This window comes from Xylanibacter ruminicola, assembly GCF_900107775.1.
Classification (GTDB): Bacteria; Bacteroidota; Bacteroidia; order Bacteroidales; family Bacteroidaceae; genus Prevotella; species Prevotella ruminicola_C.
Map to the genome: position 1 here is coordinate 634386 of NZ_FNRF01000001.1, position 230686 is coordinate 865071.

193 protein-coding genes, 1 tRNA gene, 1 pseudogene and 2 riboswitches (1 of these 197 running past the window's edge) are annotated in these 230686 nt (G+C 46.9%); of the genes and pseudogenes, 83 read left to right on the forward strand and 112 right to left on the reverse strand.

The window, feature by feature from the left end; all coding sequences use genetic code 11:
- The 13 genes from BLU97_RS02340 to BLU97_RS02400 all read left to right on the forward strand — a co-directional run.
- A protein-coding gene (locus BLU97_RS02340) for an iron ABC transporter permease (RefSeq protein WP_074760070.1) crosses the window boundary here: on the forward strand, positions 1-950 show its 3' portion. The gene continues 61 nt to the left of window position 1, outside the view; the window shows 950 of its 1011 coding nt (coding positions 62-1011); its start codon lies beyond the left edge, outside the window; its stop codon occupies positions 948-950.
- Positions 951-1039: 89 nt separating this feature from the next.
- The gene (locus BLU97_RS02345) at positions 1040-2746 is read left to right on the forward strand and encodes a hypothetical protein (RefSeq protein WP_139208706.1); all 1707 of its coding nucleotides are present in this window, start codon (positions 1040-1042) and stop codon (positions 2744-2746) included.
- 157 nt (positions 2747-2903) lie between these two features.
- The gene (locus BLU97_RS02350; RefSeq protein ID WP_139208708.1) at positions 2904-3281 is read left to right on the forward strand and encodes a hypothetical protein; all 378 of its coding nucleotides are present in this window, start codon (positions 2904-2906) and stop codon (positions 3279-3281) included.
- Positions 3282-3631: 350 nt separating this feature from the next.
- A complete protein-coding gene (locus BLU97_RS02355) occupies positions 3632-4159 on the forward strand; it encodes a UpxY family transcription antiterminator (RefSeq protein ID WP_074760073.1) in 528 nt (175 codons plus the stop codon).
- A gap of 113 nt (positions 4160-4272) precedes the next feature.
- Positions 4273-5499, forward strand: a complete 1227-nt coding sequence (locus BLU97_RS02360; RefSeq protein WP_074760074.1) for an ABC transporter permease — start codon at positions 4273-4275, stop codon at positions 5497-5499.
- A gap of 6 nt (positions 5500-5505) precedes the next feature.
- On the forward strand, positions 5506-6585 hold the full coding sequence (locus BLU97_RS02365; protein WP_074760075.1) for an efflux RND transporter periplasmic adaptor subunit: 1080 nt from the start codon (positions 5506-5508) through the stop codon (positions 6583-6585).
- Between the two features lie 74 nt (positions 6586-6659).
- Positions 6660-6863: a hypothetical protein gene (locus tag BLU97_RS02370; RefSeq protein ID WP_139208710.1), complete on the forward strand. Its 204-nt coding sequence runs from the start codon at positions 6660-6662 to the stop codon at positions 6861-6863.
- 326 nt (positions 6864-7189) lie between these two features.
- Entirely contained in the window at positions 7190-7717 is a 528-nt protein-coding gene (locus tag BLU97_RS02375) for a hypothetical protein (RefSeq protein WP_139208712.1), read from the forward strand.
- Positions 7714-8232, forward strand: coding sequence for a TlpA family protein disulfide reductase (locus BLU97_RS02380; protein ID WP_074760078.1), 519 nt, complete (start codon positions 7714-7716; stop codon positions 8230-8232). Before BLU97_RS02375 ends, BLU97_RS02380 begins: the two co-directional genes overlap by 4 nt.
- Positions 8225-10396, forward strand: a complete 2172-nt coding sequence (locus BLU97_RS02385; protein WP_074760079.1) for a peptidase domain-containing ABC transporter — start codon at positions 8225-8227, stop codon at positions 10394-10396. The genes BLU97_RS02380 and BLU97_RS02385 overlap by 8 nt, the downstream gene beginning before the upstream one ends.
- A complete protein-coding gene (locus BLU97_RS02390; RefSeq protein WP_074760080.1) occupies positions 10396-11064 on the forward strand; it encodes an ABC transporter ATP-binding protein in 669 nt (222 codons plus the stop codon). Before BLU97_RS02385 ends, BLU97_RS02390 begins: the two co-directional genes overlap by 1 nt.
- A 260-nt stretch (positions 11065-11324) precedes the next feature.
- Positions 11325-12671: a DUF5687 family protein gene (locus BLU97_RS16405; RefSeq protein WP_410543894.1), complete on the forward strand. Its 1347-nt coding sequence runs from the start codon at positions 11325-11327 to the stop codon at positions 12669-12671.
- 3 nt (positions 12672-12674) lie between these two features.
- Positions 12675-13379: an ABC transporter ATP-binding protein gene (locus tag BLU97_RS02400; RefSeq protein ID WP_074760082.1), complete on the forward strand. Its 705-nt coding sequence runs from the start codon at positions 12675-12677 to the stop codon at positions 13377-13379.
- Between the two features lie 343 nt (positions 13380-13722).
- Here the strand turns inward: BLU97_RS02400 and BLU97_RS02405 are convergent, their stop codons facing one another.
- The 5 genes from BLU97_RS02405 to BLU97_RS02425 are packed head-to-tail and all read right to left on the reverse strand — an operon-like array spanning position 13723 to position 18699.
- A complete protein-coding gene (locus BLU97_RS02405) occupies positions 13723-15174 on the reverse strand; it encodes a PD-(D/E)XK nuclease family protein (protein ID WP_139208714.1) in 1452 nt (483 codons plus the stop codon).
- The gene (locus tag BLU97_RS02410; protein ID WP_074760084.1) at positions 15171-16853 is read right to left on the reverse strand and encodes a transporter substrate-binding domain-containing protein; all 1683 of its coding nucleotides are present in this window, start codon (positions 16851-16853) and stop codon (positions 15171-15173) included. Before BLU97_RS02410 ends, BLU97_RS02405 begins: the two co-directional genes overlap by 4 nt.
- Positions 16854-16858: 5 nt before the next feature.
- On the reverse strand, positions 16859-17014 hold the full coding sequence (rd, locus tag BLU97_RS02415) for a rubredoxin (protein WP_013063931.1): 156 nt from the start codon (positions 17012-17014) through the stop codon (positions 16859-16861).
- A 14-nt stretch (positions 17015-17028) separates the two neighbouring features.
- On the reverse strand, positions 17029-18081 hold the full coding sequence (locus tag BLU97_RS02420) for a glycosyltransferase family 9 protein (RefSeq protein WP_074760085.1): 1053 nt from the start codon (positions 18079-18081) through the stop codon (positions 17029-17031).
- A gap of 12 nt (positions 18082-18093) precedes the next feature.
- Complete coding sequence (locus BLU97_RS02425) at positions 18094-18699, reverse strand: DUF4254 domain-containing protein (protein ID WP_074760086.1); 606 nt, start codon at positions 18697-18699, stop codon at positions 18094-18096.
- Between the two features lie 280 nt (positions 18700-18979).
- On the opposite strand from BLU97_RS02425, the gene BLU97_RS02430 reads away from it, so the two are divergent.
- From BLU97_RS02430 to BLU97_RS02465, 8 genes are all read left to right on the forward strand, one after another.
- Positions 18980-19216: an acyl carrier protein gene (locus BLU97_RS02430; RefSeq protein ID WP_013065488.1), complete on the forward strand. Its 237-nt coding sequence runs from the start codon at positions 18980-18982 to the stop codon at positions 19214-19216.
- A 69-nt stretch (positions 19217-19285) separates the two neighbouring features.
- Positions 19286-20548 carry a beta-ketoacyl-ACP synthase II gene (gene fabF / locus BLU97_RS02435; RefSeq protein WP_074760087.1) on the forward strand — a complete coding sequence of 421 codons (1263 nt, stop codon included), beginning with the start codon at positions 19286-19288 and terminating at the stop codon, positions 20546-20548.
- Positions 20538-21563 (forward strand): ribonuclease III, encoded by a 1026-nt coding sequence (gene rnc, locus BLU97_RS02440; protein WP_074760088.1) that lies wholly within the window; start codon positions 20538-20540, stop codon positions 21561-21563. The genes fabF and rnc overlap by 11 nt, the downstream gene beginning before the upstream one ends.
- Before the next feature lie 125 nt (positions 21564-21688).
- Complete coding sequence (locus BLU97_RS02445) at positions 21689-22237, forward strand: RNA polymerase sigma factor (protein ID WP_074760089.1); 549 nt, start codon at positions 21689-21691, stop codon at positions 22235-22237.
- A gap of 20 nt (positions 22238-22257) precedes the next feature.
- Entirely contained in the window at positions 22258-23520 is a 1263-nt protein-coding gene (locus BLU97_RS02450) for a hypothetical protein (protein WP_074760090.1), read from the forward strand.
- Positions 23521-23593: 73 nt separating this feature from the next.
- Positions 23594-25102: a GH3 auxin-responsive promoter family protein gene (locus BLU97_RS02455; protein ID WP_074760091.1), complete on the forward strand. Its 1509-nt coding sequence runs from the start codon at positions 23594-23596 to the stop codon at positions 25100-25102.
- Entirely contained in the window at positions 25099-27024 is a 1926-nt protein-coding gene (locus BLU97_RS02460) for an Ig-like domain-containing domain (RefSeq protein WP_074760092.1), read from the forward strand. Before BLU97_RS02455 ends, BLU97_RS02460 begins: the two co-directional genes overlap by 4 nt.
- A 23-nt stretch (positions 27025-27047) precedes the next feature.
- Positions 27048-27857 carry a DUF3108 domain-containing protein gene (locus BLU97_RS02465; RefSeq protein ID WP_074760093.1) on the forward strand — a complete coding sequence of 270 codons (810 nt, stop codon included), beginning with the start codon at positions 27048-27050 and terminating at the stop codon, positions 27855-27857.
- Between the two features lie 2 nt (positions 27858-27859).
- Here BLU97_RS02465 and BLU97_RS02470 read toward each other — a convergent pair whose 3' ends face one another.
- The 5 genes from BLU97_RS02470 to BLU97_RS02490 all read right to left on the reverse strand — a co-directional run bounded on the left by BLU97_RS02470 (position 27860) and on the right by BLU97_RS02490 (position 34472).
- Positions 27860-28642, reverse strand: a complete 783-nt coding sequence (locus BLU97_RS02470) for a uroporphyrinogen-III synthase (protein WP_074760094.1) — start codon at positions 28640-28642, stop codon at positions 27860-27862.
- Positions 28636-29862, reverse strand: coding sequence for an MFS transporter (locus BLU97_RS02475; protein ID WP_074760095.1), 1227 nt, complete (start codon positions 29860-29862; stop codon positions 28636-28638). Before BLU97_RS02475 ends, BLU97_RS02470 begins: the two co-directional genes overlap by 7 nt.
- Before the next feature lie 15 nt (positions 29863-29877).
- Complete coding sequence (locus BLU97_RS02480) at positions 29878-31977, reverse strand: TonB-dependent receptor (RefSeq protein ID WP_074760096.1); 2100 nt, start codon at positions 31975-31977, stop codon at positions 29878-29880.
- A 22-nt stretch (positions 31978-31999) separates the two neighbouring features.
- Positions 32000-33025, reverse strand: a complete 1026-nt coding sequence (gene hemE / locus BLU97_RS02485) for a uroporphyrinogen decarboxylase (protein WP_074760097.1) — start codon at positions 33023-33025, stop codon at positions 32000-32002.
- A gap of 109 nt (positions 33026-33134) precedes the next feature.
- Positions 33135-34472, reverse strand: coding sequence for a histidine-type phosphatase (locus BLU97_RS02490; RefSeq protein ID WP_254771643.1), 1338 nt, complete (start codon positions 34470-34472; stop codon positions 33135-33137).
- Between the two features lie 576 nt (positions 34473-35048).
- Here BLU97_RS02490 and BLU97_RS02500 point away from each other — a divergent pair.
- From BLU97_RS02500 to BLU97_RS02540, 9 genes are all read left to right on the forward strand, one after another.
- The gene (locus tag BLU97_RS02500; protein ID WP_139208716.1) at positions 35049-35441 is read left to right on the forward strand and encodes a hypothetical protein; all 393 of its coding nucleotides are present in this window, start codon (positions 35049-35051) and stop codon (positions 35439-35441) included.
- A gap of 132 nt (positions 35442-35573) precedes the next feature.
- A complete protein-coding gene (locus BLU97_RS02505) occupies positions 35574-36449 on the forward strand; it encodes a YicC/YloC family endoribonuclease (protein WP_013064277.1) in 876 nt (291 codons plus the stop codon).
- Positions 36450-36452: 3 nt separating this feature from the next.
- Positions 36453-37031 (forward strand): guanylate kinase, encoded by a 579-nt coding sequence (gene gmk / locus BLU97_RS02510; RefSeq protein WP_074760099.1) that lies wholly within the window; start codon positions 36453-36455, stop codon positions 37029-37031.
- Positions 37028-37576 carry a nicotinate (nicotinamide) nucleotide adenylyltransferase gene (nadD, locus tag BLU97_RS02515; protein ID WP_074760100.1) on the forward strand — a complete coding sequence of 183 codons (549 nt, stop codon included), beginning with the start codon at positions 37028-37030 and terminating at the stop codon, positions 37574-37576. The genes gmk and nadD overlap by 4 nt, the downstream gene beginning before the upstream one ends.
- A complete protein-coding gene (locus BLU97_RS02520) occupies positions 37569-39407 on the forward strand; it encodes a phosphoethanolamine transferase (RefSeq protein ID WP_074760101.1) in 1839 nt (612 codons plus the stop codon). The genes nadD and BLU97_RS02520 overlap by 8 nt, the downstream gene beginning before the upstream one ends.
- Complete coding sequence (locus BLU97_RS02525; protein WP_074760102.1) at positions 39404-40492, forward strand: acyltransferase family protein; 1089 nt, start codon at positions 39404-39406, stop codon at positions 40490-40492. Before BLU97_RS02520 ends, BLU97_RS02525 begins: the two co-directional genes overlap by 4 nt.
- On the forward strand, positions 40489-41472 hold the full coding sequence (locus tag BLU97_RS02530; RefSeq protein WP_074760103.1) for an acyltransferase family protein: 984 nt from the start codon (positions 40489-40491) through the stop codon (positions 41470-41472). The genes BLU97_RS02525 and BLU97_RS02530 overlap by 4 nt, the downstream gene beginning before the upstream one ends.
- Positions 41469-42050 (forward strand): HAD-IB family hydrolase, encoded by a 582-nt coding sequence (locus BLU97_RS02535; RefSeq protein WP_074760104.1) that lies wholly within the window; start codon positions 41469-41471, stop codon positions 42048-42050. The genes BLU97_RS02530 and BLU97_RS02535 overlap by 4 nt, the downstream gene beginning before the upstream one ends.
- Positions 42050-43453 (forward strand): DUF6080 domain-containing protein, encoded by a 1404-nt coding sequence (locus tag BLU97_RS02540; protein ID WP_074760105.1) that lies wholly within the window; start codon positions 42050-42052, stop codon positions 43451-43453. Before BLU97_RS02535 ends, BLU97_RS02540 begins: the two co-directional genes overlap by 1 nt.
- Before the next feature lie 21 nt (positions 43454-43474).
- Here the strand turns inward: BLU97_RS02540 and BLU97_RS02545 are convergent, their stop codons facing one another.
- The 10 genes from BLU97_RS02545 to BLU97_RS02590 form a co-directional block, all read right to left on the reverse strand.
- Complete coding sequence (locus tag BLU97_RS02545; RefSeq protein WP_074760106.1) at positions 43475-44500, reverse strand: hemolysin activation protein; 1026 nt, start codon at positions 44498-44500, stop codon at positions 43475-43477.
- Positions 44497-45303, reverse strand: a complete 807-nt coding sequence (locus tag BLU97_RS02550) for a phosphorylcholine transferase LicD (RefSeq protein ID WP_074760107.1) — start codon at positions 45301-45303, stop codon at positions 44497-44499. The genes BLU97_RS02545 and BLU97_RS02550 overlap by 4 nt, the downstream gene beginning before the upstream one ends.
- The gene (locus tag BLU97_RS02555; RefSeq protein ID WP_074760108.1) at positions 45300-46352 is read right to left on the reverse strand and encodes an NAD-dependent epimerase/dehydratase family protein; all 1053 of its coding nucleotides are present in this window, start codon (positions 46350-46352) and stop codon (positions 45300-45302) included. The genes BLU97_RS02550 and BLU97_RS02555 overlap by 4 nt, the downstream gene beginning before the upstream one ends.
- Complete coding sequence (locus BLU97_RS02560; RefSeq protein ID WP_074760109.1) at positions 46340-47062, reverse strand: 2-C-methyl-D-erythritol 4-phosphate cytidylyltransferase; 723 nt, start codon at positions 47060-47062, stop codon at positions 46340-46342. The genes BLU97_RS02555 and BLU97_RS02560 overlap by 13 nt, the downstream gene beginning before the upstream one ends.
- Before the next feature lie 3 nt (positions 47063-47065).
- Positions 47066-48508, reverse strand: coding sequence for a lipopolysaccharide biosynthesis protein (locus BLU97_RS02565; protein ID WP_074760110.1), 1443 nt, complete (start codon positions 48506-48508; stop codon positions 47066-47068).
- Between the two features lie 14 nt (positions 48509-48522).
- Entirely contained in the window at positions 48523-50589 is a 2067-nt protein-coding gene (gene metG / locus BLU97_RS02570; protein WP_074760111.1) for a methionine--tRNA ligase, read from the reverse strand.
- 102 nt (positions 50590-50691) lie between these two features.
- Positions 50692-51576: a hypothetical protein gene (locus BLU97_RS02575; RefSeq protein WP_074760112.1), complete on the reverse strand. Its 885-nt coding sequence runs from the start codon at positions 51574-51576 to the stop codon at positions 50692-50694.
- Between the two features lie 12 nt (positions 51577-51588).
- Positions 51589-52035, reverse strand: coding sequence for a DUF6108 family protein (locus BLU97_RS02580; protein ID WP_074760113.1), 447 nt, complete (start codon positions 52033-52035; stop codon positions 51589-51591).
- A gap of 7 nt (positions 52036-52042) precedes the next feature.
- Complete coding sequence (locus BLU97_RS02585) at positions 52043-52720, reverse strand: RNA polymerase sigma factor (protein ID WP_074760114.1); 678 nt, start codon at positions 52718-52720, stop codon at positions 52043-52045.
- A gap of 74 nt (positions 52721-52794) precedes the next feature.
- Positions 52795-53325 carry an RNA methyltransferase gene (locus BLU97_RS02590; protein WP_074760115.1) on the reverse strand — a complete coding sequence of 177 codons (531 nt, stop codon included), beginning with the start codon at positions 53323-53325 and terminating at the stop codon, positions 52795-52797.
- 410 nt (positions 53326-53735) lie between these two features.
- Here BLU97_RS02590 and nadA point away from each other — a divergent pair, with 410 nt between their 5' ends.
- Positions 53736-54683, forward strand: a complete 948-nt coding sequence (nadA, locus tag BLU97_RS02595; RefSeq protein WP_074760116.1) for a quinolinate synthase NadA — start codon at positions 53736-53738, stop codon at positions 54681-54683.
- A gap of 18 nt (positions 54684-54701) precedes the next feature.
- Here nadA and BLU97_RS02600 read toward each other — a convergent pair whose 3' ends face one another.
- The 4 genes from BLU97_RS02600 to BLU97_RS02615 all read right to left on the reverse strand — a co-directional run bounded on the left by BLU97_RS02600 (position 54702) and on the right by BLU97_RS02615 (position 62047).
- Positions 54702-56606 carry a two-component regulator propeller domain-containing protein gene (locus BLU97_RS02600; protein WP_074760117.1) on the reverse strand — a complete coding sequence of 635 codons (1905 nt, stop codon included), beginning with the start codon at positions 56604-56606 and terminating at the stop codon, positions 54702-54704.
- A 3-nt stretch (positions 56607-56609) separates the two neighbouring features.
- On the reverse strand, positions 56610-58130 hold the full coding sequence (locus tag BLU97_RS16410) for a non-canonical purine NTP diphosphatase (RefSeq protein ID WP_074760118.1): 1521 nt from the start codon (positions 58128-58130) through the stop codon (positions 56610-56612).
- Positions 58130-60952 carry a leucine--tRNA ligase gene (leuS, locus tag BLU97_RS02610; protein WP_074760119.1) on the reverse strand — a complete coding sequence of 941 codons (2823 nt, stop codon included), beginning with the start codon at positions 60950-60952 and terminating at the stop codon, positions 58130-58132. The genes BLU97_RS16410 and leuS overlap by 1 nt, the downstream gene beginning before the upstream one ends.
- A gap of 111 nt (positions 60953-61063) precedes the next feature.
- Positions 61064-62047: a DUF3667 domain-containing protein gene (locus tag BLU97_RS02615; RefSeq protein WP_074760120.1), complete on the reverse strand. Its 984-nt coding sequence runs from the start codon at positions 62045-62047 to the stop codon at positions 61064-61066.
- Positions 62048-62212: 165 nt separating this feature from the next.
- On the opposite strand from BLU97_RS02615, the gene BLU97_RS02620 reads away from it, so the two are divergent.
- Entirely contained in the window at positions 62213-63709 is a 1497-nt protein-coding gene (locus BLU97_RS02620; RefSeq protein ID WP_074760121.1) for an L-fucose/L-arabinose isomerase family protein, read from the forward strand.
- Between the two features lie 74 nt (positions 63710-63783).
- Here the strand turns inward: BLU97_RS02620 and BLU97_RS02625 are convergent, their stop codons facing one another.
- The 9 genes from BLU97_RS02625 to BLU97_RS02665 all read right to left on the reverse strand — a co-directional run bounded on the left by BLU97_RS02625 (position 63784) and on the right by BLU97_RS02665 (position 81268).
- On the reverse strand, positions 63784-64704 hold the full coding sequence (locus BLU97_RS02625; protein ID WP_139208718.1) for a hypothetical protein: 921 nt from the start codon (positions 64702-64704) through the stop codon (positions 63784-63786).
- A gap of 380 nt (positions 64705-65084) precedes the next feature.
- Entirely contained in the window at positions 65085-67346 is a 2262-nt protein-coding gene (locus BLU97_RS02630) for a protein kinase domain-containing protein (protein WP_175456282.1), read from the reverse strand.
- On the reverse strand, positions 67312-67866 hold the full coding sequence (locus tag BLU97_RS02635; protein WP_013064448.1) for a hypothetical protein: 555 nt from the start codon (positions 67864-67866) through the stop codon (positions 67312-67314). Before BLU97_RS02635 ends, BLU97_RS02630 begins: the two co-directional genes overlap by 35 nt.
- Positions 67867-68543: 677 nt before the next feature.
- Complete coding sequence (locus BLU97_RS02640; protein WP_074760124.1) at positions 68544-69908, reverse strand: IPT/TIG domain-containing protein; 1365 nt, start codon at positions 69906-69908, stop codon at positions 68544-68546.
- Between the two features lie 24 nt (positions 69909-69932).
- Positions 69933-71675: a SusD/RagB family nutrient-binding outer membrane lipoprotein gene (locus tag BLU97_RS02645; protein WP_074760125.1), complete on the reverse strand. Its 1743-nt coding sequence runs from the start codon at positions 71673-71675 to the stop codon at positions 69933-69935.
- Positions 71676-71690: 15 nt separating this feature from the next.
- Positions 71691-74870, reverse strand: a complete 3180-nt coding sequence (locus BLU97_RS02650; protein WP_410543895.1) for a SusC/RagA family TonB-linked outer membrane protein — start codon at positions 74868-74870, stop codon at positions 71691-71693.
- 36 nt (positions 74871-74906) lie between these two features.
- Positions 74907-76040, reverse strand: coding sequence for a glycoside hydrolase family 5 protein (locus BLU97_RS02655; protein ID WP_175456293.1), 1134 nt, complete (start codon positions 76038-76040; stop codon positions 74907-74909).
- Between the two features lie 181 nt (positions 76041-76221).
- Complete coding sequence (locus BLU97_RS02660; RefSeq protein ID WP_175456283.1) at positions 76222-78921, reverse strand: helix-turn-helix domain-containing protein; 2700 nt, start codon at positions 78919-78921, stop codon at positions 76222-76224.
- Between the two features lie 163 nt (positions 78922-79084).
- The gene (locus BLU97_RS02665; RefSeq protein WP_074760128.1) at positions 79085-81268 is read right to left on the reverse strand and encodes an alpha-galactosidase; all 2184 of its coding nucleotides are present in this window, start codon (positions 81266-81268) and stop codon (positions 79085-79087) included.
- Between the two features lie 117 nt (positions 81269-81385).
- On the opposite strand from BLU97_RS02665, the gene BLU97_RS02670 reads away from it, so the two are divergent.
- The 3 genes and pseudogenes from BLU97_RS02670 (at position 81386) to BLU97_RS02680 (ending at position 83881) form a co-directional block, all read left to right on the forward strand.
- On the forward strand, positions 81386-81961 hold the full coding sequence (locus BLU97_RS02670) for a manganese efflux pump MntP family protein (protein WP_074760129.1): 576 nt from the start codon (positions 81386-81388) through the stop codon (positions 81959-81961).
- A gap of 72 nt (positions 81962-82033) precedes the next feature.
- Positions 82034-82825 (forward strand): annotated as a pseudogene (locus BLU97_RS02675) (ABC transporter ATP-binding protein); the annotation flags it as partial.
- Between the two features lie 21 nt (positions 82826-82846).
- Complete coding sequence (locus BLU97_RS02680) at positions 82847-83881, forward strand: aminotransferase class I/II-fold pyridoxal phosphate-dependent enzyme (RefSeq protein ID WP_074760131.1); 1035 nt, start codon at positions 82847-82849, stop codon at positions 83879-83881.
- Here BLU97_RS02680 and BLU97_RS02685 read toward each other — a convergent pair.
- The 6 genes from BLU97_RS02685 to BLU97_RS02710 form a co-directional block, all read right to left on the reverse strand.
- Positions 83871-84995: an ABC transporter substrate-binding protein gene (locus BLU97_RS02685; protein ID WP_074760132.1), complete on the reverse strand. Its 1125-nt coding sequence runs from the start codon at positions 84993-84995 to the stop codon at positions 83871-83873. The two genes, BLU97_RS02680 and BLU97_RS02685, sit on opposite strands and share 11 nt — an antisense overlap.
- Positions 84995-85744, reverse strand: coding sequence for a DUF4465 domain-containing protein (locus tag BLU97_RS02690; protein WP_081352827.1), 750 nt, complete (start codon positions 85742-85744; stop codon positions 84995-84997). The genes BLU97_RS02685 and BLU97_RS02690 overlap by 1 nt, the downstream gene beginning before the upstream one ends.
- Before the next feature lie 31 nt (positions 85745-85775).
- Complete coding sequence (locus BLU97_RS02695; RefSeq protein WP_074760134.1) at positions 85776-86894, reverse strand: hypothetical protein; 1119 nt, start codon at positions 86892-86894, stop codon at positions 85776-85778.
- Entirely contained in the window at positions 86891-88057 is a 1167-nt protein-coding gene (locus BLU97_RS02700; RefSeq protein ID WP_074760135.1) for a YncE family protein, read from the reverse strand. The genes BLU97_RS02695 and BLU97_RS02700 overlap by 4 nt, the downstream gene beginning before the upstream one ends.
- Positions 88054-90066: a TonB-dependent receptor gene (locus tag BLU97_RS02705; RefSeq protein WP_074760395.1), complete on the reverse strand. Its 2013-nt coding sequence runs from the start codon at positions 90064-90066 to the stop codon at positions 88054-88056. The genes BLU97_RS02700 and BLU97_RS02705 overlap by 4 nt, the downstream gene beginning before the upstream one ends.
- A gap of 43 nt (positions 90067-90109) precedes the next feature.
- Positions 90110-90328: riboswitch (cobalamin riboswitch) on the reverse strand.
- A 154-nt stretch (positions 90329-90482) separates the two neighbouring features.
- Positions 90483-91475, reverse strand: coding sequence for an LD-carboxypeptidase (locus BLU97_RS02710; protein WP_081352829.1), 993 nt, complete (start codon positions 91473-91475; stop codon positions 90483-90485).
- Between the two features lie 79 nt (positions 91476-91554).
- Between BLU97_RS02710 and mutS the strand changes: the two genes are divergently transcribed.
- Positions 91555-94179 (forward strand): DNA mismatch repair protein MutS, encoded by a 2625-nt coding sequence (gene mutS, locus BLU97_RS02715; RefSeq protein ID WP_074760136.1) that lies wholly within the window; start codon positions 91555-91557, stop codon positions 94177-94179.
- Positions 94180-94193: 14 nt separating this feature from the next.
- Here the strand turns inward: mutS and lgt are convergent, their stop codons facing one another.
- The 9 genes from lgt to BLU97_RS02760 form a co-directional block, all read right to left on the reverse strand.
- Complete coding sequence (lgt, locus tag BLU97_RS02720) at positions 94194-95027, reverse strand: prolipoprotein diacylglyceryl transferase (RefSeq protein ID WP_074760137.1); 834 nt, start codon at positions 95025-95027, stop codon at positions 94194-94196.
- Complete coding sequence (gene ychF / locus BLU97_RS02725; protein ID WP_074760138.1) at positions 95024-96124, reverse strand: redox-regulated ATPase YchF; 1101 nt, start codon at positions 96122-96124, stop codon at positions 95024-95026. Before ychF ends, lgt begins: the two co-directional genes overlap by 4 nt.
- Before the next feature lie 74 nt (positions 96125-96198).
- Positions 96199-97605 carry an aldo/keto reductase gene (locus BLU97_RS02730; RefSeq protein ID WP_074760139.1) on the reverse strand — a complete coding sequence of 469 codons (1407 nt, stop codon included), beginning with the start codon at positions 97603-97605 and terminating at the stop codon, positions 96199-96201.
- A gap of 13 nt (positions 97606-97618) precedes the next feature.
- Positions 97619-99103 (reverse strand): 4Fe-4S binding protein, encoded by a 1485-nt coding sequence (locus BLU97_RS02735; RefSeq protein WP_074760140.1) that lies wholly within the window; start codon positions 99101-99103, stop codon positions 97619-97621.
- 25 nt (positions 99104-99128) lie between these two features.
- On the reverse strand, positions 99129-99857 hold the full coding sequence (gene tatC, locus BLU97_RS02740) for a twin-arginine translocase subunit TatC (RefSeq protein WP_139208721.1): 729 nt from the start codon (positions 99855-99857) through the stop codon (positions 99129-99131).
- Between the two features lie 10 nt (positions 99858-99867).
- Positions 99868-100053 (reverse strand): twin-arginine translocase TatA/TatE family subunit, encoded by a 186-nt coding sequence (locus BLU97_RS02745; protein ID WP_013063539.1) that lies wholly within the window; start codon positions 100051-100053, stop codon positions 99868-99870.
- Positions 100054-100135: 82 nt separating this feature from the next.
- Positions 100136-101020, reverse strand: coding sequence for a ComEA family DNA-binding protein (locus BLU97_RS02750; RefSeq protein ID WP_074760142.1), 885 nt, complete (start codon positions 101018-101020; stop codon positions 100136-100138).
- Positions 101017-102369 carry a sodium-dependent transporter gene (locus BLU97_RS02755; RefSeq protein WP_074760143.1) on the reverse strand — a complete coding sequence of 451 codons (1353 nt, stop codon included), beginning with the start codon at positions 102367-102369 and terminating at the stop codon, positions 101017-101019. The genes BLU97_RS02750 and BLU97_RS02755 overlap by 4 nt, the downstream gene beginning before the upstream one ends.
- Positions 102370-103734, reverse strand: coding sequence for a sodium-dependent transporter (locus BLU97_RS02760; RefSeq protein WP_074760144.1), 1365 nt, complete (start codon positions 103732-103734; stop codon positions 102370-102372).
- A gap of 73 nt (positions 103735-103807) precedes the next feature.
- Here BLU97_RS02760 and BLU97_RS02765 point away from each other — a divergent pair, with 73 nt between their 5' ends.
- On the forward strand, positions 103808-104203 hold the full coding sequence (locus BLU97_RS02765; RefSeq protein WP_074760145.1) for a VanZ family protein: 396 nt from the start codon (positions 103808-103810) through the stop codon (positions 104201-104203).
- Here BLU97_RS02765 and BLU97_RS02770 read toward each other — a convergent pair.
- From BLU97_RS02770 to BLU97_RS02795, 7 genes are all read right to left on the reverse strand, one after another.
- Positions 104175-104663, reverse strand: a complete 489-nt coding sequence (locus BLU97_RS02770; protein ID WP_074760146.1) for a CYTH domain-containing protein — start codon at positions 104661-104663, stop codon at positions 104175-104177. The two genes, BLU97_RS02765 and BLU97_RS02770, sit on opposite strands and share 29 nt — an antisense overlap.
- Complete coding sequence (locus BLU97_RS15915) at positions 104664-104822, reverse strand: hypothetical protein (RefSeq protein ID WP_013064297.1); 159 nt, start codon at positions 104820-104822, stop codon at positions 104664-104666.
- A 28-nt stretch (positions 104823-104850) separates the two neighbouring features.
- Positions 104851-105975, reverse strand: coding sequence for a peptide chain release factor 2 (gene prfB / locus BLU97_RS02775; RefSeq protein WP_074760147.1), 1125 nt, complete (start codon positions 105973-105975; stop codon positions 104851-104853).
- Between the two features lie 5 nt (positions 105976-105980).
- Complete coding sequence (locus tag BLU97_RS02780) at positions 105981-107789, reverse strand: AMP-dependent synthetase/ligase (RefSeq protein ID WP_074760148.1); 1809 nt, start codon at positions 107787-107789, stop codon at positions 105981-105983.
- 77 nt (positions 107790-107866) lie between these two features.
- A complete protein-coding gene (gene pnuC / locus BLU97_RS02785) occupies positions 107867-108451 on the reverse strand; it encodes a nicotinamide riboside transporter PnuC (protein ID WP_074760149.1) in 585 nt (194 codons plus the stop codon).
- A complete protein-coding gene (locus BLU97_RS02790; RefSeq protein WP_074760150.1) occupies positions 108451-110802 on the reverse strand; it encodes a TonB-dependent receptor in 2352 nt (783 codons plus the stop codon). The genes pnuC and BLU97_RS02790 overlap by 1 nt, the downstream gene beginning before the upstream one ends.
- A 39-nt stretch (positions 110803-110841) precedes the next feature.
- Positions 110842-110937, reverse strand: a riboswitch (TPP riboswitch).
- A 160-nt stretch (positions 110938-111097) separates the two neighbouring features.
- Positions 111098-112834 (reverse strand): Na/Pi cotransporter family protein, encoded by a 1737-nt coding sequence (locus BLU97_RS02795; RefSeq protein ID WP_074760151.1) that lies wholly within the window; start codon positions 112832-112834, stop codon positions 111098-111100.
- Positions 112835-112958: 124 nt separating this feature from the next.
- Here BLU97_RS02795 and BLU97_RS02800 point away from each other — a divergent pair, with 124 nt between their 5' ends.
- Positions 112959-114620 carry a nucleoside kinase gene (locus tag BLU97_RS02800; RefSeq protein WP_074760152.1) on the forward strand — a complete coding sequence of 554 codons (1662 nt, stop codon included), beginning with the start codon at positions 112959-112961 and terminating at the stop codon, positions 114618-114620.
- On the opposite strand, the gene polA is transcribed toward BLU97_RS02800, so the two are convergent.
- Positions 114621-117386, reverse strand: coding sequence for a DNA polymerase I (polA, locus tag BLU97_RS02805; protein ID WP_074760153.1), 2766 nt, complete (start codon positions 117384-117386; stop codon positions 114621-114623).
- Positions 117387-117473: 87 nt separating this feature from the next.
- Between polA and BLU97_RS02810 the strand changes: the two genes are divergently transcribed.
- Positions 117474-118448 carry a polyprenyl synthetase family protein gene (locus BLU97_RS02810; RefSeq protein ID WP_074760154.1) on the forward strand — a complete coding sequence of 325 codons (975 nt, stop codon included), beginning with the start codon at positions 117474-117476 and terminating at the stop codon, positions 118446-118448.
- A 114-nt stretch (positions 118449-118562) separates the two neighbouring features.
- Here the strand turns inward: BLU97_RS02810 and deoC are convergent, their stop codons facing one another.
- From deoC to BLU97_RS02900, 18 genes are all read right to left on the reverse strand, one after another.
- On the reverse strand, positions 118563-119498 hold the full coding sequence (gene deoC / locus BLU97_RS02815) for a deoxyribose-phosphate aldolase (protein WP_033150612.1): 936 nt from the start codon (positions 119496-119498) through the stop codon (positions 118563-118565).
- Between the two features lie 29 nt (positions 119499-119527).
- Positions 119528-119854, reverse strand: a complete 327-nt coding sequence (locus BLU97_RS02820) for a nucleotide pyrophosphohydrolase (RefSeq protein ID WP_013063304.1) — start codon at positions 119852-119854, stop codon at positions 119528-119530.
- Positions 119851-120099, reverse strand: a complete 249-nt coding sequence (locus BLU97_RS02825) for a DUF4181 domain-containing protein (protein ID WP_074760155.1) — start codon at positions 120097-120099, stop codon at positions 119851-119853. Before BLU97_RS02825 ends, BLU97_RS02820 begins: the two co-directional genes overlap by 4 nt.
- 3 nt (positions 120100-120102) lie before the next feature.
- Complete coding sequence (gene dtd / locus BLU97_RS02830) at positions 120103-120555, reverse strand: D-aminoacyl-tRNA deacylase (RefSeq protein ID WP_074760156.1); 453 nt, start codon at positions 120553-120555, stop codon at positions 120103-120105.
- 339 nt (positions 120556-120894) lie between these two features.
- Complete coding sequence (uvrC, locus tag BLU97_RS02835; protein ID WP_074760157.1) at positions 120895-122730, reverse strand: excinuclease ABC subunit UvrC; 1836 nt, start codon at positions 122728-122730, stop codon at positions 120895-120897.
- Between the two features lie 105 nt (positions 122731-122835).
- Entirely contained in the window at positions 122836-123363 is a 528-nt protein-coding gene (locus BLU97_RS02840) for an adenine phosphoribosyltransferase (protein WP_013063527.1), read from the reverse strand.
- 50 nt (positions 123364-123413) lie between these two features.
- On the reverse strand, positions 123414-125327 hold the full coding sequence (gene mnmG / locus BLU97_RS02845) for a tRNA uridine-5-carboxymethylaminomethyl(34) synthesis enzyme MnmG (protein WP_074760158.1): 1914 nt from the start codon (positions 125325-125327) through the stop codon (positions 123414-123416).
- 4 nt (positions 125328-125331) lie between these two features.
- Positions 125332-125730, reverse strand: coding sequence for a rhodanese-like domain-containing protein (locus tag BLU97_RS02850; RefSeq protein ID WP_074760159.1), 399 nt, complete (start codon positions 125728-125730; stop codon positions 125332-125334).
- A 20-nt stretch (positions 125731-125750) separates the two neighbouring features.
- A complete protein-coding gene (locus BLU97_RS02855) occupies positions 125751-127331 on the reverse strand; it encodes a S41 family peptidase (protein WP_074760160.1) in 1581 nt (526 codons plus the stop codon).
- Entirely contained in the window at positions 127324-129273 is a 1950-nt protein-coding gene (locus BLU97_RS02860) for a DNA topoisomerase IV subunit B (RefSeq protein WP_074760161.1), read from the reverse strand. The genes BLU97_RS02855 and BLU97_RS02860 overlap by 8 nt, the downstream gene beginning before the upstream one ends.
- Complete coding sequence (locus BLU97_RS02865; protein WP_074760162.1) at positions 129270-130424, reverse strand: N-acetyltransferase; 1155 nt, start codon at positions 130422-130424, stop codon at positions 129270-129272. The genes BLU97_RS02860 and BLU97_RS02865 overlap by 4 nt, the downstream gene beginning before the upstream one ends.
- 70 nt (positions 130425-130494) lie before the next feature.
- The gene (locus tag BLU97_RS02870; RefSeq protein ID WP_074760163.1) at positions 130495-131655 is read right to left on the reverse strand and encodes a class I SAM-dependent methyltransferase; all 1161 of its coding nucleotides are present in this window, start codon (positions 131653-131655) and stop codon (positions 130495-130497) included.
- Between the two features lie 3 nt (positions 131656-131658).
- Positions 131659-132810: a hypothetical protein gene (locus BLU97_RS02875; RefSeq protein WP_074760164.1), complete on the reverse strand. Its 1152-nt coding sequence runs from the start codon at positions 132808-132810 to the stop codon at positions 131659-131661.
- An 18-nt stretch (positions 132811-132828) separates the two neighbouring features.
- The gene (locus BLU97_RS02880; RefSeq protein WP_139208771.1) at positions 132829-133209 is read right to left on the reverse strand and encodes an FMN-binding protein; all 381 of its coding nucleotides are present in this window, start codon (positions 133207-133209) and stop codon (positions 132829-132831) included.
- A 30-nt stretch (positions 133210-133239) separates the two neighbouring features.
- Positions 133240-133662, reverse strand: coding sequence for an rRNA maturation RNase YbeY (ybeY, locus tag BLU97_RS02885; protein WP_074760166.1), 423 nt, complete (start codon positions 133660-133662; stop codon positions 133240-133242).
- Between the two features lie 2 nt (positions 133663-133664).
- A complete protein-coding gene (gene coaD / locus BLU97_RS02890; protein ID WP_074760167.1) occupies positions 133665-134114 on the reverse strand; it encodes a pantetheine-phosphate adenylyltransferase in 450 nt (149 codons plus the stop codon).
- Between the two features lies 1 nt (position 134115).
- Entirely contained in the window at positions 134116-135150 is a 1035-nt protein-coding gene (ruvB, locus tag BLU97_RS02895) for a Holliday junction branch migration DNA helicase RuvB (protein ID WP_074760397.1), read from the reverse strand.
- Positions 135151-135233: 83 nt separating this feature from the next.
- A complete protein-coding gene (locus BLU97_RS02900) occupies positions 135234-135812 on the reverse strand; it encodes a LemA family protein (RefSeq protein ID WP_074760168.1) in 579 nt (192 codons plus the stop codon).
- Between the two features lie 78 nt (positions 135813-135890).
- On the opposite strand from BLU97_RS02900, the gene BLU97_RS02905 reads away from it, so the two are divergent.
- Positions 135891-137021, forward strand: coding sequence for an SGNH/GDSL hydrolase family protein (locus BLU97_RS02905; RefSeq protein ID WP_074760169.1), 1131 nt, complete (start codon positions 135891-135893; stop codon positions 137019-137021).
- Between the two features lie 18 nt (positions 137022-137039).
- Here BLU97_RS02905 and dusB read toward each other — a convergent pair whose 3' ends face one another.
- Positions 137040-137987: a tRNA dihydrouridine synthase DusB gene (gene dusB / locus BLU97_RS02910; RefSeq protein WP_013065327.1), complete on the reverse strand. Its 948-nt coding sequence runs from the start codon at positions 137985-137987 to the stop codon at positions 137040-137042.
- Positions 137988-138088: 101 nt separating this feature from the next.
- Between dusB and BLU97_RS02915 the strand changes: the two genes are divergently transcribed.
- Together BLU97_RS02915 and dprA are read left to right on the forward strand one after the other, a co-directional pair.
- Positions 138089-139384 (forward strand): DUF2851 family protein, encoded by a 1296-nt coding sequence (locus tag BLU97_RS02915; RefSeq protein WP_074760170.1) that lies wholly within the window; start codon positions 138089-138091, stop codon positions 139382-139384.
- Between the two features lie 6 nt (positions 139385-139390).
- Complete coding sequence (dprA, locus tag BLU97_RS02920) at positions 139391-140515, forward strand: DNA-processing protein DprA (protein ID WP_074760171.1); 1125 nt, start codon at positions 139391-139393, stop codon at positions 140513-140515.
- Here the strand turns inward: dprA and BLU97_RS02925 are convergent.
- Positions 140505-141308: a Rossmann-like and DUF2520 domain-containing protein gene (locus tag BLU97_RS02925; RefSeq protein WP_410543896.1), complete on the reverse strand. Its 804-nt coding sequence runs from the start codon at positions 141306-141308 to the stop codon at positions 140505-140507. The two genes, dprA and BLU97_RS02925, sit on opposite strands and share 11 nt — an antisense overlap.
- Positions 141309-141427: 119 nt before the next feature.
- On the opposite strand from BLU97_RS02925, the gene BLU97_RS02930 reads away from it, so the two are divergent.
- From BLU97_RS02930 to BLU97_RS02955, 6 genes are all read left to right on the forward strand, one after another.
- A complete protein-coding gene (locus BLU97_RS02930) occupies positions 141428-142045 on the forward strand; it encodes a CatA-like O-acetyltransferase, family 2 (protein WP_074760173.1) in 618 nt (205 codons plus the stop codon).
- A gap of 187 nt (positions 142046-142232) precedes the next feature.
- Positions 142233-144662 (forward strand): TonB-dependent receptor, encoded by a 2430-nt coding sequence (locus tag BLU97_RS02935; RefSeq protein WP_081352831.1) that lies wholly within the window; start codon positions 142233-142235, stop codon positions 144660-144662.
- A gap of 675 nt (positions 144663-145337) precedes the next feature.
- Positions 145338-146327: a hypothetical protein gene (locus tag BLU97_RS02940; RefSeq protein ID WP_074760175.1), complete on the forward strand. Its 990-nt coding sequence runs from the start codon at positions 145338-145340 to the stop codon at positions 146325-146327.
- Between the two features lie 11 nt (positions 146328-146338).
- Positions 146339-147271, forward strand: coding sequence for a hypothetical protein (locus tag BLU97_RS02945; RefSeq protein ID WP_074760176.1), 933 nt, complete (start codon positions 146339-146341; stop codon positions 147269-147271).
- A 171-nt stretch (positions 147272-147442) separates the two neighbouring features.
- Positions 147443-149983, forward strand: a complete 2541-nt coding sequence (locus BLU97_RS02950) for a BT4734/BF3469 family protein (RefSeq protein WP_081352832.1) — start codon at positions 147443-147445, stop codon at positions 149981-149983.
- Between the two features lie 318 nt (positions 149984-150301).
- Positions 150302-151753 (forward strand): Ig domain-containing protein, encoded by a 1452-nt coding sequence (locus BLU97_RS02955; RefSeq protein ID WP_139208722.1) that lies wholly within the window; start codon positions 150302-150304, stop codon positions 151751-151753.
- A gap of 255 nt (positions 151754-152008) precedes the next feature.
- Here the strand turns inward: BLU97_RS02955 and BLU97_RS16320 are convergent, their stop codons facing one another.
- The 6 genes from BLU97_RS16320 to panB form a co-directional block, all read right to left on the reverse strand.
- Entirely contained in the window at positions 152009-152137 is a 129-nt protein-coding gene (locus BLU97_RS16320) for a hypothetical protein (RefSeq protein ID WP_262503154.1), read from the reverse strand.
- 145 nt (positions 152138-152282) lie between these two features.
- On the reverse strand, positions 152283-153041 hold the full coding sequence (locus BLU97_RS02960; protein WP_074760179.1) for a type III pantothenate kinase: 759 nt from the start codon (positions 153039-153041) through the stop codon (positions 152283-152285).
- Positions 153042-153044: 3 nt separating this feature from the next.
- Entirely contained in the window at positions 153045-154235 is a 1191-nt protein-coding gene (gene coaBC, locus BLU97_RS02965) for a bifunctional phosphopantothenoylcysteine decarboxylase/phosphopantothenate--cysteine ligase CoaBC (RefSeq protein ID WP_074760180.1), read from the reverse strand.
- Between the two features lie 13 nt (positions 154236-154248).
- Complete coding sequence (gene panD, locus BLU97_RS02970) at positions 154249-154638, reverse strand: aspartate 1-decarboxylase (RefSeq protein ID WP_074760181.1); 390 nt, start codon at positions 154636-154638, stop codon at positions 154249-154251.
- A gap of 7 nt (positions 154639-154645) precedes the next feature.
- The gene (gene panC, locus BLU97_RS02975) at positions 154646-155491 is read right to left on the reverse strand and encodes a pantoate--beta-alanine ligase (protein WP_074760182.1); all 846 of its coding nucleotides are present in this window, start codon (positions 155489-155491) and stop codon (positions 154646-154648) included.
- A 6-nt stretch (positions 155492-155497) separates the two neighbouring features.
- Entirely contained in the window at positions 155498-156349 is an 852-nt protein-coding gene (gene panB, locus BLU97_RS02980; protein WP_074760183.1) for a 3-methyl-2-oxobutanoate hydroxymethyltransferase, read from the reverse strand.
- Positions 156350-156498: 149 nt separating this feature from the next.
- On the opposite strand from panB, the gene dapB reads away from it, so the two are divergent.
- The 6 genes from dapB (at position 156499) to BLU97_RS03010 (ending at position 168363) form a co-directional block, all read left to right on the forward strand.
- Complete coding sequence (gene dapB / locus BLU97_RS02985; RefSeq protein ID WP_074760184.1) at positions 156499-157215, forward strand: 4-hydroxy-tetrahydrodipicolinate reductase; 717 nt, start codon at positions 156499-156501, stop codon at positions 157213-157215.
- A gap of 12 nt (positions 157216-157227) precedes the next feature.
- Positions 157228-158655: a signal peptidase I gene (lepB, locus tag BLU97_RS02990; RefSeq protein ID WP_074760185.1), complete on the forward strand. Its 1428-nt coding sequence runs from the start codon at positions 157228-157230 to the stop codon at positions 158653-158655.
- A gap of 9 nt (positions 158656-158664) precedes the next feature.
- Positions 158665-159267 carry a WbqC family protein gene (locus BLU97_RS02995; RefSeq protein ID WP_074760186.1) on the forward strand — a complete coding sequence of 201 codons (603 nt, stop codon included), beginning with the start codon at positions 158665-158667 and terminating at the stop codon, positions 159265-159267.
- A 24-nt stretch (positions 159268-159291) separates the two neighbouring features.
- Complete coding sequence (locus BLU97_RS03000) at positions 159292-163146, forward strand: hybrid sensor histidine kinase/response regulator transcription factor (RefSeq protein WP_074760187.1); 3855 nt, start codon at positions 159292-159294, stop codon at positions 163144-163146.
- Between the two features lie 173 nt (positions 163147-163319).
- Positions 163320-166373 carry a SusC/RagA family TonB-linked outer membrane protein gene (locus BLU97_RS03005; RefSeq protein WP_410543899.1) on the forward strand — a complete coding sequence of 1018 codons (3054 nt, stop codon included), beginning with the start codon at positions 163320-163322 and terminating at the stop codon, positions 166371-166373.
- A 22-nt stretch (positions 166374-166395) separates the two neighbouring features.
- Entirely contained in the window at positions 166396-168363 is a 1968-nt protein-coding gene (locus BLU97_RS03010) for a RagB/SusD family nutrient uptake outer membrane protein (RefSeq protein ID WP_074760189.1), read from the forward strand.
- Between the two features lie 86 nt (positions 168364-168449).
- On the opposite strand, the gene BLU97_RS03015 is transcribed toward BLU97_RS03010, so the two are convergent.
- The 7 genes from BLU97_RS03015 to BLU97_RS16165 all read right to left on the reverse strand — a co-directional run bounded on the left by BLU97_RS03015 (position 168450) and on the right by BLU97_RS16165 (position 180534).
- Positions 168450-169712 (reverse strand): DUF2264 domain-containing protein, encoded by a 1263-nt coding sequence (locus tag BLU97_RS03015; RefSeq protein WP_013064331.1) that lies wholly within the window; start codon positions 169710-169712, stop codon positions 168450-168452.
- The gene (locus BLU97_RS03020; RefSeq protein ID WP_074760190.1) at positions 169709-170887 is read right to left on the reverse strand and encodes a DUF4861 family protein; all 1179 of its coding nucleotides are present in this window, start codon (positions 170885-170887) and stop codon (positions 169709-169711) included. The genes BLU97_RS03015 and BLU97_RS03020 overlap by 4 nt, the downstream gene beginning before the upstream one ends.
- Entirely contained in the window at positions 170884-172629 is a 1746-nt protein-coding gene (locus tag BLU97_RS03025) for a heparinase II/III family protein (RefSeq protein WP_074760191.1), read from the reverse strand. Before BLU97_RS03025 ends, BLU97_RS03020 begins: the two co-directional genes overlap by 4 nt.
- Positions 172626-173741, reverse strand: coding sequence for a glycoside hydrolase family 88 protein (locus tag BLU97_RS03030; RefSeq protein WP_074760192.1), 1116 nt, complete (start codon positions 173739-173741; stop codon positions 172626-172628). The genes BLU97_RS03025 and BLU97_RS03030 overlap by 4 nt, the downstream gene beginning before the upstream one ends.
- Before the next feature lie 156 nt (positions 173742-173897).
- Entirely contained in the window at positions 173898-175928 is a 2031-nt protein-coding gene (locus BLU97_RS03035) for a RagB/SusD family nutrient uptake outer membrane protein (RefSeq protein ID WP_074760193.1), read from the reverse strand.
- A 14-nt stretch (positions 175929-175942) separates the two neighbouring features.
- Positions 175943-179224 (reverse strand): SusC/RagA family TonB-linked outer membrane protein, encoded by a 3282-nt coding sequence (locus tag BLU97_RS03040; protein ID WP_074760194.1) that lies wholly within the window; start codon positions 179222-179224, stop codon positions 175943-175945.
- Between the two features lie 143 nt (positions 179225-179367).
- Complete coding sequence (locus tag BLU97_RS16165) at positions 179368-180534, reverse strand: glycoside hydrolase family 43 protein (RefSeq protein WP_410543900.1); 1167 nt, start codon at positions 180532-180534, stop codon at positions 179368-179370.
- A 1200-nt stretch (positions 180535-181734) separates the two neighbouring features.
- Here BLU97_RS16165 and BLU97_RS03050 point away from each other — a divergent pair.
- Complete coding sequence (locus tag BLU97_RS03050) at positions 181735-184572, forward strand: two-component regulator propeller domain-containing protein (RefSeq protein WP_074760195.1); 2838 nt, start codon at positions 181735-181737, stop codon at positions 184570-184572.
- Here the strand turns inward: BLU97_RS03050 and BLU97_RS03055 are convergent.
- On the reverse strand, positions 184569-185159 hold the full coding sequence (locus BLU97_RS03055) for a hypothetical protein (RefSeq protein WP_074760196.1): 591 nt from the start codon (positions 185157-185159) through the stop codon (positions 184569-184571). The two genes, BLU97_RS03050 and BLU97_RS03055, sit on opposite strands and share 4 nt — an antisense overlap.
- Positions 185160-185171: 12 nt before the next feature.
- Positions 185172-185651: an RNA polymerase sigma factor gene (locus BLU97_RS03060; protein WP_074760197.1), complete on the reverse strand. Its 480-nt coding sequence runs from the start codon at positions 185649-185651 to the stop codon at positions 185172-185174.
- A gap of 212 nt (positions 185652-185863) precedes the next feature.
- Between BLU97_RS03060 and BLU97_RS03065 the strand changes: the two genes are divergently transcribed.
- The 4 genes from BLU97_RS03065 to BLU97_RS03080 all read left to right on the forward strand — a co-directional run bounded on the left by BLU97_RS03065 (position 185864) and on the right by BLU97_RS03080 (position 190057).
- A complete protein-coding gene (locus BLU97_RS03065) occupies positions 185864-186553 on the forward strand; it encodes a succinate dehydrogenase/fumarate reductase cytochrome b subunit (RefSeq protein ID WP_013063578.1) in 690 nt (229 codons plus the stop codon).
- Positions 186554-186596: 43 nt separating this feature from the next.
- Positions 186597-188576: a fumarate reductase/succinate dehydrogenase flavoprotein subunit gene (locus BLU97_RS03070; protein WP_013063542.1), complete on the forward strand. Its 1980-nt coding sequence runs from the start codon at positions 186597-186599 to the stop codon at positions 188574-188576.
- Between the two features lie 5 nt (positions 188577-188581).
- Positions 188582-189340 carry a succinate dehydrogenase/fumarate reductase iron-sulfur subunit gene (locus BLU97_RS03075; RefSeq protein WP_013064326.1) on the forward strand — a complete coding sequence of 253 codons (759 nt, stop codon included), beginning with the start codon at positions 188582-188584 and terminating at the stop codon, positions 189338-189340.
- 81 nt (positions 189341-189421) lie between these two features.
- Positions 189422-190057: an AAA family ATPase gene (locus BLU97_RS03080; RefSeq protein ID WP_074760198.1), complete on the forward strand. Its 636-nt coding sequence runs from the start codon at positions 189422-189424 to the stop codon at positions 190055-190057.
- Positions 190058-190135: 78 nt separating this feature from the next.
- On the opposite strand, the gene BLU97_RS03085 is transcribed toward BLU97_RS03080, so the two are convergent.
- The 13 genes from BLU97_RS03085 to BLU97_RS03140 all read right to left on the reverse strand — a co-directional run bounded on the left by BLU97_RS03085 (position 190136) and on the right by BLU97_RS03140 (position 201663).
- Positions 190136-190606, reverse strand: a complete 471-nt coding sequence (locus BLU97_RS03085; protein WP_013065190.1) for a cupin domain-containing protein — start codon at positions 190604-190606, stop codon at positions 190136-190138.
- Between the two features lie 162 nt (positions 190607-190768).
- Positions 190769-191194, reverse strand: a complete 426-nt coding sequence (locus tag BLU97_RS03090; protein ID WP_074760199.1) for an N-acetylmuramoyl-L-alanine amidase — start codon at positions 191192-191194, stop codon at positions 190769-190771.
- A gap of 113 nt (positions 191195-191307) precedes the next feature.
- Positions 191308-191862: a DNA-binding protein gene (locus BLU97_RS03095; RefSeq protein WP_074760200.1), complete on the reverse strand. Its 555-nt coding sequence runs from the start codon at positions 191860-191862 to the stop codon at positions 191308-191310.
- Positions 191863-191977: 115 nt separating this feature from the next.
- Positions 191978-192148: a helix-turn-helix domain-containing protein gene (locus BLU97_RS15745; RefSeq protein WP_139208726.1), complete on the reverse strand. Its 171-nt coding sequence runs from the start codon at positions 192146-192148 to the stop codon at positions 191978-191980.
- Between the two features lie 172 nt (positions 192149-192320).
- Positions 192321-193712 (reverse strand): VapE domain-containing protein, encoded by a 1392-nt coding sequence (locus BLU97_RS03100; protein WP_074760201.1) that lies wholly within the window; start codon positions 193710-193712, stop codon positions 192321-192323.
- Between the two features lie 144 nt (positions 193713-193856).
- Positions 193857-194336, reverse strand: coding sequence for a hypothetical protein (locus BLU97_RS03105; protein ID WP_074760202.1), 480 nt, complete (start codon positions 194334-194336; stop codon positions 193857-193859).
- 399 nt (positions 194337-194735) lie between these two features.
- Positions 194736-197297, reverse strand: coding sequence for an outer membrane beta-barrel family protein (locus BLU97_RS03110; protein WP_074760203.1), 2562 nt, complete (start codon positions 197295-197297; stop codon positions 194736-194738).
- Positions 197298-197312: 15 nt separating this feature from the next.
- On the reverse strand, positions 197313-197951 hold the full coding sequence (locus BLU97_RS03115; protein ID WP_074760204.1) for a DUF4974 domain-containing protein: 639 nt from the start codon (positions 197949-197951) through the stop codon (positions 197313-197315).
- Positions 197952-197955: 4 nt separating this feature from the next.
- A complete protein-coding gene (locus BLU97_RS03120) occupies positions 197956-198453 on the reverse strand; it encodes an RNA polymerase sigma factor (RefSeq protein ID WP_074760205.1) in 498 nt (165 codons plus the stop codon).
- Between the two features lie 218 nt (positions 198454-198671).
- Positions 198672-199547, reverse strand: a complete 876-nt coding sequence (locus BLU97_RS03125; protein WP_074760206.1) for a nucleotidyl transferase AbiEii/AbiGii toxin family protein — start codon at positions 199545-199547, stop codon at positions 198672-198674.
- A complete protein-coding gene (locus BLU97_RS03130; protein WP_175456284.1) occupies positions 199544-200110 on the reverse strand; it encodes a hypothetical protein in 567 nt (188 codons plus the stop codon). Before BLU97_RS03130 ends, BLU97_RS03125 begins: the two co-directional genes overlap by 4 nt.
- Before the next feature lie 138 nt (positions 200111-200248).
- The gene (locus BLU97_RS03135; protein ID WP_074760207.1) at positions 200249-200509 is read right to left on the reverse strand and encodes a hypothetical protein; all 261 of its coding nucleotides are present in this window, start codon (positions 200507-200509) and stop codon (positions 200249-200251) included.
- Positions 200510-200541: 32 nt separating this feature from the next.
- On the reverse strand, positions 200542-201663 hold the full coding sequence (locus BLU97_RS03140; RefSeq protein WP_074760208.1) for an AAA family ATPase: 1122 nt from the start codon (positions 201661-201663) through the stop codon (positions 200542-200544).
- A 235-nt stretch (positions 201664-201898) separates the two neighbouring features.
- On the opposite strand from BLU97_RS03140, the gene bcp reads away from it, so the two are divergent.
- On the forward strand, positions 201899-202351 hold the full coding sequence (bcp, locus tag BLU97_RS03145; RefSeq protein WP_028902714.1) for a thioredoxin-dependent thiol peroxidase: 453 nt from the start codon (positions 201899-201901) through the stop codon (positions 202349-202351).
- Here the strand turns inward: bcp and BLU97_RS03150 are convergent.
- Positions 202340-203236, reverse strand: a complete 897-nt coding sequence (locus BLU97_RS03150; RefSeq protein WP_074760209.1) for a DMT family transporter — start codon at positions 203234-203236, stop codon at positions 202340-202342. The genes bcp and BLU97_RS03150 overlap by 12 nt on opposite strands.
- Before the next feature lie 131 nt (positions 203237-203367).
- On the opposite strand from BLU97_RS03150, the gene BLU97_RS03155 reads away from it, so the two are divergent.
- Genes BLU97_RS03155 through BLU97_RS03165 form a run of 3 tightly spaced genes read left to right on the forward strand, consistent with a single transcriptional unit; the run spans position 203368 to position 206573 of the window.
- Complete coding sequence (locus BLU97_RS03155; RefSeq protein ID WP_074760210.1) at positions 203368-204882, forward strand: SLC13 family permease; 1515 nt, start codon at positions 203368-203370, stop codon at positions 204880-204882.
- Positions 204883-204902: 20 nt separating this feature from the next.
- Positions 204903-205778, forward strand: a complete 876-nt coding sequence (locus BLU97_RS03160; RefSeq protein ID WP_074760211.1) for a DMT family transporter — start codon at positions 204903-204905, stop codon at positions 205776-205778.
- A 6-nt stretch (positions 205779-205784) separates the two neighbouring features.
- Positions 205785-206573, forward strand: a complete 789-nt coding sequence (locus BLU97_RS03165) for a Cof-type HAD-IIB family hydrolase (protein WP_074760212.1) — start codon at positions 205785-205787, stop codon at positions 206571-206573.
- Here BLU97_RS03165 and BLU97_RS03170 read toward each other — a convergent pair whose 3' ends face one another.
- Together BLU97_RS03170 and BLU97_RS03175 are read right to left on the reverse strand one after the other, a co-directional pair.
- The gene (locus BLU97_RS03170; protein ID WP_074760213.1) at positions 206574-209594 is read right to left on the reverse strand and encodes an ATP-binding protein; all 3021 of its coding nucleotides are present in this window, start codon (positions 209592-209594) and stop codon (positions 206574-206576) included.
- Positions 209591-210541 carry an ABC transporter substrate-binding protein gene (locus BLU97_RS03175; RefSeq protein ID WP_074760214.1) on the reverse strand — a complete coding sequence of 317 codons (951 nt, stop codon included), beginning with the start codon at positions 210539-210541 and terminating at the stop codon, positions 209591-209593. The genes BLU97_RS03170 and BLU97_RS03175 overlap by 4 nt, the downstream gene beginning before the upstream one ends.
- A 142-nt stretch (positions 210542-210683) precedes the next feature.
- Here BLU97_RS03175 and argS point away from each other — a divergent pair, with 142 nt between their 5' ends.
- A complete protein-coding gene (argS, locus tag BLU97_RS03180) occupies positions 210684-212489 on the forward strand; it encodes an arginine--tRNA ligase (RefSeq protein ID WP_074760215.1) in 1806 nt (601 codons plus the stop codon).
- Between the two features lie 49 nt (positions 212490-212538).
- Positions 212539-212949: a reverse transcriptase-like protein gene (locus BLU97_RS03185; RefSeq protein ID WP_230580808.1), complete on the forward strand. Its 411-nt coding sequence runs from the start codon at positions 212539-212541 to the stop codon at positions 212947-212949.
- On the opposite strand, the gene ribD is transcribed toward BLU97_RS03185, so the two are convergent.
- Positions 212950-213870 (reverse strand): bifunctional diaminohydroxyphosphoribosylaminopyrimidine deaminase/5-amino-6-(5-phosphoribosylamino)uracil reductase RibD, encoded by a 921-nt coding sequence (gene ribD, locus BLU97_RS03190; RefSeq protein ID WP_074760216.1) that lies wholly within the window; start codon positions 213868-213870, stop codon positions 212950-212952.
- 54 nt (positions 213871-213924) lie between these two features.
- Here ribD and prmC point away from each other — a divergent pair, with 54 nt between their 5' ends.
- The 17 genes from prmC to BLU97_RS15750 all read left to right on the forward strand — a co-directional run bounded on the left by prmC (position 213925) and on the right by BLU97_RS15750 (position 226768).
- Complete coding sequence (gene prmC, locus BLU97_RS03195; RefSeq protein ID WP_074760217.1) at positions 213925-214749, forward strand: peptide chain release factor N(5)-glutamine methyltransferase; 825 nt, start codon at positions 213925-213927, stop codon at positions 214747-214749.
- Complete coding sequence (locus BLU97_RS03200) at positions 214746-215237, forward strand: regulatory protein RecX (RefSeq protein ID WP_074760218.1); 492 nt, start codon at positions 214746-214748, stop codon at positions 215235-215237. Before prmC ends, BLU97_RS03200 begins: the two co-directional genes overlap by 4 nt.
- Positions 215224-215922, forward strand: coding sequence for a ComF family protein (locus tag BLU97_RS03205; RefSeq protein WP_074760219.1), 699 nt, complete (start codon positions 215224-215226; stop codon positions 215920-215922). Before BLU97_RS03200 ends, BLU97_RS03205 begins: the two co-directional genes overlap by 14 nt.
- Positions 215923-215984: 62 nt before the next feature.
- Positions 215985-216617, forward strand: coding sequence for an orotate phosphoribosyltransferase (pyrE, locus tag BLU97_RS03210; RefSeq protein WP_013064235.1), 633 nt, complete (start codon positions 215985-215987; stop codon positions 216615-216617).
- Positions 216618-216652: 35 nt separating this feature from the next.
- Entirely contained in the window at positions 216653-217084 is a 432-nt protein-coding gene (locus BLU97_RS03215) for a polyketide cyclase (RefSeq protein WP_074760220.1), read from the forward strand.
- 42 nt (positions 217085-217126) lie between these two features.
- Positions 217127-218458 (forward strand): argininosuccinate lyase, encoded by a 1332-nt coding sequence (gene argH, locus BLU97_RS03220; RefSeq protein ID WP_074760221.1) that lies wholly within the window; start codon positions 217127-217129, stop codon positions 218456-218458.
- Positions 218455-219003, forward strand: a complete 549-nt coding sequence (locus tag BLU97_RS03225; RefSeq protein ID WP_074760222.1) for a hypothetical protein — start codon at positions 218455-218457, stop codon at positions 219001-219003. The genes argH and BLU97_RS03225 overlap by 4 nt, the downstream gene beginning before the upstream one ends.
- A gap of 61 nt (positions 219004-219064) precedes the next feature.
- A tRNA-Leu gene (locus tag BLU97_RS03230) sits at positions 219065-219150 on the forward strand.
- 25 nt (positions 219151-219175) lie between these two features.
- On the forward strand, positions 219176-220837 hold the full coding sequence (locus tag BLU97_RS03235) for a tetratricopeptide repeat protein (protein ID WP_081352834.1): 1662 nt from the start codon (positions 219176-219178) through the stop codon (positions 220835-220837).
- Positions 220838-220840: 3 nt separating this feature from the next.
- Positions 220841-221842, forward strand: coding sequence for a DUF4369 domain-containing protein (locus BLU97_RS03240; protein ID WP_074760224.1), 1002 nt, complete (start codon positions 220841-220843; stop codon positions 221840-221842).
- Positions 221843-221845: 3 nt separating this feature from the next.
- Entirely contained in the window at positions 221846-223387 is a 1542-nt protein-coding gene (locus BLU97_RS03245; protein ID WP_074760225.1) for a YifB family Mg chelatase-like AAA ATPase, read from the forward strand.
- 31 nt (positions 223388-223418) lie between these two features.
- The gene (locus tag BLU97_RS03250; RefSeq protein WP_033150680.1) at positions 223419-223835 is read left to right on the forward strand and encodes a Fur family transcriptional regulator; all 417 of its coding nucleotides are present in this window, start codon (positions 223419-223421) and stop codon (positions 223833-223835) included.
- Entirely contained in the window at positions 223832-224524 is a 693-nt protein-coding gene (locus BLU97_RS03255; RefSeq protein WP_074760226.1) for an HAD family hydrolase, read from the forward strand. Before BLU97_RS03250 ends, BLU97_RS03255 begins: the two co-directional genes overlap by 4 nt.
- Positions 224518-224919, forward strand: coding sequence for an acyl-CoA thioesterase (locus BLU97_RS03260; RefSeq protein WP_091860938.1), 402 nt, complete (start codon positions 224518-224520; stop codon positions 224917-224919). The genes BLU97_RS03255 and BLU97_RS03260 overlap by 7 nt, the downstream gene beginning before the upstream one ends.
- Before the next feature lie 4 nt (positions 224920-224923).
- Entirely contained in the window at positions 224924-225718 is a 795-nt protein-coding gene (locus BLU97_RS03265) for a family 16 glycosylhydrolase (protein WP_074760227.1), read from the forward strand.
- A gap of 7 nt (positions 225719-225725) precedes the next feature.
- On the forward strand, positions 225726-226538 hold the full coding sequence (gene murQ, locus BLU97_RS03270; RefSeq protein WP_074760228.1) for an N-acetylmuramic acid 6-phosphate etherase: 813 nt from the start codon (positions 225726-225728) through the stop codon (positions 226536-226538).
- Positions 226535-226768 carry a hypothetical protein gene (locus tag BLU97_RS15750; RefSeq protein ID WP_139208728.1) on the forward strand — a complete coding sequence of 78 codons (234 nt, stop codon included), beginning with the start codon at positions 226535-226537 and terminating at the stop codon, positions 226766-226768. The genes murQ and BLU97_RS15750 overlap by 4 nt, the downstream gene beginning before the upstream one ends.
- On the opposite strand, the gene BLU97_RS03275 is transcribed toward BLU97_RS15750, so the two are convergent.
- On the reverse strand, positions 226713-227798 hold the full coding sequence (locus BLU97_RS03275) for a TIGR04133 family radical SAM/SPASM protein (protein ID WP_074760229.1): 1086 nt from the start codon (positions 227796-227798) through the stop codon (positions 226713-226715). The two genes, BLU97_RS15750 and BLU97_RS03275, sit on opposite strands and share 56 nt — an antisense overlap.
- Positions 227798-228280, reverse strand: a complete 483-nt coding sequence (locus BLU97_RS03280) for a radical SAM-associated putative lipoprotein (RefSeq protein WP_073044699.1) — start codon at positions 228278-228280, stop codon at positions 227798-227800. Before BLU97_RS03280 ends, BLU97_RS03275 begins: the two co-directional genes overlap by 1 nt.
- A 148-nt stretch (positions 228281-228428) precedes the next feature.
- Between BLU97_RS03280 and BLU97_RS03285 the strand changes: the two genes are divergently transcribed.
- A complete protein-coding gene (locus BLU97_RS03285) occupies positions 228429-229352 on the forward strand; it encodes a DMT family transporter (RefSeq protein WP_074760230.1) in 924 nt (307 codons plus the stop codon).
- A 2-nt stretch (positions 229353-229354) separates the two neighbouring features.
- Here BLU97_RS03285 and BLU97_RS03290 read toward each other — a convergent pair whose 3' ends face one another.
- Both BLU97_RS03290 and BLU97_RS03295 read right to left on the reverse strand, forming a co-directional pair.
- Positions 229355-229858, reverse strand: a complete 504-nt coding sequence (locus BLU97_RS03290) for a DUF3237 domain-containing protein (RefSeq protein WP_074760231.1) — start codon at positions 229856-229858, stop codon at positions 229355-229357.
- A 48-nt stretch (positions 229859-229906) separates the two neighbouring features.
- Positions 229907-230536: a ribonuclease HII gene (locus tag BLU97_RS03295; RefSeq protein ID WP_074760232.1), complete on the reverse strand. Its 630-nt coding sequence runs from the start codon at positions 230534-230536 to the stop codon at positions 229907-229909.
- Positions 230537-230686 lie beyond the last annotated feature (150 nt).

Here is a 230686-nt window from a genome sequence, read left to right on the forward strand (position 1 = left end):
TCAATCTGCTGTTGGGATCGGTATCGATTCCTGCAGGCGATGTAGTAAGCATACTTTTGGGCGATGAAACCGCCAAAGCCTCGTGGCAGTTCATCATTCTGGAGTCGCGACTGCCACAAGCCATCACAGCCACCCTTTGTGGTGCTGCATTGGCTGTAAGCGGACTGATGCTACAAACGGCTTTCCGCAACCCGCTGGCTGGTCCTAGTGTGTTTGGTGTAAACAGCGGTGCCGGACTAGGTGTGGCATTGGTGATGCTGTTTTTAGGTGGCGGACTATCCGTTGGTTCGGTCAGCATCACAGGTTTTGCCGCCATCCTGCTGGCCGCCTTTGTGGGTGCCATGACGGTAATGACCATCATCTTTTTCTTCTCAACCTTGGTTCGAAATAGTGTGATGCTATTAATCATAGGTATCATGATTGGCTACATCAGCAACTCGGCCATATCGCTGCTTAACTTTTTTGCAACCGACGAGGGCGTAAAATCGTATATGGTATGGGGTATGGGCTCGTTTGGTGGCGTGTCGATGGCCAACATGCCTGTGTTTGCGATTGTAACGCTGGCAGGCCTTTTAGGCGCTTTACTACTGATAAAACCGCTGAATGCCTTGATGCTGGGCGACAGATATGCCGAGAACTTAGGCGTAAACATTCTGCGTGTTCGCAACTGGTTGCTGATAGTAACCGGTCTGCTAACCGCTATCACCACTGCCTTCTGCGGTCCTGTAGCCTTTATCGGACTGGCTGTCCCCCACATAGCCCGCCTATTGCTCACCACCGACAACCACCGACAACTGCTACCCGCCACCCTACTATGCGGTTCGGTAGTAGCCTTGGTATGTAATCTTATCTGCTATCTGCCAGGCGAGAGTGGTGTCATCCCCCTAAACGCCGTCACCCCCCTCATCGGCGCCCCCGTTATCATCTACGTCATCGCCCGTAAGCGGTGAATAATTTATCAAAACTAAACATGAAGAAAATTACTTATATAAACATCTTTTTCATTCTTATTACGTTCTTAGCCTGCAATGGACGAAAAATGACTGCACAATTAGACGCCATCAGCCAGATGGCGAATAATCAACCAGATTCGGCGCTTACGCTGTTAAATAAGTTAGAGCCACAAAAGGCCGATTGGAGCAAGGGCGATAGAATGTACTACGAACTTATTAAGCTCAAGACCGAGAACAAATTGTTTGTTACGTTTACAACAGATACGATTATTAACCAGGTAGTTGATTACTTTAAAGATCACGGCACCGCCAATGAGCGGATGCTGGCCTATTACTTGCAGGGCAGAGTGTATGCCGATATGGGCGAAGCACCACAAGCCCTCCAAGCCTACTATGATGCTATAGAAAGTGCCGACACCACCAGCGTAGATTGCGACTATCAGGTGTTAATACCTGTATATGGTCAAATGTCTATTCTGTTCCATCAGCAGAACCTTCCACACGATGAGATTTGGGCGCTTCAGCACTACCTAAATTATACACGCCGCATTGATGGCGAAAAAGAATATTTGAAAGAAAGACGCCATATGATTAGCCCTTACTACACGTTGGGTAAAAAAGATACTGTTTTGCAAATTATCGATGATACCTACAAGGTCCTAAAACAATTAGGTGAAACACAAGAAGCTACTGATGCATTGGTAACATCCATATATATATATATTGAAGGTGGACAGATTGAGAAGGCTCGTAAAACCATAGAAATATATGAGAAGGAGTCAGGCTATTTTGATAAAAATGGCAATATTGCCAATGGGCACGAACATTATTATATCACAAAGGGGTTCTATCATTTAGCAACCAACAATGCAGATTCTGCCGAATACTATTTCCGGAAGGCCATGAAATACGGTTATGCTTCAGATGCTTACAAAGGGCTTTTGGCAGTTTATCAGAAAAGAAATAATATTGATTCGGTTTTGCATTATTCCATTCTAAACGAAAAGGCTTTGGATTCTTTGCATAATCACATGGAAATAGATGCTATACAGCAGATGTCTGCGCTTTACAATTATAGCCGTAATCAGAAGATTGCCGAACAAGAAAAGGATAATGCTCAAAAAACGATGGCATTTCTTAACCGCATCATTCTTGTAACAATTTTCTTATTCTTTGCTATTATCGGTGTATGCTGGTTATATCGAAAGAACAAAAAAGAAAAACTAATCAAAATTGCAGAATTGGAAAATGCACTCAAAAATGCAAAAGACCAAAGAACGCTGGTTCAGGAAGAACTAAGAAAACTGAAGGCCAAAGACTATATCAGTATTATTGCCGAGAAAGAAAAACAAGAAGCTGAGTTAACTAAACAAATAGAACAGCTTCAAGCAGAAAACAATCAATATAAGAATAATGCAGATCATCATCAAAAGGATGACCTCAATAGTTTCCTAAATTGTGATATGGCCAGACTGTTCGTGCGTAAAGCAAATGGGCAGACAGAGAGATTAATTCCTAACGAAGCAGAATGGAGACTATTGATGTCGCGATTTGCAAAATATATGCCACATACTTTTCAATTCTTTAGTGGAAATAAACCATTGTCTCAACTAGAGTCGCGTATCTGTCTCCTACTTATTCTTGGAATTCCCGAGAAGATTATTGCTATTATGACAGACTCTGCCCCTTCTACAGTTTCAAATGCGAAGTCGCGTGCAAACGAAAAGTTGTTTGGTAAAAAACAGGCCCACTCGCTCAAAAACAGCTTGATTCACACGATTGAATGTACATGATGAATTTTGACGAACTATTTTTGTAATAGCCTGTAATACAATAAATTCCAAAAGCAAAAACCTTTGTTTGACGAATTATAACGAATAATTATTGCGAAGAATCTTTGGAGCAACAATCCGCTTTATTTACCTTTGCACCATAAAAATGATTATAATAATGAAAAAATTACTTTTTAGTCTTATTTTAGTTTTGGCATCATCCTTTTCTGGTGTAATTGCTCAAATTACCAGTGAGTGTTTCGGTGAAGAAATTGCTCTTCAAGCCAGTATTATTGACCCAACAAAGGGAAAAGGGCCTATAAAGAGAAGTCCCGTTCGTGTTCCTTCTATTGGTATTGATGATCATACTCTTCATTTTATCACATCATGTGATGGTTGCACGCTACTTATATTTAACGAGGATGGCGATATGATTATTGACATGATAATACCTGATAATTCATCAACCATAAACCTACCTAGCTATCTTACAGGTGAATATGAAATACAAATAATAAGAGGAAATTATCGTTTTTACGGATATATAGATCTCTAGAAGATTACAGACAAATCAAATATTCAAAATAATGCCCAACTAAAAATTGGGCGACTAAAAAAATGCCCCAGGATTAGGGAACAATCGAGTTCTTTGATCTCGTTGAATCTTGTCTTATCGAACAGGTTGGCCAGGTGAGTTCTGCCCGTAAGTGATGGGCAGTGGAATTCAAAAACCGTCGACTTTCAAAATTACTCGTAGAAGACTGTAATTCAATTATCTCAAAGACCGATTAGTCCACTTTAACGGGACAGTAATGATAATAAACATTTGATGTTAGTTTCAAATGGACAAATAAAACTGGTAGAGGCTCGCAAGATGTGCAAGCCACGCCGAAGGCATATTATAAAATGATACGTAATTGGTATATTGCAATTGTTAGGAATAACACAGAAATGTCATCAAGCAACAAACTCCAAAGTCTTGGCTATGAGGTATTTCTGCCAACCCAAAAGGAAATTAGTTTCTGGAAAGACGGACGTAAAATCGAACATAGTCGCATTCTACTTCCAGGCATAATTTTTATTCATATAACAGAAAAACAACGTATGGAAGTTTTAGCCTTACCAAATATAAAAAGGTTCATGGTGGATAGAGCTGGTAATACTAATGCTTATAATCGTCAGCCCATAGCAGTTGTCCCGAGCGAACAAATAGAACGCCTGAGATTTATGCTGGGAGATGAAAAGTCAACAGTCAACATAGAACCTCTTAATTTGAAAACAGGTGATAAGGTTCGGGTCATACGCGGCAACCTTAGGGGGTTAGAAGGAAATGTATATCAAGAACCAAGCGGGAACTCGTATATTGTGATAAGACTTGATAATCTCTGTTGTGCAAGCGCGAAAGTGTCATTAAAAGACGTAACCTTAATATAATTAGAATCTTCATAATTGAACTGTGCAAAAAAAACATTCATTTTTATGGAACCCGATTACATAATCAACATAGTAATAGAACTCACAAAAATGAAGATTAGAAAATTTAGGAAATGAACAGCGATTTTTGGATTGAAATATACGAAGACATGATGAGAAAGCCGTCAAGGACTATCTTGACGTGTATCGGAATTGCTTGGGGTATTTTTATTCTTGTTGTTTTGGTTGGCATAGGTACTGGGTTTCAAAAAGGTGTTATGAATGTATTCAACGGATTTGCAAAAAATACAACCTATGTCTATGCAGGGAAGACATCAAAAAATTATAAAAACACAGGTACAGATAAACCTATAACTTTCAAAATGGAGGATATAGATATGCTACGTAATTCAGTAGATGAAATTGAATTCCTCTCGCCCGAAGTTGGTGGTATCGCCAATATCTTTTCGGGAACAAAAGTTGGACAATATCAAGTTAAGGGCGTCAATGACGAATATTTCGCGATAAAAAATCTTAATGTTGAAATGGGACGCACTCTTAATAGTATCGATTCGGAGAACAATAAGCGAGTGGTGGTTATTGGTAAAAATGTAGCAGACGTCCTTTTCAAGGGAGAACAACCATTGGGTAAGTATCTAAGGATTGAACTAGAGAACTACAAAGTTGTGGGGATTGTAAATAACACTTTGCAAAATCCCTATGAGGAACAACTGATCTACGTTCCATATAGTGCATACGTACAGGTAAATCCTTCCGCAAGGGACTTTACCACAATGCTTTATTCATTTTACAATGGTGCTGATGTCAGAAAGTCGAACGATAGAGTTAAATGTTTTCTCGCCCGCAAACACGAGTTCGCGCCAGACGATGAAGATGCCTTGTATTTCAATAGTATGGAGGAGCAGATGGATGCCTTCAATCAATTGTTTGCATCCATTCAAAAATTCCTATGGTTTATGGGCTTCAGCACCTTATTGAGTGGCATTATTGGAGCAGGAAACATTATGTACACAACTGCACGAGAGCGTACTCGAGAGATTGGTATTCGAAAGGCTATTGGAGCAAGTGTATCCTCTATCAAACAGATGTTTTTGTTGGAAGCCATTTCTTTGACGACTGTTTCCGGCCTCATTGGAATGATAATGGGAGAAGGCGTTTTAGTTCTGATAGGAAAAGTATTTATAGATGACAATTCCCTTATAGAGAAACCTACTGTTGATTTGCCAACAGGCATTGCTGCAATCATAATCTTGGTGATTTCTGGAACAATAATAGGGTTGCGTCCTGCTGTATATGCTTCAAAACTAAACGCCATTGATGCGCTGAGAGAAGAAAATTAACTGGTTATGAAAATTATAAGAGTATTAGTTGTGATAGCATTCATATCTGTTGTGTGTTTTGTTATCTATGTTTCTTCAACAAAAACTGTTGACTATAATCATGTAATAAAACCTGAATATCGAGACATTGAAGAACGACTCCCTCTTTCTGGGATAGCACAACCAGTCAAGGAGTTTGACATAAAGTCTACCATTTCAGGTGTTATGGAGGAATTATACGTTGAAGTTGGAGATTATGTGAAATATGGTGATGCAATCGCCAAGGTTAGAATGGTAAAGAACCCGGAAGAATATCAGGATTTGACAAGACGTCTGGAGGTTGCGAAAATGAAGATGGATGACACTCAAAGCAAGTTTAACAGGACTAAACAATTGTATGAAAGCAAGTTGATTAGCGATGAGGAATATGAAACGGCAAAGACGGATTTGATGATTTTGAGGGCTGAATTTCAGTCGGTGTTGGCTGAAATGAACATGCTGAAAGGACGATATCAGTCTGCCGGTATTTCTAACGTTATCAGGGCGACAAACCAAGGTACCGTGCTTAGTCTGCCAGTTAAGGAGGGCGGATCAATCATGGCAAGAGGTTCTTTTAGTGAGGGATCGACAGTTGCAAAGGTAGCCGAGTTGTCTGCTTTGATTTTTATGGCTAATGTGATAGAGTCTGATGCCGTCAAACTACGCACGGGTATGCAAATAGATTATAAGGCTGTGGCCGATAGTGTAGTCCATTTTAGTGGTAGGATATTATCGATTGCACCTGTGGGCGTTGTTGAGAATGGAATCACTCGTTTTGAGGTAAAAGCCTCGATGAACGTGCCGGATAAGTACAAAGATTTTATCAAGGCAGGATGTACTATAAATGCGACAACGCTATTAAGATCGAGAAAGCACGTTTTGGCTCTAGAGGAACGTTTCTTTCAGTTTAACTACGATTCTGTTTACGTTGAAGTGAAAGACAAAGCGGGGAAATACCAAAAAAGGCAACTAAAAACTGGCATCAGTGATGGAATGTATACGGAAATTCTTTCAGGATTAAGCCCGAAAGATGAGATAAAACCAGTTACCGCATCCAAAAATAAATAGCGCTATACTTTTTAATAACAGGTGGATTCCGAAAAACCTTAACAGAGTAGGAGTAATTAAAAACTTTAACAAAAATGAAAACATTAGATTTTGAAGTGATGTCTTCTGTAGAAGGCGGAAAGAATTGCAAAGCTATTAGTGCTGCAGGTCTTGGTATGACAATTGCTTCTATTGCTGGAGGTCTGGCATTATCTGCCGTAGGCGCACCAGCTGTTGCTGCTGTTCTTATCTTTGGCCCAAGTGAAATTGCATTGGGTGTTGCAAGTGTTTTGTGTTAAACTGTAGGTATGTCAAGGACTTTCTGTTTATAAATTTCCCTAAATGAGATATATAAAGAGGCGTCCTTGACATACTATTTTACTAAATTACTATATAAAACAGACTCTTTTGGTTTTATAATCATAAATGTAATTAGTAGCATTGTTTTTATATTTGTATTTCTAAAATATTAGAACCTTAATTTATTAAGTTCTTTATACTCTTTCATCCAATGAAGTCTACAATCAAATATCTTTCTATAAACAAACTCCATTTCCTATTATTCATATTCATCATTGTCTTGATAATAGCTTTTATACAACAAGAATATATTATGCCGCTACGGATGGAACAAATGGATTTACCTGAAACGTTAAGGTTTGAAATTATAAAACAAAACGCGAAATTCAGTTGGGTAGCCTACTTGATGTCTATAACGATTGTGCTTATACGAATTTCATATACAGCGGGCTGTCTTTATCTTGGTGGAGTCATGTATACTGGGTATGAGGAATTGACTTTCAATAAGGCATTCAATGTTGCTTTAAAAGTTGATTTGCTGCTAGTATTATATTCCTTGATGACAATCCTTTTAATTCTTCATTTTGGTTTGAACGATGCGCAAGATATTTTGATTAAAACATCCTTGGCAGGTTTAGTGAATGCTAAATTAGTGGAACCATGGTTGCTGATGGTATTGGGGGCATTCAATATCTTCGAATTGGCATACTGGTTTATGCTGGCATTATTAATCAGTGCTGTTATTAATAAAAAATATTCAGAATCGTTCAGTTTTGTCTTATCGACCTATGGTCTTGGCTTTTTGCTTTATCTTTTGATGATAGTATTTGTTACTTTATATGTTACTAAATGATGAAACGAATCATTATTATTTCCATTGTTACATTATTCTTACTGTTGATAGTTGGTATTATATTTTTGTCAACAAAAAGCAACAATAAGTCCGTCACGAGTTTTAGTTTTCCAACCGCTGAGGTTATGGACCTTAGTGGAAAAATCGCAAGATTGGAAAAATCGCAAGATAAACTTCCAACCTTCCTGTTATATTTTAATACAGAATGTGAGATTTGCGAATCTGTTATTACCGATATGCTTATGAAACGGCAAGAGTTCGATAAATACAGGCTGATTTTCGTTTCTATAGAAGAAATTGAAGAACTCGAACAATTTCTTAAGAAACGTCCTATTGATACATTTAAACATAGCGAGATATATACCGATTATAAGATGAATCTATCTGGCGAACTGCAAATAAAATCACCGCCGACATATTTTATATTTGATGGCAAGGGTCAGCTTATACGATGGTCCACAGGTGTTATAAGTGCAACAAGCATATTAAAAGAATTACAACAGGAAGATGATTGACAAGAAGAATATTGAAAGGACTAGTGTGAAGCAGGTGGATGAAACAGACTGCGGCGTTTGTTGCCTGTTGTCTTTACTACGTTATTATGGGGGAGACAACACCATAGAGAGCATTAGAAGGGTAAGTGGTACAAGCCGCACCGGAACGACTTTATTAGGCCTATATCAAGCGGCCAACGAAATCGGTTTCCAAGCCAAAGGTTGTGAATCTACTATAGAAGGCCTCATTGAGTATGCAAAGCCTGTTATTTTGCATTGTCTTATAGATAATAACTTAGAACATTTCATTGTATGTTATGGATATGATGGTACAGCTTTCGTAACATTCGACCCTTCGAAAGGTATAACCCTATATTCGCCTGATGAGTTGTCAAAGATCTGGGCATCTCATTATTGTCTCACAGCAGAGCCAACCAGTCGAATCGAGAAGAAAAAAGATATTGGCGAAAGAAAAAAAGTTTGGCTTTTGAGTCTTATCAAGGAAGATTATGGTATCCTTGGAGTAAGCATCGCCTTGGGTATCATCATAGCTCTGTTAGGAATGACAACTGCCGTGTTCTCCCAAAAAATGATAGATGAACTTATTCCTAACAAGGAATACACAAAACTATGGATGGGCATTGTTCTCTTGTTCTTGTTGCTTGCTGCACGAATTGGACTTTCGGGAATTAGGAGCTTTCTTCTTTATCGACAGAGTAGGGATTTCAACAATCGCATCATTGGATACTTTTATAACCGTTTGCTCTCGCTGCCAAGAGCATTCTTTGATACACGCAAGACAGGGGAAATGGTTGCCCGACTAAATGACACGCAGCGTATTCAAAACGTTATTACAAATATTGCAGGTGATGTTATCATCAATATGCTTTCTGCATTGGTAACATTAATATTTCTGTTCTTCTACAATTGGCAGATAGGTCTCATTCTTACTATAAGTACACCTTTTTTCTTTTGGTTTGTCTATCGTTATAACAAACCAATCATTGATTCCCAAAGAAATGTAATGGTGAGTTACGCACAAAGCGAAAGTAACTTCATTAACACCATACAAGGAGTCGAAACTATCCGTAGCCTTAACAGGCAAGACAGATTTGCAGATATAAATAAAGCGATATACGGTCGATTCCAAGACAATCAATTTGCATTAGGGAAATTGAATGTTAAACTGACTATCATCGCAGGAATTATTAGCGTTATCGCTCTTGTATCCATGATTGCCTTAGGATGCCATTTGATTTTTTCCAATGTGATGAAACTTGGAGAATTGATGGCTGTTATATCATTAGTCAGCACAATTGTTCCTGGATTGGTCGCCTTGGCACTTGTCGCCATTCCTTTGAATGAAGCAAAAGTAGCTTTCAATCGTATGTTTGAATTTGTCAACACTCCTTCAGAATCTCTTGAAGGTGAGATTTCCCCAGATTCGATTGATACTATTTCCGTACACGACATAGATTTCAGGTTTCCTGGTAGGAAACAACTCCTGAGAAAAGTTTCGATGGATTTCAATTGTGGTGAAATGAGTTTTATCATAGGCGAGAGCGGATGCGGAAAAACAACTTTATGCCATATTCTGGAAAGAACATATTCGCCCGAATCAGGGAGTATCTATATAAATGGTAACTACAATATCTCTACAATAGCACTGAAGGATTGGCGAAAGCATGTCGGCGTGATGCCACAAGAAGTTTTTATTTTTAATGGTACAGTCTTAGACAACATTTTGCTTGGCATAGACGTGCAACAAGACAATATGGAAGAGGTTGCCCATAAAATATCAAGTTGGGGATTTGACCAGTATATTGGCATGTTACCCCAAGGGTATATGACTATTGTAGGGGAAGAAGGGGTAAACCTTTCAGGCGGACAGAAGCAGATGATAGCACTAATCAGACTCTTTTTGAGTAATCCGGACGTAATGATTTTGGATGAACCGACATCTGCAATGGACAGGGAAATGGAGAAATTTACACTTGAACTATTGCAAACGATCAAGAAAGATAAAATAATCATTTTTGTTTCGCATCGGTTGCATATTCTAAAGCATTATGCAGATCGTATTAGTTTAATAGAAGAAGGGAAAGTCGTGGCTTCGGGTAGTCATGCTGATCTGATGATAGGCAAAAATATGTATAGTTCATACTGGAATGAGTTTTGGGGATAATGATTATTGATATCAAAAATTTAAATAAGAGTTATAAAAACGGAAGCGTTTTGCATGTATTGAAGGGGGTGAATCTTTCAATAGAAAAAGGTGAGATGGTCGCTTTAATGGGGGCATCGGGCTCTGGTAAAAGTACATTGCTGAATATCATAGGTCTTCTGGACACATTCGATAGTGGAACTTACGAATTGGATGGGCTTCCTATGCACCATCTTGAAGATCAACAAGCAGCTATTATAAGAAATCAGAAAATCGGATTTGTATTTCAGTCCTTTAATCTTATTTCTTACAAGACCACCCTTGAAAATGTTGCTCTGCCCTTATTATATAAAGGGATACCTAGAAAGAAACGTTTCGACATGGCTTACGAGTATTTGGATATGGTTGGATTATCTGAATGGTCATCGCATTTTCCAACCGAGCTATCAGGCGGACAGCGGCAACGAGTCGCAATTGCAAGGGCTTTAATCACACATCCAGACGTAATATTGGCAGATGAGCCTACAGGAGCACTTGATAGTAAAATGACACAAGATATAATGCAACTAATGAAAAAGATAAACAGAGAGGGAATAACCATGCTAATCGTTACGCACGAGCAATCTGTTGCGAGTTTCGCTGACAGAGTAGTTAAAATGAGAGATGGCGAATTGATGTACAGTCTTTGATGCATTTTTATATTGATATTAAAATCATCTAGCGCTATCGTCGAGCATCAGGTATCAGATACTGATGTAAGGATACTAAGAAGCAATAAATATCTTAGAAAAGTAGCGAGTATTAGGAAAATCTTCGTAACTTTGCAGCGCACAGGAAGAAGTCTTGCACAAATTGTGCGTTTTCTACCAAGCTGGGAGGAATAACAGTAGATATTGTCTTATTATTTTTGCTAATGACAAATGTAACGTTTTATATTACTAAAGTATGGATGGATTATATCATAAGAGAGAAAGTATGGCATAAAACTCTCGTTGTGGCAATTTCCATATTGTTACTCTTTCCCATCCTTTATTTCACCTTTGGCGATATGGCGGATGAACTGTCCAGAACCAAAAGGTTTGATTATGTAGTTCCATATGTCGCCCTATCAATATTGATACCAGATTTTCTTCTTAAGTACTTCGTGAAGAGAGAAAAACTCGTTATGAGTGACAGTATGAAAACACGACCAATTAGCACCGCATCGTGGAATAGGTTCGTGTTATTGAATTGCCTTTTAGACTCCGGGAATTCGTATCTCTTATTCTTTTTTATTCCGGTTGCTTTTATGTCGATGTCTTTCGTGAAATCCGTACTGTCATTACTCCTATTTTTCTCAATATGCTGGTTGAATGGATACGCGATAACGATATACCGTCTATCTCAGGACTGGGAATACAAAGCACCGGTTATAGTCGTTGGCTTCTTCTGGGTTCCCTTAGTGACATGTTATGTGATTAATCCGTTATCATTTCCATGGGTACTACATATAATCGGTTTTATCCTTTTATGTATGTTGATGATATATGGCTTGTATAAATACAGTTGCACTATTCATGTTTATACGGATTATTCGAGAAATACCAAGAAAGAATACGTCACTCATTTCTCAGGGCTCGCCATAGAGTATGTTAGTATGATGAGGGCGACGAGATACCGTCTATTCCCCTTCTATATCATTTTCAACTGTCTGTTCGGACTTTTCCTTGTATTAAATAACCCATATATTTCAAACACATTTTCCTTGGAACTAATTGTCATATTATCAATCATCGGACTGCCTATCATCTATGGTATATTCATGTTTGCCTTTGAAGGGAACTATATGGACGGATTATGGACACGTCCCATAGGAATCAGGAGAGTCATGCAGGTTAAATACAATGGCTATGTAATAGATGCTGCCTTTATGACAATCTTATGTTATGTTCTTTACCGTATTTTTCGAAATGAGATAGAATTGCCGATATGTTTTTTTGGGGCGACGCTCTTGTTCACTTCAGGGGTAATTAATCATGTCATATTCTTTACGAGTTTTCTTGCGAAAAGATGTGAAATGTTCTCGAACTCATTCAGTATTACACCATATCGAAGATCCTTTCTACTAGAGGCTGTGGTTTTCCTTCCTATTATTGTACTACTCCTTATATATTATTTCTTGCCTATATCTATAGCAAACATAGCCTCAGCGCTATCCGGCATAATCGGAGTCCTATTGCATCCATTCATCATGAAATGGTTTGCCCAAAAATATGAGTCAAATAGATACAAATATTTTGAACAATATAGAAATTGATTTATGGAACTGATAATCAAGAATCTTACAAAGGTTTACGGAGATAGAACCGTACTTGATATACCCCAACAAACTATCACTTCAGGAGAAATTATTGGATTAGTAGGCAACAACGGTGCCGGAAAGACAACGATACTCCGTCTGATGCTTGATCTTATCAAAGCGGATTCAGGTGAAGTGCGTAGTAACGGTAATGCTGTAAACGAAGATAGCCAGTGGAAGACCTACACAGGTTCCTATATTGACAAACGTTTCCTCATACCATTTTACACACCAGAGGAGTTTTTTCATTTTGTTGCCAAACTGTATAACATAAAACAAAAAGAACTTAACAAACGATTGGAAGAATATCATCAGATGATGCATGACGAAATCCTTGGAACAGGTAAGCAGATACGTCATTTCTCGGAAGGAAACCAGCAGAAGATTGGCATCATTGCCGCTATGATAATTAATCCGACGGTACTCATTCTCGATGAGCCTTTCAATTATCTCGATCCATCCTCACAAATTGTTGTTGCAAAACTTATTAAGCAGATTAACGAACGTCTGGCTACTACTGTGATAGTCTCCAGTCACAACCTTACTTACATCACAGATGTTGCCACACGAATTCTGCTCTTGGAGAAGGGAAAAATCATCAAGGACGTCCCTAACAAGAACGGCAGTGCACTTGACGAACTCACAGGTTATTTTGCTTCAATGTAAGCCATCTGTTGCCATGCTATGTTATCAATGAATATTTTGCTACTACGTGAGGGCGCAAAAATTCCCTAGTTGGGGAACAAATATTCCCACGTTGGGAAAACGTAACTAATCTATGAGATAAGTTACGGATATCTGGTAGATATATTACGGATATCTCATTGAAGGTAGGCAAACGTTGCAGCGTTGCCGTTGCAACGTTGCAATAAGGACTATCCCACCTCTACGCAGGATGGGTATCCGATATATATTAGAGGATTATGATAAATAGAAATTAATACTTATTAATTATTGAATAGTTATTATACTCCTTCATGCAACGTTGCAACGGCAACATTGCAACATTCTACAGCAATCTGTGGCCTAAGTCGTGCTGCTGACAAATGGTGACGATTTGCTGGATGAGCTGGTCCATCTTGGGTACTTGGGCTACATAATAGGTGGGATAATCGGGACAGAGCACCACCAAGTTCATAGCCTTTACACGGATGCCGTAATGGCGCTCTAACATGTAACGATACAGATTCTGCTGAATGCAATAATGGTAGAACGAGGTATCGGGCAGACTGATGCCGTTATGGCTCATCTTGCCACGAAAACCCTCGACGATGGGTTGGCCTTGGGCGTTGACTACCTTCGACGAGCGTTTCCAGTCGTAGATGGTAAACTCGCCATCGTCGTCCTGGCAAATCAAGTCGATGGTACCTGCAATGTTCAAATCCTTATCGTAAACGGGCCACTCCTGGCGATAGGGCTCGATATCGTAGTCGCGGATAAAGCGCAGAAAATGAAGTTTTTCCTGCTCTACACTCACAACTTCGGTTTCTTGCCCAAACTGCAGCTGGCATTCGGTCTCGAAGAAACCGCGCTGAAAATAGTTCTCTGTCTGCAGATGCACGAAGGTGCCCACCTCGCTGGCTGTACGACCAGCGCGCTCCCACTTATCCAAGCTCTCCTCTACGGGTATGCCTTTAAACCGCATCTGGTTTTCGGCCTGTGACAGAGCCTGGAATTCATCAAAGAAATAGGCAATGAGCGAACTGACAGGCAGCATACGCTTTATACCTTTATATATATATATATGTTCGCAGGGCTCGAAATCGATATCAGCATCCTGCTCGTAATGGCCTGCATCGCGAAAGGTGGCCATTTTTTCGCGCATATCATCGGTTTTGTCGAAGGGCTTAACCTGCTGTTTGCAGTCAAGCTCGTCGACATCGAGGGCATATCTATCGGTTATCCATTGCTTATCCTCGCCATCCACATTCTGCCAGTAGGCCATTTTTAACGCATCGTTACGACTCCAAGGCTCAACAGGTGTGGGCACCGATGCAAATTGGTGCTGCTGGATGAATGCACTATCAGCCATCATACAAGTAACCAACTCTACCAAATAATCGGCACAGATACCAGGCTCCTGGGCGATTTGCTGAGCGGCCAGGCGAACTACCACCCATCCATGACGATTGAGCAGATGATCACGATACACATCGCCACACGACAGGTAGTGGATGGGCTCGCGAGTAGCCTTACAGTAAGGCTCATCTATCTCTACATCGATACGGATGCCTGGAGTACCTGCTACCACCAGCGCCAGATCGGGATAATAAGGCGGCTGCTTATCGGTAGTGATGATACAGGCGTTTAACAGGCACTCTACACCAGCGGGCAACTTGGCCGAAAGCTCGCGGGCAAGCTTCTGCTCGAGCATGCCTGGGGTTACTAATGGATGACGACGAAAGGGATACAAAATGGTTCCCTTCTCAGGGAACCTTATGATGGGATATGTTTGTTTCATGCTGTTTCTTCTTGCTTGCTTTGTATGGTCATCACGAATCGTGCGCCTCCAGTATAGGTGGTGTCGAGAACGATGTCGCCACCCAATCGGCGCGCCAAGCTACGCGCTATCGAGAGTCCGATGCCTGTGCCATCGCTGTACTCGTCTAACTGCACAAACTCGTCGAATATGCGCTCGGCCTGATATACGGGGATAGATGTGCCTGTATCTTCGACCACAAAGTACGCCAGCCCCTCGTGATTACTTATTTGTAATGTTACTTGTCCTTGTTCTGTAAATTTCTTGGCATTATCGAGCAACTGCTGCAAAGCCAGAACAGCCGATCGCAGATGGGTATCGAACAACTGCTGAGCCCCAAACAGCTTTACAAGATTGAACTGGACATGCGATGCCTTGTTGATACCAGCCGCCTTGATGGCCTCCTGGGCAATGACAGAAGCCGACGTATGGTCTTCGCGCTCCAGTACCACGCTGCTGTTAATTTCGGCAAGTGCCAGCATCTTGTTGACCAAGCCTGTAATACGTTCGGCATTATCGATAATCTGCACCGACATATCGCGTTTCTCCGCCTTATCCAGTTCGGCATCAGTAGTTGTCAACACCTGTGTAAAACCACATATAATATTTAATGGTGTACGGATTTCGTGCGAGATCTGCTTGATGAAGTTGCTCTTCATTCGTGTACTCTCCTCGGCTCTGGCTGTAGCTAACTGCAGGGCTTTATTGTTTTGCTGCAACTGTGCGTTGGCACTCTGCAAACGGCGATTGTAGCGGTTCTTGTTAACCACATAAACCACCATAAACAAAAATACCAAGCCAGTAAGCAACCACCAAACCCACATGGGAATCTTGATATCGCCAAAGCGTTCGGCCACTTCCTGACCATATATCTCGTCGACGATGCCCTCGGCCTCCATCTTCTTTAGTTCGGCATTGATGGCATCAATCAGGCGTTTATCATGACTGGCATAACAGTATTCGCGTGGCTCTAACGACAGATCATCGGCCTTCAACTGATCTGTCAGATGCAGAAGCCCTACATGAAATTTTGCCTGGAATCGATAGCAGATAACGCCATCATACTTTCCGTTTGACAGGTCAACAATAGCCTCATTCAGATCGGTTATCGGATAGCCATCGGCCCCTTCGTCCTTCAGCATCAAACCTATAGGGCGCGATTTCATATAGGCAATACGCTTGCCTTTAAGATGACGGAAATCAAACTCTGCAAAGTCTTTTTTTCTGTAAACCACCTGATAATACATGCGGAATACAGCATCGGAATAGTTGGTTGTATCTTTACGATACGACGAATAAACCAGCATACCCATGTCGTACTTTCCACCAATAATACCTGGCGACATCTTGTCCCAATGGTTTGGCGAGAAAGTGTAAGGAATGCCCATACGCATCAGCAGTTTCTTGGTGAACTCCACATCGTAACCAGTAGGCAAACCCTGACTGTTTACGTATTGCAAAGGGGCATAACTGGTATTCATACCCATTACCAGCGGGCGGTCCTTGCTAAAACCAAGCTCCGTAGCCAATGGGCTTACAATAGGTTCATCATCAAACGCCTGAATAAATTCGCTAACATCGTTTTTACACGAAAACAGCACTACAGCCAACAAAATGGCTATAACCCACACACGTTTGATAATGAACCCTTTAGTTTGCATGAAGCTTATTCTGGTCTGAAGTTATCCTTGCCTACACCACAAACGGGGCATACCCAATCATCGGGGATATCCTCAAAAGCTGTTCCTGGAGCGATGCCACCATCGGGATCGCCTTCTGCGGGGTCGTAAACGTAACCGCACACTTCACAAATGTACTTCATAAGCGTTCTAGTTTTTAGTTATTAATAAGGGTTACTATTCTGTCAACAATCCGCTCGGGCGGAATGTTTTGCAGACATGCATAATCGCCACGCTGACAGGGTTTATTGCCATAAATACTGCAGGGGCGGCACTCCAGATCAATCTGGATAGCATTTTCGGGGTCCTGATTATAACCCAGGAAACCTGCCATGGGGTGTGTTGCACCCCAAACGCTTACCACAGGCACGCCTGTGAGCGATGCCAGGTGCATATTGGCCGAATCCATCGAGAGCATGACGTTGAGATGACTCATCAGGATAAGCTCCTGATACATACCCTCACAATGCTTGGCTACCGAAGTACATTGGCGATACTGAGCACACCACAGCTGGAAGTACTTCTCTTCTTCCTCGCCTCGGCCAAACAGGAATATACGACCATTAGGATACTGCTGAATAAGACGGAAGATTACCTGCTCCATCAAGCGGGGTGGATACACCTTACCCTCGTGGGCAGCAAATGGTGCGATACCTATCCACTGCTCGAAACTCTTCTTGGGTCCGAAGATGGCGGGCAACAGATTCATATTTCCACCCTCGTCAGGGAAGATGGAACGGAAATTCTTAATGTCAACCGGATAGCCCAGACGCTCGAACACAGCGGCATAATTCTCGAACGATGATGGCAATGGCACACGCTTATCGTGCTTGCCAGAAAGCAGTTTACGACGCTGACTGCGATTCTTGATCAGGTGCTCTACACGATATCGGCCCAGATTGAATCGAAAGCGCAGATACTCTGAGCGTAGAACATTATGCAGATCGGCCACCTTGGTGAACTGCTTGGCAACCAATCGGCGATAGAGTGCGTTAAGTCCGCGCACACCATGATACTCCTTGGTGAGATCGGCCTCCATGAAATTAACATTGGGCGCCAGATCGTCGAACAAAGGGCGGGCGAACTTACGGCTAAGCACCGTGATGCGTATATCGGGATACTGCTGAGCCAGCGACCAGACTACAGGCACCATCATGGCTACATCGCCAAGAGCTGAGAATCTGATGACCAGTATATGCTCTTTTCTCATCAGCCTTTGTATTTACTTCTGATTATATAAGATAGGATTAGTAGCTGGATCGTTATACATCTTCATCTGGCGATACACCTTCATGTACTTGCGGCCAGCCTCGATGTCCTCGAGCAGCTGATCGATAGCCAGCGAGAGGTCCTTCTGCTGTTCGAGCAGCACATCGAGCTTAGCCTTGCACTTGGCAATGTGCTCAGGCTCGGCATCGGTACGGTTTACCTGCTCCTGCATGTGATAAATCTTAAGTGCCAGAATGCTTAAACGGTCGATAGCCCAAGCTGGGCTCTCGGTATTAAGGCGCGCATCGGCCTGAGGAACCACCTCGCTGTAATGCTGGCGGAACCAAGAGTCGATTTCCTCAACCAAATCGGTACGATCCTGATTACTGCGGTCGATACGACGCTTAAGCTGCAGGGCCTCGATAGGATCGATATGGGGATCGCGAATAATATCTTCGTAATGCCACTGAACAGTATCAATCCAACATTTCTTATAGAGACTATACTGGATGCTGTCTTTCTGATATGGATTTTTCAAGGGCGTATCGACATCATCGAAAACATGATAGTCGTTAATCGCCCTCTCAAAAATTTGATTGGCTTCTTTTGTAAATGTCATATTCGTATTCGTTTTATTTTGCAAAACTACAGAAAGTTTTTCAATTAACCAACGAAAAATGAATAAAATCGCCATATTTTGTATTTTTATAGTATAAGGCACACCAAAAAAGGGTATATTTTTGCACAAATGCCCCTATAATGTGCAAACCGAAGTAAGTTTTTCTTAAAAAAATTTGCGTAAGTGAAAGAAATTGTGTTACTTTGCACCCGATTTCGGCCTAAAGCCGGAAAAATTTCAAGATAGCAACATCATTATTAACAATTAAATTATTACAATTATGTCAGAAATTGAAAGCAAAGTAAAGGCAATTATCGTAGACAAACTCGGTGTAGATGAGGCTGAAGTAAAGGCTGAGGCTAGCTTCACAAACGACCTGGGTGCAGACTCATTGGATACTGTTGAGCTGATCATGGAGTTCGAGAAGGAGTTTGGTATCTCAATTCCCGATGATAAGGCTGAGAAGATCGGTACCGTTGGCGACGCCATCGCTTACATCGAGGAGAACGCAAAATAATATTTGTTTACTACATAATGGTTGCTTCCTTATTTTAAGAGGCAACCATTATGCTTTTAATTTAAGCTTATGGAATTAAAAAGAGTAGTTGTAACAGGTCTTGGCGCAGTTACGCCAGTGGGCAACACTCCTGAAGAGATGTGGAATAACCTGCTCAACGGAGTTAGCGGCGCAGCACCTATTACAAGTTTCGATACAACAAATTTTAAGACTAAGTTCGCTTGTGAGGTAAAGAACCTCAACGTGAACGATTTCCTGGATCGCAAAGAGGCACGTAAGATGGACCGCTACACTCAGCTGGCCCTGATTGCTGCCAAGCAGGCCGTTGAGGATAGCGGTATGGATCTGGAGACAGAAGACAAGAACCGTATCGGCGTGGTTTATGGCGTAGGTATTGGTGGAATTAAGACCTTCGAGGACGAGGTAAAGTACTATGGTGTTCACGAGGCCGATGGTCCTAAGTTCAACCCCTTCTTCATCCCCAAGATGATTGCTGATATCGCAGCAGGTCAGATTTCGATTTTGTATGGCTTCCATGGCCCCAACTATATCACAGCTTCAGCTTGTGCATCTTCATCAAACGCACTGGCCGACGCCTTCAATCTGATCCGTTTGGGTAAGGCAAACGCTATCGTTGCTGGTGGTGCCGAGGCAGCTATCTGCGCTACTGGTGTAGGTGGTTTCAATGCCATGCACGCTCTCTCTACTCGTAACGACGAGCCAGAGAAGGCCAGCCGCCCATTCAGCGCAAGCCGCGATGGATTCATCATGGCTGAGGGTTCTGGTTGCTTGATTCTCGAGGAACTGGAGCACGCTAAGGCTCGTGGTGCTAAGATCTACGCTGAGATGGTAGGTGCTGGTATGAGCGCTGATGCTCACCACATCACAGCCTCTCACCCCGAGGGTCTGGGTGCTAAGCTCGTGATGCAGAACGCTCTCGAGGATGCTGGCATGAAGCCTGAGGACATCGACTACATCAACGTACACGGTACTTCTACCCACGTTGGTGATATCTCTGAGGCTAAGGCCATCAAGGAGGTATTCGGCGATGCTGCCTACAAGCTCAACATCTCTTCTACCAAGTCGATGACTGGTCACCTGCTGGGTGCCGCTGGTGCTGTAGAGGCAATGGCTACCGTTCTGGCTATCAAGAACGATATTATTCCTCCAACAATCAATCACGAGGAAGGTGATGAGGATCCAGAGATTGATTACAACCTGAACTTCACATTCAACAAGGCTCAGAAGCGTGTCGTACGTGCTGGTCTTAGCAACACCTTCGGTTTTGGTGGTCACAATGCATGTGTAGTATTCAAGAAGTATGAAGCTTAATAACATTATTGATAGAATAAAGCTCCCTTTCCGCAAGGAGAAGGAGCTTTTTTCTTCTCTTTACGAGATACTGGGATTCTACCCCCACAATATCGAGTATTACAAGATGGCGCTGATGCACAAGAGCATCCGCAAGCGCAACGACAAGGGCAAGCCGCTGAACAATGAGCGACTGGAGTTCCTGGGTGATGCTATACTCGACGCTGCTGTGGGTTACATCGTTTACCGTCATTATGAAGGTAAGCGCGAAGGATTCCTTACCAATACACGATCGAAACTTGTAAGCCGCGAAACGCTTGGAAAGTTAGCCACCGAGATGCGATTGAGCAATCTGCTGATATCAGCAGGTCATTCAACCTCGCACAACAGTTATGTTGAAGGAAATGCTTTCGAGGCGTTGGTAGGTGCCATTTATCTGGATCGTGGCTACGAGGCTTGCCTGTGGTTCTTTGAGCACCAGGTACTGGGCAAGTTCATTGATATTGACAAGGTAGCATTCAAGGAGGTAAACTTCAAGTCGAAACTCCTTGAGTGGAGCCAGAAGAATCGTGTACGTTTGGAGTACAAGCTCACCAAGCAGAAGAAAGATGAGAACGGCAGTCCTGTATTTACCTATATGGTAATTATCGAGGGCGTTAACGGCGAGAGCGGTTCGGGCTACTCAAAGAAAGAGGCCCAGCAGAAGGCATCGAAAGACACCCTGCAGCGCCTGAAGCGCGAACCACAGTTTGTTGATGTCGTATTTGCCGCCAAGACTGCCCGTACACAGATGGAAGAAGAGCCTGCGATGGCTGTACCCGATCCTGAGAAGGAGCAGCAGAGCTTTATCATCGAGCAGGAAAACACACCAGAAGAGGTTGTAGCAAAACCTGCCGAAGAGCCTAAGAAGGATACAGCAACAATAGATTTCTCAGAAAAAGAGTTTGATTTATCCGACATTTCTCACAAAGAGAAATCGCGCGAAGAAATCATAGCCGAAGCAGAAGCTGCAGCAGCAGCTTTCTCTGAGGATTAACCCATACGAGGTCGCCTATTGGCGGCCTCTTTTTTTTGTTATTTTGTTAAAGAAATAAAAAAAATTCTATTCTCATACAAGATTTCAGTACTTTTGAATTCTTAATCATAGAACGCAAGCAGAAAATGGTCAATCAACTCGTTGAGCGAATACGGAATAAAGACCAACGGGCGATGAGCGAGCTCTACCAGCTGTATATTGGAGAGCTATCATCGGTCTGCTACCGCTATATACCCAATAGCGACGATGCAAAGGATGTGCTGCAGAACAGCTTTATAAAGATATTCACCGCCATCCCATCGCTTGAGTATCGTGGCGAAGAGGCGTTCAAAGGGTGGCTCTTCAGGATTGTGGCCAACGAGGCGCTATCGTTCTTGAGAGAAAGAAAAAAACTGCTGTTTGTAGAACAGGATGATGCGAAACTGCAACAAGCAGACATCGCCGACGATATTCCTGATACAGAGCAGATTTCGGCCGACCAGCTACATCAACTAATCAGCAAACTGCCTGATGGCTATCGCACCGTATTGAACCTCTATGTGTTCGAGAACTACTCCCATCGGCAAATAGCCGAGCTACTTGGTATCAAGGAGGGCACATCGGCCTCTCAGCTTTATTACGCCAAACAATGGCTGGCGCGAAGAATAAGGGAATTAATAATCGAAAAGGGATGAAAGAGGATTGGACGAAACAAATGAAACAGAAACTGGAGGGTCACCAGATGACTCCACCAGCCGGACTCTGGGAGAGCATCAGTAACGAGATGCAGCTCCAGACTGAGTCTGCCCCTGTTTCAACCCCTGCAAAGACGGTTTCTATGCACCGCTGGTATTGGGTGGCTGCGGCTGTCATCCTTGCGATTGTTGGATGCTTTACCGTTTATCAGTTTGACACCAAAGAGCCCCAGTTAACAGCCAACAGCCAGAAAGTGATGGCACCTAAAGCCGAAGCAGACAAGCCAGCAATGCCGGCAGAAGAACCAATACTTCTGGCTCAAGCGACAAATGATCATAAGGTAGAAAAAACTATGGGAACGAAGTGTCAGCCCCAACCCCAGTTTTACGAACAGCAACTACCTACAGGCGAAAATCTGCAGGAGGTGACAGACAATAGCTTACAAGAGGCTACAAACGAAAACGCTCCAGATGCTACTGACAATCATCAGCAGGTATCAGAAGATACCAAAATTATTGCGCCGCAGAAAAAGAAACAAACCTATCTGCCTGATGTTATCAATCCAAGCGAAACCCGCTCAAAATCAATCGATACAGATAAATGGACCATCGGACTGAACGGTTCGAACGGTTTGTTGATGGCTAGTAATAATTTAGGAAACACTATGGGTGGACAATTCCTGAATAGCGATGCGAATTACGCAGTTAACAGCGATGTTGATTTAGGCAAAAACGGCGGTACTATTGTTACCGACTACATCAAGTTCGGCGAAACTTCTTCGTTTACCAATATGTACACCCTGCCCGATGTAGTTTCGAAACACAAGTTGCCTGTTAGATTCGGACTCTCGTTACAGTATCAACTTAGCAATCGCATCGCTTTGCATAGTGGTATCAGCTATACCTATCTCGAGTCGGAGTTTATAACACCTATTACTAACAGTAATAATTACATCCAGAAACTCAGATACTTAGGTATTCCCGTAGGCGCATCATGGAACATATGGAGCACCGGTAATCTTAATGTTTATCTTGCGGGTACCGCCTTGCTCGAGAAATGTATCGACGCTCAAGTATCCGATGGCGATATCGACCAGCGCCCCTGGCAGTTCTCACTTAATGCCGCTGCTGGTGCCGAATATAATATCACACGCCAGTTCGGACTTTACCTTGAGCCAGCTCTGGGTTATTACTTTAACGACGGAACCTCTTTGCAGCATTATTACAAAGAGCATCCGCTGGCACCATCTATCCAGTTTGGATTAAGATTACATCTTAAATGATAAAAAAACGAAAAATATTCCCCCTTTACAACGGAATTGCGTAATTTTGCACGCACATTGCGCAATTATTAACATGAGTATAACAAAGATTGTAAGAAAAGTATTCGAGCCTAGACAAAAGGAACTCGAGAAACACTTCAACCAAGGCAAAGCACTCCAAGAAGCTGTGCTGGGCCGACTGGTGGCTGAAGCCAAAGATACGGAATACGGACGAAATCATGCCTTTGCATCAGTAAAAGGTTACGATGATTTTGCCAAACACATCCCCGTAAATACCTACGAAGAACTCAAAGAATCGATAGATCGCATGCGTCACGGCGAAACAGATGTATTGTGGCCAGGTCGTGTAAAATGGTATGCCAAATCATCGGGCACTACCAACGATAAGTCGAAGTTCATCCCCGTAAGCAAGGAGGGACTGAAACGCATTCACTATCGTGGCGGATTTGATGCTGTGGCTATATATCTTCAAAACAATCCCAAGTCGCGCATGTTCGATGGTAAGGGACTGATTCTTGGTGGCAGTCATGCACCAAATTATAATCTGAAAGACTCTCTGGTTGGCGATTTGAGCGCCATCCTTATCGAGAATATCAACCCGTTGGCCAATCTGGTTCGTGTGCCAAAGAAACAGACTGCTCTGCTTTCTGACTTTGAAATTAAGCGCGACCGTATTGCCCGCGAGGCCATGAACAAAAACGTAACCAATCTCTCAGGTGTACCCTCGTGGATGCTCTCTGTACTTACCCGCATGATGGAGATTACAGGCAAAACACATCTTGAAGATGTATGGCCACACATCGAGGTGTTCTTCCATGGTGGTGTGGCCTTTACGCCTTATCGCAAACAGTACGAACAGCTCATTACCTCGCCCAACATGCACTATATGGAAACGTATAATGCCAGCGAGGGATTCTTCGGTCTGCAGAACGATCCATCGGACAAGTCGATGCTGCTGATGCTCGACTACGATGTGTTCTACGAGTTCATCCCTATGGACGAAATCGGCAAGGAGAACCCAACCATCGTGCCAATGTGGGGTGTAGAAACTGGTAAGAACTACGCCATGGTTATCACAACCAGTTGTGGTTTGTGGCGTTATGAAATCGGCGATACCATCCAGTTTACATCTACCAATCCGTACAAGTTTATCATCTCTGGTCGCACCAAGCATTTCATCAATGCCTTTGGCGAGGAGCTGATAGTTGATAATGCTGAAAAGGGACTGGCCTATGCTTGCGAACAGACAGGTGCCGAGGTTTCGGAATATACCGCTGCCCCTGTGTTTATGGACCAGAACGCCAAGTGCCGCCATCAGTGGCTCATCGAGTTTAAGAAGCGTCCTGCCGATCTGCAGCAGTTCAGCGACCTGCTTGATAAGCATCTGCAGGAAATCAACAGCGATTACGAGGCTAAACGTTATAAGGATATTACGCTGCAGCACCTTGAGATTATCGAGGCACGCGAGAATCTGTTTAACGACTGGCTGAAACTGAAAGGCAAATTAGGCGGACAACACAAGGTGCCTCGCCTTAGCAACTCTCGCGAACATATCGAACAATTATTGAAGTTGAACGCATGAAGAAACTCCTCTATATCTGCTGTATAGCTTTGGCTATGATTGGTTGCGCCCGCATGGGACAGCCCGATGGCGGTTGGTACGACGACGACCCACCAAAGGTTCTGAGCGCCACACCTGCCGATCAGGCCACCAACGTAAACACCAAGAAGATTACCATCCTGTTTGATGAGTTTATCAAACTTACCGACGCAACCAATAAGGTGATTGTGTCGCCCCCACAGTTGGAAGTACCCGACATCAAGGCTGCGGGTAAAAAAATTGTAGTGGAACTGCAGGACTCTCTGATGGCGAATACCACCTATACCATCGACTTTAGCGATGCCATCAGCGACAACAACGAAGGTAACCCTATGGGCAGCTATACCTATAGCTTCTCAACAGGCGAAAAGATTGATACCTTCGAAGTATCGGGCTATGTGCTCGACGCCAGCAATCTCGAGCCCATCAAGGGCATCATGGTAGGTTTGTATAATGATCTGGCCGATTCTGCCTTCCAAACCAAACCTATGTTGCGTGTGTCACGTACCGACAGTCGTGGACACTTTGTAGTAAAAGGTGTGGCTCCTGGTACTTATCGCGCTTATGCTCTGCAGGATGCCGATGGCGACTTCCGCTTTACACAGAAGAGCGAGATGATTGCCTTTAACCAACAGACATTTGAACCTGGCTCAAAGCCCGACGTGCGAACCGACACCGTTTGGCGCGACTCGCTACATATCGATGCGCTGAAAAAAGTGCCTTACACCCACTTCCTACCAGATGATATCACGCTATTGGCATTCACCCACGTTCTTACTGATCGTTTCCTTATCAAGACCGAACGTGTGGAGGCCAATAAGTTCTCGATGTACTTCAGTTATGGTCATCCTGACCTGCCTGTTATCAAGGGTTTGAACTTCGACAGTAACGATGCTTTTGTAATCGAGACAAACGAGAAACAAGATACCACCCATTACTGGTTGCGCGATACCACGCTGATTAATCAGGATACCCTACGTATGGAGATCAGCTATCAGTTTTCCGACTCTACAGGTATGCTTATTAACCAAACGGATACCATCGAATCGCTGGCCAAAACTCCATACGCCAAGCGACAGAAAGAAAAAAACAAGGAGATTGACCAGTGGCTGAAGGAGCAGGAAAAGAAAAAGAAACGCGATATGCCTTACGACTCCGTATGGCACGAGAAACCTCTGGAGCCCAAGTTCGATGTTCCATCACAAATGGATCCCGATAAGCTTATTAAGGTTGAAATGCCTACACCTTTGCAACATTGCGACACAGCTGCGGTTCATCTCTATTCGATGATTGATTCTGTATGGTACGAGTCAGATTGCCGCATGGAGCCCATACCCCATCAGATCAGAAGTTACCAGATTCTGGCCGATTGGCGCCCAGGCATAGAGTATAGCCTTGAGATAGATTCTGCCGCCTTCGTGGATATCTACGGCAACGTATCTAATGCCTATAAACAAGGTATCAAGGTTAAGGACGAAGACGAATACGGTACGCTGAAACTGACCATCTCAGGTGTAGAAGATTCTGCCATGGTGGTTCAGTTGCTTAATGGTTCGGATAAAGTAGTAAAACTGGCCCGTGTGAATAACCATGTGGCCGAGTTTAAATACCTTAAACCCGAGAAGTATTACGTAAGCGCCTTTATCGATAGTAATGGTAACGGCATCTGGGATACAGGAGACTATGCCGAAGGCCGACAGGCAGAGGCTGTTTACTACTATCCCAAAGAGATAGAAGGCAAAGCCAAATGGGATTTGAATCTTAACTGGAATGTAACGGCTGTACCTGTGTACAAACAAAAGCCAGAGAAGATTACCAAACAGAAACCAGAGGCAGCCAAGAAACTAAAGAACAGAAATGTAGAACGCGCCCGCCAAATGGGTATAGAATACCTGAAGGATTAGGGCATTAATGTAGATAGCAAGAAATGAAGAAGATAATTCTTTCGCTGATGATTATGCTTGGCACAGGCCTCTCGGCCCATGCCCAGTGTGGAATTGCCAATACCGCCTTTAAGAGCGGCGAGAGCCTGGAGTACGACCTTTACTTTAACTGGCAGTTTATTTGGGTAAAGGTTGGATCAGCCCAGATGGATACTAAGATGACCAAGTTTGAGGGCAAGGATGCGTGGAAATCATACCTGATTACACGTGGAAACTCTAAGCTCGACAAGTATTTCACCATGCGTGATACTTTGCTATCGTACTGCAATCCCGATCTTTCGCCAATGTATTTCCGCAAAGGTGCCCGTGAAGGTAGCAGATACTATGTAGATGAGATATGGTACACCTATCCTAACGGCAACTGTCAGCTGAAGAAGCACCGTATTGACGCCGACGGCGAACAGCATTGGAAAACCAGCACCTATCGTAACTGTATCTACGATATGATGTCGATCTTCTTACGTGCCCGCAATTTCGACGGTTCAAAACTCAAAAAGGGACAGGTAATCCCTACTCCTATCAGCGATGCACGTAATCTGTCTAACTCGTGGTTGGAGTTCCGTGGTCGCGAGACCTTTAAGATGAATGGTTCAAAGGAGAAGTTCCATTGCCTGGTAATGTCGTTCTATGAGCGCGAGGATGGAAAAAGCCACGAGCTTATCCGTTTCTATATCACCGACGATCAGAACCATATACCAGTACGCCTCGACATGTTCCTTTCGTTCGGAAGTGCCAAGGCATACCTGAATAATTATAAAGGTGTTCGCAGCGCGATGACCTCGAAAATCAAATAGGGTTATATCTCTGTTTCGAGATAATCAATAAAGTCAGAAAAGCTATATTGATTGGGGGAGGTGCCTGTTACGTTTAAGCCAGCCTCCTCAGCGCATCGTGTGGTGTAAGGACCAAACGAGTAGATAGGCACGTTAACAGGCTGGCCCTGTGTTTCGGCAAATTTCATAATTCTTGATAATACGTAGGCCTCGCCACCACTGGTAAGGGCTACAGCGCTTATATTACCGCTACGTAGGGCATCGGCTGTTTCAGCATAGTACTCATCACTCATAGCTGTGGTACGATAGCAATATACATATGATACGTCGGCACCTTTTGCGCTTAGGGCATTCTGGAAATTGGTGATCGTTGGCGGAACAGGCAGTCCGCTATATTTAGGCCACAGCACAGCAATACGCTTCGACTGTAGTGCCTGTTCGCTTTCCAAAGCCTCGATAATCCCCATCAAACTGGGTTTGGCATGTGGTAATGCCACTGTAACACCCAGAAACTCCTGCACGACTTTCTGATCTTTACCTATGGCTACTACCTTACCATCAATAAGCGATCTGTCGACACCAGCAGAGGAAAGTGCCCTGACGGCCATGATGCTTGTGCAGATAATATAATCGTACGATGCCAACTGATTACAGAACGGCAGGAAAGTGCCACCAGGGGGCAATAAGGTACTGCTGATAAAAGGCACAAACATGGGATGGAAGCTGCATGTGGGGCGTTTGCCAAAAGCCTCGTGCAAACTTACATGATAGGTGTCGGGAGCTGTAAATAAAATACGTTTTACCATTTTGCCAGCATCTGATTAGGTTTAAACACACAAATTACATAAATCAGGCTTACGAGCGCAATGCCTAGCTCGATGAGATAGAGGCCACGATAGTCGAGCCACTCGCCAACGCCACCCGAAATAATCGATATGAGCGACGAACTGAGATGAACCACGACCACCTGGATGGTGAAATCAGTTCCCTCACGTCCATCGCGTACACAATCCATCGCTGTGGTATAAACCACAATCGACGCAAAGGCATGACATGTTTTTACCAGCAGCAAACCACCTACCAATAGGGGGAGTGTAGGCGAAATAAACGTTAGCCCCAGGAAATATAGCGGAGCTGTAACAATCATGAAGGCCACCATCAAGCGGGCTCGATACATGCCGATACGACGGATTAGCACATGGGCCACCCAAGCCATCACAAACGATGTGGCTGTACCAACCATACCAAACCACACACCTATCTCCTTCATGTTATAGCCCAAGTCAACCATATAAGGGCGCACATTGGCAATAATGCCGATGATACCCATAAAGTAGAGCAACAGGAAGATCACGTGTGGGATAATTTCCTTGCGCGAGAAGAACCACATAAAATCCATCAGCTTGGCACGCTGTTTGGGCGAACGTGGCTCGATATGTATCTTCTTATTAAACTGCAAAGGCACCACCATGAACCAGGCCACCAATCCCAACAGCGGGAAAACAACACTCCAACCAAAATGGTCGAGCATCACGATAAAGATACCACTACCTAAGAAAGCACCAGCGTAACGTCCCATCGACTGCATACTATTCACAGCACTATGATCACCCTTACCAAAAGCCCTCACCGCCAAACCATCGGTAGCAATATCCTGTGTAGCCGATGCAAACATCGATATAAAAACTAACACAAAGATAAAGTTGATATCGGAAGAAATATCTAAGAATCCGATACACATGATTGAAAGGGCATAGACCGACTCCATCAGCAGGATGAAACGGCGATAGCTAACCAGGTGCGAACACTGGCGATCTACCATGGGGGCCCAAAGAAACTTAACGAGCCAGGGGATATGCACTAAGTGTAGCAGGCCAATAGTGGCCAGACCGTAATTGGCCTGGCGCATACTTACCTGCATGGCAGTAGTGATAAACGTTGAGGGGATGAACTGCGCTATGTAGAGACAGAAAAACGTGGCGAGATTCAATCTCCTTACATTATCTACGCTGGTGGTTGTTGCCATGAAACTATTATTGGTTTAGAAATTTAACTCGATAGTGGTACCAAACATCAAAGGCTTACCAGCCTGGGCGTAGTTGCCGGTTGACGACTTAAAGCCGTAAGCCATATAGTTGGTATCAGTAAGATTCTTGCCCCATACCTCCCAGGTAACAATACCCTTGGTAAGAGCGACCTTGGCGTTAAGTGTGGTATAGAAATCCTGACTTACCAGATTATCCTCGGCCCAGTAGATACGACCCAAGCCGCGCAAACCTACGTTGAACATCACGCGATCTAACCAACCTGTAGGGTTGATGGTGTAGTTGGCATCAAGACTCAGCGTGTGGTTAGGCACCATGGGCAGGCGATTATTAGTATAATCTACCGTTGCACTCTTTACATAAGAGAGGAAACGGGCATAAGTATATCCATAGTTAGCTGTGAACTGCAGGCCCTCAACAGGACGCACGATTACATTCAGCTCAGCTCCCTTACTATCTGTATGACCAGCATTGGTGGTAATATTACCCACACCTGTAATGGTTGAGGTAATCTGCATGTGGCGCCAATCGATATAGAACAGGTCGGCACTCAGGGTAAGCAGGTTGTTCAGCAGGTTAACACTGGCACCCACCTCGTAGTTCCAACTGTATTCAGGCTCGTACGAACGCTCATCAAATGTAGAGAACGACTTATTGAAACCGCCTGGCTTGTAGCCACGAGTAACTGACACATAGTAGAGGTTATCCTCGGTAGTAAGATACTGAAGCGTAAACTTAGGTGTTACCTGCGTAAAATCCTTGCTGCTCTCGAAAGATTCGCCTGTAGCCGAAGACATCTGACTGGGATCTACTAAAGTAAAACCACCATCGGATAGTGGCGAAACTTTTACTTTTTGATTATCATAGTTGGTCTTTGCATGCTCATAATCGAAACGAACACCTGCTGTAGCCGAAAGACCCTGCCAGATGTTATAGGTACTCTGGTGATAAAGGGCCAACGAACTGGTTGGCACACAATAGTTGGTATGACTGAGCGAGCCTGCTGATGGTGAGAAATTATCAACTGTACGATCCACATGCTCCATCATACCAAAGGCACCAACCACCCACTGGTAACGGCTATCGTTATTCGACTTGAGAGTAAACTCCTGCGACACCATATTCTGGTGGCGGGCATTCTCTACAAACGACTTATCATTAACAGTAAAGTCCTGATCGATAGCCTGCTTTGAATTGATATACTGGAACGATGTCTGGCTGTTAAAGCTAACCACAGGACCACTATAGGTAATACCCAGACCATTGGTGCTGATAAGGCGACGGAATGAGCTATAACGGTTGTAGTTGATATCCTGCAACGTATTAGTTTCAACATTCACTGGGGCATAGGGATAGCCTCCCTGATCGCTATAAGTAAAATGGCTGGTAAGGCGAATCAGCCAATTATCAGAAGGCTTATAATACAATCCTATACGCTCTTCGGTCTCGTTCATCTTATCTACCTTTTCGTTCAGATAGCTGTTGCTGAAGGCGCCATCATTATGATGATAGAGTGCACCAAAGGTAAAGCCAAACTTATCCGATACCTTAGTGTAATTAGATATCTGCGCACGCAAATCGTTATATTTACCATAGCCCAGGCGAACACGGGTGTTCTGGTACTCCAATGGGTTACGGGTACTGATGTTTACAATACCACCAATGGCATTTCTACCATACAATGTGCCCTGCGGACCACGTAGCACCTCAACCGAGGCCACATCGCCCAGATCGCAATCAAACGAGAGGGGCTCGTAGAAAGGCATACCATCTACATAAAAGCCGATACCTGTACCATCCGACTTATTACCTACACCGCGTACAAACACTGGGCAACTGGCTCTCGAACCATAGTCGGGCATATAGAAATTGGGAATAACGGCAGTTAACTCCTTAAGTCCGGTTATCTGCTGATTACTGAGCTGACGAGCCGACAAAGCCGAACGCGATGCAGGCACCAACTCGTATTTGTTTGTTTTAAACGCACTAACCACCACTTCGTCAAGCTTGTACGAGCGGGCTGTAGTTGTGTCGGCGGGTGTAACCTCTGGTCCTTCAACCACCAACATAGTTGATAATAGTAATCCTAAAAACATACCTTTTGTTAATTTATAATGATTATTTTTGTGTTTGTCTAAACCATTCGGTTACGAATTGTACATTCTCCAATGGCGTATCCTTGTGAACGCCATGACCCAGATTAAAGATATAATTGGGATGCTCTCGGAAGAAAGCCAGATACTGCTGCAGATGCTGCTCGATAACAGCCTGAGGGGCAAACAATATACGTGGATCCATATTGCCCTGAAGACCTATGGCCGGATTAACCAAATGACGAGCCACTAACAGAGGTGTCTGCCAATCGATACTTACAAAATCACAATCCTCAGGGGTGAGCATCTGCAGTCCTGCTCCAAATCCCTTGGGGAAGAAGATAACAGGCAAACCATGCTGCCTTACTGCAGCTGTGATACGACGCACAAACGGCATAATCATATTCTGATAAAGCTCGGCGGATATCACACCAGCAAACGACTCGAATATCTGGAAGGTATCGATACCATGAGCTGCTTGCAGATGCACATAAGTCTCGCTGGCGCTGGTGATGGCATCAAGCAACTGGAGCGACTCCTCGCGATGGGTGTAGAGATAGCGCACCACATCGGTAAACTGCATGGTTTTATCGCGACCTCCCAACATGTAACACAAGCAGGTAAGCGGACCTCCACAAAAACCAATCACTGGTGTTTCGGCGTTCTTCTGATGCGTTATTTCATCCAGCGTATCAGCCACATGATTAAGATGCGAGAGGTTAAAGCTTAATCCTGCTGCAGGATGCTCTGCATCCATCAGCGGATGGGGGAAAGCAGGCCCTTCGCTGGTCCATTCCACCTCTACGCCCAGCGCCTCTGGAATCACTAAGATATCGCTAAACAAGATGGCGGCATCCATACCCATATCGTCAATTGGCATCAAGGTAACCTCAGCAGCCAGATTGGCATACGACATGATAGAACGGAAAGGCAACATCTTAGTAAGTTGGCGGTATCGTGGCAATACGCGACCAGCCTGTCGCATCATCCATACAGGAGGGCGACAGGCTGGTTGGTGATTGATAACCGCAAAGAAGGGATTGCTATACATATTTATTATTAATTCTTGTGTTCCTAAACACCTTTTACTTATTTCGGGTGCAAAGGTACAACAAATCAAAAAGCTGTGCAATCCCTATAAATATGGATTTTAACAGATTTTACTTGTTTTCTGCTTCAAAGGCGGCAATCTTGTTTTTATAATATGTGCGCAGCTCCTGCCAGTTATAGTAAGGCCACTGGTTGGTCTTGATAGGCAGATAGGTCTCGCGTTCGTTCAGCAGGGCCTTTACAAGAATATCGCCAGTCTTTCCCTTTTCAGGACGATAGAATATCAGCTGGATATTACAGCCCATAGGGAAGATGCGATAGTTACGCCAATACTTATCGAGTTCGTCGAGATTGTTTACAACTATGCCGCAGCTATCCAACTCCAACAGGCAAGCCAGAGGCATCACACAAACCTCGTGGCCAAATCGCAAAGTGGCCTGTGTCTGAGTAACGGTGTCGGCAGTAGCTATGATGTTCTTCAGCAGATTAAGCTGACTGAAAGGCATCTTACCACCCGAAACAGGCGATGCTCCATAGTCGAGATACCAACCTACATTCTTCTGGCGCCACTGGTCGTAAACCTCCTCATCGTTAAACAGCGAAAAGAGCTCCAGATCGGTGTCGTGACTCTGCATATTGCAAGCCACATGGAACAGCTGGCGCATCAGCGAACCTGCATTCACATTATTATATACGTAAGCCTCGTCGTTAAACAACACTTTCATCAAACGCTCTGGGTGGGTGTACTTATAGGCATATTCGCGCTCTTCCTTATCGCCAGTGCTGCGTCCAAGTTTCGCTACCAGTCCGTCCCAAGGCTGATTGAGATAGTACTGCAGACTCTCGCTTACATCATTATGAATCTGGGCAGTAGGATTAGCAGCAGCCAGCTCCTCGCACTCAGCAATCATCGACAGAATACAACGGTTCACCGTGGTGCTACGGGCATCTATCTTCAGATTCTTGGTTTTGAAAATCTCAGGAAAATGCTGCACCATACGCTTTCCGATACCATGATGCTGACGTTCGCCAACAGTAGTCAAATCACCCAATCGTTTATGGGCTGTAGCGTAGATAGCTTCGATAGTTGCGAGTGTTTTCTCGCCTAATGGCGTAAGTTTCCCTTGCTCCTTAGCTGCCTTCAGCGTTGCAAGAGGTTTAGAGTAATTGCCATCGCTGATGAGCCAACGCGATCCATGACGACCATAATGACTCATATAGTAAGGTTCATAATTCTTAGGAGCGGGCGTCAGCGCCTTGTCAGTAAGCTGACGATCGTAATCCAAATAGTTACTACCTGCCAAAAAACGATTTGTTGCAATCTCATCTTTAGCCGAAGTCTCAAAAACAGGTGCCTTCATCCCCGAGCCTTGCTCGCCTACCCGTAGCTCTTGCGCCTGCAAAGTCATCGAAAAACCGATGGCCAGAATTAATAGTTTTCGTTTCATATTCTTACATCATTTTAATTATATTGTTGCAAAGGTAAGATTTTTTTTGGATATTATGTGCATTCATTCAAATTATTTAGTACTTTTGCAGGCGTGAAGAGATGGGTTCTTAGAATATGGCTCATTGCTGCATTGATTTGTGGCTACTCTTACTCGCATCTGTGGGTAAGAGGCGATAGTACTATGCCATATAACAATGAACGCCAAGAGTACACAAAACAATTCGACAGGCAGGCGAACTCGCTAATTGAAAAACAACAACAGCCCTTTGGCGAGGCGTTCATCAAATCGAATTCGCCACAAAACATAAATGCCTCGAGACCTACCCGTTTATTACCTACTCACGGAGGTAAACCTGGTAAAACATTTGGGCAAGGAACTTATTGTAATCCGTCAAACCTTTTAAAGTATTTTAGCCTTTGTAAGTTTATCTGGTTTTGCAAAACTTACATAGGTGCTGCGCCTCCTCGCCTTTACTATGTTATCGCGTTGAGACGCATTCTTTGTTAGCGATATCATCACCCCAAAATGAAGGGAGGATACAATTCGCATTAGTAACAAAGAAAAAAGAAAACAATGGCAAATATTAAGAATTTGCAGATGTGGAACGACATCTGTGCTGATAATCGTATAAGCATCAGTAAATCATTATTTGGTTTGAAAACCATAGTAACTTACAATAAAACTCAGAGCAAGGTTAGTGCACGAACCATTCAATTATCGCCTTCTGATGGTGAACACCTAAAGCGTTTCCTTGAAAGGTCAAAGAATGATATAGAGAATGTCATTGGCAACTTCCATCCAAAAGAGGTAGCTAATGGAAACTATATGCTGGAATTGGCACTATCGGAAGATGGTAACTATTTGGCTCTTTTGTTACATCAATTTACCCAATTGAGTTATGAGCCAGTAACCCAAATGCTGACATTTGAGGGCAATGAGGCTCAAACCATCAGCAAACTGTTTTAACATGAAATCCTCGATTTTTCCTACAGAATCGGGGATTTCTACTATCATAAAATCATCATTTCGCAAGAATTTCTTGGATGTATCGACAAATTGTTGTAATTTTGCAGCCAAATATTATTAAATAGGTATAGCATGATACAATCGATGACAGGCTACGGCAAGGCGGTCGTGGCATTTAAGGAGAAGAAAATTCACGTAGAAATCAAGTCGCTGAACTCAAAGCAGCTCGACTTGAACACACGTATCGCACCTCTCTATCGTGAGAAAGAGATGGAGATGCGCCAGATGGTGGCAGAGGCTCTGATTCGCGGAAAAGTGGACATGAGCGTTTGGGTTGAGAAGGATACATCGGTAGATCCAACCCCTATCAACGCACAGCTGGTTGAGAACTACTACCAGCAGATTAAGGCCATCGCCGACAAGACTGGTATTCCAACTCCTGAGGATTGGTTCTATACCCTGCTCCGCATGCCAGACGTAATGACTAAGACTGATGTTGAAGAGCTGGACGACGAGGAGTGGAAGGTAGTGAAAGGCGGTGTAGCCGAGGCCCTGAAAAACCTGGTTGACTTCCGTACTCAGGAGGGTGCTGCCTTGCAGAAGAAGTTTACTGAGAAGATTGACAATATTGCCAAGCTGATGGGCGAGATTGAGCCATACGAGAAGAGTCGTGTTCAGAAGATTAAGGCACGTATCATAGATGGCTTGCAGCAGATTCCAACAGCCGACTATGATAAGAACCGCTTGGAGCAGGAGCTGATTTACTATATTGAGAAGCTGGACATCAGCGAGGAGAAGCAGCGACTGACCAACCACCTGAAGTATTTCCGCGACACCATGAACGAGCCTGCCGGACAGGGTAAGAAGCTGGGCTTTATCGCTCAGGAGATGGGTCGTGAGATTAACACAACCGGTTCGAAGAGTAATCAGGCCGAGATGCAGAACATCGTGGTTAAGATGAAGGACGAGCTGGAGCAGATTAAGGAACAGGTTCTTAACGCACTTTAAACGATGGCAAAAGGTAAATTAATTATTATATCGGCTCCATCGGGCACTGGCAAGAGTACCATTATCTCATGGCTGATGAGAGAGCACAAGGAACTGAATCTGGCCTACTCTATCTCGTGCACATCGCGAGCTCCTCGCGGCACAGAGCAGAACGGGGTAGACTATTTCTTCCTGACACCAGAGGAATTCCGCCAGCGTATTGAGAACGACGAATTCCTGGAGTACGAGGAGGTATATACCGACCGCTTTTACGGCACGCTGAAGTCGCAGGTTGAGAACCAGTTGGAAGCTGGACAGAACGTGGTGTTCGACGTTGACGTGAAAGGTGGCGTAAACATCAAGAAATTCTATGGCGACAAGGCGCTGAGCCTGTTTATCCAGCCCCCATCAATCAACGAACTTCGCAAACGATTGGAAGGTCGTGCAACAGATGCCCCCGAGGTTATCGACCAGCGTATTGCCCGTGCCGAGTTCGAACTCTCGTTTGCCGATAAGTTCGATAAGGTGGTTATCAACGACATGTTGGAATATGCCGAGGCTGATGCTTTGGAAATAATCAAGGATTTTTTAGATATCGAATGATAAGAACGGGGATTTTTGGCGGATCGTTCAATCCCATTCATAACGGTCACATTTCGTTGGCTCGTCAGCTTTGTGAAAAAGCTGGGCTCGACGAAGTGTGGCTGATGGTTTCGCCACAGAACCCCCTGAAAGCCCAAGCCGATTTGCTGGACGACCAGATACGCATGGAGATGGCCCGCCTGGCTGTTGAAGGCGAAACTGGCATCATAGCCAGCGACTACGAGATGCATCTGCCCAAACCATCGTACACCTGGAACACACTCGAGGCCCTGAAGCGAGATTATCCCGACCGCGAGTTTGTACTGATGATAGGTGGCGACAACTGGCAGCTGTTTGACAAGTGGTATCGTGCCGATGATATCCGCAATCAGTACCAGATTATCGTTTATCCCCGTCGTGGTTGCGAAGGTGGTATCGACGGTCTTGACCTTATCGACATTTCGAGCACCGAAATACGCGATTGTATCCAGGCTGGCAAGCCTATCAATCATCTGGTGCCAAAGGCTGTGGCTGAATATATAAAGGAACACGAACTCTATGCTTAAAGGACTGAAAATAAACCCATTAAAGTGGATTGGCGCCCTGTTTATGCCCATCCAGAAAAACAGCGCATTCTTTGTGTTTATGTTTGCGCTGGGAATGATTTGTACACAACTGGAACTGATGCCCGTCTATCTGGTAGGCAAAGGTGCCGAACCATACCAGTTTTCCGAACCCGAACTGTTTCTGGATATCTACGCCGTATGCGTAGTGCTTACGCTGATACCCCGAAAGGTTCGCTATTGGGTGCGAGCGCTACTCTACATCCTGCTTTACACCACAGCCATTGTGGATATGTACTGCTACGTACGTTTTGAGTCGACTCTTACCCCCACCATGCTGATGCTGGCTAACGAAACCACAGGTCAGGAGGCCAGCGAGTTTCTGCGTGGCTATATTACATGGGATGTAGTTACATCAAAAGTAGGCTGGGTACTGCTCTTGGCGCTGGTGCACATCGCTTGGACGGTGATTCGCCGAGCAACCAGACATATCAGCAACAGAGTGATTCTGCCCAAGATGAACCCCATTGTTATCGAGGGTTACAATGCCATTGTTGGTGTAATCGTAGCTTGGGCACTCTGCTCTTGCGTAACACTTGTTTGGCCCAACAAAGAGGCTATGCACCGCATGTTTACCCACACCACCGTGGGTCAGATGGAGCACGAGCTTACACGTAAGGACAAGGCCGAATTCTATGTACCTATCTACCGATTGGTATTCAGCATGTACGCCAACCACCTGGCCGACAACCAGTTAGTACAGCTCGAAGCTGCCAGCGAGAATGTACAGATAGATAGCTGTAGTTATCGTGTGCCTAACATCGTATTGATTATCGGCGAGAGCTACAACAAGCACCACTCGCAGCTGTATGGCTACAACATGCCAACCACACCAAAGCAGAAGGCTTTGGCTCAGGAAGGCACGCTGGTACCATTTACCGATGTGGTTGCACCTTGGAATCTTACCAGTTTTGTGTTCAAGAACATCCTGTCGTTGCAGGCCATCGGCGAAAAAGAGGAATGGTGCGATAAACCACTCTTCCCAGAAGTATTCCGCAAGGCAGGCTATCACGTTACGTTTATCACCAACCAGTTCCAGTCGAAGGCTAACGAGGCTGTTTACGACTTCAGCGGAGGTTTCTTCCTGAACAATCCTGATCTGAGCAAAAAGCTGTTTGATACACGTAACACCCGCCTTTATCCCTACGACGAGGGCGTGCTGCAGGAGTACGACCGCCTGAAGAAGGAGGATAAGGAACATAACCTGATTATTCTGCATCTGATGGGTTCGCACCTGATGTACAAGTCGCGCTATCCGCAGAATGCTACCCATAAGTATCTGAAAGAGGATATGTACAATCGTCCTGAACTTACCAAGAAACAGCGTATGATTCTGGCCGATTACGACAACTCTGTACGTTATAACGACTCGATTATATGGGCCGTTACCCAGCGCTTTGCCGATAAGGATGCTATAGTAATCTACATGCCCGACCATGCCGAGGAGATATTTGATGGCGAGCCATATATGTACGGACGTATGCATGGTGCCAACATCGATTACCGCCTGGCACGCAACGAGATGGAGATTCCGTTCTGGATATGGGGATCGCCTAAGTATCGCGAAAACCACCCATACGGCTGGACAGCTATCCAGGAGGCCAGAAACCGTCCGATGATGACAGATGTGCTGCCACACCTGCTGATGTACTTTGGCGGTATTGCCTCACCACTCTATCACGAGCAGTATAACATCGTGAGTCCGGCTTACGACACCAAACGCCCACGTATCCTGAAAGGCGTAACAGATTATAACCAGTTAAAGAAGCAATGAAAGAACTGTTATCAAGAAAAGAGTGTTCTGCCATGCGTGGTGTTGCCATCCTGGCCATCATGCTGCACAACTATTGCCACTGGCTCAGGGGCATTGTGAGAGAGAACGAATATACCTGGCAACAATTCAAGTTCGATGAGCTGTGGCGCCTCACTCTTAATCCTGATGAACAGCTACCCATGCATCTGGTGTCGTTCTTCGGCCACTATGGCGTGCCCGTATTCCTTTTTCTGAGTGGTTACGGATTGGTTAAGAAATACGAACAAGGCAAGCTACCCGAGGTAGGTTTGTGGCGATTTGTACGCTACAACTATCTTAAGTTGTTCCGCATCTTTATCGTAGGCTTTGTGGCCTTTATCCTGCTCGATGCCATCACCCCAGGCATGCATCGCTATACCTGGACAGCGGTGGTTGGTATGCTGGGCATGTTTGCCAACCTGTTCGAGGATCCCTCGCATGTGGTTTGGCCTGGTCCTTACTGGTACTTCAGCATCACCTTGCAGCTTTACATTTTCTATCGCCTGGTACTTTATCGCTGGCGCCACTGGGGTGTAGTTGTAGGTATGATAGTTCTGTGCTGGTTGTGGCAACTCTCCTGCCAGGACGATGCTGTTTTGCTGGAGCGATTACGTTATAATCTGATTGGCGGCGTGCTGCCTTTCGGCTTAGGCTTGCTGGCAGCTAGAATACCAACAATTATTCCCACGTTGGGAACAAATAATTCCCACGTTGGGAACAAAATATTCCCTAACTGGGAATATATTATAGCCTTATTATTCGCTGTTGCCCTCATCGTAGCTTTGAGTTCAAACTTCCATGGCTGGCTATGGGTACCTGCATTTATCGTTGTTGGCACCATTGCGCTGGTAAAAGTTATGCCCGAGCGGATGCTGTCATACAGCGTCTGGGTGGGTGGTATCTCGTCAGCTATCTTTGTGGCCCATCCGCTGGTTCGAAAAATCATTGTGCGACCTTATATTTATGATGATATGTATGCAGGGTTGCTGCTCTACGTGGTAGCAACGCTGTTCCTCTCGTGGTTATTCAAGAAGCTGATAGACCAACTGCCAAGTCCCAAACTGTGAAGATAAAGGATATAGAACTGGCCAACATTAGCCGTTATCGCGCTGAATTGATGGGAGCAGCTATGCTGTTTATCATCCTGTTCCACGTGCCGCTGGCTCGTAGTAACGAGTTCTTCGGTTTAAGACGATGTGGCAATGTGGGTGTAGATATGTTCCTGTTCCTGAGTGGTATCGGCCTTTGGTTCTCGTGGGAAAAGAATCCAGCTTTGTGGCAGTTCTACAAGCGCCGCCTGTTGCGTATTTATCCTGCCTGGCTGGTGATGGCATCGCTCTTCTATCTGCCACGATTCGACTGGACAAACGGCGATTATATCGACCTGATTGGCGACATCGCCATTAACTGGGACTTCTGGTTGCACGACGAGCTCACCTTCTGGTATATCCCAGCCATTATGATGCTCTACCTCTGGGCCCCACCCTACATGCGATTGATTCAGCGCCATCCCGTTTACCGATGGATGCCTGTAGTTATGATTCTATGGTGCATCTGGGTGCAGTGGATAGCCCCATTGCATCAGGCCGTAGGGCATATCGAGATATTCTGGAGCCGCGTGCCCATCTTCTTTATCGGCATAAACTGTGGCGAACTGGTACGTAAACAAACCAAGATAGATGGAGCCGGCATATGGATGATACTTACTATCTTTCTGGCCACCTTCAGTTCGTGTGTGTATCTGGAGCAGATTTCGCACGGACGATTCCCCCTGTTTGTAGAGCGTATGATATACATTCCGTTTACCATCACGCTGATTATGATGCTGAACCGTGTGTTCCGTCGCACGCCGCGATGGTTCAACAGCTTTTGCGCTTTCTTTGGCGCCCTCAGCCTGGAGGCCTATCTGATACACGATCACTTCGTGATGACCTACCTCATCCCCTACCATCTGGGTTACTGGCTTACGGCCTTACTCACCATCGTGATTACCATTCCCTTGGCATGGGCACTACAAAAGATACTGAAACTCATCGTTAGAGTATGAAGAAGATATACGCTTTCGATTTCGACGGAACGCTGACAACTAAGGATACGTTGATAGAGTTTATCCGTTTTGCCAAGGGCACAATGGCCTTTGGATGGGGCTTTGCACGCTATGCCCATCTGCTTGTGCTGATGAAACTAGGGCTCTATCCTAACTGGAAAGCCAAGCAAAAGGTGTTTACTTACTTCTTCAAGGGTATGAAGCTTGAGGATTTTAACGCCCTCTGTCAAGCCTTTGCAGCCTCATCCGGGCATCTACTGCGCCCTGCAGGCATCAAGGCCATACAGCAAGCCCAAGACGAAGGCTCGGAGGTACTGATAGTAAGCGCATCTATCGATAACTGGGTGCAGCCTTTCTTTGCTGATGTAAAAGTGCTGGGCACACAGATTGAAGTAATCGATGGTAAGCTGACAGGACACTTTCTTACCAAGAACTGCTATGGCCAGGAGAAGGTGAACCGTATCCTGACCCTCTTTCCCGACAAAAAGGATTATCACCTGACTGCCTTTGGCGATAGTCGTGGCGATAAAGAAATGCTGGCATTTGCCGATGAATCATATTTTAAACCATTCAGATAATGAGAAATCCACTTAAGATATTCAAGATTAAACCCGAAGAGCGCTGGCAGTCGGCGATTGCTCTTATGGTTATCATAGCCCTCAACGCTATGTTTATCTTCCGTATGCACGAGTTGTTTATGCAACCTGGTTTCGGCCCCTATTGGAAGGCTTTCGAACACGAGCTGCATCTGTCGGGCTACGACCCGCTTACTTATCTGGGCGTAACCAACTGGGATGTAGTGTATCAGGTATATCGCCATCCGTTGCTATCGTTTATGATATGGCCGCTGTGGGTTATTAACGAGGGGCTTACTTGGCTGTTAGGCGTTAACTGCGTGCAGTATCTGGTGGCAGCATTCCTGATTTTCTGCACCTATTATTCGTATATCTTCCTGTATCGTATTCATCGCGAGGTGATAGAGTTAGAGCGCAAGGATGCTACATTGCTCACGGCTTACTTCTTCTCGATGGCCTATATCCTGATGGCTGCCATCGTGCCCGATCACTTTACCATATCAATGTTTCTGTTGCTTATTACCCTTTATATATCAGGTATATGCATCAAGAAACGCCGCGAGTTTAAGTGGTGGCAATCGGCCATTCTGTTCTATATTACAGCAGGTGTTACGCTGAGCAATGGTGTGAAGGTTTTCTTATCAGGATTCTTTGTAAATCTGCGCGATTTCTTCCGTCCTAAATACCTGTTGTTGGCTGTTATCCTGCCAGCAGCCTTGCTGTGGGGTACGGCACAATGGGAGTATCGCACGTATGTGCTACCCAAAGAAAAGGCACGCGCAGAGCAGAAAGCAAAGAAAGCAGAACAGCAAAAGGCACGTGTGGCTCAGATGACAGCTGAACAGAAAGAGCAGTACGAGGCCAAGAAAGCCCGTCGCGATAAGGTATTGCAACGCCAGGCAGCCAAAACTGGTAAGCCTATGGAGAATTACGGCTTCCTGAAGTGGACAGATATCTCTACATCGCGCTGGCAATCTACCTATGAGAACCTGTTTGGCGAGTCGCTGCAGTTCCATCAGGACTACTTCTTAGAGGATGTGCTGGTTCATCGTCCAGTATTTGTACATTACAACTGGGCATTCAGCTATATCATCGAAGCACTTATACTGCTGTTCTTTGTAATAGGCGTGTGGATGGGGCGTAAGAGCCGTTTCCTTTGGCTCTGTCTGTCAGGTTTTGCCTTCGACATGCTGATACACATCGGCTTAGGTTTCGGCCTTAACGAGATATATATCATGACGCCACACTGGGCATTTGTACTGCCCATTGCTACAGCCTATCTGTTTAAAGCCGTACAAACAAGCTGGCTAAGATGGATAGTGGCAGCTATGACTATATACCTATTTATATATAACGGCTATCTGCTAACCGATTTCCTGTTATCGCCTATCAAAGCTATCATATAACGAAAAAAGCATGCCTCAATATCAGGCATGCTTTTCTGTTCCTAACCACTTTCGGATGCGTCGTGAAAAAGCTTTCGAGATATTGCCAAACTGGCCGTATCGGATATTAAGCCACAACTCCTCTAACGAATAGCTGATCTTGGTTAAAGGATGGCGCCATGCAAGAATCTTGTATAACCTGTCCTTATAACCTACATTCTCAATCACATATCTAGGGTGTTTAAGTGGAAACTCCAATTCATAACGCTTCATGGTAAAGATTTTAAGAAAGCGCTTGGGTGTGGTCTTGGCCGAAGCGGTAAAATGCGTAGAATCGGCCATCAAACCCAGATTATTTATCTGGTTCTTTGAGGGCAGAATAGCCAGACCAGAATTAAACAGCATGGATGCCCAGAAAATACTCTCGTAGTACTCCTTGCCAGTAGCACGATGATTGGTGAACATCTTAATCATATCCTTTCTGTATTTGCGCTGCTCAGCCAAAGCCTTCAGCTGTGCCATATTATACGCATCGTCGAGGAATGAATACTGACCGTCCCACTGATCGATAACGCGTCGCCACGACGCCCAACCCCAAATGCCAAATGTTGAGGTAAAGAAGTAATCGTAAGGACAATCCTCAGTAACCTCATCGATATTAAAGCCCGAAATCATACTGATACGCTCATCGTTCTCGTACTTATCAAGCATCTCCTTACAGAAAGGAAAAAACGACTGTGAGGGTACATCATCGTCCTCAAGCACCATGCACTTATCAACGATAGAGAAAGCCCATTTCTGCGAGATATACTCAGAAGGATCGCAGCCATAGTTTTTTTCCTGATACATACGATGCACCTCGCACTCCCAGTCGATGTTCTCATCGCTCACAATCGCACGACAAGCCTCTATGCCAGCCATATCGCGCTCGCCACGAGGACCATCCTGATAGAGAAACAGCTTTGAGGGGCGAGCCTCCTTAACCGCCTCGAAAACCTGGCGGAAAGTATCTGCACGATTAAAGAACAGCAGCAGAACAGCAATATCAGTCTTAGCGGGTTGTTTCATATCAGTTCGGGCATAATGAATACAGAATGAATCTTTTGCTTCTCTTTTGGCGGAATCTCCATGTAGTTACGATAAAGATCGCTCAGGTAAGCATCAGGATTGCAAGGCGCACTAAATGACTTTCCCTCGAAGTTAATAGTACCCAATGGGAAAACAGAATCCTGGCGATGCATAATGCCATAACCATTATTAATCAGGATATTCGACAGATACACGTTCTTAGGACGAACGGCGCAAAGCAAACTCCAAAGACACTTATTAACGGCATATTTGACACCAAACCAGAAGAACTCAGCAAACGCATTAAATGAATAATAATGCGACTTGTGCAGAATAGAATAACTCTTTGAAATACCCAATGTAATACGCTTAACCCACTTTTTGGGCAGCGTAGGATAATCTACCATCGGGAATATATCAACATAAAGACCTTTCTGATAGTCGGCCGCAAAGTTGTCTGACCCTTCAACATAGAACGAATTCAGATCGCGCACCTTTACGATAGGCTCTTTAGATTGCGGTTCAATCTGTGGTGTCTGCAGGAATAAACCTTCACGAAGTTCGGATGGTGCCACACTCACAAAACGGTCCAGATCCTCCTGACGCATGGCAATATCGATATCGTCATCCCAGGGAATAAAGCCCCCATGGCGAACAGCACCTAATAGTGTACCACCATCAAGCCAATAGCCAATCTGATGCTTCTTACAGATACGGTCGATCTCTTCGAGAATAGACAACTGCTTCAGCTGGCAGGCACGCAGTTGCTGTTCCTTGAACTTCTGCAGATAAGGATTATTCATGACTTTAATATTGATAATGTACGACACACAGCATCCTTCATCGCATACTGAGGATGCCAATTCAATCCTTTCAGGCGGCTGTTATCAAGTACGGCACGCATTGCAATCGAAAAGCCCTTCTGTTCTGTTTCTGAAGGCAACTCGAATACCACCTGCTTATCGGCCCACTCAGCACATAGCTGAGCAAAGTCCTTTAAACGCACATTGCAGGCCTCGTTAGCAATATTATAAGCTACACCCTCCTCGCCATGCAGCAACACATGCAACATAGCTCCTACAGCATCAGCCACATAGGTGTAAGAGAATAGCTGTTCGCCTTTACTCTTCAGTACGATATTCTCGCCAGCCAAAGCCTTCTGGATAAACTGCGACGAGGCTTTACTATCGCTCATCAGCATGGTAGGACCAAACACACGGCTCAGTCTTACAATCTTAACCTGAGCACCACGTTCAGCAATATACGACTGACAGAGAGCCTCACTCAGTCGCTTTGACTCTGTATAGCAGGCACGCGAAGCAGCTAAGTTCAGCTTTCCAGTATAATCCTCAGTAAAATCATCATCACCACGGGCATTACCATACACCTCGACTGTTGATGGATAGAGCACCATCGCATTACAAGCCAATGCTTTCTCGAGCGCCTGTTCAGCACCTTTCACATTAATATTGATAGTCTCAATGGGATACTTTGAATAAGCCAATGGATGGGTGTTAGATGCCAAAGGAATAATGACATCAACCTTAGGCAACTCTAAAAGCGACTCTGAGGCTTCGCGCTCCACAAAGTGGAAGTTGCTATCCTCAAAATATTCACCAAGTCGTAAGGCAGCTTTTTCGCGATTACGCCCCAGGGCATAAATAGTGATGTTAGCGCCTTTCTTATTCAGATGCATCAAGGCATCTATCAAGCAAACGCCTATCAAACCTGTAGCACCAGAAATCATAAACGATTTGCCGTAGAGACGGTTGATATCATCCAACTGAGTGATACGTTCCAAATCCTCCTGATAAAGAGGATGCTGCTTATACATTGATATTACTTCAGCCATGTGTCCTTATCCATTTTCATATAACCCTTGAACATCTCCAGATCATCCTTGGTGGTAAGTTTGATGTTCTTATCCGAACCTGCAGCAAAATGCAGCGTCTCACCCAATTCTACCATCATGGTATTGGTGTAAGACGAGCCATGAATACCTATGCCTTTTTCGAAAGCCTCGTGATAGGCAGCATCAAGTTTCTTGAACTGATAGGCCTGAGGTGTAGATACACGTCGCAAGGTTTCGCGAGGAATATACTGCTTAGTGGTTGTTTCATCGTCAGGATTTACAATGAATATCTGTTCATTATAAGGCAACGATGTTACACCATTACCATACTGCATAGCCTTCTGGATAACATCAGTAAGTACGGTATCATCCACCAGGGGACGGATACCATCGTGGATAATGATGATGTCATCGTCAGAAGCCTTGCTCTCTAAGTCGTACACACCATTACGAATGCTCTCCTGAGCACTATTTCCACCAGCTACAACAGCCTGAAGCTTGGTAATATTAAACTGTCGAGCATAGGCCCAAAGCACCTCATGCCAGCCATCAAGACAAACTACTTCGATAGCATCTACCATAGGATGGCGCTGAAAACTCTCCAATGTATAGATGATTACAGGCTTATCGTAAACGTTGATAAACTGCTTGGGAATATCCTGTCCCATTCTGTTTCCAGAGCCGCCGGCAATAATCAAAGCATAGTTCATATCTTATCGTTTTTTAATTTTGTTCATCATAAAATCTGTAGTCTCCTTCAGTATCTGCGCACCAGCCAGGCGCATCACGGCATAATAGAGTAAAGCTGCCAATATACATCTGCTGATGAGCAGCAGCCACAGGTTGCCTATATACGAAGTGATATAACCTGTAGCCAACATCACACCTGCAGCAGCCAAAGCAAAAGGCATGATATCCTTCAGCATCTGCAACAAGGTATAGCTGGTGTTACTACAGGCAAAGAAAAACCACACAAACAGCCAAACCAAATTAAGTACTACGTAAGTCTTAACCATCGTGGCAATACCATATGGATAAAGCGTTAGCATAGCTACAATCTGAAGCAAACCCAACGCTAACGTACAGCCCATAAACGTACCTGATTTACCCTTACTGATCAGGAAATCGGCCATTAATGTGCTGATGGGTAGCACAGCACCACAAACACATATCCACTGCAGATATTGTGCTGATATAAGCCACTTCTCGCCAATGGCCAGCACAATAAACTCTTTAGCAACCAAGCCAAATCCCAATAACAATGGGAACGAGATAAATGCAGCAAAACGTACCATCTTGCGCAGTACAGCCAGTTGGCGCTCGCGATCATCCCTTACGCTTACCAGCACCGTCTGATCTACCTGCTTTACCATACCTTGGATAAGCGATGTACACTTGTTGTTCCACTGATAGGCCTGGTTATAGTTGCCAGTATCATGTGCACTGAAGTAACGCCCCAGCAACATGTTCATCACGTTGTTATTAACCTGTGTCAGCACATCGCTAATCAGAATCTTTACGCTGAACGGAAATGCCTTACGGATAAACGTAAAATCAACTTTCAACGTAGGGCGCCAATCGCTATAATGCCAGCGCAGCAGGGTTGATATCAGGATAAAGAGATTGGTCTGCGTAGCCAAGCTCCAATAAGAAAAACCTTGCCAAGCCATCACAGCAGCCACACTACTAGATAGGATGGTAGCCGTAATGCTGGCTTTGGCTAGTTGCTGGGCTCTAAGATTCTTATAAAGATAAGCTGCCTGCGCTACACCACTACAACTGAATAACAGCCCGATAAAAGCATAACGACATAATGCAACCAATCGGGGCTCATCATAGTAATCAGCTATTAATGGTGCTGAGAAGAAAAGCGTTAAGTAGATAACGCCACCCATAAAAATATTGAACCAAAAGACAGCATTATAGTCACTGTCTTTTGGTTCTTTTTCGTTAACCAGCGCTGTAGAGAAACCACTATTCTGCAAAGCGGTTGCTATCAGCGAAAAGATGGTAATCATGGCTATAAGACCATAGTCGGAAGGATTAAGCAAACGACCTAGAATGATACCAAAGATGAGGCCGAGCAATTGCTGAACGCCATTGTTCATTCCACCCCAAAACAGGCCCTTAGCTGTTTTTTCCTTCAATGATTCCATCCATTGAACAGATATTATCCTACCTGACTTCCTGGCTTTACATCCTTAGTGGTTGTAACCACACTCAGACTCTCGTCGGCATCAACGGCACTCAGAATCATACCCTGACTCTCGATACCCATCATGTTACGTGGAGCAAAGTTGGCTACAAAGAGGATACGCTTACCAATCAATTCCTCAGGATTCTCGTAGAAGGCAGCAATACCCGAGCAGATGGTACGATCGGTACCAGAACCATCGTCGATGGTAAACTGCAGGAGCTTCTTACTCTTCTTAACCTTCTGACAATCCTTAACCAGACCAACACGGATGTCGAGCTTCTCGAACTCCTCGAAGCTAACAGTATCCTTGATAGGAGCAGCCTTATAGTTAGCTGCCTCGTTGGCTTTCTTGGTAGCCTCCAGCTTATCCAGCTGCTTCTGGATTACCTCATCCTCAATTTTCTCGAACAGCAGAGCAGGCTCGCCCAGCTGATGACCAGCCTCCAGGAGATCGGTAGAACCCAGCTGCTCCCACTCAAAGTTGCTGATGTTCAGCATCTCGCGAAGCTTCTTACTGCTGAATGGCAGGAATGGCTCGAAGGCGATAGCCAGATTAGCAGTCAACTGCAAGCATATATTCAGGATAGTCTCGCAACGCTTTGGATCAGTCTTCCAAACCTTCCAAGGCTCGCACTCTGTGATATAGCGGTTACCAATACGAGCCAGGTTCATAGCCTCGAACTGGGCATCGCGGAACTTAAACTGCTCCAGCAGAGCCTCAACCTTAGCCTTTACATCCTTAAACTCCTCAAGGGCCTGCTTATCTACATCCTGCAACTCGCCACAAGCAGGAACCACACCGTTCCAGTACTTCTTGGTGAGCTGGAGGGCACGGTTTACGAAGTTACCGTAAACAGCTACGAGCTCGTTGTTATTGCGATCCTGGAAATCCTTCCAAGTAAAGTTATTATCCTTTGTCTCAGGTGCATTGGCTGTCAGTACATAGCGCAATACATCCTGCTTACCAGGCATATCAACCAGATACTCGTGGAGCCATACAGCCCAGTTACGAGAGGTTGAAATCTTATCGTTCTCAAGGTTCAGGAACTCGTTGGCAGGTACGTTATCAGGCATAATATACTTACCGTGAGCCTTCATCATTACAGGGAAGATGATACAGTGGAACACGATGTTGTCCTTACCGATGAAATGAACCAGACGAGTATCCTCATCCTGCCACCACTTCTCCCAGTTGCCCCACTTCTCGGGCTCCTTCTCGCAAAGTTCCTTGGTGTTTGATACATAGCCGATAGGTGCATCAAACCAAACATAGAGTACTTTACCCTCTGCATCCTTTACAGGCACGGGGATACCCCAATCCAAGTCGCGAGTCATAGCACGTGGCTGCAGATCCATATCCAACCAGCTCTTACACTGTCCATATACGTTGGGGCGCCACTCTTTGTGCTCCTCCAGAATCCACTGCTTCAACCAGTCCTGATACTCGTTCAAAGGCAGATACCAGTTTTTGGTCTTCTTCAGTACTGGTGTCGAACCTGAGATAGTAGACTTTGGATTAATCAGCTCTGTTGGCGAAAGGTCGCGTCCGCACTTCTCACACTGGTCGCCATAGGCACCCTCGTTGTGGCAGTGTGGGCACTCACCAGTAACATAGCGGTCGGCTAGGAACTGCTTGGCCTCCTCGTCGTACAGCTGCTCAGTAGTCTCCTCAGTCAGCTTGCCCTCGTCGTAGAGTTTCTTAAACCACTCGGCAGCAAACTTATGATGAGTCTCACTGGTAGTACGGCTATAGATATCGAACGAGATACCAAACTCCTCGAACGAATCCTTAATCATCTTATGATAGCGGTCAACCACATCCTGAGGAGTGATACCCTCTTTGCGGGCACGAACGGTAATGGGCACACCATGCTCATCACTTCCGCCGATGAACAATACCTCGCGCTTCTTCAGACGAAGATAACGCACATAGATATCAGCAGGTACATATACACCAGCCAGGTGTCCGATATGTACGCCGCCATTAGCGTATGGTAGCGCCGACGTCACCGTCGTACGCTTGTAAGTCTTGTTTTCCATTTCCTTAAATACGTATTTATTATTTTGGCTGCAAAATTACGAAAAATCCCACAGAAAACAAAACTTCTGTGGGATTTCTTTGTTATTATTATCTAAACATTATCAGAAATATACACCAAACGATACGGGGTGGAAATTAATACCATCGCCATAGGTAGAATTAAGAATACTCATTGGCGAGTATTTGGCATAGATGCTTACCTTGTTATAGATACTTAACTCACCCATAATATCTACTGTGATAGGGCGCTGATGAATCTGCTTATACACATCCTTGTGTTTGTTACCATCAGCATCGCGATATCTGTTCTTGATGCTGGCGTAGGTATTGAAATTCATGACCGGACCTAAACCAAAAGTAAATTTCTTGGTACGATATTTCCACATCACAGGAATCTGCAGACTGAATACCTTTATACGAGAAAAATCAGGCTCATAACCTGCAGGATAGTTCTGTTCCGACAGCATGCCATCGCCGGCCTTATAAAAATACTGACGACCATCAATACGGAAATTACGCCAATCAACACCAAAGCCTACTGAAAAACCATTGTGCTTACCATACTTATATTTCTCCCATTCCATAATAGTCCACATGATTTCCCAGGAGCTACCTACCGACTGTGAACTGCTATATTGTGCATTGGCACCATAACACAAACCAACAGCCAATCGCATACTTGCAAAATTGGACTTTAATGGATAACCTGTACCTTTAGCATGTTTCTTTACAAAATCAAAGTTCCAGGTATCTTTGTTGATGCTGGTCTCGCTCACATAGTTAGAGTCAACCAACAGAATTTTACTTTCATAGGTGTACTTATTGTCGTTCTCACGTCCATACACTTTTACTTTCTGGATAGAATCACCTGTGATGATACGTACCTTCTGAGGTTTCAGGATGGTCAGGGTGTCGTTATCGGCGACTGTAGTTGCATTTACTGTGGCCGAAACAGCCAAGAGGAAAAGAATAAATAGCTTTTTCATATCGTTATATCTTTATTTAATTAATTCTCGTAATGTATCCAGCGAATTAAGCGTACCTTCCATATAGATAACCGTAACCTCCTCGTTATTTCGTTTATAGCATAGAAAACGGTTGTGGTTGCCCTCTTTGGACAGTTGTAGCATCAAGGTTTCCTTTGAACGACTCTTGGTACTTGAGTAGTTATCAGAATAGATATTGCTAGGATACTTTTTCTTATCAAGTTCTATCAAATCGTGTACACGAGTAATCTCCTGCTTGTTGTTAGCCTGAAAGCGCACACTGCGGAATAAGGTAAGCTGATACTTGGAGAGCATCTTACCTTTTACTCGTGTTTCAACCATTCGCTGCTGAGGAATAATCTTCCCTGCAAAGAGTGGTTCTATGTTCAGTCCATTCTGTGCATTAGCTGTAAGCAGCATCCAAAAACACGCCATGAAAATCATCAGTACTCGTTTCATATCTCTACTAATTGCTAAATAAATCGTTCAACTGTTGTTCTATCTCATTCTGAGTATTATCCTCAGTCATCTCACCCATCGTTCGCTTCATCTCAGCCATAACAGTCTGCTGGTCGGTATATTTCTTACCATATACATAAGCTACACATTCATCGCTGTTTTCTACTTTCAGCACATGAACTGTTACCATCGATATACCTATCAGTAACGATGCAGCTGCGAATATAGCTATCAAGCGTTTACGTACCATTGATCTGGCTCTGCTCAGCGTTTTACGCACAGCCACCTCGGTTGAACCAAGTACGATAGCAATCTCCTTGGTTTTCATACCTTGCAGATGATGCATTTGCAGAATGGTTCGTTGCGTTGAAGGAAGTGAGTCGATTATGCGTAGCATCTGTTCTATCTGCTCACCATCATCACTCAGATCATCTTCGTAAGATAATTGAGTAATATCTACTGTGGGATGCTTTCTGCGCAGATAATCGATACATAGGTTGCGAGTAACCATGCAGGCAAAAGCTGAAATAGGCGAAACAAGTTGTTCGCGCATCAGCCAAAGCTTAACCATCGTATCCTGTACGATGTCCTCAGCCTCATCAGTAGTGCCCAGATATCTCTGAGCCACACTAATTAGTTGAAGCCTAAGCCCTTCTGCCTGTTGTTTAAACTCGTCAGTTGTCATTCTTTTTCTTTGTTGCTTTTATCCTTTATACGTAGAAAGTTCAGAAATGTGACATCCAAGCAACAACTTTTTTACTAAAGAATGATATTTTTTGCAAAATGCCAGATGATAATGCCACCTGTTACTGATACATTCATGGAGTGTTTGGTGCCAAACTGAGGTATCTCTAAACAACCATCCGAAGCATCGATTACTTCCTGATGAACACCTTTTACCTCGTTGCCTAACACCACGGCATACTTATTATTATTAATAGGTGTAAAGTTCTGAAGCATGGTTGAGCCATGAGCCTGTTCAACTGAATAGACTTGATAGCCATCAGCCTTCAAAGCCTCGACAGCCTGAAGTGCAGTATCGAAGTATTTCCATGTTACACTATCTTCGGCACCAAGAGCTGTTTTATGAATCTCGGCCATGGGTGGTGTGCTGGTAATACCACAAAGATAAACTGCCTCGATGCGGAAAGCATCGCCAGTACGGAAAACACTACCAACATTATGCATCGATCGCACATCATCTAATACCACAATGAGTGGCAACTTGTCTGCCTGCTTAAACTCGTCGACAGTCAGACGCTCCATTTCTATTGTACGTAACTTCTTCATTCTGCCTGCAAAGTTACTACATAGAAAACAAACTACCAAATAATTGTGGAAAAACCTGTTGATAAGTGTGTGGATAACTATGTTAATAACTTGTTAATTATACCCTCCACCCTTACATTTGAGGATATCCACAGGTTTATTACGTATATTTTCGCAAGTTTTCCACACTTTTTTGCCGAAATAAATAATAAACTTATTAATTTTGCACCAAAATTGGAAATTGTGGATAAGTATGCTTAGTGGTTCATTATCAGATAGAAAGAATTAACAGTAATAGTTAATAAGTGAATTTTTGAAGTTAATAGTCAAATATACAACAAAAACGCTGAAAAGTTATCAAGATATTCACGGCATATCATACTACTTATTCTATTTTTAAGAAATAAATAAAAAAGAAATATAAAAATTATATGGTGTTGACAACAAAGGAGCTTAAAGCTGAGATTCGTAAGATGTGTGAGGAAAAGGATGCCATCATCCTGGCTCACTATTATACGATTGGTGATATTCAGGATATCGCCGATTTTGTAGGTGACTCGTTGGCTTTGGCGCGTAAGGCAGCAGAGACTGATGCGAAAGTAATGGTTATGTGTGGTGTGCACTTTATGGCTGAAACCTGTAAGCTGCTATCGCCCGATAAGATTGTGCTTTGTCCTGATCTGGCAGCTGGCTGTTCGCTGGCCGACAGTTGTAAGGCCGATGACCTGAAGAAGTTTAAGGATGAGCATCCAGGTTATCAGGTTATCAGTTATGTAAATACCACAGCAGCTGTTAAGGCATTAACTGATGTGGTAGTGACCAGTGGAAATGCCAAGAAAGTAGTTGATCAGTTACCAAAGGATGCTAAGCTGATATTTGGTCCTGACTATAATCTTGGAAACTATATCAACGAGGTAACAGGTCGCCAGATGTTGCTTTGGAATGGTGGTTGCCATGTGCACGAGCGTTTCTCGGTTTCGAAGATTCTGGAACTTAAGAAGCAGTATCCCGATGCTGTAGTGATGGCACACTTGGAGTGTAAGGCACCTGTATTGGCTGTGGCCGAAGTTAAGGGAAGCACAGCTACGATGCTGAACTATGCCCAGCAGAGCGATAAGAAGCAGTTTATAGTGGCTACAGAGGCTGGTATTCTGCATGAGATGCAGCGTACTTGTCCTGATAAGGAATTCATTCCTGTACCTCCCGAAATCAGCGAGAGTGGCTTGGAATGCAGTTGTAATGAGTGTAATTACATGAAATTGAATACACTCGAGAAGGTTTATAACTGTTTAAAGAGTATGAGTCCGCAAATAGAGGTGGATCCTGAGATAGCTAAAGAAGCTGTTAAGCCAATTAATAGAATGCTGGAGTTGAGTTAATTAACTCCAGCTTTTTATTTAATTGATAACGGCTATTTTACAAACGGTACCTTTCTTACCATCCGATGTAGCTGTTATCACCATATAAACACCGCTTGCTACGCGTTTTCCTTGCTTATTACAGCAATTCCAGTTAAACATACCGCCATTACTACGTCCTTCGGCTACAATGGTGCCAGTGGCTGTTGTAATCTTCACATCGGCATCGTAGCTTAATCCAGTAATAGTAACCAAGCCAGTATAATCGGGTGTAACAGGGTTGGGATAAGCTATCACGTTATCTTTAGTCATCTGCTCGTTGGGTTCTACAGCATTGCTCTGGTACGAACATAAACCATTATCCGAGAGGAAGAAAACCTCGCCCGATTGTGGATTGATGGCGATAGACGAGATGTTGTTATAAAGCAGCTTTGAATTATCGGTAGTAAAGCTCTTTTCTTGTATCAAATTATCTGACGAAATGAGGAAAATGCCAGCGCCATCTGTGCCAAACCATTTACGATTTCCACCATCTACGGCAATGCTGTTGATGGCTACTCCATTCAACAAATAGTCAGCATAATTCGTACCATCGTTACGTGGCACTTTAACCTGATAGAAGGTTACTGATGACTGTCCGATTTCTGACTCCTGAATCATAAACGGACCAACATCTGTACCTATCCACATATTACCTTCTTTATCTTCGGCAATACAGTTGGTGTGGTAGATGGCATATTTGGTATAGTCTTGATTAATAATCTGGTCGTATTTCAGTATCACGTCTTGATTGGTATCGTAGCAGAATACTGATGGATTCTGCCAAAAGTTGTTTGTAAACCAAAGCAGTCCACGACTATCAAACATCATATTTGAAAGTCCTGATACTGTAATTCCATTCTCATCGGTAAGCTCTTGGTGGTGATGACTAATCCATTCCTTATCGCTTGTAAGCTCCAATAAGCTAACCCCGTTAGCCAAACTGTTAAGTACCCAGAGATTACCTTTAGCATCGAACTTTATACCTAATATTAATAGGTAATCGTTACCAAGTTGCTTACCTCTGTCGATGGCAGCCATCAGCGGACTGTTATCCTTATTATAATAGGTAATAAGCTTACCGTTCTTAAATTCGTAGAGTCCGCATCTACCTCCGGCAAACACATGTTCTGGGTCGTTAGGATCGGCATCAATACAGCAGATATCTACATAAGCGTAGCCTGTTATCTCGTTTATCTGCTCCTGATACAGCGTCCAGTTGTTACCATCATACACCTGAATGGTGCCTGGAAGGGTATTATCGGGCATTGCAGGCAAGAAATAGCCACCTGTGGTATATAGCTTGTTATTGATGAATTTCGACTGGTAGAAACGGTTATAAGCTGGTCCGCCTGGATTAAGGGTTGATACGGTAGCGATATACTGATTGTAATCATCCTGATAAGGTTGCAGATTGTGCGTATAATCGGGATGATTCTTAGTATAAGTCTCTGATATCTCAGCCTTCAGCATGTTTACTTTAATGATAGCAAAACTAGTGGTGAGATAAGCGTACACGTCATCGATAGAGATGGCTGTAACCGTTTTATCCTCGGTTATCGATTTGGTATAGAGGGCTGAGATATTAATAATGTCGCCATCGGGTTCTATTAAGTCGATATTCGAGTTTTCGTAAACGGCTATCAATCGCTTGGCTTTTTGATTCCAGGCTATATGAGTGATGCGGGTATCACTTAACCCGTTTACTTTATCATAGGTTGTGATACTCGCATCATTAAGATTATACTGATAAAGACCGTTCGATGCCAGCACAAACAGCTCATTGTCGGTCTTGCATATCTGTTGAACATCGTAATAGGCCAGATAGTTGCGCCATGTACCTATTTGCGCTGTTGCCATAAAGCAATAGCATACTGTAAATACGATGGCTAGCAACCTCTTCATACGCTACCTTTTTAATAGATAATCAGCCAGCTTTTGTACGGCTTTGGCGCGATGACTGATGTTGTTCTTAATACCTGTGCCCAACTCGGCAAATGTCTTGTTATAGCCATCAGGCATAAAGATTGGATCGTATCCAAAACCTTCACCACCTCTTTTGCTTTCGGTGATAACACCGTTTACGATACCATCAAAGGTAGTTACCTTTCCATCGATGATAAGGGCGATAACGGTGCGGAATCGGGCTTTACGATTATCGTTGTTCTCGAGTTCGGAGAGCAGCTTTTTCATGTTAGCCTCAGAGTCGTGACCTACACCGCCGGCATATCTGGCACTATATACACCAGGTGCACCTCCAAGGGCATCAACTTCCAAGCCTGTATCATCGGCAAAGCAGTTAACATGATACTTATCGTAAACCCACTGGGCTTTTATAAGGGCATTATCCTTCAGTGTCTGACCCTTCTCAGGTATGTCGTCGTGACAACCTATTTCGCCAAGCGATAGCACTTCGAACTTGTTGCCAAGAATCTTTCTAACCTCGCTCAGCTTATTCAGATTATTGGTGGCAAATACTATTTTCATTTTTTTCTGTTCTTCTCTCTTCTTAACTTTTACTTTCATCTCATCGAAGCCTTCGCCATATACACCGATTACGCTCGACTGCGATACAAACGCATTGGGGTCGATCATCTTAATGAGACGGAAGATATAAATACTCTCGTTCTTTCGGGCCAGGATACAAAGCACTTTTACTTGTTTTCCTGTGTACCATCCGTGACCATCCAGAATAGTTACACCATGCTTGGTTTCGGTACCGATAGCATTGGCTATCTCCTGCCATTTACGGGTGAAAATCATGAACTGTACCGACTGGCGACGGGCATTCATCACGTAATCCAATACATAGTTCTCCATCGCCATCACGCAGAAACCGAACATAACCTTATGGGCACGTTCGAGATAGGTGCCGAACTGGGGGAAGAACATACACGAACCAATGATACAGAAGTCGGCAGCAATCAGTACGTTACCCAGCGATACGGCAGGATGGTACTTGTTGACTGATGCAGCTATGATATCGGTACCACCTGTTGAACCGTTATGCAAGAATACGGTGGCCAGCGCGATACCTGTAATCACACAGCCGATAATCATCGACATAAAGTCCTGTCCCTCGCCCATGAGCTTAAACGGCAAGCCGTTTTCCTGCTTAGGAATAATATCCTGAGCAAACTTCAACATGAAGTAAAGCGTAAAAATGGCAAAAATGGTCTTCATCAGGAACTTATAGCCTAATATCTTCAAGGCAACCACCAATAATATGCCGTTGATAATGATATAGGTATTTTCCAAATGGAAACCTGTGGCGTAGTAAATAATAGCTGATAAACCAGTTACGCCTCCAGCAACAATCTGATATGGCATCAGGAATACTGTAAAGGCGATGGTATAGAGAAGAAGGCCAAGGGCTATAAACATATAGTCCTTGACCTCATTCCAAATCATCTTGTGATCGATAGTCATTATTTCTTTAATACAATGTTCACCATACGCTTAGGGACGATGATAACCTTTGCTACCTGGAAACCTTCGAGGTACTTCTGAGCGCGCTCATCGGCCAGTACAGCCTCCTCGATGGTCTTATTGTCGGCATCAGCAGGGAAAGTCATATCAAAGCGAGTTTTACCATTAAAGGCAACACCAAGTTTGGCCTCACTTTCAACCAGATATTTCTCTTCCCACTTTGGCCACTGTGAGTCGCATACACTACCCTGCTCACCCAGCATCTCCCACAGCTCTTCGGCCATATGGGGTGCAAATGGAGCAATCAGTATAACGAGAGTCTTCAGCATCTCCTTGTTCTTACACTTCTGCTGGCCCAGCTCGTTCACGCAGATCATGAAGGCCGAGATAGATGTGTTATAGCTGAATGTCTCGATATCGGTAGATACTTTCTTGATAAGCTTGTGTATGCTCTTCAGGTTCTCGGGTGTAGCAGCACCCTCGTCGAATCCATTCTGGAAGAGGTTCCAGAACTTCTTCAGGAAGCGGTGACAACCATCGATACCGTTGGTATCCCAAGGCTTACTCTGCTCAACAGGACCCAGGAACATTTCGTAAAGACGCAGGGTGTCGGCACCATACTTCTCTACAATCATATCGGGATTAACCACATTGAACATCGACTTCGACATCTTCTCGATAGCCCAACCACAGATGTATTTGCCATCTTCGAGGATGAACTCAGCATTGTTATAATCCGGGCGCCAAGCCTTAAAGGCCTCAATGTCCAGAATATCAGCCGATACGATGTTTACATCTACGTGGATAGGAGTAGTTTCCTTGTAGTTCTTTCTCAGGTTCAGACTTACGAACTTACCCTTATCGGCACCCTCGTCCTCGATACGATATACGAAGTTAGAACGACCCTGAATCATACCCTGGTTAACCAGCTTCTTGAATGGCTCGTCCTCGCAGCTGTAACCTGAATCAAAGAGGAACTTATTCCAGAAACGTGAGTAAATCAGGTGACCGGTAGCGTGCTCGGTACCACCTACGTACAAGTCTACGTTACGCCAGTACTCATCTGCATCCTTGCTAACAAGAGCCTGCTCGTTCTTGGGATCCATATAGCGCAGATAGTAGGCTGATGAGCCTGCGAAACCAGGCATGGTGTTCAGCTCGAGTGGGAATACGGTCTTGTTGTCGATCTCATCCTTCGATACCACCTTGTCGGTCTTAGTATCCCAAGCCCACATCTTAGCGCGTCCCAATGGTGGCTCACCAGTCTCGGTTGGTTTGTACTCATCAATCTCAGGCAACTCGAGAGGCAGACACTCCTTTGGAATCATGTAAGGCATGTCGTCCTTGTAGTAAACAGGGAATGGCTCACCCCAGTAGCGCTGACGTGAGAAGATGGCATCGCGCAAACGGTAGTTAACCTTTACACGTCCCAAGCCCTGCTCGGTAACATATTTCTTGGTGGCAGCGATGGCCTCCTTAACAGTCAAACCATTCAAACTGAACTTAGCTGATGAAGAGTTGCAAACAATACCCTCCTTGGCATCGTAGCTCTCCTCGCTTACGTCAGCACCCTCAATCAGTGGGATGATGGGCAGGTTGAAGTGCTTGGCAAAGGCGTAGTCGCGACTATCGTGAGCAGGTACAGCCATAATGGCACCTGTACCATAGCCTGCCAGTACATATTCTGAAATCCAGATGGGGATCTTTTCGTCGGTAAATGGATTGATAGCGTAGCTACCTGAGAACACACCTGTTACCTTGTGGTCCATCTGGCGCTCACGCTCTGTGCGCTTCTTTACATAAGCCAGGTACTCATCTACTGCAGCTTTCTGGTCGGCAGTTGTCAGCTCGGCTACGAGATCTGATTCAGGAGCCAGCACCATGAAGGTTACACCAAACATAGTATCGGCACGAGTGGTAAAGATGGTAAAGTGCTTATCGCTGTCGGCAACGTTAAACTCAACCTCAGTACCCTCTGAACGTCCAATCCAGTTGCGCTGGGTTTCCTTCAGCGAGTCGGTCCAGTCGATAGTATCAAGTCCGTCAAGCAGTCGCTGAGCGTAAGCCGATACACGCAGACACCACTGGCGCATCTTCTTCTGCTCTACAGGATAACCACCACGCTCTGATACACCGTTAATAACCTCGTCGTTGGCAAGTACGGTACCAAGTGCAGGGCACCAGTTAACCATTGTCTCGGCCAAATAGGCTATACGGTAGTTCATCAATACCTCCTGCTTTTTCTTCTCCGAGAAGGCATTCCACTCGGCAGCAGTAAAGTGCAGCTCCTCTGTACCAAGAGCATTACAGTTCTCGGTACCCATCAGCTCAAAGTGCTCAATCAGCTTGATGGTAGGCTGGGCCTTGTGCGATGAAGTGCTGAAGTAACTCTTGAACATGCGCTGGAAGGCCCACTGGGTCCACTTATAGTAGATAGGATCACAAGTACGAACCTCGCGCTCCCAGTCGAAACTGAAACCGATTTTATCCAGCTGCGAGCGGTAACGGTTAATGTTGTCGAAGGTGGTCTTCTCAGGGTGCTGACCAGTCTGGATAGCGTACTGCTCGGCGGGCAGTCCGTAAGCATCGTAACCCATGGGGTTCAGTACGTTATATCCCTGCTGACGCTTGTAGCGGGCATAGATATCACTGGCGATATAGCCAAGTGGGTGACCTACGTGCAAACCTGCTCCTGATGGGTAGGGGAACATGTTCAATACATAGAATTTCTTCTTGTTCTTGTCTTCCACCACACGATAGGTTCCATTCTCAACCCATCGCTTCTGCCATTTCTGTTCGATGTCTCTGAAATTGTAATCCATTGTATCTATATATTATTTTGTTTCCGTACATTATTAATGCGGGTGCAAAGTTAGTGCAAATCGCAGAAAAAACCAAATTTAATAAGCAAAATATTGTTTCAGTCATCACGATTATAACAGATGTAGCAAATATATGCCCAAACAAACTATCATAACAATGAGTGTTATGCCTGCAATTGTAAGCAGTACAAAGGCGCCTATCAGTTTGGCGATGGTGCGCTTGTAACTAAATCCGAACAGCTGTTTCATCGGTACGATAGAAAGTATATACGATAGTAATTCTATCGCCGTAGATTTTCCTGGCAAGAAAAAGCTGCCAGCTGTACTAATAATTGTCATCATATTTGTGATATATACCATCGCTACGAAACACTCCGAATAACGTAAGTCTGGTATATTAGGATTCTTGTGGAAAAACAGGTATAATGGTAATGAAAGCGTGATAAGCCAAAGGAAAGAAACTAGAGTTTGGTTGTCGATAATCCAATTTACGATGTTTTCTAATTTCTTTAAAATTTTTGTTTCAATCGATTCGCCGTTAATATTGATGACTTTATTATGCTTGTTTTGGGCTGTTTGAACGATGATGGGTTTTCCGATAATGTCAAACGTATCAGTAACGATTTTGTTAGCATCGGTTTCGTTTATTTGGGTATTGGTATTTATATCATTCAATCCCTGTACAGACTCTTTCTTGGTTTTATTGATGGTATTTTCAAACTTCACATTAAGGCCCGATTCTACCAGAACCGAGAGGGCTATTAATAGGAAGAACATCTTGAAAGGAGGGAAATACGCCATCTGCATACCGTTCAGATAGTCGCGAATCATATAGCCAGGTCGCAGCAACAAATCGCGAATGGTACGGAACATGCCTCGGTTGCCTAATCCCCACACATCGAGAAACAACAGAAAAGCCGACTTGAACGAGTAACGACCGATGGCAGCTTTCTGTCCGCATCTGGGGCAGTAGTTGCCATGAAACTCTGTGCCGCAAGTGGCACAAACATGCTTCTCGGCCGATAGCTTCACCACCTCGTGAGGCTTTATCTGCCAAGCTTTAAACTTTTCGTATTTTTCTTTTAACTGTTCCATTACGTTTGCAAAGGTAACAAAAATATGTTTTAAATGTATCATCCATATATTAGAATTGTATCATCGGCTGTTATTTTTTCTAAAATTCTTTGTGATTTCGGGATTAAGTTATAACTTTGTGGCTTGAAACGAAAATCATTACTTTATTAACAAACTCATTTTAATATGAACAACGTACCTAAAATTAAAGTTGGAATCGTCGCTGTATCTCGCGACTGTTTTCCTGAGTCATTAGCTGTTAACCGTCGTAAGGCTGTTATCGCTGCGTATGAGAAGAAATTCGGTAAGGATGGCATCTACGAGTGCCCTATCTGCATTGTTGAGAGCGAAATCCACATGCAGCAGGCCCTCGAGGATATCAATAAGGCAGGATGTAATGCACTCTGTGTATATCTTGGTAACTTCGGTCCTGAGATTTCTGAGACCATGCTGGCTAAGTATTTCAATGGCCCTGCTATGTTCTGTGCTGCTGCCGAGGAAACTCAGAACGACCTGATTGATGGTCGTGGCGATGCTTACTGTGGTATGCTGAATGCCAGCCACGCTCTGTCTCTGCGTAAGACTCGTGCTTACATCCCAGAGGAGCCAGTTGGTGATGCTGACCACTGTGCAGAGCTCATCCACGAGTTCCTGCCAATCGCTCGCGCTATCGTTGGTCTGCAGAACCTGAAGATTATCAGCTTCGGTCCTCGTCCAAACAACTTCCTGGCTTGTAACGCTCCTATCCGTGCCCTGTATGATCTCGATGTTGAAATCGAGGAGAACTCAGAGCTCGACCTGCTGGAGTCGTTCCAGAAGCACCAGGGCGATCCACGTATCGACGATGTAGTGAAGGATATGGCTAATGAGCTGGGTGCTGGCAACAAGATTCCTTCTGTTCTGCCTAAGCTCGCTCAGTATGAGCTCACTCTGACCGACTGGATCGAGGCTCACAAGGGCTGCCGCCAGTTCGTATCACTCACCACCAAGTGCTGGCCTGCTTTCCAGACCATGTTTGGTTTCGTTCCTTGCTATGTAAACAGCCGTCTCACCAGCCGCGGTATCCCCGTTAGCTGCGAGGTTGATATCTACGGAACACTGTCTGAGTTCATCGGTACTTGCATCACAGAGGATGCCGTTACACTGCTCGACATCAACAACACCGTTCCTAACGATATGTACGAGGAGAGCATCAAGGGCAAGAAGTTCCTGTGCGACGAGTACACCGACAAGGAGATCTTCATGGGCTTCCACTGTGGTAACACCGCTTCTTCTAAGGTTTGCAACTGCAGCATGTGCTTCCAGCGCATCATGGCACGCGCTCTGCCTGTAGAGGTAACAAACGGTACTCTCGAGGGCGACATCAAGCCAGGCAAGGCTACTATCTATCGTCTGCAGAGCACAGCCGACACCAAGCTCCGCGCTTACATCGCTCAGGGTGAGGTTATTCCTGTAGCTACACGCTCATTCGGTTCTATCGGTATCTTCGGTGTTAAGAACATGAGCCGCTTCTATCGTCACGTGCTCATCGAGAAGCACTACCCACACCACTGCGCTGTGATGTTCGATCACGCTGGTAAGTACCTGTGGGAGGTTCTCAAGTACATGGGCATCCCCGTTGACGAGATCGATTACAACTTCCCTAAGGGTAACTTCTACCCAACAGAGAATCCATTCGCATAAGCGATACATTCTAAATAATAAAGCCGCAACTTTCAAGGTTGCGGCTTTTTTGATTTATATAAATTGTGATAGGATTACTTCCACTTAAGGTTGTAAGTTGTCTCTTCGGTATTTTCGCCTTCAACAACCTTGACAACGACCTTAGTAACAAGGTTGTTGCTATCCAAGGTGTATTTTGCAGTAATGGTTCTTGTGACATCATTTCCTTCTTCTTTCCAAGTTCTAACCAACTTCTCAGGCAGATACTCAGGCATTGCGCCAAGTTTGTCGAAGATAGGAGCTGATTCAGCCAAATCCTCTACATAGAAAGGAAGCTCAAAGACTCCACCACCATAGAAGAAGATATTAGCAAGAACGCCAGCCTTAACTGTACCATAGGTTACGGTGTAATTATTTACATCTTCTTTTTCTTCTTGGTCATTCAGTTCATATCTTTCGTAACTAGCAATAACATTTTCATTCCAAGAAAAATCAAATAATTCATCAGTTTCCATTTCACCTGACTCTTCATTTTTCTCCCAGGCCTTGAAACCAATCAGTTTACCATCCTTATAGGTAAACTCATCGTAGCCATAATCATCTGCATATTTTGTAACAACACCATCGGTAAGGGTATAGACCTTAGTCTCTACATTATCGTCTCTTTTGGCCTTTACGGTTATTTTATCAGTTTCATAGGTAAAGGTGCATGATAATCCTTCGTAAGAATCACCTGTAAATGGATCTACGCTTTTATAAGCAGCTTTTGTAACCTTACCATCATCACCATAAGTGAAAGCAAGAACGCCGTTATTGCCCTCAGATTCAACCGAAATCTCAGAAAGAATACCCTTAATCTCTGTTGGTGTCTCAGGTGTCTCTGGCTCATCAGGAGTAGTTGGAGTCTCTGGAGTAATTGGGTTGTCACCTACACCACCAAGACCTTCTGTACAAGCGCACAATGTGAAACCTGCGATGAGTAAACTCATCGAAACTGACATGAATTTTGTTTTCATACTTTTAAAATTTAATTGTTTAACGGATAATATTTATTCCAAATAGGTTCTCATACAGGCACATGAGTGTGAGCCTTCTTGACATCCCTAGTCAGAAGGTTCTGGAATACCTGTATGCGTAAGAATGAAAATCGGCTCACACCTGCAGGTATATATGTGAGCCGACTCCATAGCGGAGTTAGCGGTATATATGCTACTGCAGGAGAAGCAGCTTTCAGTCTTCTCGCCCGCATACTTTGAATTTTCCAGATTCTCTGACGGGTCAAAGCTTATTAGCTCTCCTCGAAAACAATGGCTATTTCTAACCATTGGTGAAAAGGTATAATATTTTTCTGAATTAAGTTGCATTGTGAGCCGAAAAATTTAATTTCGGTGCAAAATTAATCGAAATTCAGGAAACTTAATTGGTCCAAATTGGTCCAAGTTTTAAAATAGTATGAAAAATCTGTTGTTACGGGTGCTGGTTTAGCTGGGAATTCATGAAGACGATGGACAAAGAGGTTCCAACCTTCAGTCTTGCTATATGCTTCGACTGAACCATAAGGAATGTAGATTTCTGGATGAGGATGCTCTGTAGGGAATAAATGGGCACTACCGCCAAGCGAACTATAAGCTGGCGGAACAGACGATTCGCAATAAACTCTCTGGAAGACACAAGCGAAACTCCATGGTCCAATGCTTGTAATCTGAGCGGGAATGGTAACCTCAGGACGATTAAACCAATTAAAGCATTCGTCGCTAAGACTCGTTATGCTATTGGGTATAAAGGCTGTAACACTACCTGTAACCATCTGATTGGTAGCAGTTTCTATAATGGCATTGCAATCTTCACGACTATCATAAACGGGATTATCGGCACTTATTTCTACCTTACACAGATGATGGTTTCCACCCAATGCTGTCGAGGCAATATGAGTGACGCCAGATGGGATGTAAAACGCGTTAAAGTCGCATTTCAGAAAGGCATTCTCGCCAAGCGTTTCTACAGAGCGAGGCAGTTGTACAGACTTAAGATTATTGCAAAGTTCGAAAGCACTTGCCTCTATCTCTTTCAAGCCTGTGAAATAGCGCAACTCATCAAAGCTGCGTATAGCCGTATTTCCAGAAAAAGCACCACCAAGCGAGGTAACAGCCATAGCCTCGTCTATAGACAATTCGCCATCGCCATTACTATCCCAATGACTAACACAGACGGACTTAACTGCCGGATCGCGAAACTCTATATACTTATGGATATATGGTTTGAGACTCTGCCAAGATTTCTTCTCATTCGTTTCTGTCATATAGAACTCTGGCACAAAGATAGCAGAGAGTTTGGGGCAGTCAACCAGATGATGAGCACCATCGTTGGTGTTGGGTAATACTGATTCGAAGATGACTGTTTCAAGCTCAGGACACTCTTCCAGTATATGGTCGCCTATAGCTACGACACTACTGGGGATGGTTATCATCTGCAGACCTGTATGGCGAAAGGCACTCTGGCGGATAAAACGTACCGTTCGAGGTATGCGGATTGACTCCAGGTGGGTGCAATCCCAAAAGGCACAAGCATCAATTTCGTTAAGACCAGTAAAGTGTTCCAGTTCTGGGAACGATCGCAACAGCGTGTCCTTTGTAAACACATCGCCAAGCGACTTTACTGAGGCTGCTTCTTGATAGCTCAGTTCACCATCGTGATCATAATCCCAATGGCTGATGCATTTTTGCTTTGCCTCAGGGTCCTCGAAGCCAATAATCTCGTGGTTCAGCACTTTCACCTGAAAATTAAGCTCAGCCGTATGTTTCTCTAAATCAGAGGCTTTATGACTTATCGCATTCACTTTTGCTATCAAAGCAAAGATGACAACCAGGGCTATCATGGCTGATGCCATAAGCTTGAAATGCCACTTGCGCTGCTGATGAAGGGCGGCAAGCAGATCGTCCATATTCTGATAGCGTTGATGGATGGGGCGTAGACATCGCTCAGCCACCTTTTTATATATATCCATTTCCAGAAGTATGACTCCCAGCGAATAGATATCGTTACGAACATCTGGTAGAGCTTTTGTGGCTTGCTCTGGAGCCATATACTTCAATGTGCCAGCAGGTTGTTTCAGTATGGCATGACTATCGGTATCAGCTAGTCCGAAGTCGATAATCTTCACATAACTGCCGTTGTAGGTAATCATGATGTTTGAGGGCTTCAGATCGCGATGTACCACTTGTTGGTGATGAATGTAGGCCAAAGCCTCTGCCAAATCGATAGCTATGCGTTGGCGATCGCTACGACTGGGATTGGCCTCAAGATATTGAGCCAGCGTCTCGCCATCAATCCATTCGGCTATGAGGCATCGTTCGTAATGCCCGTCAGCTATCAAAACATCCTCCATACCAATGGCTTGCATGATAGATGGATGCTGCAAGCGCATCATAATCTCGAATTCCTTGCGAAGCAACTGTTGATAGGCGGTATCGGATGATAGTTCCTGCTTCAGACATTTGAGCAGAAACCATCGCCCATAGCGTTTGGCTTTGTACAAACGACAATAGCCCGTAGATGGCAATTCAACCATCTCGGAGAAGGTGGAGCTGAGTCCCTCGAAATCACTTACTATGTAGCTTGAAGCATCATCGCTCATATCTAATGCCTCCCCGTTTGCCACAAACATAATTGGTTTGTTCCTGATCGCCCTGTTGCAACTGACTAAGATATAGTGGCTCACCTTCGATAATCAGACTACAGCAAAAGGTATCGTTTGCTTTCAGACGAGTGTTCTCTGATGCTGTAACCACAAAACGCATATCGCCCTCATAGCGGATATGACACACTCTGTCAGGTAGCCAATAGAGTGTTAAGCATTCTCCCACAGCAAGGTCGGCATTTACATCCAGATGGCGATTCATGGCCAGATTACTTGGCTCCATGCCATCAGCAGGAGAGTGCATGCAAAACGCCTGATAGTTCTTGTAACCAATGAACTGGGCTAAGGTATCGAGTGTTCTCACGCTTGGTTCGCCCTCATTGTCTAAGTAGCCCCACACACGTTTAAGGGTTGTGGCACTAAGCATCTGATGTAATCGCAGAAAGATGCGTTCTCTCAGCTGGTCGAAATCTTTTGGCGTGCGTATCTCCTGATGAAGCGCTTGCTCAATAGTTTTGCAAAGTAATTCTGTTTGTTTCATTATCTAATCACCACCTGTGACTTTATATGGTTTGACTTTAGGTTGGCAAAGTTAACGATTTTTTCTGAAACAAAGAAATAATTGGCGGAAAAATTGTCTCGGCCATCAGGGTAAGTATCTCTGGGAGGTTCTCAAGTACATGGGCATCCCCGTTGAGGAAATCGACTACAACTTCCCCAAGGGCGATTACTACCCAACAGAGAATCCATTCGCATAAGTCGAATACATTCCCTAAATACCAAGCCGCAGCCCATTTCCGGGTTGCGGCTTATTTTATATCGGCAAGAAAGTTCAAGTACTTCCGTTGGAGTACTCGAGTACTTTAGTAAGCGTACTGTAGTACTTCCTAAGGCGTACTGGAGTCATATCTAATAAGTACTCATGTCAGCATTAATGGTGGCATGATTTTTTTGCAAAAACCTCTCCACCTTTCACTCAATACCTTTGAAACCTTTATATACAAAGCGTTTTAGCCACATGAGAGGTTGGAGCAACCTCTCATCCTCCTCTATCCCCAGTATTTATGCAAGTTTCAGAAGATTTGAGTGAGAGGTTGAGAGATTTCGCAATTATCACCTTAAAATAAGTTGTGATATAATGGTTAAACAAAATGAGGGCTGGTATCCGTGTGGAGGAATACCAGCCCTTGATGTTTCATGGTAGTATAGATGTTTTATTTACTTCGAAAATGTTACCTTGGTAAGCTTGTAACCGTAGCCTACAAGCAGCATACCTCCACGCTCATCTACAATTGCCTTGTTGGCTTCGGTGTAGGTGAACTCGAATGGGTTTGGTGTGTCGGCTGTGAGGTCGAACTGAGCTACGATCTGATCCTCGGCATTATCGCCCCACCAAGGTGTGGTGATACGCAGGGCATGATAGCCATCAGGCATATCGGCCATCTGGTAGTAAACATGCACAGTAGCGCCAACAGGCACAGCAGCCATATCGGCAGCTGAGACAGTAACGTTTGCATCGCCCCAGTTAATCTCGATGCCGCCTTCCCAAAGGGTGGTCTCGGCAGGAGCTACATTCTCTACAGCAACCACCTTTGTAAGCTTGTAACCGTAGCCTACAAGGAGCATACCTCCACGCTCATCTACAATTGCCTTGTTGGCTTCGGTGTAGGTGAACTCGAATGGGTTTGGTGTGTCGGCTGTGAGGTCGAACTGAGCTACGATCTGATCCTCGGCATTATCGCCCCACCAAGGTGTGGTGATACGCAAAGCGTGATAGCCATCAGGCATATCGACCATTTCGTAAACCAAACGGATGGTAGCGCCTACAGGCACATTAGCCATATCGGCAGCTGAGACAGTAACGTTTGCATCGCCCCAGTTAATCTCGGTGCTGCCCTCCCAGAGTACAGTCTCCTTTACGCCTGGATCAACATACTCGGTATTGCTAACTGTGAATACACCGCAACCATAACGTGCGCCATCGGCCTCGATAACAACAGTGTACTCGCCCTCGGCGATGCTGGGAACAGTAAAGGTAAGTTTTCCGTTTGCAAACGATACGTTGCTAGCCTCCTGCTTGCCCACGAACACCTTGGTTACGTTAGCAGCATTGGTGCAATCGATAGTTTTGGTGCTACCGATAGTGAGCCAACGTGATTTGCCGTCGCCGGCCAGTGAGGGATCACCCTCGGCAGGCAGAACAACGAGCTTGCAGGTACGTGAGGTTTCAAGGCCCTTAGTGGTAGCAGCTACAATCTTTACGATGTGCTCGCCAGCCAGTACAGGTGTGTCGATAGAAAGACCTTCGGCTACCTGCTCATCGTCGATAAGCCAGGTAACGGTGGTGTATTTAACGGGGGTAACCATTACGTCGAACTGGAAGTTCTGGGTGCGCTCGATGGTCATGAGCACGCCAGGCTCGCCACCCTTACCTTCGGGGATATCCGTATTCAGGATACGGGGATAATCGTCCTCGCCAGCCGTGAAGAACGGATCCTCATCAGATGTGCAAGCTGTATTAGCAGCCATGCCGCAAACCATGAAGAACATGGCGAGATATTTTGATATATTCTTAGTAATCATAATGCAATTATTTCTTTAAAATTATTACTCGACATTGATATCGCTTGTGTCCCACCAGAGACGCTTGTGCCAATCGTCCTTGCCACCCATGCGCTCGATGGCAGCCTTGTAGTTCTCGCTGTTGTACTGGTTCTCCAGGATGGGGTAACGCAGGCGATTAGGTGTTGACAGATTAGCATCGTCGTAAGTAAAGTCGGAACGGATAGGCAACTTTGTACGATCGGCCAGTACAGGATAGTCGGAACGACGCAGGTTAGCCCAAGCCTCAGCAGGGTTCATCATGTGCAGGATGTAAGCCTGAGTGTTGATGGCCTCCTTAGCATTGGCAGTAAGCACGCCAGCGTTCATCAAACCATTGATGTAGGCATCGATATCGGCATCGGCAATCTTATCCTTGTTCTGCAGATAGTGGTTGTTCATCCAGGCCATCGAAGCCTTGATACCAGCCTTGAAGTGCTCCTCAACGGTACCGTTAACATTCCATCCCTTGAGCTTTGCCTCGGCCAGCAGGAACTCTACCTCGGCTGAGTTGATGAGTGTACCAGGACATTCGGGCATCTCAAAGTCGATAGAGAGGAATGGACGAATCATACGCGCATTGAAGTTGTTCTGATCGAAACCAGCCTCGGGATACATTTTTACATACTTCTCGAGTGTAGGAATCTCAGAGTTAGCAGGTGCATTTACCCAATCGCTCCACCAGGCAGCACCTGGTACACAAGCGGTATAGGTATCAACCTTGTCGAGATAAGCAATAACCTCATCAGTAACATCGATATTCCACTCGCGGTCGGGCTTAATCTCCGAACGGTTGGTGTTGATGTAGTGACGACAGATGCGATAAAGGCGTGGATCGTTGTTATCCTTTAAGATATTGAAGAATGTGGAGCAGATAAATGTTGGCGAAGTAGGATCCTGGCCATACAGAATCTCGCCAAGTGCGTTTACACGGAAATCAAGGTCGCGTGAGCCGTCGTAGAGAGTAAAGGGGCTGTCGGTATAGATAATGTAGGCATCGTCGGCCTCAGAAGCGATATAACCGCCATTAGCCGAGAGGGCCATCTCGAACTCCTGCTGAGCCTTAGTAGGGTTCACATCGCTGATGCGCATAGCAAAGCGCAGGCGCAGGGCATTGGCATACTTACGCCAAGCTGCAGGATCGCCATACAGGCTGGTTACGTCGCCACCAATATTATCGGTGCCAGTACCAAGCTGATCTACACAAGCAGCCAACTCATCGAAGAAGAAGTTATAAATCTCCTCCTGAGTATCGTACTTAGGATTAGAAATACCTTTAACAAAGCCTAAACCAGCCTCGGTACAAGGAATATCGCCATAGGTATCGGTAAGAACCGACATGAGGTAAACACGGTGAATGCGCAGAGCGGCATTGGTGTTTGGCATATCCTCAGAATTTGCGATGGCATCTACAATATTCTTGATAGCCACAGCATAGTACTGGTCCCAAATCAGGCGCATCTGATCGTCCTGTGCATGTACGCTACCAGCATAGTTGCTAACGTTCCATCCACCTGCGAAGTGCTGTGTAAAACCAGTAATGTAGCTACGATAGGTGTCCATCAGTCCGAAGTCGCCATAGGTCTGCAGCAATGCTGTAGTGAGCTGGGCGCTTGGAGCAATCGATGACGCCTTGGTCTCGTCGGTATTGAGCTCCTCCATGTAACTATCGCTGCAAGATGCAGTAGCCAGGAAGGTACAGCCAACCATACCAGCGAAAAGGGTTTTCTTAATATATTTGGTAATCATAATAACTGATGCTAATTAAAATTTTACGTTTACATTGATACCATAGCTGCGGCGTGAAGGCAGCGAACCATACTCCAAACCAAGTCCTGAGGTGTTGTAACCTGAGTCAGGATCGATGTTAGGAATGTTCTTCCATACGATGAATGGGTTACGAGCAACGAACGAAACGTTGAGGCCCTTCACGGTCTTACCCAGCCACTTCTCGGGGAAGGAGTAGCCGAAGGTGATTTCGCGGCACTTTACATACGAGTTGTCGTAGATAAACATCGAAGGTGCATTCTCGGTAGCAGTCTTCCAGTACGACTCGGGGTTAACGGGGATATCGTTCTGACGGTATGTACCATCACCATTGTCGATAACACCAGGAACAATCAGTCCCTCGCACTTTCCGGCAGCACGCCACTCATCAAGTGTCATATTAGCCTGCTTACGCAGCTCCTCAGAACGGTACCACTCCTCGCGGCCCTCGAGTGTGCCATTGGCTTTACCTGTAGCATAGGCCGAACGCATTGACATCGAGAAGAGGTCGGCACCAACCTTAACGTCGAAACCTGCTGAGAGGCGGAAGTTCTTATAAGTAAAGGTAGAGTAGAAACCACCTGTCCAATCCCAAGAGGCATTACCCAGGGTGTGAGTCTGATCATCAACCTCGGGCAGACCGCTCTCGGCATTGATAATTACCTGTCCGTCGGCTGTGCGCTTAAAGTCCTTACCGATGATTGAACCGTAGTTCTTACCAACCTCGGCACCTACGCTAACACCACACCAGGTAGCCTTCTCAAGCTCGAAGTAGTCCATACCGTCGATGAGTGACTTAACCTTATTGGTGTTTTTTGAGAAGTTTGCACCAGCATCCCATGCGAAATCCTTGATTTGCAGCACGCGACCGTTTAGTGCAATCTCGATACCCTTGTTCTGAATCTCACCAGCGTTGATGAGGCGATAGTTATAACCAGAAGTTGACGAAGAAGCCAGACCGATAATCTGATCCTTTGACAACTGGTTGTAGTAAGTTACATCCAGACCCAGACGGCCCTTGAAGAACTTCATCTCCAATCCCAGCTCAAAGCTGTTGGTACGGGTTGGCTTCAGGTCCTTGTTAGGCTGGGTGTTGTTGTTAATCATACCAATTACATAACCACCGTAAGAGTACTTACCTGTGGTGTAGTTCAGCGCCAGCTGATAAGGATCGGTATCGCTACCTACCTGTGCCCACGAAGCACGAATCTTACCATAGTTAATCAGGCTCTTGTTCTTGATGAACTCAGAGAATACAACGCTACCTGAGAACGAAGGATAGATATATACATTATTATTAATAGGCAGAGTAGATGACTTATCACCACGTACGGTAGCCTCGAGATAGTAGGTGTGCTGATAACCTACGCTAGCCGAACCGAAGATAGAGTTAATCTGCTTCTTGTAAGTATTCTGCTGAATGCTCTGCTCGGCATAGTTCATGATAGCAATGATATCCTTCATCTGCTGGTCGGTACCAGTAAAGATATCAGTCTTATTGTTTACCTTGAAGATGTTACCACCAAGGGTAGCGTTTACATCGAAATCGCCAAACTGGTTGTTATAGAGTGCCAACAGCTCGGCGTTCAAAGTGCGGTTTGTGAACTTCTGGTTCTGCAGCTGTCCAGCCTGCTTACCAGGAGTAGTGCGGCAGATGAAATCCTGGAACGACATGAAGTTCATATCGGTACCGATGGTACCCTGCAACTTCAAGTGGTCGGTGATATTCCAGATGGCCTTACCAGTAAGACGGAACACATCCTTACCAGTGGTGTTCTCGTTCTTGTACAGATCCCAATAAGGGTTCTTGTTATACTGATCGTTACCATTCCAGTTGGCATAGTCACCATCCTCGGTCTGGTAGTGCTGCAACCAAGCCTGATTGTAAGTACCAGCCAGTGTCATGAGGTTCTTACCGATATTGCTCTGAGAGTCGCCCAGTGCAGGACGGTTCTTAACATCCTCGCGAGTATAGTTGGCTGTGAAGTCGAAATCAACAGGACCTGCCGATGTGTTTACACGCAGGTTGAAGTTATCACGACTCATGTGTGTATTAGGCAGAATGTCCTTGTTACGCATATCGGTAACGCTGAAACGAACACCTGTCTTACCAGAGTTAACTGACAGGATAGCTGTGTTCTGAGTAGTCATACCAGTACGGAAGAACTCGCTGGTATTGTTAGGATACATCAGGAATGGGCGCTTTACGTGATCGAAATACTCAATCTCCAGGTCGTCGGCCTTAGCACCCCAACTTGAGTTGGTACCCGATGTGGCTGTGGGGCTGTAAGCACCGCTGTAACCCATACCGTAAACCTGCTGGATATCGTCCCACTTAGCCAGCTGCTGGTCGAAAGTGAGCGAACCGTTATACTCAACACTTACCTTATCCTTATCGGCCTTCTTGGTGGTAATCAAGATAACACCATGTGATGCACGGCTACCATAAAGGGCCGAAGCGGCAGGACCTTTCAGTACGGTCATGTTCTCGATATCATCGGGGTTGATAGCCGAGATACCATCACCCAGGTCGAATCCGCCCTCAGTACCTGCACTACCAAAGTTTGTATTGTCGAGGGGCACACCATCAATCACGTAGAGAGGCTGGTTGTTACCACTGATTTCGGTGTTACCACGTAGCAGTACACGGGTAGAACCAGAAGCACCACCTGCGGTATTCTGAACTACCAGGCCTGCAACCTTACCCGAAAGCGAGTTGATAACATTGGTTTCCTTAGCCTTTGTTAGCTCCTCGCCCTTTACCTCAGAGAGGGCGTATCCCAGAGCCTTACGATCTCGCTTGATACCCAGGGCGGTAACAACAACCTCGTCGAGCAAAGTCTTGTCTTCCTCCATCAGGATTTTCATGCCCTGCTTGGCCTTTACCTGCTTGGTAGCAAAGCCGATATAGCTGATCTCGAGCATATCGCCAGGCTTACACTTGATTTTAAAGTTACCGTCGATATCGGTAACAGTGCCTGATGCACTACCAACCACCTTTACAGTGGCTCCAATCATTGGGCCATTGGCATCCTCAACGGTACCAGAAATGGTCTGGTCGTCGGGGGCTACTGAAGTAGCATGACCGTTAGTGGTAACGGCACCTGCTGTCAACGGCATCCACATCATGCCTGCAAAAAGCAGACTGAGAAGCGTTTTTGATTTCTTCATGTACATTGTTTAATTAGTTAAATTATAATTGGAATTTAATTGTTATTTCTTACCCTCCAAGATACCTTGAAGCACCCAAGGTGCCTTAACCTTCATGCCGGCATTGCGATCGAAGATGCCAAAATGCTCCGAGCCGCTGCCAAAGCTATTGTTGTCCCAGATAAAGGTTGAGAAACCGCGCTGCTTGGCCTGACTAACCAGGAACTGGCAATAATAGGTCATATTTTCATGAATCAAGTCCGTCTGGCCACTCTTCTGGCGATCGGTAACACCCCACTCGCCTATCACTACGCCTAAACCCTGATTACTCCATGTGTTTACTACTTTATCAAAAAACTCGCTCATGGTCTTTTCGTCGTTAGGCGAGGCTTCGCCTTTGGTCTTATAAGGCTCACCCCAGAAATTATACTTGCACTCGCCAGCATAATCCCAGGGGGTATAGTAATGGAATTCTACACTCATATAATCGTTGCCATTGCCTTCGATATCAGTAGGCACAATGAAATCGCCGTTATTAATTCCGAAGTCGGGGTTGCAAACATACGTCTGCACCAGCAGATGGCGTTTGGCATTATTGCCACCCGTAGCACGTACCACATCAACAAAAGTCTGGTTGTAGGAGTTCTGCACAGCCAGATTCTCGGCTTCGGGCTTACCCCAGTTGTCCTTAATGTGCACTTCATTAGTTCCGGCAAAGGCTACACGGTAGTCGTAATTGGCAAACTCGCTGGCTATATTCAGCCAAAGCAGAGCTAACTTCTGGTTGTTCTCGTCTTTGTATTGGTTGGTAGGGCGCCCCTCAAGCCACTTATCGTGGTGTGTATTGATAATCACTTTCAGATCGTTGCTCAAGCACCAGTTTACCACCTCCTTAACACGAGCCAGCCAAGCCTTATCGATACTCATGGCTGTAGGATTAGTGATGTGACACTGCCAACGGATAGGAATACGAACGGCATTAAAACCTGCTTCCTTTACTGCCTTGATGGTTTTCTTGGTTACCACAGGATTTCCCCAGGCTGTTTCGGCCTTGATACTGTTATCGGCCATATCAATGGCCATCGATTCGCCATCTTGTCCTGGAGCCGAACACTCAAACTGGTTACCCAGGTTCCAACCAACAACATCTTTGTTCCACTCCTTTGCTGTAGGCTGTGCCTTAGCAGGCGCAGCCATTACACAGCAAAGAATACTACTAACTAATAACTCAAAAATCATTTTTAATTATCTGATTGTTTTATTTGGTTTGCAAAATTATGCAAACCTATCCTGAAGCGGGTTTGATGCTATGCAAAAAAGGTTTCATTGCTATTTTCTGATAGCTTTGAAACCTTTTATAACAGAATTCAAACCTTATTTACTGGTATTTTGAGGGCGATACACCGAAGTATTTCTTAAATACAGTACTGAAATACTTGGCATTCTCAAAACCTGCAAGTGTAGCTGCATCAGATACACTACGTCCGTTTCTCAGCATCTGGGCAGCACGCTCCAGACGAATGATACGGATAAAGTCCTGAGGCGATTTACCAGTAAACGACTTCAGTTTTACATAGAATAGTGTACGACTCATAGCCATCTCGCGGCAAAGACTGTCAATAGAATAATCTGTGTCGCTAAGATGTTCGGATATAAGTTGGGTAGCCTTATCTACAAAGTCGGATTCAGCCTCATCATTATCTGCAACTTGTACCTCTTCGGGCTTGTCGACAGCGGGTTCTGATGTGGGTGTAGAAGCATCATTGGCCTTCAGATGATCGATGGTCAGGCGCATGTATTTTTCGTGCAGTTTATATACCTGCCAAGCGGAATAGAATGCCAACAATACCAGAGCAATGTAAATGCACCACATCCACCAAGAGCTCCACCAGGGCTGGGCAATTGTAATAATCAGCGTCTTGGAGTCGAGCACAGTACCTGTTGTACGACTGAGGCATTGTAGCGTTAGCTGATGCTTGCCCGGCTCAAGATTCACGAAACGTATATGTTGCTGATCGGTAGGCGTACTCCACTCACCATCACCTATCTTATATCTATAAACAATATCGAAATGGTTACGCATATTTACACTCTCGAACATCAGATCGAACGTGCGTTGGTTGTAAGAAAGGCTTAACCTGCCTTGGTTGAGCAGCTGATACACCTTTGCGTTTTGCAGTTTATCCGAATCAATATCGCAATTTACACCTAAGAAAGCAATTTGAGCCGTATAATTAAGGGGCTGCACATCCTCAGGATGGATAATGATGGCACCTGTAGTTGAACCAAATACGATATCGCCATCAGGCAGCACTTGAGCCGCTCCACGCGAATACTCCCGGTTAAATCCATAACAGTAATTGGCATTAATAACTTTGTCGCCTTCGCCCGACTTTACAAAAGCCAGACCTTCGTCGGTAGCAATCCATACGCGTCCGTCGTGGCTTTTAACCAAACTACGTACATAGTTAGATGGAAGACCATTAGCCGTAGTTATCTGTCGACTGATGTGTTTGCCAAGATGGTAAACATATACACCACCACCATCGGTAGCTATCCATAGCTCCATGCCTGAAGCCAGCAGATGTGTTACAAATGGGTTTACATCGGTTATACCAGCAGGTGTATAGTCTAACTCCTTAACCTCGGCGCTACCAGGTGTAATCAGCTTAAGTCCAAAGGCTGTACCAACCACAATCTGTCCTGAGGTGAGCTGTGTAATGGCTTGAACATCGTGTACTGGATAGTAGCGACATTCGGCCTGTTTCTGACTGATTTGCGAAACAGGACTATATACCAGATCGCCATTCAGCGAGCCTACCCACAAACCACCATCCTTATCATATAAGGTGGCATAAACATGGTCGTCTTTCAAAAAACTATTATCTTTTGTGTATATCTGACGTACATTGGCACGACTGTCAATCTCGATAACGCCCTTGCCATAGGTTGAAACCAATACACTACCATCGGCTTTTTTGCTGGCGTTAAGCACAACTGTACCCTGACAACAATGCTGCCATTGCCCAGTTGCAAGGTTCTTGATGCTGATACCATTATCGGTACCCATCAGCAACACGTCTGCCGAAAGCGGCATCACCATATTCACATTATCGTTGAGCAGACTCTGCTGGTTGTTAGCCAGATGCTGATAGATAGCAGTAGTAGTACTGATGGGACGGGCAATATCAATACCTCCAGAATAGGTACCTATTACGATGTTTTTCCAACTATCTACCAGCATGCTATAAACACCGTTGCCATGCAGCACGCTATGCTCCGACTCGTTGGCATCGAAGAGCAAAGAGCAGCCACCTCGGCCATCACGACTAATCTGATAAACTCCCTGTCCATCAATACCAATTAGCATGGTATCATCATCATAAGGACAAATGCTGCGGATTGGATTATGATACAGGTTTTTATCTGATATACGTACAAACTCATCTGATGTAATCTTACCATTCTGATTAAGGGTTACCAAGTGCAGACCATTCTCGTAGCCTCCAACCCACAAGCGGCCCGACATTTCATCGTGGTAGCCGAACTCAGCATTATAAGGTAGCAATCGCTGACCTCGTTCGTTGTACACACCATCTCGGGCACAGAACAGCAGATGCCCCATCATAGGCAAAATCTGGTTTACATAAGTTCCCTTCATCACTTGAGTTAGTGTGGTGTCCTTCAGTAGATAAACGCCATCGTGTAAGGCCAGGAACAGGTTGCCATCCTTTACGTAGATGTCGTTTAATGCCACCTCGTGCCCCAGCTTCTTGGAGATGCTGGCTACTGGTTTAAAACCATCAAGAACTGACTGGAAAAGATAGATGGAGCCACGATTATCAAAAGCATAAATGGCTTTATCGTTAGTGGCCATCTTAATAACACGCCCGCCAAGATGAGCGAAAGGCGTACCATCGTCGAGTCGGTATATCCTTACTTTCGAGCCATTATAGCGACCTACGCCTTTCATAGACGACCACCAAATGGCGCCAGATGTAGTCTGGCAAACAGAAAAAATGCGTTGATTATCCACACCATCAGCTATACCTAGATGTGAATAAGTAAAATGTTTCACATCTAAGGCGTGTAATTGCATGGCAAAAAGCATGAATAGCGTAATCAGCCAATGTTCTAATCTTCGTTGTAGTTCCATTCGGCTGCAAATATACGAAAAAAAGCGCAATATACATCCTATTTTAATGAAAAGAATGTATATTGCGCCTTTTTCTTAGCCTAAGTTACTGTGCCTCAAGCAACAACACACGACTGCTCCAATCGTTTTTCTTGCTCCATTCGGGCTCGTTACGATAAGGCATTTCAAGGCCGTGATTCATCAGATAGGCACCACTGAACACCTTACCCTCGAAATCCATCGGACGGAGATCGATACGGTTTAATTCGTGAATCTTATAGTTCTTCGAAGCATCGAGACCAGCCATTTTTACACGTGGCAGATGCTCGTTCTGGAACGATTCGGTTTTCCACCAGAAGAATACCGATTTCGATTTCTGCTCATCTACATACATGAGTGATGCCAAGCCCTGCTTATCGTAAGGCGAAACAAGGCGATAGATGTCGCCAAACTGTACGATAGGACGAATCTGCTTATATTCTGCAATAGCCTTACGGCAGAGTTCCTTCTCGTCGTCAGTCATATTCTTAGGCTGAATTTCCATACCCAAGCGACCACTCATAGCCACATCAATACGATATTTGAGTGCTGTGGTGCGGAAAACGGTGTGGTTAGGTGTAGCCGAGATATGCGAAGCCATTGCGATGGCGGGGAAGAAATAACTGGTTCCCCACTGCATGTAGATACGCTGCAGGGCATCGGTATTATCGCTTACCCAGAACTCATCGAAGTATGGCAGAACACCCCAGTTGGCACGACCGCCACCAGAAGCACAGGCCTGAATGGTAAGGTTGGGATACTTAGCACGAACACGCTGGCAAACCTTCTCGAAACCACGATGATATTCGATATAAAGATGACTCTGATCGTTCATGGTGAGGTACTGCGAACCATGATTCATGATGGCCATGTTGGCATCCCACTTAATATAATCGATTTCGGGATATTTAGTCATCAGGTTATCTACAATCGAGAACACAAAGTCCTGCACTTTAGGGTTAGCCAGATCGAGTACCAGCTGCGTGCCGCCACGACCTTTCACTACGTCTCGTTTTGGTGCTTTTACAACCCAGTCGGGATGTGCATCGTAGAGTTCGGATACCGAGTTGGTCATCTCTGGCTCAATCCATATGCCGAACTTAATGCCGTGCTTCTTAGCATCGCGAAGCAGACCTTCGATACCCTCGGGTAGCTTGTTGGTATCCACCTCCCAGTCGCCAAGGGCACAGTTGTCGGTCTTGCGAGGATATTTCACGCCAAACCAGCCATCGTCCATTACAAAGAGCTCGCCTCCCATCGAGGCTATATCGCCCATCATCTGGTCCATACCCTGCTGGTTGATGTCGAAATAAACACCCTCCCAAGAGTTCAGCAGTATCTTACGCTCCTTATTGCCGTGAGCCAGCATATATTTGCGGCCCCACTTGTGGAAATTACGCGATACACCTGAAAGACCGCACTTTGAAAAGCTGAATGCTACCTTTGGTGTAGTGAATGTCTCGCCTTTCTTAAGATGATAGGCCGAGTTATCGGGGTTAATGCCAGCAAAGAAGTAATGGTACTCTGTATCATCGGTCTCAACCTTCAGCTGATAGTTGCCTGAGTAACAGAGAGCGGCACCAATCACGTCACCGCTGTTCTCCCGGCCTTTACCATCGAGCGAGAACATCACTTCGGCATGATCGGTATGTGCATTGCGTACACCATCCTTATTCTTAATCACCTTCTGTCCAAGCTGGATAGGCTCCTCAATCAAGCGAGCTTCGTTGCCCCACGAACCGCCAAAGTGCGAAAGCCATACGTTTCCGCGACGGATGGGCAGCGAACAAGAGGCAAACTGCGTAAGTGTAATGGGCTTTGCCTCGCCGTTCTTGATTTCTGTCCAGATTTCAATCATATCTTCGTCGAAACGTGCCTGATAGTACAGCACTACCTGAACGGGGTATTTGGGATCTTTCAACGTGATCTGAGTAACAGCGCCTTGTGTGGTTACATCTGTTGCAAAAAGTTCTGTCGACATATTGCCATCGGCATGGGTCATGGCCACTGCACCCTCTGCAGGACAGTTCATACCATAAGCAGGATAAGCATCCATACGTCCGTTACGAGGGGTTTGCAGATTCTGCAAATCGTAGTCGCTTAGTTTTGCACCATAATACACATACTGTGGTTGTTTACCTGTTTCTACATCAAGCACCATCGTGGTGTTCTTGGTTTGGATAACTACCTGTTTAGCCCAAACCGTAGAGGCAGAGACCATAAGGCAAGCTAGAAAAAGAATCTTCTTCATTTTTTGAATCGGTTATTAGTTAAAAAATCTGAGCGCAAAGGTAATAAAAAATTTGTTTATCTCAAAAAAAAGTTGTTATTTTGCAAGCTAAAGTATAAGAAAGAGCAAAATATTATCATGAACTCGCTGGATATATGGATGTTAGCCGTTGCATTGGCAATGGATTGCTTCACGGTTTCGATTGTGAGCGGTGTTATCGTTCGCCGTTGGTTGTGGGCAATGATTCTGCGTATGGCTTTTCTTTTCGGACTGTTCCAGGCTGTGATGCCACTGATAGGCTGGCTGACTACCAACCACTTTAGCGAGCAACTGGAAGCCATCGACCACTGGATAGCCTTTGGCTTGCTGGCATTTTTAGGTGGAAAAATGATTCGTGAATCGTTCTCGGACGAGGAAGAACAGCTGTTTAACCCTAAAAACCTGCGTACCCAGCTAGTATTGGCTGTTGCTACAAGTATTGATGCGCTGGCCATCGGTATATCGTTTGCTTGTACAGGCTATCGTGCCTTTGCACAGATAGCTTACCCGCTTTTAATCATCGGTCTGGTATCTTTCATGTTCAGTTTTGTAGGCTACAGGTTGGGTGTAAGGTTCGGCAAGTCGATAGCCCGCAAGCTAAAACCTGAACTGTTAGGCGGCATAATTTTGATAGTAATAGGTATAAAAATACTGATTACCCACTTAATGGCTTAAGATAAAACTCGCCAAAAGAAAAAAGTTTGCAAATTGTGATACTGTTTCCAAACTTTTTACTATCTTTGCACCATGAAGACGACGGGCGAAACTATAGAGCTGCACAATCTAAGCATTGGCTACCAGACAAAACACGGTATAAAAACGGTGGCTATGGGCATCGATGGTACCATCAAAAGCGGTGAACTTACTTGTCTGCTGGGCGCTAATGGTGTAGGAAAATCAACGTTACTTAAAACCCTCTCTTCATTCCAACCCAAAACAGGTGGCGAGATACTGTTGGAAGGTCGCGAACTTTCGGAGTACAGCGATAAACAACTGAGCCGCCTGATAGGAGTGGTGCTGACCGAAAAGCCCGATGTGAGGAATATGACAGTTCGCGAGCTTGTATCGTTGGGTCGATCGCCCTACACAGGGTTCTGGGGCACCTATTCGAAAGACGACCTGCAGGTGGTTGACGAGGCTATTGCGATGGTGGGTATAGAGCCGCTGAAGAAGCGCATGGTGCACACGCTGAGCGATGGCGAACGCCAGAAGGTAATGATAGCCAAAGCGCTGGCCCAACAAACACCTGTGATTTATCTTGACGAGCCAACGGCTTTTCTCGACTATCCCAGCAAGGTTGAGGTGTTGCAGCTGTTGTGTCGCATTAGTCGCGAGGCCGACAAAGTAATATTCTTATCCACGCACGATGTGGAACTGGCTTTGCAGATGGCCGATACCATCTGGTTGATGACTCAAGGCGAGGCTGTGGCTATCGGTTCGCCCAAGGCGCTGGCAGAACAAGGGGCATTAGGCAGGTTTATAGAACGGGAGGGTATAGTTTTCGATCCCAAGACCATGACAATAAAAGTAACAAAACAGGTATAAATATCTATTAAGCTTATGATATACGGGCACGGTGACGATGTGTTTCGCTATGGCGACAAGGTGAAGATTAATTTTAGCTCGAATGTGTATGGTCAGGCAGACTACACAGAGTTGAAAGAGCACCTGATGCAGCATTTTGATGTGGTGGGCCACTATCCAGAGCCCGATGCTCACACACTGGAATGCCTGCTGGCCAAGAAACTGGGTGTAAAAGAGAACACCGTGATGGTTACCAGCGGCGCTAACGAGGCTATCTATCTGATAGCGCAACTATACAAAGGTTGGTCGTCAATCATTCCACAACCCACATTTAGCGAATACGAGGATGCTTGCCGTATGTTTAGCCACATTATATCGTACGACGTTAAGGACGAGTTTGATGTATTGCCCAAGGACCGTATTTATTGGATTTGTAACCCTAATAACCCAACTGGCAACGTGCTGGTAAAGGGTATGCTGAACCATATCGTCCGAAATCATCCACGCTATCTGTATGTTATCGATCAGTCGTATGCTGATTATACCTTAGCACCTATGCTTGATCCCATGGAGATGACTGATGTGTTTAACCTGATGCTAGTTCATTCGCTCTCCAAGACATTCTGCATACCTGGTCTGCGTTTGGGTTACATAGTGGCTTCACCTATTATTATAGGTAGATTGAAACAGATACGTCAGCCTTGGACGATTAACGCGTTGGCTATTGAGGCAGGCAAATACATGCTTGAGAACAATGTGCAAATGATTCCTGATTTGAGAGCTTATTTGCAGGAAACCATGCGACTGCACGCAAACCTATCGGCTATCGACGGACTGAAGGTGATGAAAACAGATACCAACTTTATGCTGGTATCCATCATTAACAGTACATCGATGGAACTGAAGCGATGGCTGATGGACAACTATGGCATATTGATTCGTGACGCTTCGAACATTCGTGGATTAGACAGCAGTTACTTCCGCGTAACTACGCAACAGCCCGAGGAAAACGACCTGTTGGTAGAAGCTATCACGGCGTATGTAGACCACCTGAATGAGGTTAGCGACTAACCTCTTTAAAATAGCGCATCGAGGCCATTGTATCCAGTTCGGGATGCAGGATATGGATAAAATCGCTCAATAGTCTTTCAGGATGGAAAGGCGACTCCTCGTAGAACAACGAACGTTCTACATCACAACCATAAGCCGTTTGGTTCTTAAACGCTTTAAACTGATTGTAACCATGATGTTCGCTCAGTAGTTCATCATAAGTAATATCGTGATTTCCGCTATATCTGAAAAGCCACACATCAGCATCGCCAGCACGTTCTAAAACCGTTTCGAAAGGCAGTGAGATAGAACCGCTGTGTTCATCGTCGGCCCATGCATATTGGGCGTTGGCATCCCTAATCATCTGGCCAATGGTGCTTTTTCCACCAGGTACATACCACACGCTACCTGTTACCTTATCAACCACTACTGATGGTTTTGTTTTAGCTTTTGCTGCCAATGCCTTAAGCTGGTGGTAGCTGTTATCTACACTCTGGAACAGCATATCGGCACGCTCTTCGCACCCAAACAGCATGCCATAGAAACGCAGCCACTCGGCACGTGCCAAAGGCGAGGCTTCCATATAGTCGGCACATTCTATGATGGGGATGTTAATCTCTTCGAGTTTACCATAGCCACCGCTGTTTTCGAAGGGCGACAAGAAGAGGGCATCAGGATGTTCGTCGATAATTTTCTCGATAACAGGACTCATACCATCGCCCACATCGCTAATCTTGCCTTTGGTAACCTGCTCCTGAATCCAAGGTATTTTTATATACTTCAAGTCGGCCACACCCGATATGCAATTCTGTTTACCAAACTCCATCAGCATAGCGCAATGCACGGTGGTAAACATCACGGCGCGTTTTAATGGTGTGCGTACAATTGTACCGCTGGGAATATGATTGGGAATTTCCTGGTCGGCAGGTATCAGCACATAACGGTGCAGGGTCATACCCTCCTTCCAAGGGTTCTTGATGGTAGCCACTGTATAGCCATCAAACTTCTCGACGCTAATCTGGGTGGCATATTTAAAGGTAACAGCATCGCCCTCAGCTTGCTGAGGTGCGTTTTTCTTCGCACCTCCGCAGGCTGTGAGCAATACTGCTATGATTAATAGTTGAAGGTATCTCATTAATACTCAAACTCGATATCGTCGATACACATATAAGTAGGTGTTGTTACACCATAATCGTTCTTCTTAGTGCTATCCAATACGAAACTCAGGCTGGTAACATTCTCCAGGCTCTTGAAATCGCAGAACTGCCAATCCTTTACATAATCGCCGTCCTTAGCCAGATAAATCTCAACATCCTTGGTTGTTCCATCGGCCAGTGTAGCAGTAACAGTACACTTCAACCAGTCGTCCTTTTCGAATTTACCAGGACTCATACCATCGCCATTCAGGATAGCATCAACAGCCCAAGCCTCGTTGGTGAACCAGAAGCCCTTCAGGGTAACGGCACGACCAAAATCAATTGCCTCGCCAAAGGTATAAACTACACAGAAGTTGTTGCCGCTCTTAGCAGCACCAACAGCGCTATTGAACTGATCGGGAGTCATAGTTTCTTTCGCATAGGTTGTCTCTGTACGCTCAGAGATTGCAAAGCCTGTCCAGCTAGCAAATGATGGTGTGTAGTTTACTGGGAAGGTTACACCCTTTTCCTTATACTGGCAGGCAAAAGCCTCTGCTCCCCAGTTGTCAAACTTTGTACCAGTTTTATCGCCACACCAATAACCATCAGCACCAAGCATTTTGTTCTCGAAAGAAACTGTAGCTTGTTTCTTGCCACCAACAGGATTGTCTTCGTTTGTACATGAAGTGAACGACAATGCGAAACCGCACGCAAGGACTGCAAGTCCGAAAAATTTGTTTGTCTTCATAACTTTTTTGTTTTAAGTGAATAATAAGTGGTTATTTAATAACTAACTTTTTCTTGTTCTGAATATAAACGCCCTTCTTGGTTGGAGTAACCATTCTGCCGTGCAGGTCGTAGAAAGGACTTGATGAAGATGCTTCCTGCTGGATGGCATGAATGCCGCTTAAAGCATTCTCGATGGCTTGGAGCGAGGCATCAAGATGGATATCCTCGGCACCTGCAAACTCTGTAGAGGTTTCGCCCCACCACTCGGGCTGGGGGCATTTCTGATTCAAACCTGTATAAACACGTACAAAGTCGATAAAATCGAGATTTACAGGCTGGCGGTTCTCGTCAACAGCCCACGAGATATCAATGCCACAGCCTTTATAATTATATGAGGTGGCGTCGGCATTATCGCTAAAGTTGGGCAGATTATCGGCATAGCCGTAGCGGAAACCTACTAGCACATAATAATAGGGACTGAACGACTGCTCTACCTGATCAGACAGATTCAGCATATTATCGGGCAGTCGGGTGCCTTTAAAGGTGAGATTATCTGGCAACCACTGGGGGTAATACTCCTGGGTGTGGTAGTGATTGCGATCGATGGTGCCGCTATTGCCTTGGTTGTCTGTCCAGGGAATATCGCCCATGGGATTCTGACGGTAGGTTATCTCGTAGTCATAAATTACCTTGCCTGCGCTATCCACATCGCAGCTGCCGCTGATTTCGTACCAAGGGTCGTCGGGCTTTCCGTTGCCGTTTACATCCTTCGATACCATCACTACGCCAGCTTCGTTCATACCACCAAACACCAGATTCTTCATTTCCTGATAGGCGTTTCCCCATACGGCAAAGTCGCGCTCGCCAGGCAAGTTGGCGATAGAATGGTCGAAGTGGAATGTGATATAACCGCCCCAGCCACCAAGTGCTACCAAATGAGAATCGATAGGACCAAGCCCGGCCAGATTATTGTTACACTTCTTAATCATATCGGCCTCGGTATCGCCTGCTTCGTATTCTGGCACATCGTTTACATACTGTCCTGGGGCTGGGCGATATTCATCTACCGCCTGGATGTATTTGGAGTGCACAGTTACATCGTCCATGCGCTGAGCGTGGATATTATCGATGGTAATTGCGGCTATAAATAGTAACAATATCTTCTTCATTCCTTTGATGTTTTAAATAAAAATGCTGCGTGGGCGGGTATATCGCCTGTGCTTACCTTCCAGTCGAAGGTGCCATCGGGCAGGAAATGCAGCAACTCGCCACTCGATACATAGTTCTTGGCATCCATCAGATAAAAATCGCGATGGATGGGGTTTACAATGATGCCATACGGCATGCGTATCTTGCTAATCTCGGGTGCACTCGACAGACTGGTGCTTAATACCTGATGCGTTTTTACGTTGATGATACCATAGGTGATGGTATTACTCATCGACACTTCGCTCCATTGAGAGCCATAGAAATAGAGCGAATCGCCCACAATACACAGATCGCTTACTGCCTGATCGATGTGTCCGCCAACCTTCATCTGTCCGTTTTCGTCGGGCGCTAGCCACCAGATGCTTGATGCCTCAGTCATATAGTCGCCACGAGCAGTTACCCACAGCTGATTGTACTTATCGGCTTTCAGGTGGTGCAGGTTGGGGGCAACCTCTATCTTGCAGGTTTCTTGCATGGTAGCCATATCTATCACGCTTACTGTACTCTCATACCCATGTCCTGTCATACCTTGATAGCCACCACTGTTGGCCACATAGAGCTGGTTGCCGATAATGGCCATCTCCTCAGGCTGATAGCCTACACTACAAGAGTCAACCTTTTGCAAGGTGAGTGTATCTACCTTATACACGCTACCCAACGGACTGTTGCTCGAAGCATAAACCGTTCCCACATACGATGACACGTAGGCATAGCGATCGTTAAACGTCACGTATCGGCAGTTAGGAATGTTTACCTTACCTATTCTGATAGCCGAATCGGCACGGGCCACCTCAACCTTGTTTGAGCAGTTGATAACCAGCCACAGACGCGAGCCATATATCTGACAGTCGTTACCCACATCGCCCAGCGACATTACAGTACTTGGGTTGCGCTGCGAGTAGATGTTGCGATAATAGTGGGCTGTAGAATCTGACAGGTCGAGATAGTCGAGCGACGACTTGTTCGATCCCATGTTGCCCTCATTCAGCAGATACATACCTATGATATCGCTCTGCTGCGTTTTACCGCCTGGATCGCTTTTCTCCATCGGCACTATCATTACATCCTGGCGACAGGCCGAAAGGAGCAACAGGGTTAATATGTAGTACGCTAGCTGCTTCATATCTCAACGCTTAATGTTAGTGCATAGTTGCGACCAGGCATGGGGTAATTTACGATTACCTCGTAATCCTGCCCTAACAGATTATTCACATCCAAGTGCGCTTTCATCAGCACACTATTTAGTTTCCACCAAACTCCCAGACTCAGGTCGCTGGTGTACCAAGGTTCCATGTGGTTATAGATAATGTTCTCCTGCTCGTCGTAGCGTTCGCCTGCATAGATAAACGAGTAGTTCAGGTTCCAGTTCTTATAGGTAAGACCCAGAATAGCCGAACCTGAGTGCCAGGGGATGTAGGGTATCTGATGCTTGTAATACGAGGTTTCGGCATCGGTAACATCGCGTGCATCCTGATAGGTGTACTGGGCACGAGTGGTAGCTATCAGATCCTTGCCAATCTTGAAATCGGCCTCGGCCTCAACATCAATTCCCTTGATGTGAACCTTGCCTAAGTTTAGCATAGTCCAACGGAACTGCTGCCCCTTGGGGTAAGCCACAATTTTATCGCGTACAGTATTATAATAGGCGTCGAAGTGCATCTCGGCATGGCGAATGATACCATGCTCAAAGTGCTTGTTAAGCGCAAATCCGGCATCGTACTGCAGGGCACTCTCGGGCACCAGGTTAGCATTACCCATATCGGTATAATACAGATCGTTGAAGGTTGGCATGCGGAAACTCTTTTTTACGTAGGCTCGCATGGAGAAGAAAGTGCCGCGGAAGGGATATACGTTAACAAACAGCGCTGGCGTGAGTTTTGAGAGCGAACGACTGGTGTTTAGGCTGGCAAACTCGCCCCCACGGTGGGTTTTGTCGTGGATAAAAGTGGCCAGGATAGAGCCCTGCGCCTTCAGGTGTTTGTAGTCGATAGCTGTAGCTAAGCTTACCAGATTAGAGATGCGTGTGGGGTAAGCAAAGTTATAGATATCAGCATTCAGTTTGTTCCACTTAAAATCGTAAGCCAGCGATGCACTCCAGTTGGGCAATAGTTCCAGCACATTGGCTGTAGAGAGATAGAGCTCCTGCTGTTTGTAACGATTGTCAACAGGCAACTGGGTGGTATCTTTGTTTACATAGTGGGTGTTGTAATAGGCATACTTGGCCAGCCAACGGGTACTGAAACCATCGCCTATGTTCTTATTATAATCGGCTTGTACAAAGGTGTTCAAATCCTGCTGGCGCTCACCACGTCTCCACACATTATTTACGATGGCACCAGGAATGCCTCGTGCTGAGTTATACAGATAACCCTTAAGCTGCCAACTGCCCTGCTCCAATCGGCCAAACAGGTTAGCTTCGATTCGTTCGGCATGTATATCGCCATTCTGTCGCACAGCCGTTGTGTCCCAAGCCGTTTGTCCGTTAGGATACTTGCGCTCGTAATGGAACTTATACTTACCGCTGGCTGTTAAGAAACCGGCACTTACAGACGAGCTGATGGTTGATGACAGTTTCTGCTCCCAAAGGGTGGAAAAGCGGAACATATCGCTCGAACCATACTGGGTTTTAAATCGCAGATGGGTATTCTCGCCTTTCTTGAAGTCAGGTGCTTTGGTACGGATATAGATAGAACCTGCGTTACCAAAGTCGCTGGCGGGTTGGAAGATGGCACTCTTCTGACCATTATAAAGCGTGATATCCTCTACGTTATCAAGCGAGAACTGGCCCAAGTCTATCTGTCCGTTCTGCGCATTGCCTAACTGCACACCATCGTAGCTGATGCCTAAGTGATGCGTACCCATCGAGCGGATGTTTACTGTTTTAATGCCGCCCACGCCGCCATAATCCTTTAGTTGGATACCAGAGAAATAGCGCAACGCATCGGCCACAGAGTGCGTGTTCAGTTGTTCCAGCAGTTCGCCCTTCAGTTTCTGACTGGGCACCACCTCGCGCATGGCTGGCTTCGACACAACAATTATCTCCCGCACATGCTGCACGGAATCTAACTTGCTTTGTGCTGCCGTTGTCATCGCCAACACGCAAGCCATTGCCAATGTGAATGCTCGATTCATCATCATTTTTTCTGCCATCGCCATCTAACCCCAGAGATAGGCAAGCGGCTAAAGTTTCATCGGCAGGTCTTCTGACTTATCGTCTGGCAGCAAACGTCTTCCCAAAAATCTCAGTGACATACATGTTTGCGCCTCATAAAGGACGACTTACAGCAGCGGGAAAGGCCACGGGTAGGTGCCTTTCGGCGGGATTCTGTTCAGGATTCTCACCCGATTCCCTATTAATCTCCCCATTCGGAGAACCGATTACTGCTGCAAAGATACAATAATTATTCTCAAAATAAATAGTTTTACTCAGTTTTTTTGATTTTATGCTCCCCCATACTGTCAAAAGCGCGAAATTTATTCCCAACTTGGGAATGTTTGATTCCCAGCCTGGGAACGTTTCATTCCCAACGTGGGAACAAAATGTTCCACTAATGGGAATTATTGTAATGTAGGACTACCTCATCGGAGGTTACTTCTAATGTGGCTTTGGCGCCTGTAAGGAGGGGGAAGTTTTTTAGGTGGGCGTGACCTACTGGAAAGTTGTAGCATACGGGGATGTGCCAATGCTGTAGGTACTCGTTGAGCAGGGAGTACATGTCGTCGAAACCGTTTTCGGGATGTTTGTATTTGTTGAACTGCCCAACAATAACGGCTTGGATGTGTTTCTGTAAGCCACGAATCTCTATGTTATGCAGCATGCGGTCTACTTTACTCATGCCCTCGTCTGTATCTTCAATAAATAGTATGATTCCATCGATAAACAGCGGATCGAAATCAGAGCCTGCCAGATCGTTGAAAACACTCATATTACCACCAACGATGATGCCTTCGGCCTTACCTGTTATGTTCAAGGGATGGGGAGCAATGCGATAGGTAGGCAGATGACCAGCAAGCATGCCTCGCAAAGCCTGACTCACGGTATCGTTGCCCTCGTAGGTTTTCAATGCATGACACATTGAACCATGAATACCCATTACACCTGCCCTAGCCTGAGCACACAGCAACGCCGTCACATCGCTGAATCCGATAATCATCTTTGGATACTGCTGGAGTGTATCTAATGAGATACGGGAAAGCAGATGGGCAGCTCCATCGCCGCCTCGCGAACACATGATGGCCTTGATGGATGGTGTGCGTAAAGTCCACAGCAAATCGCTAAGTCGCTCATCGATAGTGCCTGCAAAACCATGATAATCGGCCAGTGCATGGGGCGCCACGATGCATGGATAGCCCCACTTCTCTAAGGTTCGTATGCCGCCATTAATGGTGGCGGTATCGGTAGCACTCGAAGGCGAGATTATAGCGATGGTGTCGCCCGAATTTAGGAATTGGGCTGAAAGCGACAGCACCCAGCAAAGCATCAGCGATATGATAACGAGTTTCTTCATCATGGTGGCAAAGATACAAATAAACGGGAACATAACAATTATTTAAGGCTAAAATTTTGCTGTTTGCGAAAAAAGGAGTAACTTTGCAACTCAGATTTAAATTTAGGTAGTTATGGCAAAAACAGCGGGGAAAGAACTAACCCCTATGATGAAACAGTTCTTTGATTTGAAGGCGAAACACCCAGATGCAGTCATGCTTTTCAGGTGTGGCGACTTTTATGAAACCTATTGCGAAGACGCTATTACTGCCTCAAAGATATTAGGTATCACCTTAACACATCGTAGTAACGGTGCTGGTGGCAAAGGCGATGAAATGGCTGGTTTTCCTCATCACGCCTTGGATACCTATCTGCCTAAGCTGATTCGCGCTGGCAAACGTGTGGCCATCTGCGACCAGCTGGAAGACCCCAAACTCACTAAAAAGCTTGTTAAGCGTGGCATTACCGAGTTGGTTACACCTGGTGTGGCCATGAGTGATAACGTGCTGAACTACAAGGAGAACAACTTCCTGGCGGCTATCCATTTTGGTAAGTCGAGTTTTGGTGTGGCTTTTCTTGATATCTCTACAGGTGAGTTTCTGACAGGTGAGGGAACGGCCGATTATGTAGAGAAACTGCTGGGCAACTTTTCGCCCAAAGAGGTGCTTTACGATCGTAATCGCAAACAGGATTTTGAGCGCAACTTTGGTACTAAATACTTTACGTTCCAGTTGGATGATTGGGTGTTTACCGATCAGACTGGTAAGCAGAAACTCTTGCAGCACTTTAACGTAAAGAACCTAAAAGGCTTTGGTGTAGATCATCTGCAGTCGGGAGTTATTGCCGCAGGTGCCATTCTGCAGTATCTCGAGCAAACACAGCACACTCAGATAGGACATATCACCTCTATCTCTCGTATCGAAGAGGATAAGTACGTGCGACTGGATAAGTTCACCATCCGCAGCTTGGAGTTGGTTTTCCCCATGCAAGAGGATGGAAAGTCGCTGCTGGATGTGATTGATAAGACGGTGAGCCCGATGGGAGGACGATTGCTGCGCCGCTGGCTGGTGTTCCCCTTGAAGGATGAAAAGCCCATTAACGAGCGACTGGATGTGGTAGAGTATTACTATCGCGAGCCAGAGTTCCGTGAGTGTATCGACGATCAGATACATCGTATTGGCGACTTGGAGCGTATTATCTCGAAGGCTGCCGTTGGAAGAGTATCGCCTCGCGAGGTGGTGCAGCTCAAGACAGCCCTGCAGGCCATTCAGCCCATTAAAACGGCTTGTTTGTATGCCAAGAACCCAACGCTGAACCGTATTGGCGAACAGCTGAACCTTTGCGAATCGCTACGCGACCGCATTGAAAAGGAGATTCAGAACGATCCTCCACAGTTGGTGGCAAAGGGTGGCGTGATTCGCGACGGTGTGAATGCCGAACTCGACGAGTTGCGTAGCATAGCCTATAGCGGTAAGGATTATCTGCTGAAGATACAGGAGCGTGAGGCTCAGGAAACAGGTATCCAGAGCTTGAAGATTGGCTATAACAACGTGTTTGGCTACTATCTCGAGGTGCGTAATACCTATAAGGAGCAGGTTCCACCTGAGTGGGTTCGTAAGCAGACACTGGCCCAGGCCGAGCGCTATATCACTCAGGAACTGAAGGAGTACGAAGAGAAGATTCTGGGTGCCGAGGATAAGATTCTGTCGTTAGAGGGCAAGCTCTTCAACGATCTGATTATGAGCATGCAGGAGTTTATCCCACAGATTCAGATAAACGCTAATATCATTGCCCGTTTGGACTGCTTGCTCAGCTTTGCTAAGGCAGCTGAGGAGAACAAGTATATCCGTCCCGTTATCGACTCATCTGAAGTAATCGATATCAAACAAGGTCGCCATCCAGTAATTGAGCAGGAACTGCCCCTTGGCGAGTATTATGTGCCCAACGATATATTGTTAGACAACGAACGTCAGCAGATTATCATCATTACTGGACCGAATATGGCTGGTAAATCGGCCTTGCTGCGCCAAACAGCATTGATTGTGCTGCTGGCCCAGATAGGTTGCTTTGTGCCTGCAGAGGCCGCCAGAATCGGTCTGGTGGATAAAATCTTCACCCGTGTAGGTGCCAGCGATAACATCTCGCTGGGCGAATCAACCTTTATGGTAGAGATGACTGAGGCTTCGAACATCCTGAATAACGTGTCATCGCGTTCGCTGGTACTCTTCGACGAGTTAGGTCGAGGCACCAGTACTTACGATGGTATCTCGATAGCATGGGCGATAGTAGAATATCTGCACGAGAATGCCAAAGGTCATCCTCGCACCCTGTTTGCTACCCACTACCACGAGTTGAACGAGATGGAGAAGAATTTTTCGCGCATCAAGAACTATAATGTCAGCGTGAAGGAGGTTGATGGTAAGGTGATCTTCCTGCGTAAACTGGAGCGTGGTGGCTCTGAGCACTCGTTTGGTATCCATGTAGCCGAGATTGCTGGTATGCCTCGCTCCATCGTAAAGCGTGCCAATGTGATACTGAAGCAGCTTGAATCGGATAATGCCCAGGTAGGCACCGTAGGTAAGCCTACTAAGGAGATTGCTGGTTCGCGTGAGGGTATGCAGTTAAGTTTCTTCCAACTTGATGACCCAGTGCTCTGTCAGGTTCGCGACGAGATCTTAGGCCTCGATGTGAATAACCTAACCCCGTTAGAGGCTCTCAATAAACTTAACGACATCAAAAAAATCGTCTCAGGAAAGTGAGACGATTTCTTTTTTTATGCTATTTTCTTGGCTCTTATCATGCAGTAAGCACCTAGGATGATAAAGGGGATACTGAGTATCTGTCCCATATCGATTGGCAATGATGCTTCGAAAGCTTCCTGTATCTCCTTGGTGTACTCGATGAAGAATCGGAAGGTGAAGATATACGTAAGGCAGAAGCCGAAATACCAACCTGTACCAATCTTCTCAGGCTTCTTTTTATGCAGAGTCCACATGATGACAAACAGGATGGCGTAGGCGATAGCCTCGTACAGCTGTCCTGGATGGCGTGGAACGGCATCAACCTTCTCGAAGATGAATGCCCAGGGCACATCGGTAATCTTGCCGATAATCTCTGAATTCATCAGGTTTCCCAAGCGGATAAAACAGGCTGTGGAACCTGTGGCAATCGCGATGTTATCGAGCACCGTCCAGATGCTCAGTTTTGTCTTGCGTACATACATCCAGAGGGCAATCATCAAGCCTAATGTTCCGCCATGTGAGGCCAAGCCTGCATAGCCTATCACTTTCCAGCCGCCTTCGGGCAGGAATCGGATAGGCAGAATCATCTCTATCAGTCCTTTGCTTGAGGTAAGGAAATAATCGGGCTCGTAGAATAGGCAATGGCCCAGACGAGCACCAATTAGGATGCCGAAGAAGCAGTAGATTGCGAGCGGGTCGAAATATTCGTCCTTAATCTTCTGTTCCTTGTAGAGGCGCTGAACCAAGAGGTAGGCCAGAACCAATCCGATGACCCACATCAGTCCGTACCAGCGAACTGAAATAGGTCCCAAGTGGAACGCTTCGATGTCGGGCTGCCAAACGATATAATTGAGAAGATTCATCATACGTTAAAGCGGAAATGCATAATATCGCCATCCTGTACTACATACTCCTTACCCTCTACGGCTAACTTACCAGCCTCGCGTACAGCTGCCTCAGAGCCATACTGGATATAGTCGTCGTATTTGATTACCTCGGCACGGATAAAGCCCTTTTCAAAGTCGGTATGGATCACACCAGCACATTGTGGAGCCTTCCAGCCCTTCTTGTAGGTCCAAGCCTTCACCTCCATCTCACCAGCGGTGATAAAGGTTTCGAGGTTCAGCAGCGCATAAGCTTTCTTAATCAGGCGGTTTACACCGCTCTCTTCCAAGCCCAGCTCTTCCAAGAACATCTGCTTGTCCTCGTAGCTCTCCAGCTCAGCGATATCCTCTTCGGTCTTAGCGGCAATAACCATGGTTTCTGCGCCCTCTTCCTTAGCCAGCTCTTCAACCTTCTTGGTAAAGGCATTTCCTGATTTTGCATCAGTTTCACCTACGTTACAAACGTAAAGCACAGGCTTTGAGGTAAGCAGGAACAGATTGCGAGCGCAATCCTGCTCGTCCTTGCTTTCGAACTCTACGATACGGGCATTCTTACCCTGCTCAAGCACCTCTTTATAAGCGTGCAGTACAGTAGCCTCGATCTTTGCGTCCTTATTACCAGCAGCTGCGGCCTTCTCGGTCTTAGCCAAGCGGCTCTCGATAGTCTCAAGGTCCTTCAGCTGAAGCTCTGTATCGATAATCTCCTTATCGCGGATGGGGTCGATAGAGCCATCAACGTGAGTGATATTCTCGTCCTCGAAACAACGCAGCACGTGGATGATTGCATCGGTTTCGCGGATATTTCCAAGGAATTTATTGCCTAATCCTTCGCCCTTAGAGGCGCCTTTTACGAGACCAGCAATATCTACAATCTCGCAGGTAGCAGGAACGATACGTCCTGGGTGAACCAATTCAGCGAGTTTGGTCAGTCTTTCATCAGGTACAGTGATTACACCCACATTGGGTTCGATTGTACAAAAAGGGAAGTTTGCTGCCTGAGCTTTGGCACTCGACAGACAATTAAACAAGGTAGACTTGCCCACATTTGGCAGTCCTACAATACCACATTTTAATGCCATTTTCTTCTATAAACGTTTATTTCGGGTGCAAAGGTACGATTAAGTGAGCAAAAAACCAAATTTATTTATTCTTTTTATACTTCTGGGCCCTCTGGGTTGCGCTTCAAGCTCTCAATCATTTCATCAATCTTTGCCAGTTCGCGTGGAATGCGAATGCTTTGTGGACAATGAGGCTCGCACTGGCCGCACTGGATGCAATGATCGGGCTGGCGATCGCGAGGTACTACCCTATCCAGCGAAATGAGATACTGGCGACGATGCTTGCGATACTCAGCATCGCCCACACCCATAGGCAGCGAACCCTCGTTCTTACACTTGTTATAGTGTACAAAGATGGCCGGGATATCCACGCCGTAAGGGCAAGGCATGCAGTACTTACAATCGTTGCAAGGAATATTCTCGAGACCTACAATCTTCTGGGCAATATCCTTATCGAGGAATCGCATCTCCTCTTCGGTAAGCGGCTTCAGCGGACAGTACGAGAGCAGGTTATCCTTCAGGTGCTCCATATAGGTCATACCGCTCAATACGGTAAGTACGCCTTCGTTGGTGCCTGCATAGCGGAAAGCCCATGATGCCACGCTGCGCTCTGGGTCGCGACTCTTCAACTCTGTCATCAGATACTGTGGCAGGTTGGCCAATCGGCCTCCTAACAGTGGTTCCATAATGACTGCAGGAATGCCTTTCTTCTGCAGTTTGGCATAAAGGTAGCTGGCATCTACGTTGCTTTTACTAATCTCGTTGGCATAATCCCAATCCAGGTAGTTCAGCTCAATCTGTACAAAGTCCCAATGATACTTCTCATCGAGAGCCAGCACCTCGTCGAACACTTCCTGCTTGCCGTGGAACGAGAATCCCAGGTTACGAATGCGGCCGGCCTCGCGTTCCTTCAGCAGATAGTCCATAATGCCATTATCCACGTAGCGTCCGTTAAACTCCTCCATACTGCCGCCTACGGCGTGCAGCAGATAGTAGTCGATGTAATCAACCTGCAGCTCCTTCATAGAGTTGTGGTACATCTCCTTCGACTTCTCGAAAGACCAGTAGTCGTGGTTGAAGTTAGAGAGTTTGGTGGCCACAAAGTACTCGCTACGTTTGTGGCGGCTCAGGGCGATACCTGTGCAGCGCTCCGACTTTCCCTGACAATATACTGGTGATGTATCGATGTAGTTCAGGCCATGTGCCAAGGCATAATCGATTTGCTTGTTAATCATGTCCTGATCAAACTCATCGCTGTTATCCACCTTTGATGGCAGGCGCATCATACCATAGCCCAGAATAGAAACCTTGTCCTTGTTCTTTGGGTTAACGCGATAGGTCATCTGACCAACAGGTGGTTCAACCTGGTTCCTATATTCTTGTTTTGCCTGACTACCAGCCTTATTGCCACTTTTGCATCCTGCAAGTGTAGCGGCTGTAGCTACTGATCCTGCTCCAAAGAGCTTAAGGAACGCACGGCGTGTTATATTCTTCTTTTCCATAAATCAATCCTCCTTAAATCTTCTTGTGAACTTCGTGTCCCTCAACATAGATAGCTGAGAATGGACGAGCCGGACAAACATACTCGCAGGCACCGCAGCCAATACATGCAGCCTCGTTGATTGCAGGAACCATTGGTGATTCCTCATCGTTCTCATCAAGCGGAACCATCTCGATAGCACCCGAAGGACAGTGGCGTGCACAGTTGCCGCACTCTACCCCATCGGTAATGGGAACACAGTTCTTCTTAATCCAAACAGCATGACCAATCTGGATGGCTGTTTTCTCTTCTTTATCAACCTTCTGGATGGCACCTGCAGGACAAACCTCAGAACAGCGTGTACACTCTGGGCGACAATAGCCGTGCTCGTACGACATGGTGGGCTGCATTAAGTGCATTAAATCGCTGCTAGGACGCAACACCTGGTTAGGGCACTCTGATACACAAAGCTGACAACCTGTGCATCGTGTGGCCAGATTCTGGAACGAAAGCGAACCTGGAGGTGTGAGTGGTGTCTGGCGCTCAGGAGCTACCTTGTCTTCGAGTTCTGCCAGTCCACCATCCATCAGCTTTTCCTTCTTTTTCTGAGCCAGAGCGGCTGTAGATACCAAGGCTGTAGCCAGCAGGAACGAGCGCTTTGAGGTATCGATGGGGTTGGCATCGTTTGCTTTATTTGTCTTTTTTGACGGGCCGGCAGCTGTGTACTTCAGCGCATCAAACTTACAGCTATCGATACAGTTACCACAAACCACGCAACGGGTATAGTCGATACTGTGGGTCTTAAAGTCAATACAGGCTGCCTTGCAATTCTTTGAACAGAGTGAGCAGTTCTTGCACTTATCTTCGTCAAATCGGATTTTAAGCCATGAGAAACGGGCAAAGAACGACAGAATGGTACCTACTGGGCAGATAGTGTTACAATAGGTACGTCCGCCTCGCCAAGCCAAGATGAATATTACTACCAGGGTAACTGCTGCAATCACGAATACAGGCATTGAGCGCATCCATGTATCAACGCTGTAGAAAGCATAGCTATCGGCGCGCTCAGCCAGTTCGGCTAAGATGTTGTTGCCCATCTTCCAAACGGGCTGGAATATCATGGTGGCGATTCGTCCGTAGCTGCTATAAGGAGCTAACAACTGGAATATAGAGCCGATGCCAGCTACACCTGCAATGATAAACACCACAAGTACTGGATAACGCAACCAGCGAACCTCTTTCGAATAGCTGTATTTGTTCTTTTTCCTGTTCAGTCGGGCCAGTATGTCCTGAAATACACCCATTGGACAGATGATGGAGCAGTAAGTGCGGCCACATATAAGTGTAATAAGCAAAAATGCTGCTACCACTGCCACATTAAGCGCCATCACAGCAGGCAAGAACTGAATCTTGGCGCACCATGAAAGCCAATGGTGCAACGTTCCTGTAAAGTCGAGGAACAGCAGGGTGATCAGTACAAACATCACCGCTGCAAGGATGGTTCTGATTTTACGAAGCATAAGTCTATAATATAAGTATTTGTAATTATTCAGTTATTCTTACTATCACAATGCTCAGTTCGTAGAGCAGCCAGATGGGCAATGCTACCACAATGAGCGTAAAGGCATCGGTAGTTGGGGTGATAATCGCTGCTACAACCAGTATCGCTACTACTGCATGCCGGCGTATACTCTGCATCATCGCAGCATTAATCAGTCCCATCTTGCCTAACAGCCAACTTACTACAGGCAGTTCGAACACAATACCCATCACCAGGTTCATCATCAGCAACGTATCCATGTACGATTGCAATGTGAGCATATTTGCTACATCGGGACTAACCTGATAAGTGCCAAGGAACTTGACGGTAAGTGGGAATATCAGCAGATAGTTGAGTGCTGTGCCCAGTATAAACATCAGGTAGCCGCTAAAGCAGAGCAGTGTGGCGTATTTCCTTTCGTTGTCATAGAGCGCTGGCGATACAAAGCGGAAGAGTTGGTAGATGATATAAGGCGAAGCCACCAGAACGCCTGCATAGAAGGCCGTTTTAAGGTGAACCATGAACTGTTCTGTGAGTCCGATGTTCATCAGATGAACACAGAAAGGTTCTACTCCCAATAGTTGGTAGGTGATGAAATCGCTGGAGCGTGGTGCCAGTACGATGGCAAAGAGTTCATCCTTTAAGCAGAAAGCAACCGAAGCTCCAATGACTGTTACCACCAACACTCTGACTATCACCCCACGCAGTTCGTCGAGATGATCCCAGAACGTCATTGTGGGTGTATCACGCATCCTTCTTCTCGTCCTTTTCTACCTCTTCCTTCAAGTCTGTAACCTCGTTCATTCCCTCCTTGAAGCTTTTTACGCCCTTACCCAGGCCACGCATCAGTTCTGGAATCTTCTTGCCGCCAAAGAACAGCAATACTATCAGTGCAATAACCAGTATCTCCTGGAATCCTAATCCAAACATCTTTCAAAAGTTTTTTAGTTTATTTTGCAAATATACAACTTTTCCACGAATCAGCTATCATTCGCTATGATTTATTAACATATCAGTACGCAACATAGGGCGTAAGGCGCTTAATAACCTCGGGTGTAAAGTCTTTAATAAGTCGTAGTTCGTTTAGTGATGTGATGGTGCCATGCAGACGGCGATAATCGGTAATGGCTTTAGCCATATAAAAGTTGATGTATGGATGGCGTCTTAGTTCGTTAAGTGATAATTGGTTGATGTTCAGTTTCTTAGGTGCAGGATTGTTTATCACCAGATATTGCTTGGCTTCTGTCGGGAAATCGTCGATTTCATCGAGTTGTTCTACACTCACGTAGCCTCCTAACCTGTTGCCGTATTGTATAATTCGGCGAGCGTAGTAAGGACCGATACCTGGAATGGTTGTCAGCGCTGTGCTATCGGCAGTATTCAGCACAATATGTTCTGTTGCCTTTATCTTCGTGGGGCGCTGATAGACAACTACTGTATCCTTGGTAGTTTTCGGACTATAGTTGGCCCTCTCCTTAACCAGCGTAGATGCTGACAGGTAATCGCTGGAGATGCGGATGTAAGGCTCCAGTTCGCGATATTGCTTAACGGTTAGTCCATAAAGCTTGGCAAAATCGATAGGCTGGCGATAAATGCCACCCGCAGCGCGATATTTATAGATGTTGCGTACCTGCCAAGGTTGCAATCCTAAACGTAGCAGTTGGGTGCTATCTGCCGTATTAGGGTCGAAGGTGAATCGTTCTACCTTCTTAGGGCTACTGGCATAGTAATAGTTTTTGCGAGCGGCTGAGTGGGGCGAATTCTTTTGTGTGGTGGCTGTCGATGTATCATTTCCACCTGTCAGACATATCATGGTGAATACCGATACGATGACAACTAACAGCGAGAGTATAACTTTACGGTCGGACTTTTGCAGATAAAAGAATTCGCGTATCATATAATATGGAACTGATGCAGGAATATTAATAGGATACAGAGAGGAACAATGAACTTAACAGAGAGCAGATAGGCGCAAAAGAAGGTGGCCTTTAGCGAACCGTTATTTGTAAACTCATTGAGTACCAGTTTACGCTCAACAAACCATCCGATAAGTATGCTGGTAAAAAAGGCGCCAGTGGGTAGCATGATTTGTGCTGTAAGCGAGTCGCAGAAGTCCATCAGCGACATGCCGAATACCTGTATCTGACTGTAGGCTCCTACGGATAACGAGCAGAATATGGCTATCAGTCCACAAACGGTAGTCAGGATCCACGCGGCCTTGTTTCTTGGCAGATGCAACTCTTCGTGGAAGAATGCTGTACCAATCTCGTGCATAGAGATGGTAGATGTTAAGGCTGCAAATACCAGCAAGGCATAAAACAGGATGGCGATAACGAATCCAACGATAGGTATGCCTACAAACGCCTGACGGAACACATTAGGCAGTGTAATGAATATGAGCGATGGACCGCTATCGGGCTGTACGCCAACAGAGAAGGCGGCTGGGAATATCATCAAACCAGCTAAGATGGCTATCATCGAGTCGAGTAAGGCTATTTGAGTGGCTGATTTAACAAGGTTGGTATCTTTCTTAAAGTACGAAGCGTAAGTACACAAGCAAGCTGTACCCAAACTTAACGAGAAGAAAGCCTGACCTAAAGCCTCGAGGAATACATTGCTGCTTACCTTCGAGAAATCTGGCTTTAGCAGGAATTCTATACCTTTCGAAGCACCAGGAAGCAGGCACGACGCAATAACAATGATAACCAGCAGTATGAGCAGAAGCGGCATGAGCAGCTTGGATGCTCGTTCAATACCATCGTTTACGCCTTTTGCCACCACATAGTGTGTAATCAGTATAAAGCCAACGCCCCACAAGCAAGGGCGGATAGGGTCGCTCGAGAAGTTTTTAAAGTATTCGATGATGTAGCTGGTGTCACCAATCAACTTACCGGTTATCGAAGCATACAGGTATTGCAAGCACCAGCCAGCCACAACGGCATAGAAGCCGAGAATGATGGTAGAAGTAAGAATACCCAAGTAGCCAATATACTTGGCGCGCCTGAATCCTACGTTGCCATAAGCTCTGGCAGCGTTGGATTGTGAGTAACGGCCAACTACAAATTCGCTAATCATACCTGGAATGCCTAATATCAGCACACATCCCAGGTAGATAAGTATGAAAGCGGCACCGCCATTCTGACCCGTCATGAATGGGAAGCGCCAGATGTTTCCTAATCCTACGGCCGATCCTGCAGTAGTCAGGATAATGGCCAGTTTGCTGCCAAATGTACCTCTGTTCTCCATTTACAATAGTCCGAATTGGTGAAGGAATATAAACAGTATGCAGATAGGGCACACATACTTTACAAGGAAGATGTAGCTATGAAACAGATGTTCATTGCGCAAGGTGCCCATATTGGTAAACTCATCGCGTACTATCTTATGTGGAACATACCAGCCGATAAAGATACAGGTAAGGAAGCCCACGATAGGCAGGAACAACTGACCAGTTACAAAGTCGAAGAGGTCGAAGATGGTCATGTCGAACAATTTAAAGTCCTGCCAAGGACCGAGCGATAATGAGCAGACGGTACCAACCAGAATGCTGCCGATAGTAACAAACATAGCTGCACGTTTGCGGGTGGTGCCAAGCTCCTCCTCAAGGAATGCTGTGCTTACCTCGTGCAGCGACATGAGTGATGTGAGGGCTGCCATCGAGAGTAAGGTATAAAACAGTACTGAAATAATATATCCTAAGCTTGCAATACTACCAAATGCCTGGTGGAATACGTTAGGCAGCGTGATAAATATGAGCGATGGACCACTATCGGGATTAACTCCAACAGAGAAAGCTGCAGGGAAGATAATCAGTCCGGCTAACAAAGCTACCAAGAAATCGATGGCGCTGATGTTAACTGCCGAAGCTGTGAGATTGGTTTGCTTAGAATAGTAACTGGCATAGGTGCAGATACATCCCATTGCAATGCTCAGCGAGTAGAACGACTGGCCTAAGGCTGCCAGGAATACATCGCTGTTTAGTTTTGAAATATCGGGCTTAAATAAGAACTCGATACCCTTTTCGGCATTTGGCAGCATGCACGATGCTACAACAATGATGAGCAATAGTATAAACAATATGGGCATCATAAGCTTTGATGCCTTCTCAATACCGTTGCGTACACCATTCTCAATAATAATATAGGTGGCCAGCAGAATGATAAACGTCCAGAATACAGGCTTGATAGAATCCTGCGAGAACGTGACGAAATACGATTGTATATAGTCGGGGTTGCCTAATAGTTTGCCTGAAAGCGAGGCCCATACGTACTCGAGGCACCAGCCGGATACCACAGCATAATAGCCGGAGATAAGAAAACCTGTAAGCACGCCCATATAGCCAATGAGCGACCAGATGGTATCGCCCGACATGATGCGGAATGCGCGAGCCGTGTTGGCCTGACCATGACGACCAATAATAAACTCGCTTATCATACATGGAATGCCCAGCAACAGGATACAGAACACATAGATAATAATGAAAATGGCGCCGCCATTCTGTCCTGTCATATACGGGAAGCGCCATATATTGCCTAAGCCCACAGCCGAACCTGCTGTGGCTAAAATAACACCTAATTTACTACCAAAACTTGCCCTTTCAAGTTGTGACATATTCACTTTTCTTTTAATTTGGTTGCAAAAGTATAAATTATTTCTTAATTTTGCACCTAAATTGCAAGTAAATATGAGTTTTTTGTTTCATTTCTTAAGGAAGTACCCCATCTCAATGCTCTTTATCACGTTGATATGGATACTTTCACTTGTTCCCTTTTTTCCAGAGACACCACTCGACAATGTGGAGTTTGCCGATAAATGGGTGCATGTCCTGATGTATGGTTGTACGTTTATCGTAGTATGGATAGAGTATACCTGTAAGCATAAGCAGGCTGATTACGAAAAATTGTTCTTTTGGGCTTGGCTGGCTCCAATCGTTATGAGTGGTGTGTTGGAGCTGTTACAGGAATACTGTACGTTTGGGCATCGCAGTGGCGATTGGCTTGATTTGGCCGCCAATGCTACTGGCGTTACTTCGGCAGTTGTTATCGGAGCGCTTATTTGGTATTTTCGTCCCAAGAAGTAAAGGGCTTTTTAAGCAGACAAGAATTGTAGTATCTGCGATCGCCTGTTACTTCCTCGCCGATGAAATCGGGCTTCTCAAAGGTTTCGTCCTCAGCACCAAGTTCTACCTCGGCCATCACTAAGCCTTCGTTTTCGCCATAGAACTCGTCTACCTCGAAGGTGTGCTTACTGCAAGGCACCAGATAGCGTGTCTTGTCAATCTTGCCAGGTTCGCAGATGTCCATCAGGTGCTGTGCTTCGTCGAGCGAAATCTCCTTTTCGAATTCATAGCGTGCAAGGCCTCCGATATCAGATGGACCTTTAATGGTTAAATATCCGCGGCTATCACGGATACGTACCCTAACGGTACGTCCGCGATCGCTGCAGATATAACCTTGACAAATGCGACTGCTACTGGTAGCCTGTCGCTTGTAGTCGTTGTTTTTTACAAGAAATTTGCGTTCTATTTCCAGTCCGCTCATTTACGATACAATGAAAATAGAGTATACTACAAACAGTACTGCAAGAATAAGTAATGCGCCGAAGATGTACTCCAGCACTTTCTTGCCACCTTCTTCTTGTTTCTTCTGATAAGCCTCCTTCTTCTGGGTAGACTTTGATGATTTTGCAATTTGAGCCATAGTTTTAATGATTTTTATTTGTTATTCGTTATTGTTCGTCGTCGTTAACGGGGAATTCCATCAGGTAGGCCTTGATGAAATCATCGATCTTTCCGTCCATCACACCATCCACATCGGTGGTCTGATAGTTGGTACGATGGTCTTTTACGCGGCGGTCGTCGAACACGTAGCTACGTATCTGACTACCCCACTCTATCTTCTTCTTGCCAGCCTCGATCTTAGCTTGAGCCTCCAAACGCTTCTTCATGGCGCGATCGTAGAGTTGCGACTTAAGCAGCGTCATTGCGCGCTCCTTGTTCTTTGGCTGGTCGCGGGTTTCTGTATTCTCGATGAGGATTTCTTCTTCCTCGCCTGTATCAGGATCGGTATACCAATAGCGCAAACGTACACCTGATTCTACCTTGTTTACGTTCTGACCACCAGCGCCACTACTGCGGAAAGTATCCCAAGAGAGCTTGGCTGGATCTACATATACCTCGATGGTATCATCAACAAGAGGTGATACAAAGACAGACGCAAACGAGGTCATACGCTTACCCTGGGCGTTGAATGGCGATACACGTACCAAGCGGTGAACGCCGTTCTCGCTTTTCAGATAGCCGTAAGCATAATCGCCGCCTTCGAGCTGCATGGTTACACTCTTAATACCAGCCTCATCGCCGTCAAGCAGGTTCGAGATGGTTACCTTATAGCCGTGAGCCTCGGCCCAGCGCATATACATTCGCATCAACATCGAAGCCCAGTCCTGAGCCTCGGTACCACCAGCGCCGCTGTTAATCTTAAGCACAGCTTCCATGGGGTCTTCTTTCTGGCGGAGCATATTCTTCAGCTCCAGATCCTCGATGGCCTTGATGGCTTTAGCATAGGTGTCTTCTACCTCCTCTTCGGTTACCATCTCGTCCTTGAAGAAGTCGAAGGCCAACTGCAGCTCATCGGCCAGGGTGCGAACCTCTTTATAGCCATCCAGCCACTTCTTAATGCCTTTAACCTTCTTCATCTGCTCTTCGGCACGCTTGCGGTCCTCCCAGAAGTCAGGAGCCTGCGTACGAAGATCTTCCTCCTCGTATTCTATCTTCTTCTTGTCTATCTCCAGATAGCGATGCAGGGCATCGGCTCTCTCTAAAATGTCTTTCAGCTGATCCTGAGTAATCATATATCTTATTCTGCGTACATCGCGTCAATTTCCTTCTTGTAGTTCTCGTTCAGTACGCGACGCTTAATTTTTAATGTATTTGTAAGTTCGCCCTTCTCCATGGTGAAGTGGTTTGGCAGCATAGTGAATCGCTTAATCTGCTCGTAGTGAGCCAACGACTGCTGCAGCGTATCAATACGCTCCTTCATCATCTGGTTAATCTGTGGGTCCTTGCAAAGCTGCTCTCTGTTCTCGAATGGAATCTTATGCTCGCGGGCATATTCCTCCAATAAGGCATATACAGGGATAATCAGAGCCGAAACAAACTTACGCTGGTCGGCAATGATGGCAATCTGATCGATATACTTATCAACCAGCAACTTAGATTCAATCATCTGTGGGGCAATATACTTTCCGTTCGAAGTCTTGAAGAGGTCCTTAATACGCTCTTTCAGGAACAGTTCGCCATCCTTCAGATAACCTGAATCGCCTGTCCTAAAGTAACCATCTTCGGTAAAGGCGGTCTTGGTAAGATCCTCGCGGTTATAGTAGCCTCGGGTGATAGTTGGACCTTTCAGCAGAACCTCGCCCTCTTCGCTGATCTTTATATCGATACCCTCGATGGGGATACCAACACCACCAACGGTGTAAGGCTTGCCGAGGTGATTACAGCTAACGGTGGCCAGACTCTCTGTCAAGCCGTAACCAACAATCATGTTAATGCCGATAGAGTGAACAAACTCCTCGACCTTAGGATTAACGGTAGCACCTGCTGTTGGGAAGAAATGGGCATTCTCTAAGCCCAGCTCCTTACGTACCAGCGAGAATACGGTTTTATTCAGGAACTCGTACTCCATGTGCAGGAGCAATGGTGGGCGCTTGCCTTTTGAAATGTAATCGATGTTGTGTTTCTTACCTACAGCTTCGGCGTGGCGGAACAGTTTGCGCTTGGCCATACCCGATTTCTCAATCTGCTCCTGAACACCCATATATACCTTCTCCCAGAAACGGGGAACGGAACTCATACAGGTGGGATGTGTCTCCTTCATCGACTGCTGAACCTCTTGTGGATAGGTGTTTACAATGAGTGTTGCGCCCTCGGTAAGGCACAGAATCTTCCAACCCTTCTCAAAGATGTGGGTGAATGGCAGGAAGTTAAGAACTCTGTCGTTCTCGCCTACGGGTACACACTTATCGTTGGCAATCATAGCGGCATTATACTGACCGCAGGTAAGGATAACACCCTTAGAATCGCCAGTTGTTCCGCTGGTATAAAGGATGTTGGCAATATCGTCCATCGATGCCTGAGCCTGAAGCGACTCAACTTCGGTCTGACGGGGATAGTTCTCGCCTAACTTCAGGAAATCATCGAAATACATCGAGCTGAGGTCGAGTGACGAGATATGTACGTTCTTATCGAATACAATGATACGCTCGAGTGTAGGACAGGTAGCGAAAATCCGACGAGCCTTGTCGTACTGCTCCTGTTCGCCTACAAAGAGGAATCTGATTTTAGCATCGCTAATCATAAACTGGATCTGCTGCTCTGAGCTGGTAGCATAGAATGGGATGGTTACGGCGCGTACTCCCCATGCTCCAAAGTCGCAGAACAGATACTGTACAGAGTTCTGAGAGAAGATTCCCAGATTTTCCTGTACCTTTACACCCAGATTGAGTAAGGCATTAGATACTTTCTTGACCATATCCGAGAACTGATTCCACGAATATGATTTCCACACTGACCCGCCAAAGTCCTTGTAGATCAAAACCTCACGGTCGCCATACTTCTTGGCCTGGTCATGAATTAATCGCGATAAATGACTTTTCGTCTGCATAAGTATTTTGCATTTGTAATTCGCTGCAAAATTACGTAAAATACTGCAGATAGCCAAATTATATGGCAAAAAACCGCTCAAATAGGGCGATTATCTGTCATTCGTTTCCATTTTTTGTAGCCAAAAATGGCAATAACCACATAAAGTGCATAAAGACCGGCCTTGAAAGGTATGTCTTTATAGAAGTAAAGAACACAGGTTACAACGTCGACAGCAATCCAGATGAACCACTGTTCCAGGTACTTATGAGCCAAGGCCCAGATACCTACGATGCTGAGGGCTGTAGTAAAACTGTCGGCGGCAGGAACGTTACTGTTGGTAAAGGTAATCAGCAGCCAATAAATAATGCCCCATATGGCCAAAATAACGGCTAACCAAGGGATTATCAGTCGGCGAGGGAATCGCGTGATAGGCAGCTCTTTTTTCTCGGCCGAACCGTGCACCCATTTCCAATAGCCGTAAACGGTCATCGAAAGATAATAGAACTCCATGCCGCAATCGGCATAGAGTCCTTTTTGATAGTATAGCACAATGCCTAAGGCCTGCATCAGAAATCCAACAAACCAAAGCCATACGCTGGCGCGATACTCGAACAGGATATAGAGCAGTCCGAGTAATGTGGTAGTGATGTCGAGCCAGTGTGCTGAAATAAATTCTGTCATTAGAATCGGAGTGTTACGTTACCCATCATTGTAAAGCCTGCCATAGGAATGAATCCAATCTGATAGTAGCGGTTCTCGTTGGGATGACCGTATTCTTCAACGATGCTTGAATATACCCAGCCATTAGCGGCATAGCGACGATTGAAAATGTTGTTGAAATTCAGACCGAAGATGCACTCCTTGATGGCTTTATTGGGCTTCCAGGTGTAGCTGATGTTAGCGTCAGAGGCAGAATAACAAGGCAGCGAACGATCAGCATTCTCTGTGTTGTCAAGATATTGACGACTGACGAAGTTTGTGTGCCAAACTGCCTGCAAACCATTCCAATGCAGGTTTACAAAACCATTCAGGATGGTTGAGGGCGAGAAGGCAAGTGTAGAGTTGTCGTAGTGGATAGTGCGGAAGTCGTCTTCCCAATTTACGCTGGCCACCTCATCGAAATCTTTAATCTTATTCTTGCTTAAAGCGGCATTACCCTCAATAGTGAGCCATGAGAAAGGATCAACACCAGCCTGGATTTCGATACCCATGCGGTATGAATCCTTGATGTTTGTGGTAACTTTTTCGCCTATTTCTGTCTCCTGACCTGTCTGGACAAACTGGTTGTTGTAATCCATATAGTATCCGTTGATACCAAAGCGGAATATGTCGTTATTGAAGGTATAGCCCAGTTCGTAGTCAAAAAGACTCTCAGCCTTTGGGTATGGGTAATTGAAGTTGTCTGTAAAGTTATTTCGCTCAGGCTCACGATGACTCAAGGCAACCGAACCATATACGCGATGATTGTTAAGATTCCATGAGAAACCTGCCTTTGGGTTAAGGAAGTGATAGCTCTCGTCGATGTTCAGCATCTGATTGTAGTATCCGCTGTTTTCTGAGTAGAACTTATCGTTCTTACCATTAGTTTCATACTGAACATAGCGATACTGCAGGTCGCCGAAGATATCCCACTGCTCGTTGATGTGGTAAGCAGCCTTTACAAAGGTGCTACCATCAAACTTGGTGGCATCAGAATCGTAGTATTTGTAGTCGCCATTAGACATGTACTTCTTTCGTACATCATCGTTGGCAATATAGGTAACATAACCAAAGTGATTGCCGTCGAACTCCTGGAGCGACATACCCCCTATTACATCCCACGAATCATTCTTATAGTTGGCATTCCAGATAAAGCCGTAGGTGTTCTGCGACAGACCTTTTTTGCGTACAAAGTCGCTCTTCTTAACACCATCGTATGTCATGCCAAACTTCTTGAGTTTATAGTTATAGCGGAATTCGTTGTAATAGCCATAACCGTGGGTGTAGTGCAGCGAACCTGAAATACTCCAGTTGTCGTTGATATCGTAAGCGGCTGAGAGGATGTTGTGGTTCTGCCAGAAGTTATCTGTGGTTTTGTCCCAATAGCTACCGTCGTTCATCTGATAGCGGGCTGTGGGATAGTTGCCGTTGGCATCTTTATCGTAGCTGGTCAGGTATTCATAGAGTGAGTTATACTTGCCAAGTCCTGCGTTCCACATGTCCTTATAAGTCTTGATACCAGAGTTGATACCATAGGTGCCATCCATCAGGCTCATATCGTTGTCGCCTGCTGTTACGCCGTTCCAAGCCTGACCGGTTTTTTCAAAGTTACCGATGTTCTTATAGCGAATCTGGAACTTGTTGCCAATCCAGGTTAGTCCGCCATAGTAAGAACCGCTGCGTCCACTGGTTCCGTGAATAAATCCATCAGTATTGGTTTCGTGGTAAGCACCATCAAAAATCAGGTGGTTCCACAGCAAACCTGTTGAGAACTTTCCACCTACATTGAAGGTGTTAAACGAGCCATATGATACCGAAACCTCTCCCCCAGCCTTCTGATTTGGAATGGCTGATGCGAGTGCTACAGTTCCGCCAAAGGCGCCATCGCCGTTGGTTGATGTGCCTACGCCGCGCTGAATCTGTACACTACCTAACAGCGAACCGTAAGAGTTCATGTTTGCCCAGAAAACACACTGATCTTCAGGCGAATTCAGGGGTACGCCATCCAGTGTTACGTTGATACGCGAATCGCCTGCACCGCGAATGCGCATATAAGTAGTACCTGTGCCCAGTCCGTTCTCGCTCCAAGCCAGTACACCCGGAGTCTGCGAAAAGAGGAAAGGTAATTCTTTTCCTGTGTTCGAGAAAGCGTTAAGCTCCTTTTTCTTGATGTTTGCTACTGCAAATGGTGCATTTTTCTGTGTCCTGACACCTTTTACAACAATTTCGTTCAGCGCTTCTACTTGTGTAGAATCGTAGAGGGCTGCTTTACGCTGTGCGTTTGCGCCTGCTGCACACACTAATGCAGCCATTCCTAAAACAAATCTTTTCATACTACAATAGTACCAATAATTAATAATGTTAAGGGGGTGTTTATTGTCTGCTATCCATCCCTACGCTGGCATAATCCAGATCAGGTTAGAGGGTATCATCTCAGCCTACACTCGTAGGCACCCCTTGATAATTGGTTGCAAAGGTAATGATATTTTCTATAATAGCCATACTTTTATGGCATATTTTTATGTTTTACCAGTTGGAAAGGATGGTTTTCTCATAAAGAAACTGCCAGTTCCCGCCTGAGGAACTGACAGTTTCTGCCTTTGAAACCAATCGTTATCGGATTGTTGTTTATCTAAGACCCATTCTTGCCTCAACTACGTTAACTACATAGTCGCCCAGCTTCTCACACTCGTTAATCAGGTCCATATAAATGGTACCAACGGCGTAAGTGTACTCGCGGTTGTTAACATCGTTGATGTTCTGCGACTTGAGCTGGTCGCGGAAGTTATTGATTTCGTGCTCGATATTGAAAGTGCGGTTTACATCGAACGACTCCTTGCGGCCCATCATCAGTCGGTTCATCTGTGAGAGCGACTGATCGGTGAGCTCCATCATCTGATGGATGTGGTCGTACTGCTTCTCGTTAAAGTGATCCTGTTTGCCGTTGTACTTTCTCGAAATGGTACGAGCCATGTTGAAACAAGCATCTCCAATACTCTCTAACTCGCTGATTTCGCGTAACATAGCACGAATCTTAGCCTTTGAGTCGTCTGACAGGTGAGCGTCGCTCACGGAGTTAAGATAGTTGGCAATCTCAATCTCCATATTATCGCTGATGCCTTCGTATTTCTCGATGCGGGTGTAAAGCTTGTTAAACTCAGAGTCGCGATTATCCTTCTTATTGCTTGAGCTTGACGAGAGTGTGAGCAGTTCGCGAACCATATTAAACATACGCTGCATACGATCCGAGAACGACTGGATTTCCTTCTGTGCCTCGAGCACCGAAAGCTCTGGGGTTTTCATGAAGCCGGCAGTAATAAAGTGCAAGCGGAAGTCCTCTTCCTCGTCAACCTTCTTAGGCTTGATAACCCAGCATACAAAGCGCTCAATCTGTGGGATAAACCAAATAAGAATAAAGGTGTTAGCCACATTAAAGCAGGTATGGAAGGCTGCCAGTACAAAGCTCAGTTTGGCGGCGTTAGCCAGGAATACGCTTGTTGTAACGGCATCTTTAGTCATGTTTACATCGTAGCCCACCATGCCGCAAACGGCATCGATGAACGGGCGGAACACAAACAGAATCCAAACCACACCAAACACGTTGAAGAACATGTGGGCGAGGGCGGCTCTACGGGCCTGAGTATTGGCCGATAGGGCAGCAAGGTTTGATGTAATGGTGGTTCCGATATTCTCACCCATAACTAATGCAATACCCTGATAGATAGGCAGAGCGCCACTAGAACAGAGAATCATGGTGATGGCCATAACTGCTGCCGACGACTGTACGCAGAAGGTAAGTACGCCGCCTAAGAACAGGAATATCAGCGTGGTGAAGAACGAATCTGGATCGAACGACGCAAAGAAGTCGAGTAGGGCCTGGTTTTCGCCCAGGTGCATCTCTGTGCCCGTCATTCTCAGCGTACCCAGTCCCATCAGCAGGAACGATAGTCCGAACAGAAAATCGCCGATATAGCGGTATCTCTTCTGATAAATCAGTATGATGCCTAGGAAGAATGCCGGATAAACAGCGCTGGTAATATCGAACGACATACCGGCCGACATAATCCAGGCGGTAAGGGTGGTTCCGATGTTGGCACCCATGATAACCGAAATTGCTTGTGCCAAGGTTAACAAGCCCGCATTAACAAACGAAACAGTCATCACAGTGGTGGCTGTTGATGACTGTACTGAAGCTGTAACAAGCATACCTGTAAGCATGCCGGTAAAGCGATTGGTTGTCATCGCACCTAACACATGGCGTAATTGTGGACCCGCCATCTTCTGCAATGCCTCACTCATCGACTTCATACCGAACATCAACAGCGCAAGCGATCCCAGAAGTTTGAAAATAATCCAGATTGACATAAAAATCGTATCTATATTTAGTAATTCGGGGACAAAGATAAAAAAAAACTTTGAAATGTAAGTTAAGATTTAAGAAAAATGTTATCTTTGCAGACAAAATAATTAAAAACTCAATTTAAGGCTTATGGAGAAGTTAGTAAAAATACATATTGTAAATAACGATAAAGAGGTAGAGGTGCCAGTAGGTTCTACTATCGAAGATGTATATGCTTTGTCGGGTGTTGAGATCGAGCACGGTCCCATCTCGGCACATGTAAATAATAAGGTAGAGGGTATGCACTACCGCTTGTACAAGCAGAAACAGGTAGAGTTTCTGGATATCTGCTCGTCGAGTGGTTCGCGTGCTTATACTCGCAGTTTGTTCTTTGTGCTTTGCAAGGCTGTGCACGATTTGTTTACGCCCTGTAAGGTGTCTATTGATATCCCTGTATCAAATGGCTATTTTGTAAACCTGTCAATCGGTCGTCCAATCTCGCTGGATGATGTGGGTGCCATCCGTCGTCGTATGCAGGAAATCATCGATGCCGCTTTGCCCATTCATCGTTACGAAACCACTACCGAAGAGGCTATCAGGATGTTCGACATTCTGCATAACCGTTCGAAGGTAAAGCTTTTGAAATCAACAGGTCGACTGTATACAACTTATTATGAGATAGATGGTTACATAGATTACTACTATGGTGCTTTGCTCACGAACACCAAGCAGCTTTACTTGTTTGGACTTGAGAAATATTTTGATGGTTTGCTGTTGCGTTTGCCATCGCGCGAGCATCCTAACGAGTTGGGTGAGATGTTGCATCAGGATAAGATGTTCGGCATCTTTAAGGAGCACCATCAGTGGCAGGATATCTTAGGTTTGCGCACCATCGGCGACCTGAACGAGACTATCATGAATGGCCATTCGTCGGAGCTCATACAGATTAGCGAGGCGCTGCAGGAAAAGAAGATTGCTAATATTGCCGACGAGATTGCCCAGCGTAAGGGCGTAAAACTTGTGCTGATAGCTGGTCCTTCGTCGTCTGGTAAAACCACAACCTGTAAGCGTCTTAGCGTGCAGTTGGCCGTAAATGGTATCCATCCCGTTGGTATATCGCTGGATGATTATTTCCTCGACCGCGAGCAAACGCCAAAAGATGATAAGGGCGATTACGATTTTGAGCACTTGCATGCCTTGAATCTGCCGTTGCTTAACGAGCAGCTTTCGGCATTGTTCAGAGGCGAGGAGGTAGAGTTGCCTCGCTATAACTTCCAGAAGGGAAAGAGCGAGTGGAGTGGTAAGAAACTGCAGTTGAAAGGTAACGAAGTGCTGGTGGTAGAAGGTATCCATGCCTTGAATCCAGAGTTGACTTCGGAGATTCCCAACGATCAGATTTTCCGTGTCTATGCTTCGGCCCTTACTACCATTCTGCTCGATAATCACAACTATATCCCAACTACCGATAACCGCCTGCTGCGCCGTATTATCCGCGACTACAAGTATCGTGGTGTGAGTGCTCAGGAGAGCATTCGCAGATGGCCAAGTGTTAGGGCGGGGGAGAACAAGTGGATTTTCCCGTTCCAGGAGAATGCCGATGCGATGTTTAACACCGCTATGCTGTTCGAGTTGGCTGTTATTAAGAGTCAGGCTGAGCCGCTGTTAGAGCAGGTTCCAGAAAATTCGAAGGAACATGCAGAGGCTTATCGCCTGCTGAAGTTCCTTCGCTATATCCGTCCCATACCTGAGACTCAGATTCCACCAACGTCGCTGCTTCGCGAGTTCCTTGGCGGATCATCGTTTAATTACTAATTAGTGCGCCTCGAGCCAGTTCTTGCCAAAGCCGGAATCGGCTATCAGGGGTACGCTTAAATTCAGGGCATTCTGCATCTCTTGGAGCACGATGCCCTCTACTTTTTCCTTCTCGTCGGAATATACCGAGAAGTTCAATTCGTCGTGTACCTGCAGAATCATTTTAGAGCGTATTCCTTCGGCTTTAAAGCGGTTGTAGATGCGAATCATGGCCACCTTGATGATATCGGCAGCTGTGCCCTGAATAGGGGCGTTGATGGCGTTTCGCTCAGCAAAGCCGCGAACGGTAGCATTGTGGCTGTTGATATCTGGAAGATAGCGGCGACGACCGAATAGGGTAGTAACGTAACCCTTCTCGCGAGCCACTTCTTTAGATTTTTCCATATAATCGTGTACCTGTGGGAAGGTGTCGAAGTAGCCGTCTATCAGCATCTTAGCTTCGTCGCGAGGGATATCCAGACGCTCAGCAAGTCCAAATACGGTTATACCGTAGATGATACCGAAGTTGGCGCGTTTCGATTTGGTTCGTTCGTCGCGTGTAACCTCTTCGATGGGCTTTTTGTATATATTGGCAGCTGTGGCGGCATGCAAATCCTTACCCTCGCTAAACACTTTTATCATCTCTGCGTCCTGCGAGAGATGAGCCATAACGCGCAGCTCAATCTGACTATAGTCGGCTGAAAAGAACAGACAACCTGGTTCTGGAATGAATGCCTTTCGGATTTCCTTGCCATCCTCACCACGAATGGGGATATTCTGTAGGTTGGGATCGGACGATGACAAGCGACCGGTAGCGGTAATCGTTTGATTAAACGAGGTGTGGATATGACCGGTTTTGGGGTTAATAAGCTTAGGTAGGGCATCGATGTAGGTGCCTATCAGCTTCTTTAACCCTCTGTGTTCCAATATGTCTGCAACTATCTCATGCTTATTTCGCAGCTGCTGCAATACTTCTTCCGAAGTAACATACTGTCCTGTCTTAGTTTTCTTGGCTTTCTCTACAATCTTAAGTTTGTCGAAGAGTATCTCACCAACTTGCTTTGGCGATGCGATGTTAAACTGTTCGCCTGCCAGCTCGTAGATACGAGCTTCGATTTCGTTCATGCGGTTGGTGAATTGTTTTGACGTTTCGGCCAGAGATGCTGTGTCCAAACAAACACCATTCAACTCCATTTCTGCCAGTACAGGCATTAGTGGCATCTCTATATTATAGAATAGGTCTTCGCACTCGGCCTTCTTCAACTCTGCTTCCAGTTTGTTCTTCAGTCGGAGTGTGATATCAGCATCCTCGGCGGCATATTCGTAAACCTGTGAGGGTGGGAGAGAGCGCATCGATTTCTGGTTCTTGCCTTTTGGGCCGATGAGTTCTTCGATGTGGATGGTTTGATAGTTCAGATAGATCTCAGCCATGTAGTCCATGTTATGATGCAGTTCGGGTTGGATGAGATAGTGGGCTATCATCGTGTCCCACATTTTTCCTTTCAGTTCGATGCCGTAATTTCTGAGCACCTCAAGGTCGTACTTCAAATTTTGACCAATTTTTAAAATTTCGGGGTTCTCGTATGCGGGTTTGAAGATATTAACAATTTGCAACGCTTCTTCACGATTGGCTGGAACGGGTACGTAAAACGCCTCGAATTCCTTTACGGCGAAGCTCAAACCTACCAATTCTGCGTCGATAGCGCTGGTTGAAGTGGTCTCCGTGTCTAGACTGAGAATTTTGTTTGTCAAGAAATAATCACAAAGTTTCTTCAAATCCTCCTGATTTTCAACGAGTTTGTAGTTATGAGGCGTAGTTTTTAGCGTCTCAAAACTCGTGTTTTCGTTCACAGCTTGCCCGTCGGTCGCAAATTCTGCAAAGAGATCGAGTTGCTGATTTACGACTTTTTGCGGTTTTTGACTTTTTTTAAGAACTCTGTCTGCAAAGCTCTTCATCTCCAGTTCTGTGAGCAATTTGCCCAATTCGTCCTCGTTTGGTTCCACGAGTTTCAAATTTTCCATATCGAGCTCGATGGGTACATCGGTTTTGATGGTTGCCAGGAAGTAGCTCATCTTGATGTCTTCAACATGTTGCTCCACTTTTTCGCGAAGTTTACCTTTTATTTCTGAAGAACGAGCCAGCAACTGTTCGATGCTTCCGAACTCGTCGATGAGTTTAGCGGCAGTTTTCTCGCCAACACCAGGACAGCCCGGGAAGTTATCGGCCGAGTCGCCCATCAGCGCCAGCAAATCAATCACCGCCATAGGCGAGGGGATGTTATATTTCTCGCAAACCTCCTTTGGTCCCATTGTTTCATAACCGCCTCCATGACGCGGACGGTAAATGAATACATTGTCGCGTACCAGCTGTCCGTAGTCCTTATCGGGTGTCAGCATATAGGTTTCAACACTGATGGAACCGGCTTTTTCGGCCAAAGTACCTATAACATCATCGGCTTCGAAGCCATCTACTTGCAGGATGGGTATGCGGTATGCTTTAAGCAGATCTTTAATGATAGGAACTGCCTTTCGGATATCTTCGGGTGTTTCTTCGCGCTGGGCTTTGTAGGCAGGGAAAGCCTCGCTGCGGAACGTAGGACCATGGGGGTCGAATGCTACGCCGATATGGGTAGGTTTCTCTTTGGTGAGCACCTCGTTCAGCGTGTTCAGGAATCCCATAATGGCACTCGTGTTCAAGCCCTTCGAGTTGATTCGCGGGTTTTTGATAAACGCATAATAGCTGCGATAAATGAGCGCGTAAGCGTCTAAAAGGAACAATTTCTGCATAACTTTCTTAATTTTCGCCTCAAAATTACCAAATTATTTTTTAATAACGGAATTATTTGTTATTTTTGTGCCAAAATTCTGATAATGATGGATTATTTATCGACTATTAGAAAGCCAATCGATGGTGATATGAACAACTTTGTTGAGTTGTTTAAACAGAGTTTGACTCATGGTGAGGGTATGCTTGAGCAGATACTGAAGCATATTCGCGAAAGGGGAGGAAAGCGCATGCGTCCTATGCTGGTTTTCCTTACGGCCAGAAACCTTGGTGAGGTATCGGATGTTACACAGAACGCTGCGCTCGGTTTGGAGTTGCTGCATACAGCCAGTTTGGTTCACGACGATGTGGTGGATGAGAGTTCTGAGCGTCGCGGACAGCCTTCGGTAAATGCTGCTTATAATAATAAGGTGGCTGTGCTTGTAGGCGATTATATCCTTTCTACCGCTCTGTTGCGTGTGGCGCTTTCTGATAATCATAGAATCGTACAACATCTGGCCGAGCTCGGACGTAAGCTGGCTGCTGGCGAGGTGCTTCAGTTGTCGAATGTTTCGAATCAGGAAATCTCGGAAGATATTTATTATCAGGTAATTGACCAGAAAACTGCCGTCTTGTTCGAGTCGTGTTGTATCCTTGGCGCCATCTCTGTAGGCGCATCTGAAGAGATGATAAAGAAGGCTGCAAAATTCGGACATAATGTGGGTATGATATTCCAGATTCGCGACGATATTTTTGATTATTATGATTCTGCAGAAATTGGTAAGCCTACGGGTAACGACATGCTCGAAGGTAAGCTTACTTTGCCTATCATCTATTCGCTTACTCATTATTCTTCTTCTGCTATGTTGACGCTGGCCAAGAAGGTAAAGTCAGGTACTATTAATAAGGACGAGATTGCTGTTCTTATCGAGTTTGCCAAGCAGTATGGCGGTATAAAATATGCCGAAAGAAAGATGGAAGAGTTTGCCCGCGAGGCTCGTAGTTTCATCGATGAATGCGTGAAACCTGAGCTTCAGGATTCGTTTAAGGCTTATCTCGACTACGTTATTCAGCGAAATAAATAGGGTGGTATGCCCTCAGTTCTTATACGAAAGTACTCCAGTCCTTTAATACTAGGACTGGAGTACTTTGGTTAAAGGACTGCAGTCCTCCGTAAGAAGGACTGAGTCTATAACTAATTAGAAGAATTTTACCTCTTCGCCAATCACCTCGCTCAACAGCAGGTTGGCTAGGCGTGATGTACCCATGCGGAACATCTGGTTGGTAAGCCATTTTTCGCCCAGAACCTCTTTTACGATGGTGTAGTATATCAATGCGTCCATCACGCTGTTAAGACCTCCAGCGGGCTTAAAACCAATCATAATGCCTGTCTGGTCGTAGTACTCCTTGATGGCCTGGCACATCACGTAGGCAGCCTCGGGTGTTGCAGCGGGTTCCAGCTTGCCTGTTGAGGTTTTGATATAGTCGGCGCCGGCGTACATAGCCAGTATTGATGCGGTCTTGATGTTCTGTGCAGTCTTCAGGCAACCAGTCTCCAGGATAACCTTCAGTTTGGCATCGCCACACGCCTCTTTTATCTGCTGTATCTCGTCGATACAGGTCTCGTAATCGCCTGAAAGGAATGCACCTACGCTCAGTACCATATCAATTTCGGTAGCGCCGTCCTTAACAGCCAGACCGGTCTCGATGGTTTTAACTTCGATAAGAGCCTGTGATGAGGGGAATGAGCCAGATACGCAAGCTACCTCAACACCTTCGATCTCAAGTGTCTCAGAAACCACTTTTGCAAAGCGTGGATACACGCAGATGGTGGCTACGTGGGGTAGGTTAGGGTACTGCTCTTCGAACTGGTTTACGCGCTCTGTAAAGGCCAGTACGCTCTCGTCGCTATCGGTAGTTTTCAGAGTGGTGAGTTCCACGCTACCCATCAGAAATTTCTTTACCTCAAGGGTGTCGTTCTCGGCTACTTTCTCGGCAATGATTGTCTTCACTGCTTCCTTCACTTCCTCGTCGGTAATGTCGAGGTTGTACTTACTCAGAGCCTCTTCCATGCGGCTCTTCTGAGGCATCTCAAAGTGGTGATGATGCTCGTGCTCGTGCTTGTGTTCTGCCATAATTGCTTGTTGTTATATTGTTAAAACTGTTATGCTTTTAATTTCTCGTTGTGTATGTGGCGAAGCGAATCGCGCTGGGTCTTTTTCTCGATGGATTTCTGCAACTCTTCGGTCAGATCTACGCCTGTCTGATTGGCCAGACAGAGCAGTACCCAAAGTATATCGGCCATCTCTTCGCCCAGGTTGTCTTTCTCGCCTTCTTTAAAGCTTTGATCGCCGTACTTGCGAGCCATCACACGGGCCAGTTCGCCAACTTCTTCAGTCAGAACAGCCATATTCGTCAGCTCCGAAAAGTAGCGTACGCCATATTCCTTTATCCAGCGGTCAACCGCCTCTTGTGCTTCTTTTATCGTCATTTTGCCATTACCATTTGAATGATTAGTATGAAGATGCAGATGAGTAGAATCACGATATACTGCTTGTTTTCGCGCTCGTATTCCTTCCAGTGGAAGGCTTTATAGAGAAATAGTGCTAGGAACATCAGCAATCCCACGCCGCATGGCCAGGCTCCGATAGCATAGCTTTTTACCATCGATAGTATTACGCCGATGACCAATAATAGGGCGCTCGCCAGTTCTAGTTCTTTCAGATATCTCTTCATCTATTATTCCTTGTTTTTTGTGTCCATGCAGATGGTTACAGGACCGTCGTTAAGCAGTTCTACTTTCATATCGGCGCCGAATTCGCCTGTGGCTACCTGCTTGCCGATGGCCTCTGACAGCTGTGCGCAGAAGGCCTGGTAGAGTGGGATGGAGTGTTCGTGAGAGCCTGCACGGAACCATGAAGGCCGATTGCCCTTTTTGTAGCTTGCGTACAGTGTGAACTGGCTGACTACCAGACAGTTGCCGTCAATATCGAGTATCGAACGGTTCATTACATCGTTCTCATCGCCAAACACGCGCAGATTGGCTATCTTTTTTACCAGCCAATCCACATCTTCCATTGAGTCTTCATCGCAAATGCCCAACAGAATCAGGTAGCCCATGTCTATCTGTCCATTTAGTTTTCCATCTATGGTAACGCTGGCGTGGGTAACGCGTTGTATTACTGCTCTCATTATTTAATTTGTTATTTTGCCGCAAAGATACGACATTTAGCTGAATTATGCAAATTAATTATGATTTGTTTTCGATGCTAGCGTTGCAATGTTGCCGTTGCAACGTTGCATGAAGGAGTATAATAGTTATTTTATAGTATTTCTATTTATCATAATCCGGTAATATATCGGATATCCTTTCTGTGTAGGGGTAGGATAGTCCTTATTGCAACGTTGCAACGGCAACGCTGCAACGTTTTGCAAGTGTGATGTTTAGCTGTGGCAAATGCCGTATTTAGTGCTAACAAATATTCCCAGGTAGGGAAAATTTTGTTCCCTCACTGGGAAAATATATTTCGGTCACTTGCCGGCTTTTTGTTGGAAGTGCTCAAATACTATTTTGGCTTTCGCAGGACCTATTATATCTGATAGGGTAGATAGTTTGGCCTCGCGTATCTTTTTAACCGATTTAAGGGCATTTAGAAGCTCGTCACGTGTTTTGGGGCCGATGCCCTTGATGTCGTCTAGCTCTGAGTGTAAAGCGCGCTTAGAACGCTTGTCTCGATGGAAAGTGATAGCAAAGCGGTGAACCTCATCCTGTATCTGCGTGAGTACATGAAAGAGTTCAGATTCTACCTTTAGGGCAATCTTCATTGGAGGGAATCCGTACAACAGTTCGTTGGTGCGGTGACGATCGTCTTTAGCTAGTCCGGCGATAGGTATATCCAGGTTCAGTTCGTCCTGAATTACCTCGCGGATTACCTCCATTTGTCCTTTACCACCATCGGCAATAATCAGGTCGGGTAGGGGCTGCTCTTCTTCAATCAATCGCGAATAACGGCGGTGTACAACCTCTTTCATCGAGGCATAATCATCTGGACCAACTACAGTCTTGATGTTATAGCGCTTATAATCACTCTTGGAGGGTTTCATTTTTTTGAAAACAATACAAGCCGCTACGGCATCTGTACCTGATATGTTTGAGTTGTCGAAACATTCTATCTGGTAGGGTAGTGTGGGCAGATGTAGCTTGTCCTGCAGTTCTTTCATCAGTCGCGTTTGTTTCTGCTCAGGATTCAGTTTTTCGGCCTGTTTTAAGCGGTCGAATTTATACTCCTTACAGTTCATCATAGAGAGGTCTAACAGCATCTTTTTATCGCCCAATTTGGGTATGGTAAACTTCACGCCTTCTAGTTCTACATCCACTTCTTTTTGGACGATGATTTCTTTCGAATCGCTCTTAAAACGTTCTCTGATTTCTACGATACCTAACTGTAGTAGTTCTTCGTCGGTCTCGTTCAGTTTCTTTTTATATTCGATTGTAAAACTCTGGTTGATGCTGCCGTTTGATACGTGAATATAGTTGATGAATGCCATCTTTTCGTCGGATGTAATCGTAAATACGTCCACTTTATCGATGGTTTGACTAACTACCTGACTCTTGCTAACAAAGCCGTCGAGTGCCAGATACTTACGTTTTACTTCTTCGGCTTCCTCGAATCTCAGTTCTTCAGAGAGTCGGAGCATCTCGTCTTTTAAATCCCTCAATACCTCTCGAGTATTTCCTTTCAGGATCTCACGTGCTTGAGCGATGTTCTTTTGATAATCCTCGTAGGTCTGTTTGCCTACGCAGGGACCCTTACATTTCTTGATGTGATAGTCTAAACAAACGCGATATCTTCCGCTTTCAACGCCCTCTTTTGTGATGGGCTGGCGGCATGTACGTGGCTGATACAGCTCTTTTATCAGATTCAGCACATCGTACATAGCGCTTACTTTGGCGTAAGGTCCGTAATACGATCCCCAATGTTTGTTGATGGTACGTGTTTTAAAGATGCGTGGGAAGAATTCGTTGGTGATGACGATAGAAGGGTAGGTCTTTCCGTCTTTCAATAATACGTTATAACGTGGATTGTATTTCTTTATGAGCGAATTTTCTAAGAGTAGGGCATCCTCTTCGGTATTTACTACGGTGTAGCTGATATCGAATATCTTGCTGACGAGTACTTTTGTTTTGAATCTGTCTACTTCAGTATGAAAGTAGCTCGATACTCTGTTTTTTAAACTTTTCGCCTTTCCTACGTAGATGATGTTGTGATCCTCGTCGTAAAACTGGTAGCTGCCAGGTTTGTCTGGCAACCTACGTACGATACCCTTAAGATATTCTAATCGCTTTTCGTTTTCTTCCTTCGTCATCTTTGTTTGCGCGTTTTGTTTTGTGTACCTTTTTAATTTATCAGTCCCGCGAACCCTTAGTGTTTAAAGGTGTTTCGCGGGACTGTGTTTCACGTGGAACAATTATTAGATAGTGAGTAACGTTGTCAGGTCAATACCTTTAAACTCGTCTCTACCATGTAATCCCTCGTCTGTAATTTCAATAATAAAATTGATGAATACCTTCTTGGGGTGGAAGTGCTGTACAAGTTTGTAAGCAGCCTTGGCGGTTCCGCCTGTTGCTAACAGATCATCGTGAATCAGAACCACATCGTCGGGCTCGATAGAATCGATGTGCATCTCGATGGTATCTACACCATATTCCTTAGAGAATGATTCTTTGATAACTGTAGCGGGCAGCTTTCCTGGTTTTCTTGCCATCACGAAACCGCAACCTAATCTGGCTGCGAGGGCAGCGCCAAGGATGAAACCGCGACTTTCGATACCAACAATCTTGGTGATGCCTTTATCTTTGTAAAGCTCGACCAATTCATCCATCATAATCTTCATGCACTCGGCATTCTTGTAGAGTGTAGTAACATCTCTGAAGTTGATGCCCTTCTTGGGGAAATCTGGTATGCAACGCAGATTGTCAATCAATGTTTTGTTGTTCATAATCAGTGAGTTATGCTTGTTTGTTCTATTCTTTCGTTTCACGTGGAACATTATCTGCCCATCAGTACCAATAGCACATTAATGTCGCTGGGCGATACGCCTGGGATGCGACTGGCCTGTGCTAACGTCTCGGGCTGAATTTTCAGCAGCTTCTGTCGGCATTCGGTAGAAAGCCCCTGCAATTCTTCGTAGTTAAAGCGACCTTTTATTCGGATATTCTCCAAACGGTGCATCTTGTCGGCCACCAATCGTTCGCGTTCGATATAACCTTTATATTTCATACGAATCTCTGCTGCTTCGGCTATTTCTTCTTTTCGATTAGATGGACGGTCAAGTGCTTCTTTCAGCGATGGAATCACTTCCGAAAGGTTCTTGAGGTTCAACTGCGGACGGTTTACCAAATCTGAGAGTTTGCAGCCAAACTGGAGTGGGGTAGTACCAAGAGCTTCGAGTGATGAGTTAATCAGTCGAGGTTTGATGGCGAAGTTCTGACAGAAAGCCTCGATTTCTTCGATAGCTTGCTTTTTCTGTAGCCACCAATCGTAGCGGTCTTTTTTTACAATACCTAATTCATACGCCTTTTCTGTGAGTCGCGCATCGGCATCGTCCTGTCGTAGCAGAATGCGATATTCAGCTCTTGAGGTAAACATACGGTAAGGCTCATCAACGCCTTTGGTTACCAAATCATCGATTAATACGCCAATATATGCTTCGTCGCGATGCAGTACAAACTGCTTGTTGGCTGTATCGCTAGCAGCGCAGCCAGCTTTAAGTGCTGCGTTGATACCCGCCAAGGTTCCTTGTCCGCCAGCTTCCTCGTAACCGGTTGTTCCGTTAACCTGTCCGGCCATGAATAATCCATCTATAATCTTTGATTCCAACGAGTGATTCAGTTGGGTAGGATCGAAGAAATCGTATTCGATGGCGTAACCTGGGCGATATACCTTTACGTCTCTGAAGGCTGGCATTTTTTTCAGCGCCTCTATCTGAACATCCATCGGCAGCGACGACGAGAAGCCATTCAGATACATCTCGTTGGTGTCCTCGCCCTCTGGCTCCAGGAATAATGGATGCTTATCGCGGTCGGGGAATGTAACAAGCTTTGTTTCGATTGAGGGACAATAACGTGGTCCTATCGATTGAATCTGACCGTTATATAGCGGTGAATCCGCCAATCCACTCTTCAGAATCTCATGTACTTCGGCGTTGGTGTTTACTGTCCAGCAAGGCAATTGTTTTAATGCGCCACCTTTATTCATATAGCTGAACTGATAGGGGCGTGTTTCGCCTGGCTGTACTTCAAGATCCTCGAAATGAACCGAACGCTTATCAATACGTACAGGTGTTCCTGTCTTCATGCGGGCTGCTGTTACGCCGTGACGGGTGATACTCTCGGTGAAATGGGGTACGGCAGGTTCGGCTATACGACCGCCTGCTACCATCTTTCTGCCGATATGCATCAAACCGTTAAGAAACGTTCCTGCGGTGATTACAATGCTCTTGGCGTAGATTTCTGTACCCCAGATGGTACGTACTCCAATGGCACGGATATCGCCGCTCTCAGAGCCTGAAATGGGCTCTGTAAGCAATTCGTCGGCCTGATCCTGCCACACATCCAGATTATCGGTTTCATCGATTGTCTTGCGCCATTCCCAGATAAACTTGCCGCGATCGCATTGCGCACGAGGACTCCAAACAGCGGGTCCTTTGCCTACGTTAAGCATGCGGAACTGGATAGAAGTGGCATCTGTAACCAATCCCATCTGACCTCCTAAAGCGTCTATCTCTCTGACTATCTGGCCTTTAGCAATGCCGCCTATAGCTGGATTGCACGACATTTGTGCAATCTTGTTCATATCCATCGTTACCAGACAAGTCTTCGCACCCATGTTGGCCGAAGCACAAGCGGCCTCGCATCCCGCGTGACCGCCTCCGATAACAATTACATCGTACTTTAATATCATATTCTTATTTTACTGTCTCTTTCTCGGCTTCTTTCCATGCCGTAATGCCGCCTTTAAGGTTCAGTACCTTGTAACCTTCGGTTGCCAGTTTTCCTGCTGCTATGCTGCTACGATGACCAGTGCGGCAATATACCATGATGGTCTTTTCCTTAGGTAGCATGTCTGTTGCTTTCTTCATGAAATTCAGACTATCTTTCACGTCGATATTGATAGCGCCTTTCAGGTGTTCTGCATTAAATTCCTCAGGTGTGCGTACATCTACCAGCACGCAGTCGTTGGCGCAGTTCTCGAGTGTTTTTTGGAATTCATCTACATCGATTGATTTAAACGCATTGTTGGCGTTCTGTGCCCATCCCAGAATACCTGCTGCCATGAGCATCATCGATAAAAATAGTTTTTTCATGATCAGTCCTTTCTTTTATGTTAGTTATTATTAGCAATTACCTCGAGTGCGCGCTTTACCATCGCGTTTTCTTCGTTGAATACAGAGAAATACTCGCTCATATCCCAAATGTCACGTGCTATTAAAGCTTTCAGTTGTAAGCGTAGATAGGGCAGTGTTTTTTCGAGCTCTGCCTGATCTTTGGGTTTGATATTCTGTTTCTCACCATTCTTTAGAATGGTGTCTACCAAATCCTGTGGTACTTCATACTTTTCCTTGAACTCAGCGAACGATGGCCAAGCCTTCTTCAGCTGCTTGCGGTGATTGTCCACATAGCGCAGGTTCTGCTGCAGAATGATGCTCTTGGCTGCCAGCTCGCGATGGAACTTGGTATAGATGGTGGTATCCAGCGGACAGTATTCGTCGGGCATGATGCCTCCACCGCCGTAAACGGTACGATGCTCGCGTAATGTCTGATATTTCAGCGAGTCGGCAAAGTGGATACTGTCGGCATTCGTCAACTCGCCGCTTTTCAGTCGGTTAATCACGTCCATCGCATAGTCGCGGTTTTCGCCTTTGGTGTAGGGTTTCTGAATACAACGACCTGATGGGGTGTAGTAATGTGCGATGGTGAGACGAATCATAGAGCCGTCGGGCAAATCGAGTGGGCGCTGGACAAGACCTTTACCGAATGTACGGCGACCAACCACAATACCGCGGTCCTGATCCTGTATCGCTCCGGTTACAATTTCGGCCGCTGACGCCGTATAACTGTCAACGAGTACAATTACCTTACCCTGACGAAAAACGCCGCTTCCATCGGCCTTATATTCTGTTCTAGGCACCTTTCTGCCCTCGGTGTACACTATCAGATCGTTTCTCTGCAGAAATTCGTTGGCAATATCCACCGCAGCCTTCAGATAGCCGCCGCCATTCTCCTGCAAATCCAGAATGAGATGCTGCATACCCTGGTCGCGCAGCGTTTTCAGTCCCGCCAAGAACTCCTGATGGGTTGTAGCGCCGAAATTGCCAATACGTATATAGCCTATCTGCGGACGGATCATATAGACGGCATCTACCGATTTTACAGGGATTTTATCGCGTGTAACGGTAAATGTAAGACGGTCTTTGATGCCTTGGCGGATAACGCCTAGTTTTACTTTCGTGCCCTTAGGACCACGTAGGCGCTTCATAATCTCCTCTTTCGACATTTTTACGCCAGCGATAGCCGAATCGTTTACCGATATGATTCTATCGCCAGCGATGATGCCAACCTTTTCTGAAGGACCGTTTGTGACGGGCTGGATTACCAGCAGCGTGTCCTCGATAAGGTTAAACTGTACGCCGATACCCTCAAAATTGCCTGCAAGGGGCTCGTTGGCATCTTTCACCTCCTTGGGTGTAAGATACGAAGAGTGGGGGTCCAGCTTATCTAGCATGCCTCTGATACCGTCTTCAACCAGTTTTTTCTCGTCTACACTATCTACATAGAGGTTGCTGATGGCTATCTCGGCAAACTGCAGCTTGCGTAGAGGCGAGTCATCGCTGTTGTTGATACGGAACTGCGCGTGGGCATTCATCGATGCCATACACAGCAGCAAAGAGGCAAGTGTCTTATTCATAAATGTCTTCTTCAGGGCGGTCTTCCTCAACCACCAGATTATCGATAATAAAGTTCTGGCGTTCCATGGTGTTCTTACCCATGTAGTATTCCAGCAACTTAGCTACTTGGTCGTTTTTGTGCAGCGTTACCTGCTCCAGACGCATGTCGGGACCGATAAAACCAGCGAATTCATCGGGCGAAATCTCACCAAGACCTTTAAATCGGGTAATCTCAGGATCGGGGCCTAACTCCTCGATAGCCTTCTGTCGCTCTTCGTCGCTATAGCAATAACGAGTGATGAAATCGCTCTTTTTGTCAGATTTAGCATCCGCTTCGGCGATAGTCTTCTTGTTTTTGATCTTTGTGCGACGGTTACGAACGCGGAACAATGGAGTTTGCAGCACGTAAACATGCCCTTTCTTAATGAGTTCGGGGAAGAACTGCAGGAAGAAGGTGATGATGAGCAGGCGGATATGCATACCGTCCACATCGGCATCGGTGGCCACAATAACCTTATTATATCTCAGTGTGTCCAGACTCTCTTCGATGTCGAGGGCAGCCTGTAACAGGTTGAATTCTTCGTTCTCGTAAACCACCTTTTTGGTTAATCCAAAGCAGTTCAGCGGTTTACCACGCAATGAGAATACGGCCTGCGTGTTTACATCGCGGCTCTTGGTGATGCTTCCGCTGGCTGAGTCACCCTCGGTGATAAAGATGCACGACTCCTCCTTGCGATCGTTCTTCACATCGCTGAAGTGGATACGGCAATCGCGCAGTTTGCGGTTGTGCAGATTGGCTTTCTTGGCACGTTCGCGGGCCAGTTTTGTTACACCAGCCATTGCCTTGCGGTCGCGCTCGCTCTCTTTAATCTTATTCTCAAGCACTTCTGCCACATCCTGATGGATATGCAGGTAGTTGTCAACCTCAGTCTTGATAAAGTCGCCTACGTATTTATTGATGCTCACACCGCCCTCAGGAGCCATGGTGAGCGAGCCCAGTTTGATCTTAGTCTGACTCTCGAACAGCGGCTCCTCTACGTTGATGGCGATGGCAGCTACGATACCTGTGCGGATATCGCCGTATTCGTATTTGCCGTAGAACTCCTTGATAGTACGGGCAATATGCTCTTTAAAGGCGCTCTGATGTGTTCCGCCCTGGGTGGTATGCTGTCCGTTTACAAACGAGTAATACTCCTCGCCATACTGGTTTGCATGGGTAAAGGCTATCTCGATATCCTCGCCCTGCAGGTGAACAATCGGGTAGAGTGCATCGCTGGTCATGCGGTCTTTCAGCAGATCCTCAAGTCCGTGACGCGACAGAATGCGGCGACCGTTGTACATAATGGTCAGTCCGATGTTCAGATATGTATAGTTGCGAAGCATGTTTTCTACGATTTCATCGTGGAACTTGTAGTTGATGAACTTCGTAGCATCGGGTTCAAAGTAGATGTATGTACCGTTCTCGTCCTCCGAAGGTTCGGTTACGTCGCTAATCAGCTTACCGCACTCAAAAACGGCCTTGCGCACCTTACCATCGCGGTAGCTGTGTACCTCAAAATGGCTGCTCAGCGCGTTAACGGCCTTCACACCCACACCATTCAGTCCGATCGACTTCTTAAAGGCCTTAGAATCGAACTTACCACTGGTGTTCAGAATGCTTACCGATTCAATCAGTTTTCCTTGTGGAATGCCTCGTCCGTAGTCGCGAACCGAGATACGCAGGTTATCCTCTACGTTTACTTCGATTCTATCGCCGGCTTTCATCTTGAATTCGTCGATAGAGTTATCAAACACTTCCTTCAGCAGTACGTAGATACCGTCTTCTGCTGATGATCCGTCGCCTAATCGGCCGATATACATACCAGGGCGCAAGCGGATATGCTCCAAACCTGTAAGGGTCTGGATATTACCTTCGTCGTAATTGACGGTTTCGGGATTAATCAGGTTGTTATCTTCGTTCATAGATTCTTTTTGAAACATCTTCTGCGTTTATGTTGAGTGTGCTCCAGATACTGCCACTGGCTCTGCACTTTCTCGTTTGTCTCCATTTCAACGTTGGTTTCGCCCCACTTGAAGCCGTATTTCTGGTAGCGTGGGATGAGGTCGTAGAACAGCAGGGCGTTGGCACCCTTCTGCTGATATTCGGGCAGGATGCCTACCAACATCAGATCTACACACTCGGCCTTGTGGAATTTGAGTGCTCTCAGACAATGCCACCATCCGAATGGCCACAAACGGCCTCGGCGACACTTCTGCAGGGCACGAGTCATGGAGGTAATCGAGATGCCCACACCAACGATGTCGTGGTTAGGTGTGTTCCAGTCTTCAATCAAGCAAATCAAGTCCATATCCAGCATGGGAAAGTACATCTTCAGATACTCATCTATCTGAGCCTCAGTCATTTGTGAGTAGCCGTACAGATGTCCGAAGGTCTTGTTTACTACATCGAGCACCTTGCGACCAATCTGCTCCTTACCAAACACCTGACTGCGTTTGGGGTGTGCTGGGTGCAGGTTATAGCGCTTCATTACCAGCTCGGCAATCTTCTTGAACTTCTCGGGGATACCCTCTTTGGGCACGATGAGCTTGAACTCCACGTAGTCGTTATCTTTCTCCCAGCCGCCTAACTGTTCCAGGTGCTTGGGGTAGTAGGGGTAGTTGTAGATAGTGGCCATGGTGCCCATCTGGTCGAAGCCTTCGATGAGCATGCCCTCTGGGTCCATATCCGTAAAGCCTAACGGACCAACAATCTCTGTCATGCCTTTCTCTCGGCCCCATTGCTCAGCGGCATCAAACAATGCCTTGCTCACCTCTAAATCGTCGATGAAATCTACCCAACCAAAGCGCAGGCTCTGGCGATTCCACTTATCGTTGGCGCGATGATTAATGATGGCGGCTATACGTCCAGCCACCTTACCATCCTTGTAAGCCAGGAAATATTCGGCTTCGCAAAACTCGAAGGCGGCATTCTTGTCTTTACTCAGAGTGTGCAAATCGTCGCTGAACAAATTGGGCGCATCGTACTGATTGCCCTTATACAAGTCGTAATGGAAGTCGATAAAAGCCTCAAGACTTTTTTTATCTGTGACTTTTCTAATTTCTACTGCTGACATATTCTCTCTTTGTTCGTTAAGCTTAAAAACGATGCAAAGATAACAAAAAAGTGGGAAATAACAAAAAATATTATGATATTTTTCGGCAAACCAGCAGCAGATGGCCCTTCTCGGCACTTGTTGTGGCGAAAATATATACCTCGCCGCCGTCTTTCAGCTTCAGTCGCTTTCTCAGGTCGGCTACTGATAATGGGAAGTTCCTCACGGCGATATTGGCTTGGGTAATACCTGCCAAGCCTGTTTTTAACTCTCGTTTGTTCATTGTGCAGACGCGTTCGATCACAAATCCGCGCCCAGGAAAATCGGGGATGGTCTGGTCAGATAGGAACAAATGACTGTTCTTATCGGGCTGACTGATGCCGAAGCGTTGAGCTATGAGTTGGAAGCATCCGGCCTTCATTACCGATGCATTGGGTTCGTACAGATATTGGGGATTGGGTGGTTGCTGATAAAAATTGCGGATTTCATCGTTCGATGAATAGCTGAATACCTGCCCGTCGTTTACGCAGAACACCTTTAGATGCTGGGCTTTTCGTTCGACGACCAAGAGCAGTTCTTTGCACTCGTTGGCCACCGAAACGATATGAACTTCGCTTACATTCCCAATGTCCGAAACAGCCTTCTGCCAATCGAGCATGGGTGATAGTTTTATCATTACACGATCGGCTTTTTCAAGCATTTCATCGATAAGTTCCAGCACGTTTGGCGTGCAATCGGCAATGCCGTAGGTGCGCCCGCCGTGCTCATTGCGTCGGGCTGGGTCGATGAATATCAGATCGGCATGCTCCATCTGGTGCAGATAGGCCACACCATCGTTGCACACTACCTTGATGTGCTGTAAGCCTAAGCAGGCGTAGTTAGCCGATGAAATGGCGCATAATGCTGCCTGCTGCTCCACGTGTACGGCTTCGGCAAAGTTGACCGACATAAATGCCATATCAACGCCAAAACCAGCGGTTAAATCTACAATTCTCTCACCTTTGCCGGCTATCTGGGCTTTATAGCGGGCTGTGGCTTCGCTCGAGCATTGCTCCATCGACAGGTGAGGCGGATACACAATGTCGTCGTTAGCTGCCCACGATGGTATTTTTACGCGCGCTTTCTGCCGGCCTGCTATCTGGTCGAGTGCGTACGTCATGTCCACCTCAGGGTTCTTCTTGCCTTGAAGTGCCAGTTGCCGTACGTCGTCGTTAGCATGACTACGGATGAATGCGAGCGTGGCCTCGTTCATTGTTTATAATGATGCGATAAAGTCTTCGAACAGCTTGCGGTTCTTGCCTGGTGTGATAATGTGATGATTACCAATGGGGTGGGTTAGGAAGTAGGCAGTCTGTTCATTATCAGTCAGTTGTATTACCTGCTGCGTGCGACAGAGGTCGGGCTTGGCCTGATTTCTAACCAGTTCGCCTTCGGCCATGAAACTTCGCTTCAGATCGCCTGATACCTTGAATACTGTAACGGGGCCTTCCTTCATGAAACCTCTGATTCCAACGCCTATTCCCGACTCAAAATGCGTATCCAGTTCGTAGCGCTCTACCATATTCAATGGTATGGTGCAATGCGCAAACAGCATCTCACCTGTTTCGGGGTTAATCTGCGATGGATTGGCCTGGAAACCTGATACGCCTAACAAGGCATTGGTGATAGCCATCGATAACATGGCTGGTACATCGCCTTCGCAACCGGCCACAATACCTTCGGCATTCAGCTTAGCCAACGCCCAGCAACCAGTATTGTGAACAGCCGTCAGCAAGTCGAAGCAACGCAGCGTAAAGCCCTGCAGATGATGCTTGGAAACGATAGCTTTCAGGGCCTGATAGATACGGTCGGGCATCTCGCCTTCGGTGATCTTATCGATACCCTCTAACAGCTCCGAAATGGGAACTTCTACCAACTCGATACCTAACTTGGTTTTTACGGCTTTGGGATCGGCTACGCTCGAAATCAGCCAGTCGGAAGGCTTGCCGATGATACCATAGCGAGTGCCGTTAAGCCTGTGTTTGGCCTCCTGAACCTTCTGCAAGGCCTGCAGACGGCGTGCGATGTAATCGGCACTTCCGTGAATTATCTCGCCCTGCAGGTAGTTCTGCTGCAGATACGAGAGAATCTCCATCGATGCTGCCAGCGAGTTGCTTTTACCCGATGTGAGCAGATAGAAAGGGGCCTGTGACTGCTGACGCAGCTGGGGCAGCAAGCGCTTAAAAATGCCCTCGGTACCACCTGTGCGCACATAAATGACCGATAGCGTGTGAGTGCCGTAATCGCTGTAATCGTTGCCTTTCAGCGTGTATTCAATCCCTAAGCTACCCAGAAACTCCTGAGTAACTGTTCCTACAGCCGCCTCGTCGTGCAGCTCCGAAGTGAGTGTATAAATGGCTATATCCATAGGCTTTTTGCACCGTGATTAGTGCTTAGAATAGTAATCCAATCCTAACTGTACGTTCTCGATAACAGCTTTCGATGAGTAGGTGGCGCCTGTTACGGCATCAACCTTCATCTTCTTGGCATCCTTTACCTTTACGCCGTTCCACTTGTCCAGCAGGTTCTTCTTCACCTTCAGGAAGTATTTGGGGGTCTCCTGGTTTTTCAATGCCTCAATCTTTACCACCTTGTTCTTCTGGATATAGATTTTAACTGGTGTAGTGCCCAAAAAGCCCTGCACATCCTTACCCAGCTGGGTGGTGTTGATTACTGTCATCCCGTTTTCCTTTGTCATCGTGTCGTCGGCCACCCAGCTCATCAGCGTGAGGGCAACAACCATCAGTGAGCAGCAGCTCACAGTCATCATCAATCTCTTCATATTTTTCCTAAAAACTTATTCTTCTTCTTTCAGCATGGCAAGTGCCTTATCCTCAGCGGCTTCCATAATTTCGCGCTCGCCTGGGCCCTTGTCGTTAATGCCGCACAGGTGCAGAATGCCGTGAATGATTACACGGTGCAGCTCCTCGTCGTAGGGGCGACCGAACTTGTCGGCGTTGGTAAACACCGTGTCGACAGAGATATAGATATCACCGCTGATGGTTTTACCCTCGCAGTAGTCGAAGGTGATGATATCCGTATAGTAGTCGTGACCCAAGAACTGGTTGTTCACTTCGAGAATCTTCTCATCGTTCACGAACAAATAGCCGATTTCACCGACTTTCTTACCATAACTGGCTGCCACCTGGCGAATCCAGTTAGTAGTCTCTCGCTTCTTGATGTTAGGGAATTTCACTCCCTCTGCTTCGTATATAATCATAGTTAATGTTTTTTCGGTATATAAGCACTTACATCTACGCCAAAATGCTGCAGCTCGCGCACAGCACTCGATGACACGCTGGCCAGTTCTGGCTCAGTATAAAGCAGAATCGTCTCGATACCACCCAGACGGCGATTAAAATCGGCCTGCCATTGCTCATACTCAAAGTCGCTCGCTGTGCGCACGCCTTTTACGATGAATTGGGCGTTTTCGGCTTTGGCAAAGTCCATCGCTAAGCCGTGATAGGGTTTCACTTCTATGCGTGGATCATCGGCATAGAGCTCTTTGATGGCCTGCATACGCTCCTCGGCTTTGGGCATATCGGGCTTGTGAACATTATCGCCAACCACGCCGATTACCAATCGGTCGAAGAGTGGCAATGCACGTCGCACGATAGAATCGTGGCCAATTGTAAAGGGGTTGAAACTCCCCACAAATATTCCTGTTTTCATATTAGTCAAACAGATTGGGTTGCATAATGTTTCCGCCATAAGGGTTGCGCCCGAAGTGCTTGTAAGCCAGCTCGGTAACCATACGTCCGCGAGGGGTTCGCTTGATGAAGCCTTCCATAATCAGGAATGGCTCGTACACCTCTTCTACGGTACCTGCATCCTCGCCGATAGCAGTAGCGATGGTTGTGATGCCCACGGGACCGCCACGGAACTTATCGATGATGGTGAGCAGAATCTTATTGTCGATTTCATCGAGACCGTACTTGTCGATGTTCAGGGCTGTGAGTGCCACGCGGGTAATCTTGGTGTCGATGGTACCGTTGCCTTTCACCTGCGCAAAGTCGCGCACACGACGCAACAGGGCGTTGGCGATACGTGGCGTTCCACGCGAACGGCCTGCAATCTCCAAGGCAGCGTCTTCGGTAATGGGCACACCCAGGATGTTAGCCGAGCGCTCGATGATGGCCTGCAGCGTTTCGGGCTCGTAGTACTCCAGATGCATGTTAATACCGAAACGGGCACGCAAAGGTGCTGTAAGCAGTCCGCTACGGGTGGTAGCGCCCACCAGCGTAAATGGGTTCAAGTCAATCTGGATGCTACGTGCCGACGGACCTTTATCAATCATGATATCGATGCGATAATCCTCCATCGCGCTGTAGAGATATTCCTCTACTACAGGCGAGAGACGGTGGATTTCGTCGATAAAAAGCACGTCGTTCTTCTCGAGTGATGTCAGGATGCCGGCCAGGTCGCCTGGCTTGTCGAGTACAGGGCCGCTGGTTATCTTAAAGCCTACGCCCAGCTCGTTGGCGATGATATTCGAGAGGGTTGTCTTACCCAGTCCTGGAGGACCGTGCAGCAAGGTGTGATCCAAGGGCTCGCCACGATATTTGGCGGCCTCTACAAACACCTCAAGATTCTCAACAACCTTTTTCTGACCGCTAAAGTCACTAAAGCTCAGCGGTCGTAAAGCGTTCTCAAAGTCCTTCTCGCCTTGAGAGTAACGTTGTTCGCGAATATCGAAATCTTCGTCCATCATATTTCGTGTGCAAAATTACGAAAAAAGCCACAGACTACAAAATAATCTGTGGCTATTTATAATTTTTCACTTTTCGCGCTTTATTTTTTAAAGGCTTCATCGAGATCGGGATAGTCCTTTTTCTTCTCGTTGTCAACCTTCAGATAGTCTTTTACATCGAAATGCAGCATCTGTGCAACGATGCTTGATGGCCACTGGCGCACCATGCGGTTCATCTTGGTAGCGGTATCGTTGTAAACCATACGCGACATGCGTACGTTCTCCTCGTACTCGGTCTGTCCTTCCTGTGCTTTCTTGTAGAGTTCGCTGGCTTTTAACTCAGGATACTGCTCAACCACTACGTTCAGGCGGCTCATCATCTGACCTAACAGATCCGACTGGGCGTTGATGCCTGCTGGTGTGGCGGCCGAAGTGTGACCTCCGCGGGCTTCGATGGTCTGGATAATTGTTTCGCTCTCGTGCTTGGCATACTGTGCTGCCGTTTTAGCCAAAGCTATTACTGCATCGAAACGCGAATTAAGCTGAACCTCGATCTGGCTCAGGGCATTTTTACACATTTCATCGAGACTTACCAGGCTGCGCTGGGTTGAAATAAAGTAACCGATGATGATAACTGCGAGTGCAACAATAATGCCGAAAAATATTCCTACTGCTTGCATAATTTAAAATTTTATGGTTTAATTGGGGCAAAGATACAAAAAGATTTCGTAACTTTGCCACCAAAACTTAAAAATTATATGAAAAAATTGTTTTTGATAGCTTCCGTAGCTATGTTGTGCCAACAACTGATGGCCATTAAAACGATGCCTATACAAGGCGAAGTAATCAAACCTACTGATGCCCACATTCAGTATGCCGGTCGCATCAGCTTTACTAACCCCGAGCGTCCTGCGTTCAACTTTCCTGGCGTGCAGATAGTGGCTGCCTTCGAGGGCACCTCTTTGCGCATGCTGGCCAAGCCGCAGAGTGGTTATTTTGTGGCTCAGATTGATAAGTCCGAGCCTTTCAAGGTGGCTTTTCGTGGCGAGCGCGACTCGCTGGTAACGCTGGCTACTGCGCTGCCCGATAGTGTGCACACCGTTAAACTGATGTATGTTATCGAGGGTTACGAGTTTTTCCCAGAGTTCTGGGGCTTTGTGCTCGATAAAGGCAAAAAGTTGGTTGATGCGCCTGCTTTGCCCTCAAGAAAGATAGAATTCATCGGCAATTCGATTACCTGCGGCTATGGTAACGAGGGATTGAAGAAAGAGGAGCATTTTGATTATGCGACTGAGAATCATTATTACTCGTATGCCTCGATAACAGCGCGCAATCTGAATGCCCAGCACTGGGTGGTGGCTCGCAGTGGTATTGGTGCTTATCGCAACTACGACGGTCCCAAGACGGGCAACCCCGAGTCGAACATGCTGGTGCAGTACGAGTATGTCGGCTATGCCTGGAAGCCGGAACTGCGCCACGAGGCTACTTTCTTGCGCGAAAAATGGGATTTCGGCCGTTATCAGCCTGATGTGATCTGCATCAATCTGGGTACCAACGATACTTCGACCAACAACTACGACCTGAAGCTGCTGAAGCAGAACTACAAGAAGCTGCTGCAGATGGTGCGCCTGCATAACCCCAAGGCTAAGATTGTGTTCCTGTCGGGTTCGATGCTGTATAACAAGGAGTTGCAGCAGGTGAAGCAGTTGCTCGACGAGGTGACTGCCGAAGCCAAGAAGGCTGGCGATAACGAGGTTTACCGCTTTGATATGGCGCCCATCGCCGGCGACGAGTGGTACGGCAACGATTGGCATCCCAATGTGTATCAGGACGAAAAGATGGCTGGCGAACTCACAGCCTATCTGCGTTCGCTCATGGGATGGTTCTAAACATGTGATTTAAAAGGATTAGCCCAACAGCTTTCGTGTATCCTCCAGTATCTGCAAGAGCTCGTCCATCTTCTCGGCTCTCAGCATGGCGATACGGGTCTGTCGGAAATCGGGAATTCCTTTAAATATAGGTGTAGCAGCGAGGTGTCTTCTGGTATGGAGGATGCCTCGTTTCTCGTCTATACGCTCCACGTTGATACGCAGCAGCTCCTCAAGGATATCCAGTTTCTGGTTAAAGTCGAGCTCTTCGCGACTGAAAATCCAAGGACAGCCGAAGGTGGCGCGACCAATCATGATGGCATCTACACCATAGGTCTTGAATGCCTCGTCGGCCTCGTCAAGACTGTGAATATCGCCGTTACCTATAATAGGAATATGTATGCGTGGGTTGCGCTTCACCTCGCCAATCAGCGTCCAGTCGGCCTCGCCTGTGTACATCTGACTTCGTGTGCGGCCGTGAATGGTCAGCGCTTTAATGCCGCAATCCTGCAGCTGTTCGGCCAACTCGGTGATAATCAGCTGCTCGTGGTTCCAGCCAAGGCGTGTTTTCACCGTTACGGGCAGCTTTACGGCATCTACCACCTTGCTGGTAATCTCCAGCATCTTTGGTATGTTCTGCAGCATGCCTGCGCCAGCACCCTTGCCTGCCACCTTTTTTACTGGGCAACCGAAGTTGATGTCGATCAGATCCGGACCGGCTTGTTCTACGATTTTGGCCGCTTCAACCATCGCCTCTACGTCGCGACCGTAGATCTGTATGCCTACGGGGCGCTCGGTATCGCTGATGGTCAGCTTCGAGATGGTAGATTTTACATCGCGTATCAGCGCTTCGGCGCTTACAAACTCAGTATATACCATCGCTGCTCCAAACCGCTTGCAAAGCAGTCTGAAACCAATATCAGTCACATCCTCCATCGGTGCCAAAAACACCGGATTTTGTCCAAATTCTATATCGCCTATCTTCATTTCGGGTGCAAAGTTACGCATTTTTTCTGATATTATTTGGTTGATTGCAAATAATCATGTATTTTTGTGCACAAATTTTTACTTATAGCTAAATAAACCATATGGAACAATTACTCCACTATACTTGGAAACTGAAGCTTTTTCCGCTGAAAGAGTTGCTCACAAGCGATGGTATGCTGGTTGAGGTGATCGATCCGGGCAAGCACAACAGCGATGCCGGGCCCGATTTTGTGAATGCCAAAGTGCGCATTAACGGCACTATGTGGGCGGGCAATGTTGAGATTCACGACAAGTCGAGCGACTGGTACGTGCATGGGCACGATAAGAACAGCGATTACGACAATGTGATACTGCATGTGGCCAAGGTGCTGGATACCGAGGTGATGAAGAGCAACGGCCAGTATGTGCCTCAGCTGCAGCTGGATGTACCGCCGCATGTGCAGGTACATTACGATGAATTGCGCCAAACCGAGGAGTATCCGGCTTGTTATAAGGTGATACCCGATTTGCCCTCGCTCACTATTCACTCGTGGATGGCTGCCCTGCAGGTTGAGCGCCTGGAGCGCAAAACAGCCGATATCCTAAAGCGTGTAGAGCGTTGCAACGGCTCGTGGGAGGATGGCTATTTTACCACTTTGGCCCGCAACTATGGCTTTGGCATTAATGGCGATGTGTTCGAACAGTGGGCTCAGAACGTGCCCCTGAGTGCTGTAGCGCACCATCGCGACGATTTGTTTCAGATCGAGGCTATCTTCTTCGGTCAGGCAGGATTGCTGGAGCTGGATGCTGTGCCCGAGTGCTACCAGAAGGATGCGCTTAACGACGGCTATTTTGCCCGATTGCGCAACGAGTACCAGTATCTGGCGCATAAATTCTCGATGAAGCCGATTGATTTCCGTCTGTGGCGGTTCCTTCGCCTGCGCCCGCAGAACTTCCCTCACATCCGTCTGGCGCAGTTGGCCAACCTGTATTATCAGCAGAAGGCAGGTCTGAGTCAGCTGATAGAGTGCGAAACCCTCGATGAACTCAAACACGTGCTCAGCTCGCAGGTTACGCCCTATTGGGAAACCCACTATACCTTTGGCTCCGAGAGTGCTAAGAACGCCAAACATCTGTCGGTAGGCTCCATCAATCTGTTGATGATTAATACCGCCATCCCCATGCTGTTTGCCTATGGCCGACATCAGTCGAAAGAGGTGCTTTGCGATAGGGCTTTCGAATTCCTCGAGCAGCTCAAGGCCGAGAACAACCACATTATCCGCATGTGGCAGCAGGTGGGACTGCCCGTTAAGTCGGCTGGCGACTCGCAGGCGCTCATACAGCTTAAAAAGGAGTATTGCGACAAGAAGGACTGTCTGCGTTGTCGCTTTGGTTACGAATACTTAAAACGCAAATAAACACTTATGAACCAGGAAATATTCTATGCAATGGCGCTTACACGCCTTACTAACTTTAACTTCCAGCTGGCGTTAGAGATGTACAAAACCGTTGGTAGCGCCCAGAAACTATACGAACACCGCCACAAGGTGGCCGACCTGATACCTGATTGCTCGCCACGCCTGGTTGCCGCCCTGAAGGACTGGGGCGACGCGATGAAACGGGCCGAATACGAGTTGAAGTATATGGAGGAGCACCAGATACGCGCCATAACGCCACTCGACGACGACTACCCTCAGCGCATGCTGGAGTGCCCCGATGCGCCGCTGGTGCTGTACTATAAGGGTAATGCCGACCTGAACCAGCAGAAAATCATCAGTATCGTAGGCACGCGCCACATCACCACTTACGGGCAGGATATCACGCACAGGTTTATCAGCGAGCTGCACGAGATGTGCCACAATGTGCTGATTGTGAGTGGTTTGGCTTATGGTGTAGATATCTGCGCACATCGCAACGCCCTCGAGAACGGCTATCAGACCTTGGGTGTGCTGGCTCACGGATTAGATCAGATCTACCCCTATCACCATCGCGACACAGCTGCCGAGATGACTACCCATGGCGGACTGCTGACGGAGTTTATGACCCAGACCAATGCCGATAAGGTGAACTTTGTGCGCCGCAACCGCATTGTGGCTGGTTGTGCCGATGCTACCATTGTGATTGAGAGTGCTGCAAAAGGTGGCAGTCTGATAACAGCCGAGATTGCACAGAGCTACAATCGCCCCGTATTTGCGTTCCCAGGCAATGTGGGCCGACCTTACTCCGAGGGTTGCAACCATATTATCCGCGATAAGGCTGCCGAGTTGATTACCAGCGCAGCTGACTTTGTTGAGGCTATGGGTTGGCAGGATGATATTCTCCGTCAGCAGGCTTTGGCAGGCGGTATCGAGCGCCAGTTGTTCCCCGAACTATCGGCCGAAGAACAGAAAATCGTCAGTTTGCTGCAGCAAACCAACGATCTCCAGATAAATGTATTGAGTGTGCATGCCAACCTGTCTATCAGTCAGGTTACGGCGCTGCTTTTCCAGCTCGAAATGAAAGGTGTGGTGAAAGCTATGGCTGGCGGCACCTACCATCTTATTTTGTAGCATCCTCGTGAATGCTCTCGGCCATCAGCTTGTAAATCTGTCGGGTGCGTTCGTTGTTCAGCAGCTCCATCTGCATCTGCATCACGCCCGTATCCCAACGCATCATCGGACCCGTCTGTGCCTGTTTCGGGCTCAGCTGGGCTACTTTTCGTGCCGTTTCGTCTATCAGCGGTAAAAAGAGCTTAAAATCCATCTGCTCCTCTTCAAGCACCTTTTCGGCCAGTCGGTAGCAATGGTTGGTAAAGTTGCAGGCCAGCACGGCTGCCAGGTGCAGTTTTTTGCGCTGTGCCGATGTGGCTGGCACCACATTCTGCGATACACTCTCGGCCAGCGTGCGGATGGCGGATAGCGTGGCATCGTCCGAAGCCTCGATAAAACAAGGTATCGGCTTGAAATCCACTGGTTTGTTCTTCGAGAATGTCTGCATCGGGTACAGCACGCCGTAACGTTTTGCGTGTGGCTGCAGCACCTGCATGTCTATGCTGCCCGCTGTGTGAACGATGATGGCCTGCTGCGCCTTGCGACCTACCTTTTCGGCCAGTGTGGCGATGGCATCATCCTTCACCGAGATGATGTAGATATCGGCATTTTCGGTTATTTCGTCGATGTTGGTGGTGTAATCGCAGTTCAACTTAGTAGCCAGCTCGCCGGCATGCTCGGCCGTCTTGCTATACACCTGCACCATATCCTGGCCTGCCTTACTGAGTGCCTGTCCCAGCTGCGTGGCCAAATTTCCCGATCCAATCATTACTATCTTCATAACGCTTTGCTTTAAATCGCTGCAAAGGTACAAAAAATTACTGTCACAACTGTCACATTCGTCACAAAAGCGTGTTATTTATCCCAAATGTTTGGTGGTTTCGGGGGCAATCGCTATCTTTGCAGGCGAAATCAGAAATCGGTATAACCACAATGAAACAAGAAGTTAACCCGCAGGATACCAGCAGGGCTAAGGCTTTCGGACTTTGGATGAAATCGCCCGTGCCCATGGTTACGTTTACTAAAACGTTTGATGTAACGCGCCTGTATAAGGTTTGCAAGCGCAGGGGCGTAAAGTTTAACACGCTGCTGTGCTGGTGCATGGGGCGTGCTGCCGTAGATAGACCAGAGTTCTATCTGTTGCCCGAGATTGGCAAGCTGTACAAGTACGACCGCCTGGCCATCAACGTGATTGTGAACCATAAAAAGGGCGATATCTGTTCGTGCGATGTGCCCTATAGCGATGATTTTAATCAGTTTGCCGCCGATTACGATCGGATGACGCAGACGGCCATCGACACCTGCGAAAGTTCGTTCGATGAGGAGGCGATGATTATCGGCACCTCGGCTATGACGGCCACCCAGCTCGACAGCATCGTCAACCAGTACTCGGGTGTTTTCAATAACCCCTTCCTGGCTTGGGGTCGCTATCGCAAAAGTTGGTTCAAGGTGTGGCTTCCCATCTCCATGCAGTTCCATCATGCCCAGATGGATGGGGGCCATGCCGCCCAATTTTTAGAGAATTTGCAGCAAATCATCAACCATCTGTAATGGCAGTTCCCCTGCAAGGAACTGCCAGTTTCCCTAGCCGGAACCATTAGTTTCCCTTATTTTTGCTATCAGGCAACTCCAAATATTTTTTCATTATTTTTTGCATTATATAAAAAATAGTTGTATATTTGCAGCGTACATCGTGAGATGAATTTCAGAATTTATCATATCTAAAACAATTATTTTTATGAACAAAACAACGATTATTAACCTCTTGTCGACCGCTATTTTACTTTGCGGAACTATGAGCGTGCAGGCCGAAACCCTGCGTGGAACTGTAAAAGATGCCGTTACGGGCGAAGCGCTTATTGGTGCTACGGTAAAAATTGCAGAATTAGAGAATGCGGCTGCTGTTGCCGACATGGATGGTAACTTTACCATCAAGATAAGCAAGGGCGGACGTTACACCATCGAGACCAACTATATTGGTTACGAGCCCAGTGTGATGAAGGAAATCCTGATTTCGGGCCCCAAGGAGGTAGTGCTGGAGATTGCCCTGCGCGAGAACAGCACCGAGCTGAAGGAGGTGGTGGTTAAGCCCCGTGTAAACAAGGAGGCCACCGTTAACCCGTCGGTACTCACCGGTGGTGTGATGCTCTCGATGGAAGAGGCCAGCCGATTTGCAGGCGGTTATAACGACCCGGCCCGACTGGTGATGTCGTTTGCCGGCGTATCGGGCGATGCTGGCGGTAGCGGACTCTCGATTCATGGTAATGCACCCGAGCGCATGCAGTACCGCATTGAGGGCGTTGAGGTGTTTACACCCAACCACTTTAACGATATGTGGAATGCTGGCTACGGACTGGTAAGTGCGCTGAACTCGAACGTGATTGGCAACAGCGACTTCTTTACCTCTACCTTTAATGCCAACTACAACAATGCCCTGAGTGGTGTGTTTGATGTGAAGATGCGTGCGGGTAACAACTCTAAGCACGAGAATATTCTGCAGATTGGTACTGTATCCGAGGAGTTGACACTCGAAGGCCCTATCTCGCGCAAGCACAACAGCAGTTATATCATTAACTACCGCTACGGATTTACATCGCTTGCAGATAAACTGAGTCTGGTTGATACAGAAGGTTCGCACATGGCCTTCCAAGATTTCTCTGTAAAACTGGTGTTCCCCACCAAGAATGCTGGTACGTTCTCGATCTTTGGAGTGGGACTGCACGATACCAATCACGACGACCCCTTAAAGCTTGAAGACGCGCACTCGGTTTACGATGCCTCGGACAACGAGAGTAAACTGACGCAGATTCTGGCAGGTGTAACGCACAAGATTCACTTTGACAACAAGTGGACCTGGCGTACTACTCTGGCCTACAATATGCAGCACCTGAAGAGTGATATGTTCTACTATGGATTTGCGCTCGATAAGGATGGTGTTGTAAAATCACCATTGGCTTACGAGGATCCTGCCGATCCAAAGAAAAATAAGTACCCCTACAGTCAGCAGCAGATGAACGAAGACCGACTGATGATTAATACCGAGTTTGCTAAGCAGGTAACCAGCAAGTGGCTTACACAGTTTGGCGGAGAGTACTCGCAGCGTTATTTCAATCTCTACTATCGTGCCCATGATCGTCTGTACGCCACCAAGTTTTATCCCGATAAAAAGATGACCGAGTACGCTCAGATGAAGGATAATACCGGATTGGCTAATCTGTTCTGGCATAACATCTTTAACCTGAGCGAAAAGTTCAGTCTCTCGGCTGGTGTCTCTGGCAACTATTTCCTACTGTCGAAGGACCTTTCGATAGAGCCACGCGTAAGCTTTAAGTGGGAACCCGACGAGAATAACAGCTTATCGATGGGCTATGGCCTGCACTCGATGATTGAGAAGCTGGATACCTACTTCTATCGCGATGACAACGGCAATATGCCTAACAAGGATCTTGGTATGAGCAAGTCGCACCACATGAATCTCACCTATACGCATAAGTTCACACCTAACCTGATTCTGCGCGCGAACGCTTACTACGAGTATGGTTTCAACACGCCGGTGGGTATTAACGGCAGCACCTACTGTGTTACTAACCGCTACTACAATTACACCGATGAGGCTTTGGTTAGCAAGGGTAACACCCGCAACTATGGTGGCGATGTAACGCTTGAGCACTACATGAGTCGCGGATTCTTCGGTCAGGTTAACTTCTCGCTCTATAAGGCTGAGTACCGCGGACAGGATAAGGTTTGGCGCAACCAGCTGTACGACCGTGGTTTCATGTTTAAGATCCTGGCCGGTAAGGAGTGGATGATAGGCAAGAACGTGTTTAACATCAGCGCCAAGTACAGCATCCAGGGCGGTATGCGCTACACACCTGTCGACGTAGATCAGATGCGTGCCCGTGTGAACATGGGTATCATTGATGATGATCCTATCTATAAGGATGGCGAGGCATTCACCAAGCGTTTCGATCCAACAGGTGTTGTAGATCTTACCGTGAGCTATAAGATTAACAAGCGTAAGGTGAGTCACACCTTTGCTTTCGAGGGCTTGAACGTATTAGGCAACGAGGCGCCTCAGTACCAGCGTTTCGATCTGGGTACTCGTGATGTTCGCATCGACAAGACTGGTATCTCGCTGCCAAACATCTTCTACCGACTTGATTTCTGATCAGAGGGCAGCTGCCAGCTGATTGTTTAGGGAAAACACACAGAAGGATGGGGGACTCAATCGCTGAGCCCCCCTTGCTTTGGGTTTTCCCCATTTAATCAGATACTATCCAAGAAAAACGGCATTTTTTTTCGGTACTGCGGCGTAAAATCAGTTCGGGGTGTGGTAAAAACAACTTACATCATAATATCTGTCGTAAAACACTACCTAAAGCCCGCAATTTTTCCCCAGTGAGGGAAAATTTGCTACCTCACTAGGGAAATTTTTCTCCCCAGTTAGGGAAATATTTTTCCTTAGGATGGGCGTAAAAACTGGGCGGCGGCGCGATAAATTAATAGTATGCAAAATACTTTACTTTTTATGGTGGTAGCTCTCTGGTGGATAATAGGAGAGTATCTATCAGATAATAGTAAAGTATCTATGAGATTGCCGTAATGTGCGAGAAAATGAGAAAATGGGAAAATGGGAATCGGGTTGGTTTTAGTTTTGAACGGGGAAAGTTAATAATGGTATCTATGATACGATTATCATTTCTTATTATTATCATACTTTGCCTGTTCCAAACCACCCTGAATCTCAGTTTCTCAGTTTCCCAGTTTCTATGTTTTTTCTGTGCAAACATTCACGATTGTTACTTAAATTGCTTACCTTTGCACAAAAATTACAAAAAACAAGATGAGTAACATGACACCTAAACAATTTCTTGAGCATATCAAGAAGAATGTCTTTAAAGGCATAGATCTTAAGCCAGTGCTTGCATTGCAGGGCGACGGACTGCGCACGTTCACACTCGAGCAGCTGGAGCGACTGAGAAGCACGGTGCCCGATGGGCATTATGCCCTGTGGCTGAGCGACCAGTTCTGGACAGCCGACCGCGACCTGACAATGATTACCGATAAGCACCCGTGGCTGGCCTTTGAGTGGGAGATGAAAGATCGCGAGCAGCTACCCGAACTAAACGACGACGAATATAAGATAGCCTGCTGGATAGAAGAGCTGGCCCTGCTGTCGCACGATTTGTACTGTCATGAGCCATTTGATGTAGTGCAACTTGGCGACGGGCTGCAAGGACGATTCGCACAAACCGATTTGTACAAGGACAGCTTCAGATACGACAACAAGGCGCTGGTAGAGTGGATGAAAACCACACCCTATCGCCACATTGCAGCTATGGTGTGCTACACGATGGCCGACCAGGAGATTGACTGGGCTGTGCAGCACAATCAGGCTGTGCAGGATTACTATGCCTTCCAATGTTGGCGCAATCGTGGCGACTGGGGCAAGCTGGAGGATTGCGAGGACTTTATACGTCGCAGTCTTGATGCCATGCAGCAGATAGAGGAACACTACGCTAAAGGTCACGCTGAGGGGCTGAACGACGAGGAGATACGTGTGCTTGACATCATGTTCGGCTTTGCGCCACACAACTACTGTGCAGAGGATTATCCTGCCGTTCGCGATATTTGTGCTGCTGCTCAGAAGCATCTGCCCCAAACACCTTATATTAAGAGCGAGCAAGGCCTGCGCGCCTACGGAAAGGCTGTATTTGCCGACTTGGAGAAGATTTTTGCCAAGCACGGTATGACCTGGGACCCAAGCGATGCTACCGACCTGACAATGGGCTATCTGGATGCATGGGTTTACGACAAATACTATAACGGATAAGGAGCTTAACTATGATGGAACAATTCAACCGACTCTCTGGCAAAAGCCAGCAGAGAATAGAAGCGCTGCAAAGCAGGGCCGATAACCTTTTCTGTCATCAGTGGCTCCGTAAGGCTATGTTCGACGAGTTGCGCAAACAGGTGGTTCACAAGGGTGGCTATCCGCACTTTTCGGAGCAGATGCAAGAGCATCGCGAAATGATGCTTATCAGCGAATACTTTATGTCGTACCGCTCTACATTGCCCGGCATTCTGGATGAATACCAGAATCCTTACGAGGACGAAGACCCTATTATGGCGCTTGTAGAGGAGCGAAAACAGCTGATTGACGATTATGCCAAACTGCCGTTATCGCACGACTGGGACCGAATAAAAGAGGCTTTCCCCGATTCGTGGCGAGCCTTTGCACGCCGACTGGATTTCAGAAACGAGCACACGCTGGCCGATCTTAGGCAGTTGTTGCAGATAGTGGATAGGATAAGCCTGATAACCGATATACTGAACAAGCGCGAGGGTGGTCACGGCATAACGCTGAGATGCGTTGATTATCAAAAGCATATGCAGGTATATGCCGACAAGAAGATGACTCGAGATGAGTTAAAGCAACTGTTGGCAAAGGCTGTAGATGCCTGTCGCGAGTACTTCTGGGCCAACACATCGATGGCAGTAGTTCAGGCTATCTGTAAAGAGGATTATAATTTTGGCGATAACGCCTCGGAGTTTGAACGATTCATGCAGGAGGTGCTGCTAGAACTCGAAACGCCGCTTAACTATGGCTGTCCGGCCAATACGATAGCCAGTGCCCGTCAATCGGGCGAATATCTTAAACACCCCATCAGCGAGTGGGCTGGATATTGCGCATTTGATTCGCGCCCGATGATTTTATTAAGAAACCTAAGGACTCAACTCGACATTATTAGTACAGAAAACACGCCAAAAGCATAACGATATAGGGCGAAAGTCTTAGAATTCTAAGAGTATAGGCATCCATCCTAAGGAAATTAGGGTTGGGTGCCTATATGCATTACCTTCGCAGCGAGTTCGGGACAATCCCGGCTTGCGGCAAGCCCCCGTAGTGGGTGGCACCGGCAATGTATTACCTAAAAATTTTAAGTTATGTTACAGACAACAACAAACAATTTCGCAACCTGTTCGAACGGACTCTACGAGCCCATGACAGAAATGACCGCCGAATGGTTCGACGGCACAACCAAGTGCGCCCGCACCAGCGAGTTAATCAACGCCTATCGCGACACAAAGAAGGCCTCGAAGAAGAGTCATCTGCCCGTGTGCTGCTTCCAGGCAAGTTTCGGCCTTTCTATAAATAAGAAAGGTGTAGAGGGCACCTGGCGCGAGAGTACTGCAGCGCATCTTACCGGATTGGTAGTAATCGACCTGGACCACGTTGAGAATCCTCTGGAGATCATCGACCGCATTCTTGGTCGCGACGACTTTAGCGAACTGGGCATTCTGCTCATCTACATCACACCTTCGGGTAACGGCATTAAGATTGTATTCATGGCTCGCCCTGAGTGGGGCAACCTGATGGACAACCAGTACGAAATGGCACAGCTACTGGGTGTGCTCGACAGCATCGACTCTGGCTGCAAAGATGCAGCGCGCGCCTCGTTCGTGCCTAAATTTGACGATGTGAAGTTCCTGGACGAGAGTCTGTTTACCTACAGCAACTCTGCCTACGACGAGCAGTACGGCCATCTGTACACACAGAAGCCCGCTAAGAGCGGTCCTACACAGCAGAAGTGGAAGGACTACGAGAAGCAGCTGCGCGCCAAGAAAAAGGCCGAGAAAGCCGAAAAAGAATCAAAGGCTGTTGATGCTATTCTGGACCGTTTCTACGGCAAGAGCCAGCCTGCAACTGAGGCTAACGATGAGCTGAAATCTCAGCCCATCAACGAGGGGAATTCTTCCCCCGTTGAATCATCAGAGCCTATCTATCACGGTGTACCTTATTCAAAGATTGCCACAGCGCTCACAAACGAACTGGGCGAGCCCCAGACTGGCGATCGCCACAAGACGATGATGCAGATGGGTAACATGCTCAGCGTGATTTGCGACAATGATCCCAAGCTGCTGTGTACCATTATGAAGGGCCTGCCCTTTGTGCAGCAGCTGATTGAGGAGCGCGGATTGGAAGAAGTGGAGCGTGCGATGAATTACATCACCGAAAACTCTACCTACATCTATCCCTCGAAGGAGCTTAAGCAGGCCATGAAAACAGCTGGTGTAAAGGAACCTGAGAAGGGCTCGAACGACGATCTTGCCAATGTGCCCCTGGCCGAATGGGCCGATGAAATCGAGGCTTTGATGCCTTACTATCCCTGCTTGCGTGAAATCTGTCAGGGTGTGCCTCGCCAGGTTTGGCCTGCAGCATTGTTCGTTGGTTCAGCCTTCTTTGGTACGCTGATGACACGCTGTTACTATCACTACTGGTTTAAGAAGAACGAGAAGACTCGCCTTAACTACAGTATTTATGTGATTGGCGCGCCTGGTAGCGGAAAGTCGTTTGCTGTACGTCTCGACAAGTTGATTCTGGCCCCCATCAAGCAGCAGTCAAAGGAGGCATCCGAGGCTATCAACAAGTACAAGCAGGAGGCACAGGAGCGAGGCACATCCAGCAAGGCTCAGGAGCAGGACGCTCTGAAAAAGCCCACGCAGATTAACCGTTACATGCCTCCTCGCACCTCTAACGGCGTGTTTATCGAGAGTATGGTCAATGCCAAGGAGAACGTGAATGGCGAAGAGATGAACCTGCACATGGTGACCTTCGACTCGGAGCTGACCAACTCGACCAAGATGCAGAAGGGTGGCGGCTGGATTGATAAGACGGCGATGGAGCTGAAAGCCTTCCACAACGAGGAAGACGGACAGAACTATGCCAACGAGAAGTCGTACAACGGCATCTTCCAGGTGTTCTGGAACTACGTCTATACCGGCACACCCGACTCGCTCAAGGAGAAGGTGAATGCGCGAACCTTTGGTAGCGGACTGGCCACACGACTGGCTACTATCCCCATGCCTAAACCCAGCTTTAAACTGCAGGACTTGGGTTCGGCCGAAGATGGCGACAAAGCCGACATGATTATCAGCGAATGGGCCAACAAGCTGAACACACGCTATGGCGAACTGCCCCTGCAGAAGCTGTCGGAATGCACCAAAGAGTGGTATGAGCACCGTGCTGAGATTGCCGAGTTCAACAATGAGGACTATGCCGACCTGATGCTCATTCAGCGCGTGGGCTACTATGGCATGAACATCCCTGCACCCTTCATCGATATGCGCCACTGGGACGAGCGCGAGCAGAACGGCACCTACGAGGTGGATGACATCGACCAGCGCTTCTGCCGCCTGATTCTCGACATCCAGTATCATTGCCAGCACCATTTCTATGGCACTCTGGCCTATAACTACTACGACAATCAGGCACGCGACGAGGCTGCCTACGCCACCAATCACACCACGCGTTTTGCCCAGTGTTTCAAAATGCTGCCCGATACATTCTCGAAGCAGGAGTTTGCCAAGACCTTTGATTTGGCCAATGCCGATTCGAGTTCAAAGCAGATAACCACGCTGATTAACGAGAAAGCCATCGAACGTGTAAAGCGTGATTGCTACAAAAAACTGGTTGCCAATCTCTAAACTCAGCCCCCGAAACTGAGAAAATGAGAAACTGAGAACCGCATCAGTTCCAAAGCAGGAAACTACTAGTTTCACCATCAGAAACTGGTAGTTTCTGTTTGTTTATGTTTTGGGGGGACTCGCTGTTTGCCTGTTTGGGTGGTTTTAGAAATTCGACCGAACGGGTTTGATAGGGGATGTCGGTGGTGTTTTGTGGGACGAAATGAAAATAAATTCTGCTAAGTTAACCTTTTTTAACGGGGGGGGGTAACTGGCGTTAGGATTTTTTTGTAAATTTGCAGCAAACAATTTTTTCTATTAACTTAATACAAATTGATTATGAAAACAAAAAGTTTGTTGATGTTGGCAGTATTGGCCATATTGGCTACTGTCGGGTTTACCAGTTGTGATGAACTGGCCGTGGAAGACAATCCCATGCAGTCGTACATTACCATGCGTACGAGCGATGTAACACTTAAGGTGGGCGAAACCTATGTTCGTAAGGCCGTAGCAGCCGGCACAGCTGTGGTGGTTTACTCGTCGTCGGACGCCACAGTGGCCACCGTAGATCAGGAGGGTAAGGTTACCGCCATTACCCCTGGTACCGCTACCATCACCGCCCAAACCACCGGCTACAACGCCGAGGGCAAGAAGATCTACCTCGCCGAAGAAAAGTCGTACAAGGTAACGGTTAAGGCTGCTGTAACAAGCCTGTCGCTCGACAAAGCAAACTTGAGGTTTGACAAGAATGTTCTTACTGCTCAAGCACTAACGCCGACAGTTACACCTAGCGACGCAGCCATCACCTGGACTTCGAGTAATGAGAACGTGGCTACCGTTGACGCTAATGGTCAAGTAACACCTAAAGCAAAAGGTACTGCCACCATTACCGCTAAAGCTGGCGACTTGACCGCTACCAGCACCATTTACGTTTACGATAAGATCCACAACATCAATACTGATGGCAATGCTGTCGTGACTACCAATGAATCTTGGCTCATCGAGGGTGACGTCACAACTTCTGTGTCCAAGTCTATTACCATTGAGGCTGGCGCAACGGTTACACTCAATGGTATTAATATCACAAAGAGAATCGAATGCTTAGGCGATGCCACTATCATCCTGGCCGATGGTTCTACGAATACGGTTAAAGGAGATTATTACCCCGTAGTAAAAGCTGGTATAGTTGTTGGCCCTTCAGGAACAACGCTCACCATTGATGCCGAAACAGCAGGTGATGGTAAACTCAACGCTACTGGTGGCACGCAAAGTGCCGGTATCGGAACGAGCTATAGTAACAGTTCCGACATTACATGTGGAGCAATCACGATTAAAGGTGGTGAGATAACCGCTAAAGGTGCTATGTATGCTGCTGGTATTGGAACGGGATTAACTATTGATAAGAACAATACATGTGGAGCAATCACGATTAATGGTGGTACCGTAACCGCTACTAGTGGTAATTATGCTGCTGGTATTGGTACGGGCTGGGCTGATGGAAGTGGCAGCAATACATGTGGCGCAATCGCGATAACAGCAAACGTTACAAAAGTTACTGTAACAAAGGGTGCCGGTAGTCCTAATATTATGGGTGTTGGATATTTATCAAACGGCACTCAAAACTGCGGCACGATAACATTCGGCCCAGCACAGGTATTTGATGGTACCGCTGCCACTGGCGCATGGTCACCGAGTCCAATGGTGGCTGGCACCTATGGTGGCCTGAACCTCGCCATCTCTACCACAACTAATGCTGACGACACCTGGACGCTGACTCCAGTAACACCCTAATGATAATAATGATTGAGTAATTTATATAAGAACGTTATCGTAATTTTAAGTTCAAGTGCCCTTCGTCGCGACGACGCGGGCACTTTTTGTTTGCCCCTGCCAGGGGGCGGCATCGAACCTATCTTTTGATTAACAATGGATTATTGTGGCCAATAGCAATTAAAGAACTCTTCAGGTTCTAACAATTGTATGGCATCTTGTCAGATGTCAGGGGACGGTTCTGCAGATGTCAGGGGACGGTTCTGTGGCAGGCGATTATCCGTTGATTTGCGATATGGCATATAGCGGAACTATCTCAACGTGGCGTACGGCATTGTCGGCTTTGGGGTCGATATAATCGAACTTTCCAAAATTCTCGAGCGAGCAACGGATGGCCTGTATCAAGCAGTAGCAGTTTGCGATAACTCTTATCAGCCTCGTCGCCAAGCGGCAGATATACGAAAAATGAAAAAATCCAAAGAAATAATTCGCCTAAAAATGAAAAAATCCAAAGAAATATCTTAAAGTTAGAATAATAACAAGATTTAAATTATTTGGCCTGGAAGAGGCCTTTGAAGAGTAGGTGTGGGTCGATGGTGATAGGGGTTTGGCAATGCTGGGCGATGGTGCGCGACATGCCACCGGTGGCTATGATGTGGGGCTGGCCGTTAAGGGTAGGGCGTATCTGGTTGATAAGACCATCAATCATGGCTGCGGTGCCGTTAACGATGCCGCTCTGCATGCACTCGAGGGTGTTGCGACCAATCAGGTGCTGCGGCTTCTCGATGTTGATGGCGGGCAGCTGCGAGGCGCGGGTGCTGAGGGCGTTGAGCGAGGTTTTAACGCCAGGAATGATGATTCCACCACGGAACACGCGGTTTTCGTCGATAACGCCGATGGTGGTGGCTGTGCCAAAGTCGATGACAATGGCAGGCACACCGTAGCAGCAGGCGGCGCCGATGGCATCAGCCAAACGGTCCTTACCCAACTGGGCGGGCGATTCCACATCTATCGAGATGATGCCCTGGGCATCGGCAATCGAGAAGAAATGGGGCTGCAAGCCCGTCAGGTCGGTAATGGCCTGGGCCATATCGTCGTTCACCTCAGGAACAACCGACGAAATGGTAATATTTTGGATATCAGCCGCTTCAACACCATATTTTCGCAGTCCTTGGCGCAGTTCGTAACGGAAAAAGCTGGCCGTTTCTTCTTTCTTGGTCTTGAAACGCCATGTGTGGGCAATGTTGCCCTGCGCATCAGCCAGCGCCACTACAACGGTTGAATTGCCGATATCTATGAGTATATGCATACGCTACGCAAGGGTTTGGATGTGCGATAGAATCAGGTCGGCCGTTTCTTCCTTCGAGCAGAGTGGCAGCTCTTTTACCTCCTTGGCGCTGATGAGTGTTACCTTGTTGGTATCGACTGCAAAGCCCGTGTTGCCGCCAGCTATCGAGTTGGCGCAAATCAGCTGGGCATGCTTCTTCAGCAGTTTGGCGCGCGAGTTCTCAATCAGATTCTCCGTTTCCATCGAGAATCCCACCAAAGTCTGGTTGGCGGGCTTATGTTCGCCCAGCCAACCAAGAATATCTTGTGTTCGTTTGAGTTCAATCTGTAGGTCGCCGTCGTGCTTTTTCACCTTCTGGTCGGCATAAACGGCGGGTGTGTAGTCGGCCACAGCGCTGCACATAATCACCACATCGGCCTCAGCGCTACGGCTGGTAACGGCCTCGAACATATCGGCTGCGCTCTTAACAGGCACCACATCTACGCCACAGAAAGGCTTGATGTTAACGGGACCCGACACCAGTGTGACCTGAGCGCCACGCAAACGGGCCATTTTAGCGATGGCGTAGCCCATTTTGCCCGATGAGTGGTTGGTGATATAGCGGACGGGGTCGATAGCCTCCTGTGTGGGTCCTGCGGTAATCAGATAGCGTTTGCCAGCAAGGTCCTTTTCCTTGGCCATAAACGATAGGATATGCTCTACGATTACCTCTTCCGACTGCATCTTACCTGTGCCCGTATCGCCACAAGCCAATCTACCTATGATAGGATCGATGACGTGATAGCCATAGCCTTTAAGCTTGGTAAGATTGTCCTGCAGGATGGGGTTCTCCCACATGCCGGTATTCATGGCAGGCGCAATCAGTTTAGGTGCGTGGGTGGCCAGCATGGTGGTGGTAAGCATATCGTCGCAGATGCCGTGAGCCAGTTTGCCGATGACGTTTGCTGTACAGGGAGCCACGATAAACAGATCGCCGCGCTTGGCCAGCGATACATGCTTGACATCGAACGAGAAGTTGCGATCGAAGGTATCAACAATGCACTTATTGTTGGTAAGCGTCTCGAACGTCATGGGCGTAATAAACTTGGTGGCGTTCTGCGTCATTATCACATGCACATCGGCATGCAGCTTAATGAGCATCGAAGCCAGATTGGCGCTCTTGTAGGCAGCAATACCGCCCGTAACGCCCAGTACGATGGTCTTTCCCGTCAGCATATATTATACGTTTTTACTGTTCAACCAGCAGGCCGTGCTTCTCGTAGTTGGCCTTGCGAACCACCTTGTTGTGCTCATCTACAAACAGCACAGTAGGCTTGTGTTCGCGAGCCTCCTCGGGAGTCATCGTGGCATAGGCCATGATAATCACCTTGTCGCCTACGTTCACGCACTTGGCAGCGGCACCGTTCAGGCAGATAATGCCCGATCCGGCCTCGCCAGCAATGGCATAGGTGGCAAAGCGACTGCCGTTGTCGATATCGGCAATCTCTACCTTTTCGTACTCCAGAATGCCGCTCTCGCGCAGCAAATCGGAGTCGATAGTGATACTGCCCACGTAATCCAGATCGGCCTGGGTAACCACAGCACGATGTATCTTTGCCTTCAGCAGTGTTATATCCATACCTATCTTAAATATTTACGATGAAATTATCAATCAGTCGGGTCTTACCGATATACACGGCGATAGCAACCAGAACCTCGCCCTCGATACGGGCTGTGCGCTGGATGTTCTCAAAGTCAACCACCTCAACATAGTCGATACGAGCCATAGGCTCGGTCTCCAGGTTCTGGCGGATGATGTCGATCACCTTCTGTGCATCGCGCTCGCCAGCCTCGATAGCCTGCTTACCCAGCTTCAAGCTCTTTGAAAGAATCAGCGCTGCCTGGCGCTCATCAGCATTCAGGTAAGTGTTACGGCTAGATTTTGCCAGTCCGTCGTCCTCGCGAACGATGGGGCAGGGCACAATCTCTACGGGGAAGTTCAAGTCGCGCACAAAACGCTTAACGGTAGCCAGCTGCTGGGCATCCTTCTGTCCGAAGTAAGCACGATCGGGACAAACGATGTTGAACAGTTTTCCTACCACGGTGCACACACCACGGAAGTGAACGGGGCGCACAGCGCCGCAAAGCAGCTCGGTAGTCTCGGTGGTATCGATAAACGACGTAAAGTGGCCAGGATACATCTCGGCAGGCTCGGGGTTGAAAATCAGGTTGCCACCTGCCTCTTCCACCTTCTGCATGTCGCGGTTCAAGTCGCGTGGATAAGCCTCCAGATCCTCGTTAGGACCAAACTGGATGGGGTTAACGAAAACCGAAACCACCGTGCGATCGTTCTGACTGGCCGACTTGCGGATGAGGCTCTGATGCCCCTCGTGCAGGAATCCCATTGTAGGCACCAATCCCACGCTGAGTCCCTCTTTACGCCAACCGGCTACAATCTCTCTTACCTCCTTTACTGTCTTAACAACTTTCATATTCTCTTATCTTCTTACTTCTTCTAACTCCGTTTCAAAAAGCGCCTGCATCACCTCTTCGCTGATAGCATAGGTATGCCCTGCTGCTGGGTAGGTACGCTCTTCACACTCTTGTTTATATTGTTTAAAAGCCTCAAGCATCACACTGTGCAAGTCGGCATATTTCTTCACGAACTTAGGTATGAAGCCATTGTTATAGCCCAGCATATCCTGATAAACCAACACCTGGCCGTCGCAGCCATTACCAGCTCCGATACCAATGGTCAATGCCTTGGTCTGTGAGGTGATGAGCTTAGCCAATTCTGCAGGCACGCACTCCAATGTGATGGCAAACGCACCAGCCTCTTCTACGGCCTTAGCGTCGGCCAGAAGCTTCTTGGCCTGTTCGAGCGATTTGCCCTGAACCTTGTAGCCACCCATGGCATTAACAGATTGTGGTGTCAGTCCGATATGTGCCACGACAGGGATGCCTGCCTCTACGATAGCCTTGATACGGTCGGCATACTCTACGCCGCCCTCGAGCTTAACTGCCTGACAGTTAGTTTCTTTTACGATACGTCCGGCATTGCGTACAGCATCCTCTACCGATACTTGATATGACATAAACGGCATATCGATAACCACGAATGCCTGCTTGGCACCACGGCACACGGCGGCACCGTGATGAATCATGTCATCAACTGTTACTGCAAGTGTATTCTCATAACCCAGCATTACGTTGCCGAGCGAATCGCCCACCAAAATCATGTCGATTCCAGCCTCATCAATGGTGCAGGCTGTATGATAGTCATAAGCTGTCAGCATGCTGACAGGCTGCTTTCCCTTACGTTCTAGTAAGTCAAAAATAGATTTTCTCATCTCCTGAAATAGAATTCTATACTCCCTTTGAGGGTGCAAAAGTATGACATTATTTTAATATCAGCAAATTTTTTAGTTATTTTCTGTTGAAAATGGGCGATTGTTGACTAAAAAGTAGTATCTTTGCGGCGTTTTAATTCGAATTAATTATGAAAATAGCTTTAATCGGCTACGGCAAGATGGGTAAGATGATTGAACAGATAGCCCTCGACCGTGGTCATGAGATTGTAAGTATTATCGACATCGATAATCAGCAGGATTTCGATTCGCCTGAGTTCGCATCGGCCGATGTGGCCATCGAGTTTACAGCCCCACAGGCTGCCTATGGCAACTATCTTAAGGCATGGGCTAAAGGCGTGAAAGTTGTTAGTGGTTCAACCGGATGGATGACCGAGCATGGCGACGAGGTGCGCAAGGCTTGCAACGAGGAGGGTAAAACACTCTTCTGGGCATCTAACTTCTCAATCGGTGTGGCCATTTTCTCTGCCGTAAACCGCTATCTGGCTAAGATTATGAACCAGTTCCCACAGTACGATGTGGAGATGGAGGAGACGCACCATGTGCACAAGCTCGACCATCCCAGCGGAACTGCCATCACGCTGGCCGAGGAGATTGTTGACAATATCGACCGCAAGGAAGCTTGGAAAGAGGATACTACCGACAAGAAGTACTTGCGCGTAGATCATATCCGTCGTGGCGAGGTGCCTGGTATCCACACTATCCGCTACGATAGCGATGCCGACCTGATTACCATTACTCACGATGCCCACAGCCGTAAGGGTTTTGCCCTGGGAGCCGTGCTGGCAGCCGAGTACACAGGCGAGCATCAGGGACTGCTCACCATCAGCGACATGTTTAAATTCTAAGCCTTAGCAATAATGGTTAAAAAGAAAGAATTCGACCCCAAAGTGCAGTGGGCCAAGTTTATTGGCGTGCTGGTGCTGTATCTGCTCTTCCTGTATTGGGTTGGCAGCTGGTGGGGACTGCTGGTCGTACCATTTATCTTCGACGTGTATATTACCAAGAAGATAAAGTGGCAGTGGTGGAAAGAGGCCGAGAAGCCTGTTAAGTTTGTGATGTCGTGGATTGATGCCCTGGTGTTTGCGCTGGTGGCCGTCTACTTCATCAATCAGTTCTTCTTCCAGAACTACGTGATTCCATCAAGTTCGCTCGAAAAGTCGCTGTTGACGGGCGATTACCTGTTTGTATCAAAGGTAAGCTACGGTCCACGTATCCCTCAGACACCCTTGACGATGCCGCTCACCCAGCACACCCTGCCCGTGGTTGAGTGCAAGAGCTACATTGAGTGGCCTCACTGGGACTATCGTCGTGTAAAAGGTTTGGGCAACGTGCAGCTCAACGATATCGTCGTGTTCAACTATCCTGCCGGCGACACCATCTGTACCGCCCTGCAGTATCAGACTGAATACTACAATCTGTGCTACGGCTACGGCGTTGGCAACTATCCCAACATGCCCAACCCCGACAACCTTTCAGCCGAGCAGCGACTGAAGCTGTACAACGATATCTACCAGACCGGTAAGACGATTATCAAGGACCACCCACAGGAGTTTGGCGAGATTGATACCCGTCCAACCGACCGTCGTGAGAACTATGTTAAGCGTTGTGTGGGTCTGCCCGGACAAACGCTGCAGATTAAGGACCACGTGGTATATCTGGATGGCAAGGCCAACAAGGAGCCCGACAACGTGCAGTACACCTACGAACTGCGCCTGAAGCGCCACTTTACCGACGAGGAGATGGAGAAGTGGGGTATTACTCAGGAGGAACTGGTATCGCTGAATAACAACGGTTACATGCCACTTACCAATCGCGTGGTGAGCGAGATGAAGGCCTGCGGCGATCTGCTGGAGAGCATCGTTTTCCATTACGACCGCGAAACATGGAGCCTGTATCCACAGAACGGCAACTACCATTGGACTCGCGACAACTACGGTCCTATCTGGATTCCAAAGAAGGGTGCCACCATCAATCTCTCGCTGGAGAATCTGCCTATGTACGAGCGTTGCATCCGTGCCTACGAGGGTAACGACCTGCAGGTTCGCGATGGCAAGATCTATATCAACGGCAAGCTGGCCAACGAGTACACCTTTAAGCTGGATTACTACTGGATGATGGGTGATAACCGTCATAATTCGGCCGACTCTCGTTACTGGGGATTTGTGCCCGAGGATCATATTGTGGGTAAGCCTATCTTCATCTGGTGGAGTAGCGATCCTGACCGTAACGGATTTGGCGGCATTCGCTGGAGCCGTATCGGTAACATCGTAGATAATATTAAATAAGGTAGAACCATGCAGGTTTTGCTCAGTACAACCTATTTCGGCCCGGTGCAGTGGTATCAGAAGCTGCATCGGGCTGACACTGTGCTGATTGAACAGTGGGAGAGTTTCCTGAAGCAGACCTATCGCAACCGCTGCCTGATAGCCACCACCAATGGTGTGCAAGCCCTTACCGTGCCCGTTGAACGTGGCACATCGCCGCTAATCAAGGATATCCGCATCAGCGATCATGGCAACTGGCGCCATCTGCACTGGATGGCCCTGCAGAGCGCTTATGGCGAATCGCCTTTCTTTGAGTATTACCAGGACGACATCCGCCCGTTCTTTGAGCAGCGATGGGACTACCTGGTAGATTTTAACGAGACCATCAGCCTGAAAATGTGCGAACTCATCGATATTCAGCCCCAAGTGGCCCGAACAACAGAGTTCATCCCCGACCCCATAAATCTGACTGACTACCGTTCAGCCATCAACCCTAAACATCCGGCACCCGATGCCGATTTCTCGCCTAAGCCCTATTATCAGGTGTACGCCCAGAAACATGGGTTCCTACCCAATCTGTCGGTGTTAGACCTGCTGTTTAACATGGGGCCCGAAAGCATCTTCTATTTATAACTTGTAAACCTCAATTTAAAAACAATGTTCCGTTATCTACTACTTACATTACTATCAACATTTACGCTACTATGTACAGGTCAATCGCATTTCTACACGTCAGAGAAACTGTCGAGCAACCAGATAACCCAGATATGCCAGGATAAGGACGGCTACATCTGGATTGGTACAGAGTATGGTTTGAACAAATACGACGGTTACCGTTTTACCAACTATCTGCACGAGAAAGGTAACCCCAATACTGTGAGCAGCAATGTGATATCGTATCTATTCGAGGATGTGAACGGCACTCTCTGGGTGGGTACCCAGTTGGGCCTCGACCGCTTCGATCCTGTTACCAACCAGTTTATCTCGGTTGAGATGAAAGGTGCCACCAGCATACCTCGTATCAATGCCATCATTCAGGAAGATGCCAACCACCTGCTGATTGGTACTGCCGGTTACGGACTCTTCAGAGTTGATACCCGCAACAATAACTCGCAGCGTGTTGAAGGCTACGCCAAGGCAGATAAAAACTATTTTAGTTATATTTTTATCGATCAAAAGGGCTATTTCTGGAAATCGGGTCATGGTAATTCCATTATCCGCCGTTCGCCCAAAGGTAAGATCGAGGAGCTACTGTCGCCTTACGGTATGGTAACCGGTTTTGTAGGTTACGAGGGCGGCGTGCTGATAGTGTGCAATCATGGACTGCTTTACTATCGCGACGGACAGCTGACATCCGACTATATCGACCCAGGCGAAATGCGTGGTAAGGACTTGCTGCTGCGTACCGCCAAGTGCGACAAGGCTGGCAACCTGTATATCGGCACCATGGGCGATGGTCTGTGGTGGGTGCCTCGTGGCGAGCGCCGTATGCGCCGCTATGAGTTCCAGAATGCCTCGTTGGATTTGAACACAGCTACTATCTGGTCGCTGTTCGAGGATAATCAGGAGAACCTGTGGATTGGTTGTCAGAGTCGCGGTCTGCTGCTCATCCCCCAGCACCAGTCGCCTTTCCGTTCGTGGAAATTCATCGATCAGCACCTGAGTACGGGTGGCTCGCTCACCTCTATCTGTGCTGGCGACAGCGGTATGACCTGGTGTGCTGTACAGAATAACGGTATCTTCGGGTTCGATGCCACGGGCCGTTTGGTGGCTCATCCTGCCTCGCCCGATGGCACGTATGTGATATATCGCGATGGATTGGGCCATTATTGGCTTGGTACCAACGCAGGTCTCTATGCCTACAACCCTCTTACCGGACAGTATCAGCTCAAGACATCGTTCAAGAGCGGCTTTGTTAACTCGATTACCGACGATGGAAAGGGAAAACTCTTCTTTTCGGTTTATTCGGCGGGCTTCTTCTCGTACGATACCAATACCGATGAATTGCGCCATTTCAGTATGTACGATGGCGACGGACCGAAAGGCCGACTGCATAACGACTGGATCAGGAAACTGCTGGTTGACAGTCGTGGTAAGCTTTGGATTTGCTCGGCTTCGGGTATTAACTGTTACGACCCAGCCGAAGACAGCTTCCGTTCGTACGGCTGGGAGGTGCTGCTCGACTATAGCACTATCGAGGCGGTATGCGAAACACGCGATCACAAGATATTGTTCGGTACCTATTCGGGCTTGTATTATTACGATGAAAAGGAGAAAATAGCCAAACCGTTCCCCGATGCCGAAGTGCTGAGCAACAAGGTGGTGAACGGTATCATTCAGGATCAGGCTGGCGACTTGTGGATTAGTACCACCATGGGACTTTGGCAGTACAAACATGCCGACCAGCAGTTTGTGAGCTATCTTTACGGCAATGGTCTGGCCAGTCGTGAGTATGTCAGCGGTACAGCTATGCGCACCCACGACGGTCGTATCTGGTTCGGCTTTAGCGATGGTATCACCTCGTTCAATCCTACCGACCTGCAGATGAAGAATTCCGAGATAGGCAAAGTGCTGCTTACAGGCATCTATGTAGGTGGTGTGGCGCGTCCCAGCACCAAGCGCATCGAGCTCGATTTCATCGATAATACCTTCTCGTTAGAGTTCTCATCACTCAACTTTGCCAATGCCGAAAACGTGATTTACGAGTACCGATTGAATGGCAGCCGCGAGTGGGGACAGACCGAAGTTGGTCGAAATGTGGTATCGTTTACCCACATGCAGCCCGGTTCGTATATCCTCGAGGTTAGAGCCTACGATAACGGCATTTATACCGATACCGAGGTTTTCCACATTATTGTGCATGCACCTTGGTACAGATCCTCTTGGGCGTACCTATTATATATATGTATAGGCATCATGACGTTGGGTACCTTGGTATGGAGCTATATCCGTCGTCGTCGCCAGGAGTTGGACGAGGATAAGATGAAGTTCCTTATCAATGCCACCCACGATATTCGCTCGCCACTGACGCTCATCATGAGTCCGCTGCACAAATTGTTGAAGCGCGACTTCGACCCAGAGGTAACCAACGAGCTGAAGACCATCGAGCATAACGCCCAGCGTGTACAGAATCTGGTGAACCAGATACTTGATATCCGTAAGATGGACCGACAGCAGATGAAGCTGCAATGCCAGGAAACTGATATGGTACAGTATGTGGGTAATCTGCTTAAGTCGTACGAGTATACCGCCAACGAGCGTCATATCAATTTCCGCTATGCGCCTACGCTCGATAAACTCAGTGTGTGGTTCGATCGTAAGGCCATCGACAAGGTGGTTGACAATCTGCTCTCTAATGCCTTTAAGTACACCTACGATGGTGGTGAGATCGAGGTATGTGTGTCTCAGGATATCGAGAAACAAACAGCTATCCTGCAGGTGGTTGATAATGGTATGGGCATCAAGGGCGATCCACGCAGGCTTTTCGACCGTTTCTATCAGGGAGCCAGTTCGCGTAGCATGCATATCGAGGGAACAGGTATCGGTCTGAACCTGTGTAAGATGGTGGTTGAGATGCATCAGGGTACCATCGATGCGGCCAATCGCGACGATGAGCAGGGTAGTGTGTTCACCGTACATCTGCCTTTAGGCTGCGAACATCTGAAGGAAGAAGAGTTGCTGAAGGTTGAGGAGAAAGAGAAGACAACACGCCAGCGCGCACAAACCAGCTATCATGTGCTGATTGTGGACGACGACGAGGAGATAGGTCGCTATATCGCTCAGGAGCTGGGCTGCTACTATCATATCACCCCTGTAACCAGCGGGCGTGAGGCCCTGCGCCTGTTGCTTTCTGAATCCGAGAAGCAGTTCGACCTGGTGGTGAGTGATGTGATGATGCCCGAGATGGACGGCTTTACGCTGTTGCGAATGATTAAGACCAATATGAACCTGAATCATATCCCAGTGGTGATGCTCACTTCGAAGGCTGCTGTAGCCAACCGTCTGGAGGGCTTGGAGAAAGGTGCCGACGCCTTCCTGGCCAAACCGTTTGATATGGACGAGTTGCACATGGTGATCAACAACCTGATCAGCACCAACCTGCGCCTGAAGGGTAAATACTCGGGTTTGCAACAGCCCAAGGATAAGATTGAGGAGAAACCTATTAAGGGTAACGACGAGTTGCTGATGGAACGTGTGCTGAAAGAGGTGAACGAACATTTGGACGACAACGACTTTAGTGTTGAGATGCTGGCCAAGGGTGTTGGCATCAGTCGTGCCCAGTTGCATCGAAAAATGAAAGAACTCACCGGAATCCCCGTCAGCGAGTTTGTAAGAAACATCCGTTTGGAGCAGGCCGTACGATTGCTCGAGGAGCAAAAAATCAATGTTACACAGGTTGCATATTCAGTTGGATTTAGTAACTTAGCACACTTTTCAACGGTGTTCCGCAAGCAGTTTGGAGTGTCTCCAACCGAATATATTGAGCAAAAAGGGCTAAAAAACCCCGGTTGAGACAAAAGTGAAACGAAACGAAACATACGTTAAAGCCTCTAAATAAGAATCTGCCTATCTTTGCGGCAGATTTTTTTCTTTTATTCAATTAATTAAATTTTAACTAACAAACCAAACGTATGAGTTTCAAAGCAAAGAAAACAGCCTTAGTTGCAGGATTGTGCTTTTTAGGCATGGCTCCTGTACAGCAGGCTTCGGCAGCTACCGAATCAGTAGCTTCCGTACAGCAAACGAAGCAGGCAACCGGTTATGTGTCAGACTCTCAGGGTCCGCTGATTGGTGCCACGGTCATGGAGAAGGGTACTAATAATGGTACCGTTACCGATTTCAATGGCTTCTTCACTCTTAATGTAAAGCCAGGTGCAACACTTGTTGTATCTTATGTAGGCTATGTGTCGCAGGAAATCAAGGCTGGCACAAATGTAAATGTTAATCTTAAGGAAGACGGCCACGTTGTAAACGAGGTTGTTGTTATCGGTTATGGTACACAGCGTCGTGAGGCCGTTACCGGTTCTGTTGCAAACATTGGTGGTGAAAAACTTAACCAGGTTGCTGCTACTAACGCCGCTCAGGCTCTGCAGGGTCGTGTAGCTGGTGTATTGATGACTCAGACAGGTTCTAAGCCTGGTGATGAGATGCAGATTCGTATTCGTGGCCAGCGCTCACTGAGTGCAAGTAACGACCCTCTGATTGTGCTCGATGGTATTCCATTCATGGGTCAGCTTTCAGATATCAACCCAGCCGACATCAAGTCGATGGATATCCTGAAGGATGCTTCTGCTACCGCTATCTACGGTTCGCGTGGTGCTAACGGTGTTATCATCATCACAACCGTTAAGGGTAACCAGGGCACACCTGCCAAGGTTACATATAATGGTTATATATCGTTTAAGAAGGTGTTCCACAAGTATCCTATGATGGATGGTCCTACGTTCAACAAGTTCCGCCAGTATGCTGGTAAGTATAAAAACTCACTCGACGAGAGCGAGACAACCAATACCGATTGGCAGGACCTTTATTATAAGACAGGTGTAAGTCACAATCATGATGTAAGCGTTGCTGGTGGTACCAATGGTGGTAGCTACAGCTTTGGTGCTGGTTACTATCATGATGAATCAGTACTTCCTACTGAGGGTTACGATCGTATCTCTGTTCGTGGTAACTTCGACCAGACTGTTGGAAAGTACTTCCGTTTTGGTTTGAGTACCAACAACAGCTATCGTAAAACTCAGGGTGTTAACAATATGTATGCTGTATTGTGCGCATCTCCGCTTTCAAGTCCATACGATGAGAACGGTAATCTGAAGCGTTACAACACTCTGCCTGCAGATGACCAGGTTGTAGTAACCAAAGAGACTGTTGAGCGCGATAAGGACGTATGGCTGAGCGAGAACAAGGGTATCGGTTCATACAACACTCTGTTTGCCGAGGTTAAGTGCCCATGGATCGAGGGTCTGACCTATCGCGTAAACGTAGGTCTGAACTTCCGTAGCTCTAAGGGCGGCAGTTTCACTGGTACTGGTATTAATAATAAGGATGCTAATGCTGTTAATAGCGGTAGTATCTCAGAGAATCAGACTCGTAACTGGGCTGTTGAGCATCTGCTGACCTTTGATAGAACCTTTGCCGAGAAGCACAACCTGAATGTTGTTGCTATGTACTCTGCCGAGCAGACTACATATGAGTCTACTGGCGCATCGGCTCAGGAGATTCCTGCTGATTACATGCAGTATTATAATCTGTCGTACGCTACAGGCGAAGTTAACTTGAATAATTATAGTTACTGGCAGAGTGGCCTTATCTCTTGGATGGGTCGTGTGATGTACTCTTACGACAATAAGTATATGCTCTCTGCAGCCCTCCGTTCTGATGCTTCATCACGTCTGGCTAAGGGTCATCAGTGGCACACTTATCCCGCTGTAAGTGCTGGTTGGAACATTGCTCGTGAGCAGTTCATGGAGAACCTTACTTGGATTGACAACTTGAAACTGCGTGTAGGTTACGGTGAAACTTCTAACCAGTCTATCAACCCATATTCAACCTTGGGTACCCTTTCAATTCGTAACTATAACTTCGGTACAACCAACGAGGCTGGATATTACGTATCATCTCTGCCTAATGTGGATCTTGGATGGGAGTATTCTAAGACATGGAACTTCGGTCTCGACTTCTCTTTGTTCAATGGTCGCCTGTCTGGATCATTCGAATACTATGTCCAGAAAACAAATGACATCCTGCTTGATGTTACCATGCCTTCAACTTCTGGTGTAGGCAGCTATACTGGTAACATTGGTAAGACCGAGAATAAAGGTTGGGAGTTAACTCTGAATGGTATCATCCTTGACAACAAGAACGGATGGAACTGGGAGGCTGGTATTAACCTCTATGCTAACCGCAATAAACTGACAGCTCTGGCATCAGGTGCCGATCGTGATGAGGCTAACCGCTGGTTTGTTGGTTATCCTATCGACGTGATCTACGATTACGAGTACGAGGGCCTGTGGAACCAGAGTGATATCGTAACTGGTCCTGATGGCAAGACTAACCTCGAGGCTCTGGTAAAAGGTGGAAATGTGGGAATGATTAAGGTTAAGTATACTGGCGACTATGATGCCAACGGCATACCTACTCGTCAGATTGGTCCTGAGGATCGACAGATCATCAGCATGGAACCAAAACTGATGGGAGGTTTCAATACCACTGTTGGTTATAAGAACTTCGACCTGACTGTTATCGGTGCCTTCCAGGTTGTTGGTAAGCTCATCAGCGCTATCCACTCTTCTAGCGGTTACCTGAACATGCTTACTGGTCGTCGTAACAACCTCGATGTTGACTACTGGACCGAGGAGAACACTGGTGCTAAGTATCCAAAACCAGGTGGTATTCAGGATGGTGATAACCCCAAGTTCGGTTCAACACTCGGTTACTTCGATGCTGGCTATCTGAAGATTCGTACCATTACACTGGGTTACAACTTCGACAAGCTGAAGGCTGTGAAGGATCTTGGTATCAGCCGTCTGCGCCTCTATGCTACTGTTCAGAATCCATTCGTTCTGTTCTCACCATTTAATAACGAGAGCGGACTTGATCCTGAGACCAACTCATGGGCTAACCAGAACACAGCTGTTGCTGTTGATGGTTACACAGGCAAGCATAAGATGCCAATCGTAGGTTACAACACACCTGCTACCCGCAATTTCTTGGTTGGTGTTAACGTTACATTCTAACAACATTAAAGAATTAATAATTATGAAAACTAAAAGTATAAAATATATTCTTGCTGCGGGCTTGGTTTGCTGTGGTCTTTCTACAACATTCACCTCTTGTGGCGATGTGCTCGATGAGCAGCCACGCAGCACTTTCGACCCATCATTCTTCACAACGAAGACGGGTATTGAGGGCGGTCTGACATCGCTCTACGCTCACCTGCGCTATTTCTATGGCAACGGATATTATCTGAATACATTGGAGACGGGTACTGATGAGTACACCTACGCACAGAGTGCCGATGGTAACTTTAAGGATGCCGACCTTTCTGGTGTAGGCTCTGTTACTTCTACTAGCACTGTTGCTGGTGGTGCATGGGGTACCCTGTTTGCAAATATCAATACCTGTAATGGTATCATAGAGAATGGAGCTGCTGCTGGTATCGACGATGCCCTGCTCGCTGAGGCTTACTTCTTCCGTGCATTCGACTACTTTATCCTGGTACAGACCTATGGTGGTGTGCCCCTCGATTTGGGTGCCGGTGAACTGAAGTTCAATACAACAACTATTCGAACCTCAGTACGTAACACTGTTCCTGAAGTTTATAAGGTCATTTTTAGTGATCTCGAGAAAGCTTTGTCTGATTTGCCTGATAATCCTCGTCTTACTGGTTCTGCAACCAAGAACTTGGCTCGTCTGTATCTCTCTAAGGCATATCTTACTTACGCATGGTGGTTAGAGAATCCTAATAACATTCCTACCTATCCTGAGTGCAGCCGCGACGCCGGTCAGGCCCAGAGTTATTTCCAGAAAGCTTTCGATATGGCCAAGCAGGCTATCGACAACCCAGGCCCTTACGGTCTGCAGCCTACATTCTATGATGTTAACGTAGCTACCAACGATCGTAACTCAGAAATTATGCTCTACGCTGATCACAACGAGAATGAGAAGTTTGGTAACGGAGGTGCTGGTTACGGTTGGGGTAACGGTGGTTCTCCTGAGAACTTTGCTTACTGGATGGAGACTTGGAACTATACAGAAATGATTGCAAAGACTGATAGAAAGAATGATAAGGGTGAAACCGTTTATATCAACCCCGTTCAGCGTGAGGCTGTTCAAGCTCTTGGACGTCCTTGGACACGTATGGCTCCTATCGCCGACAACTTCATGGAAGGTGGTGTATGGGAAGATGCTGTAAAGGCTATTGACTCTCGTTATGATGCAACTTTCACGCTGCGTTATCACACCAACTGGCATAAGGCAGGAGGCAGCGATGCGTTTGTATACGGTGCCAATGGTGAGAAGATCTATCCAAATGATGTTTACTTCAGCTGGGTTCCTGAAAGTGAGGATGAAAACATCAAATATACAGGTGCTGATGAAAAGCTTGGTTTCGGAGAAATGCCTGGTCGTGCTGACTTTGTTGTCGCTGTTAACCACATCAGCCGCAAGAAGTACCCCATCAACTGGAAGATTGGTATCTATCGTACAGATAATGATGGAGGTCTTGGTTCAAAGGTTAATGGAGGTAGTCCACGTCCTTGGAACGTAGCAAAGTTCTCTGAGTTCTATCTCATTGGTGCTGAGGCTGCTGTTAAGCTTGGCAAGAACGATGATGCAAAGAAACTGGTTAACGTGCTCCGTGCCCGTGCAGGAAAGCAGACTTTCAATCAGAATGACAATGTTGCTGTATCAGTAGATAAGAGCGCCGAAATGGTAGCTGCTACTCCTGATAAAATTACTATCGACTTTATCCTCGATGAGCGTAGCCGCGAGTTCTGGGGTGAGGGATACCGTTGGTTCGACCTCGTTCGTACTCAGATGTGGGATAAGCGTGCTGGTACCTATCGCATCGCAGGTGCTGATTACACCGATAAGGATCTGCAGACATTTAAGCGCGATATTCCTGCTGGTTACTACATCCGTCCTATCCCACAGAGTCAGCTCGATGGTATGGAGATGACCGAGGAGGAGAAGTCTGCTTATCAGAATCCCGCATACAGAAATTAATTAGTTAGATAACCACTCTCTCTATCAGCGCGGGCCGTCCAGTTTTGGGCGGCCCGTGAATTTTTTATTCCCGCGTGTGGGAATTATTACCATTTATCGTGTGTGCGGATATCATCACCCCAACGGTGATCCTTAGGGAACTTCTGTCCGTTCCAGGCTTTTACCTGTGTCCAAGGCTCAGCGGCATCGGTCCAGAATGGATGATCAGCTGGCAAACCAAGTGGCATCAAGCTCAAGCTGGTAAGATAAAGCGAACCGTTGTTGGTGTACCAGTCGGCCACCTCAGGCTGTGAACCGCAGAAACCGATAGTAAGATAACCGGCATCGTTAAAGTTCTGCTGATAGTCGAACATACGGTGATGCACCTTGGTGAGGGCAGCGCGAACCTGTCCGTTGCTCAGTTCCTTAGGCAGCTTCTGATACCAGGCTATCAGAGCTAACGTCTGCATAGCGGCTGTACGATAGGGGATAGAGCGGCCAATTACGGGGAAAGTACCCTCTGGCGATATGAATCGCTCCAGGATGATAGCGTACTTCTGTGCACGCTTCAGGGCGCGATCGTAGTACTTCTGATAGTCCAGACGGGTGTTGGCCTTAGCATCTACCATAGCCTGCAGAGTCTCCAGATACATGGCGTGGAACACGTAGCTGCTGTAGTAATCGAAAGCAAACACGGGGCCATCGGCATACCAGCCATCGCCCACGTACCACTCTTCAACCTTGCGGCAGGTGGTGTTTACACGGAACTCGTCGTACTGTGCACCAGCTTTAGCCAGCAGACTCTCGATGGTAGATGAGAATAGGAACCAGTTGGTGTAGGGTGGATCGATCTTTCTTAAGGCCTGAAACTCCTTGATGTAACGCTGCTTGGTTACCTCGTCGAGTGGCTGCCACAAGGTGTCCCAGGCGCGCAGGAACGATTCGGCGATATAGGCGGCATCTACCAGATTCTGTCCGGCCTTACCCCAGCACAGATAGTCGGGCGATGCGGGATCTACAGCGTTCTTATACGAGGCCAATGCCCACTCGCGTAACTGGTGGCGCTGCTGGCTCTCAGCGGTATTGTCGTCGGGTAGTGCGAGCCAAGGGGCCACACCAGCCATCAGGCGTCCGAAGGTTTCCATATACACCACCGAGCGGTCGCGGTTATCAAACGAGGGCGAGAACTCTGTCTTCATGTTCTTCTGCAGCTCGCCCTTGGCCATATTCTCCAATACGGGCTGGGCCATCTTGTAGGCCAGCGAGCACCAGTATTGGCGGTCGGTCTGTTCTGGCGTTTTTGTCTTTTTGGCTTGCGTTGGTATTACTAGCATCAGGGCTAATACCAACAAGGTTGTTGTTCGTTTCATTTGATGTCTGTTATTAGTGGATTCTTGATATTGTTCAGATAGTTGTTGGCCAAAAGCTGCCACTCGGCCATTGTCTTCACGTCGTTGCAGCTCCAGGCAGAGCCGAAATAATAGGTGTAGGGCTTGCCGTTATAATGGCGCACAATGCCCAAGGCGTGGTTCTTGTTGCCGTTAAGTCGGGTGGTTTCATCCACACCGTTGGGGAACAAGGTGCCCACGTAAATCTGCGACTGGTTTATCTGGGGATTGTCGGTAGGGTCGGCATACAGCACATAGTCCTTGCCTATTGCTAATTCGCCCTCGCCATTCAGCACCACACCTGAGGCCCAGGCGCTGGCTTGTTTCAGGCCATCGTACCAAACTGTTATCTTGTTGTAATGTGAACCTCGGTCCAGACTCACCAGTCGATGCTCTGTTACACCATCGCTGTTGGGATGGTAGATCAGCTCTACGGTGAAACGTAGCGGACCATTATCTAATATCTTGTAGTTTTTAAAGCAATATGGAAAAACCAGCTCGCCGTTCTTCATCAGTGCTGGTGCGCCGCAGCCTAAGCTGGGACCTACAGAATATACATCCATTCCCTCACCATGGTTGTGATGGAACGAGGTTGCTATGTAGATATCGTTGCCTTCTTTCTGTTTGCCTGCTCTTCTCAGCGAGTCGCGTTGTCCCACACCCCACAGGTGCATCTTATAGCGTTTCTCAAGCACCAGTTCCGGGGTGCTCTTGGTCCATACGTCGGTACCAAACGATTTCTCACCGCTGCGCTGCAGCGCCGGACCGTATATGCGATAGATTCCCCGATCATTCTCCCAGGCCATATCGTCGGCGCGTTCAGGGAAGAGTCTGCCGAAAACATGCGGTTTCATCGCTGCAGGCTGCCCTTTGGCGATGGTGAATTCGGCCTGGCTGTGAGGCAGAACCGATACATACATCAGCAGTTTTCCATCATACGATATCTGGTAGGCCTGTTCCTGGCCGAATCCGTTCTTTATCACGAATGTTTCGCCAGCGGTCAAACCTAATCGGTTGTAAACGGCCTGTAAGTCAGCCTCTACCACCTCCTGACGTTGGTAGTCGGTAGGGTTAGTTACAGCAAGGGTTGTTTGCTGGGCATTGGCCCCTGTGGCCAATGCTACCAGCAAAACTATAGTAAGTAGTAGTTTATTCATTTGATCGTATATTTAATTTGTTGCTTAGTCTTTGTTGATTTCACCGTCAGCACCACGCGGTACATCTTTGGTCCCCATACACCTTGTAGCAGTGGGTCGAGCTGGTTGCTGATGTCCTCGATGGTTGCTTCCAACTGTTTAGCGTTGTAGCTGATGTGCTTTAGCGCATCGCGGTTGGTGGTCATCAGCATCAGACGGGTAGGGGCCTTGTAGGTGTTTAGTTCAAAATCCTCGGTCACCGTGATGCCCGATTTGGCTGCTGTAACGGTTCTTTTCCACGATTTAACATCTGCCTGTTGGGGGTAGGCACCTGCTATGTCGAGTGTCAGCTGTCCGTTCTGGTGACTCACCATTTTGGCGCCAAACGCCTTACCATCCTGCTGGTCGGTACCGTTAATCTGTGGCAGATTGTGATAGCCCGACTGCATGGTCCATATCTCATAACGACTGTTGCTGAAGGTCTTGGCGGTATATTCGCCCACACCCGGATCAATGAACAGTGGTTCGCCTTCTACATAAACTATGAACGAACCCACGTCGTTGTGATTGTGACTCTCTCCGTTATGACCACCCTTAAAGGCCGTATAAAGGCTGCCACGGCGCGCTGTCATAATCTGTAGGTTAGGTAGCCACGCGTCCTTAATCAGCGGTTCCTGGGGCTTTTCTACGATGAAATCGCGAATATTTCGTAAGAAGAACAGCTCGCGGCCCAATGTTGGGAAGTTGCCGCTCTTGTCATAGAGCAGGGCTGGCTGGGTTAATACTTGCTTGGTTCGTCCTAAGTAAGCACCAAACTCACGCATGGTTTTATCGTTCAGCCAATGACCGAATGGATACACGATGTTTACCTGTTGCACAGCCTTGTTCTCGTGTGCATCGGCAAAGTTCACACAGTAATCATGCCCGATATAGGTCTTATAGCTGTAAGCAGCCATTTTCTTGATTTTATCGGCTTGCGCGTCAAAGTGTGAGGCATCGGGCAGCAATCTCAGTACCTCGAACATCGAGGCTGCAGCACGGTCCCAATAGCCAGGACCCTCATCGCAACCGCCATCCTCGGGATAGGCGTCGATAAACGCATGGGTGGCCTTTTCTATTTGGCCGATGGCTTCGGCTTTGCGGGCCTCGTTCTTCTCGCATATCAGCACACAGGCCAGCCAGTTGCTGCAAATCCATGGGTTCCAGTTCATGCCCGCCGTCTTCCACCAGTAGTTGTTGGCTACGGCGGGTTTCAGGATACGCTGTTCAACCTCTCGGTCGATACGTTGACAGATATCGGGCGAAAAGGCATCCAACTGCTTCTCCAGCATATAGCGTGTCCATACAATCAGACTGGCTGTTTCGGCATTAAACAAGTCAACCTCCTGTATGTCCTGCAGGGGAATACGCTTGCCGTAGTGGGCGGGTATGCCCCACCAGGTTTCTTCGCAAAAACTACCGATTCCATCGATAATATCGTTCATAAACCGGCCTTTACCCTCTACAATCTCGGCCATGACGAGGGCTGCCAGATGGCGGCGCTTCTCAAAACAGATTCCCTCGTAGTTTACGCGGTTACCGGTTATCTTGTTCTCGGCAAAAACAGTCCAGGGCAAAGCCGTCCACGCTTTGCCCAGATACTGTTCGCCATATACGGTATAGCTCTGCTTCATCTCCTGGGGGATGGAGTCGCGCCAGAAGGCATCCTCAGCCTGCGGTAGCAGGTTGGCTATACCGAGTGCAATTGTTAATAACAGATTCATCGGCCAATGTATTTCACGTATTCACATGCGGCCAGCAGGAAGGCACCAACACCAAAGTTGGCCTGCGAGTTGGCATCTACTGTCTGTCCGGGAATAGCACGTTCGCCAATGGGCTGTACATATCCTACCTTACCGTCCTTCTGCAGGGCGATGGTGGTCAGATATTTCCAGGCCTTATCGATGGTGGGTGCAAACTCCTTCTTCGACAGATAGCCGTGATTAACGCCCCACAACAAGCCGTAGCAGAAGAAGGCTGTACCGCTGGTTTCATAGCCAGGTGCCTGCTCTGGGTCCATCATCGAACGGGTCCAGTGGCCCTGTGGCTGCTGCAACTTCTTCACGCCGCGTGCCAGGTTCACGTACTTCTCAACAAAGAACGGCTGACGGACGTAAGTCTCGGGCATATCCTGTAACACCTTGGCCAGTCCGGCCAGCACCCAGCCATCGCCACGTGCCCAGAAATCCTTCTTGCCCTTAGCGGTTTTGTGCTTTGGGTAGATGTATTTGCCATCGCGGAAGTACAGTCCTGTCTCCTTGTCGAGCATGATACTATCGCTGTAGCAGATGTTTTCGTAGAGTTTGCGCAGATACTTGGTATCGCCGGTCAGTTTGTACATCTTGGTGAGTGTAGGCATCACCATGTAGAGTGCGTCGGCCCACCACCAGTAGTCGTTGGCTTTCGAGTCGGCCTCATAGCCCATCACCTCCTTGGCGCGTGCTATCTTCTTCTCATCGGGTTGCAGGTTATACAAGTCGATGTACGTCTGGAAGCAGATCTGCCAGTCGCCAAACAGTACATAGTCCTGTCCCTCACCGTAGTTCTTGTATTTCCAGTTGGCGGGGTTGGGTTCGGTGGCACCTTTCCACTGGTTGTGTTCTGCCCAGCGAATACTGTAGTCCAGCATCTGCTCATCCTGCAGCAACTTGTACACCTCCATATTACCCGTATGGTAGGCGGCGTTGTCCCAGAAAGAGCGCACCTCGGCCGGATTATTGGTCTGCCAGTAGGTGTTAACCAAGCGTATCATGTCCTTTACCTCGTCGGTAGTCCATCGCTTGGCCTGAACCATCATGGTGCTCAGCAAGCATGTTACAATTAATAACTTTCTCATATTGTTCGTTAGTTTTCGTTGCAAAGATATAAATAACTTTCTAAATAGCGCGATTCTGTAGGTGATTTTTAATAAAAGGGGCAGCCTAAAGGATTATAGGCCGCCCCTTCACCTTAGAAATACTAACAAATTACCTTAATATGTATGAACAATCTTTTAATCTGCAGATTCTTCATCGGCAACAGCGTCCTCCCAGTTGGTAAACATGGGGATGTTCTCATTATAGCCGTCGTAGCCATAGTTCTGACGAAGTGTACCCTTGTTGTTGGCGGTAATAGCCGAGTTAGGAACTGGCCAGAACAAGTTGTGCTTGTTAATCTTGTACTCGAAGGTCTGGTTACCCTGCTGACCCTTACCATAGTCGTGGTTGAATACGTTGTAGTTAACACAGCGACGATACCAGTAGCTACCACCGTTCAGGTCGGTACCTTCCTGCTTATCCCAAGTATTCAGATCGTAGGTGTTGCCCCACTCATCGGGCTTGCCACTACGAGCCAGACACCAGCTTACACGTACCATCTCTGCCTGGCGGAACTCTTCGAGATAGAGCTCGCGTGCTCGCTCCGACATAATGTCGCCGATAGTAACTGTGGTGTACATCTTCTTGGCGTTGGCACGCTTACGAATGGCATTCACGTCTTCAGCAGCGCCTGAGGCGTTGCCCTGATAGAAACGAGCCTCTGCACGTAGCAGATAAGTCTCGGCCAGACGGAACAGGTACATATCGCCATTGGCACCCTTACCTGATGCACCCTGGAACTGGTTGGCACCAGTTTGGTTTTCGTTTGGAGTATCAAGGATGTAGAGCTGATACAATGGAGTAGGATACCAGCTACGGATGGTGTCAGAGCAGAGGATATCGCCCTTGTGTACGAGAATCTTTGAGGGATCTGAAGGATCTGCATAATCCTCGGTAGCATAAAGCTGATAGTTCTGGCCGTAACAGTCTGAGCTCTTGTTGTTGTACTTAAAGTCTTCCATCTCCATCCAGTTACCCACCTTACGGTTGTGGCGCAGGTCCTGCCAGTCGGTCTCACCGTCGTAGTTCCAGATGGTCTTGTTGTAATAGTACGATGTACGGTTCACAGCAATACCACGTCCGGCAGCACGTACCCAGTCAAGAGTGTCGTTGTACTCCCAGTTGCTACGGGCAATGTTCTTACCAGGACCAGCCAGTCCGTGAGGATCGCGGATGATACCATTGCTCCAGTGAGCAAAGCAGGCACGCATCACATTATAGGTCGTGAAGTCCTGGTCGTTCGAGTTAGATATCATCATGATGGTCTCCTTGTTGGCAGGATCGGCGATGTTGGGTGTGCGGTGCAAATCCCAAACTACGTTACGTGTTACCTTCCAAGTGTTCTCGGCGCCAGAGGGCTGCCATGTACCAAAGTTCTCGGTCATCAGCTTTAAACCGTGGTTGTTAATCAGATCGGTGGCCATAGCTTCAGCCTTTGCATATTCGCCTACTACGAGGTAGCACTTAATCAGCAGATGCATGCAGCCTTCCTGATTTACCTGACCTACATATGACATTTTGGCTTGTGCAGGAACATGCTGTACAGCAAATTCCAAATCGTGTACCAGCATCTTGAAGATAGCTTCCTTGCTGCTTGATGTATAGTTGCGCTTAGGCACACTAATCAGTTTCGTTACCAAAGGAATATCGCCGAACTGCAAAGCCAGGTTGTAGTAAGCGTATGCACGATGGAAGTAAGCGCGACCTTTATAGGCATCACGAGTAGCATCGTCTAGACCTTTTACTTGATCAATGTACGAAAGAATGGTATTGGCATATTTTACCATACTGAATCCCTGATCCCAGAAACGCTGCATATAGTTGCCGTCACCACCGCCTGCCATACCAGATGTTGGGGTGAGTTTAGCATCGAAGTTATCTTGGAAACCACCTCCCATATCTGTTTTGGCATACATACCAACATCCGACATCAGGTAGTTGGTAAAGATACCAACGTTGTTCCAGTTACCATCGATACGATAGGTTTTCAACTGTTTGTCGCACTGTGCCAGAGCTGCCTGCAGACCAGCCTCTGTGCTGTAGGTAGTAGCCGGTTCATAGAATGACAATGGATCCTGCTCCAGGAAGCCGTCCGAACATCCTACCATGGTTCCCGCAAGGGCTAACATGAGTCCTCCGCGAAGTATATTGTTCTTTTTGATATTCATATGATGATGATTTATTAAAGTGTAACATTAAGACCGAACTGGAACTGGCGATTAGCAAAGCCTCCTGTTTCAGGATCGCCATATTCCCAACTGTCGATAGTAAATACATTGTTGATACCAGCAGTTACGTGTACGCGCTGGATACCCCACTTATTTGTAATGTCGCGTGGGATGGTATAGCCGAGTGTGACATTGTCAAGACGTACAAAACTGCGATTGTACACCTTCTCAATACCGGTCACTCCTGAAGGACCTACGGCATTCAAGCGTGCGTAGTCGTTGGTTGGGTTTTCTGGTGTCCAGTATTCTTTCTTGTAAGTATTACAAGTCTGTGTAAACATAGAACCAGAGTTGTCGCCATTCAACCAGTAGCCAGCGCGGCTCTTATGACCCATGTAGCTGTACATTGAGAAAGAGAATGTGAAATCCTTATACTGGAAGTCATTGCGCATATTCCAATAGATTGGTGGCTGAGTGGTGCCATGATATACGCGATCCTTGTCATTATAAACAGGAACACGAGTACCATCTTCCAGAATCTTATCGTCTTCAGTATATACGTTAACAACCTTTGGATCACCAGGCTTCTGGTTTACCAGAGCAGCCTGCTCGGCTTCGTCAGCCTGCCAAATGCCATCGGTCTTCCAGTACCAGATTTCGCCGATAGGTTTACCGATGAACCAACCATTACTGGTATCGTCCATTTCCTTGCCGTCCTCGTCATACTCATAGTAAAGATGCTTGATCTTATTCTTATTGTAAGAGAATCCGAGTGAGGTGCTCCACTTGAAGTCTTTAGTGTCAATATTTCTTGAGTTCAGTGTAATTTCGAAACCAGTATTGGTAACCTCACCGAGGTTTGTTGTGATGCTGCCGAAACCGGTGAAGTTAGGCAGGCGCTGATCCATGATCATATCGTGAGTCTTCTTGTGGTAGAAGTCAACGCTACCAGAGAGGCGCTTGTTAAGTACGGCAAAGTCGAGACCGAAGTTCCACGATGAGGTCTTTTCCCATTCCAGGTTAGGATTACCCAGACGGTTAACGCTCAATGCATTCAGCACTTCTTGTGATGTTGAACCGTACTTGTAATAAGCATACAAGCCGCCATTCGACAAGTTAGAAAGAGCCAGATAAGTGTCGCTAAGCGAACGGTTACCATTTGTACCATAGCTCAAACGAACCTTAGCCATATCCAACCATTTCCAATCCTGAGCGAACTTCTCCTCCGAGAGAATCCAGCTAGTACCTAATGACCAGAAGTTAGCCCATGGATTGTTCTGTCCGAATGCAGAATAACCATCGCGACGTACAGTAGCGGTAATCATATAGCGATCCATGAATCCATAGAATACACGACCCAGATAAGCCGATGCTGTATAGTGGGTATCGTTGGTAGAGAACGAACTCTGCTCTTTATTGGCACCAGAAATATAGTGGAAACCAAGAACATCTGTAGGGGTGATGTTGCGTGCTGAGATATTATCGCTCCAATAACGATTCTCTTCTGCTTCCTGAACTAAAGTAACAGTAACATGATGAAGGTCGGCAAATGTGCGATCCCATGTCAGTGTATTGTTCAAGTTCCAGTTGAATGTCTTTGAAGAGTTACGGTTTACACCGCGAGTAGCAGGGTCGCTGTTTGGCAGTTCTGCCGACATGTGATAGCGATCATAGAACCACTGGTAACGTGGAGCAATATTAAACTGATAGGTGATACCGAATGGCAGGGTTACCTTAGCATTAAAGATAGTGTTCAGTACGGTGTAACCCTTCTCCAGACCAATATACTGCTGATTGAAGTGGTAGTTATAACCTCCGTTAGTTGGGTTGCCGGTACGTGGGTACTGCATCTCGTTACCATTTTCGTCGTAACGTGAAGCATAAGGCGACTCACGCAACTGGTTGTCGTCCCAGTAGTTGCTGCCAAGGGGAACTGCCTGAGATTCATCGCTACGATCCTGGAAGTTTACGTTGGCACCAACTTCCAACCAGTCGGTAATCTTAGCGTTCAACTTCATGTTTGCGCGATATGCATGGTAATTGTCACCCTGGATAGCACCCTGATTCTTCAGGTAACCAAAACCTAAGTAGTAGTTAACATTATCTGTTGCACCAGAGATGCTAGCATTGTAATCCTGATTGAAACCAGTACGGAAGGTAGCATCCTCCCAGTTGTAAGTCTTACCTGCCAGGAAGTTCTCCATAACGAGGGCCGCATCAGCGTCAAAGCCCATACGACGTGCATAGAGGCTCAGCATCGACTCGCCTGCCTGCAATGTCTTTGGACCGTTGCTGGCCCACTGGTCCTGCGAAATACCATATTGACTGATATTGTTGAAGTTATCATAATAACCAGTAGGGATACCGCTGTCTTTGCCATAATAGCCCCATGTGCCATCCTCGCGATAACCATATGTCTGAGCCTTATACCAGTCCTCGCGGTAGGTCATATACTCACTGGCGCTGAATACGTCGCGATATGCTGCCTTTGAGTTGGCTGCCAGGTTCATGCTTACATTAATAATAGGTTTACCCTGCTTACCCTTCTTGGTAGTAATGATGATAACACCACTTGCGGCTTTTGCACCATAGATGGCTGCAGATGAGGCATCCTTCAGAACGTCGATTTGCTCAATGTCGTCGGGGTTTATTTCAGAGAGCTCACCTGCGAACTGCATACCATCGAGAATAATCAGTGGAGAGTTGTGCGAACCTAATGTGTAAAGAGAGTTCTGTCCACGGAGCTGGATGCTGGCACCTGAACCCTTGGCTGATGAATCGAAACCAATCTGTAAGCCAGGTGTGCCACGAAGCAGATCCTGTACACTACCAGGGTTCTGGTCGGCAATCTTGCTAGGGTCGATCTGTACTACCGAACCAGTCAGGTCCTTCTTACGCATAGTACCATAACCTACAACTACTACTTCCTGAAGGGTTTCTGCGTCTTCTTCGATTGTAATGTTAAGAGTCTGACCATTTCTGTAGGCTACCTCTTTGGTTTTGAAACCGACATATGATACAATAATAGTACCATTAGATGGGATGCCTTTTAATTCAAAGTTTCCATCGAAATCGGTAACTGTTCCTGCTTTCTCGGCATTTTTTACTTTTACGGTTGCACCAATGACTGGTTCGCCGTTCTTCTCAACAACCTGACCTTTCACAACTCCGCTTTGCTGCGTAGCCTGAACTGCAGGTTCTGCCATTGCTGACATTGGGAAAGTAATCATTCCTGCTGCCAACGCCATCACAAAACATAGTTTGCGGGATGGATTTGTTAAATTAGCATACTTCATTTGTTAATGTTTTAAGTTTATTATAATTGTTAATAATTGAATAGTTCTTCCTTCTCTGGGATAGGTTCGAATTTTTGGGTGCAAAGATACGAAGGTTGATATAAATCAAGGGTTAAAATGCGTGAATTTAGGGGAACAAATCGTTAATTTTCCCCTAATTCACTAAGATTCCACGCATCGCGCCACCTGATGACGGGTTTCCCGTTCTCAAATTCGATAGGCAACCAGATGTAACGGGCATCACTTGGATGCTTGGGTCGCCAGATGTCGGCCATAAAGATAAAACCTTTGCCGTAGGGCAGGATATAGGTCGACTGTCCTTCGAAGGTGATTTCGGCCTTCGGGCCTACACAAGGTGTGGGGTGCTGAGTCCAAGGTCCCCAGATGCTGGGTGCCGAGAACATGCGTGCCTCGTTTGGAGCCCAACCGGTGCAGCCCGAGGTTATCATCCAGTAGGTACCATCCTTCTTAAAGATGGCTGGTGCCTCGTTCTGGCCGCCAGGAGCCACACGGGTGTAACGGCCTGTGTGATGCAGGTAGTCGCCTGTCAGCTCGGCAATGTGCAGCGTCAGGTTATCCTCCGATGAGAAGATGTGATAGGCTTTGCCATCATCATCTACATAAAGTGTCATATCGCGAGCCATCTGACCTGTGCCGAAGTCGCGCTTCAGGAACAGTCCCTGCTTGATAGCCTCCATCCAGGTGGGTGTCCACCATTTCTTGAAGTTGTCGGCATTCAGGGTGTCGAGTGTTGCCAGTTCCTGCTGTCCGAACTCTACAGGGTAGGTGCCTGCGTTGGCACGCTGCGAGTACAGAAACTTATAAGGTCCTTCGGGTTTGTCGCTTACTGCTACACCGTAGCGGGCAGCGCTGTAGCCCTTGCCTTTCAGCTCCAGGTGGAACCACATGCAGAATTTCTTGGTTACCTTATTATATATAACCTTGGGGCGCTCCAGCACACAACCGCGGGTAATATCGCTGCGGCGGTCGTCGCTCACGTAGAGGGCAACGCCACGGTTCTGCCAGTTCATCAGGTCTTTCGATGAGTAGCACTGCACACCAATCATAGCCGATGAGGTGGTGTCGCACTTGTTCTCGCCAAACCAGTAGTAGGTGTCGCCATACTTCATGATACCACCGCCATGGGCGTTGATATGACGGCCGCTGGCATCGGGCCAGATCTCACCCGAGCGGATCATCTTGGCTTTCTTCTGCTGGTTGTTCCAGTAGTTTTCGATACGCTTGGCCTCGGCCTTGGTGATATGAATCACGCTACCGTGCTTGGGCGACGAGAAGTTGGCTGCCTTCATCACACCCTCGTTAAAACGGCCCAGAGGCTTGAAGGTCTTGAAGTCGCTGGTCTCTACAAATCCGAAGTTATGAGGGTTCACGCTGTAGATATCGTACATCACTACCCATTTCTTCTGTCCGATGCGCTTCCATACGTTTGGCGCCTCGCAACCACGGTCCTCGCCGTCGATCTGCTCGGCGTGATAATCGTTGAAATGGTTAATTTTGTCGCTAATCATGTACTTGATGCCGCCAGGATTCTCCTGAGCCACATAGCTCATAAAGTAACGACCGTCGGGCATGGGACAGATATCGGCATCCAGTACCTGAATCTTATCGTCGGGATACTCAAACAGCAGCTGGGGCTCGGTTTCAAGTGTTGTAAACTCCTCGTTGGCGTAACTATAGTATAGTTTTGTGCGCCCGCCCGCGTGTTGTCTGATGGTAAAGTAAACCATAGGCTTGCCCACGGCAGGATCCCAGATGGTCTGAGGTGCCCAGGCACAACCAATCTTACCGAACTTCTCGGGGAACAGTTTATCTATACGTGCCTCGTGGTGGGTCCAGTGTATCAGGTCGTCGCTGGCCATCAGCACCAGTCCACGGTTGTTACCCCAGCCAAACTCGTCGGGGCGTTCCCACTGGGTGGCGCGCAATCCCATCTCCTTGCCAAACACATGCAGGTCGGTCATGGCAATGTAGAATTTGCCATTGGGAGCACGGTAGATATGAGGGTCGCGTATGCCTCGCTGGTCGGCGATAGAGTCACCGGCAATAATGGGCTCGCCATTGTTAACAGCCGTAAACGTGTAGCCATCGTAGCTGATGGCCATAAACAGCGAGTGGGTTGGATCGTTGAAATACGTAAACAGATAGGCACCCATATCCTTTTCGGTGAGCGCTTTCTTGGCTTTGGCATCGGTCTGAGCCACAAAGGCCAGCAATAGTGATGCAATGAACAGTACTTTCTTCATTTTCTTACAAGTTAGTGTTTGGTTTTGCAGGTGCAAAGGTACGATAATTGATTTATATCAACGTCCCAACATCGTTATTTAGGGGGAACAAATTGTTATTTTTGCGATTTTCTTTGATGATTCGCAAAAGTTTTGTATCTTTGCAACCGTAATTGCAACTAACTAATGAGGCGTGTAATATCCTTACTGATAACAGTTTTTGTGCTTGGGCAGATGTCCATGGCATGCCCCGTGTCGCTCAGAATTATGTCGCAGACACCTGTTCAGGGCATCGAGGAGGCACGAAAACTCATGTTCGACCATTATGGCATGATGTGGGTAGGTACCGATCAGGGCTTGCGCTCGTTCGATGGTTACAGTTTCAAAACCTACCGCAACAACGCTTATACCCCTGGCATCCTGCCTAATAACTATGTACGTTCGATGACCGAAGACCAGCACGATGGTCTTTGGATAGGCACCCGCGATGGGCTGGCCCGTTTCGACCGTCGTCGTGGTTCTTTTAAAACGTACCATCTGCGTGGCGATCAGGCCCGTCTGATTAATGCCTTATATACAGATAAAAACGGTACAGTATGGGCTGGAACCAATGCCGGCGTGTCGCGATACAATGCAAAAACCGACGATTTCATCGATATTAACCTCTCAGCTGGCGTGATTTCGTTTGCCGAGGATGCCCGTGGTAATCTGTATATTGGTACGTGGGAGGGTGGTTTGCTGCGCCTGAACAAGAAAACCGGTAAGATGGTAAGCTATCCACCGTTAAGTGCGCGTAATACCGCTCAGACCATGTTGATGGATAGTCGCGGTCGTTTGTGGATTGGTACCTGGGAGCATGGTATTGTGCGTCTGGATCATCCCGAAAACGAGGCGGCACCGGGCATGCATAAGATGAACGAGGGTAGGGCCGATTTCCGTACGTTCCACCGACTGGTTGAAGATTCCGTTAGCCATGCTGTGTGGGGTTGTTGTATCGAGGGACTTACCCGTGTAGATCTGGATAATGAGGCCGAGGTTGAGAACTATCCGATACTCACCTTCTGCTACGATATGGTGACAGATGGCATGGGCAACCTGTGGGCACTTACCCGAAACAACGGTATCGTGCACCTGAGCACCAAACCGTCGCCTTTCCATTTCTATCATCTGGATCCCGCTGGATTGGAGTTGCCTGTAAACCGTATTCAGAAGGTGTTTACTACCGATGGTAACCGTTTCTGGTTAGGTCTGCAGCCTTACGGACTGGCCCTTTACGACCGCCAGGCCGGTCAGGTGCTGTACAATAACCATATTCCCGGACTGGAGAACGAGACTGGTCAGCAGGGCATATACGTACAAACTATCTCTGATATGATCGAGCGCCTCGATGGCAGTATATGGCTGGCTAGCTCGCGAGGGGTTGTGATTTGGAAAGAGGGCGAACCAGCACGTCTGTTAGTGCGTAGTAACTCACCGTTTATTGGCGATAGCGAAGTAAATGCTTTTCATGCATTAACCGGTGGCGCAGTGCTGGTGGGCCAGAATAATGGTCTTGGTATTGCGTTTAGTGAGAATAAAGGACGTTTGCTGAAGATGTCCGAAGGTAAACGCGATTTTAGTAATTGTCATGTTTTATCCATATCCGAAGATCATCGTCATCGCTTGTGGATAGCCACCGAGGGACAGGGTATTATCCGCATCACCGGAAGGTTCGACGATCCTAAGTCGTTTACCTATCACCAGTACGCTCCTGTTGCCAACAATTATCCTATTGATGAGGTTACGGCAGTGTACGAGGATGCCAACCACCAGTTATGGGCCATTTCTAATAGCGGCGATTTCTTCCAATATAACGATGAAACCGATGTTTTTGAGCCCGTAAACCATCGTTATTACATTGGTACGGGTAGCATCTACTCTATCCAGGGCGACAGCAACGGTCGTATTTGGCTTTCAACCGATAAAGGATTGGTACGTTTTGCCTCGTCGAATGAGCAAGGCTCAACCACGTACTACAATATGGAGGATGGTATCGAGGCTATCAGCTTCTCGTCGAACGGTGCTTTCAGCTATGGTAAGGAACTCTTCTATGGCAGTGCCAAGGGTTTCTTCTCGTTCGATGCTGCCGAGATAGAACGCTGGCAGCAGGGTGCCTCGCCATCGTTGGTGGTTACCGAACTTATGATTGACGATAGACCTTACCTTTGGCAGGATTCTTTGCACCGTCAAAGAATATCGGCCGATCAGCCCTTCTTTACGCAAAAAATCACCATTCCATCGGATGCCCGTAAGTTCTCGGTAGAGTTTGCATTGCTCACTTATCAGAATCAGGAACAGTGCCGATATGCTTATTACTTAGAGGGTTACGACAACGACTGGCATGATACCGATGCCCAGAACCGAGTGGCAACCTACCAGAACCTGCCCTCGGGGACCTACCATCTGAAGTTGCGTGCTGTAGATAGTTACGGTCGACTGGTTGAAATGCCTTACGCTATTGTAGTACGTGTGCTGCCGCCATGGTATCGCACCTGGTGGGCGTATCTCATTTACCTGGTGCTGCTTCTGGCCGCTGCCTATGGCGTAAAAGAGTGGTATAAAGCCCGTGTTAATCGCCGTGCCCGTCTGCAGCAGCGTGTGAGCGAACTGTTGCACTACCGCGAGATGATGGTGATGAAGCAGTTTATCAATAAGCCAAGCGGCAAGGCTGAGCGTGAGGGTGCCCGTAAGGTGCTCGAGGTTGAGGAGCAGCAACACTCATCGCCCGACGAGCTGTTCCTGCAGAAAGCCATCGATTGTGTGAAACAGCATATTGATGATGCCGACTACGATCGTGAGCAGTTTGCCAGCGATATGTGTGTGTCGTCATCTACCCTCTATAACAAGCTGCGTGCCCTGACAGGCGAGAATGTTACTGCCTTTATCAACAGCATCCGACTGAAAGAGGCCTGTCGCATTCTCCGTCAGAAGCCGAACATAAAAATGACCGAACTCTCCATGGCCGTTGGATTCAATACGCCTAAGTATTTTACCAAGTGCTTCAAGAAAGAGTTCGGTGTGCTGCCTAGCGAATATTTATCGCAGGACTCAGAACAATTATCTTAGTTTTCGGCGGTGATATCCTCGATGGTATCAATGATTTCCTGGTACTGGCGCTGGGTTTTTACGTGTATGCGGATGCCCAGGATGGCTCCAATCAGTCCTCCGACGCAACCTCCCCAGAAAATGCCTTCGTGCAGGGCGTCGCCATTCTGTGTGTACATGTTGTACATAAACCAGCCGAACCATAGGATAACAGCAGGAATACCAAAGAAGAGCCAGTTGGCCTCGAACTTCTTGGCGCGTGCCATCTTTCTACTGGTCTCAATCAGGTTGCTACGCATCAGGTTGGCATCGTTCACGTTGCGACTATTGTAATACGTAGCGCCACCGCAAACCAGCATGAAAATACTTGTTGCAATCCAGAAGGCGAGAGAGAAACCACATAATTTTACAAACACCCAGTAGCCATAAGGTATCATGAATACGCTTAGTGCCATAATCACATTGTATCGGCGACTGATGTTGCTGGCGGTTTTGTTCATCGACTGGCGGATAAAGCGGTCGTTTATAATCATTTGCTTATCCAGCTTATTCTTCAGCGTGTTCATCTGCTCACGCATATTCTCTAAATCAAAATTCTCGTTGTTCATAATGGGTAATTTTTAATCGTTCGACATTTGTTTTAACTGTTCGCGGATTCTAAACAGACGTACGCTGACGTTTTTAGTAGTGATACCTACAATCTGTCCGATTTCCTCGTAGCTGAGGTTTTCGAGCCAGAGCAGGACAATCGCGCGGTCGAATGGCTGGAGCTTGGAGATACGCTTGTGGAGCATGTCCACCTGGCGTGTGTCCTCGTCGCGGTCTTCAAACAGGTTGATGTCCATGGTTAGGCGTTCGGTGGCCTGGCGGCGCTTCTTTCTGTCAATCGAGATACAGGTGTTCAGCGCCACGCGGTAAATCCACGTCTTGATGTCACTGCGATGCTCAAAGCTCTCGAAACCTTTCCATAGATTCACTAGTACCTCCTGGAACAGGTCGTTCACCTCGTCGGCATCTTGCGAGAACATGTAGCACACGGTGTAGATGGTGCTTTTGTGTTCTGCTGCGGTTTGCGCAAACTGCTTTTCTAATGCGTTCATTGTCTCATCTGTTTTTATAACTTTTACCCTTTAGACGTGGCAAAGATACTAAAAACTACACGAAAAACGCACAAATTACAAAAAATACGTATTTTTTCGCGAAAACACTTGTATATATCGCTATTTTTGACTATCTTTGTCCCCTAATCACGAGAGCACGTACTAACAAGTAAGTATATAACATTCAATAATTCATTAAAACTCAACAACTTATGTGGTTATTCAATTCATCAATTGGTAGAAAAGTTGTAATGTCCGTTACGGGTATTGCGCTTATTCTGTTCCTCACCTTCCACGGTTGCATGAACATGGTAGCGCTATTCTCGGAAGAGGGTTACAACATGATTTGCGAATTCCTGGGTGCCAACTGGTATGCTGTTGTAGCAACCATGGGTCTGGCTGCCTTGGCAGTGCTTCACATTGTGTACGCATTCATCCTGACTGCGCAGAACCGTACCGCTCGCGGCGAGAGCCGCTACGAGGTAGCTACCGAGGTTAAGGCCGGCAAAGTAGAGTGGGCTTCAAAGAACATGCTCGTTCTGGGTCTCATCATCTGCATTGGCTTGCTCATCCACCTCTGGAACTTCTGGTACAACATGATGTTTGCCGAGCTCGTTGGCGCTATGCCTGCCATCAGCCCAACAGATGGTTTCGGTTGGATTAAGGAGACATTCTCAAATCCTGTATTCGTAGTTATCTACATCGTATGGCTTGTAGCTATCTGGTTCCACCTCTCACACGGTTTCTGGAGTGCTATGCAGACTCTGGGTGTTAGCGGTAAGATCTGGCTCAAGCGCTGGATGTGCATTGGCAACATTTACGTTACCGTGCTCATGCTTATGTTCCTGGTAGTAGTTCTGGCTTTCGCATTTGGTTGCGCTCCCAGCCTTGGCTGCTGCTAATTTAATTTTTTAATCTTTTAATTTTTAAACTTTACGAAAGATTATGGCAAAAGTAATTGATTCAAAGATTCCCGCAGGACCAGTGCCTGAGAAATGGAAGGAATATAAGGCTCACCAGCGTTTGGTTAACCCAAAGAATAAGCTGAAGCTCGATGTTATCGTAGTAGGTACCGGTTTGGCTGGTGCTTCTGCAGCTGCTTCACTTGGCGAGATGGGCTTCAACGTTATCAACCTGTGTATTCAGGATTCTCCACGTCGTGCTCACTCTATCGCAGCTCAGGGTGGTATCAACGCCGCTAAGTGCTACCAGAACGATGGTGACTCTATCTACCGTTTGTTCTATGATACTGTAAAGGGTGGCGACTATCGTGCCCGCGAGGCTAACGTATATCGTCTGGCCGAGGTTTCTAACAATATTATCGACCAGTGTGTAGCTCAGGGCGTACCTTTCGCTCGTGAGTACGGTGGTATGCTGGCTAACCGTTCGTTCGGTGGTGCTCAGGTAAGCCGTACATTCTACGCTAAGGGTCAGACCGGTCAGCAGCTGTTGCTTGGTGCTTACAGCTCACTGAGCTGCCAGGTTAACGCTGGTAAGGTTAAGCTCTACACCCGTTACGAGATGGAGGATGTAGTTATTGTTGATGGCCGCGCTCGCGGTATCATCGCCAAGAACCTGGTTACTGGTAAGCTGGAGCGCTTCTCAGCTAATGCTGTAGTTATCGCTACTGGTGGTTACGGTAACACTTACTTCCTCTCTACCAACGCTATGGGTTGTAACTGTACCGCTGCTGTTCAGTGCTACCGCAAGGGTGCTTACTTTGCAAACCCATCATACGTTCAGATTCACCCAACATGTATCCCCGTTCACGGCGACAAGCAGTCAAAGCTTACTCTGATGTCAGAGTCGCTGCGTAACGATGGTCGTATCTGGGTTCCAAAGAAGCTCGAGGATGCTAAGGCACTTCAGGCTGGAACCAAGCAGGGTTGGGAGATTCCTGAGGAGGATCGCGACTACTATCTGGAGCGCCGTTATCCTGCATTCGGTAACCTCGTACCACGCGACGTTGCCAGCCGTGCAGCTAAGGAGCGTTGCGATAAGGGCTTCGGTGTAAACAACACAGGTCTGGCTGTGTTCCTCGACTTCTCTGAGTCAATCAACCGTCTGGGTCTTGATGTTATCATGCAGCGCTATGGTAACCTGTTCGAGATGTACGAGGAGATTACCGACGTATTCCCTGGCGATGTAGCTAACGAGATCAACGGTGTTAAGTACTACAAGCCCATGATGATTTATCCTGCTATCCACTACACTATGGGTGGTATCTGGGTTGACTACGAGCTGCAGACTTCTATTCCAGGTCTGTTCGCTATCGGTGAGTGTAACTTCTCTGACCATGGTGCTAACCGTCTGGGTGCTTCGGCTCTGATGCAGGGTCTGGCCGATGGTTACTTCGTTCTGCCTTACACTATCCAGAACTATCTGGCCGATCAGGCTGTATGGCCAAAGGTTTCTACCGATCTGCCTGAGTTCGAGGAGGCCGAGAAGAAGGTTGATGCCGAGCAGGATCGCCTGTTGAACATCAAGGGTAAGCGTTCGGTTGACTCTATCCACAAGGAGCTGGGTCACATCATGTGGGAGTATGTAGGTATGGGTCGCACCGCTGAGGGTCTGAAGGAAGGTCTGAAGAAGATGCACGAGCTCGAGAAGGAGTTCGACTCTAACCTGTTTGTTCCTGGAACCAAGGAGGGCTTGAACATCGAGCTCGACAAGGCTATCCACCTGCGCGACTTCTTCACCATGGGTCAGCTTGTAGCTTTCGACGCTCTCTCTCGTAACGAGTCTTGCGGTGGTCACTTCCGCGAGGAGTATCAGACCGAGGAAGGTGAGGCTAAGCGCGATGATGAGAACTACTTCTATGTAGGCTGCTGGGAGTACAAAGGCAAGGGCAACGAGCCTGAGCTCATTAAGGAGCCACTGGAGTACGAGGCAATCAAGGTACAGACACGTAACTATAAGAATTAAACACTATGGCAAGAAATATTTCATTCACAATCAAGTTCTGGCGCCAGAACGGCCCCAAGGACCAGGGACATTTCGACACTCACGAGATGCACGATATTCCCGATGATACCTCGTTCCTCGAGATGCTCGACATCCTGAACGAGGAGCTCATCAACGAAGGCAAGGAGCCCTTCGTATTCGATCACGACTGCCGCGAGGGTATCTGCGGTATGTGCTCGCTCTACATCAACGGTACACCTCACGGTCTTACCGAGCGTGGTGCTACCACCTGTCAGCTCTACATGCGCCGTTTCAACGATGGCGACGTAATTACTGTAGAGCCTTGGCGCTCAGCTGCCTTCCCTGTAATTAAGGACTGTATGGTTGATCGTAATGCCTTCGATAAGATTATCCAGGCTGGCGGTTACACCACTATCCGTACTGGTCAGGCTCAGGATGCCAACGCTATCCTGATTCCTAAGGAGGATGCCGACGAGGCTATGGACTGCGCATCTTGCATTGGCTGTGGCGCTTGCGTAGCAGCTTGTAAGAATGGTTCTGCCATGCTGTTCGTTTCATCTAAGGTAAGCCAGCTGGCACTGCTCCCACAGGGTAAGGTAGAGGCTGCCCGTCGTGTTAAGAACATGATTGCAAAGATGGACGAGCTTGGTTTCGGTAACTGTACTAACACCCGCGCTTGCGAGGCTGTTTGTCCTAAGAACGAGACCATCGCTAACATCGCTCGCCTCAACCGCGAGATGATCAAGGCTAAGATGGCCGATTAATAACTCTTTATAGGTAGTGGGGATTACAATGTCCCCATTACCTATCTTTATTATTATGGAATAACTAAAAACTTAGGTATAATGAAAAAAAACGAAAGATTTGTCATTACCATTAATCGCGAGTTGGGTAGCGGTGGTCGTACCGTCGGTCGTATTTTAGCCGAGAAACTGAGCGTGCCCTATTACGACAAGGTGCTTTCTAAGGCTTTGGAAGAGAAGTTCGACCTTTCACATCGTCAGATTGAGGATTTAAAAGGCAAGAACCGTAGCTGGTGGGAAGAGATTAAGCGTGTGTTGGTTCTGGGAGAAGGAGCAGCCAATTCTTCTGAGTATTACGACGAGGATAATAACAGGTTTGTGACCTCCGAGGCTGTGCTGAAGGCAGAAAGAGAAATCTTGCAAAACATTGCCAGCGAGGAGTCCTGTGTCATCGCCGGTCGTTCGGCCTTCTTTGCTATGAACGAGAATCCCAACCATCTGAGCGTTCTCATTCAGGCTTCTATGGATCATCGTCTTAAGCGCGTGATGGCTAAGCAGGGACTTACCGAGAAAGAGGCCAAGAAAGTTATTAAGATGGTGGATGAAACCCGCGAGGAGTATATGAAGAACAATGCCCATACTTCGCGTTACGACACCCGTAACTACGATCTGGTTATCAGAATGGATGGTAAAACCGAGGAAGAGGCAGCCAATGTGATATTAGCATATATTGGCTGATACATCCCAGACAAGGAAAATATAAGAGCGCCGTAGTTTTCCGCTTCGGCGCTCTTTTTTTTGTGCTGTGGGGTAGGGCTACTCCAACGGAATGTCGGGGTGCTGTACGGCCAGCGGCAGGTCTTTCTGTGACAAATAGAACATGTACAGAATAACCGGTTTGGTGCCACGGTTCTCGCCATGGTGTATGGTGCCTACCATCTCAACTACGGCCTCGCCCTCGTGTACCACCTTGGTCTTGCCATCCTGGCCGATAATGGTCAGCTCGCCCTGCGTCAGTACACCGTAGTTCATAGCTACGTGGTGGTGCCATCCCAACTTCTGTCCTGGAGGGAACACGTACTTTACGGCCACCAGTTCGGGGCGCCCCTGGAAATAGTCGGGCAACTCTACACCGTCCCAACTCTGACTTGTACGAATCAGTTCTACACTCTCAACCTTGGCCGCCGCTCCGTTATCGGCGTGTGAATTAAGGCAAGCGGTAAAAGTTGTAGCTGTTGCCAACATGGCTGTTGCCACGATAGCATGCATAAAAACTTTTGTGTTCATGATAAATAATGTTGTTAATAGATTATACTTATTGTTCTACTTATTGATATGATGTCGCAAATGTACAAATAATTCTTCATCACGCAATCAAACTGTGATTAAAATTTGTTAATCGTCTACGATATAGGCACGGACTCTTATAAAAGAATCCGTGCCTAAAACTCATTTGGGCTGCAAATCAGCATACTCGCGGGCTACGTTCGCAATGCAGGGACAGGCTTTCTGCGGGTTCAGATCGTGATGACCTACGATAACCGCACGGGGATAGCGCCGATGCAGATCTTCGAGTAGTGTGCGCAGGGCCGCCTTCTGTTCCGGTGTACGCGTATCGGCGGGTTGTCCGCGGGCATTCAGTCCTCCCTCGTAGCACACGCCGATGGAGTACTTGTTATGGTTCACGCAGTGAGCTCCCACCAGCCATTCAGGTCGACCAGCCTCAATCTCTCCGTTACGACGGACCACGTAGTGATAGCCTACGCCAAACTTAAAGCCTCTATCACGATGCCAGGTATCTATTTGGGCCACTGACGATGTCTGGTCGGGCCGCACTGCCGAACAATGAATCACAATAAGGGTTATTATCCGCATGACTGCACAGCAATAGTTCCCAGAACTGTTGTAATCACTGTTGCCGCAAATCGCAACCACTTAGCTACTCTATTCCAATTTACTCTTATCATAGGCTTTTAGTATTTTAAGGATTAGTCACCATATGATTCATCATCATCACCGGCATTACCACCACCTGAGGCATTACCACCACCTGAGGCATTGCCACCAGTCGAAGGCTGATCGGTTGGTGAATCAGGATCCTCGATATTGCCGGGATCGGTACTGGTAACACGCTTCACAATCTTACCTTCACGGTCGTAACAGGTAATGTTGATGGCTGTATCTTTCAGCTCATCCTTGATCTCAACCGATGGTGAGAAAATCACACGTCGGGTGGTGATCAGTCCCGTACTTACCTTGCTTACGTCCTCTACGGTGGTGGCCCTCACACCGAATCGCATACGTCCCAGTCCTGGGATGGCGATGGAGTGTCCCTCCGTGGCCCAAACCTTTACTACCTGTCCGATGGCATCCCATGCTGCACTCAGGGCACCCTCGGCGATACCACTGCGAACAGAGGCCTCGCTAATCACTTTCTGTGCCGACAGTGTGTTGTAGATCTCGGCCTGCATCATAAAACGATACTTGCCAGCATCTTTGCCAACCTTGAGCTCGCGCTCTACTGCTTTTACTTTAATTGCCATAAGCTACATAAACATTAAACATTAAACATTAAACATTGTCTGATTGACATGGCAAAGATACCACATTTCTGAGGGGCGTTTTGGGATTCTTTGCGGTTCGTAGCGATTCTTTCTGTTACTTGTCGATATCAAAAGTATCTACGATGTATTTCACTACATTTGGTGGCAGGGCACCCTTTCCGGTTGGCATACCAATGGAATGTAGGTAGTCCAGGTGTGGCCCCATCCACTTCTTGAGTGTCTGTGTTGTTACACCGGCATGCTCGGCCAGTTGCTTTCTTGTCATTGTTTTCATAAGCTATCTTTTTGTTTTTTTTGAAAAGTACCTAATGTTTTTTTGTACGCTAACTACTTTGCATTTGAAAAGTACTTAGAGAAATTTGACACATTTGACAGATTAATTTGTAAAAGTTACGTGCGTACCGTGTAGGTGCGTGCGCGGTACGCGTGAGGGATTCCTAAAACAATGTGTCAAATGCGTCAAATATCACTTTGTTGTCTATCACCGATACCTCATCCTCGGGCTTGGCTTCCTGAGCCATCAGCGTTCTGTTCAGTTCGATGTCGGCACCGCTATAGGCCACCACGTTGTAGCCACGCTCACCACGCGATCGCTGGCTTACAAAACCCATGTTCTTCATAACACGTCCCAGTTTGTTGGGCGTCAATCGGTTTATCAGCAAGCCACCAATGGTCTGCATAATCTCCGAAGCACTCACAAATTCGCATGCCTCACCCTTTGCTGGCACACGGTAGTACTTGCTTACCAGCTCCTGTTCGGGTTTCGACACCTCGAACCGTTTGTTATGCAGTTGCACAACATCCATTTCCTTTTTCTCAAACCAATAGTGGAATCCCCGCAGATACAGGGCATAGGCCTGGGCAAAAATCTCATCGTGATGGATAGGATACTCGTAGGGCGAACGGATACTCTCCACCTCGAACGGCAACCAGCGGCGGGTGCCCGTATCGTCGTCGATAAACTGCAGGTTGTTACTGGTACCACAGTAGCTGGCTATGTGTACACGACGTTCCGAATTGTGCGCATACGGTTTGCGGGCATCGGTAGCTTTGGTGGTCACAGCCCATTTCAGCCTACTCATCGCCTCTGTCTTCAGCGCATCTATCTCATCCAGACAAATCAGTCCGAACGATGATAGTTTCAGAACCTCGTCCTTATCCATCTTACCGAAAGTAGAGGTAGAGTGGAAATAGGCCGACAGTTCGGGAGGTATCAGACTCTCAAGCCAGCGGGTTTTATAGATACCCTGTTCGCCCACCAGCACCAGCACCTCCTCGTTCACCACTTTCTCCTCCAGCCACCCTGCCACCACACCCACCAGCCATTTGCGCAAACAGGCGTAAAACAGCAGTTGTTCGTCGGGACCACCCTTTACGTTTACATCCATCGCCAACGAGAGTATGGGGTTAGTAGTCTCGTCCCATGGCGGCAAGCGGTTCAGGTACTCTCTGAGCGGATTATACAGCGGCACAAAATCAGAGTCGATAACCTGCCATATTTTCTTGGCATTCACATCCTTCTGTTTCGACAGCATACTACACAGTGAGTTAACCAACCGGTCCTTCACTTCGAACCACTGGTCGGGCGATCGCCATTCGTCCAATGGCGTTTTGCCCGTGGGATATTTAATCCCCATGGCCGCATACTCGCTGATTTCGGGCACTCGGAATTCGTCCTTACCCGTTATCACATTGTGGCGCAGGTAGAGCGTGCCCATCAGGAATTTCTGTATGTCCTCCTCAGAGGCACGCACCTCGCGCCAGTTCTTTTTGTGCTGAGTTTCCCCTTGCGCTGAGTGGGTTTTTGGGTCTTTGGTTTCTTCCTCCATAATAGTTATGTTATAGGTAAAACGTAATATTTAATCGGTGGCAAAGATAATTAAAAAGCTAATACCAACTACCTACTGGGGTACCTCCGGAGGTAGTAAAAAAATGTCCTGATGCTTGTTTGCACCAGGACTTATTGCTATCGTTTATAACTTTTTTAGTTTTTCGTTGAATTCGAGTGATTGGTGTTGGGATAGTGCGGTATTATAATCGCTATGCATATTATTACGATGCCAAAGCTTCTCAAAAGTTTTCCATTTATCCTTGATACCAAGTCGCTTGGCCATCTCGTAAGCCAGCAAAGCCGACAAGGTACGCGACAGTTTGGGTTGATAGTTTTCATCTACCCATCCTTTGTCCATCGCACTTTGCCACAGCAGCATCGCCTCCTTGGTAGCAAGGCAATCAGGTAGTTTAGTTGTATTCTGATTGATAGGGTTATCCTGTGGTGGTTTCTGTAGTTTAGCCGAATCGAATACCTGCGTATCGATATGATTGACGTACTGCGCCCCAGGGGCGATATAGTTTAAAGTAATGTGACTGCTATTCTTTTCTCCGTCTGCCTGATGCAGTCTCTCAAGCAGACGGTTTATTAATCTAAGTATTTTTACTTCACTTAAATCCATGCCATTAATTTTCTTTTAAAAAACAATTAATAAAGAAAGAAAAAGAGAACGTGGACTTTTTATGTACAACATTATTCCTTAAGGCTCGTTACACCTGTTCGCGAATGCCATACACTAAAGCCCACGCCTCCGTATAGGATGCGTGAGCCAGCAGACATTCTTTCCCGCGATTTTTATAACGATTTTAAAGGAATGGCAAGAAAGCTGTCATAACTCATCGGGTGCAAAGGTACTCTAAATCTTTTAAACCCCCAAATGTTTGTTTAATTTTTTATGTACTCATATCTTATTTCTGTTTTAAAGGGTTAGACATGTTATTTTATCATCTTAAATCGTGCAAATTCTTCGACGAGGGCAGTGTCAGCACGAAGGCTGACAATTGCCCCAACGAGAGAGAACTTATAGTCGATTGCGTTCGCTTTGTCCGGCATGGCTACCCTTGTAGCGGCTACGTGTTGCATTGAACTTCCATGAGAGGTTGATACCGACGCGTCGGGAGTCGTTGTATTGTTTGAATTGTGTGCGGATATTGATACCTCCATAGGCTGTCATCTCCGTGTACTGAGTATGCAGAATATCGTTGGCCAGCAAGGCGATACTGAGGCTCTTGTCCTTCAAGAACTGCTTGCTGATACGGAAACCGAGACTGCCAGTTGCTTTCCGTTGGGAGCTACCTGATTCTTGGTAGGGTGCGACGCTTCCTTTGATGTTAAGCAACCATGCATGGGGAAGTGTAAATGTATTGTCAAGCGTGAAGTCTGCGCATAGACCGTTCCACTTGTAGGGCATACCCATTCCTTTAACGTCCCAGTCGCTTAAGCCCAGCGAAACAGTATAGTTCATCTGCCAAATGCCAATCTTTGGTGAACAGTTCAGGTCGATGCCATAGCTGTACCACCAAGGAATATTGCGATAGTCATCGATTATTACACCAGGATGATTTACATCGTCATAGGCACTCTGGAAGGAGGTGATGACGTTTTTTCTATACCCATAGTATAGTTCTGCATAGAGCCATTTCCATTGTGATGACCATGAGATGGTGTGACTGATCTGGGGCTGTAGGTATGGGTTGCCCGTATCGTATTCGTATCTGCTGCGATAGTTCACGGCAGTAGTCAACCTCGAGTAAGGCGGATTATTGCGCGTGCAGTTATAGGCCAGCGTATGTGTCCACTTGTCTGTCTTATATGTCAACGAGGCACGAGGTATTATCGCATGGTAGTCTGGACTCATCTCGTCGTTTCGTTGTCCATTTTGATCGTAGCGGTTGTGCTCGTTTTGCCAACGAAGACCGGCATTGAGGGAGAACTTGCCTAACTGGAGCCTATAATTGGCAAAGAGCGACCAGACGGTTGTCTCCTGATGGACATTATTGTCGGTAGAAAAGCCGCTCTGGGTGAAGTCGCTCGTGCGGTCAACTGCGGATGCCTCCTCACCAAAGGTCAGATCCCCTTTTGGAACTGGAGCGGTGATAACCAACTTTTCTGCTAATAGTTGGTTTGCATTATTCGTCCGGCTGCTAACATTTGGTTGTATATCTGACCTTGGAGAATTATATGTGCCGCCATCCATCTCGGAAAGGTTGTGAGCATCGTAGTAGTCGGCACTGAAATCAATCTTCCATTTACCAACCACACCAACATAGTAGGCATTGACGGCGTGGGTCATCCGTGGCTTTTCTAAGGTTGTCGTAACGCTATGACCACCGTCAACAAGTTTACCGTCCTGCCATACCTGATCGTCAGAGGTGCGCAGGGTCTTGAAGTCGCCGATGTAGTTGTTGGCGGTGTAGGTAAGTCCGAGGGAATGGTGTTCGTTGATTTCCCAGTTCCAGCCGAGGTCAGCAAAGTAGTACTTCACCCGTACGAGGCGTTCTGCAGACTTCTTATAGTCCCATGTGGATGAGGCTTGCAATTGGTCATTGGCCGTGTAGGTGATGAGTTGGTTGTTGTCCGTCAGGTAACCTCGGGCAAAGAAGTCCATGCCGTTTCGGGTGCGATAGTTCAAGGCTGCGTTGCCATTAGCATAGTATTCTTTGCCCTGGCGGTAGGCTGCGGAGAAGTTGCCGCTCCAGCCCTCGCCTGTCTTACGGACGGTCTTGAGTTTAATTACGGAGGTGACATCAGCACCATATTCCGGGCCAGGGTTGGTGACAATCTCGGCGGTGAGGATTTCGTCAGAACGGTAACGGTCGAGTTCCTGCTCATTGCGCACCTTTTTATTGTTGATGTATATTTCAGGCTTGCCGTGACCTGCTATCTCACCGTTACTCATCATTAGTGGTAGATGGGTGAGCATTTCAGTGACGGAACCAAATTGCTCCAACGGAGTGCCCTTAACATTGGCTATCAATCCTCTGTCTGAAGCATAGGCCAAACGTTTAGAGCCTTTCACCTCGACGCCTTTCACCACATAGCTGTCGCGATGGAGCTGGATGGTGCCCATATCCTCTTGGGTGCAGAGACGGTAGATGGTCTTATAGCCGATGAAGCTGATGCGGGCAAGGACCTTGTGCTGCTCGTAAGGCACGACGAACTGGCCTGCCTCGTTGCTGACTCCGCCAGAGAGAAGAGTGGAGTCTGCAGGATTGAGGATTGCAATATTGGCATAGGCAACGGGGTGCCCTTGCTCATCGATGATGGTTCCTTTGAGATGACGATCGGTCTTGTGGGTACACTCTAGGTAAATCTCGTGGGCTCCACTCTTGACAACCCTGACAGGATAGAAGCCAACAATCTGAACGATGGCATCGGGGATGGACTTGTTTTGAATGTGGGTGGTGATCCGGAAATCCTCAAGTTCATCGTAGATAAAGGTGATTTCGTAATTGGTGGTTTGTGCCTGAATGTATCTCAAGGCATCTGACAGGGTTACGTCTTGAAAGTTGTAGGTAACCTTCTGTGCGCTTGCAACTGATACAAAGGCGCACAACAACAGTATGAATGATAGTCTTTTCATAATAGTAAAGGTGTTTTAGCAATCCTTGGCCGGGATGGCTGTGGTTTTTATGAATAGGGTATCATTCTCGGCTTGAATCTGTATCCACTCGAAGTTGTTCATCATCTCTACAACTTTCTCTAAAGTGTACTCAGGCTTCCATCGGTAGAACAGACGCAGGCGTGGTGCGTCTTCGTTCTGATAAACCACTTTGACGTTGTAGTGATTAGATATATCCTGGAATATCTCGCCTAATGGAACGTTGTCGTAGAGCTTAGGCTCTGTTGATATAGAGTCGGCCTCTACTGTTTGCTGATTTGAATTAGAAATACGTGTCTCCTGGGTAGGGGATTGCAATTCTCCAGCATCATGATTACCATAAACATGGCGCGAGATATGTATAGCTGCCAGGGCTATGCCTGAGAGCATGAGGATGCCAATAAATATTGCTGCCACACGGAGCCAGTTTCGCCTAGAAGATGGTGTAAGTCTCTTCCATTCGACATCGATGGTTTTGTCGTCGATTTCCTTTTGGGAATCGAATGCACTTTTGGTCTTAGCCATCAGGGTATAGATTTCACGGCATTCTTCGTCGGACAGTATTTCCTGCCATTCTTCGGCCGTGTAGAGCTGGGGTTGCTCCATCATTTGGAACAAAAGTTCGGTCTTGTTCATCTTACTAATTTCTTTTTAGGTGTTCACGTAATTGTAGAAGTGCACTGCGCAGATGCTTGTAGATGGTGGTTTCGCTAACACCGAGACGATGGGCTATCTCACGGAAAGTGAGTCCATCGCGGAAGTGTAACTCTATTATTTCACGACAGATAGGCGGCATTAACTGACTGATGCCTACTGACAGGGCTTTTAGTTCCTCGTTGCCCCCATCTGGTGGAATGATAGTGGTGTCCTGATCAAGGAGATAGAGTCGTTGAACTCGCTCCTGAATCTTCCTGTTTCGTATCACATTCAAACATCGGTTACGTACACTGATGAGTAGGAACGCTGCTGCCGTTTGATCGTGCAACTCAAAAGTTGGCGATGCAAGTAGCTGGGCAAAGACATCGTGCACTATGTCCTTGCTCTCAGCATCATCGTGCAAAAGTATGGTGGCCAGCCGATACATCTGCCGGTAATGCTGTTTGAACAGCGTTTCAAGATTCTTTTCTCTTGTTGTCATACACCTATAATACACACGAGAAACGATTTACTAAACCCCAAATGGCATTTTTTTGTGATAAACATCTATTATGTTTGCCAAAGTTACTGAAAACGGTACAAAAAAGCCCTCGGCCAAGCCCAGAAATCGGGTGCCGAGGATGTAGGTCTTAAACTAGTTAAAGAATTTCTGCCGTTTTCCCTTCATTTTTTGCCAAGGAACTTTCTTATGCAGACCTTTTATTCATGCGAAAGTTTTTCCCAATATGGACGCAACTCATTCTGAATGTAAACTACAACATCTGCAAACATGATATTCTCACTTTTTATAATCTTGTGCAAGAAAGCCTGCCACCTAACTTGCATCTGCTGATTATCGGCAAAGTCCTTTCGGAAAAACATGGTGTCGGCATCGTATGAGGTGTGTCTGTTCTCAAAGGTACGCATGATGGCTTCCTGCAATGTATCAACGTCATACTTCTCTTTCGACAAGATGTTGTATAGGTCGTAATAGTCTTTCATGCGACTGCTCTGGTCGGCAAGATCCACTATGGCATGCATCTTCTCCGCAATTACCGTTTCAAGCGAATAGGCCATGATGTTCACGCTTGGCAGTTGCTCCAGTAGCACAGGGTACTCAAGTTCTATCGGACTTGGTGTAACAACATCGCCAAATCCGATGTCCATTGTCAACACCTGTGCAATGGAGTCCATTCTCACGGGAATGCTCAAACGGATACCATGATAGTCTTTGAATTCGGTAATGTTCTGTGCCGTAATATTGTCGATATCGTATGTAATACCATCTTCTTCATATGGAACGGAACATATCTCCTTGAAAGTAGCAACGATAGTTGCCCCCTCATTACTGATGTTGTTACCCAGGAAGTCAATATCCAACGTGGGACGTGCCGCAAACTTCTCGTAGGCATACATCAGCGCACCACCTTTCAGAAAGAAGTTACTGCGATATTTTGTCTGCGACATTCTGTAAAGCAGTCGTTCCTGAAAGTATCGTGTGAGAATGGTCTGATAAAACACATCCTCCTGCTTGGCAATGTTCAGCAGTTTGCTACGGATAGACTTGCCGTAATTTGTTATGTTGTCCTTGCTCATAGTTTCACTTGCAGATATTTTTCGAGAATGGTGCCTACACGGAGTTCTCGGGCATAGTCCATCAACTTGCTCAGGTTTCTGTTGGGACGTTCAAGATAGTTGCCGATGATTTCTGAACAGACGTCAATTCCGATCTTATTGCGGAACTTCACCGCATCACACACGCAACGTTCCACATCATAAAGTCGGATGTTGAAGCCGTCAATCTCCATTGTCATCACGCCAATTCCAAGGATAGCCTCTGTGTAATGGTGAATCTCCACTTTAGGGAACGACGGAACCGTTACCTTTCTGTCTCTTTTGATGGCCACATGAAAAGCCTGCGGCATCGAGGTCGTTAGCTGGTGAATGTTCCAAGCCGACCACAGGCACAAGATACCATCTGGAACGATGGTGTTAATGTCAATCATGTTGCCGCTCAGTTGGTCGATATTAGCATACACACCGCGGCGCACTTGAATGAGTTCGCCCTGCCGTGCACTCTCCAGCATTTTGTAGTAGACCGTTCTACCCTGCTCCTTTATACTGGCTGACGAGATGTATGAATTCTGCTTTTTTGCCATACTCTATTCTTGAAATCGGTACAAAGTTACCACAAATTTTTATAATTGTGGCATTTTTGTACAAAAATCTTTGTTTTGGTGGTGATTTTTAGAGCTTTATCCTACCTGCGAGGTATCAAAGGAACTAAAGAAAGTGCGCTATTTTTTCGTTTCGAACGTGATATCCTTGCGGATGGTGCTCAGGTAATTGGGCGTGACACAGAGAAAAGAGGCGAGGTCCTGTAAGGCAAGGTGATGCACGATGCCGGGACAACGACGTAGCAGCAACTCGTAGCGCTCGCGGGCCGTGGCGCAATGTATGTCGAGGTAACGCGAACGGAACTGGAAGAGAATATGCTCGGCAATGATGGCACGCAGCATCTGAAGGTCAATACTATTATTGCTGAATTTCTGTTCCATAAGTCAGTCGTTGTTACTTCCTGCTGCAAAGATTATTTTCTCTCTATCCACAATTGGAAGAACAGGTCGTAAACAAAATACTCACCATTTTCCTGGGTAATGAGATCTTTGTCGAGAAGGCCTCTTAATGCAGACATAACAGAACTTGGCGATTGCAAATGGTATTTCCGCACAAAAGCACCACCCGATACGCTCTTCACTCTTCGCTCGCAGGCTATGGCTAAAAACACGTTGCGCTGCTTCTCTGACATCTGGGCCAACAGCGTGTTGTAATACTCTGTATACAGATCCAAAATGTAGTTGATAGCAACGTCGATCATATCTTTACTACACGTTTCGCCTTGTGCGGTATTTAGAAATAGCACGTTCATCAGACGCTGCAGATAAGATGTTATTCCATCAAATCGCTGATAAACGATGTCTACTACATCAGGCTGGATTGACTTTCCACATTTCTCGAATTGAGCGCAGGCAAACTCTATATACTTTTCGATGGGAATAGGAGAAAGCCCCATTGTAATGACCGACTGATAGAACGGACGTGACGGCGACAGGAAAATCTCACCCATAAGATGTCGCTTGGAACCTGCAAATAAAAATGTAGCATTTGGGCATCTTTGGATATGTGTTCTCAGTGCAGCTTCTACATTTTGACCGTCTGGATACTCTGTTATCTTCTGAAATTCATCGATAGCAACCAAACAAGGCTTGTCGGCCGTTTTAAGATAGACGAATATCTCGTCGAGAGTAATTGCAGGATTAGTATATGCACCCAAGCCAACTCCCCATACAGGATTGCCATTCATATCGAAAGAAATCTGCTGCTGTATGGACTTAAGGGTGCCAACAAATTTCTCCCAAGTCTTCCTGCCGCGTGGTTTTAATTCATCGAGTATAGCCTGTCCTAGAAGACTTACAAAGTCGGCTAAAGAGCTTGTGGCATATATATCGATGATAAACGTATAGTACTTTTCCTTAATTTCAGGCTGTGCAAAACAATGATGGATCAAATCTGTTTTGCCTAGTCGCCGAGGAGATATCAAGGCCATGTTGTTGTCATTGGTAAGCAACTTTACCAAATCCACAGTCTCTTGTACTCTGTCGCAGAAGTATTCGGGCCCTGCATATCCTTTGGTTACAAACGGATTTTTCATACTCTTTTATCCTTTATAATTACCTTTTCGGCTGCAAAGATAAGCAATTATCAAATACAAACAAAGCTTTTTATCAAAAAAATGATAATCAAAAAAATGATAATCCTTACTATTCGGGTACAAAAATACTCTAAATCTTTGAAAACCCAAAACGAATGGTTTATTTTTAGCTATAAATTTGATTATTCGGATATTATTTGTATCTTTGCCGCAGGAACTTAAAACTTAGATGCGTATGAATATTGGTGATAAGGCGCCAGAAATTCTGGGCAAGGATGAACAGGGACGGGATATCCGTTTGAGTGATTATCGTGGGCGTAAGTTGGTGTTGTACTTTTATCCAAAAGATAATACCAGCGGCTGTACGGCTGAGGCTTGTAGTTTGCGCGACCATTACAACGAACTACAAGGGGCTGGCTACGAGGTGGTGGGCGTGAGTAAGGACTCGGCAGCATCGCACGTGAAGTTTAAGGAGAAGCACGAATTGCCTTTCCCGTTGATAGCGGATGTGGATAAGGAGCTGCTACAGGCGATGGGTGCCTGGGGCGAGAAGGTGATGTACGGTAAGAAAACCGAGGGCACCATACGTACCACGTTTATTATTAATGAGGAGGGAGTGATTGAGCAGATTTTTGCCGGCAAGCAGGTGAAAACCAAGGAGCATGCCGAGCAGATACTAAGCCGATAACTTGGGGCGCTTGGTGTTTACCAGGTACATGCCGTACAGGATGAGTACAGTACCGATGATGAACCATACGGTAATCTGCTCGTTAAGAACCATCCAGGCAAACACGATGGTGGTAACGGGATTAAGATACACGTAGTTGGTGGCTACCACGGCCCCCAAACGCTTAAGTACCCAGTTCCATGCCACGTAACAAAGCATGGAGGCTACACAACCTAAGAATAGCAGGTTGGCTAACAACGTGGGCTTGTTGATGACCAGCTGGATGTTGAGGTCGGGATGCAGCATGATATAGGGTATCATGGACAGCAGACCGTAAAAGAACACCTTGCGGGTGATGAACACCGTGGGGTAACGCTTGCTAACGGGGATAATCAGCAGACTGTAGAACGCCCAGCACATACAGGCACCAAAGGCCAACGCATCGCCCAAAGGCGAGAGGTGGAGCACAAAATGGCCGTTCATCACCACCATGATGACTCCCAATGCCGCCATAACAGTGCCAGCGGTTTGCCAGCGATTAAGGCGCTCGGTTTTATAGAAAGCGCCGATAATGGCAGAGGCAAACAGGGGGCACAGACTCACGATGATGCTGGTGTTGGTGGTTGTGGTGTAGTTCATGGCGCTATTCTCGGTGAGGAAATATAGTGATCCGCCAAATACACCTAATGCCATCATGTTGAGCTCATCGCGCCAACTGTTGCTGAGCCAATGGATACCCTTTGACAGGCTGTAGCCTAACAACAGCAAGTATGCGATGATAAAACGCAGAATAAATATCTGGGCAGCAGTTAGTCCGCCCAGCAACAACAGTTTAGTGCACACAAACGTGACGCCCCAGATGGCCACCACTATAAATGCTATAAAATGAGGTAGAAATCGCTTCATATTAAGTAAGTTTATGGGTGCAAAGATACAACTATTTTCCCAGATTTAGCAAAAAAAACAAGAATTGCTTGCACTTCTCGGTGAAAAAACGTACCTTTGTCCGCATGTTAAATAAACAAATCTGTTGAATCATGGAAACAGAACTGTTATGGGGTTTTAATCTCCAAGCCTGGATCACGATTATTACGGTGTTGGGTATGTTTACTACTCTGTTGCTAACAAAGTTGCGGGCCGATGTGGTGTTCTTAGCAGCCATCGGCATATTGCTTGTTACAGGGGTGCTCGATGCTAAAGAGGCGTTTTCGGGCTTCAGTTCATCGTCGGTAGTGGTTATCGGAGTATTGTTTGTGGTAGTGGCCGGTCTTACCTATACCGGCGTGCTGCAATGGATAGTGAAAAACCTGTTAGGACAACCCAACAGCTACGGCAAGGCTGTGATACGACTGATGCTGCCTGTGGCCGGACTGAGTTCGTTCTTGAGTAATACCACGGTGGTGGCCATGTTCGTGGGCATTGTAAAAATGTGGTCGAAAAAGTTGGGCATCTCGCCCTCAAAACTGCTAATCCCTCTGAGTTATGCCTCGGGTATGGGTGGTGTGTGTACGCTGATTGGTACACCGCCAAACCTGATTATCAGCGGATTGTATGCCGATAAGACGGGTCATGTGATGAACGTGTTGGCAACTACGATACCAGGCCTGTTCTGCTTGCTGGTAGGTGTGCTGAGCATTATTGCCATGCGTAAGCTGTTGCCCGATAGAAAAGCACCCGAATCGGACTTTGAGGATACAGCCGAATATACCGTAGAGCTGCTGGTGCCATCGAACAACAAGTTTATTGGCGAGACATTAGACTATGCTGGTTTGTACGACGTGAAGGGTGGCCGACTGATCAGGATCCGCCACTTTGATAATGTGCCCGTGGCGCTGAATAAGAATGAGTTTGTGATGGGAGGCGACCATCTGACTTATGCCGGACATATTAAAGACATATTGCAGCTGGCTCAGGAGCGCGGATTGCGAGTTGGCGACGAGGTGATAAACGTGGGTAGCAAAACGCTGATATCGGCGCTGATTATGATAGCGATGGTAACAGTATCGGCCTTGGGTATTATGCCACTGCTGCATTGTGCCTTTATTGCCGCTGCAGCCATGATGATACTGCACTGCTGTACGCCCGACCAGGCCATGCGCGCCATTAACTGGGACATATTGATGGTGTTTGCGGGCAGTGTGGTGCTGGGACTGGCTATTCAGAAAACGGGTATTGCTGAGCGCCTGGCCATGGGTATTCTGGATGTGTGTGGTACTAACCCGATAGTGGTGATGACAGCCATCTGCTTTGTGGGTACGTTTATCACCGAGTTTATATCAAACACCGCTGCCGGTGCCATGTTCTTCCCCATCATGTACGAGACTGCCGAGAAGTTGGGTTACGAGCCATTCCCATTCCTGATAGCCCTGATGGTAAGCGTGAGCAGTAGCTTTGCCACACCTATCGGATCGCCTACACACATGCTGGTGTACGGTCCTGGTGGGTACCGATTCAGCGATTTTATGCGTATAGGACTGCTGATGAACCTTATCATACTGGCAGCTAACATATTTATAGTGAACATGGTTTATCCACTAACACCCTTGCAATAAATAATACGAACTAAACATAAATGAACGAAACACAACGTGGATTTATACAACTGCACCTGAGTGTGCTGTTGGCAGGCTTTACAGGCCTGTTTGGACGACTCATTACCCTGAACGAAGTGGATATTGTGTGGTACCGTATGCTGTTTACGAGTGCTATCCTGCTGGTGTTTACCGGACTGCCACGAGTGGGCTGGCGTAAGTTTCTGCAGCTGTGCGGTTGCGGTGCGCTGTTAGGTTTGCACTGGATACTGTTTTACAGTAGCATCAAGGCCTCGAACGTGTCGATTGGTGTTATCTGTTTCTCGTTAGTGGGCTTTTTTACAGCCCTTTTCGAGCCGATGATATACCATCGCAAGCTGTCGGTTACCGAGCTGGTATTCTCGCTCATTACCGTGCTGGGTGTGCTGTGCATTTTTTCGTTAGATGCCCGTTACCGCTATGGTATCGGCATTGGTGTGGTGTCGAGTGCCGTGTGTGCGCTCTATGCCATCTGCAATAAAAAGGCAAGCGTGGGTGTGCGTAGTCGTACGGTGCTGATGTACCAGATGTCGGGTGGTATCGTGCTGGTATCGATTATCATCCCCATCTATCTGGCTTTCTTCCCCAGCAGTCAGCCCGTGGTGGTTGTCCCCGAGGGTACTAACCTATGGCTGATGCTCTGTCATGCGCTGTTCTGTACAGTGGGTATGTATCTGCTACAGATACAGGCGCTGAAGCGACTCTCGGCCTTTACGGTGAACCTGACGTACAACCTGGAGCCTTGCTATACCATTATATTAGCATTCCTGATTTTTGGCGAAGGCCGCGAGATAAACTTCTCGTTCTATATCGGCATCGCCCTGATACTGCTCAGTGTGCTGTTGCAAACCCGACGGGCACTGGGACCTAAAAAATAAGCATATATGCAGACAAGTTACGCATTATTCTTTGATATCGACGGTACACTGGTGAGTTTTGAGACTCATCAGATTCCCGCTTCTACCATCTTGGCTCTTACACAGGCCAAGGCCAATGGACATAAGGTGTTTATAGCCACCGGTCGCCCACCTATTATTATAACCAACCTGGGTGCTATCGAGCATCTGATTGACGGTTATGTAACGACCAACGGCGCTTACTGTTTTGTAGGCGATGAAGTGGTGGCCTGCAAGAGTATTCCGCCACACGAGGCCCGATTGATAGTGGATGATGCTATAGAGAAGAACTATGGCGTGATAGTAGTTGGCGAGAGGGATGTGGCTGTGCTCGACCCGCAGGGACAGGTGGATGAGATTTTCCGTCAGCACTTAGCGGTGGAGAATCTGGATAAGGCCAAGCCTGTAGAGGAGGTGCTGCAGCAGCGTATTATGCAGATAACACCTTTCTTTAGTAAGGAATACGAGGCTGAGCTGATGGCACGCGTGCCTGGCTGTACCTCAGGGCGCTGGCATCCGGCATTTACCGATGTAACTGCGTTAGGTGCTGATAAGGGCGAGGGACTGTTGGCAATGGCCAAGCACTTAGGACTGAACCCCGACCATACCATGGCCTTTGGTGATGGCGGTAACGACAGTACCATGGTGCGTAAGGCTGGTGTGGGCATAGCCATGGGTAATGCCATCGACGAACTGAAGGCTGAGGCCGACTACATTACGACGTCAGTTGACGATGAGGGTGTGCGCAAGGCCCTGCAGCATTTTGACTTGATATAGTTAGGCCAAAGGTAGCGCCATGATAAAGCGAGCACCTGAGGTATAAGTGGTATCGAGCACCACATCACCACCCAGTCGGCGTGCTAATGAGCGTGCTACGGTGAGTCCGATACCTGTACCCTCGTAATACTCATCCAACTGTACAAACTCATCAAAAATATGTTCAGCTTCATTGATGGGGACGCCAATACCTGTGTCCTCAACGATGAATTCGATGGTGCTCTCAGTCTTTTTGAGTGTAAGCGTAACCTGTTGCTGTTCAGTTTGTTTTTCATTCTTAGCCTCGGCCGGACGGGTAAACTTACGGGCGTTATCAAGCAGCATGGTAAGTGCACGGGTAGCAGCCTGTTCGTTGGTGGTGATGGTTACTGCGCCTTCGGCGTCGCCAACCTGTAAGTCGAACTTCAGGTGCTTGGCATTGGCAACCTCGCTGGCATCGGTGGCCTGTGCTGCAATCTGTACGGCCAGCACATTGTCGGTGCGGTTGATAACGGCCTGGCTGCTGGCGTCACTCAGTTCTAGCATCTTGTTAACCAGACCGGTAATACGGTCGGTATTCTCCACAATCTTATGATTGATATCGGTGCGGGTAGCCTCGTCGAACTTCATATCGGGCATGGTGATAATCTGTGTAAAACCACTCAGGATATTCAATGGGGTACGTATCTCGTGCGAAATCTGACGGATAAAATTGGTCTTCATCTTCGACGACTCCTCGGCACGTTCGTTGGCTATCACCAGGTTGTTATAGCTAATCTCGAGCAACGTGTGGGCACGGCGCAGTTTGCGATAGAACTCGAACAGCACTCCTAAGAATATCAGCAGCAACAGTACCACTACTACGATGGCCTGCATGCGCTGACTGTTGAGTGAGGCTCGCTGGGCGGCAATCTCCTGCTCTTTCTGTTCGGTTTCGTAAATCACAGCTAATTCCTCGGCATCGCTGCGGTGCTGATATGCCTTTACCGAATCAAGCATATTGATAATCTGCTCTGCTTTCAGTATTGCGTCTTCTTTCCGGCCGGTTTTTACCATGGCTTTGAAGATGATTCCAGGGCTGTTAATCAGATAGTCGAGTGTGGGCGGAACCTCTGCAGCAATTTCAGCAGAATCAATGCGAAGTACTATAGAAAGCAGCTTTTCCCACTGCTCGGTAGTTTCCAGATAAAAAGCCTGATCGTACACGCCTCGTAACTTATGGGCATAATTGGATGACAAGAAACTCTGGTAGGCGGCTTCGGCCTCCTCGTGATGTCCGGTCATTGACCACATAATGGCTTTGTCGCAATTCAGTGTGGCCAGATAGTCGCTATATTTTTCTGTAGGTGCATTGGTGGCGGCATAGTGCTCAAGGGCTGTTTCCAACATATCTAGCCATGGCTCAACCAAGTCGAACTTTTTCTGGTTCATGTAGTAGTTGATGATATTAGAGGCTATTAGTAGGCAGCTCTCCTGACAGTTTGGACTCTGGGGATAGCTCTGTGCCAGTTGTAGGGCACCCTGGCGAACTTCTTCGAAAGTTTCGGCAGCTTCCTCGTTATGACCCAGTCGTAATTGACACATGCCAATTTCCATCTGGAGGTTGTTGCTCATGTCGCGACCAATGATGCTGCTATCCTTGCTGGCAATCTCGTAACCCTCGGTAGCAGTTTTAAGCGCCAATTCTACATTATTATTGTTCAGATAGCCTGCGCATACACCCATGTATGCATCGTAGAAGTTTCTTTTGTTGATTTGCAGTAGTTTGTTGCCTTCGATAGCCTTGCTAAAGAAAATCAAGGCTGAACGAGGTTGCTCCATTTCTTCATACTTCTCGCCCCTCATAAAGTCGGCTTGGCAGGTGGCTATCTTGCCAGCCTGTTCCAAACTGTCGAGCACCTGGAACCAGCGATTGCCCTCGTACTTGTTTAGCTGTTCTCTAATGTCGTTGTCGGCTTGTTCTTCGGGGGTGGATTGGTCCGAGGCTGTTGGTTTGTTCGGCTGGTTGTTGTGGCACGAGGTGGCAGTTAGTACAAGCAAGGGAAGCAGCACGGCTGCAAAGTGGCGTCGGCGGAACAGCAAGCGCCATAGAGGCATGAACATGAGCATAATGGATAATAGAATTAGTGGCAATAGGAAATAAAGCAACAGGCGATAGTTGCTGAGAATAACCTCGTTGGGGCATACAAGGGCTATGCTCCAACCTGTTTGGCGGAACGGCATGTAGAACACATGACTATCTACGCCATCCAGGCGTAGTGACTTGTAACCTGTTTCGCCATCGGTCATGGCACGTCCCAAAGAGGTAAGGGCTGTGTCGGGATGCTCGATGGTAGAGGTGAAAATGGTTTCGTACAGCAGTCGGGTGCTGTCGGGATGAACAATGTAGGAGCCGCCACGACCTATCAGCATGCAATACGATTTGGGCATGGGCTGATAGTTTTCTATCTGATCGGCCAGCCAGCTCAGTGGCACATCGGCCGAGAGGATACCCACTGTTTTTTCGGGGCCACCCTGTATGGGCTGACAATACGAGGTCATAATATCGTTAACCACAATACCGCTGGTGCTCTTCTCGGCAAACGGCTCTATCCAGTACGAGTGGTACAGCATACGTGGGATAACGTACCAGTCCATATAAAAATACTGATAGTTGTCGTTACCCTCCTGTTCGGTTACGATGTGGTTACCTTTTTTATATGAGTAAGCCGAGAAATACTGACCTTTCTCCTTATAGAAATAGGGATCGAACGATATGCTGCAGCCTTTCAGATCGGGGTGTTGCTTCAGCAACTCTCTGCTGTACGCAAACATCATGTCGGGCTGGTCGATATGCTGTTCAATCTTAGGAATCAAACTGTCGGCTGCGGCCTCTATCTGGTGCAGATGACGGTCGGTACGCTCCATGACCTGTTGTAGCGATTCTACGGCATCATCCATCGCCTGCTGCTGTATAATCTGGCGACTATAGGTGAGTATTGCCAGCAACAGGAGTGCGATGGCTGTGCCGATGGCAGCTGTTATCCATGGATGCTTTCTCATAGGCCAATCAGTTCTTTGTAGGTTACTTCGCGTTTCAGCATGCCGGCTTCGAACATCATCTTACTGGCCTTGCGTACCATATCGGCACGTACACGGAACTCGCGTCGTTTCGACTCGCGATCAATCTGCAGGCGCAATACCTCTTCGAGCATCATCTTCTGCATCACGCGGTTGGTGTGGATACCATTCTTACGCACATACTTCATGACAATCTCCAAGGCCTCGTCGGGGTGGGCGGCTACCCACTCCCAGCCACGGCGACTGGCGGCTGCAAACTTACCCACGGTACTGCGGTGGGTGTTGTAATACTGGCGTTTTACGTAAACGCCGTTCTCCTGTATGTTATAATCGTGATCGCTAAAACGATACAAACTTCTTTCGGGGAGATTAAATCCGGCCTGCTTCAGTTGGCAGAACTCGTTGTAACTCACTACCATAGTGGCATCTACGGCACCCGACAGGAACACGTTGATGTCGCTGGTAAAACGCACCCACTCGTAATTCATGCCTTCCTTCTTACTCATTATAAAGGTTAGGTAGTTGGGGTCGGAATTGAAGATGCCCACACGCTGACCTTTCATCTTTGACGGATCAGCACCCCAGCGCGAAATTAAGATGTTACTGCTGTTCATGGAGTCCTGAAAGATGTTTACCAGTGGTGTGCCTTGGGCAATGAAGTCCATGGCCGACATCATCGAAAACATGGCAGCGTCGCACTGGTCGGTCTTCAATCGGTTGGAGGCCGAACTGGTGAGCGAAGGGTGCTGGATAACCACATCCAGGCCCATTTCGTCGTAAAATCCTTTCTCTTTGGCGGCATAATAGCCGGCAAACTGTGCCTGCGCCGTCCAGATGGTAGTAAACACAAATCTTTCACCCTTTGCCGCTACTGGCAAGGCCAGCATTACAGCAAAGACCATGGTGATATGTTTAAGGCTACGTCTCATTCTATTTCTCTCTCGTCGGGCGCAAAGATACAAAAAAGTTTTAAACTATGTGCGTTTTTTTGTACAAAGATGTAACTTTTTGTACACTAAGTGTCTATTTTCCATATATTTTTATTAATTTTGCACCCAAAAATCAAAAGATATGAAACAAAGTTCGACGCAAGTCAATATTGAAGCATTAATCAGCAAGGCTGCAGGCGAGGCAGTAAAGGCTCTCTATGGCATGGATGCCACAGAGAAGATGCTGCAGTTGCAGAAGACAAGAAGTGAGTTTGAGGGTAACTTGACTCTGGTGGTATTCCCCTTTGTGAAGGCTGCCAAGAAGAGTCCGGAGCAGACAGCACAGGAGATTGGTGAATACCTGACTGCTAACTGTGCAGCTGTTGAGAAGTTTAACGTGGTAAAAGGTTTCTTGAACCTGAGCGTTGGCGATGGTGCCTGGTTGCAGTTGCTCGATGCTATCGATAAGGATGAGCGTTTCGGCATGAAGCAGGTTACCGACGAGTCGCCTCTGGTTATGATCGAATACTCTTCGCCTAACACCAACAAACCTTTGCACCTGGGCCATGTACGTAACAACCTGCTGGGTTGGAGCTTGGCACAGATTATGGAGGCCAATGGTAACAAGGTGGTGAAGACCAATATCGTGAACGATCGTGGTATTCATATCTGTAAGTCGATGCTGGCTTGGCTGAAGTACGGTAACGGCGAGACTCCTGAAACATCGGGCAAGAAGGGCGACCACCTGATTGGCGACTACTACGTAGCTTTCGATAAGCACTACCGCGAGGAGGTGAAGGAACTCGTAGCCCAGGGTATGGACGAGGAGAAAGCTAAGCAGGAGGCTCCACTGATTAGGGAGGCTCATGAGATGCTGGTTAAGTGGGAGAACAACGATCCTGAGGTACGCGCTCTGTGGGAGAAGATGAACAACTGGGTATATGCCGGTTTCGATGAGACCTACAAGAAGATGGGCGTATCGTTCGATAAGATCTACTATGAGAGTCAGACCTACCTGAAGGGTAAGGCTAAGGTAGAAGAGGGCTTGGCTAAAGGTTTGTTTGAGCGTCACGAGGACAACTCGGTTTGGGCCGACCTGACTAACGAGGGCCTCGACCAGAAACTGCTGTTGCGTAGCGATGGAACCTCGGTATATATGACTCAGGATATCGGTACTGCCGAGATGCGTTTCAAGGATTATCCTATCGATAAGATGATATATGTGGTAGGTAACGAGCAGAACTACCACTTCCAGGTGCTCTCTATCCTGTTGGATCGCTTAGGATTCAAGTGGGGTAAGGAACTTACACACTTCTCATACGGTATGGTTGAGCTGCCAAACGGTAAGATGAAGAGTCGTGAGGGAACGGTTGTTGATGCCGACGACCTGATGGCACTGATGGTTGAGGATGCCTACAAGACCTCGATGGAACTGGGTAAGTTCGACGATATGACCGAAGAGGAGCGCCGTGAGATTGCCCGTGTGGTAGGTATGGGTGCCCTGAAGTACTTTATCCTGAAGGTTGATGCACGTAAGAACATGCTGTTCAACCCCGAGGAAAGTATCGATTTCAACGGTAATACCGGTCCTTTCATCCAGTACACCTATGCTCGTATCCGTTCAATCCTGCGTAAGGCCGAGGCTGAGGGCTTGAAGCCTGCTCATGCTCAGGTTGATCTGGCTGAGAAGGAGGTAGAGCTGGTTCAGAAGATGAACGAGTTTGGTGCTGCTGTAGAGCAGGCAGGTAAGGATTACTCGCCAAGTGGTATTGCTAACTACTGCTACGAGCTTACCAAGGTGTTCAATCAGTTCTATCACGATTACAGCATTCTGAACGAACCTGATGAGCAGAAGAAGGCCGTACGCTTGATGCTGGCTAAGAATGTGGCCAAGATCATTAAGAACGGTATGAGCCTGCTGGGCATCGAGGTTCCTGAGCGTATGTAATATGCAGAATCCCCCAGATTATAGACACGATACAGTTCTGCCCTTGCCAATGGAGGTAAGGGCAGACGCTTTTGCAGTAGATGCTGCTTGTAGCGGGAATCCTGGACCGATGGAGTATCAGGGTATCGACCTGACTACAGGTGCAAGAGTTTTCCATTTTGGTCCTGTAAAAGGCACAAATAATATCGGTGAATTCTTGGCTATTGTGCATGCCTTGGCACTTTGCTGGCAAAAGGGATGGCACGATAAAACCATATATTCGGATAGTTATAATGCCATTCTATGGGTGTCGAAAGGCAAATGTAAAACCACACTTGAACGCACCCCACAAACCGAACAGCTCTTCCAAATTATTGCAAGAGCCGAGAACTGGTTGCGTACCCACCAGTACCGTAATCCCATTATTAAATGGGAAACACAGAAGTGGGGTGAGGTGCCTGCCGATTTTGGTAGAAAGTAATTAGTCCTTTCGCTGATATACCATAATCACATTTTTATCATACATGTTACTGCTGGTCACATGGGCATTAGCAGGAATCTGTGGTGCACGGGTACCATCACTAACGGTCATCGTGGTGTTGGTCTCTACGCGGATCTCGTCCCAAAGCCCCTGCACCAGGAAAGAACGAAGCGTTTCGGCACCGCCTTCTACAATCAGCGACTGGATGTTCTGCGCATGCAGACTCTCGAGGTTCAGCGGATGAGCACGGTCTATCACCATACGTTTGGGATCAGGTCCGTACCATTCGCGTACATTCAGCTGCGGATGTTCGCGCTCATCGGTAACGCGACCCACCAGAATAGCATCCTCCTCAGCACGCAGTTTGTGCGAAAGCATCTTGGTAAAGTCGCTTGAGATTTGTACGGGCTGGTGATAATCGTCGATGAAACCATTGGCGGTCTGTGCCCATTTCAAGATGATATAAGGACGTTTTTCGCGATGGAATGTGAAAAAACGACGGTTCAATGCCTTGCATTCATCCTCGAGTACACCTACCTCTACTTCGATGCCTGCATCGCGTAGTTTCTGGATGCCTCGACCTTGAACTTCGGCGAATTCATCGATACATCCTACAACCACACGGCGCACACCTTTCTCGATAATCAAGTCGGCGCAAGGGGGCGTCTTACCATAATGTGAGCAGGGCTCAAGCGATACGTAGATGGTTGATTCTGGCAACAAGGCCTCGTCTTCTGCTCGTACAGAGGCAAAAGCGTTTACCTCGGCATGAGCCAGGCCACAGCGCACATGGTAACCCTCGCCAATAATACGGCCGTTATGTACAATAACTGCGCCCACCATAGGGTTGGGCTTGGCGTTCAGCTGTCCGTTTTTAGCCAGCTGAATGCAGCGATGCATGAATTTTTTGTCGTCTATCATATAATTCTCACTATTCACTATTCACTATTCATTACTTTTTTGTATTTTTGCACCATGAATTACGAAGAACTCTGCCAAAGACTCAGCAAGATTTATGATGCCGGCGAGGCGAAAGCCCTTGTCCGTTGGGTGCTTGATGTACGTTTCGGTCTGTCAACGGCCGATATTTATTGTGGCAAAGTTACACAATTATCGGCAAACGACCAAGCAGAACTTGAAAAAATCATGCAAAGACTCGAAAAAGCCGAGCCAGTGCAGTATGTTTTGGGGATGGCCGACTTCTGCGGTCGTCAGTTCTATGTGGCACCAGGGGTGTTGATCCCTCGTCCAGAAACGGCCGAATTGTGCCATTTAATCGTTAACAGCGGCGGCAAGGATATTTTGGATATAGGTACAGGTAGCGGCTGTATTGCCATTACTTTGGCATTGGATATACCTGATTCAAAAGTTACGGCTTGGGATATCTCTGAAGATGCGCTGGCCATTGCTCAGCATAATGCCCAGACACTTCGGGGCGATGTGAAGTTTGAGAAACGTGATGCTCTGGCTTTAGAGGCTGAGGCCGACAGGTGGGATGTGATCGTTAGCAATCCGCCTTATATCTGCTGGAAAGAAGCCGATGAAATGGAGGAAAATGTGTTGAAGTATGAGCCTGATACAGCCCTGTTTGTACCCGATGATGATCCGTTGCTGTTCTATCGTCATATCATGCATTACGCTGTGTCGGCCTTAAAGCAAGGTGGACGATTATATTACGAAATTAATCCCATTTATGCCGATTCCATCGTAGATAATCTGCAGGCTCTGGGCTTTGTAGATGTCGTGAAGATTGACGACCAATACGGCAAAACAAGATTTATAAAAGCAACTAAATCATGACAAAGGAAAAAACAGAACAAGAGGCTTACCTGCAGTTAGCGGCTGCCTGTGCGCAGGCCGAACACTGCGAGCAGGAAATGCGTGATAAGATGAAACGTTGGGGAATGGATCTAGAGGCACAGAACCATGTGGTAGAGCGCCTTACCAAAGAACGTTATATTGACAATGAACGTTATGCCCGTGCTTTTGTAAAGGATAAGGTGCGCTATAACAAATGGGGGCGCCGCAAGGTGCAGCAGGCACTCTGGATGAAGCGTATAGATGATGATATACAGCAGCGTGTGCTCGATGAAATCGACGATGAGGAGTATCTGAAGATGCTGGTGCCGCTGTTGAAACAGAAGCGCAAAAGCATTAAGGCTGCTAACGATTATGAATTGAATCAGAAACTGGTACGTTTTGCCTTGAGTCGTGGTTTCGATTATGGCATCATTCGCCAATGTCTGGATGTTGACGAAGAGATGGATATTGACGATGAAATGGATTAGTATCTGGCGACGACTACTGGATTTTATTTCGCCGCGCACTTGTGTGGTGTGCGGTCGCCGACTGTCGGCTACCGAAGAAGTGATTTGCATGAAATGCCACTTTCATCTGCCACGTACCGACTTTTGGCTTAATCCCTATGACAATGAGATGGCTAAAAGCTTCTGGCACCTGATTCCTATCGAACGTGCGGCTGCCTATTTTTATTACGAAGCCCATTCTGACACAGCTAACTTGGTTTATCAACTTAAATACAAGGATCACCCCGAGGTTGGCGTGATTCTGGGACGTATGCTGGCTAAAGAGATGCAAAGTGCAGGATTCTTTGATGGGATGGATGGAATAGTGCCTGTACCATTGGCAAAGAAACGTTTGCGCCAGCGCGGCTACAACCAGAGCGATGCCATTGCCCAAGGTATCAGCGAAATCACAGAATTGCCTGTTTTGACTGATGTGGTAAGGCGTGTGGATTTTATTGAGAGTCAGACCAAGAAAAGCAGATGGGGGCGTGCGGAGAATGTGGACCAGATGTTTGCGTTGAACCAGATTCCTGTGGGGGTAAATCATTTGCTGGTGATTGACGATGTGGTGACTACAGGTGCTACTGTGAGGGCTTGTGCTAAGCAAATAGCCCAGAATGGTGGCATAACGATAAGTGTTCTGGCACTTGGCTATACAAAAAGATAGGTAATAATTTGGTTATTCGCCTGATTTACACTATCTTTGCACCCAAAATACAAAATAATGTTATGGAAATCAAGAATCAATTTGCCCAGAAACTGATGGAGATTCAGGCCATCAAGTTGCAGCCAAACGACCCGTTTACATGGGCTTCGGGTTGGAAGTCACCTATTTATACTGATAATCGTAAGACGCTCTCGTTCCCACGTCTGCGTTCGTTTGTAAAGCTGGAGCTTTGTCATGCCATTCAGGAGAACTTCCCTGAGGCTGAGGCTGTTGCTGGTGTTGCCACGGGTGCTATCGCACAGGGGGCACTCGTAGCCGAGGAGCTGGGCTTGCCATACAGCTATGTTCGTCCAAAGCCAAAAGATCATGGTATGGGCAACCAGGTAGAAGGCGAGATTAAAAAAGGCGCCAAGGTGGTTGTTGTAGAGGATCTGATTTCTACTGGCGGTAGCAGTCTGAAAGCTGTTCAGGCATTGCGCGACTATGGTGTTGAGGTGATTGGTATGGTAGCATCATTTACCTACGGATTTCCTGTAGCTGAGAAGGCTTTTGCCGAGGCTGGCGTGAAGTTGATTACACTTAGTAACTATGAGGCAGTAATCGAAGAGGCTGCCAAGACTGGTTATATTAAGGAAGAGGACAAAGCTGTTCTGGCCGAGTGGCGTAAGAGTCCAGATACCTGGAAGCAGGATTAAAATTCAAAGGTCAAACCTCAAATTTCAAAGTAATTATGGGATTATTCGGAGGAGAAAGTAAGTTTGAGAGCAGCGTGAAGCTGGTTCCTTACTCGCAGCAGGCTGTTTACAATAATATCAGTGATCTGACCAATCTGGAAAAGGTGCGCGACCGTGTGCCCGAGGATAAGGTGCAGGGATTTAGTTTTGATGCCGACACCGTGACTATTAATGTGGCTCCTGTGGGCGAGTTGAAACTACGTATCTGCGATCGCGAAGAGCCAAAGTGCGTAAAGTTCGAAACGGTTCAGAGTCCCGTTCCTTTCAACGTATGGGTACAGGTACTGCCTGTAGATGAGAATTCATCGAAAATGAAGGTGACGGTTAAGGCCGAATTGAATCCATTTATCAAAAGCATGGTAGAGAAACCTTTGCAGGAAGGCGTTGAGAAGATTGCCGATGCCCTTGCAATGGTGCACTACGAATAGTTGACACTTGATAGTTGATAATTGACAATTGAGAAATAAGAGATGAAACTCTGGGAAAAGAATTTTGAAGTCAACAAGGAGATAGAGCGTTTTACCGTTGGTCGTGACCGCGAGATGGACCTCTATCTGGCAAAGTACGACGTGTTGGGCTCTATGGCCCACATCACCATGTTGGAAAGCATCGGACTGCTTGAGAAGAACGAACTGACCCAGCTGCTGGCCGAGCTGAAGAATATCTACCACCTGGCAGAGCGAGGTGAGTTTGTGATTGAAGACGATGTGGAGGATGTACACTCGCAGGTTGAGATGTTGCTGACACGTAAGTTGGGCGATATGGGTAAGAAGATTCACTCAGGTCGCTCGCGTAACGATCAGGTGCTGGTAGACCTGAAGTTGTTTACACGTCATGAGTTGATGGAGATTGCCGACGAGGTGAAGAGTCTTTTCGATGAGCTCATCCAGAAGAGTAATCAGTACAAGGATGTACTGATGCCTGGCTATACTCATCTGCAGATTGCCATGCCATCAAGCTTTGGCTTGTGGTTTGGTGCTTATGCCGAGAGCTTGGCCGATGATATGCTGTTCCTGCAGGCTGCCTATAAGATGACTAACCGCAACCCCTTGGGTAGTGCTGCTGGCTATGGCAGTTCGTTCCCCTTGAACCGTACGATGACCACCAATCTGTTGGGTTTCGACTCGATGGATTATAATGTGGTATATGCCCAGATGGGACGCGGAAAAATGGAGCGTAACGTAGGCTTTGCTATCGCTACCATTGCTGGAACTATCGCCAAGATGGCGTTCGATGCCTGCTTGTTCAACTCGCAGAACTTCTCGTTCGTCAAGTTGCCCAAGGAGTGTACCACAGGTTCGAGCATCATGCCGCACAAGAAGAATCCTGATGTGTTTGAGTTGATTCGTGCCAAGTCGAACAAACTACAGTCGCTGCCCCAGCAGATTATGCTGATGATGAACAACCTGCCTGTGGGTTACTTCCGCGATCTGCAGATTATCAAGGAAGTGTTCCTGCCAGCCTTTGGCGAGTTGAAGGACTGTCTGCAGATGTGCGCATACATTATTAATAAGATTGAGGTTAACGAGCATATCCTTGATAACCCCATGTACGATCCGATGTTCTCGGTTGAGGAGGTGAACCGCTTGGCTGCCAATGGCATGCCATTCCGCGATGCCTATAAAAAGGTGGGTCTTGATATCGAGGCAGGCCAGTTTAAGGCCAGTCATGATATCCACCACACTCACGAGGGTAGCATCGGCAATCTGTGCAACGACCAGATTCAGACTTTGATGGAGCAGACGCTCAAGGGCTTTAACTTTGAGCGTATGACCGAGGCCGAAAAGAAACTGTTGGCATGAAACGCTGGTTGACACTCTTACTCTGCACCTTGCTGATGGCTTGTGTGGGCGATGAGAATATCTATCGCGAGTACGAGTGTAGGTTTGTGTTCGATCCTACGTTGCATCCCCTGCCTTGTCAGCTAACGGCTATGCTTTCAACTCCTGGGCAGTTTATGAAGATTGAGACGAATGTTCAACAAGGTGTGCGCCACCTGAAGACGACACGCAATTTTGATGACGCAGTCGAGGATATCCGTCTGAATACTGAACGTGAATCGCAACAGACTTATGCGCTGGGCGCCAACAACTGTATTATTGTAGGTGTGAGCAGCTATGATAATATACTGGTGGCTTACGAGGGTCAGTGTTCCAACTGTTTGAAGGAGCTGGGCGGACGAAATTATCCGCTGACATGGCAGAATAGTGGTCTGTATCTGCATTGTAGCAAATGCAACCGAACATACAATGTTAATAATGGTGTACTGGCCGAAGGTAACGCTGGAATAGCACTTTACAGGTATAAAGTGGGCTTAGATGGCGGTATTCTGAGGGTTTGGAATTAAAAAAAGATAAAAAGTTTGGTGATTCCAATAATTAAACTTACCTTTGCACCGCAAAAAAGGCGCCGCGATGGTGAAATGGTAGACACGAGGGACTTAAAATCCCTTGGCCATTAAACGGCTGTGCGGGTTCGAGTCCCGCTCGCGGCACACAACAATACTGAGACTTTATTTTATGCAAATGAAAAATTTTTTACTACTGTCAGCAGCTACGCTGATGATGTTTACATCGTGTTCAAAACTTGGCGAATTATCAGCAGATAACTTCACCGTAACACCAAATCCGCTCGAGACTCAAAAAGGTGCCGTTCCTGCAACTATCAACGGCCATTTCCCCGAGAAGTATATGAAAAAGAAGGCTGTAGTTACAGTCGTGCCCGAACTGCGCTATTCAAATGGTGTGGTTGAGAAGGGTACCACCGCCACTTTCCAGGGTGAGAGCGTGCGTGGAAACGACCAGACCATTAACTACAAGATGGGTGGTAACTACACCATGAAAACCAGCTTTGCTTACGCTGGCGACAACAAGGCTGAGATGTTCCTTACATTCGATGCCCGCATTGGTAACAAGAAGATGGAGGTGCCTGCAGTTAAGGTGGCCGATGGTGTTATCGCAACCTCTGAGCTCTACAAGCAGACTATCCTGACTACTCAGGCTGCTGTGGCTCCCGATGCTTATCAGCGTATCACTAAGAAGAAGTTGGATGCTAACATTAAGTTCCTCATCCAGCAGGCTAAGCTGCGCAAGAGCGAGCTTAAGAATAACTCGGTTCAGGAGTTTGTTCGTATGCTCAAGCAGATTAATAATGATCGCGAGAAGTTGAATCTCGACAATATCGAGGTGTCGGCCTATGCTTCGCCTGATGGCGGTTTCAGCATTAACGATAAGTTGGCTGGCGAGCGTCAGAAGGTTTCTGAGAAGTACGTAAACCAGGAGCTCAAGAAGATTAAGCTCGATGCCCCTGTTGATGCAAAGTACACTGCTCAGGACTGGGAAGGATTCCAGGAGTTGGTTAAGGCTAGCAACATTCAGGATAAGGACGTTATCCTGCGTGTGCTCTCTATGTATAAGGATCCACAGGAGCGTGAGCAGCAGATCAAGAATATCTCAACCGCTTTCCGCGAGTTGGCCGATGGCGTTCTGCCTGAACTGCGTCGTGCACGTCTCACCATCAACTACGAGACTATCGGACGTAGCGATGATCAGATTCTGGAGCAGCTCCAGAACGATGCTACCAAGCTGAGCATCGAGGAGATTCTGTATGGTGCTACTCTGAAGGCTAATGCCGATGAGAAGAAGCAGGTCTACATGACTGCCGCTAAGGTTTATCCTAACGACTATCGTGCTTACAACAACCTGGCTACTATCGAGTACAAGCAGGGTAATTACGAGGCTGCCAAGCAGTATCTGCAGAAGGCTACCAATGTTCCTGAGGCTAATGCAAACCTTGGACTCCTGGCTCTGAAGGATGGCGACGTAGCTACTGCTGAGCGTTATATCGCTGCTGCTACTGATGCTAATGGACTGGCAGAGATTATGGGTAACCTGAATCTGGCTAAGGGCAACTACGCTCAGGCTGAGGAGAACTTCTCTGAGATTTACTCAAACAGCGCTGTACTGGCACAGATTCTGAATCACGATTACGTATCGGCTGCTGTTACACTGAAGTACATCCAGAATCCTGATGCAGTTTCAGAGTATCTGAAGGCACTGATGAGTGCCCGTATGGGTAACAATGCCGATGCTGCCGAGGCACTGAAGGAGGCTATCAAGAAGGATCCTGCTTTTGCCAAGTATGCAGCTAACGATATCGAACTGAAGAATATTGAGAAATAAATAATGAAACAGGCGTGTCTCCTTGCTCTTGTAGCAGCATTCTTACTGTGCTCTTGTGGCGATGGCCAGAAGAAATTTAAGATAGAGGGCAGTTTTAAGGGCTTCAATCAAGGAGAACTCTACGTCTATGGGCTTAATGGCGCCCAAAAACTGGATACCATCGGAGTGAGTAGGGGTGAGTTTACCTACAAGGCCGACATCACCGAACCTACTACACTCATCGTGGTGTTCCCTAACTTCTCTGAGATTCCTGTTTTTGCTGAGCCTGGCGTTACCATCACTATGGAAGGCGATGCTGTGCACCTGAAGGAAACCGAAGTTAAGGGCACCAATATCAACAAGGAAATGACGGCATTCCGCCTGAAAACCAGTGCGATGATGCCTCCAGGTGTGAAAGGCACAGCTTCGCAGTACATTAACGAGCATGCTGAGTCGCCCATCTGCACATATCTGCTTACCAAATATTTTGTAATGGTACCGAATCCCGACTTTGACACTATTCAGAAGTTGGGTAATATGATTATGAAGGCACAGCCCGATAATAAGGAGGTTGCTGCCCTCTTGAAAAAGTTAGGTGCTTTACGCGTTGTGAAGCAGGGCGCACATCTGCCAACATTTTCGGTTAAAGGCTTGAAAGGCGAGACGGTTTCGTCGGCCGACTTGAATGCCAAGGTAAATGTGATTAGTCTCTGGGCCTCGTGGAACTACGAGAGCATCAGCATTCAGAATTTACTGGCACGCATGCAGCGCGAAAATCCAGGCAAACTGAAGGTAGTGAGCATAAGCGTGGATGGCAGCGTGAAAGACTGCCAACATATCGTGGATCGCGACTCCGTTAAGTGGAGTACTGTTTGCGATGGGCGCATGTGGGAGTCGCCTATCCTGCAACAGCTAGGCATGACTTATCTGCCTGATAACATCGTTATCGATGGTCAAGGCAAGATAGTGGCACGCACATTGAATTATCAGGATCTAACCAACAAAATCAAAGAATTAATCGAGTAAACAATGCTTGTTAAAACCTATAGTGCAGCCGTTACCGCACTCGAAGCAACCACCATAACCATCGAGGTTAATCTAACAAGAGGCACTTCGTTCCACCTGTCAGGCTTAGCCGACACCGCAGTAAAAGAGAGTTACGATCGTATTCGCGCAGCTATCGAGAATATTGGTTATAAAGCTCCAACAGCCGATCTGACGATTAATATGAGTCCTGCCGATATCCGTAAAGAGGGTAGTGGATACGATTTGCCATTGGCCATCGGTATCATGGCAGCCTACAGCAAGGTATCGGAAGATGCGTTGAAGGATTATATGATGGTGGGCGAGCTGGGATTGGACGGCAAGCTGAAACCCGTAAGTGGTGTGCTGTCGGTAGCCATCCGTGCACGCAAGGAGAAGTTTAAGGGTCTGATTGTACCCAAGGAAAATGTGCGTGAGGCAGCCGTAGTAAACCAGCTTGAGGTTTACGGTATGGATAATATTGCTGATGTGATCGGCTTTTTGAATGGTGGTGAGAACTACGAACCAACCATTGTTGATACACGTAAGGAGTTTTACGATCACCAGTATGCTTTTGATCTCGACTTTGCCGATGTGCGTGGGCAGGAGAGTGTGAAACGTGCCTTGGAGGTGGCTGCTGCTGGTGGACACAATGTGATACTGATTGGTCCTCCAGGAAGCGGAAAGTCGATGATGGCCAAACGCTTGCCAAGTATCTTGCCTCCATTGTCATTGGCGGAGAGCTTGGAAACTACCCAGATCCACTCTGTGGCAGGCATCCTGCCCAGTGGTACCTCACTCATATCACAACGCCCTTTCCGCAGTCCCCACCACACCATATCGCAAGTAGCCATGACGGGTGGAACGCAGAAAGCGCAGCCTGGTGAGGTGAGCCTGGCCCATAATGGGGTGCTCTTTTGTGATGAACTTCCTGAATTCTCGCGTGCTACACTCGAGGTGCTGCGCCAACCATTGGAGGACAGAAAGATTACCATCAGTCGTGCTAAATATACCATCGAGTACCCCTGCTCGTTTATGTTTGTGGCCTCGATGAATCCGTGTCCTTGTGGCTATTATGGCGACCCTACGCACCATTGCGTGTGTACGCCAGGACAGATTCAACGTTATATGAATCGCATTTCTGGTCCGCTTCTTGACAGAATGGACCTGCATATCGAAGTGCCGGTAGTGCCCTTCAACCAGCTGTCGCAGATGCAGCAGGGTGAGCCCAGTGAGGTAATCCGTGCGCGTGTGATTGCTGCCCGTAAGCGTCAGGAAGAGCGATTTAGGGAATTTAAGGGCGTATATTGTAATGCGCAGATGTCGGAGCGTATGATTCACCAGTTCTGTGAGCCCGATGAGGCCAGTCTGAACATGCTTCGCATGGCTATGGAGAAACTGCACCTTAGTGCACGCGCCTACAACCGTATACTGAAGGTGGCACGTACCATTGCCGATATCGAAGGTACAGAGCGTGTTCAGAGTCACCATATTGCCGAGGCCATCGGCTATCGCAATCTGGATCGTGGTGATTGGGGTGAACGATGAAATCGATATTTTTATCATACAAGTATAGCTTATGGACACTAAGAATTACGAACAACTGCTTTTAGAGCATGACATCAAGCCCACTGCCAACCGTATTACGGTGGTAAAGGCGCTCGAAGCTTCTATGCTACCGCAATCCATGGCTGAGCTGCAGAATAGAATCGATACAATCGATAAATCGGGCATTTTCCGTACGCTGCAGCTTTTCCGTGAGCACCATTTGGTACATGTGATTGATGGTGCTGTGGATGGTCAGCGTTTTGAACTCTGTCATAGTCATCACGACGATCACGATGATGATGTGCATCCCCACTTCTACTGTGAGCAGTGCCAGCAGACATACTGTCTGGATGGCGTTATGATGCCTAAGGTAGAACTGCCCGAGGGTTTTGAGGCCCATACATCTAATTATATTATTAAAGGAACTTGTCCACATTGTAAGAAATGAAGATTGACGTTAGAAATCTCCGTGTGATAGCTTTCGACGCCGATGATACCTTATGGGATTGTCAGAGTCATTTCGAGGAAGTGGAGAAACATCTCTACGACCTGATAGCTCCATATTGCGACGCCCCTGCCCACGAGTTGTTTGTTACCGAATCGGGTAATATGGCCGATTTGGGCTATGGTTGCAAGGCTTTCACTATTTCGATTATAGAGACAGCCCTCCGTGTGGGTGGCGCGCATTTATCGCATACTCAACTGGCAGAGTTGTTGGCACATAGCAAACAGCTGTTGCATCTGCCAGCCACACCGTTGCCGGAGGTAGAGGAAACATTGCAACGTTTGCAAGCCTATCCCTATCGTCTTGTGGTGTTTACCAAAGGCGAGTTGCAGGATCAGGAGAATAAGCTGTATCGCAGCCATCTGGATAAGTATTTCTCGCATGTAGAAATCACCAGCAATAAAACCGAGACGGAGTTCTCGCTGCTCTGTGAGCGTCTCGAGGTTCAGCCTTCGCAGTTCCTCATGGTGGGTAACTCGCTGAAGAGCGACATCGCTCCAGCGCTTAACATTGGCGCCTGGGCCATTCATATCCCCTTCCATGTTACCTGGCAGTTGGAGCACTCTGAGGATATCGAGCATCCACGACTGACAAAGATTACCCATTTCAACGAAATATTGAAGCTATTATGAACTATATTTTCGAAACCCGCATGGAGGTGCGCGACTACGAGTGTGATATCGAGGGCATCGTAAACAATGCCAACTATCTGCACTACGCTGAGCACACCCGTCACCTGTTCCTTCGCAGTCTGGGCGTTAGTTTTGCTGCGTTGCACGAGCAGGGTATCGATGCCGTTGTGGCTCGTATGAACTTGCAGTATAAGACGCCACTCCGATGCGACGATGAGTTTATCTCACGCCTCTCGCTCACCAAGGAGGGCATCAAGTACGTGTTCCATCAGGCCATCTATCGTGCCAGCGATGAGAAATTGTCGTGGAAAGGCGATATCGAGCTAGTATGCCTGGTAAACGGTCGCCTGGCTAATAGTCCTGAGTACGACGAGGCTTTCAAGGATTTTATTTAATGCTATGAGGAAGTTTTTGCTGTCGTTGCTGCTTGGTATGTTTGTTGCGCCCCTTGTGGCACAGGAGTATCAGCTGGTTTTTGCCGATGAGTTTGATGGTAACGGGCGCCCTGATAGCACCATCTGGGGCTATGAGCAGGGATTTGTGCGTAACCACGAAGCTCAGTGGTATCAGGCAGATAATGCCTACCTGCACAATGGCATGCTGGTGATTGAGGCTCGCACGGAAACAGGTCGTGAGGGTATTCCCTATACCTCGGCCAGTTTGAATACCAAAGGTAAGTACAGTTTCCTGTACGGACGACTGGAGGTTTGCGCCCGCATCCCAACCGCTGGTGGTGCCTGGCCTGCCATCTGGATGTTAGGCAACGACATGCCTTGGCCCTCGTGTGGCGAGATTGATTTGATGGAGTATTACCGTATCAATGGAGTGCCTCATATCCTAGCCAATGCCTGTTGGGGTAACGATCAGCCCTACAAGGCTGTGTGGAATAGCAAGAAGACACCATTTACCCATTTTACTGAGAAAGACCCTGCGTGGGCCCAGCACTTTCATATATGGCGTATGGACTGGGACGAAACGGCTATCCGATTGTATCTGGATGATGAGCTGCTGAACGAGATTCCTCTCAGCACCACGCAGAACGGTAAGATTGGGAAATTTACCAATCCCTTCAACCGTCCGCAGTATATCCTTCTGAACCTGGCCTTAGGTGGCGATAATGGTGGTACCATCGATAACGCCGCCTTCCCTATGCGTTACGAGATTGATTATGTACGTGTGTACCAGAAAAAATAATACGCACATGAGGATTGAAGATAAGATCACAGAGCAGGCATCGCATTACGACCATCTGGAGCAGATGGAGGTAGGCGAGGTGCTGAGGAGCATCAATCAGGAGGATAGGTTGGTGGCCGAGGTCGTGGGGCGTGTGCTGCCGCAGATAGAGACACTGGTGCTGGTCATCGAACCAAGAATGAAACGCGGCGGCCGACTGTTTTATGTGGGCGCAGGTACCAGCGGTCGTTTAGGCGTGCTTGATGCCAGCGAGCTGCCACCAACTTTTGGTGTACAGCCCGATTGGGTGATAGGCTTGATTGCTGGCGGCGACGAGGCCTTACGACGCGCTGTAGAGCGTGCCGAGGACGATAAGGAGCAGGGTTGGAACGATTTGATGCGCTATCAGCCTACCGCCGATGATACGGTGATAGGTATCGCAGCCTCTGGTACCACACCTTACGTGATTGGTGCCATCGAGGGAGCTCGCAAGCAGGGTTTGCTAACAGGTTGTATTACCAGCAATCCTCATACGCCTTTGGCTGCAGCCGCTGAGTATGCCATAGAGACCATTGTCGGTCCAGAGTTTGTGACTGGCTCCAGTCGCATGAAGAGTGGTACAGCCCAGAAGATGGTGCTGAATATGATTTCTACTGCCCTCATGATTCGTATGGGACGTGTAGAAGGTAATCGTATGGTAAAGATGCAGCTTACTAACGAGAAATTGATAGACCGAGGCACACGCATGATTGCCGACGAACTCGGTATCAGTTACGACGAAGCCCGTCAGAGATTATTAGCTGCAGGGAGCGTTGATGTTGTACTAAAACAGAAACTATGAATATAAAGATGTTTAAACTTAAGGCCATTAACAAGATGCTGACGCTGCTGGGCTTCAGTTCTGTGGCATTTGTGTTTACTGCTTGTTATGGTACAAAACCTTGCGACTATCGTGAGGAGATGGCAGATAGTCTAAGTGTAGCTTTCAGAAATGCTGCGAGCGATTCTATAGGAGTTAATCAGCAGCCTGCTGTAAGCGCTTCAGATGGCACTGCAGAAGTTCGCCGTTAGCATCGCGTAGGTGCATGCCGTTGCCCTGGCAATAGCGGAAGTATTTGCAGTCCTTGCACTCGCCATTGCGCATCCATTCGCGATTGCGATAGGGGGCATAGCGGTTCTCCCAAACCTCCATAAAGTCATCCTCGTAGATGTTGCCCTGATGATAGTCGGCACGTATGCTGGCACAAGCAGCTATCGAGCCGTCGGCCATCACTGAGCCTACCGTAATGCCTGCCTGACAGCTGAAGAACCTGCTGCGGGCCTCGCCTTCGTAGTTGCCCAGAAATCCCTCGCAACCATAATCGGCACGGATGCGTCCTTCTTTTCTTGTTTCACGAATAAAATCAAACACCCCGCGAAACTGCTCGTTGGTTAGGCGCATATCAGGATCGAGAGCCGCACGACCTACTGGAAAAACAGTAAACAATCGCCAGCGCTTTACACCCTTTGAAATCAGGAATTCCTTAATGTCGTTCAGCTGCGTATAGTTACGCCGGTTTACGCAGGTCACGATATCGAACACAAACCCTTTGGTGGCTACCAGCATATCGATGGCATTGCTCACCATCTGAAAGCTCTGTGTGTTGCCACGCATCCAGTTGTGGTTATCCTCTAAGCCATCCAGACTGATGGCCATCGAATGGATACCGGCACGTTGCAGATTCTGCCAGCGCTGGGGTGTGAGATGCAGGGCATTGGTTACCATCCCCCAAGGGAATCCCTTGTCGTAAATCGCACGGCCGCACTCCTCAATATCACGACGCATCAGTGGTTCGCCACCCGATATGATGACAAACACCTGATGTGGATCCGTTTTCAGAGCTATGCTATCCAGTACTCGCAGAAAATCTTCCTTAGGCATGTCACGACTTTCTGATTTCATCTTGCAGTCGCTGCCACAATGGCGGCATTTCAGATCGCAACGCAGTGTACACTCCCAAAACAATTGTTGCAGGGGATGCTCCTTGCGAACCATTTCTTCCTTCTGTCGCCAGAGTTCTAAGGCCAGCTTTTTGCGAAGTGTGAGGGGCGTGGGGTTCATTATTTCTTCTTCAGTTTAATATCCTGTTTAATCGTAAAAGTGCCGTTGTTCCAAGTGCCTTCGCCATCTTTTACCTTCTGGGCGTTGTTGTAGTTAATGTCGATGGTATCGTTCTGGTAGGCACCATTGGTATCGCCATCCACATCCTCAACAATCAACTTGATTTCCGGACTTTGGGGGAAGTGGGTTGATGTCATATCGTAGTGGCCGTTGGCATCAGTCAGTACAGAGTCGATGGCAAACGTTATGGGCTTGCCCTCATAGTTTGTTACTTGTTTCACTGATGTCTTGATGCCTTCTACGGCCTTGCCGCCCTCGTCGGTAACAGTGCCCGATATCTTATACTCGGCCGAGGGAACGCCATACATGAGTATAGGCGAACCGTACATCTCCATCGAATTCTCTGATGAGCAACCATAGCCCAACAGCGACAGCAGGGCTGTGAGGAGGGTGTTGTACCAGCGATTGAATCTTACTTTCATTGTTCGATTTTGTTTAAAGTGGATACAAAAGTATGAGTTTTTTCTTAAATAACTTGAACAAACAGCAAATCTTGCATCGAGAAGCGTAGAATTAACGATTTTTTGTATAATTTTGCAGCCTGAAGTTTTAACGTATTTATACTAAGCAATGACTTACGTAGGTGAATTGATATCGATTGGCGTAGCCTTTTCATGGACAGCTACGGCGCTTCTGAGTGAATTTGGTAGTAAACGATTGGGTAACCTTACGCTAAATGTGCTGCGTATGGGGTTGGCCTTGGTGTTTTCATTAGTGCTGTTTTTTGTTGTAACAGGTAGCATGATGCCTCCAGGCGCTTCGGTCGAGGCTGCTGGTTGGATGCTGCTGTCGGGTGTGGTAGGCTACGTGATAGGCGATTTCTGCCTGTTTCAGTGCTATATCATCATTGGTTCGCGCTACGGACAGTTGTTTATGACCTTAGCACCGCTCTCAGCCGCCCTGATGGCATGGATAACCCTGGGGCAGAAGATGAATGCTATGAGCATTCTGGCCATGCTGATTACACTGGGTGGTATCAGCATCTCGGTATTAGGTCGTGGCGAGCACCACAAGGTGGGACTGAAACTACCCCTTAACGGCGTGCTGTTTGCCATTAGCGCAGCTATGTGTCAGGGTATCGGTTTGGTGCTTAGTAAGATTGGTATGGACCACTATGAGGCTTCGCTCACAGGTACACCCGAATGGCTGGTGCCCTTCAGTGCTAATTTCTATCGCTGTGTAGCGGGTATCATAGGATTCTCGCTGTTATTGTACTTCCGCAAGGGTTTAGAGCCTCTACGCGAAGCTATGCACGATCGTAAGGGATTGGCTGTTGCAACTGCCACCACCGTGTTCGGTCCGTTTGTAGGTGTAGGCTTTTCGCTGATGGCTGTACAATACACAGCAGCAGGCATCGCCAGCACACTGATGGCGATGACACCTATTATTATATTACTGCCGTCGTATTGGTTGTTTAAGCAGAAGATAACCCTGCGCGCCGTAGTGGGTGCTGTTATCTCGGTGGTAGGTGTTAGTCTGTTCTTCTTAGGCTAACCCTATTTAATGCGCCACACGTTGAGCACAATGCCTTTGAAATCGCTCTGGAACGAGGGTGCGCAAACAAATAACGAATTGTTCAGCCAGCCGTATTTGCTGTCGGCAGGCGCCTCGAATTGGGGTGCTGCGCGGAAATAGAAGCTGGGCTTGCCATCGGCATCCTTGCCGTTGGCAATGATACCACGGTTACGAACGTGGATGTAGATACCATCATCGGTCTTGATACAGTAGATAGCCTCCAGCTCTGTACGTCCTTCGGTATTCAGCTGGTAGTCGGCACCACCGTTCACAATGGTTCCCTTCAGACCCTTACCCTCAAAGGTACCACCTGTGATGGGGATAACGGTGCGGCGTCCGTGCTGCGTTTTGTCGATACCATAAGCTTCGCCAAGGGTTACTTTCAGTTGCAAGGCATACTCTAACTGTGGAGCCTCGGGCTCCTGAATCTGTGCGCTGGCACTGATAGAAATGGCGGCCAGCAAAGCCATAAACAGTTTTCTCATTGTAGTTTTTTTATAGTTGATAAGTTATTCTATATTTGGTGGTGAGCGTTAGAACTCGCCAAAGTCGATGCTCAGCTGCCCATCGCCCAGCAGGTTGTAGCTTCTGCGATGATAGGGTGTAATGCCGTGCTGCTTGATAGCCTCGCGATGCTTCTTGGTGGGGTAGCCCTTGTTCGAGCGCCAGTCGTACTGAGGGTATTCCTCTGCCAACTGGTTCATATAGTCGTCACGATAGGTCTTGGCCAGGATAGATGCAGCGGCAATAGCTAAGTACTTGCCATCGCCCTTTACGATGGTGGTATGGGACAGCTGCTTGCCATCGGCAGGATCCTTATAAGGCTTGAACTTATTACCATCCACGATAATGGCCTCTGGACGCACTTTCAGTTTGTCTAAGGCACGATGCATGGCTAAGATCGAGGCATTCAGAATGTTGATTTTATCTATCTCCTTTGGTGTAACGATACCTACCGCCCAGGCCACGGCATCATGCTCGATGATCTCGCGCAGTTGATAGCGCTTCTTCTCCGACAGTTGTTTAGAGTCGTTGAGCAACTCGTTCTGATAACCTTCTGGCAGTATGACAGCTGCAGCATACACACTACCTGCCAGACAACCACGCCCAGCCTCGTCGCAACCTGCCTCTATCTTACCTTTGTAATAATGACTTGCTAACATAATGATCTTTATTTTGGCTGCAAAGGTACTAATTCTCCTCGATAAAAGCAACAAAGATACAAAATAATTATGTTATACAGTTGTAACGCAAGCATATTAGTAAGTAGTTGATTATCAGGAAACCTATGCCGTCATCAGATAATAATACCT

What these genes read in the sequence shown, in the direction of transcription:
- BLU97_RS02625 (WP_139208718.1), bottom strand. Translation starts at nt 64,704, where the DNA reads ATGAAAACAAAATTCATGTCAGTTTCGATGAGTTTACTCATCGCAGGT.
- lepB (WP_074760185.1), top strand. Translation starts at nt 157,228, where the DNA reads ATGGTTAAAAAGAAAGAATTCGACCCCAAAGTGCAGTGGGCCAAGTTT.
- BLU97_RS15750 (WP_139208728.1), top strand. Translation starts at nt 226,535, where the DNA reads ATGAATATAAAGATGTTTAAACTTAAGGCCATTAACAAGATGCTGACG.
- BLU97_RS02930 (WP_074760173.1), top strand. Translation starts at nt 141,428, where the DNA reads ATGAAACAAGAAGTTAACCCGCAGGATACCAGCAGGGCTAAGGCTTTC.
- argH (WP_074760221.1), top strand. Translation starts at nt 217,127, where the DNA reads ATGAAACTCTGGGAAAAGAATTTTGAAGTCAACAAGGAGATAGAGCGT.
- prmC (WP_074760217.1), top strand. Translation starts at nt 213,925, where the DNA reads ATGAATTACGAAGAACTCTGCCAAAGACTCAGCAAGATTTATGATGCC.
- BLU97_RS02535 (WP_074760104.1), top strand. Translation starts at nt 41,469, where the DNA reads ATGAAGAAGATATACGCTTTCGATTTCGACGGAACGCTGACAACTAAG.
- ribD (WP_074760216.1), bottom strand. Translation starts at nt 213,870, where the DNA reads ATGATAGACGACAAAAAATTCATGCATCGCTGCATTCAGCTGGCTAAA.
- BLU97_RS02525 (WP_074760102.1), top strand. Translation starts at nt 39,404, where the DNA reads ATGAAAGAACTGTTATCAAGAAAAGAGTGTTCTGCCATGCGTGGTGTT.
- BLU97_RS02875 (WP_074760164.1), bottom strand. Translation starts at nt 132,810, where the DNA reads ATGGATATAGCCATTTATACACTCACTTCGGAGCTGCACGACGAGGCG.
- dapB (WP_074760184.1), top strand. Translation starts at nt 156,499, where the DNA reads ATGAAAATAGCTTTAATCGGCTACGGCAAGATGGGTAAGATGATTGAA.
- BLU97_RS02995 (WP_074760186.1), top strand. Translation starts at nt 158,665, where the DNA reads ATGCAGGTTTTGCTCAGTACAACCTATTTCGGCCCGGTGCAGTGGTAT.
- BLU97_RS02655 (WP_175456293.1), bottom strand. Translation starts at nt 76,040, where the DNA reads ATGGCTGCGCCTGCTAAGGCACAGCCTACAGCAAAGGAGTGGAACAAA.
- BLU97_RS03025 (WP_074760191.1), bottom strand. Translation starts at nt 172,629, where the DNA reads ATGAATCTGTTATTAACAATTGCACTCGGTATAGCCAACCTGCTACCG.
- BLU97_RS02730 (WP_074760139.1), bottom strand. Translation starts at nt 97,605, where the DNA reads ATGGAAAAGAAGAATATAACACGCCGTGCGTTCCTTAAGCTCTTTGGA.
- BLU97_RS02850 (WP_074760159.1), bottom strand. Translation starts at nt 125,730, where the DNA reads ATGAAAAAACTATTTTTATCGATGATGCTCATGGCAGCAGGTATTCTG.
- ychF (WP_074760138.1), bottom strand. Translation starts at nt 96,124, where the DNA reads ATGGCATTAAAATGTGGTATTGTAGGACTGCCAAATGTGGGCAAGTCT.
- BLU97_RS02360 (WP_074760074.1), top strand. Translation starts at nt 4,273, where the DNA reads ATGAACAGCGATTTTTGGATTGAAATATACGAAGACATGATGAGAAAG.
- BLU97_RS02385 (WP_074760079.1), top strand. Translation starts at nt 8,225, where the DNA reads ATGATTGACAAGAAGAATATTGAAAGGACTAGTGTGAAGCAGGTGGAT.
- BLU97_RS02560 (WP_074760109.1), bottom strand. Translation starts at nt 47,062, where the DNA reads ATGAACTATGCTTTGATTATTGCCGGCGGCTCTGGAAACAGAATGGGA.
- BLU97_RS02810 (WP_074760154.1), top strand. Translation starts at nt 117,474, where the DNA reads ATGGATTATTTATCGACTATTAGAAAGCCAATCGATGGTGATATGAAC.
- BLU97_RS02735 (WP_074760140.1), bottom strand. Translation starts at nt 99,103, where the DNA reads ATGCTTCGTAAAATCAGAACCATCCTTGCAGCGGTGATGTTTGTACTG.
- BLU97_RS03020 (WP_074760190.1), bottom strand. Translation starts at nt 170,887, where the DNA reads ATGAATAAACTACTACTTACTATAGTTTTGCTGGTAGCATTGGCCACA.
- pyrE (WP_013064235.1), top strand. Translation starts at nt 215,985, where the DNA reads ATGGAAATCAAGAATCAATTTGCCCAGAAACTGATGGAGATTCAGGCC.
- BLU97_RS16405 (WP_410543894.1), top strand. Translation starts at nt 11,325, where the DNA reads ATGGATTATATCATAAGAGAGAAAGTATGGCATAAAACTCTCGTTGTG.
- BLU97_RS03110 (WP_074760203.1), bottom strand. Translation starts at nt 197,297, where the DNA reads ATGAAAAGACTATCATTCATACTGTTGTTGTGCGCCTTTGTATCAGTT.
- BLU97_RS02420 (WP_074760085.1), bottom strand. Translation starts at nt 18,081, where the DNA reads ATGAGAAAAGAGCATATACTGGTCATCAGATTCTCAGCTCTTGGCGAT.
- mnmG (WP_074760158.1), bottom strand. Translation starts at nt 125,327, where the DNA reads ATGATATTAAAGTACGATGTAATTGTTATCGGAGGCGGTCACGCGGGA.
- BLU97_RS02950 (WP_081352832.1), top strand. Translation starts at nt 147,443, where the DNA reads ATGTTACAGACAACAACAAACAATTTCGCAACCTGTTCGAACGGACTC.
- BLU97_RS03130 (WP_175456284.1), bottom strand. Translation starts at nt 200,110, where the DNA reads ATGGCAAAAAAGCAGAATTCATACATCTCGTCAGCCAGTATAAAGGAG.
- BLU97_RS03235 (WP_081352834.1), top strand. Translation starts at nt 219,176, where the DNA reads ATGCAAATGAAAAATTTTTTACTACTGTCAGCAGCTACGCTGATGATG.
- BLU97_RS02640 (WP_074760124.1), bottom strand. Translation starts at nt 69,908, where the DNA reads ATGATTACTAAGAATATATCAAAATATCTCGCCATGTTCTTCATGGTT.
- BLU97_RS02765 (WP_074760145.1), top strand. Translation starts at nt 103,808, where the DNA reads ATGAGTTTTTTGTTTCATTTCTTAAGGAAGTACCCCATCTCAATGCTC.
- BLU97_RS03185 (WP_230580808.1), top strand. Translation starts at nt 212,539, where the DNA reads ATGGAGGTAAGGGCAGACGCTTTTGCAGTAGATGCTGCTTGTAGCGGG.
- metG (WP_074760111.1), bottom strand. Translation starts at nt 50,589, where the DNA reads ATGGAAAACAAGACTTACAAGCGTACGACGGTGACGTCGGCGCTACCA.
- BLU97_RS02940 (WP_074760175.1), top strand. Translation starts at nt 145,338, where the DNA reads ATGAGTAACATGACACCTAAACAATTTCTTGAGCATATCAAGAAGAAT.
- pnuC (WP_074760149.1), bottom strand. Translation starts at nt 108,451, where the DNA reads ATGACAGAATTTATTTCAGCACACTGGCTCGACATCACTACCACATTA.
- BLU97_RS16165 (WP_410543900.1), bottom strand. Translation starts at nt 180,534, where the DNA reads ATGAAGGCAGCCAACTTCTCGTCGCCCAAGCACGGTAGCGTGATTCAT.
- BLU97_RS03040 (WP_074760194.1), bottom strand. Translation starts at nt 179,224, where the DNA reads ATGAAGTATGCTAATTTAACAAATCCATCCCGCAAACTATGTTTTGTG.
- BLU97_RS02380 (WP_074760078.1), top strand. Translation starts at nt 7,714, where the DNA reads ATGATGAAACGAATCATTATTATTTCCATTGTTACATTATTCTTACTG.
- BLU97_RS02430 (WP_013065488.1), top strand. Translation starts at nt 18,980, where the DNA reads ATGTCAGAAATTGAAAGCAAAGTAAAGGCAATTATCGTAGACAAACTC.
- BLU97_RS02865 (WP_074760162.1), bottom strand. Translation starts at nt 130,424, where the DNA reads ATGTCAGCAGTAGAAATTAGAAAAGTCACAGATAAAAAAAGTCTTGAG.
- BLU97_RS02425 (WP_074760086.1), bottom strand. Translation starts at nt 18,699, where the DNA reads ATGACATTTACAAAAGAAGCCAATCAAATTTTTGAGAGGGCGATTAAC.
- BLU97_RS02470 (WP_074760094.1), bottom strand. Translation starts at nt 28,642, where the DNA reads ATGGTAAAACGTATTTTATTTACAGCTCCCGACACCTATCATGTAAGT.
- BLU97_RS02690 (WP_081352827.1), bottom strand. Translation starts at nt 85,744, where the DNA reads ATGAAGACAAACAAATTTTTCGGACTTGCAGTCCTTGCGTGCGGTTTC.
- BLU97_RS02370 (WP_139208710.1), top strand. Translation starts at nt 6,660, where the DNA reads ATGAAAACATTAGATTTTGAAGTGATGTCTTCTGTAGAAGGCGGAAAG.
- BLU97_RS02695 (WP_074760134.1), bottom strand. Translation starts at nt 86,894, where the DNA reads ATGAAGAAGATATTGTTACTATTTATAGCCGCAATTACCATCGATAAT.
- BLU97_RS03120 (WP_074760205.1), bottom strand. Translation starts at nt 198,453, where the DNA reads ATGACAACAAGAGAAAAGAATCTTGAAACGCTGTTCAAACAGCATTAC.
- BLU97_RS03285 (WP_074760230.1), top strand. Translation starts at nt 228,429, where the DNA reads ATGACTTACGTAGGTGAATTGATATCGATTGGCGTAGCCTTTTCATGG.
- BLU97_RS03150 (WP_074760209.1), bottom strand. Translation starts at nt 203,236, where the DNA reads ATGAAGCGATTTCTACCTCATTTTATAGCATTTATAGTGGTGGCCATC.
- BLU97_RS03000 (WP_074760187.1), top strand. Translation starts at nt 159,292, where the DNA reads ATGTTCCGTTATCTACTACTTACATTACTATCAACATTTACGCTACTA.
- BLU97_RS03070 (WP_013063542.1), top strand. Translation starts at nt 186,597, where the DNA reads ATGGCAAAAGTAATTGATTCAAAGATTCCCGCAGGACCAGTGCCTGAG.
- uvrC (WP_074760157.1), bottom strand. Translation starts at nt 122,730, where the DNA reads ATGACGAAGGAAGAAAACGAAAAGCGATTAGAATATCTTAAGGGTATC.
- BLU97_RS03245 (WP_074760225.1), top strand. Translation starts at nt 221,846, where the DNA reads ATGCTTGTTAAAACCTATAGTGCAGCCGTTACCGCACTCGAAGCAACC.
- BLU97_RS03240 (WP_074760224.1), top strand. Translation starts at nt 220,841, where the DNA reads ATGAAACAGGCGTGTCTCCTTGCTCTTGTAGCAGCATTCTTACTGTGC.
- BLU97_RS02665 (WP_074760128.1), bottom strand. Translation starts at nt 81,268, where the DNA reads ATGAAGAAGATTCTTTTTCTAGCTTGCCTTATGGTCTCTGCCTCTACG.
- BLU97_RS02550 (WP_074760107.1), bottom strand. Translation starts at nt 45,303, where the DNA reads ATGAATAATCCTTATCTGCAGAAGTTCAAGGAACAGCAACTGCGTGCC.
- BLU97_RS02680 (WP_074760131.1), top strand. Translation starts at nt 82,847, where the DNA reads ATGATATACGGGCACGGTGACGATGTGTTTCGCTATGGCGACAAGGTG.
- BLU97_RS02585 (WP_074760114.1), bottom strand. Translation starts at nt 52,720, where the DNA reads ATGACAACTGACGAGTTTAAACAACAGGCAGAAGGGCTTAGGCTTCAA.
- BLU97_RS02620 (WP_074760121.1), top strand. Translation starts at nt 62,213, where the DNA reads ATGAACAACGTACCTAAAATTAAAGTTGGAATCGTCGCTGTATCTCGC.
- BLU97_RS02855 (WP_074760160.1), bottom strand. Translation starts at nt 127,331, where the DNA reads ATGAATAAGACACTTGCCTCTTTGCTGCTGTGTATGGCATCGATGAAT.
- BLU97_RS02840 (WP_013063527.1), bottom strand. Translation starts at nt 123,363, where the DNA reads ATGAACAACAAAACATTGATTGACAATCTGCGTTGCATACCAGATTTC.
- BLU97_RS02355 (WP_074760073.1), top strand. Translation starts at nt 3,632, where the DNA reads ATGATACGTAATTGGTATATTGCAATTGTTAGGAATAACACAGAAATG.
- BLU97_RS02960 (WP_074760179.1), bottom strand. Translation starts at nt 153,041, where the DNA reads ATGCATATACTCATAGATATCGGCAATTCAACCGTTGTAGTGGCGCTG.
- panC (WP_074760182.1), bottom strand. Translation starts at nt 155,491, where the DNA reads ATGAAAGTTGTTAAGACAGTAAAGGAGGTAAGAGAGATTGTAGCCGGT.
- ruvB (WP_074760397.1), bottom strand. Translation starts at nt 135,150, where the DNA reads ATGGACGAAGATTTCGATATTCGCGAACAACGTTACTCTCAAGGCGAG.
- BLU97_RS03280 (WP_073044699.1), bottom strand. Translation starts at nt 228,280, where the DNA reads ATGAAAGTAAGATTCAATCGCTGGTACAACACCCTCCTCACAGCCCTG.
- BLU97_RS02905 (WP_074760169.1), top strand. Translation starts at nt 135,891, where the DNA reads ATGAAAAAATTGTTTTTGATAGCTTCCGTAGCTATGTTGTGCCAACAA.
- panD (WP_074760181.1), bottom strand. Translation starts at nt 154,638, where the DNA reads ATGGATATAACACTGCTGAAGGCAAAGATACATCGTGCTGTGGTTACC.
- BLU97_RS02565 (WP_074760110.1), bottom strand. Translation starts at nt 48,508, where the DNA reads ATGGAATCATTGAAGGAAAAAACAGCTAAGGGCCTGTTTTGGGGTGGA.
- BLU97_RS02820 (WP_013063304.1), bottom strand. Translation starts at nt 119,854, where the DNA reads ATGACGATAAAAGAAGCACAAGAGGCGGTTGACCGCTGGATAAAGGAA.
- coaBC (WP_074760180.1), bottom strand. Translation starts at nt 154,235, where the DNA reads ATGCTGACGGGAAAGACCATCGTACTGGGCGTTACGGGCGGTATTGCT.
- BLU97_RS02760 (WP_074760144.1), bottom strand. Translation starts at nt 103,734, where the DNA reads ATGTCACAACTTGAAAGGGCAAGTTTTGGTAGTAAATTAGGTGTTATT.
- murQ (WP_074760228.1), top strand. Translation starts at nt 225,726, where the DNA reads ATGAGGATTGAAGATAAGATCACAGAGCAGGCATCGCATTACGACCAT.
- BLU97_RS02645 (WP_074760125.1), bottom strand. Translation starts at nt 71,675, where the DNA reads ATGATTACCAAATATATTAAGAAAACCCTTTTCGCTGGTATGGTTGGC.
- BLU97_RS02650 (WP_410543895.1), bottom strand. Translation starts at nt 74,870, where the DNA reads ATGTACATGAAGAAATCAAAAACGCTTCTCAGTCTGCTTTTTGCAGGC.
- BLU97_RS03140 (WP_074760208.1), bottom strand. Translation starts at nt 201,663, where the DNA reads ATGAAAAATCCGTTTGTAACCAAAGGATATGCAGGGCCCGAATACTTC.
- ybeY (WP_074760166.1), bottom strand. Translation starts at nt 133,662, where the DNA reads ATGATTATATACGAAGCAGAGGGAGTGAAATTCCCTAACATCAAGAAG.
- hemE (WP_074760097.1), bottom strand. Translation starts at nt 33,025, where the DNA reads ATGTATAGCAATCCCTTCTTTGCGGTTATCAATCACCAACCAGCCTGT.
- BLU97_RS02825 (WP_074760155.1), bottom strand. Translation starts at nt 120,099, where the DNA reads ATGAAGAGATATCTGAAAGAACTAGAACTGGCGAGCGCCCTATTATTG.
- BLU97_RS02465 (WP_074760093.1), top strand. Translation starts at nt 27,048, where the DNA reads ATGAAGAAGATAATTCTTTCGCTGATGATTATGCTTGGCACAGGCCTC.
- BLU97_RS03205 (WP_074760219.1), top strand. Translation starts at nt 215,224, where the DNA reads ATGAAATGGATTAGTATCTGGCGACGACTACTGGATTTTATTTCGCCG.
- BLU97_RS02880 (WP_139208771.1), bottom strand. Translation starts at nt 133,209, where the DNA reads ATGACTGTGAGCTGCTGCTCACTGATGGTTGTTGCCCTCACGCTGATG.
- tatC (WP_139208721.1), bottom strand. Translation starts at nt 99,857, where the DNA reads ATGACGTTCTGGGATCATCTCGACGAACTGCGTGGGGTGATAGTCAGA.
- BLU97_RS16410 (WP_074760118.1), bottom strand. Translation starts at nt 58,130, where the DNA reads ATGACTATCGATCACAAGATGATTTGGAATGAGGTCAAGGACTATATG.
- BLU97_RS02505 (WP_013064277.1), top strand. Translation starts at nt 35,574, where the DNA reads ATGATACAATCGATGACAGGCTACGGCAAGGCGGTCGTGGCATTTAAG.
- nadD (WP_074760100.1), top strand. Translation starts at nt 37,028, where the DNA reads ATGATAAGAACGGGGATTTTTGGCGGATCGTTCAATCCCATTCATAAC.
- BLU97_RS02480 (WP_074760096.1), bottom strand. Translation starts at nt 31,977, where the DNA reads ATGTTTTTAGGATTACTATTATCAACTATGTTGGTGGTTGAAGGACCA.
- BLU97_RS02555 (WP_074760108.1), bottom strand. Translation starts at nt 46,352, where the DNA reads ATGGCTGAAGTAATATCAATGTATAAGCAGCATCCTCTTTATCAGGAG.
- BLU97_RS03085 (WP_013065190.1), bottom strand. Translation starts at nt 190,606, where the DNA reads ATGAACACAAAAGTTTTTATGCATGCTATCGTGGCAACAGCCATGTTG.
- BLU97_RS03160 (WP_074760211.1), top strand. Translation starts at nt 204,903, where the DNA reads ATGAACGAAACACAACGTGGATTTATACAACTGCACCTGAGTGTGCTG.
- prfB (WP_074760147.1), bottom strand. Translation starts at nt 105,975, where the DNA reads ATGATTACTCAGGATCAGCTGAAAGACATTTTAGAGAGAGCCGATGCC.
- BLU97_RS02945 (WP_074760176.1), top strand. Translation starts at nt 146,339, where the DNA reads ATGATGGAACAATTCAACCGACTCTCTGGCAAAAGCCAGCAGAGAATA.
- BLU97_RS03035 (WP_074760193.1), bottom strand. Translation starts at nt 175,928, where the DNA reads ATGAATATCAAAAAGAACAATATACTTCGCGGAGGACTCATGTTAGCC.
- BLU97_RS03060 (WP_074760197.1), bottom strand. Translation starts at nt 185,651, where the DNA reads ATGAACGCATTAGAAAAGCAGTTTGCGCAAACCGCAGCAGAACACAAA.
- BLU97_RS02800 (WP_074760152.1), top strand. Translation starts at nt 112,959, where the DNA reads ATGGAGAAGTTAGTAAAAATACATATTGTAAATAACGATAAAGAGGTA.
- BLU97_RS02445 (WP_074760089.1), top strand. Translation starts at nt 21,689, where the DNA reads ATGGTCAATCAACTCGTTGAGCGAATACGGAATAAAGACCAACGGGCG.
- BLU97_RS02590 (WP_074760115.1), bottom strand. Translation starts at nt 53,325, where the DNA reads ATGAAGAAGTTACGTACAATAGAAATGGAGCGTCTGACTGTCGACGAG.
- deoC (WP_033150612.1), bottom strand. Translation starts at nt 119,498, where the DNA reads ATGGCAGAACACAAGCACGAGCACGAGCATCATCACCACTTTGAGATG.
- BLU97_RS03265 (WP_074760227.1), top strand. Translation starts at nt 224,924, where the DNA reads ATGAGGAAGTTTTTGCTGTCGTTGCTGCTTGGTATGTTTGTTGCGCCC.
- BLU97_RS03155 (WP_074760210.1), top strand. Translation starts at nt 203,368, where the DNA reads ATGGAAACAGAACTGTTATGGGGTTTTAATCTCCAAGCCTGGATCACG.
- rnc (WP_074760088.1), top strand. Translation starts at nt 20,538, where the DNA reads ATGAAGCTTAATAACATTATTGATAGAATAAAGCTCCCTTTCCGCAAG.
- BLU97_RS02545 (WP_074760106.1), bottom strand. Translation starts at nt 44,500, where the DNA reads ATGAAACAACCCGCTAAGACTGATATTGCTGTTCTGCTGCTGTTCTTT.
- BLU97_RS02345 (WP_139208706.1), top strand. Translation starts at nt 1,040, where the DNA reads ATGACTGCACAATTAGACGCCATCAGCCAGATGGCGAATAATCAACCA.
- BLU97_RS03165 (WP_074760212.1), top strand. Translation starts at nt 205,785, where the DNA reads ATGCAGACAAGTTACGCATTATTCTTTGATATCGACGGTACACTGGTG.
- mutS (WP_074760136.1), top strand. Translation starts at nt 91,555, where the DNA reads ATGGCAAAAACAGCGGGGAAAGAACTAACCCCTATGATGAAACAGTTC.
- BLU97_RS03225 (WP_074760222.1), top strand. Translation starts at nt 218,455, where the DNA reads ATGAAACGCTGGTTGACACTCTTACTCTGCACCTTGCTGATGGCTTGT.
- BLU97_RS02615 (WP_074760120.1), bottom strand. Translation starts at nt 62,047, where the DNA reads ATGGAACAGTTAAAAGAAAAATACGAAAAGTTTAAAGCTTGGCAGATA.
- rd (WP_013063931.1), bottom strand. Translation starts at nt 17,014, where the DNA reads ATGAAGTACATTTGTGAAGTGTGCGGTTACGTTTACGACCCCGCAGAA.
- BLU97_RS02500 (WP_139208716.1), top strand. Translation starts at nt 35,049, where the DNA reads ATGGCAAATATTAAGAATTTGCAGATGTGGAACGACATCTGTGCTGAT.
- BLU97_RS02710 (WP_081352829.1), bottom strand. Translation starts at nt 91,475, where the DNA reads ATGTTCCCGTTTATTTGTATCTTTGCCACCATGATGAAGAAACTCGTT.
- BLU97_RS03065 (WP_013063578.1), top strand. Translation starts at nt 185,864, where the DNA reads ATGTGGTTATTCAATTCATCAATTGGTAGAAAAGTTGTAATGTCCGTT.
- BLU97_RS02750 (WP_074760142.1), bottom strand. Translation starts at nt 101,020, where the DNA reads ATGATACGCGAATTCTTTTATCTGCAAAAGTCCGACCGTAAAGTTATA.
- BLU97_RS15915 (WP_013064297.1), bottom strand. Translation starts at nt 104,822, where the DNA reads ATGGCTCAAATTGCAAAATCATCAAAGTCTACCCAGAAGAAGGAGGCT.
- BLU97_RS02705 (WP_074760395.1), bottom strand. Translation starts at nt 90,066, where the DNA reads ATGAATCGAGCATTCACATTGGCAATGGCTTGCGTGTTGGCGATGACA.
- BLU97_RS02860 (WP_074760161.1), bottom strand. Translation starts at nt 129,273, where the DNA reads ATGAACGAAGATAACAACCTGATTAATCCCGAAACCGTCAATTACGAC.
- BLU97_RS02915 (WP_074760170.1), top strand. Translation starts at nt 138,089, where the DNA reads ATGGAACAATTACTCCACTATACTTGGAAACTGAAGCTTTTTCCGCTG.
- BLU97_RS03100 (WP_074760201.1), bottom strand. Translation starts at nt 193,712, where the DNA reads ATGGAGGAAGAAACCAAAGACCCAAAAACCCACTCAGCGCAAGGGGAA.
- BLU97_RS03095 (WP_074760200.1), bottom strand. Translation starts at nt 191,862, where the DNA reads ATGGCAATTAAAGTAAAAGCAGTAGAGCGCGAGCTCAAGGTTGGCAAA.
- BLU97_RS03080 (WP_074760198.1), top strand. Translation starts at nt 189,422, where the DNA reads ATGAAAAAAAACGAAAGATTTGTCATTACCATTAATCGCGAGTTGGGT.
- BLU97_RS03135 (WP_074760207.1), bottom strand. Translation starts at nt 200,509, where the DNA reads ATGGAACAGAAATTCAGCAATAATAGTATTGACCTTCAGATGCTGCGT.
- BLU97_RS02795 (WP_074760151.1), bottom strand. Translation starts at nt 112,834, where the DNA reads ATGTCAATCTGGATTATTTTCAAACTTCTGGGATCGCTTGCGCTGTTG.
- bcp (WP_028902714.1), top strand. Translation starts at nt 201,899, where the DNA reads ATGAATATTGGTGATAAGGCGCCAGAAATTCTGGGCAAGGATGAACAG.
- BLU97_RS03005 (WP_410543899.1), top strand. Translation starts at nt 163,320, where the DNA reads ATGGCTCCTGTACAGCAGGCTTCGGCAGCTACCGAATCAGTAGCTTCC.
- BLU97_RS03105 (WP_074760202.1), bottom strand. Translation starts at nt 194,336, where the DNA reads ATGGATTTAAGTGAAGTAAAAATACTTAGATTAATAAACCGTCTGCTT.
- BLU97_RS02450 (WP_074760090.1), top strand. Translation starts at nt 22,258, where the DNA reads ATGAAACAGAAACTGGAGGGTCACCAGATGACTCCACCAGCCGGACTC.
- dprA (WP_074760171.1), top strand. Translation starts at nt 139,391, where the DNA reads ATGAACCAGGAAATATTCTATGCAATGGCGCTTACACGCCTTACTAAC.
- BLU97_RS03115 (WP_074760204.1), bottom strand. Translation starts at nt 197,951, where the DNA reads ATGAACAAGACCGAACTTTTGTTCCAAATGATGGAGCAACCCCAGCTC.
- panB (WP_074760183.1), bottom strand. Translation starts at nt 156,349, where the DNA reads ATGAGAAAATCTATTTTTGACTTACTAGAACGTAAGGGAAAGCAGCCT.
- dusB (WP_013065327.1), bottom strand. Translation starts at nt 137,987, where the DNA reads ATGAAGATAGGCGATATAGAATTTGGACAAAATCCGGTGTTTTTGGCA.
- dtd (WP_074760156.1), bottom strand. Translation starts at nt 120,555, where the DNA reads ATGAGAGCAGTAATACAACGCGTTACCCACGCCAGCGTTACCATAGAT.
- BLU97_RS02400 (WP_074760082.1), top strand. Translation starts at nt 12,675, where the DNA reads ATGGAACTGATAATCAAGAATCTTACAAAGGTTTACGGAGATAGAACC.
- BLU97_RS03055 (WP_074760196.1), bottom strand. Translation starts at nt 185,159, where the DNA reads ATGAACAACGAGAATTTTGATTTAGAGAATATGCGTGAGCAGATGAAC.
- leuS (WP_074760119.1), bottom strand. Translation starts at nt 60,952, where the DNA reads ATGGATTACAATTTCAGAGACATCGAACAGAAATGGCAGAAGCGATGG.
- BLU97_RS03215 (WP_074760220.1), top strand. Translation starts at nt 216,653, where the DNA reads ATGGGATTATTCGGAGGAGAAAGTAAGTTTGAGAGCAGCGTGAAGCTG.
- BLU97_RS03075 (WP_013064326.1), top strand. Translation starts at nt 188,582, where the DNA reads ATGGCAAGAAATATTTCATTCACAATCAAGTTCTGGCGCCAGAACGGC.
- argS (WP_074760215.1), top strand. Translation starts at nt 210,684, where the DNA reads ATGAAACAAAGTTCGACGCAAGTCAATATTGAAGCATTAATCAGCAAG.
- BLU97_RS02460 (WP_074760092.1), top strand. Translation starts at nt 25,099, where the DNA reads ATGAAGAAACTCCTCTATATCTGCTGTATAGCTTTGGCTATGATTGGT.
- BLU97_RS02575 (WP_074760112.1), bottom strand. Translation starts at nt 51,576, where the DNA reads ATGAAAAAGCTATTTATTCTTTTCCTCTTGGCTGTTTCGGCCACAGTA.
- BLU97_RS02685 (WP_074760132.1), bottom strand. Translation starts at nt 84,995, where the DNA reads ATGAGATACCTTCAACTATTAATCATAGCAGTATTGCTCACAGCCTGC.
- BLU97_RS03250 (WP_033150680.1), top strand. Translation starts at nt 223,419, where the DNA reads ATGGACACTAAGAATTACGAACAACTGCTTTTAGAGCATGACATCAAG.
- BLU97_RS02745 (WP_013063539.1), bottom strand. Translation starts at nt 100,053, where the DNA reads ATGTTTGGATTAGGATTCCAGGAGATACTGGTTATTGCACTGATAGTA.
- BLU97_RS02540 (WP_074760105.1), top strand. Translation starts at nt 42,050, where the DNA reads ATGAGAAATCCACTTAAGATATTCAAGATTAAACCCGAAGAGCGCTGG.
- BLU97_RS03010 (WP_074760189.1), top strand. Translation starts at nt 166,396, where the DNA reads ATGAAAACTAAAAGTATAAAATATATTCTTGCTGCGGGCTTGGTTTGC.
- BLU97_RS02790 (WP_074760150.1), bottom strand. Translation starts at nt 110,802, where the DNA reads ATGAAAAGATTTGTTTTAGGAATGGCTGCATTAGTGTGTGCAGCAGGC.
- lgt (WP_074760137.1), bottom strand. Translation starts at nt 95,027, where the DNA reads ATGATGAATCTTCTCAATTATATCGTTTGGCAGCCCGACATCGAAGCG.
- BLU97_RS02870 (WP_074760163.1), bottom strand. Translation starts at nt 131,655, where the DNA reads ATGAACGAGGCCACGCTCGCATTCATCCGTAGTCATGCTAACGACGAC.
- BLU97_RS03175 (WP_074760214.1), bottom strand. Translation starts at nt 210,541, where the DNA reads ATGAGACGTAGCCTTAAACATATCACCATGGTCTTTGCTGTAATGCTG.
- BLU97_RS02900 (WP_074760168.1), bottom strand. Translation starts at nt 135,812, where the DNA reads ATGCAAGCAGTAGGAATATTTTTCGGCATTATTGTTGCACTCGCAGTT.
- BLU97_RS15745 (WP_139208726.1), bottom strand. Translation starts at nt 192,148, where the DNA reads ATGACAAGAAAGCAACTGGCCGAGCATGCCGGTGTAACAACACAGACA.
- BLU97_RS02955 (WP_139208722.1), top strand. Translation starts at nt 150,302, where the DNA reads ATGAAAACAAAAAGTTTGTTGATGTTGGCAGTATTGGCCATATTGGCT.
- BLU97_RS02600 (WP_074760117.1), bottom strand. Translation starts at nt 56,606, where the DNA reads ATGAAGAGGTTGCTAGCCATCGTATTTACAGTATGCTATTGCTTTATG.
- BLU97_RS03090 (WP_074760199.1), bottom strand. Translation starts at nt 191,194, where the DNA reads ATGCGGATAATAACCCTTATTGTGATTCATTGTTCGGCAGTGCGGCCC.
- BLU97_RS02670 (WP_074760129.1), top strand. Translation starts at nt 81,386, where the DNA reads ATGAACTCGCTGGATATATGGATGTTAGCCGTTGCATTGGCAATGGAT.
- BLU97_RS02780 (WP_074760148.1), bottom strand. Translation starts at nt 107,789, where the DNA reads ATGCAGACGAAAAGTCATTTATCGCGATTAATTCATGACCAGGCCAAG.
- BLU97_RS03125 (WP_074760206.1), bottom strand. Translation starts at nt 199,547, where the DNA reads ATGAGCAAGGACAACATAACAAATTACGGCAAGTCTATCCGTAGCAAA.
- BLU97_RS03255 (WP_074760226.1), top strand. Translation starts at nt 223,832, where the DNA reads ATGAAGATTGACGTTAGAAATCTCCGTGTGATAGCTTTCGACGCCGAT.
- BLU97_RS02635 (WP_013064448.1), bottom strand. Translation starts at nt 67,866, where the DNA reads ATGAAACAAACAGAATTACTTTGCAAAACTATTGAGCAAGCGCTTCAT.
- BLU97_RS02700 (WP_074760135.1), bottom strand. Translation starts at nt 88,057, where the DNA reads ATGAAGCAGCTAGCGTACTACATATTAACCCTGTTGCTCCTTTCGGCC.
- BLU97_RS02935 (WP_081352831.1), top strand. Translation starts at nt 142,233, where the DNA reads ATGAACAAAACAACGATTATTAACCTCTTGTCGACCGCTATTTTACTT.
- BLU97_RS03050 (WP_074760195.1), top strand. Translation starts at nt 181,735, where the DNA reads ATGTCGCAGACACCTGTTCAGGGCATCGAGGAGGCACGAAAACTCATG.
- BLU97_RS03170 (WP_074760213.1), bottom strand. Translation starts at nt 209,594, where the DNA reads ATGAGAAAGCATCCATGGATAACAGCTGCCATCGGCACAGCCATCGCA.
- nadA (WP_074760116.1), top strand. Translation starts at nt 53,736, where the DNA reads ATGGTGTTGACAACAAAGGAGCTTAAAGCTGAGATTCGTAAGATGTGT.
- BLU97_RS02455 (WP_074760091.1), top strand. Translation starts at nt 23,594, where the DNA reads ATGAGTATAACAAAGATTGTAAGAAAAGTATTCGAGCCTAGACAAAAG.
- BLU97_RS02770 (WP_074760146.1), bottom strand. Translation starts at nt 104,663, where the DNA reads ATGAGCGGACTGGAAATAGAACGCAAATTTCTTGTAAAAAACAACGAC.
- gmk (WP_074760099.1), top strand. Translation starts at nt 36,453, where the DNA reads ATGGCAAAAGGTAAATTAATTATTATATCGGCTCCATCGGGCACTGGC.
- polA (WP_074760153.1), bottom strand. Translation starts at nt 117,386, where the DNA reads ATGCAGAAATTGTTCCTTTTAGACGCTTACGCGCTCATTTATCGCAGC.
- coaD (WP_074760167.1), bottom strand. Translation starts at nt 134,114, where the DNA reads ATGAAAACAGGAATATTTGTGGGGAGTTTCAACCCCTTTACAATTGGC.
- BLU97_RS03030 (WP_074760192.1), bottom strand. Translation starts at nt 173,741, where the DNA reads ATGAGAAAGTTATTAATTGTAACATGCTTGCTGAGCACCATGATGGTT.
- BLU97_RS03015 (WP_013064331.1), bottom strand. Translation starts at nt 169,712, where the DNA reads ATGAAACGAACAACAACCTTGTTGGTATTAGCCCTGATGCTAGTAATA.
- BLU97_RS02410 (WP_074760084.1), bottom strand. Translation starts at nt 16,853, where the DNA reads ATGCAAACTAAAGGGTTCATTATCAAACGTGTGTGGGTTATAGCCATT.
- BLU97_RS02375 (WP_139208712.1), top strand. Translation starts at nt 7,190, where the DNA reads ATGGAACAAATGGATTTACCTGAAACGTTAAGGTTTGAAATTATAAAA.
- BLU97_RS02520 (WP_074760101.1), top strand. Translation starts at nt 37,569, where the DNA reads ATGCTTAAAGGACTGAAAATAAACCCATTAAAGTGGATTGGCGCCCTG.
- BLU97_RS02350 (WP_139208708.1), top strand. Translation starts at nt 2,904, where the DNA reads ATGAAAAAATTACTTTTTAGTCTTATTTTAGTTTTGGCATCATCCTTT.
- BLU97_RS03290 (WP_074760231.1), bottom strand. Translation starts at nt 229,858, where the DNA reads ATGAGAAAACTGTTTATGGCTTTGCTGGCCGCCATTTCTATCAGTGCC.
- BLU97_RS03295 (WP_074760232.1), bottom strand. Translation starts at nt 230,536, where the DNA reads ATGTTAGCAAGTCATTATTACAAAGGTAAGATAGAGGCAGGTTGCGAC.
- BLU97_RS02580 (WP_074760113.1), bottom strand. Translation starts at nt 52,035, where the DNA reads ATGAAACGAGTACTGATGATTTTCATGGCGTGTTTTTGGATGCTGCTT.
- BLU97_RS02365 (WP_074760075.1), top strand. Translation starts at nt 5,506, where the DNA reads ATGAAAATTATAAGAGTATTAGTTGTGATAGCATTCATATCTGTTGTG.
- BLU97_RS02390 (WP_074760080.1), top strand. Translation starts at nt 10,396, where the DNA reads ATGATTATTGATATCAAAAATTTAAATAAGAGTTATAAAAACGGAAGC.
- BLU97_RS02475 (WP_074760095.1), bottom strand. Translation starts at nt 29,862, where the DNA reads ATGGCAACAACCACCAGCGTAGATAATGTAAGGAGATTGAATCTCGCC.
- BLU97_RS03275 (WP_074760229.1), bottom strand. Translation starts at nt 227,798, where the DNA reads ATGAACCCCACGCCCCTCACACTTCGCAAAAAGCTGGCCTTAGAACTC.
- BLU97_RS02490 (WP_254771643.1), bottom strand. Translation starts at nt 34,472, where the DNA reads ATGAAACGAAAACTATTAATTCTGGCCATCGGTTTTTCGATGACTTTG.
- BLU97_RS03200 (WP_074760218.1), top strand. Translation starts at nt 214,746, where the DNA reads ATGACAAAGGAAAAAACAGAACAAGAGGCTTACCTGCAGTTAGCGGCT.
- BLU97_RS02405 (WP_139208714.1), bottom strand. Translation starts at nt 15,174, where the DNA reads ATGAAACAAACATATCCCATCATAAGGTTCCCTGAGAAGGGAACCATT.
- fabF (WP_074760087.1), top strand. Translation starts at nt 19,286, where the DNA reads ATGGAATTAAAAAGAGTAGTTGTAACAGGTCTTGGCGCAGTTACGCCA.
- BLU97_RS02755 (WP_074760143.1), bottom strand. Translation starts at nt 102,369, where the DNA reads ATGGAGAACAGAGGTACATTTGGCAGCAAACTGGCCATTATCCTGACT.